At 74.2% G+C, this 196,529-nt stretch carries 170 protein-coding genes and 13 pseudogenes; 102 read left to right on the top strand and 81 right to left on the bottom strand.

Annotation, left to right across the window (positions count from 1 at the left end; translation table 11 throughout):
* Positions 1-104 precede the first annotated feature (104 nt).
* From KCH_RS42840 to KCH_RS30005, 3 genes are read right to left on the bottom strand one after another with little or no spacing between them, the layout of a single operon-like run.
* Positions 105-272: a hypothetical protein gene (locus tag KCH_RS42840; protein WP_167573923.1), complete on the bottom strand. Its 168-nt coding sequence runs from the start codon at positions 270-272 to the stop codon at positions 105-107.
* Between the two features lie 48 nt (positions 273-320).
* On the bottom strand, positions 321-1,019 hold the full coding sequence (locus KCH_RS30000) for a hypothetical protein (RefSeq protein WP_035868120.1): 699 nt from the start codon (positions 1,017-1,019) through the stop codon (positions 321-323).
* Between the two features lie 36 nt (positions 1,020-1,055).
* Complete coding sequence (locus KCH_RS30005; protein WP_051653603.1) at positions 1,056-1,472, bottom strand: ATP-binding protein; 417 nt, start codon at positions 1,470-1,472, stop codon at positions 1,056-1,058.
* 305 nt (positions 1,473-1,777) lie between these two features.
* On the opposite strand from KCH_RS30005, the gene KCH_RS30010 reads away from it, so the two are divergent.
* The 12 genes from KCH_RS30010 (at position 1,778) to KCH_RS30065 (ending at position 14,357) form a co-directional block, all read left to right on the top strand.
* Positions 1,778-2,650 (top strand): helix-turn-helix domain-containing protein, encoded by an 873-nt coding sequence (locus tag KCH_RS30010; RefSeq protein ID WP_341865433.1) that lies wholly within the window; start codon positions 1,778-1,780, stop codon positions 2,648-2,650.
* Complete coding sequence (locus KCH_RS30015; protein WP_035868125.1) at positions 2,647-2,868, top strand: DUF397 domain-containing protein; 222 nt, start codon at positions 2,647-2,649, stop codon at positions 2,866-2,868. Before KCH_RS30010 ends, KCH_RS30015 begins: the two co-directional genes overlap by 4 nt.
* 283 nt (positions 2,869-3,151) lie before the next feature.
* The gene (locus KCH_RS30020; protein ID WP_051653604.1) at positions 3,152-5,860 is read left to right on the top strand and encodes an AAA family ATPase; all 2,709 of its coding nucleotides are present in this window, start codon (positions 3,152-3,154) and stop codon (positions 5,858-5,860) included.
* A 95-nt stretch (positions 5,861-5,955) separates the two neighbouring features.
* Positions 5,956-6,411 (top strand): SRPBCC family protein, encoded by a 456-nt coding sequence (locus tag KCH_RS30025; RefSeq protein ID WP_035868126.1) that lies wholly within the window; start codon positions 5,956-5,958, stop codon positions 6,409-6,411.
* Positions 6,412-6,453: 42 nt separating this feature from the next.
* Positions 6,454-7,917, top strand: coding sequence for an MFS transporter (locus KCH_RS30030; protein WP_035868129.1), 1,464 nt, complete (start codon positions 6,454-6,456; stop codon positions 7,915-7,917).
* A 14-nt stretch (positions 7,918-7,931) separates the two neighbouring features.
* Positions 7,932-8,366, top strand: a complete 435-nt coding sequence (locus KCH_RS30035; RefSeq protein WP_035868130.1) for an SRPBCC family protein — start codon at positions 7,932-7,934, stop codon at positions 8,364-8,366.
* A gap of 52 nt (positions 8,367-8,418) precedes the next feature.
* Positions 8,419-9,768 (top strand): carotenoid oxygenase family protein, encoded by a 1,350-nt coding sequence (locus KCH_RS30040; RefSeq protein WP_035868132.1) that lies wholly within the window; start codon positions 8,419-8,421, stop codon positions 9,766-9,768.
* 32 nt (positions 9,769-9,800) lie between these two features.
* A complete protein-coding gene (locus KCH_RS30045) occupies positions 9,801-10,388 on the top strand; it encodes an SRPBCC family protein (RefSeq protein ID WP_051653605.1) in 588 nt (195 codons plus the stop codon).
* A gap of 120 nt (positions 10,389-10,508) precedes the next feature.
* On the top strand, positions 10,509-11,264 hold the full coding sequence (locus KCH_RS45225; RefSeq protein ID WP_035868134.1) for a hypothetical protein: 756 nt from the start codon (positions 10,509-10,511) through the stop codon (positions 11,262-11,264).
* A complete protein-coding gene (locus tag KCH_RS30055; protein WP_035868137.1) occupies positions 11,261-12,643 on the top strand; it encodes a serine/threonine-protein kinase in 1,383 nt (460 codons plus the stop codon). The genes KCH_RS45225 and KCH_RS30055 overlap by 4 nt, the downstream gene beginning before the upstream one ends.
* Before the next feature lie 120 nt (positions 12,644-12,763).
* Positions 12,764-13,309: a hypothetical protein gene (locus KCH_RS30060; RefSeq protein WP_051653606.1), complete on the top strand. Its 546-nt coding sequence runs from the start codon at positions 12,764-12,766 to the stop codon at positions 13,307-13,309.
* 100 nt (positions 13,310-13,409) lie between these two features.
* On the top strand, positions 13,410-14,357 hold the full coding sequence (locus KCH_RS30065) for a hypothetical protein (protein WP_157032253.1): 948 nt from the start codon (positions 13,410-13,412) through the stop codon (positions 14,355-14,357).
* Between the two features lie 78 nt (positions 14,358-14,435).
* On the opposite strand, the gene KCH_RS30070 is transcribed toward KCH_RS30065, so the two are convergent.
* Positions 14,436-15,797 (bottom strand): cation:dicarboxylate symporter family transporter, encoded by a 1,362-nt coding sequence (locus KCH_RS30070; protein WP_035868141.1) that lies wholly within the window; start codon positions 15,795-15,797, stop codon positions 14,436-14,438.
* A 190-nt stretch (positions 15,798-15,987) separates the two neighbouring features.
* Here KCH_RS30070 and KCH_RS30075 point away from each other — a divergent pair, with 190 nt between their 5' ends.
* Together KCH_RS30075 and KCH_RS30080 are read left to right on the top strand one after the other, a co-directional pair.
* Entirely contained in the window at positions 15,988-17,622 is a 1,635-nt protein-coding gene (locus KCH_RS30075; RefSeq protein ID WP_051653607.1) for an ATP-binding protein, read from the top strand.
* Between the two features lie 49 nt (positions 17,623-17,671).
* Positions 17,672-18,388 (top strand): response regulator, encoded by a 717-nt coding sequence (locus KCH_RS30080; RefSeq protein ID WP_244305486.1) that lies wholly within the window; start codon positions 17,672-17,674, stop codon positions 18,386-18,388.
* Between the two features lie 25 nt (positions 18,389-18,413).
* Here the strand turns inward: KCH_RS30080 and KCH_RS30085 are convergent, their stop codons facing one another.
* A complete protein-coding gene (locus tag KCH_RS30085; RefSeq protein WP_051653608.1) occupies positions 18,414-19,064 on the bottom strand; it encodes a class I SAM-dependent DNA methyltransferase in 651 nt (216 codons plus the stop codon).
* A 178-nt stretch (positions 19,065-19,242) separates the two neighbouring features.
* Between KCH_RS30085 and KCH_RS30090 the strand changes: the two genes are divergently transcribed.
* Both KCH_RS30090 and KCH_RS30095 read left to right on the top strand, forming a co-directional pair.
* The gene (locus KCH_RS30090; RefSeq protein ID WP_035868144.1) at positions 19,243-20,613 is read left to right on the top strand and encodes a diaminobutyrate--2-oxoglutarate transaminase family protein; all 1,371 of its coding nucleotides are present in this window, start codon (positions 19,243-19,245) and stop codon (positions 20,611-20,613) included.
* A gap of 61 nt (positions 20,614-20,674) precedes the next feature.
* Positions 20,675-22,140 (top strand): annotated as a pseudogene (locus KCH_RS30095) (pyridoxal phosphate-dependent decarboxylase family protein).
* Here the strand turns inward: KCH_RS30095 and KCH_RS30100 are convergent.
* Both KCH_RS30100 and KCH_RS30105 read right to left on the bottom strand, forming a co-directional pair.
* Positions 22,127-22,927, bottom strand: a complete 801-nt coding sequence (locus KCH_RS30100; protein ID WP_035868146.1) for an inositol monophosphatase family protein — start codon at positions 22,925-22,927, stop codon at positions 22,127-22,129. The pseudogene KCH_RS30095 and the gene KCH_RS30100 overlap by 14 nt on opposite strands.
* A complete protein-coding gene (locus tag KCH_RS30105) occupies positions 22,927-23,973 on the bottom strand; it encodes a MerR family transcriptional regulator (protein ID WP_341865434.1) in 1,047 nt (348 codons plus the stop codon). Before KCH_RS30105 ends, KCH_RS30100 begins: the two co-directional genes overlap by 1 nt.
* 318 nt (positions 23,974-24,291) lie before the next feature.
* Between KCH_RS30105 and KCH_RS30110 the strand changes: the two genes are divergently transcribed.
* From KCH_RS30110 to KCH_RS30120, 3 genes are read left to right on the top strand one after another with little or no spacing between them, the layout of a single operon-like run.
* Positions 24,292-25,890, top strand: coding sequence for a flavin-containing monooxygenase (locus KCH_RS30110; RefSeq protein WP_084224000.1), 1,599 nt, complete (start codon positions 24,292-24,294; stop codon positions 25,888-25,890).
* Positions 25,887-26,897 carry an alpha/beta fold hydrolase gene (locus tag KCH_RS30115; RefSeq protein ID WP_035868149.1) on the top strand — a complete coding sequence of 337 codons (1,011 nt, stop codon included), beginning with the start codon at positions 25,887-25,889 and terminating at the stop codon, positions 26,895-26,897. The genes KCH_RS30110 and KCH_RS30115 overlap by 4 nt, the downstream gene beginning before the upstream one ends.
* On the top strand, positions 26,894-27,784 hold the full coding sequence (locus tag KCH_RS30120; protein WP_035868151.1) for an SDR family oxidoreductase: 891 nt from the start codon (positions 26,894-26,896) through the stop codon (positions 27,782-27,784). The genes KCH_RS30115 and KCH_RS30120 overlap by 4 nt, the downstream gene beginning before the upstream one ends.
* Before the next feature lie 115 nt (positions 27,785-27,899).
* Here the strand turns inward: KCH_RS30120 and KCH_RS30125 are convergent, their stop codons facing one another.
* Positions 27,900-29,963 (bottom strand): discoidin domain-containing protein, encoded by a 2,064-nt coding sequence (locus KCH_RS30125; RefSeq protein ID WP_051654069.1) that lies wholly within the window; start codon positions 29,961-29,963, stop codon positions 27,900-27,902.
* 456 nt (positions 29,964-30,419) lie between these two features.
* Here KCH_RS30125 and KCH_RS30130 point away from each other — a divergent pair, with 456 nt between their 5' ends.
* On the top strand, positions 30,420-31,277 hold the full coding sequence (locus KCH_RS30130; protein WP_084224001.1) for an SDR family NAD(P)-dependent oxidoreductase: 858 nt from the start codon (positions 30,420-30,422) through the stop codon (positions 31,275-31,277).
* A 41-nt stretch (positions 31,278-31,318) separates the two neighbouring features.
* The gene (locus KCH_RS30135) at positions 31,319-33,151 is read left to right on the top strand and encodes an ABC transporter ATP-binding protein (RefSeq protein ID WP_244305487.1); all 1,833 of its coding nucleotides are present in this window, start codon (positions 31,319-31,321) and stop codon (positions 33,149-33,151) included.
* A gap of 7 nt (positions 33,152-33,158) precedes the next feature.
* On the opposite strand, the gene KCH_RS30140 is transcribed toward KCH_RS30135, so the two are convergent.
* Positions 33,159-33,830 carry a lysophospholipid acyltransferase family protein gene (locus KCH_RS30140; protein ID WP_035868156.1) on the bottom strand — a complete coding sequence of 224 codons (672 nt, stop codon included), beginning with the start codon at positions 33,828-33,830 and terminating at the stop codon, positions 33,159-33,161.
* 251 nt (positions 33,831-34,081) lie between these two features.
* Positions 34,082-36,262: a bifunctional glycosyltransferase/CDP-glycerol:glycerophosphate glycerophosphotransferase gene (locus KCH_RS30145; protein ID WP_084224002.1), complete on the bottom strand. Its 2,181-nt coding sequence runs from the start codon at positions 36,260-36,262 to the stop codon at positions 34,082-34,084.
* Between the two features lie 573 nt (positions 36,263-36,835).
* Between KCH_RS30145 and KCH_RS30150 the strand changes: the two genes are divergently transcribed.
* The 4 genes from KCH_RS30150 to KCH_RS30165 all read left to right on the top strand — a co-directional run bounded on the left by KCH_RS30150 (position 36,836) and on the right by KCH_RS30165 (position 39,935).
* Positions 36,836-37,711, top strand: a complete 876-nt coding sequence (locus tag KCH_RS30150; protein ID WP_157032254.1) for a hypothetical protein — start codon at positions 36,836-36,838, stop codon at positions 37,709-37,711.
* A gap of 334 nt (positions 37,712-38,045) precedes the next feature.
* On the top strand, positions 38,046-38,315 hold the full coding sequence (locus KCH_RS30155; RefSeq protein WP_035868160.1) for a hypothetical protein: 270 nt from the start codon (positions 38,046-38,048) through the stop codon (positions 38,313-38,315).
* A gap of 216 nt (positions 38,316-38,531) precedes the next feature.
* The gene (locus KCH_RS30160) at positions 38,532-38,954 is read left to right on the top strand and encodes a YjbQ family protein (protein ID WP_035868162.1); all 423 of its coding nucleotides are present in this window, start codon (positions 38,532-38,534) and stop codon (positions 38,952-38,954) included.
* A 324-nt stretch (positions 38,955-39,278) separates the two neighbouring features.
* The gene (locus tag KCH_RS30165; protein WP_244305488.1) at positions 39,279-39,935 is read left to right on the top strand and encodes an alpha/beta fold hydrolase; all 657 of its coding nucleotides are present in this window, start codon (positions 39,279-39,281) and stop codon (positions 39,933-39,935) included.
* Between the two features lie 165 nt (positions 39,936-40,100).
* Here the strand turns inward: KCH_RS30165 and KCH_RS47685 are convergent.
* A pseudogene (locus tag KCH_RS47685) lies at positions 40,101-43,137 on the bottom strand (AAA family ATPase).
* 49 nt (positions 43,138-43,186) lie between these two features.
* The gene (locus KCH_RS30175) at positions 43,187-44,359 is read right to left on the bottom strand and encodes an exonuclease SbcCD subunit D (protein WP_035868163.1); all 1,173 of its coding nucleotides are present in this window, start codon (positions 44,357-44,359) and stop codon (positions 43,187-43,189) included.
* A gap of 229 nt (positions 44,360-44,588) precedes the next feature.
* Between KCH_RS30175 and KCH_RS43560 the strand changes: the two genes are divergently transcribed.
* Positions 44,589-46,004, top strand: a complete 1,416-nt coding sequence (locus KCH_RS43560; RefSeq protein ID WP_157032255.1) for a TIGR03086 family metal-binding protein — start codon at positions 44,589-44,591, stop codon at positions 46,002-46,004.
* A gap of 529 nt (positions 46,005-46,533) precedes the next feature.
* Positions 46,534-47,331, top strand: coding sequence for an SGNH/GDSL hydrolase family protein (locus tag KCH_RS30185; protein ID WP_035868170.1), 798 nt, complete (start codon positions 46,534-46,536; stop codon positions 47,329-47,331).
* A 132-nt stretch (positions 47,332-47,463) separates the two neighbouring features.
* On the opposite strand, the gene KCH_RS38035 is transcribed toward KCH_RS30185, so the two are convergent.
* The gene (locus KCH_RS38035) at positions 47,464-48,594 is read right to left on the bottom strand and encodes a polysaccharide deacetylase family protein (RefSeq protein WP_051653610.1); all 1,131 of its coding nucleotides are present in this window, start codon (positions 48,592-48,594) and stop codon (positions 47,464-47,466) included.
* A gap of 194 nt (positions 48,595-48,788) precedes the next feature.
* The gene (locus tag KCH_RS30200) at positions 48,789-50,612 is read right to left on the bottom strand and encodes an AMP-dependent synthetase/ligase (protein ID WP_035868172.1); all 1,824 of its coding nucleotides are present in this window, start codon (positions 50,610-50,612) and stop codon (positions 48,789-48,791) included.
* Positions 50,613-50,941: 329 nt separating this feature from the next.
* Here KCH_RS30200 and KCH_RS30205 point away from each other — a divergent pair, with 329 nt between their 5' ends.
* From KCH_RS30205 to KCH_RS40235, 4 genes and pseudogenes are all read left to right on the top strand, one after another.
* Positions 50,942-54,007 (top strand): roadblock/LC7 domain-containing protein, encoded by a 3,066-nt coding sequence (locus KCH_RS30205; protein WP_051653611.1) that lies wholly within the window; start codon positions 50,942-50,944, stop codon positions 54,005-54,007.
* Positions 54,008-54,014: 7 nt separating this feature from the next.
* Positions 54,015-54,524, top strand: coding sequence for a DUF742 domain-containing protein (locus KCH_RS30215; RefSeq protein ID WP_084224003.1), 510 nt, complete (start codon positions 54,015-54,017; stop codon positions 54,522-54,524).
* Positions 54,505-55,148: pseudogene (locus KCH_RS30220) on the top strand (GTP-binding protein). The gene KCH_RS30215 and the pseudogene KCH_RS30220 overlap by 20 nt, the downstream one beginning before the upstream one ends.
* Positions 55,149-55,730: 582 nt before the next feature.
* Positions 55,731-56,375: a winged helix-turn-helix domain-containing protein gene (locus KCH_RS40235; RefSeq protein ID WP_084224004.1), complete on the top strand. Its 645-nt coding sequence runs from the start codon at positions 55,731-55,733 to the stop codon at positions 56,373-56,375.
* Positions 56,376-56,432: 57 nt separating this feature from the next.
* On the opposite strand, the gene KCH_RS30230 is transcribed toward KCH_RS40235, so the two are convergent.
* Both KCH_RS30230 and KCH_RS30235 read right to left on the bottom strand, forming a co-directional pair.
* Positions 56,433-56,846 (bottom strand): hypothetical protein, encoded by a 414-nt coding sequence (locus KCH_RS30230; protein ID WP_035868184.1) that lies wholly within the window; start codon positions 56,844-56,846, stop codon positions 56,433-56,435.
* A 279-nt stretch (positions 56,847-57,125) separates the two neighbouring features.
* Complete coding sequence (locus KCH_RS30235; protein ID WP_035868186.1) at positions 57,126-57,422, bottom strand: hypothetical protein; 297 nt, start codon at positions 57,420-57,422, stop codon at positions 57,126-57,128.
* A gap of 193 nt (positions 57,423-57,615) precedes the next feature.
* On the opposite strand from KCH_RS30235, the gene KCH_RS30240 reads away from it, so the two are divergent.
* Both KCH_RS30240 and KCH_RS45230 read left to right on the top strand, forming a co-directional pair.
* Entirely contained in the window at positions 57,616-58,122 is a 507-nt protein-coding gene (locus KCH_RS30240) for a DUF6624 domain-containing protein (RefSeq protein ID WP_035868189.1), read from the top strand.
* A gap of 380 nt (positions 58,123-58,502) precedes the next feature.
* A pseudogene (locus KCH_RS45230) lies at positions 58,503-59,140 on the top strand (alpha/beta hydrolase fold domain-containing protein).
* A 33-nt stretch (positions 59,141-59,173) separates the two neighbouring features.
* Here the strand turns inward: KCH_RS45230 and KCH_RS30250 are convergent.
* Together KCH_RS30250 and KCH_RS30255 are read right to left on the bottom strand one after the other, a co-directional pair.
* Entirely contained in the window at positions 59,174-59,776 is a 603-nt protein-coding gene (locus KCH_RS30250; protein ID WP_035868193.1) for a TetR/AcrR family transcriptional regulator, read from the bottom strand.
* Positions 59,777-59,843: 67 nt separating this feature from the next.
* On the bottom strand, positions 59,844-61,037 hold the full coding sequence (locus KCH_RS30255) for an amino acid deaminase/aldolase (RefSeq protein ID WP_035874495.1): 1,194 nt from the start codon (positions 61,035-61,037) through the stop codon (positions 59,844-59,846).
* Positions 61,038-61,188: 151 nt separating this feature from the next.
* Here KCH_RS30255 and KCH_RS30260 point away from each other — a divergent pair, with 151 nt between their 5' ends.
* Entirely contained in the window at positions 61,189-62,550 is a 1,362-nt protein-coding gene (locus tag KCH_RS30260; RefSeq protein WP_051653612.1) for a D-arabinono-1,4-lactone oxidase, read from the top strand.
* A gap of 143 nt (positions 62,551-62,693) precedes the next feature.
* On the opposite strand, the gene KCH_RS30265 is transcribed toward KCH_RS30260, so the two are convergent.
* From KCH_RS30265 to KCH_RS30300, 8 genes are all read right to left on the bottom strand, one after another.
* Positions 62,694-63,461 carry a hypothetical protein gene (locus KCH_RS30265; protein WP_244305489.1) on the bottom strand — a complete coding sequence of 256 codons (768 nt, stop codon included), beginning with the start codon at positions 63,459-63,461 and terminating at the stop codon, positions 62,694-62,696.
* Between the two features lie 125 nt (positions 63,462-63,586).
* Positions 63,587-64,846 (bottom strand): hypothetical protein, encoded by a 1,260-nt coding sequence (locus tag KCH_RS30270; RefSeq protein WP_035868196.1) that lies wholly within the window; start codon positions 64,844-64,846, stop codon positions 63,587-63,589.
* A 144-nt stretch (positions 64,847-64,990) separates the two neighbouring features.
* On the bottom strand, positions 64,991-65,527 hold the full coding sequence (locus KCH_RS30275) for a GNAT family N-acetyltransferase (protein ID WP_035868198.1): 537 nt from the start codon (positions 65,525-65,527) through the stop codon (positions 64,991-64,993).
* A gap of 43 nt (positions 65,528-65,570) precedes the next feature.
* On the bottom strand, positions 65,571-66,497 hold the full coding sequence (locus KCH_RS30280; protein WP_035868201.1) for a GDSL-type esterase/lipase family protein: 927 nt from the start codon (positions 66,495-66,497) through the stop codon (positions 65,571-65,573).
* Between the two features lie 40 nt (positions 66,498-66,537).
* Positions 66,538-67,149: an SMI1/KNR4 family protein gene (locus KCH_RS30285; protein WP_035868204.1), complete on the bottom strand. Its 612-nt coding sequence runs from the start codon at positions 67,147-67,149 to the stop codon at positions 66,538-66,540.
* 46 nt (positions 67,150-67,195) lie between these two features.
* Positions 67,196-67,402, bottom strand: coding sequence for a DUF397 domain-containing protein (locus tag KCH_RS30290; protein ID WP_035868206.1), 207 nt, complete (start codon positions 67,400-67,402; stop codon positions 67,196-67,198).
* Positions 67,399-67,611 (bottom strand): DUF397 domain-containing protein, encoded by a 213-nt coding sequence (locus KCH_RS30295; protein ID WP_035868208.1) that lies wholly within the window; start codon positions 67,609-67,611, stop codon positions 67,399-67,401. The genes KCH_RS30290 and KCH_RS30295 overlap by 4 nt, the downstream gene beginning before the upstream one ends.
* Positions 67,608-68,441, bottom strand: a complete 834-nt coding sequence (locus KCH_RS30300; protein WP_035868210.1) for a helix-turn-helix domain-containing protein — start codon at positions 68,439-68,441, stop codon at positions 67,608-67,610. Before KCH_RS30300 ends, KCH_RS30295 begins: the two co-directional genes overlap by 4 nt.
* A gap of 319 nt (positions 68,442-68,760) precedes the next feature.
* Between KCH_RS30300 and KCH_RS43575 the strand changes: the two genes are divergently transcribed.
* The gene (locus KCH_RS43575) at positions 68,761-69,336 is read left to right on the top strand and encodes a hypothetical protein (RefSeq protein ID WP_035868212.1); all 576 of its coding nucleotides are present in this window, start codon (positions 68,761-68,763) and stop codon (positions 69,334-69,336) included.
* 64 nt (positions 69,337-69,400) lie between these two features.
* Here KCH_RS43575 and KCH_RS30310 read toward each other — a convergent pair whose 3' ends face one another.
* Positions 69,401-70,309, bottom strand: a complete 909-nt coding sequence (locus KCH_RS30310; RefSeq protein ID WP_035868214.1) for an NAD(P)-dependent oxidoreductase — start codon at positions 70,307-70,309, stop codon at positions 69,401-69,403.
* Between the two features lie 84 nt (positions 70,310-70,393).
* Here KCH_RS30310 and KCH_RS30315 point away from each other — a divergent pair, with 84 nt between their 5' ends.
* A complete protein-coding gene (locus KCH_RS30315) occupies positions 70,394-70,786 on the top strand; it encodes a winged helix-turn-helix transcriptional regulator (protein WP_035868215.1) in 393 nt (130 codons plus the stop codon).
* Here the strand turns inward: KCH_RS30315 and KCH_RS30320 are convergent, their stop codons facing one another.
* Positions 70,787-71,560: an IclR family transcriptional regulator gene (locus KCH_RS30320; protein WP_035868217.1), complete on the bottom strand. Its 774-nt coding sequence runs from the start codon at positions 71,558-71,560 to the stop codon at positions 70,787-70,789. It abuts the gene before it with no gap.
* 362 nt (positions 71,561-71,922) lie between these two features.
* Here KCH_RS30320 and KCH_RS30325 point away from each other — a divergent pair, with 362 nt between their 5' ends.
* Genes KCH_RS30325 through KCH_RS30350 form a run of 6 tightly spaced genes read left to right on the top strand, consistent with a single transcriptional unit; the run spans position 71,923 to position 77,584 of the window.
* The gene (locus KCH_RS30325) at positions 71,923-72,945 is read left to right on the top strand and encodes an ABC transporter substrate-binding protein (protein ID WP_035868219.1); all 1,023 of its coding nucleotides are present in this window, start codon (positions 71,923-71,925) and stop codon (positions 72,943-72,945) included.
* 25 nt (positions 72,946-72,970) lie between these two features.
* Positions 72,971-74,005, top strand: coding sequence for an ABC transporter substrate-binding protein (locus KCH_RS30330; protein ID WP_035868220.1), 1,035 nt, complete (start codon positions 72,971-72,973; stop codon positions 74,003-74,005).
* A complete protein-coding gene (locus KCH_RS30335) occupies positions 74,002-74,853 on the top strand; it encodes an ABC transporter permease (RefSeq protein ID WP_035868223.1) in 852 nt (283 codons plus the stop codon). The genes KCH_RS30330 and KCH_RS30335 overlap by 4 nt, the downstream gene beginning before the upstream one ends.
* Positions 74,850-75,575: an ABC transporter ATP-binding protein gene (locus KCH_RS30340; protein WP_035868225.1), complete on the top strand. Its 726-nt coding sequence runs from the start codon at positions 74,850-74,852 to the stop codon at positions 75,573-75,575. The genes KCH_RS30335 and KCH_RS30340 overlap by 4 nt, the downstream gene beginning before the upstream one ends.
* Positions 75,576-75,602: 27 nt before the next feature.
* Positions 75,603-76,511, top strand: a complete 909-nt coding sequence (locus tag KCH_RS30345; RefSeq protein WP_035868228.1) for an ABC transporter substrate-binding protein — start codon at positions 75,603-75,605, stop codon at positions 76,509-76,511.
* A gap of 5 nt (positions 76,512-76,516) precedes the next feature.
* Positions 76,517-77,584, top strand: coding sequence for an LLM class flavin-dependent oxidoreductase (locus KCH_RS30350; protein ID WP_035868230.1), 1,068 nt, complete (start codon positions 76,517-76,519; stop codon positions 77,582-77,584).
* Between the two features lie 58 nt (positions 77,585-77,642).
* On the opposite strand, the gene KCH_RS30355 is transcribed toward KCH_RS30350, so the two are convergent.
* On the bottom strand, positions 77,643-78,632 hold the full coding sequence (locus tag KCH_RS30355) for an aldo/keto reductase (RefSeq protein ID WP_035868233.1): 990 nt from the start codon (positions 78,630-78,632) through the stop codon (positions 77,643-77,645).
* Between the two features lie 106 nt (positions 78,633-78,738).
* Here KCH_RS30355 and KCH_RS30360 point away from each other — a divergent pair, with 106 nt between their 5' ends.
* On the top strand, positions 78,739-79,179 hold the full coding sequence (locus tag KCH_RS30360; protein ID WP_035868236.1) for a group III truncated hemoglobin: 441 nt from the start codon (positions 78,739-78,741) through the stop codon (positions 79,177-79,179).
* Between the two features lie 45 nt (positions 79,180-79,224).
* Here KCH_RS30360 and KCH_RS30365 read toward each other — a convergent pair whose 3' ends face one another.
* Positions 79,225-79,416, bottom strand: coding sequence for a hypothetical protein (locus KCH_RS30365; protein WP_035868238.1), 192 nt, complete (start codon positions 79,414-79,416; stop codon positions 79,225-79,227).
* Positions 79,417-79,790: 374 nt separating this feature from the next.
* Here KCH_RS30365 and KCH_RS43580 point away from each other — a divergent pair, with 374 nt between their 5' ends.
* The 5 genes and pseudogenes from KCH_RS43580 (at position 79,791) to KCH_RS30390 (ending at position 86,756) form a co-directional block, all read left to right on the top strand.
* Positions 79,791-81,245 carry an AfsR/SARP family transcriptional regulator gene (locus tag KCH_RS43580; RefSeq protein ID WP_051653613.1) on the top strand — a complete coding sequence of 485 codons (1,455 nt, stop codon included), beginning with the start codon at positions 79,791-79,793 and terminating at the stop codon, positions 81,243-81,245.
* 9 nt (positions 81,246-81,254) lie between these two features.
* Positions 81,255-81,605: a DUF488 domain-containing protein gene (locus KCH_RS30375; RefSeq protein WP_035868240.1), complete on the top strand. Its 351-nt coding sequence runs from the start codon at positions 81,255-81,257 to the stop codon at positions 81,603-81,605.
* Between the two features lie 96 nt (positions 81,606-81,701).
* A complete protein-coding gene (gene aspT / locus KCH_RS30380; protein ID WP_035868243.1) occupies positions 81,702-83,375 on the top strand; it encodes an aspartate-alanine antiporter in 1,674 nt (557 codons plus the stop codon).
* 17 nt (positions 83,376-83,392) lie between these two features.
* Positions 83,393-85,090, top strand: a complete 1,698-nt coding sequence (gene aspT, locus KCH_RS30385; protein ID WP_035868245.1) for an aspartate-alanine antiporter — start codon at positions 83,393-83,395, stop codon at positions 85,088-85,090.
* 14 nt (positions 85,091-85,104) lie between these two features.
* Positions 85,105-86,756 (top strand): annotated as a pseudogene (locus tag KCH_RS30390) (bifunctional aspartate transaminase/aspartate 4-decarboxylase).
* Positions 86,757-86,783: 27 nt separating this feature from the next.
* Here the strand turns inward: KCH_RS30390 and KCH_RS30395 are convergent.
* From KCH_RS30395 to KCH_RS30410, 3 genes and pseudogenes are all read right to left on the bottom strand, one after another.
* Positions 86,784-87,418 (bottom strand): annotated as a pseudogene (locus KCH_RS30395) (response regulator).
* A 29-nt stretch (positions 87,419-87,447) separates the two neighbouring features.
* Complete coding sequence (locus KCH_RS30400; protein ID WP_051653614.1) at positions 87,448-88,182, bottom strand: sensor histidine kinase; 735 nt, start codon at positions 88,180-88,182, stop codon at positions 87,448-87,450.
* 550 nt (positions 88,183-88,732) lie between these two features.
* Positions 88,733-89,020: a hypothetical protein gene (locus tag KCH_RS30410; protein WP_035868249.1), complete on the bottom strand. Its 288-nt coding sequence runs from the start codon at positions 89,018-89,020 to the stop codon at positions 88,733-88,735.
* Between the two features lie 97 nt (positions 89,021-89,117).
* On the opposite strand from KCH_RS30410, the gene dpgD reads away from it, so the two are divergent.
* The gene (gene dpgD, locus KCH_RS30415) at positions 89,118-89,933 is read left to right on the top strand and encodes an enoyl-CoA-hydratase DpgD (protein WP_035868253.1); all 816 of its coding nucleotides are present in this window, start codon (positions 89,118-89,120) and stop codon (positions 89,931-89,933) included.
* 33 nt (positions 89,934-89,966) lie between these two features.
* On the opposite strand, the gene KCH_RS30420 is transcribed toward dpgD, so the two are convergent.
* Positions 89,967-94,880: a non-ribosomal peptide synthetase gene (locus tag KCH_RS30420; protein WP_051653615.1), complete on the bottom strand. Its 4,914-nt coding sequence runs from the start codon at positions 94,878-94,880 to the stop codon at positions 89,967-89,969.
* A 254-nt stretch (positions 94,881-95,134) separates the two neighbouring features.
* On the opposite strand from KCH_RS30420, the gene KCH_RS45235 reads away from it, so the two are divergent.
* Complete coding sequence (locus KCH_RS45235; protein WP_244305490.1) at positions 95,135-95,356, top strand: hypothetical protein; 222 nt, start codon at positions 95,135-95,137, stop codon at positions 95,354-95,356.
* Here KCH_RS45235 and KCH_RS40250 read toward each other — a convergent pair.
* The 7 genes and pseudogenes from KCH_RS40250 to KCH_RS30465 all read right to left on the bottom strand — a co-directional run.
* Positions 95,323-96,723: pseudogene (locus tag KCH_RS40250) on the bottom strand (ABC transporter ATP-binding protein); the annotation flags it as partial. The gene KCH_RS45235 and the pseudogene KCH_RS40250 overlap by 34 nt on opposite strands.
* A gap of 191 nt (positions 96,724-96,914) precedes the next feature.
* The gene (locus tag KCH_RS30440; RefSeq protein WP_051653616.1) at positions 96,915-97,142 is read right to left on the bottom strand and encodes an MbtH family protein; all 228 of its coding nucleotides are present in this window, start codon (positions 97,140-97,142) and stop codon (positions 96,915-96,917) included.
* An 82-nt stretch (positions 97,143-97,224) separates the two neighbouring features.
* On the bottom strand, positions 97,225-98,526 hold the full coding sequence (gene dpgC / locus KCH_RS30445; RefSeq protein WP_051653617.1) for a (3,5-dihydroxyphenyl)acetyl-CoA 1,2-dioxygenase DpgC: 1,302 nt from the start codon (positions 98,524-98,526) through the stop codon (positions 97,225-97,227).
* Entirely contained in the window at positions 98,523-99,206 is a 684-nt protein-coding gene (gene dpgB / locus KCH_RS30450; RefSeq protein ID WP_035868265.1) for an enoyl-CoA-hydratase DpgB, read from the bottom strand. The genes dpgC and dpgB overlap by 4 nt, the downstream gene beginning before the upstream one ends.
* A gap of 19 nt (positions 99,207-99,225) precedes the next feature.
* A complete protein-coding gene (dpgA, locus tag KCH_RS30455) occupies positions 99,226-100,329 on the bottom strand; it encodes a 3,5-dihydroxyphenylacetyl-CoA synthase DpgA (RefSeq protein WP_035868268.1) in 1,104 nt (367 codons plus the stop codon).
* The gene (locus KCH_RS30460) at positions 100,326-101,699 is read right to left on the bottom strand and encodes an aminotransferase-like domain-containing protein (RefSeq protein ID WP_063750205.1); all 1,374 of its coding nucleotides are present in this window, start codon (positions 101,697-101,699) and stop codon (positions 100,326-100,328) included. The genes dpgA and KCH_RS30460 overlap by 4 nt, the downstream gene beginning before the upstream one ends.
* Positions 101,700-102,420: 721 nt before the next feature.
* Positions 102,421-102,882 (bottom strand): MarR family winged helix-turn-helix transcriptional regulator, encoded by a 462-nt coding sequence (locus tag KCH_RS30465; protein WP_035868271.1) that lies wholly within the window; start codon positions 102,880-102,882, stop codon positions 102,421-102,423.
* A gap of 59 nt (positions 102,883-102,941) precedes the next feature.
* Here KCH_RS30465 and KCH_RS38040 point away from each other — a divergent pair, with 59 nt between their 5' ends.
* Positions 102,942-103,292 carry a hypothetical protein gene (locus KCH_RS38040; protein ID WP_051653618.1) on the top strand — a complete coding sequence of 117 codons (351 nt, stop codon included), beginning with the start codon at positions 102,942-102,944 and terminating at the stop codon, positions 103,290-103,292.
* A gap of 132 nt (positions 103,293-103,424) precedes the next feature.
* Here KCH_RS38040 and KCH_RS30475 read toward each other — a convergent pair whose 3' ends face one another.
* Positions 103,425-104,633: an alpha/beta hydrolase family protein gene (locus KCH_RS30475; RefSeq protein WP_051653619.1), complete on the bottom strand. Its 1,209-nt coding sequence runs from the start codon at positions 104,631-104,633 to the stop codon at positions 103,425-103,427.
* A gap of 257 nt (positions 104,634-104,890) precedes the next feature.
* Here KCH_RS30475 and KCH_RS38045 point away from each other — a divergent pair, with 257 nt between their 5' ends.
* From KCH_RS38045 to KCH_RS30490, 3 genes are all read left to right on the top strand, one after another.
* Entirely contained in the window at positions 104,891-106,138 is a 1,248-nt protein-coding gene (locus tag KCH_RS38045; RefSeq protein ID WP_084224007.1) for an alpha/beta fold hydrolase, read from the top strand.
* A gap of 486 nt (positions 106,139-106,624) precedes the next feature.
* Positions 106,625-107,488: a universal stress protein gene (locus KCH_RS30485; RefSeq protein ID WP_035868273.1), complete on the top strand. Its 864-nt coding sequence runs from the start codon at positions 106,625-106,627 to the stop codon at positions 107,486-107,488.
* A gap of 201 nt (positions 107,489-107,689) precedes the next feature.
* Positions 107,690-107,965 carry an ATP-binding protein gene (locus KCH_RS30490; RefSeq protein ID WP_035868277.1) on the top strand — a complete coding sequence of 92 codons (276 nt, stop codon included), beginning with the start codon at positions 107,690-107,692 and terminating at the stop codon, positions 107,963-107,965.
* 260 nt (positions 107,966-108,225) lie between these two features.
* Here the strand turns inward: KCH_RS30490 and KCH_RS30495 are convergent, their stop codons facing one another.
* Positions 108,226-108,852 (bottom strand): TetR/AcrR family transcriptional regulator, encoded by a 627-nt coding sequence (locus tag KCH_RS30495; protein ID WP_035868279.1) that lies wholly within the window; start codon positions 108,850-108,852, stop codon positions 108,226-108,228.
* A gap of 196 nt (positions 108,853-109,048) precedes the next feature.
* Between KCH_RS30495 and KCH_RS30500 the strand changes: the two genes are divergently transcribed.
* A complete protein-coding gene (locus KCH_RS30500; RefSeq protein ID WP_035868281.1) occupies positions 109,049-109,813 on the top strand; it encodes an SDR family NAD(P)-dependent oxidoreductase in 765 nt (254 codons plus the stop codon).
* Positions 109,814-110,062: 249 nt separating this feature from the next.
* Positions 110,063-111,250 carry an alpha/beta hydrolase gene (locus KCH_RS30505; protein ID WP_035868284.1) on the top strand — a complete coding sequence of 396 codons (1,188 nt, stop codon included), beginning with the start codon at positions 110,063-110,065 and terminating at the stop codon, positions 111,248-111,250.
* A gap of 17 nt (positions 111,251-111,267) precedes the next feature.
* Here the strand turns inward: KCH_RS30505 and KCH_RS30510 are convergent, their stop codons facing one another.
* The gene (locus KCH_RS30510; RefSeq protein ID WP_035868288.1) at positions 111,268-111,594 is read right to left on the bottom strand and encodes a MoaF-related domain-containing protein; all 327 of its coding nucleotides are present in this window, start codon (positions 111,592-111,594) and stop codon (positions 111,268-111,270) included.
* Between the two features lie 100 nt (positions 111,595-111,694).
* On the bottom strand, positions 111,695-112,090 hold the full coding sequence (locus KCH_RS30515) for a guanyl-specific ribonuclease (RefSeq protein WP_035868291.1): 396 nt from the start codon (positions 112,088-112,090) through the stop codon (positions 111,695-111,697).
* 275 nt (positions 112,091-112,365) lie between these two features.
* Between KCH_RS30515 and KCH_RS30520 the strand changes: the two genes are divergently transcribed.
* Both KCH_RS30520 and KCH_RS30525 read left to right on the top strand, forming a co-directional pair.
* Complete coding sequence (locus tag KCH_RS30520) at positions 112,366-113,631, top strand: esterase/lipase family protein (protein WP_244305491.1); 1,266 nt, start codon at positions 112,366-112,368, stop codon at positions 113,629-113,631.
* A gap of 107 nt (positions 113,632-113,738) precedes the next feature.
* Positions 113,739-114,218: a hypothetical protein gene (locus KCH_RS30525; protein WP_244305492.1), complete on the top strand. Its 480-nt coding sequence runs from the start codon at positions 113,739-113,741 to the stop codon at positions 114,216-114,218.
* A gap of 36 nt (positions 114,219-114,254) precedes the next feature.
* Here KCH_RS30525 and KCH_RS41810 read toward each other — a convergent pair whose 3' ends face one another.
* The gene (locus KCH_RS41810) at positions 114,255-114,431 is read right to left on the bottom strand and encodes a hypothetical protein (RefSeq protein WP_157032256.1); all 177 of its coding nucleotides are present in this window, start codon (positions 114,429-114,431) and stop codon (positions 114,255-114,257) included.
* 226 nt (positions 114,432-114,657) lie between these two features.
* Between KCH_RS41810 and KCH_RS30530 the strand changes: the two genes are divergently transcribed.
* The 4 genes from KCH_RS30530 (at position 114,658) to KCH_RS30545 (ending at position 119,734) form a co-directional block, all read left to right on the top strand.
* Positions 114,658-117,012 (top strand): tetratricopeptide repeat protein, encoded by a 2,355-nt coding sequence (locus tag KCH_RS30530; RefSeq protein ID WP_051653621.1) that lies wholly within the window; start codon positions 114,658-114,660, stop codon positions 117,010-117,012.
* Positions 117,013-117,534: 522 nt separating this feature from the next.
* Positions 117,535-118,419 (top strand): ABC transporter permease, encoded by an 885-nt coding sequence (locus KCH_RS30535; protein WP_244305493.1) that lies wholly within the window; start codon positions 117,535-117,537, stop codon positions 118,417-118,419.
* Positions 118,416-119,135: an ABC transporter ATP-binding protein gene (locus KCH_RS30540; RefSeq protein WP_051653622.1), complete on the top strand. Its 720-nt coding sequence runs from the start codon at positions 118,416-118,418 to the stop codon at positions 119,133-119,135. Before KCH_RS30535 ends, KCH_RS30540 begins: the two co-directional genes overlap by 4 nt.
* Positions 119,136-119,164: 29 nt before the next feature.
* On the top strand, positions 119,165-119,734 hold the full coding sequence (locus KCH_RS30545; RefSeq protein WP_035868294.1) for a TetR/AcrR family transcriptional regulator: 570 nt from the start codon (positions 119,165-119,167) through the stop codon (positions 119,732-119,734).
* Positions 119,735-119,819: 85 nt separating this feature from the next.
* On the opposite strand, the gene KCH_RS30550 is transcribed toward KCH_RS30545, so the two are convergent.
* Complete coding sequence (locus KCH_RS30550; protein WP_035868297.1) at positions 119,820-120,590, bottom strand: IclR family transcriptional regulator; 771 nt, start codon at positions 120,588-120,590, stop codon at positions 119,820-119,822.
* Between the two features lie 120 nt (positions 120,591-120,710).
* Here KCH_RS30550 and aceB point away from each other — a divergent pair, with 120 nt between their 5' ends.
* Together aceB and KCH_RS30560 are read left to right on the top strand one after the other, a co-directional pair.
* On the top strand, positions 120,711-122,366 hold the full coding sequence (aceB, locus tag KCH_RS30555) for a malate synthase A (RefSeq protein WP_035868299.1): 1,656 nt from the start codon (positions 120,711-120,713) through the stop codon (positions 122,364-122,366).
* A gap of 444 nt (positions 122,367-122,810) precedes the next feature.
* A complete protein-coding gene (locus KCH_RS30560; RefSeq protein ID WP_035868301.1) occupies positions 122,811-124,421 on the top strand; it encodes a TROVE domain-containing protein in 1,611 nt (536 codons plus the stop codon).
* Here the strand turns inward: KCH_RS30560 and KCH_RS42860 are convergent.
* Positions 124,405-125,064, bottom strand: coding sequence for an ArsR/SmtB family transcription factor (locus tag KCH_RS42860; protein WP_051653624.1), 660 nt, complete (start codon positions 125,062-125,064; stop codon positions 124,405-124,407). The genes KCH_RS30560 and KCH_RS42860 overlap by 17 nt on opposite strands.
* 394 nt (positions 125,065-125,458) lie before the next feature.
* On the opposite strand from KCH_RS42860, the gene KCH_RS40265 reads away from it, so the two are divergent.
* Positions 125,459-126,529 (top strand): MFS transporter, encoded by a 1,071-nt coding sequence (locus tag KCH_RS40265; RefSeq protein ID WP_084224010.1) that lies wholly within the window; start codon positions 125,459-125,461, stop codon positions 126,527-126,529.
* Positions 126,526-126,675 carry a hypothetical protein gene (locus KCH_RS41815; RefSeq protein ID WP_157032259.1) on the top strand — a complete coding sequence of 50 codons (150 nt, stop codon included), beginning with the start codon at positions 126,526-126,528 and terminating at the stop codon, positions 126,673-126,675. The genes KCH_RS40265 and KCH_RS41815 overlap by 4 nt, the downstream gene beginning before the upstream one ends.
* A gap of 15 nt (positions 126,676-126,690) precedes the next feature.
* On the opposite strand, the gene KCH_RS30575 is transcribed toward KCH_RS41815, so the two are convergent.
* The 8 genes from KCH_RS30575 to KCH_RS30605 all read right to left on the bottom strand — a co-directional run bounded on the left by KCH_RS30575 (position 126,691) and on the right by KCH_RS30605 (position 132,011).
* Positions 126,691-127,128 (bottom strand): hypothetical protein, encoded by a 438-nt coding sequence (locus tag KCH_RS30575; RefSeq protein WP_035868302.1) that lies wholly within the window; start codon positions 127,126-127,128, stop codon positions 126,691-126,693.
* A 167-nt stretch (positions 127,129-127,295) separates the two neighbouring features.
* Positions 127,296-128,681, bottom strand: a complete 1,386-nt coding sequence (locus KCH_RS30580; protein ID WP_035868304.1) for an 8-oxoguanine deaminase — start codon at positions 128,679-128,681, stop codon at positions 127,296-127,298.
* 32 nt (positions 128,682-128,713) lie between these two features.
* Positions 128,714-129,631 (bottom strand): factor-independent urate hydroxylase, encoded by a 918-nt coding sequence (gene pucL / locus KCH_RS30585; protein WP_035868307.1) that lies wholly within the window; start codon positions 129,629-129,631, stop codon positions 128,714-128,716.
* Between the two features lie 54 nt (positions 129,632-129,685).
* Entirely contained in the window at positions 129,686-130,018 is a 333-nt protein-coding gene (gene uraH / locus KCH_RS45245) for a hydroxyisourate hydrolase (protein WP_035868310.1), read from the bottom strand.
* A 39-nt stretch (positions 130,019-130,057) separates the two neighbouring features.
* Positions 130,058-130,372, bottom strand: coding sequence for a 2-oxo-4-hydroxy-4-carboxy-5-ureidoimidazoline decarboxylase (locus KCH_RS45250; protein WP_244305716.1), 315 nt, complete (start codon positions 130,370-130,372; stop codon positions 130,058-130,060).
* Positions 130,255-130,569 (bottom strand): hypothetical protein, encoded by a 315-nt coding sequence (locus KCH_RS45255; RefSeq protein ID WP_051653627.1) that lies wholly within the window; start codon positions 130,567-130,569, stop codon positions 130,255-130,257. The genes KCH_RS45250 and KCH_RS45255 overlap by 118 nt, the downstream gene beginning before the upstream one ends.
* Before the next feature lie 153 nt (positions 130,570-130,722).
* A complete protein-coding gene (locus KCH_RS30600) occupies positions 130,723-131,094 on the bottom strand; it encodes a helix-turn-helix domain-containing protein (protein ID WP_035868313.1) in 372 nt (123 codons plus the stop codon).
* 389 nt (positions 131,095-131,483) lie between these two features.
* A complete protein-coding gene (locus tag KCH_RS30605; RefSeq protein WP_051653628.1) occupies positions 131,484-132,011 on the bottom strand; it encodes a hypothetical protein in 528 nt (175 codons plus the stop codon).
* A 139-nt stretch (positions 132,012-132,150) separates the two neighbouring features.
* Between KCH_RS30605 and allB the strand changes: the two are divergent.
* From allB to KCH_RS30620, 3 genes and pseudogenes are all read left to right on the top strand, one after another.
* A pseudogene (gene allB, locus KCH_RS30610) lies at positions 132,151-133,502 on the top strand (allantoinase AllB).
* An 11-nt stretch (positions 133,503-133,513) separates the two neighbouring features.
* The gene (alc, locus tag KCH_RS30615) at positions 133,514-134,662 is read left to right on the top strand and encodes an allantoicase (protein ID WP_051653629.1); all 1,149 of its coding nucleotides are present in this window, start codon (positions 133,514-133,516) and stop codon (positions 134,660-134,662) included.
* A 244-nt stretch (positions 134,663-134,906) separates the two neighbouring features.
* Positions 134,907-135,692 carry an IclR family transcriptional regulator gene (locus KCH_RS30620; RefSeq protein ID WP_051653630.1) on the top strand — a complete coding sequence of 262 codons (786 nt, stop codon included), beginning with the start codon at positions 134,907-134,909 and terminating at the stop codon, positions 135,690-135,692.
* A gap of 292 nt (positions 135,693-135,984) precedes the next feature.
* Here the strand turns inward: KCH_RS30620 and KCH_RS47435 are convergent.
* Positions 135,985-137,045, bottom strand: a pseudogene (locus KCH_RS47435) (helix-turn-helix domain-containing protein).
* Between the two features lie 301 nt (positions 137,046-137,346).
* Here KCH_RS47435 and helR point away from each other — a divergent pair.
* Positions 137,347-139,512, top strand: a complete 2,166-nt coding sequence (gene helR, locus KCH_RS30630; protein WP_035868316.1) for an RNA polymerase recycling motor ATPase HelR — start codon at positions 137,347-137,349, stop codon at positions 139,510-139,512.
* 22 nt (positions 139,513-139,534) lie between these two features.
* Here the strand turns inward: helR and KCH_RS30635 are convergent, their stop codons facing one another.
* The 4 genes from KCH_RS30635 to KCH_RS30650 form a co-directional block, all read right to left on the bottom strand.
* Entirely contained in the window at positions 139,535-140,275 is a 741-nt protein-coding gene (locus KCH_RS30635) for a hypothetical protein (protein WP_035868319.1), read from the bottom strand.
* A gap of 4 nt (positions 140,276-140,279) precedes the next feature.
* Positions 140,280-140,798: a SigE family RNA polymerase sigma factor gene (locus tag KCH_RS30640; protein WP_035868322.1), complete on the bottom strand. Its 519-nt coding sequence runs from the start codon at positions 140,796-140,798 to the stop codon at positions 140,280-140,282.
* Between the two features lie 139 nt (positions 140,799-140,937).
* Entirely contained in the window at positions 140,938-141,552 is a 615-nt protein-coding gene (locus tag KCH_RS30645; protein ID WP_244305494.1) for a dihydrofolate reductase family protein, read from the bottom strand.
* Positions 141,553-141,641: 89 nt separating this feature from the next.
* The gene (locus KCH_RS30650; RefSeq protein ID WP_035868325.1) at positions 141,642-142,358 is read right to left on the bottom strand and encodes a hypothetical protein; all 717 of its coding nucleotides are present in this window, start codon (positions 142,356-142,358) and stop codon (positions 141,642-141,644) included.
* Between the two features lie 150 nt (positions 142,359-142,508).
* On the opposite strand from KCH_RS30650, the gene KCH_RS30655 reads away from it, so the two are divergent.
* Positions 142,509-142,943: an arsenate reductase/protein-tyrosine-phosphatase family protein gene (locus KCH_RS30655; RefSeq protein WP_035868328.1), complete on the top strand. Its 435-nt coding sequence runs from the start codon at positions 142,509-142,511 to the stop codon at positions 142,941-142,943.
* Between the two features lie 7 nt (positions 142,944-142,950).
* Here the strand turns inward: KCH_RS30655 and KCH_RS30660 are convergent, their stop codons facing one another.
* Positions 142,951-144,126 carry a UDP-N-acetylglucosamine--N-acetylmuramyl-(pentapeptide) pyrophosphoryl-undecaprenol N-acetylglucosamine transferase gene (locus KCH_RS30660; protein ID WP_035868331.1) on the bottom strand — a complete coding sequence of 392 codons (1,176 nt, stop codon included), beginning with the start codon at positions 144,124-144,126 and terminating at the stop codon, positions 142,951-142,953.
* A gap of 115 nt (positions 144,127-144,241) precedes the next feature.
* On the opposite strand from KCH_RS30660, the gene KCH_RS46770 reads away from it, so the two are divergent.
* From KCH_RS46770 to KCH_RS46780, 3 genes and pseudogenes are all read left to right on the top strand, one after another.
* Positions 144,242-144,496, top strand: a complete 255-nt coding sequence (locus KCH_RS46770) for a hypothetical protein (RefSeq protein ID WP_051653631.1) — start codon at positions 144,242-144,244, stop codon at positions 144,494-144,496.
* Positions 144,466-144,843: pseudogene (locus KCH_RS46775) on the top strand (alpha/beta hydrolase fold domain-containing protein); the annotation flags it as partial. The gene KCH_RS46770 and the pseudogene KCH_RS46775, both read left to right, overlap by 31 nt.
* 134 nt (positions 144,844-144,977) lie before the next feature.
* On the top strand, positions 144,978-145,175 hold the full coding sequence (locus KCH_RS46780; protein ID WP_341865493.1) for an alpha/beta hydrolase: 198 nt from the start codon (positions 144,978-144,980) through the stop codon (positions 145,173-145,175).
* 6 nt (positions 145,176-145,181) lie between these two features.
* Here KCH_RS46780 and KCH_RS47440 read toward each other — a convergent pair whose 3' ends face one another.
* Together KCH_RS47440 and KCH_RS47445 are read right to left on the bottom strand one after the other, a co-directional pair.
* Entirely contained in the window at positions 145,182-145,478 is a 297-nt protein-coding gene (locus KCH_RS47440; protein ID WP_425268920.1) for a pyridoxine 5'-phosphate oxidase C-terminal domain-containing protein, read from the bottom strand.
* Positions 145,406-145,561, bottom strand: a pseudogene (locus KCH_RS47445) (oxidase); the annotation flags it as partial. The pseudogene KCH_RS47445 and the gene KCH_RS47440, both read right to left, overlap by 73 nt.
* Before the next feature lie 371 nt (positions 145,562-145,932).
* Here KCH_RS47445 and KCH_RS30675 point away from each other — a divergent pair.
* The 6 genes and pseudogenes from KCH_RS30675 (at position 145,933) to KCH_RS30700 (ending at position 152,510) form a co-directional block, all read left to right on the top strand.
* Complete coding sequence (locus KCH_RS30675) at positions 145,933-146,880, top strand: metal-dependent hydrolase (protein WP_084224014.1); 948 nt, start codon at positions 145,933-145,935, stop codon at positions 146,878-146,880.
* A 538-nt stretch (positions 146,881-147,418) separates the two neighbouring features.
* Positions 147,419-148,354 carry a PDR/VanB family oxidoreductase gene (locus KCH_RS30680; protein ID WP_244305495.1) on the top strand — a complete coding sequence of 312 codons (936 nt, stop codon included), beginning with the start codon at positions 147,419-147,421 and terminating at the stop codon, positions 148,352-148,354.
* Between the two features lie 3 nt (positions 148,355-148,357).
* Complete coding sequence (locus KCH_RS30685) at positions 148,358-149,206, top strand: M24 family metallopeptidase (RefSeq protein WP_035868338.1); 849 nt, start codon at positions 148,358-148,360, stop codon at positions 149,204-149,206.
* Entirely contained in the window at positions 149,203-150,936 is a 1,734-nt protein-coding gene (locus KCH_RS30690; RefSeq protein WP_035868340.1) for an SDR family oxidoreductase, read from the top strand. Before KCH_RS30685 ends, KCH_RS30690 begins: the two co-directional genes overlap by 4 nt.
* Before the next feature lie 72 nt (positions 150,937-151,008).
* Positions 151,009-151,856: pseudogene (locus KCH_RS30695) on the top strand (DUF3626 domain-containing protein).
* A gap of 6 nt (positions 151,857-151,862) precedes the next feature.
* Positions 151,863-152,510, top strand: coding sequence for a LysE family translocator (locus KCH_RS30700; protein WP_244305496.1), 648 nt, complete (start codon positions 151,863-151,865; stop codon positions 152,508-152,510).
* Here KCH_RS30700 and KCH_RS30705 read toward each other — a convergent pair.
* On the bottom strand, positions 152,488-153,480 hold the full coding sequence (locus tag KCH_RS30705) for a helix-turn-helix transcriptional regulator (protein ID WP_035868344.1): 993 nt from the start codon (positions 153,478-153,480) through the stop codon (positions 152,488-152,490). The genes KCH_RS30700 and KCH_RS30705 overlap by 23 nt on opposite strands.
* A 101-nt stretch (positions 153,481-153,581) precedes the next feature.
* On the opposite strand from KCH_RS30705, the gene KCH_RS30710 reads away from it, so the two are divergent.
* Both KCH_RS30710 and KCH_RS38070 read left to right on the top strand, forming a co-directional pair.
* Positions 153,582-154,247 (top strand): alpha/beta fold hydrolase, encoded by a 666-nt coding sequence (locus KCH_RS30710; RefSeq protein ID WP_035868347.1) that lies wholly within the window; start codon positions 153,582-153,584, stop codon positions 154,245-154,247.
* Between the two features lie 117 nt (positions 154,248-154,364).
* Positions 154,365-155,672 carry an NYN domain-containing protein gene (locus tag KCH_RS38070; RefSeq protein ID WP_063750207.1) on the top strand — a complete coding sequence of 436 codons (1,308 nt, stop codon included), beginning with the start codon at positions 154,365-154,367 and terminating at the stop codon, positions 155,670-155,672.
* Here KCH_RS38070 and KCH_RS41820 read toward each other — a convergent pair.
* Positions 155,663-155,818, bottom strand: a complete 156-nt coding sequence (locus KCH_RS41820; protein WP_157032261.1) for a hypothetical protein — start codon at positions 155,816-155,818, stop codon at positions 155,663-155,665. The genes KCH_RS38070 and KCH_RS41820 overlap by 10 nt on opposite strands.
* A gap of 183 nt (positions 155,819-156,001) precedes the next feature.
* A complete protein-coding gene (locus KCH_RS30720) occupies positions 156,002-156,691 on the bottom strand; it encodes a FadR/GntR family transcriptional regulator (RefSeq protein ID WP_051653633.1) in 690 nt (229 codons plus the stop codon).
* Between the two features lie 76 nt (positions 156,692-156,767).
* Between KCH_RS30720 and KCH_RS30725 the strand changes: the two genes are divergently transcribed.
* From KCH_RS30725 to KCH_RS30735, 3 genes are all read left to right on the top strand, one after another.
* Complete coding sequence (locus KCH_RS30725) at positions 156,768-157,595, top strand: sterol desaturase family protein (protein WP_035868350.1); 828 nt, start codon at positions 156,768-156,770, stop codon at positions 157,593-157,595.
* Between the two features lie 146 nt (positions 157,596-157,741).
* Positions 157,742-158,008: a WhiB family transcriptional regulator gene (locus KCH_RS30730; protein WP_035874547.1), complete on the top strand. Its 267-nt coding sequence runs from the start codon at positions 157,742-157,744 to the stop codon at positions 158,006-158,008.
* A 177-nt stretch (positions 158,009-158,185) separates the two neighbouring features.
* Entirely contained in the window at positions 158,186-159,424 is a 1,239-nt protein-coding gene (locus tag KCH_RS30735) for an MFS transporter (protein WP_084224017.1), read from the top strand.
* A gap of 41 nt (positions 159,425-159,465) precedes the next feature.
* Here KCH_RS30735 and KCH_RS30740 read toward each other — a convergent pair whose 3' ends face one another.
* Positions 159,466-160,326 (bottom strand): LysR family transcriptional regulator, encoded by an 861-nt coding sequence (locus KCH_RS30740; RefSeq protein ID WP_035868355.1) that lies wholly within the window; start codon positions 160,324-160,326, stop codon positions 159,466-159,468.
* A gap of 102 nt (positions 160,327-160,428) precedes the next feature.
* Positions 160,429-161,397 carry a helix-turn-helix domain-containing protein gene (locus KCH_RS30745; RefSeq protein WP_051653634.1) on the bottom strand — a complete coding sequence of 323 codons (969 nt, stop codon included), beginning with the start codon at positions 161,395-161,397 and terminating at the stop codon, positions 160,429-160,431.
* A 548-nt stretch (positions 161,398-161,945) separates the two neighbouring features.
* Here KCH_RS30745 and KCH_RS30750 point away from each other — a divergent pair.
* Both KCH_RS30750 and KCH_RS30755 read left to right on the top strand, forming a co-directional pair.
* Positions 161,946-164,633, top strand: a complete 2,688-nt coding sequence (locus KCH_RS30750; protein ID WP_035868358.1) for an SdrD B-like domain-containing protein — start codon at positions 161,946-161,948, stop codon at positions 164,631-164,633.
* Between the two features lie 131 nt (positions 164,634-164,764).
* Complete coding sequence (locus KCH_RS30755; protein ID WP_051653635.1) at positions 164,765-165,538, top strand: hypothetical protein; 774 nt, start codon at positions 164,765-164,767, stop codon at positions 165,536-165,538.
* A gap of 7 nt (positions 165,539-165,545) precedes the next feature.
* Here KCH_RS30755 and KCH_RS30760 read toward each other — a convergent pair whose 3' ends face one another.
* Positions 165,546-166,808 carry a right-handed parallel beta-helix repeat-containing protein gene (locus KCH_RS30760; RefSeq protein ID WP_244305497.1) on the bottom strand — a complete coding sequence of 421 codons (1,263 nt, stop codon included), beginning with the start codon at positions 166,806-166,808 and terminating at the stop codon, positions 165,546-165,548.
* Positions 166,809-166,865: 57 nt separating this feature from the next.
* Here KCH_RS30760 and KCH_RS30765 point away from each other — a divergent pair, with 57 nt between their 5' ends.
* Positions 166,866-168,062, top strand: a complete 1,197-nt coding sequence (locus tag KCH_RS30765; RefSeq protein WP_244305498.1) for a Dyp-type peroxidase — start codon at positions 166,866-166,868, stop codon at positions 168,060-168,062.
* Complete coding sequence (locus KCH_RS30770) at positions 168,059-168,982, top strand: hypothetical protein (protein WP_035868362.1); 924 nt, start codon at positions 168,059-168,061, stop codon at positions 168,980-168,982. Before KCH_RS30765 ends, KCH_RS30770 begins: the two co-directional genes overlap by 4 nt.
* A 48-nt stretch (positions 168,983-169,030) precedes the next feature.
* On the opposite strand, the gene KCH_RS30775 is transcribed toward KCH_RS30770, so the two are convergent.
* From KCH_RS30775 to KCH_RS30795, 5 genes and pseudogenes are all read right to left on the bottom strand, one after another.
* Entirely contained in the window at positions 169,031-170,107 is a 1,077-nt protein-coding gene (locus KCH_RS30775; protein WP_035868365.1) for an XdhC family protein, read from the bottom strand.
* A gap of 31 nt (positions 170,108-170,138) precedes the next feature.
* A complete protein-coding gene (locus KCH_RS30780; RefSeq protein ID WP_035868368.1) occupies positions 170,139-171,569 on the bottom strand; it encodes an NCS2 family permease in 1,431 nt (476 codons plus the stop codon).
* Positions 171,570-171,604: 35 nt separating this feature from the next.
* A complete protein-coding gene (gene pucD, locus KCH_RS30785; protein ID WP_084224018.1) occupies positions 171,605-173,959 on the bottom strand; it encodes a xanthine dehydrogenase subunit D in 2,355 nt (784 codons plus the stop codon).
* The gene (locus tag KCH_RS30790; RefSeq protein WP_035868371.1) at positions 173,956-174,441 is read right to left on the bottom strand and encodes a (2Fe-2S)-binding protein; all 486 of its coding nucleotides are present in this window, start codon (positions 174,439-174,441) and stop codon (positions 173,956-173,958) included. Before KCH_RS30790 ends, pucD begins: the two co-directional genes overlap by 4 nt.
* A pseudogene (locus KCH_RS30795) lies at positions 174,438-175,312 on the bottom strand (FAD binding domain-containing protein). Before KCH_RS30795 ends, KCH_RS30790 begins: the two are co-directional and overlap by 4 nt.
* Positions 175,313-175,592: 280 nt before the next feature.
* Here KCH_RS30795 and KCH_RS30800 point away from each other — a divergent pair.
* Complete coding sequence (locus tag KCH_RS30800) at positions 175,593-177,146, top strand: PucR family transcriptional regulator (protein WP_035868374.1); 1,554 nt, start codon at positions 175,593-175,595, stop codon at positions 177,144-177,146.
* Between the two features lie 7 nt (positions 177,147-177,153).
* On the opposite strand, the gene KCH_RS30805 is transcribed toward KCH_RS30800, so the two are convergent.
* Together KCH_RS30805 and KCH_RS30810 are read right to left on the bottom strand one after the other, a co-directional pair.
* Positions 177,154-178,380: an acyltransferase family protein gene (locus tag KCH_RS30805; protein ID WP_051653639.1), complete on the bottom strand. Its 1,227-nt coding sequence runs from the start codon at positions 178,378-178,380 to the stop codon at positions 177,154-177,156.
* A gap of 2 nt (positions 178,381-178,382) precedes the next feature.
* Entirely contained in the window at positions 178,383-180,458 is a 2,076-nt protein-coding gene (locus KCH_RS30810; RefSeq protein WP_084224297.1) for a bifunctional polysaccharide deacetylase/glycosyltransferase family 2 protein, read from the bottom strand.
* 116 nt (positions 180,459-180,574) lie between these two features.
* Here KCH_RS30810 and KCH_RS30815 point away from each other — a divergent pair, with 116 nt between their 5' ends.
* Complete coding sequence (locus tag KCH_RS30815; RefSeq protein WP_035868378.1) at positions 180,575-180,790, top strand: hypothetical protein; 216 nt, start codon at positions 180,575-180,577, stop codon at positions 180,788-180,790.
* A gap of 535 nt (positions 180,791-181,325) precedes the next feature.
* Positions 181,326-182,291, top strand: coding sequence for a glycoside hydrolase family 16 protein (locus tag KCH_RS30820; protein WP_157032262.1), 966 nt, complete (start codon positions 181,326-181,328; stop codon positions 182,289-182,291).
* Positions 182,292-182,349: 58 nt separating this feature from the next.
* Here the strand turns inward: KCH_RS30820 and KCH_RS30825 are convergent, their stop codons facing one another.
* Positions 182,350-183,438: an alpha/beta hydrolase gene (locus KCH_RS30825; protein ID WP_341865439.1), complete on the bottom strand. Its 1,089-nt coding sequence runs from the start codon at positions 183,436-183,438 to the stop codon at positions 182,350-182,352.
* A 323-nt stretch (positions 183,439-183,761) separates the two neighbouring features.
* Between KCH_RS30825 and KCH_RS30830 the strand changes: the two genes are divergently transcribed.
* The 5 genes from KCH_RS30830 to KCH_RS30850 all read left to right on the top strand — a co-directional run bounded on the left by KCH_RS30830 (position 183,762) and on the right by KCH_RS30850 (position 189,629).
* The gene (locus tag KCH_RS30830) at positions 183,762-184,826 is read left to right on the top strand and encodes an ROK family glucokinase (protein ID WP_051654074.1); all 1,065 of its coding nucleotides are present in this window, start codon (positions 183,762-183,764) and stop codon (positions 184,824-184,826) included.
* Positions 184,827-185,062: 236 nt separating this feature from the next.
* Entirely contained in the window at positions 185,063-186,856 is a 1,794-nt protein-coding gene (ggt, locus tag KCH_RS30835; protein WP_035868384.1) for a gamma-glutamyltransferase, read from the top strand.
* 334 nt (positions 186,857-187,190) lie between these two features.
* Positions 187,191-187,922 (top strand): MIP family channel protein, encoded by a 732-nt coding sequence (locus KCH_RS30840; RefSeq protein WP_035868386.1) that lies wholly within the window; start codon positions 187,191-187,193, stop codon positions 187,920-187,922.
* A gap of 128 nt (positions 187,923-188,050) precedes the next feature.
* On the top strand, positions 188,051-188,722 hold the full coding sequence (locus KCH_RS30845; protein ID WP_035868389.1) for a hypothetical protein: 672 nt from the start codon (positions 188,051-188,053) through the stop codon (positions 188,720-188,722).
* A 103-nt stretch (positions 188,723-188,825) separates the two neighbouring features.
* Positions 188,826-189,629 (top strand): exodeoxyribonuclease III, encoded by an 804-nt coding sequence (locus KCH_RS30850; protein ID WP_035868394.1) that lies wholly within the window; start codon positions 188,826-188,828, stop codon positions 189,627-189,629.
* A 29-nt stretch (positions 189,630-189,658) separates the two neighbouring features.
* On the opposite strand, the gene KCH_RS30855 is transcribed toward KCH_RS30850, so the two are convergent.
* Positions 189,659-190,186: a hypothetical protein gene (locus KCH_RS30855; RefSeq protein WP_035868397.1), complete on the bottom strand. Its 528-nt coding sequence runs from the start codon at positions 190,184-190,186 to the stop codon at positions 189,659-189,661.
* 110 nt (positions 190,187-190,296) lie between these two features.
* Between KCH_RS30855 and KCH_RS30860 the strand changes: the two genes are divergently transcribed.
* The 5 genes from KCH_RS30860 to KCH_RS30875 all read left to right on the top strand — a co-directional run bounded on the left by KCH_RS30860 (position 190,297) and on the right by KCH_RS30875 (position 194,544).
* Positions 190,297-190,824, top strand: coding sequence for a PadR family transcriptional regulator (locus KCH_RS30860; protein WP_035868399.1), 528 nt, complete (start codon positions 190,297-190,299; stop codon positions 190,822-190,824).
* Positions 190,821-191,504, top strand: a complete 684-nt coding sequence (locus tag KCH_RS30865; protein ID WP_035868401.1) for an ABC transporter ATP-binding protein — start codon at positions 190,821-190,823, stop codon at positions 191,502-191,504. Before KCH_RS30860 ends, KCH_RS30865 begins: the two co-directional genes overlap by 4 nt.
* 2 nt (positions 191,505-191,506) lie before the next feature.
* Positions 191,507-192,676 carry an FtsX-like permease family protein gene (locus tag KCH_RS38080; protein WP_051653641.1) on the top strand — a complete coding sequence of 390 codons (1,170 nt, stop codon included), beginning with the start codon at positions 191,507-191,509 and terminating at the stop codon, positions 192,674-192,676.
* Positions 192,643-193,863 carry an ABC transporter permease gene (locus tag KCH_RS38085; protein WP_157032264.1) on the top strand — a complete coding sequence of 407 codons (1,221 nt, stop codon included), beginning with the start codon at positions 192,643-192,645 and terminating at the stop codon, positions 193,861-193,863. The genes KCH_RS38080 and KCH_RS38085 overlap by 34 nt, the downstream gene beginning before the upstream one ends.
* A 162-nt stretch (positions 193,864-194,025) precedes the next feature.
* Positions 194,026-194,544, top strand: a complete 519-nt coding sequence (locus tag KCH_RS30875) for a hypothetical protein (RefSeq protein ID WP_035868403.1) — start codon at positions 194,026-194,028, stop codon at positions 194,542-194,544.
* A 169-nt stretch (positions 194,545-194,713) separates the two neighbouring features.
* Here the strand turns inward: KCH_RS30875 and KCH_RS30880 are convergent, their stop codons facing one another.
* The gene (locus KCH_RS30880) at positions 194,714-195,406 is read right to left on the bottom strand and encodes a lysoplasmalogenase (RefSeq protein ID WP_035868405.1); all 693 of its coding nucleotides are present in this window, start codon (positions 195,404-195,406) and stop codon (positions 194,714-194,716) included.
* Complete coding sequence (locus KCH_RS30885) at positions 195,403-196,278, bottom strand: sterol desaturase family protein (RefSeq protein WP_035868408.1); 876 nt, start codon at positions 196,276-196,278, stop codon at positions 195,403-195,405. Before KCH_RS30885 ends, KCH_RS30880 begins: the two co-directional genes overlap by 4 nt.
* Between the last annotated feature and the right edge of the window lie 251 nt (positions 196,279-196,529).

Consider the following 196,529-nt stretch of genomic DNA (forward strand, 5'->3'; position numbering starts at 1 on the left):
GCCTGCTGCTCGCCGCCGTGCCGGTGCTGGCCGCGCTCACCGCCGCCCCGGCCCGGCGGCGGGGCGGCGCGGGCGGGCGCTGCCGGTGGAGGGCTGATGATCCGTCAGTCGCCGATGAACCACAGGTAGCTGCCGGGCGTTGCCGCGCAGGCCGTCAGCCGGTCCGCCACGTCCCGTACGGCGGCGGCCTGCGACTCGTGGACGCACCGCTCCAGCAGGCCCGGGATCTCGCGCAGCGGCCTCCACCTCCTGCTCGTTGAACAGGGTGTCACCGTACGGGTCCACCAGCCGGAGCCGGCCGGGCGGAGTGCAGTTCGAGCTCAATTCCCATGGGGCTCACTGTCGTTCCGTTCGGTGAGCGGTGCGCTGTGCCAGCGTTCGAAGGTGCGGCGCGGGTGCCCGGGCAGTGCGGCCCGGCCGGTGGCCCAGAGCAGGGTGGGCCACCGGCCGGTGTCCGCGGGCGCCTCGGGGAACAGCCGGGCCAGCGCCCGGTCGCACAGCGCGGCGGGCGGGTTCCAGGGCAGGCCGAGGCCGGCCGCCGCGTCGTGGGTGTGCACCAGGGTCTCCACCACGCCCATCGCGGCGAAGCCCTCCGGGTCGGACACCCCGTACGAGTGGAACGCGCGGACCCGCGGGCCGGCCGTGCGGACCGTCGCGGCGAGCAGTCCGCCGCCGGCGTCCAGCGCCCGCAGCAGGCCGGCCGGGCCGGCGGCGCGGTCGACGTGCAGCACGGTCGCCGGCCCCTCCGGGCGGTCCCGCTGCCAGCGGTACGGCAGGTAGCCGTCCAACGGGGGCCGGGCGGGCGCGAGTTGGGTCGCGTAGCCGACCAGCGCGTCGGCGGCGTGCTCCAGCGTCTCCCAGCAGTCCCACGCCAGCTCCCCGGCCGGGACGGACCAGTCGGCCGCGTGCGCGCCCGCCAGCGTTCCGATTGCTGCCCGCACCGCCAGTTCGACGTCCGCCGCGGTGACGGCGGCCCGGGCCGCCGTTCCGCTCCCGCCCGCCGTGTGCTCCTGTGCCATGCGCCGACCCTAACCGGGCCGGCCTGCCGCAGGCGGTCAGGGGCGGAGGTCCGCGTACACGGTCTTGCCGTACGGATCCCGGTCGGCGCCCCAGCTCGCGGCGAGGCTGCGGACCAGGGTGAGGCCGCGGTGGCTCTCGTCGTCCGGACCGGCCTCCACGAGGACCGGCAACTCGCGGGAACCGTCCCGTACTTGGATCCGGACCGTGCCGTCCGCGCGGTGCCGGACGCCGACCAGCATGAGGGTGGTGCAGCCGGTCTTCAGTGCGTTGGAGACCAGTTCGGTGACGATCAGCTCGGCCGCGTCAACGAGCTGCGGCAGTTGCCACTCCCGCAGTTTGGCGCGCACCAGGCGGCGGGCGGAGCGCGCCGACTCGGGCCGGTAGCGGAGCACCGCGGTCTCGGGCCCCGGCAGTTCCGCGCCGGGGACGGGGGCGATCTCGGTCGCCGTCACGCCGGGTCCCGGTGGTGCGGGCGGGTCGGGTCGGAGCGGTGCATGGCAGGCCTCCGTTGATCGGATGGAGGTGGACGCGGCGGCCCGCTCGGAACCGGCCGCCGGCGGCCGGGCGATCCGGGCTGCTCACACACCGTGGCGGGTCGGCAATGAATCTGCAACGGCATCGGCGTCGAATCACCCCGAGGGTGTGAACTGGCACATGCCGCGGCGATCGGATGGCGTGGCGCGGCGAACTGATGACGTGTCAGACTGCGCTCGTCCGCACGGACGGTGAACGCATGCATCCGGGAGGTAAGCGCGTGGTGGCACGGCCGAGGCCGACGACACGGCGGATCGAACTCGGGCACGAGCTCCGGATCCTGCGCCGACGGGCGGGCCTGACCCTGGAAGAGGCCGTCAAGGGACTGCCGTTCAGCGAGACCAAGCTCCAGCGGGTCGAGACCGGACTGCAGGACCTGCGGAACGCCGGCGACCTGCGCAAGCTGCTGGCCCGCTACGGCATCGACGACGAGGAGGCGGTCGACAAGCTGGTGGAGATCCAGCGCACCGCCTCGCGCCAGGACTGGTGGACGCCGTACATGGTGGCGCCGATGGCCCCGGCGATGCCGCGCTTCCTCGGCGTGGAGTCCTCCGCCCAGGCCATACGGGCCTTCCACCCCACCTGCGTCCTCGGCCTGTTCCAGACCGAGGCGTACGCGCGGGCCCTGCACGAGAGCGCCAAGCCGATCGAGGAGTTCACCACCGAGTTCATCGACACCGCCGTCGCCATCCGGATGGCGCGCAAGGAGCGGCTGGTGAGCGCGGACGACCCGGTCAAGCTCTGGGCCATCCTGTACGAGCCCGCGCTCCGCTACATCGTCGGCGACGAGAGGGTCATGCGCGACCAGTACGAGGAGATCGCCCGGCTGGCGAGCCTCGACAACGTCACCGTGCAGATCCTGCCGCAGTCCGTCCGCGGCTACCTCTCGCTCAGCGACTTCACGCTCCTGGACCTCGGCGCCTCCCTCCCCGCCGCCGTCCAGGTGGACTTCGCGGGGGCCAGCATGTCCCTCACGGACAAGCCCCGCGAAATCGGCCGGTTCACCAGGATGTTCGAAGCGCTGACCCGCTCGGCCCTCCCGTCCGAGGCGACACCGGAGTTCCTGCAACAACTCACCCGAGGAATCAGTACATGACCACGCACATCGCGGCCACCGAACTCGTGGGCGCCGGCTGGAAGAAGTCGTCGTACAGCGGCGGCGGCAACAACTGCGTCGAGCACGCCGACCTCACCGGCACCGCCTTCGACGCCATCGCCATCCGCGACTCGAAGGACCCCGCCGGGCCGGCCCTGCTCGTCAGCCGCGAAGCATTCGGCCGCCTGGTGGCCTTCGCCGCGAGCTTCGACGTCTGACCGGCCCAGGGCCCGTCTTCAAACCCCCGCCTGCCCCACGACGCCCGGCACGCACTCTCGCCGCACCGGGCGAAAGACCAAGTACATCCAGTACGAGGTCTTCCACCCGGCACGCCGAGAGCACGCACCGGACGCCGCGGGCCTGCGACGCGGGTTTGAAGACGGGCCCTAGGGCCGCCTCCCCGGCAACCGCCGGCGGGAGGCGGCCCTTCCCGTGCCCCGGCCCCGTCTCCGCTGACGTTCCGTTATTCGTCGAGCTCAGCAGGCGTGGCATGATTCCCGGGTGGCTCCCCTGACAGGCTCCGAGTACTTCCCGCCCGCCGACCGCGACGCCCTCGCCGCACTGGTCGCCGACGCCCGCGCGGGGCGGGGCGGGGCCGCGGTCGTCCGCGGGGAGGCCGGCATCGGCAAGACCACGCTGCTGCGCCACGTCACCGACGGCCTGCCGGACGTCCGCCTGCTCCGGGTCAACGGGGCCGAGTTCGAGGCGGAGTTCGCCTACGCCGCGGTGCACCAGCTCACCCGCCCGCTGCACGACCGGATCGAACGGCTGCCCGCCACGCAGCGGGACGACCTGTCGGTGGCCCTCGGCCTCCGCGACGGCGGGACGCCCAGCCGCTTCGCGGTCGGCCTCGCCCTGCTCGGACTGCTCGCGGACGCCGCGGCCGAGCGGCCCGTGGTGTGCGTGGTGGACGACGCGCAGTGGCTGGACCGGGCGTCGGCACAGGTGTTGGCCTTCGTGGCCCGGCGGGTCGTGGACGACCCGGTCGCCCTGGTGTTCGGGCTGCGCGACCCGCACGCCGTCGCCGAACTCGCCGGCCTCACCGAGCTGACGCTCTCCAGGCTGCCGGACCGGACGGCGCGTCAACTGCTCGCCGCCGGCCTCCCCGGGCCCCTGGACGAGCAGGTCCGCGAACGGATCCTCGCCGAGGCGCGCGGCAACCCGCTGGCGCTGCTGGAACTGCCGCGCCGGCTCGGCCCCGCCGGTCTGGCCGGCGGCTTCGGGCTGCCGACCCCGGTCTCGCCCGCCAACCGCATCGAGCAGAGCTACCAGGAACGGGCCGCCCGGCTCTCCCCGGGCGCCCGGACCCTGCTGCTCGTCGCCGCCGCCGAACCGCTGGGCGACCCGGCCCTGCTGTGGCGTGCCGCCGACCTGCTGGGCGTCGGGCCGGACGCCGGACCGGAGGCCGAGACCTCCGAACTGATCGAGCTGGGCGGCCAGTCCAGGTTCCGGCACCCGCTGGTGCGGTCGGCCGTGTACACCGCCGCGTCACCGGCCGAGCGCCGCCGCGTGCACGGGGCGCTCGCCGAGGCCACCGACCCGGTGACCGCGCCCGACCGGCGCTCCTGGCACCGCGCGCAGGCCGCCTCCCGCCCGGACGCCGACGTCGCCGCCGACCTGCTGCGCTCCGCCGAACGCGCCCGCCGCAGGGGAGGGGCCGCCGCCGAGGCCGCGTTCCTCGAACAGGCCGCGGCCCTCACCGCCGACCCGAGGCTGCGCGCGGAGCGCAGCCTCGCCGCCGCCCGCGCCGCCCTCGAAGCCGGCTCGTTCGAGAACGCGGTCGCCCTGGTGGAGGCGGCCGAACGCGGACCGATCGACACCGCGGGCCGGGTGGAGGCCGAACTCCTGCGCGGCCGGGCCGCGTTCTTCCGCGACGGCGCCGCCGACGCGGTCGGCCACCTGATCCGGGCCGCCGAGCTCGACCCCGGCCGGGCCCGGCTCCACCTGCTGGACGCCCTGCAGGCCGGCTTGGTCGTCGGCCGCGCCTCGCTCGCCGCCCGGGACGCGCTCGCCGCCGCCCGCCGGGCGCCCGCCGCGGCCGGCGAACCGACCACCGCCGACCACCTGCTGGACGCCCTGGTCGGCTACCTCGACGGCGAACTCGCCGCGATACCCCGGTTGTTGGCGCTGATGTCGGACGTCGACGACCCGCACCTGGCGCGCCGGCTCTCGCTCACCGCCCTGCTGGCCGTCGAACTGTGGGACATCGCCCTCGAAGACCGGCTCGCCACCCGGGCCGTCGACGCGGCGCGCGCCGACGGGGCGTTGATGATCCTCCCCGTCGGGCTGTGGATGCGGGCGATGGCAGCCGTCCAGCGCGGCGACCTGCTCGGCGCCTCGGCCCTGAACAGCGAGGCCGACGGCATCGCCGAGGTGACCGGCGTCCCCCCGCACTGGTACGGCCGGCTGTTCGCCGCCGCGCTGCGCGGAGCACCCGCCGAGGCCGGGCCGCTCTTCGACCGGGTGCTGGCCGAGTCGCACGCCCGCCGCAAGGGCATGCTGACGGCCACCACCCATGCGGCGGCGGCGTTCTGCGCCAACGGCCTGGCCGACCACCGCGCCGCCCTCGGGTCGGCCCGACTGGCGCTCGCGGAGGGCGACCTGTCGACCTCCAGCCTCGCCCTGCCCGAACTGGTGGAGGCCGCCGTCCGCTGCGGGGAGGACGGCCTCGCCCGCGAGGCGTTCGCCCGGCTGTCCGAGCACGCGTCAGCAGCGGGCACCGACTGGGCACTCGGCGTGCGCGCCACCCTCGCCGCGCTGCTGTCCGACCGGCCGGAGGCGCTGCACGCCGAGGCCGTGACCAGGCTGGACGCCGCCGGCACCCGGGTCTGGCACGGCCGCGCCCTGCTGCACCGGGGCGCGTGGCTGCGCCGCGACGGCCGCCGCCAGGAGGCTCGCGAGGCACTGCGCGCCGCCCACGAACTGTTCACCGCCATGGGCGCGGAGGGCTTCGCCGAACGCGCCCGGGCCGAACTGGCCGCCACCGGCGAACAGCCCCGGCCGCCGGCCGCGCTCGGCGCCGTGGAGCTGCTGACCGGTCAGGAACTGAACATCGCCCGGCTGGTGGCCACCGGCGCCACCTCCCGCGAGGTCGCCGACCGCCTGTTCCTCAGCCCCCGCACCATCGACGCCCACCTGCGCAGCGTGTTCAAGAAGCTCGACATCACCTCCCGCCGCCAACTCCCCGACGCCCTCGGCCGCACCGCCTAGGCTAGTCACCCGCCGAGGGCGGCGGCCGATTAGGCAGTCGCCTAGGCAGGTTTCACCGAAGAGGGCGCGGGCCCCGCCGGACGAGACTCGTCCCCATGAAGAACCCGCCCGCGGACATCGACCGGGCCGCCCCCGTCCTCGTCCGCCGTGAACTGCCGATCAGGGCCCGGGCCGCCGCCGTCTGGGAGTTACTGACCTACGTGCCCGACTGGCCGTCCTGGCAGCCGGACATCTCCGAGGCCCGCGCACTGACCCCGCTCACCCCGGGCGCGGTGTTCCACTGGCGGACGGCCGGACTGGACATCACCTCCACTGTGTACGCGGTGGACCCGCCCCGGCTGATCCGCTGGGGCGGCCCCTCGCACGGCATCACCGCCGTCCACCAGTGGACGCTCACCCCCTCGCAGGGGGCGACCCTGGTCACCACCGAGCAGTCCTGGGACGGCAGTCCGGCCCGGGACGACCCCGCCCGCGTCGGGCAGGCGCTCGACCAGTCGCTGCTCCAGTGGCTCCTTCACCTCAAGTCCGCCGCCGAACGCGCCCCGCGCTGAGACCGGCCGTGCGGATCCCCCTCCCACGCACGGAGTCCCGCCATGCGCAGAACCTCCCCCGGCACCCACCTCGCGGTGCTGGCCGCCGCCCAGTTCACCGTCATGCTCGCCACCTCGATCGTGAACGTCGCGCTGCCGCAGATCCGCGACGGCGTCGGGCTGTCCGGCGACGCCACCACCTGGGTGGTCAACGCCTACGGCCTGGCGTTCGGCGCGCTGCTCCTTGCGGGCGGCCGGGCGGCCGATCTGCTGGGCCGCAGACGGGTGTTGACGGTCGGTCTGGGGACGTTCGGGGCGGCCTCGGCCGCCGCCGGACTGGCCGCCTCGCCCGCCGTCCTGGTCACCGCCCGGATCGTCCAGGGCATCGGCGCGGCGGCCGTCGCCCCGGCCGCGCTGGCGCTGGCGGTGGGCCTCCACCCGCCGGGCGCGGCCCGCGGCCGGGTGCTCGCGGTGTGGGGCGCGGTCTCCGGCGCCGGCGGCGCGGCGGGGGTGCTCCTCGGCGGGCTGCTGACCCGGGCCGGGGGCTGGCCGTGGATCTTCCACACGGTGGCGGCCGGCACCCTCGCGGTCCTGGTGGCGACGCTCCTCCTCGTCCCGCCGGCCGCGCGCGGGGCGGCGGCCGGGTTCGACCTGGCCGGCACCGCCACCAGCGCGCTCGCCCTGACCGCCCTGGTGTGGGCACTGACCACGGCCCGCGGCCACGGCTGGAGCGACGCCCGGGTGCTGGCCGCGTTCGCCGCCGCCGCGGCCCTCGGGGCGGTCTTCCTACGGGTCGAGCGGCGGGCCGCGTCCCCGCTGGTGCCGCCGCGGCTGTTCGCCGGCGGGACGGTGGCCGCCGGGAACCTGCTGATGGGCCTGTTCGGTTCGGTGTGGATCGCCCTGTTCTACTTCCTGCCGCTCTACCAGCAGCAGGTCCTCGGCGAGGATCCGCTGACCACCGGCATCGGCCAACTCCCGCTCGCCGCAGCCAACATGCTCGGCGCGGTGCTCGCCCCGGCGCTGGTGCGCCGGGTCGGCGGCCGGGCGGCGCTGGTCGGGGCCCTGCTGGTCGAGGCGGCCGGAATGCTCTGGCTGTCGCGGATCGGCGCCGGCGGCGGCTACCTCGCCGACGTGCTCGGCCCCAGCATCCTGGTCGGACTCGGCCTCAGCGTCGCGTTCGTCCGGCTGACCGCGCTCTCGGTGTCCGGCGTCACCGGCGCGGACGCCGGCCTGGCGGGCGGCCTGGTCAACACCACCCGGCAGGTCGGCGGCGCGGTCGGGCTGGCCGTGCTGGCCACCGTCGCGGGCACCGTCACCTCCCACGCCGGCGCCCACCAGGCGCAGTCGGCGGCGCTGACCGCCGGCTACCGCACCGCGTTCGCGCTGTCCGCGGCCGTCCTGCTCGCCACCGCCGCGCTCGCCGCCCTGCTGCTCCGCCGCGGCCGGGCCGGAGCCCGGGACACCGACCCGCGGCCCGCACGTCCTGAAGACCTTTCCCGTACCGAAGACCTGTCCCTTACCGACTGAGAGGAACCACCGCCATGCGCACCATCGACGAGAACGCTCCCGTCGTCGTCCGCCTGTCCACCGAGATCGACGCCCCGCTGGAGACCGTCTGGGCGCTGCACACCGCCATCGGCGACTGGCCGGTCTGGAACACCGACGTCGACCAGGCCCGGCTGGACGGCCCGCTCGCCGAGGGCGCCTCGTTCACCTGGCGCACCCACGGGCTGGACATCACCTCCACCGTCCAGGAACTCGTGCCCGGGGCCCGGATCGTCTGGGGCGGCCCCGCCAACGGCATCGACGGCATCCACGTGTGGACCTTCGAGCGGAGCGGCGGGCGGGTGACCGTCCGCACCGAGGAGTCCTGGAGCGGCGAGGCCGTCACGGCCGCCGCCGACCAGCTCGGCGAAGCCCTGCGCGGCTCCCTGGAGGACTGGCTGCGCTGCCTCAAGAACCGCGCCGAAAAGTGAGCCTGACGGTCCGCCAGTTTCCGAGTCCCGAACCCCGAGAGGAGCCCCGACCATGACCGCCAAGCCGTTCCTGACCGGCCACTACGAGCCCGTCGCCGACGAGCTGACCGCCACCGAACTCACCGTCGACGGCGCGCTGCCACCGGAGTTGACCGGCCGGCTGATCCGCAACAGCCACAACCCGAAGCCCGGCGTCACCCCCACCCACTGGTTCAAGGGCAGCGGCATGGTGCACGGCATCCGGCTGCGCGACGGCCGCGCCGAGTGGTACCGCAACCGCTGGGTGCGCACCCCCGCCCTCGACGGCGCGCCCTACCTGACCGAGCACGGCCCGGACCTCACGGCCTCCACCGCCGGCACCCACGTCATCGAGCACGCGGGCCGCCTGCTCGCCCTGTGCGAGGCCAACTTCCCGTTCGAACTCACCGCGGACCTCGACACCGTCGGCGCCTACGACTTCGACGGCAAGCTGCGCAGCGCGATGACGGCCCACCCGAAGACCGACCCCGTCACCGGCGAGCTGCACTTCTTCGGCTCCTCGCCCTTCCCGCCGTACCTCGTCCACCACGTCGCCGACGCGGACGGGCAGCTCGTCCACAGCGCCGAGGTCCCCGGCGCCACCGCCTCGCTCAAGCACGACTTCGCGATCACCCGGAACCACGTGGTGTTCGTCGAGGGCACCGTCACCTTCGACCCCGCCGAGCACTCCGGCATCCCGTACTCCTGGCAGGACGCGCAGCCCGCCCGGATCGGCGTCATGCCGCGCGGCCCGCAGGGCGCCGAGGCGATCCGCTGGTACCCGATCGAACCGGGCAACATGCTGCACGTCGCCAACGCCTACGAGGACGCCGCCGGCCGCATCGTGCTGGAGGGCCCGACCGTCGACCGCGAGGGCTTCCGGCTCTCCTGGAACTGGTGGGTCGGCGCCCCCGGCCGCGGCAGCGAGCCCAACACCCGCTCCTACAACCGCCGCTGGACGGTGGACCCGGCGACCGGCCGGGTCGACGAGCGGGTGATCGACGACCTCGCCACCGAATTCCCCACCCTCAACGAGGACTTCCTCGGCGTCGAGCACCGCTACCAGTACGCGATCTCCTTCCCCGACCAGCACGGCTACGGCGGCTACGGGATCGTCAAGTACGACCGCAGCACCGGCGAACGCCGCATCCACCAGGCCGGCGATGCCCGGCTGCCCTCCGAGGCGGTGTTCGTCCCGGCCGCCGGCGCCACCCGCGAGGACGACGGCTACCTGCTCACCGTGGTCTCCGACCTCAAGCAGGACGCCTCCCAACTCCTCGTCCTGGACGCCTCCGGCCTCGACCGGATCGCCACCGTCCACCTGCCCCGACGAGTCACCGGCGGCATCCACGGCTCCTGGATCCCCGACAGCGACCTGCGATGACGCACCCCACCCCGCCACGAAAGGCCACCGCCTTGCCCATCCACAGTGCGGCGAAGACCGCCGTCCTCACCGCCGCCGTCCTCCTCGGCGCCTCCGGCACCGCCTCCGCCCTCGACGCCACCCCGACCACCGGCCGGCCCGCAGCGGCGTCCGCGAAGCACACCGCGGACGTGCGGATCGACGAGAGCGCGCCGGTCGTCACCCGCACCGAGATCCTCATCCACGCCCCGCTGCACACCATCTGGGCCATCCAGACCGACGTCGAGAACTGGCCCGCCTGGCAGCCGAACGTGGAGAGCGTCCGCAAGGACACCCCCGGCAGCCTGCGCCCCGGCTCGGCGTTCCGCTGGAGCACCGAGGGCCTGGACATCACCTCCACCGTCCGGCAGGTCGAACCCGGCCGCCGGCTCGTCTGGGGCGGCCCCGCCCAGGGCATCACCGCCGTCCACGTCTGGACCTTCACCCCCACCCGGGACGGCGTCCTGGTCCACACCGAGGAGTCCTGGAGCGGAGAACCCGTCACCGCCGACCGGGAGTTCCTGCAGGCAGCCCTCGACAACTCCCTGCACAACTGGGTCGCCAACCTCAAGCGGCAGGCCGAGGCGCAGTCCGCGCACTGAGACCCCCGGGCCCCCGTCCGCACCTGACGTGCCGTCAGATGCGGACGGGGGCCCGCATCTTGTCCGGACAAGGTCCCGGCCCGGGGCGGTCTTCCCTATGCTGAACAGCCGGGGGTGAGTATGCATACCATCATCGTGGTACCGCCAGGGAGACCGGATTCGCAGGAACACCTCACACTGGCGACAGGAGAGCGGCTCGTCTTCGGCCGCAGCCCCGCCGACGCACCGGGGCGGCACCAGCGCCTGACCATCGAACACGACGGGGTGTCCCGGATCGCCGGGGAGATCCTGGCCCAGGGCACCTTCTGGACCCTCAGCAACCTGAACCGCGACCGGACCTACGTGGTGGAGAACCCCGAAGGCGGCGGCGAGCACATCAAGGTCGCGCCCGGCCGGCTCGACGCACCCGTGCCGTTCGAGTTCGCGCGCATCGTGCTGCCCGCCGCGGGCGACCTGCTCAGCTTCGACGTCTGGGCGCCCCGGCACGACTACCTCGGCGCCGACCCGCGGATCCCCGAAGGCGCCACCACCGCCGCCGCGTTCGCGCTCGACCGCACCAAACGCTACTTCGCCGTCCTGGTCGCCCTCTGCGAACCCCGGCTGCGCGACGCCCCGGCCCACGCGCCACTGCCCACCGCCGACGAACTCGTCGAACGGCTGCGGCCCGGGTGGCCCGCCGCCAGCCGCTCCACCGTGCAGTGGAACATCAACTACCTCGCGGTCAAACTGCGCCTGGCCCCGGCCTGGCCCTGCCCGGAGCCGGGCGCCCGGCGCAACGGCATGAAGGAGTCCCTGGTGTCGCTCGCCCTGCGCTTCGACGTCGTCCGCGAGGACGACCTCGCGCTCCTCGGCCCCGCCGTCGGCGCCGCCCGGTGAGCCACCCCGACGAACAGCCCTACGCCGTGCCCGTCCCCGCCGGCTACCGCCTCGGCCCCTGGGCCGTCGGCACCCCGCTCGGCGCCGGCGGCTTCGGCAGCGTCTACACCGCCCGGCGCGAGGACGACGGCCAACCGGCCGACGCCGCACTGAAGTTCCTGCCCACCGGCACCCAGACACCCCGCCGGCTGCGGCACCTGCGCGAACTCGCCGAACGCGAGATCGACCTGCTGAGCCGGGTCCGCGCACCCCGGCTGATCCGCCTGCACGAGGTCCGCACCGTCGACGACCCGTCACGGCCCGAACTCGACGGCGCCACCGTCCTCGTCCTCGACCGCGCCGAGAGCTCGCTGCAGGACCTGCTGAACGGCTCGCCCCGGCCCGGCCGCGGCCCCGAACTGCTCGTCGAGATCTGCGAAGGGCTGCACCAGCTCCACCGGGCGGGCTGGCTGCACGGCGACCTCAAACCGGCCAACGTGCTGCTGATGGACGACGGTTCGGCCCGGCTCGCCGACTTCAACCTGGCCGCCGAACTCGAAGGCACGCACGCCTACTCGCCGATGTTCTCCACCCCCGACTACACGCCGCCGGAGACCATCTGGGGCGACGTCGCCGAACGCGGCCAGCGGATCCGCCCCACCACCGACATCTGGGCCTTCGGCGTCCTCGCCCACCTGGTCCTCACCGGCACCCTGCCGCTGCCCGGCGCCACGCCCGCCGCCCGCCGCGACGCCACCGTCCGCTACGCCCGCGGCACCGAACCGCTACGGCTCTCGCCCGAACTCCCGCCCGACTGGCGGCAGATCATCACCGACTGCCTCGCCCCGACCCACCAGGAACGCGCCCCGCACGACGCCGCCTCGCTGCTGCCCCGGGTCCGCGCCGCCGCCGAGGGCGCCGCCGCACCCCGAGCGCCGCGCGCCGCCCGCCCGCTGCGCCGCGCCCTGATCGCCCTCGCCTGCGCCGGCGCCCTCGCCGCGGCCGGCCTCGGCCTGCACGCCGCGAGCTCGAAACACCCCGCGACGACCGGCAGTTCACCCCGCAGCGCCCCCGTCGCGCTGGTCGGCTACGACCGCTGCCTGAAGGGCAACGTCTGCTTCTTCACCGAGCCCGACGGCAACGGCCGGATGTGCTCCTGGGAGGGCGACGAGACCGACTGGCTCGGCGGCGCCTCCCGCTGCAGCTGGGCCGACCAGCAGGTGCCCCGCTCGGTCTTCAACAACGGGATCGGCCCCGAGGCCGGCGAGCCGCGCGTCAGCCTCGTCTACTACGCCGGCGAGAAGCTCCAGGACCGCATCGACTGCCTCCCCCGCGACACCCGCCAGAACATCGACCTCGCCCGCTCCCCCCGCTCCCACGTCTGGACCGAGCACTGCTGACACCCCCGCCCGATCCTCCACCCCCACCCCGACCCGAACAACCTGTCACTTCACAGGAGCGGCAGGGGCCCGAGGCCGTGCACTCTGCGGGGCAGGCAAATCGACAGAGGGGGAAAGCACATGAAGATCCGTTCCCGTTTCGCCACTCTGGGGGCGCTGGGCATGGTGGCCGGCTCGATGCTCTTCAGCGCCGCACCGGCGCAGGCCTTCGGGTCGCTGCAGGTGCGCTACGCGATCGTCGACACCTCGAACTGCCGGGGCCTGGAGGGCAGCCTCTCGGTCGTGAACCAGGCAGCCGGCTGCTTCCTCGACGACTCCGCCGACGACACCTTCTTCAAGAAGGAGGCCGGGGGCGTGGCGGTCAAGATCGAGCTCCGCGACGGCAGCGGGCTGGTCGCGAAGGCCGAGTTCCACCCGCTCGGCGACGAGCTCTGGGTCTACGACACGCGCAACGACGGCGACAGCATCTACGTGACGCTCCAGTGGGGCGACAGCCTGGAGGGGCCGGTGAGCCCTCCCGGTACGGGCACCGAGGTCGAGTACACGAAGGAGGCTCACGGCTGGATCCCCGAGGGAGCTGCGGTGACGCTCAGGGTCTACGACAACCTGGACCAGTACGGCACCCCGTACACGCAGATCGGTGGGAACTACACGGGCAGGGCCTGAGCCCCGGCGGCTCAGCCCGGTCGGCTCCACACGCTCGGGTGACACTCCGTCATGTTCGTGTCGGCGGGGTGTCACCCGAGGGCGGTCGTACATTGAGCGGATGATCGTCGACAACGGGGCGGGTCCTTCGCGGCCCGCGCGGTACGGGTGGGGGCCGTCGGGGCGGCAGTTGGCCGCGCGGGGGGAGTGGCGGGAGCTGCTGGAACGTTTCCGCCTGGCGAAGGCGCTGGACGATCCGCTGGCCGGTCCGCTCGGGCACCTGGTGGCGTACGGCGCGCCCGCCGCGATCGCGGGCGGGCTGTTCGACCCGGCCGGCGGGCCCGGTGCGGCGGCGACGGTGCGTGACCACGACGCGGGGCCGCTGTGGGAGGTGCTCGCCACCCGGCACCCGTGGCCGGTGCTCGCCGCGCTGCCGCTGCCGCCCGGGATCCGCCGCCTGGCCGCGCACACCCGGGCCCTGCTCGGCGAGGACCCGCCGGGGGAGGGGGTGGCGCTGCGCCCGTGGGAGGAGGTCGGGTGGGAGCGCGACGCCCGGGTCCGCGAGTACCTGCCGGGCGGCGGCGCGCGGCGCACCCTGCACCTCGCGCCGTCCACCCGGGAGGGCCTCGGAGTGCTCGAACTTCCGTCCCCCGGGGCCCGGTTGATCGGCGTCCCGGCGACGCTGCTGCTCGCCGGACTGTCCGACTGGACGTTCGCCGTGTGCGTGCGCGGCCGCGCCGCCGACGCCGCCGCGCAGCTCGCCGCCGGGCCGGACGTCACCGGCGGGCAGCTGCCGTTCGCCGCGCTGTACCCGGCGCTGGTGCACCTCGCGTCCGCCCGGCCCGACCGCGGCGCGGCGCACGGGCGGATCGCCGTCCGGCAGGTGCTCGCGGCGATGGACGGCGCCGGCGGCGAGGACCCGGCCCGCCTGGACGCGCTGGTGGCCCGTCTGCACTGCCTGGCCTGGACCGAGCCCGGCGACGACCTGCGCCACCTGCACCTCGCCCTGGAGGACCCGGCCACCGGCCTCGCCTGGGCGCTGTCCGGCACCACCGCCGACCCGGCCTGAGCGGCCGGCGGAAACGCGCCGCCCCCGCAGGCGCCCGGCGGGACCGGGACGCCGACGGGGCGGCGGGACGACGAGCCGTCAGGCGGCGGTGGTGGCGGCCGGGGCCTGCGCCTGGGCGGGCAGCTCGGCGTGCTCGGCCGCGCTCGTGCTCTCGTCGTACGGCAGGGCGCCCGCCAGGACGGCGGTCATCCGCTCCCGGTCGAGCTCGCCCGTCCAGTGGCCGATCAGCACCGTCGCGGCGGCGTTGCCCGCGAAGTTGGTGAGCGCGCGGGCCTCCGACATGAAGCGGTCGATGCCGACGATCAGGCCGACGCCGTCGACCAGCGCGGGCTTGTGCGACTGGAGGCCGCCGGCCAGCGTGGCCAGGCCGGCGCCGGTGACGCCCGCCGCGCCCTTCGAGGCGATCACCATGAACAGCAGCAGGGAGAGCTGCTCGCCGATCGACATCGGCTTGTCCATCGCCTCGGAGATGAAGATCGACGCCATGGTGAGGTAGATCGCGGTGCCGTCCAGGTTGAAGCTGTAGCCGGTCGGCACGGTGATGCCGACGACCGGGCGGCTCACCCCGAGGTGCTCCATCTTCGAGATCAGCCGGGGCAGCGCGCTCTCGGAGGAGGAGGTGGACAGGATCAGCAGGAACTCCCGGCCCAGGTACTTCAGCAGGGCGAAGACGTTCACCCCGGCGACCAGGCGCAGCAGCAGGCCGAGCACCACGACCACGAACAGCACGCAGGTCACGTAGAAGCCGATCATGATCACGGCCAGGCTCTTCAGCGCGGCCGTGCCGGTCGCGCCGACCACCGCCGCCATCGCGCCGAACGCGCCGATCGGCGCCACCCACATGATCATCGACATCACGCGGAACACCAGCTTCTGCAGGTGCTCCACGCCGCGCAGGACGGGCGCGCCCGCTGCACCCATGCCCTGCAGCGCGAAGCCGACCAGCAGCGCCACCAGCAGGGTTTGCAGCACCTGACCCTGCGTCAGCGCCGACACCAGCGTGGTCGGGATGATCCCGAGCAGGAAGTCGGTGGTGGACGCGGCGCCCGCCGCGGCCTGCGCATGTCCGGACTTCGCCAGCGCCGAGGTCAGGTGCAGCCCGCTGCCCGGCTCCAGCAGGTTGCCCACCAGCAGGCCGATGCCGAGCGCGACCGTCGAGGTCAGCAGGAAGTAGCCGAGCGCCAGACCGCCGACCCGGCCGACCTTCGCCGCCTTGGTGACCGATCCCACACCCAGCACGATGGTGCAGAAGATCACCGGGGAGATCATCATCTTGATCAGGTTGACGAAGCCGGTGCCGACCGGCTTCAACTCCACCGCGAACTTCGGCGCGGCCAGACCCACCACGATGGCCGCGACCACCGCGACGATCACCGCCAGGTACAGGAAGTGGGTGCGGTCCGATCTCTTCGTCGGCTTCGCGTTCGTGGTGGGGGTCATCCGCGCGGCTCCTTCGCCGTAGGCTCGTTCTGTCGCGCCGCCGGGGGGAGTCGACGCGACCGGCCCGTGGGTGGCGGGCCGCGCACGACTATCCGGGCCGCCGTGAGCCACGTCACGATTGCGGTCATAGAGTTCACGGCACACCCCCGCACCCGCCACCACCGCCCCGCCAAGGGGCACACTGGTCGGCATGCACCCGACCAGCCCGACCACCGGCCCCGCCCGCCCCCGGCGGCGACGCAGCCTGGCCGGACGGCTGTTCGCCGTACAGGTCGTCATCGTCGGGGCCGTGGTCGCCGGCGGCTCCGTCCTCGCCTACCTGTTCACCGCGGGCCGCGCCGAGGACACCGCCCGCCACCAGGTCACCGCCGTCGCACTCTCCCTCGCCGACGCGCCCACCGTCCGCGAGGCCGCCGCCGCGGCCGACCCCAGCGCCGTCCTGCAGCCCTACGCGCAGCAGGTCCGCACCGACACCGGGGTGGACTTCGTCACCGTCATGGACCCGCAGGGCACCCGCTGGACCCACCCGGACCCGGCCCAGATCGGCCGCCCCTTCCTCGGCCACATCGACCAGGCCCAGCAGGGCCGCCTCCAGCAGGAGACCTACACCGGCACCCTCGGCCCCTCCGTGCGCGTGGTCGCCCCCGTCTTCGACGACGGCCACCACGTGGTCGCCCTGGTCAGCGCCGGCATCACCGTCGACAACATCTCCGCCCGGCTGCGCACCCCGCTGCTCGCCCTGGTCGGCATCGCCGGCGGCGCCCTCGTCCTCGGCGCCACCGCCAGCTACCTGCTCGCCGCCCGGCTGCGCCGCCACACCCACGGCATGGACGCCGGGGAACTCGCCCACCTGTACGACTACCACCAGGCGACGCTGCACTCGGTCCGCGAGGGGCTGGTGCTGCTGGACCGCGATCACCGCGTCCTGCTGTGCAACGACGCCGCCCGCGAACTGCTCCAACTCGAAGACCCGATACGGGAACTGACGGTCCGCCAGCTACGCCTGCCGAACTCGCTCACCCGCGCGCTGGAGTCCGCCGAGCCGGTCCGCGACGAGGTGCACCTGACCGCCGAGCGCGTGCTGCTGCTCAACACCTCCCCGGTCGGGCCCGGCCTCGGCACCGTGGTCACCCTCCGGGACCACACCGAACTCCAGGGTCTCACCGGCGAGTTGGACACCGTCAAGGGCATCGCCTCGGCGCTGGACGCGCAGGCCCACGAAGCCGCCAACCGGCTGCACGCCGTGGTCTCGCTGATCGAACTCGGCCGCCACCGCGAGGCCGTGGAGTTCGCCACCGCCGAACTCGCCCTCGCCCAGCGGCTCACCGACCAGGTCGTCGGCGCCGTCGGCGAACCCGTGCTCGCCGCACTGCTGCTCGGCAAGGCCGCCCAGGCCGCCGAACGCGGCGTCGAACTCCACCTCACCGAGGACAGCCGGATCGACGACGGCGTGCTGCCCGACCGGCTCACCCCGCGTGACCTGGTCACCCTGCTCGGCAACCTGATCGACAACGCGGTGGACGCCGCCATCGAGAACGCCGCCCTGGCCGCCCCCGAGGTCCGCGTCACCGCCCGCACCGAGGACGGCCACCTGCTGCTCCGGGTCGCCGACACCGGCACCGGCGTCGACCCCGCCGCCGCCGACGAGGTCTTCCGCCGCGGCTGGACCACCAAGCAGCACGGCCGCGGCCTCGGCCTCGCCCTGGTCGCCCAGACCGCCCGCCGCAACGGCGGCGAGGTCCACCTCGGCGACCCCGGCTTCCACGACGGCGGCGCGGTGCTCACCGTCCGACTCCCGCTCCAGCGCCCGGCGGTGGACGCATGACCGGCCCGCGGAGACCCGACCCCCGGCAGGACAGCCAGGAGGTGGACGCGTGAACGGCAGACCCGAGGACCGGCCGATCCGGGTGCTGGTGGTCGAGGACGATCCGGTCGCCGCCGACGCCCACGCCCGGTACGTCGCCCGCGCCCCCGGCTTCGCCGTGACCGCGACCGCGCACTCCCGCGCCGAAGCGTTCCGCGCGCTGGAACGGGCCCGGGAGGCCGGCAGCCCCGTCGAGCTGATCCTGCTCGACCTCTACCTGCCCGACGGCCACGGCCTGCACCTGTGCGCCGCACTGCGCGCCGCCGGGCACGCCGCCGACATCATCGCCGTCACCTCCGCGCGCGACCTCGCCACCGTCCGGCAGGCCGTCACCGCCGGCGTCGTCCAGTACCTGCTGAAACCCTTCGGCGCCGCCGCCCTCGGCGACCGCCTGGGCCAGTACGCCCGCTACCGGGCCAGCCTCGGCCGGGACGGCGAGGCCCTCGGCCAGGACGAGGTCGACCGGGCGCTCGCCCTGCTGCGCGGCACCGACCGCAGCAGCCTCCCCAAGGGCCTGAGCGCCGCCACCCTGGACACCCTCGCCGCGGCGCTGCGCACCGCCCCCGACGGGCTCTCCGCCGGCGCCGCCGCCGAGGCCACCGGCGTCTCCCGGATCACCGCCCGCCGCTACCTGGAACACCTGGTCACCACCGGCCACGCCACCCGCGAACCCCGCTACGGCCAGGTCGGACGGCCCGAGCTCGGCTACCGCTGGAAGGCGGACTGACGGCCCGTCAGGCGGGTCCGGCCGCTCAGGCGCGCTCGGCGAGCACCAGGTAGCGGGTCGGCTCGTCGGTGTAGGAAAGCGGTTTCCAGCCGGCCTCGGCGAGCAGCGGGAAGAGCCGCTCGCGGGCCCGCAGGTCGTCCGGGGTGATCGGCCGGCCGTGCCGGGCGGCGAGCGCGGCGCGGCCCAGCGGGTGGTACAGGGCGAGCCGGCCGCCGGGCCGGGTGACGCGGGCCAGTTCGCGCAGGCCCGTGCCGGGGCCCGGCAGGTGGGAGATCAGACCGGCCCCGAAGACCAGGTCGGCGATCGCGTCGGGCAGCGGGAGCCGGGTGCAGTCGGCCTCCACCAGGGCGGCGTCGGCGCGGTGCGCGGACGCCCGGTCGAGCATCTCCGGCGTGAGGTCGACGCCGAGCACGGTGCCGGACGGCCCGACGGCGGCGCGCAGCAGCGGCAGCGCCCGGCCGGTGCCGCAGCCCGCGTCGATGACGAACCGGCCCTCCGTCAGCCCGGTGTCGGCGATCGCGGCGGCGTAACGCGGGCTGTCGTCCGGGAACTTGCTGTCCCAGCGGGCGGCGCGCTCGGCGAAGAAGGCACGGGTGTCGGCGAGTTCGCGCGCGTGGGCGCCGGCCGGGCCGGGCGCGTCGGCGCCGGTTGGCCCGGCGGGCTTCGGAGTCTCCATGGCGGCAGGGTACTTGGGCGGTGGCCGTGACCCGGGGGCGGCCGCGCTCGTTGATGGGGGCGGGCGCGAAGGGCGGCGCGCGCTCACTCGGACGGGTGATCAAAGGGCCTGGTGGCGGCGGCCGTCGAGCGCGCGAGAGTAAAGTTAGCCTTACCTAACTTTCCAAGGGAGTTCCGCTGTGACCCTCACCGTCGGCACCTCCGCCGCGCCCGCCGGCGACGCGATCCTGCGCCGCCAGCGCATCCGCGAGTCGGCCGCCCGCACCTACGCCCGGTCGTTCCCGATCGTCCCGGTGCGCGCGAACGGCATGACCGTGGAGGGCGCCGACGGCCGCCGCTACCTGGACTGCCTCTCCGGCGCCGGCACCCTCGCCCTCGGCCACAACCACCCGGTGGTGCTCCAGGCGATCCGCCGCACCCTGGACAGCGGCGCCCCGCTCCACCTGCTCGACCTCGCCACCGCCGAGAAGGACGACTTCACCACCGCGCTGTTCGAGAGCCTCCCCGAGAGCTTCGCCGCCAAGGCCCGGATCCACTTCTGCGGCCCGGCCGGCACCGACGCCGTCGAAGCCGCCCTCAAACTCATGCAGACCGCCACCGGCCGCCGCGGCGCGCTCGCCTTCACCGGCGCCTACCACGGCATGACCGCCGGCGCGCTCGCCGTCACCGGCAACACCGCCGTCAAGGCCCCGCTGCCCAGCGCCGCCGAGGTCACCCGGCTCCCGTACCCCTACTCCTACCGCTGCCCGTTCGGCATCGGCGGCGAACGCGGCGCGGACCTCGCCGCCGCCTACACCGAGCGCCTCCTCGACGACCCGTCAGGAGGCGTGCTCCCGGCCGCCGCGATGATCCTCGAACCCGTCCAGGGCGAGGGCGGCGTCGTCCCCGCCCCGGACGGCTGGCTGCGCGAGATGCGCCGGATCACCGCCGAACGCGGCATCCCGCTGATCGTCGACGAGGTGCAGACCGGCGTCGGCCGCACCGGCCGGATGTGGGCCGTCGAGCACAGCGGCATCGAACCCGACGCGATGGTGCTCTCCAAGGCCATCGGCGGCAGCCTCCCGCTCGCCGTCATCGTCTACCGCGAGGAGTACGACGGCTGGCGGCCCGGCGCCCACACCGGCACCTTCCGCGGCAACACCCTCGCCATGGCCGCCGGCGCCGCGACGCTGCGCCACATCGCCGCCAACGGGCTGGTCGCCCGCGCCGAGGCCGTCGGCGCCCGGATCGCCGCCCGGCTCGACGGCGCCCGCGACCGCCTCCCGGTGATCGGCGACGTCCGCGGCCGCGGCCTGATGCTCGGCGTCGAACTCGTCGACCCCGCCGGCGAACCCGACAGCTGCGGCGCCCGCCCCGCCGACCCCGGCCTCGCCGTCCGGGTCCGCGAAGCCTGCCTCGCCCGCGGCCTGATCGTCGAACTCGGCGGCCGCCACGACGCCGTCCTGCGGCTGCTCCCGCCGCTCACCATCACCGACGAGCAGGCCGACGCCGTCCTCGAACGGCTTTGCGAGGCCGTCGAGTTCGCGATGCGGGAGACCCCGAGCGCCTGAGCGGCACCCGAGCAGACGTCAAAACAGCTTCTGCGAACGACAGTTGGGAGTGGTTGAAGAAGTGAGTGGGTTAACCGAACTCTCCGGCGGCGTGGCCGGCCCCGAGGCGCTGCGGCCGCTGGTCGCCCAGACCCTGGCGGCCCTGACCGCCGGGGCGGTACGGCGCGGCGGCCCGGTGATCGCCGGAGAGCCGGAGGCGGTCACGGAGGCGGTACGGGCGGCCCTCGCCGACGCCCAGGGCCCCGGCGCGCTCGGCCAGTTGGTGGAACTGCTGGCGCACGGCGCCGCCGACCCGGCGGACCCGGCCTGCGCCGCGCACCTGCACTGCCCGCCGCTGGCCGTTGCGGTCGCCGCCGACCTCGCGGTCAGCGCCCTCAACCCGTCCCAGGACTCCTGGGACCAGGCCCCGCCGCCACCGCCCTGGAGAGCGAACTCCTCGCCGAACTCGCCCGCACCGTCGGCTTCCGGCCCGAACGTGCGGCCGGCGTGCTCACCACCGGCGGCACCGAGTCCAACCTGATGGGCCTGATGCTCGCCCGCGACCAACGACTCGGCCCCGACGTCGAGTTGAACGGCATCCCGCACAACGTCCGCCCCCGGATCCTGGCCTCCGAGACCGCCCACTTCTCCGTCCAGCGCGCCGCCGCGCTGCTCGGCCTCGGCGAACGCGCCGTCCGCGCCGTCCCCGTCGACCGCCAACTCCGCATGGAACCCGAAGCGTTGGCCGACGCCTTCGCCGAGGCCGGCTGGGAGGGCGCCACCCCGATCGCCGTCGTCGCCACCGCCGGCACCACCGACACCGGAGCCGTCGACCCGCTGCACGACATCGCCGACCTCGCCGCCCGGCACGGCACCTGGCTCCACGTCGACGCCGCCTACGGCGGCGGCGCGCTCTTCTCCGACCGGCTCGCCCCACTGCTCGACGGCATCGACCGGGCCGACTCGGTCTCCCTCGACTGGCACAAACTCGGCTGGCAGCCCGCCGCCGCCGGCGTCTTCCTGGTCCGCGACGCCCGCACCTACGCCTCCCTCGCCCGCCGCGCCGTCTACCTCAACCCGGCCGACGACGAGGACGCCGGCTACCCCAGCCTGCTCGGCCAGTCCCTGCGCACCACCCGCCGCCCCGACGCCTTCAAACTCGCCGTCACCCTCCGCGCGCTGGGCCGCGACGGCCTCGGCGAACTGGTCGACCGCTGCCACCAGCTCGCCCTGCGGGCCGCCGAACTCGTCCGCACCACACCCGAATTGGAACTGCACTGCGACCCGGTGCTGACCACCGTGGTGTTCCGGTACGCGACGGGCGACAGCGACCACGTCAACGCCGAACTGCGCCGCCGCCTGCTGCGCACCGGCCGGGCCGTGGTCGGCCGCACCGAGCTCCCCGGCACCGGGCCCGGCCGGGTCCGGCTGAAGCTGACGCTGCTCAACCCGCACACCACCGAACGGGAAGTGGAATCGCTGCTGGCGGCGGTGGTCGAGAGCGGCCGGGCGGTGGCCGGGAACTGGCGGAGCGTCAGACTCCCTTGAGCAGGAGCTCCCTGAGGGTCTCCCACTGCTCGGGGTCGGAGGCCACCAGCAGGCCGTCGGTGCCGCCGGGAGGCTCGGGCAGGTACGGCGAGCCGTCGAAGCGGGCGGAGCGGCCGCCGGACTCGGTGATCAGCAGCGAACCGGGGGCATGGTCCCACGGGAGGGTTCGCCAGTACAGCAGGAAGTCGCGCTCGCCGGTGGCGACCAGCGGGTACTCGATGCCCGCCGCCCCGCGGCCCGGGTCGAGCGGGCCGAGCGCGCGGGCGTTGGCGAGCAGGTGGTGGCTCATGGGGGGAGCGAAGTAACGGGTCTTCAGAATGCCGGTCCAGGACTCCGGGGGAGTGGTGACCTTCTCGTGCGCCAGCCGCTCCCCGTTCCGCCACGCCCCCGCACCGAGCTCCGCGGTGTACGCGGTGCCGGTGCACGGCTGCCAGATCCACGCGGCGACGGCCTGCCCCTTGCGCACCAGCGAGGCCATCACCGCGTACGTGGGCTGCCCCGCGACGAAGTTCCGGGTGCCGTCGACCGGATCGACCAGCCAGGCGGCGGGCTCGTCCACCAGCGCGCGGGCAAGATCGGGGTCGGCGGCCACGGCCTCCTCACCGACGACGGGCACGGGCAGCAGGTCGCGCAGGCGGCGGGTGATGATCCGCTCGGCGTCGCGGTCCGCGACGGTGACGATCTCGCCCGGGGCCTTCTCCATCACCTCACCCGCGGCCAGCGCCCGGAACCGGGGCTCGACCGCCTCCGCCGACGCCTCCACGAGGATCTCGGTGACCTTCTCCATCAACACGCCCGGGCTCCCTTCGCCGCCCTCCACTCTCCCATGCCCGGGTGTGACGGGTGGTGCGCAGGTGGCTGGTGAGACGAGAACGGTGCCTGCGGCGGTCGGAAGGGGGCGGGGTGGTTGGTGAGATGAGGACGATGCCTGCGGCGGCGGGAGGGGCGAAGGGGGAGGTGTGTGACGGGTGGTGCGCGGGTGGCTGGTGGGGCGAGAAGGGTGCCTGCGGCGGTCGGAAGGGGGCGGGGTGGTTGGTGAGACGGGGACGATGCCTGTGGCGGCGGGCGCTCGCCGCCGGAGGCGTTATTCGGTGGCGAGGCGGTCGTACTCGGCGCGGACGCGGCGGTCCATGGCGAGGGCGAACTGGGCGTCGTTGACGGCTCGGGCGAGGGGGCGGATGCGGTGGATGCGGTCGGTGAGGCGGGCGGCTTCGGCGGGGTGAGGTCCTGGACGTGGGTGAGGGCGCCGAGCAGGCGGTCGCGGATGAGGGCGACGAAGACGTCCGCCATCGCGTCGGCGTACTCGCTGGCGTGGCGGCTGACTTCGAGCACGGCGGCGAGCGGCACGCCCTCGTCGACCAGGGCGACGGTGGCGTCCATCAGGCGGCGGCTGATGTGCGTGATGCCGTCGGCGTCGACCGTGATGTAGCCCTGGGCGAGGGACTCCGCGGTGTTGGCCTCGGTCAACTGCTCGCCGAACGCGGCGCGCAGCTCGTCCCAGCTCAGGTGGACGGGCGTCTCGTCGGACCAGGGGGCGACCAGCGCGGCCTGAAGGCCGATCAGTTCGGCGACGTCGCGCCCGTCCTCGCCGGCCCCGATCAGTTCGGCGATGCCGCCCAGCGCGTGGCCGCGGTCCAGGAGTTCGGCGATCAGGCGCAGCCGGGCGAGGTGCTCGGGGCCGTACCAGGCGATCCGGCCGGCCTTGCGGGGCGGCGGGAGCAGGCGGCGTTCGCGGTAGAAGCGGACGGTGCGCACGCTGATGCCGGCCGCCTCGGCGAGTTCGGCGATGCGGTACTCGCGCGGGGGTTCGCGGTCCTTCTCGATCTCCGCCACGCCGGTCAGCATAGGGCCGGCGGGGCGGGGGCGGACATACGCGGAACCGATGGCGTCGGCGCTATTCCACTCGGTGTCAATAAGGGCTACTCTGCCCAACGCGCCAGTGATTACTGGCAACGTCCAGGGCTCCACCAGCAGACCGCTGCGCCACCCGCGCACCACCCCGCGCCACCCGCGCAGCTCCGCCCCGCACCACCCGCGGTGCCTCGCACCGCCCCGCACCACCCCGCGTTGCACCGCGCCGCCCCACGCCGTCCGCGCTTGCATCGCATCGCACCGGCCCGTGCCGCCACACCCCCGCCAGGAGGCCCGCCCATGGCACCCCGTACGAAGAAGCCGACCACCACCGAGCCCACCCCCGCCGGAACGCAGCCGGCGGCCGAGCCGGCGTCGGACGCGGCGCCGCAGGCCGTGCCGCACGTGCGGGTCGCCGTCGTCGGCTCCGGCTTCGGCGGCCTCGGCGCCGGCGTCCGGCTGCGCCGGGCCGGGATCACCGAGTTCGTGATCCTGGAACGCGCGGACTCCGTCGGCGGCACCTGGCGCGACAACTCCTACCCGGGCTGCGCCTGCGACGTGCCCTCCCACCTGTACTCCTTCTCGTTCGCGCCGAACCCGGAGTGGCCCCGGGTGTTCTCCGGGCAGCCGGACATCCGCGCCTACCTGGAGAGGGTCGCCGACACCTTCGGCCTGCGCCCGCACCTGCGGTTCGGCGCCGAAGTCACCGAGCTGCGCTGGGAGGAGGAGCACACCCGCTGGCGGGTCACCACCCGCGCCGGGAGCTGGACCGCCGACGCCGTGGTCTCCGCCGCCGGGCCGCTCGCCGACCCGCAGATACCGCAGCTGCCCGGCCTGGACGGCTTCCCCGGCAAGGTCTTCCACTCCTCCCGCTGGGACCACGACTACGACCTGACGGGCAAGCGGGTCGCCGTCGTCGGCACCGGCGCGTCCGCCGCGCAGATCATCCCCGCGATCCAGCCCACCGTGGACAGCCTGACGGTCTTCCAGCGCACCCCCGCATGGGTCCTGCCGCGCGCCGACCGCGAGGTCACCGGCCTGGAGAAGTGGCTGCACAGCAAGCTCCCGCCCAGCGGGCTGCTGCGCCGCTCCGCGCTGTTCGTGATCCGCGAGCTCCAGGTGGACGCCTTTGTGCGCCGACCGCAACTCCTCAAGCTGGTCCAGCAGGTGGCGCTCCATCACATGCACCGCGCCGTCACGGACCCCGCGCTGCGGGCCAAGCTCACCCCGGACTACCGGATCGGCTGCAAGCGCATCCTGCTCAGCAACACCTACTACCCGGCGCTGGCCGCGCCGAACACCGAGGTGGTCGCGTCCGGCCTGCGCGAGCTCCGGGGCAGCACGCTGGTCGCCGCCGACGGCAGCGAGCACGAGGTCGACGCGATCGTGTTCGGCACCGGCTTCCACGTCACCGACCTGCCGATCGCCGAGCGGGTGTACGGGATCGGAGGCATGCCGCTGGCCGAAGCGTGGAAGGACGGTATGGAGGCGCTGCGCGGATCCACCGTGCGGGGCTTCCCCAACCTCTTCTTCCTGATCGGCCCGAACACCGGCCTGGGCAACAACTCGATGATCCTGATGATCGAGTCCCAGTTGAACTACGTGATCGACGCGCTCACCACTCTCGACTCGCTCGGTGCGACTGCCATGCAGCCCACCGAACGCGCGCAGCGCCAGTGGAACTTGGAACTCCAGCACCGGATGAGCCGCACGGTGTGGACCACCGGCGGCTGCCGCAGCTGGTACCTCGACCAGGACGGCAAGAACACCGTGCTGTGGCCGGCCTCCACCAGCGCCTTCCGCCGTGCCACCCGGCACGTCGACCTCGCCGAGTACGAACTCCTCAAGCGCACAGCCCCGTCGGGCGACGCGCTCGACCCCGAGGCGGTGCCCGTATGAGCCCCCGTATCCCCGCCGACTGCGTGCTGCCCGACCCGGCGGCCGTCCACACCGTCCGCTCCGCCGACGGCGCCGAACTCAACGTCGAGGAGTACGGGCCGGAGGGCGCGCCGCTGCTGGTGCTCTCGCACGGCTGGACGTGCGCCACCACGTTCTGGGCGCCCGTCATCAACCGGCTCGCCGCCGACTTCCGGGTGGTGGCCTACGACCAGCGCGGACACGGCCGCAGCCCCGCGCCGGCCGACGCCGCCGGGTACGGCGCCGACAAGCTCGCCGAGGACCTCGAAGCGGTGCTGACCGCGACCGTCCCGGCCGGGCGGCGCGCCGTGGTGGCCGGCCACAGCATGGGCGGCATGACCATCATGGCGGCCGGCGGACGCCCCGAGGTGGCCGCCCGCACCGCCGCCAACGTGCTGTTCAACACCGGCGCCGGCGAACTCGTCGACGAGCAGACCGTGCTGCCCGCCTTCGTGCGCGGCCGGAAGCTGCGGCGCCTGCTGAGCCGGCCGGTGCTCCAGTCGCGGCTGTCGCTCGGGCCGGTCAACGGCGTCAGCCGGGCCGTCCTCAAGTACGCCACCATGGGGCCCGCCACGCCCGCCGACCGGGTCGAGGCCTGCGCACAGGTGGTGCACGCCTGCCCGCCCAAGGTGCGCCACCGGTGGTCGATCGTGCTGGACGTGCTGGACGTGCACGCCGAACTGGCCCGGATCACCGCGCCGACCGCCGTCGTCACCAGCAGCAACGACAAGCTGACGCCGCCGGTGCACTCGCGCCGGATCGCCGCCGCGCTGGCCGATCCGCGCGGCCTGCTGGAACTCCCCGGCGCCGGCCACATGAGCCCGCTGGAGCGGCCCGCCGAGGTCGCCGCCGAGATCCGCCGGGTGGCCGCGCTGGTCGCCGACGACCTGGCGGCGGGCGCCGTCCCCGCCGGCGCCGCCCCCGACGGCGCGAGCGCCGTCGTTTCCGAACTCCCGTCCCAGTCCGCCGCCGTGGAGGAGACCGCATGACCCCGCCGCTGTCCTCGCAGGTCGTCGTCATCACCGGAGCCGCCCGCGGCCTCGGCGCGCTGATGGCCCGCAAGCTCGCCGACCGGGGCGCCAAGGTCGCGCTGGTCGGCCTGGAGCCCGCCGAACTCAAGGCGGTCGCCGCCCAGTGCGGCGAGCACGCCTCCGCCTGGGAGGCCGACGCCACCGACCTGGACGCGATGACCGAGATCGCGAACCGGATCAAGGACCGCTACGGGCGGATCGACACCGTGGTCGCCAACGCCGGCATCGCGCTCGGCGGCCCGATGCAGGACAGCGACCACCGGGCCTGGAGCCGGGTGATCGAGGTCAACCTGCTCGGCTCCGTCGCCACCGCCCGGGCCTTCCTGCCCGCGCTCGCCGAGAGCCGCGGCTACCTGCTGCAGATCGCCTCGCTGGCCGCGCTCACCCCCGCGCCGCTGATGTCCGCGTACTGCGCCTCCAAGGCCGGGGTCGAGTCCTTCGCCCACGCGCTGCGCGCCGAGGTCGCCTACCAGGGCGTCAAGGTCGGTGTCGGGTACCTGAGTTGGACCGACACCGACATGGTGCGCGGCGCCGACGAGGACGCGGTGCTGCGGCAGATGCGGGCCAAGCTGCCCTGGCCCGCCAACAAGACGTACCCGATCGGCCCGGCCGTGGACCGGCTGGTGGCCGGCATCGGCCGCCGCTCCGCGCACGTGTACGCGCAGGCCTGGCTGCGCGGCATGCAGCCGATCCGTGCCGTGCTGCCCGGCCTGATCGCCACGGTCGGCGCCCGCGACGTGGCCCGGCTCGCGCCGCAGCTGAAGGCCACCGCCGACACCCGCCTGCGTCCGGTCGGCGCGGGTGGGCAGGCCGACCAGAACGCCCGCGCCGGCAAAGCGGAGTGACGGTCGGTCGGATCATCACAAGATGATGAGCGGACAATCGGCCCCGGAGAGAGGCCGATTGCCCGCTCGTCATCGTCGGACGGCCCTACGGTCGGACCGGATGGAGGCGGTGCCGTCAGGTGCCGTGCACCGACAGCTCGTACAGCGAGTACCCCCACTGGGTGGCCCGCGCCGTGCCGTGGAAGCGCACGTACCGGGCCGCCGTCGGGGCGAACGCGGCGGTGTCGAGCCCGCCGTCGCCCGCCGAGGTGGACCAGACGGTGCGCCAGGTGCTGCCGTCCGTGGAGACCTCGATCCGGTAGCCGGCGGCGTAGGCCCGCTCCCAGTCCAGCGTCACCCGGTCCACGGTGTGCACCGCGCCCAGGTCGACGTTCAGCCACTGGTCGTCGCTCCAGTCGCTGGCCCAGCGGCTGTTGCGGTCGCCGTCCAGCGCCCGGCCGGGCTGGTAGGAGGTGAACGGGTTCCACTCCGAGGCGCTGGCGGTCGCGGTGGCCGTGCCGGTCGCCAACTCCCGTCCGGTGCTGTGCCGTTCGGTGGCCCGCCAGGTGCCCAGGTAGGACTGCGCGCCCTTCAGCAGGTCGTTCACCACGCCCTGGCCGCCGCTCAGCCGGATCTGCTCGATCCAGTCCGGCAGCAGGCCGGCGTGCGCCACGCCGTCCGTGTTGACGTCCCAGGTCCGGGAGCCGGTCACCTGACGGTCCAGCACCGAGCCGCCGTCCGCGCTGCGGAACGGGTACGTCACCGCGTTGGGCGCGCCCGCGCCGACCGGGCCCGGCCAGCCGCCGACGCCGTTCAGGTCGCTGCCGTAGCCGTAGCCGACCCCGTACTGGTCGCGCAGCGCCTTGGTGCGGTTCGCCTCGGCCACGAAGCCGTTCGCGTCGTGCGGGTACTGGGCCGCGAACCCGCCCAGCTTGTACAGGCGTTCGGTCCAGTTGAGGTCCATCCAGCTGTGGCTGGAGATCACGCCCGGATAGGCCTGCGACTCCAGGATCTCGAACGCGCTCCGCGCCGCCTTGACGCTCATGTGGTCGACTTCCAGCATCATGTGGCGGCTCATCATGCCGCGCAGCGCGTAGTCGCCGAGCTCGGTCAGCCCGCGGGTGTTGCACTGCGCGGACGACGAGTAGGTGGGCAGGTTCACCCCGGCGGGCAGCATCCCCTGGGCCTGCGCGGTGGGCAGCCCGATCGGGTTGTCGTGCTGCGGGCCGGTGCACTGCTCGGTGGTCCAGAAGGTGCCGGTGGAGAGGAACTGACCGGCGTTGACGGCCACGCCGGTGGTGCCCTCGTCGAAGCGCACGCCGCACAGCGCGTTGTCGAACTTGTGGCACAGGAACATGCTGCGGACGCCGAGCGCGTACAGCTCGTCCAGCCCGCGGTCGATCGCGGCCCGGTCGCACTGCGGCACGTCCAGGATCATCTTGCACCCGAACGGCTCGGAGGTCTCCACCCCGAGCACCACCGCCAACTTGCCCTGCTCGATCACCGATCGGGCCTGGTCGGAGTCGGTCACGATGCGGAACCAGCCCTTGCCGGGACCGCCGTACATGGTGTCGATGTACGACTGGAGCTCGTACGACTTGCGCGCCTCGGTGCGGATGGCGTCCATCTCGTCGCAGCCGCGGTCCTTGTACGGGTAGATCGAGCACAGCAGGCCGTTCGTCACCAGGTCGTTGACCAGGATCCGCTCGCCGCCGCGCCAGGCGCGCTCCACCCAGGCGTAGTAGTCCTGCTGGTGGCTGAGCGAGTCGTGGGCCGGCCAGTCGGCGAAGGTCGGCCAGCCGACCGGGTCGTGGTGGCCGTCGGCGCCGCCGGTGACGTTCTCGAACAGGGCGAGCGAACCGTCCGGGTAGTGCTCCGGGCAGTCCTTCAGCGCGTCCGCGGCGCCCTGCGGGGAGAACGCGGCGCCGCAGATCACCCGGCCGCCGAAACCCTCGGCGGACATCAGGTGGTTGTGCGCGTCGACGAAGCCGCGGACGCTGCCGTCGGCGGCCGTGCCGCGGAACGGCTCGCCCGTCACGTTGATCTGCGAGTCCGGCGCCGGACGCGCGGTGGGATTCCACCACCCGTCGGCGGCACGGGCGTTGGAGCCCGGCACGGCGCCACTGGCGAGCGCGGCGGCGAGCAGGAGCAGCGGGAGTAAGCGGGCGAGGGCGTTCCTGGTGCGGTGAACCCGGGTCATGGTCACCTCTCGGGTCGGGGAGGCGGCGGATTTCCCGAGAATCCTGGAGCTGTTGACAGCCCGTCAATACTTCGGACCGGATTACTTACTGGTCAGTATCAAGTGGCGAGGTGGGCCGACATGTCGACAGATCGCCAGATCCGGCAGGCATGGGGCCCATAACGCGCGACGGGCCCGGCCCGTGCGGACGGGGTCGGGCCCGAGCAGGCGAAGGCACGCCGGCCGTCAGGACCGCCGGGGTCGGGGACGGGCCGGGCGCGCGACTTCTATGGAGCGGGGGCGAAGCTGAAACAGCATCAGTTTCTCCTGGGCGAGGCGGACACCGCGTGGGACAGCGGCGATGCCCGAAACCGTAGGGTGATCGGACCAACGCCACGACGGGGCGCGCCGCCACCGCCCCGCGCATCCCTCGAAGGGCCGACGGGCCCGCGGCGCCGACCCGGTACGGTCGTGCCCATGACCACAGCTCTCATCACCGGCGCCACCGCCGGCATCGGCGCCGCCTTCGCCGACCGCCTCGCCCGCGACGGCCGCGACCTGGTGCTGGTCGCCCGCGACACCGAACGCCTGCGGAAGTCCGCCGAGGAACTCGCCGGGCGCTACGGCGTCCAGGTCGAGACCCTCACCGCCGACCTCGCCACCGACGCCGGCATCGGCGCCGTCGAGGACCGGCTGCGGGACGACGCCCGGCCCGTCGACCTGCTGATCAACAACGCCGGCTTCGGCAACCGCGGCGCGTACCTGGACGTGCCCGTCCAGGACGAACTCGACATGCTCAAGGTCCACATCGAGGCCGTGCTGCGCACCACCACGGCCGCCGTCCCCGGCATGCGCGAGCGCGGCTTCGGCGGGATCGTCAACGTCGCCTCGGTGGCGGCGTTCGTGCCGCGGGGCACCTACGGCGCGACCAAGGCGTGGGTGGTCAACTTCACCCTCGGCATCGCCCGCGACCTGGCCGGCAGCGGGGTCCGGCTCCAGGCGCTCTGCCCCGGCTTCACCCGCACCGAGTTCCACCAGCGGGCCGGCATGGGCACCTCCTCCATCCCCGCCTGGGGCTGGCTCAGCGCGGAGCGGGTCGTCGACGAGTCCCTCCGCGACCTCGCCCGCAACCGGCCGCTGTCCGTGCCGGGGAAGCGGTACAAGGCGGCGGTCACGGCGGCGCGACTGCTGCCGGTGGGCGGGCTGGGCGGGCCTCTCGACCACGGCGGGGGCGCGACTATCGGAAGAAGTAGCGAGAGCCGCGTCCGCCAGGTCGCGACCGCGTGCCCGTCATTGCCGGTGTCTGTGCCGTTCGCCCCCTCGAGAAGTTATTAGGTTTGCTAATGGTGAGTGAAGCTCGGTAAGCTCGGAAGGTCATGTCCGCCGAGCTACGGGAGGTTTCCGTGCGGTTGAACCGGATCGAGTGGGAGCCGCCCGAGGGGGTGGCGAAGGAGCCGGCTCAGGTGCGGCGGATCCTGGGGCTGTTCCGGCCGTACGCCGGGCGGCTGGCCGTGGTGGGGCTGCTGGTGGCGGCGTCCGCGGTGGTGTCGGTGGTGACGCCGTTCCTGTTGCGGGCGGTGCTGGACACGGCGATACCGGAGCGGCGGACGGGGCTGCTGACGCTGCTCGCGCTCGGGATGATCGCGGCGGCCGTGGTCACCAGTGTGCTCAACGTGCTGCAGACGCTGATCTCGACCACCGTCGGGCAGCGCGTCATGCACGACCTGCGGACGTCGGTGTACCGGCACCTGCAGCGGATGTCGCTGGCGTTCTTCACCCGGACCCGCACCGGTGAGGTGCAGTCCCGGATCGCCAACGACATCGGCGGGATGCAGTCCACCGTCACCGGCACGGCGACCTCGCTGGTGTCGAACCTGACGGCCGTGGTGGCCAGCGTGGTCGCGATGGTCGCGCTGGACTGGCGGCTGACGATCGTCTCGCTGCTGCTGCTCCCGCTGTTCGTGTGGATCAGCCGCCGGGTCGGCCGGGAGCGGAAGAAGATCACCGGGGAGCGGCAGCGCCAACTCGCCAAGCTCTCCTCCGCGGTGCAGGAGTCGCTGTCGGTCAGCGGCATCCTGCTCGGCCGGACGATGGGCCGGTCGGCCTCGCTGACCAGCGAATTCGCCACTCAGTCGGACGAGTTGGCGGCCCTGGAGGTGCGCTCCAGCATGGCCGGCCGGTGGCGGATGTCGACCATCGGGATCGTGATGGCGGCGATGCCGGCGATGATCTACTGGGCGGCGGGGCTGGCCAGTTCGGCCGGTGCGCCGATCGTCTCGCTGGGCACGCTGGTCGCGTTCGTCTCGCTCCAGCAGGGCCTGTTCCGGCCCACCGTCAGCCTGCTGTCCACCGGCGTGGAGGTGCAGACCTCGCTGGCCCTGTTCCAGCGGATCTTCGAGTACCTGGACCTGCCGGTGGAGATCGACGAACCCGCGCACCCCGTCCGGCTGGAGCGGATCCGCGGCGACGTGCGCTTCGAGGACGTGGAGTTCCACTACCGGCCCGGGCAGGACCGGCCGACGCTGGCCGCCATCGACCTGACCGTGCCGGCCGGCGGCTCGCTGGCCGTGGTCGGCGAGACGGGATCCGGGAAGTCGACGCTGTCCTACCTGGTGCCGCGGCTGTACGACGTCACCGGCGGGCGGGTGCTGATCGACGGGGTGGACGTGCGCGAGCTGTCGTTCGAGACGCTGGCCCGGGCGGTCGGGGTGGTCTCGCAGGAGACGTACCTGTTCCACGCGTCGGTCGCCGACAACCTGCGCTTCGCCAAGCCCGGCGCCACCGACGAGGAGCTGGTCGCCGCCGCGAAGGCCGCGCAGATCCACGACATGATCGCCGAACTCCCGGACGGCTACGACACCCTGGTGGGGGAGCGCGGCTACCGCTTCTCCGGCGGCGAGAAGCAGCGGCTGGCGATCGCCCGCACGGTGCTGCGCAACCCGCCGGTGCTGATCCTGGACGAGGCCACCAGCGCGCTGGACAACCAGACCGAGCTGGCGGTCCAGCAGGCGCTGGACGCGCTGGCCGAGGGCCGCACCACGATCACCATCGCGCACCGGCTGTCGACCGTCCGGGACGCCGACCAGATCGCCGTCCTGGACCGCGGCGCGATCGTCGAACTCGGCACCCACGAGCAGCTGGTGGCCCGGGAGGGCCGGTACGCCGCGCTGCTCGACCGGGAGGCGCCGGTGCCGGCGGCCGCGGCCTGACGGGGCCTCAGGCGGCCTTCGGGACCTCGTTGTACTGCTCGGCGAGCTCCTGGCCGGACAGCTGCTGGATGGCGGCCATCACCTCGTCGGTGACCTGCCGGCGGGCCTTCGCGGAGCGGGCCTGGCCGTGCAGGTCGTCGAAGCGCAGCGGCTCGCCGAACCTGACGGTGATCCTCCGGATGCGCGGAATGCGCTTTCCGACCGGGAGGATGTGCTGCGGGCCCTCCAGCGCGACCGGGACGACCGGTACGCCGGCGGTCAGCGCCAGCCAGGCGACGCCGGTCTTGCCGCGGTACAGGCGGCCGTCCAGCGAGCGGGTGCCCTCCGGGTAGATGCCGAAGGCCCGGCCGGACTCGAGGATCTGCAGGCCCTCCTCCAGCGAGGCGGTGGCGGCCCGGACGCTGCCGCGCTCGACCGGCACGGCGTTGATCACGTGGGTGAAGAAGTACCGGGAGATCGCGCCCTTGAGGCCGGTGCCGGTGAAGTACTCGGCCTTCGCCAGGAAGAACACCTGACGCGGCGCGGCCAGCGGGATCACCACGCTGTCCACGAACGACAGGTGATTGCTCGCCAGGATCACTCCGCCCTTTCTCGGCACGTTCTCCAGGCCCTCGATGGTGGGCCGGTAGACGGCCCTCGCGAGGGGCTTGAGCACGAGCTTGGTGACGAGGTCGATCAACTGGCCCTCCCTGGCCGGATGTCGGACCGCCCGGGGCCCAAGGACGGCGCCTGCCGAGGGGCGGGGCACGCGGCTCGGACGGAGGTCGGACCACTGGGTTCGCACCGCAGACTACGACACTTCCCCCGCCGCCCGTCCACCACCCGCCGCAATCACGCCGCTGCGATCCTCGTCACGTCCACCTGGTGGGAAAGCGCCCTCCCACCTGGTGAGCGGCGGCCCAGCAGGTGAGACGGCGTCCGCGGGAGGGGTCAGCGGCGGACCGGGAAGATCCGGCTGACCACGCGCTCGGCGGCCCGGCCGTCGTCCCACGGGCAGAACCGCTCGCGGAAGCGCTGCCGCGCGGCCGGCTCCGGGTCGCCCGCGAGCACCGCCGCGGTCAGCGCGTCCTGGTCGGTGGCGACCGCGCCGGGCGGCTCCTTCATCAGGTCGAAGTAGACGCCGCGGACCTGCTGGTACTCCTCCCAGTCGGGGGCGTACACGGCGATCGGCCGGTCCAGCACCGCGTAGTCGAACATCATCGACGAGTAGTCGGTGACCAGGGTGTCCGCGGCCAGGTACAGGTCCTCCACCGAGGGGTGGTCGGAGACGTCCAGCAGCCGGGCCGAGCCCTCGGTCGCCGTCAGGTCGCCCGCGCCGCCGTCGTGGAAGTAGTGGGTGCGCACCAGCACCGTCCAGCCGGGGCCGAGCCGTTCGGCCAGCGCCGGCAGGTCCAGCAGCGGCAGGTAGCCGCCCCGGGACTCGCGGTGGGTCGGCGCGTACAGCACGGTGCGCTGCCCGGGGGCGATGCCCAGCTCGCGGCGGACCCGCGCGCACTCCTCCGAAGTGGCGTGCACCAGGCGGTCGTTGCGCGGGTAGCCGGTGTCCAGGATCTGGTAGGTGCCGGGGAAGGCGCGGGCGAAGTGCTCGCTGGTGTGCGGGTTCGGGGACACCAGGTAGTCCCAGCGCGCCACCGCCTCGCGCAGCCGCTCGAAGTCCATCCCGTCCGCCGCGACCGGGTGGTCCACCAGGTCCATGCCCATCGCCTTCAGCGGCGTCCCGTGCTGGGTCTGCACGTGCACGGTGCCGGTCCGCTTCGCCATGGTGTGCGGGAAGTTGACGTTGTTGACGAAGTACTTGGCGGTGGCCATCGCCTTCAGGTACGCGGGGGTGTTGACGATCACGTACGGCACGCCGTCCGGCAGCGTCGCGGCCCGCGCCGCGTTCTCCACCACCCACACGCCGCGCACCTGCGGGGCCAGCTCCCGGGCCTTCTCGTAGATCGCCGCCGGGTTGCAGGCGTACCCGCGGTGCCAGTACGCGGCGTACACCGCCAGGTGCTCGTCGATCGGCAGCCGCCGGAACGCGTTGTACGCGGTGAACCGGGCGCCGCTGCGGACCGCCTTCTTCACCCCGGGCGCGACCGCCCGGGTGCCGCGCTTGACGGCGCCCGGGAGCCGGCCGCCGCGGCGCAGCTCGGCGTAGGCCCGCCGGGAGCCGCGGGCGGCCAGCCGGTACTGGATGCCGCGCACGCCGGACGGGTAGTGGTAGCCGGCCGGGCGGTGCTTGGCGAAGTGGCCGGTGATCCGGGCGAAGAACTCGGCGCGCAGCTCGACCGGGACGAGCCCCGGGCTGTCGTAGATGGTGAGGGCCTGCTTGACGGTGCGGTCGAAGACCAGGGTGCGCAGCCGGTCGGCCCGCTCGTTGCGGTCCAGGAAGGCGAAGATCGCGTCGTACTGGGCGAAGGCGTCGGCGTGCTTGGCGGAGGCGGTGGCGGTGATCGCGCCGGGGCGGCCGCGCCGGTAGCGGTAGCAGGGGCGGTCGAGGTAGACCAGCCGGTCGGCGGCGAGCAGCAGCGGGTAGGTGACCGAGATGTCCTCGTAGTGGCCGCGGCCGAAGTGCACGTCCAGGTCGAGCAGGTACTGCCGGCGCATGATCTTGTTCCACACGGCGAGCACCGAGTTGAACAGCGCCGGGTGCTCGGCGGCGGTGCAGCCGGACACCAGCGGGGAGCCGGCCAGCACGTGCCGCCAGGGGTTCGGCTCCTCGCCGCCGTCGTGGTAGACGTGCGTGAAGTCGGTGAGCAGGACGTCGGCGGGCAGTTCGCGGGCGGTCTCGGCGCGCAGTTCGGCGAGGACGGCGTCGATGGTGCCCTCGGGCAGCCAGTCGTCGCTGTCGACGAACCAGACGTAGGTGCCGGTGGCCTCGGCGAGGCCGGCGGTGCGGGCGCCGCCCAGGCCCTGATTCTCCGTCAGGTGCAGGACCCGCATCCGGGGGTCGCCGGCCGCGTGCGCGTCCAGCAGGGCGCCGCTGCGGTCGGGGGAGCGGTCGTCCACCGCGATCAGTTCGACCTCGCCGGGGGCGGCCCCGTCGGCCCGGAGCGAGTCCAGGCACTGCGGCAGGAAGCGTTCCACGCCGTGGACGGGCAGGACGATGCTGAGCAGGGGTGGCACGTGCGTTCACTCCGCGAAGGGATCGGTGGCTCCGGCAGGTCGCCCGGTCCCCGCACACTCTACCGAGCGCCTACGCGCGTCCCCAGGGCGCGGCCGGAGCCGCGGCACCCCGGGCGCAGGTGGTCGGGGTGGCCGGGGTGCCGCGGGCGGCTGAAACGCGACCGCCGGTGCCGCGCCGTTGAAGCGGCGGCACCGGCAGCCCGGTTGGCGATCCGACCGACCCTCAACGGTCGACCGCCGGTCCGTGCACCACGCCGGAGTCGGGCCGCCGCAGCGTCGAGACGGCCCTAAGGTGACTCTCTGTGATGCCGGAAGACTGTGGTGTGACGATCAGGTGATTCGTTCATACTCGAACACACTCGATCGGGATGGAACGGACGAGACCCGTGATCCCGTGCCGATACAGATATTGCTTGGAGGTTTCGACCACGTCAATCCCTCGTATGTGTTCAATTTCTGAACTCTGGGTTGCGCGGCCGTCGGTGCCCGGTGCGCGGACCGTGCGCAGCCCATTGCCCGACCCGGCGGCCGCTCCTATATTGACGCAACGTCTCACAAGGGGGTCGGAGAAGGATGCCCAGCACACCGCCCGTGCGGCCGGTCAGCCCCGTCCTGCGCACCCTCGTCCTCGCACCGCTCGCGCTGGCCGCCGCCTGGACCTTCCTCACCCTGTGGCCCGCCGCCGGCTCCACCGACAGCCTGTTCGCCTGGGCGATGTCCCCCGTCACCGCCACCCTGCTCGGCTCCGCGTACGGCGGCGCCGCCGTCATGCTGCTGCTCGCCGCCCGCGCCCGCAGCTGGGCCGAGGTCCGGGTGGTCACCGCCGCCAGCTGCCTGCTGATGCTGCTGATGCTCGCCGCCACCCTCGCCGACCGGGCCGCCCTGCACCTGCACGGCGGCCCGGTCCTCGGCTTCTTCGGTGCCTGGGGCTGGCTCGCCGTCCACCTCGCCGCCCCGCCGATCGGCCTGGTCGCCCTCGGCGCCCAGTACCTCACCCGCGGCCCCGCCCCCGCCCGCACCCCCCGACTGCCCTGGTGGGTCGCCGGCCCCATGGTCAGCGGCGGCGCCGTGCTGGTGCTGCTCGGCGCCGTCCTCGCGCTGCGCCCCGAGGGGTTCGCCGCGCACTGGCCGTGGACCGCCCGCCCGCTCGACATCCGCGCGCTCGGCGCCTGGGCCGCCACCTTCGGCGCCGCGCTGCTGCTGGCCAGCCGGGAGGCCGAACTGCGCCGGGTCCGCAGCGGGATGGCCGCGCTGGTGCTCACCGGACTGCTCGGCCTGGCCGGCCTGGTCCGCTACGGCAGCCGGATCGCCTGGCACCAACCGGCGGCCTGGGTCGCCGTCCTGGTCCTCACCGCGCTGCTCGGCCTCGGCCTGTGCGGCTACGGCGTCTCCGCGCTGCTCGACCCGCCGGGCGACCGCCGGCCCCCGCGCGAGGTCGAACTGGCCTGAGGCCGGGGCCTGTTGTGAGGGTGCTCCGGCGGAGCCGCGCCGATCCGGGGTCGAACCGGTGGGGGAGCGGTGCACACGCGTGCGCCCCGCGCGCCCCGTCGCGGCAGCGCGCCCCACGAACAACCCGAGCCGCCGCAGCACCTGACGCCCGGTCATGCTTGGATGGTGCACCATCAACCGATGCGCAGTCGTGACCGATACCACCGTACTCGGGTGGAGCGTCACTTCCGTTCGCACGATACGGTGGCAGAACACCAGGACGGTTGTGTGAAGGCCGTCATAGCCGGATAGTCTTCGCCTCACGGCCCTGGCGCCTCGTAGGGGTGGGAAACAGATGGAACAGATGCAAGTGCGGACGCGGCCCCGGGTGCCCGCGGTCCAGTGCGGCGTCGGCGCGACCGGCCGCCGGATCGACCGACACCTCGCCGTGCTCGGCGCGCCCGCGCTCTCGGCGGTGGACACGGCAGAAGCGCTCGGCCTGATAAGAGAACTGACGCCGCGTGGACCCAGCGTCCCGGTCGCCGTGCCCCGGCGCTCCGTGCGGGTCTCGCTGATGGCCCCGCTGCGCCGCCTCAAGCGCAGCATGTTCGGCAGCCGAGGCTGAGCACGCCGACGTGAGGACGGGCGGCCCCGCCGCTCGTCACCGCGCACCCGACGGACCGTGGGTCCGTCGGGCTTTCGGCGTCCCCCGGAGCCGAACCGCCCTTCCCTGGCGCGCGGTTGCGGTGCGCTGGCGCGCCCTGGCGGGCCACCTTGCGGTCGGGTGGCGTTCGTCCGCGGCCCCTGGGGGAGGCGCCTCAAGATCGGCCAGGATGGCCCCATGTCCGACACCTTCCGCACCACCGTGCTCGATGTGACCACCGGCCCCAGGGAGACCGCCCTCGACATCACCGACCGCTGCCACGCCTTCCTCCGGGACGTCGCCGGCGGGCGCGACGGCCTGCTGAACGTCTTCGTCCCGCACGCCACCGCGGGCATCGCCGTGATCGAGACCGGCTCCGGCAGCGACGACGACCTGCTCGCCACCCTGCGCGAGCTGCTGCCCGCCGACGACCGCTGGCGCCACCGGCACGGCAGCCCCGGCCACGGCCGCGACCACGTGCTGCCCGGACTGGTCGCCCCGCACGCCACCCTGCCGGTGGTCGGCGGGCAACTCGCCCTCGGCATCTGGCAGTCGGTGGTCCTGATCGACACCAACGGCGACAACCCGGAACGCACCCTGCGACTGTCCTTCTTCGGCTGATCCCTGCTTGCACACCTGTGGGAGCACCCGGGCCCCCGAAGTGGGGGCGGGGCCCGGACGGCAGGGACGTACCCTGGAGGCATGGCAGAGACCGAGAGGCCCGTCGCGGACGCCGAGCAGATCTGCGAGGTGTCCGCCGACCCCGAGCAGGCCCGCCGCGGACTGCGGCCCGGCGGCCCGGCGAGCGCGCCGCGTGCGTCCGGTGCGGCGGCGAGACCGAGTTCCCGGCCGAGACCCCCGGCGCCACCCTGTGCCCCGTCTGCACCTGGCAGCAGGCCCAGCGCGCCGCCTGCTCCGGCTGACGGCCCGTCGGACGTCCGCCCGATGAACGTGATCGCCCCGAGCGCCGCCGGCCTGCTGGAACGCCCGCACGCCACGCTCGCCTTCGACACCGCCGGCCGCACCGGCCCGCTCGCCGTGCACGCCCACGGCTCGCTCTCCAGCCGGGCCCACGAGCAGCGCGCCGGACTGTTCGACTGGACGCCGCTCACCGCCACCCACCGGCTGACCCGCTACGACGCCCGCGGCCACGGCCGCTCCACCGGCCGGGCCGTCCCCGCCGACTACGGCTACCCCGCGCTCGCCGAGGACCTGCTCGCGCTCTGCGACCACCTCTCGCCGGACGAACCCGTCACCGCGCTCGGCGCGTCCATGGGCGCCGCGACCGTCCTGTGGGCCGCACTCGCCCGGCCCGAACGCTTCTCCCGCCTGGTGCTCGCGATCCCGGCCGTCGCCTGGGAGGCCCGGGCGCCCGCCGCGAGGGGCTGCGCACCGCCGCCACCCTGGTCGAACGGCGCGGCACGGGCGCGCTGCGGGCCGCCGCGAGGATCGCCGGCCCGCCGCCGGTGCTCGCCGAAGTCCCGCAGTACCCGGGCGAGTTCGACGCCGCCGAGGAGCTCGTCCCGGCCATCCTGCGGGCCGCCGCCGAGGCCGACCTGCCCGCGCCCGACCGCCTGCGCGAGCTCCCCCACCCCACCCTGATCCTCAGCTGGCCCACCGACCCGGTCCACCCCGCCGGCACCGCCCGCACCCTCGCCGCGCACCTCCCCGACGCCCGGCTGCACCCGGCCGGGACTCTGGCGGACATCAGGAGCTGGGGCGAGGTCGCGGCGGACTTCCTGGCGGCGCCCCGGGCGTGACGGCGCGTCAGGCGTCCTCGCGGGTGGTGTGGTGGGTGGTGGAGCCGTGGCGGTGCTTGCGGATCAGCAGCTGGGCGGGGATCCGGGTGCGCAGGTCGGCGACGTGGCTGACGATGCCCACCGCGCGGTCGCGCTCGCGGAGCGAGTCGAGGACGTCCATGACCTCTTCGAGGGTGTTCTCGTCGAGGGTGCCGAAGCCCTCGTCGATGAAGAGGGTGTCCAGCGGCATGCCGCCGGCCTCGTCGGTGACCACGTCGGCCAGGCCGAGGGCCAGGGCCAGCGAGGCGAAGAAGGACTCGCCGCCGGAGAGCGTCGCGGTGTCGCGCTCCCGGCCGGTCCAGGCGTCGACGACGTGCAGGGAGAGGCCCGAGCGCTTGGTGCCGGACACCAGCCCGTCGCTGTGGACCAGGGTGTAGCGGCCGCCGGACATCTTCAGCAGCCGCTGGCTGGCCGCGGCCGCGACCTGCTCCAGGCGGGCGGCCAGGACGTACGACTCCAGGCGCATCCGCAGGGCGTTCTCGGCGGGCGCGCCGGCCAGCAGCGCGGCGAGGCGGCTGATCCGGGCGTACGCGTCGAGGACGGGGGCGACGGCGGCGGCGAGGGCGGTCAGCGCGTCGGTGATCCGGGCCAGCGCGGCGACCCGGTCGACCGCCGTGCGGTGCGCCGTGTCGGCGGTGCGCAGGGCGGCCGTGGCGTGCTCCTCGGCGGTCCGCGCGGACGCGGCGTCCGCCGGCGGGAGTTCGGCGGCGGCGCGCAGCTCCGGGTCGGCGAGGCGGGCGGCGGCCTGCTCCCGCGCCGCGTCCAGCTGCTCGAACTGCCGCTGCAGGGCGTCGCGCCGATGGGCGGGGAGTTCGGCGGCGGCCAGCGCCACCAGGTCGGCGAAGCCCGCGTCCGCGGCGGCCCGCTCCAGCGCGCCGGTGGCCTCGGCGAGGCGGGCGGCGGCCTCGGCGCTGCTGCGGGCCGCGTCGAGGACGGCGGTGACGGCGGCGGCGAGGGCGTCCACCGCGGCGGCCCGGGCCGCCACCGACGGGGCGTCACCCCGGGCGGCGGCGATCCGCCCGGCCAGCGTGTCGAGTTCGACCGCGACGGCGCCCAGCCGGTCCGCGAGGACGGCGCCGCGCTCGCCGGCCTGCCGCAGCCGCTCGCTGCGGGCCCGGCGTTCGTGTTCCAGCCGCTCCACCTGCTGGCCGAGCGGCACCAGCTGCTCCGCGGTGTGCAGGGCCGCGCGCCGCCGCGCCGTCGACTCGTCGATCTCGGCGGCGAGTTCGGCGACCGAGCGGCCCGCCGCGGCGGCCTCGGCGGCCGCCGCGTCCACCTGGAGGGCGCCCAGGCGGTGCCTGGCGGCGTCGAGTTCACCCTCGGCGGCCTGCTGGGCGGCGCGGGCACGCTGCTCGTCGGCGGCCGTCACCTGCGCCGCCGAGGGGCGGCCGGGGCCGGGTGCTCGGGCGAGCCGCAGACCCGGCACGGGTCGCCGGCGGTCAGCTGGGCGGCCAACTCGGCGGCCATGCCCGCGAGTCGGCGCTCCTGGAGGTCCAGGGTGCGGGCCCGGGCGGTCAGCGCGGCGTCCGTTCGGTCACGGACCTGCGCCTGTGCCTCGGCCAACGCGCCACGCAGGCGCAGGTGCCGCCGCGCCGCATCCTGACGCGACGTCAACTCGGCGTGCTCGGCGTCGAGTCGGGTGAGCAGGGCGTGCGCGTCGCGGGCCGCGTCGAGTTCGGCGTGCAGCTGCTTCAACTGGTCGTCGTAGCCGCCCAGCCAGTCCTGCGACTCCTCCGCCAGGTCGTCCGCCCGCTTCTGCTCGGCCACCAGCTCGGAGCGTTCGGCCAGCAGCCGGGCGTGCCGCTGCTCGTCCGCGCGGGCGGCCGCCAGCGACGCCGCCTCGGTGCGCAGCACGCCCTCGGCGGCGGCGAGTTGCGCGGCGGTCCGGACCTCGCCGAGCAGCTGCGCGGCCCACGGCGCGGCGGCCCGGGCGGCGAGCCCGCTGCGGTGCGCGGACTCGGCGTCGGCGGCCGCGCGGTGCGCGGCCAGCGCGCCCCGGTGCAGGGCGCGCAGCGGGGCCAGTGCCTCGGCGGCCAGCGCGGTGCGCAGCGCGGCCCGGTCGGCGGCGGACTCCCGTTCGGCGTCGGCGAGGCGGAGCTGCTGCTGCTGTGCGGCGCGGTACCGCTGCTGACGGTCCGCCAGGGCGGTCTGCGCGTCCAGCCGGGCGCGGGCCCGGCCCGGGCCCGCTCGGCGGCTTCCAGCGCCAGCTCCGTCGCGGCGACCCGCTCGGCGGCGGCGCCGCGCAGCATCGCGGCCCAGGCCAGCGCGTCGGCGGTCGAGGCGTCGTCGCCGGGGCGGTGCGCGGCGGCGTCCGCGGCGAGCGGCCCGGCGGCCTCCTCGGCGCGGGCCACCAGGTCGCGCAGCTGCTGCCGGCCCGCCTGCACCTGGTGCTCCTGGCGGAGCCGGCGGTCCGCCGTCCAGCGCTCCAACTGCTCGAAGCGGCCGGTGTCGAAGAGCTTGCCCAGCAGGTCGGCGCGCTGCTTGGAGTCCGCGCGCAGGAACCGCGCGAAGTCGCCCTGCGGCAGCAGCACCACCTGGCAGAACTGGTCCCGGCTCATGCCGAGCAGCCGGGTCAGCTCCTCGCCGGCCTCCTGGTGCGACCTGCTGAGCGCGACCCAGCCCGGCTCGCCCTCCCCGGCGTCCGCGACCCACTCGCGCAGCAGGGTCTGCGCCTTGTCCTGGGTGAACCCCGAGCCGCGCTTCTTCGGCCGCGACTGCTCGGGGCAGCGGGTGATCTCCAGCCGCCGCCCGCCGAGCGTCGCCTCCAGCACCACCTCGGTGCGGCGGGCCTGGTCGGCGTGGTCGCTGCGCACGCCGTTGCTCTTCCGCGAGCCCGGCAGCTCGCCGTACAGCGCGTAGCAGACCGCGTCCAGCACGCTGCTCTTGCCCGCACCGGTCGCCCCGCGCAGCAGGAACAGGCCGGACGCGGTGAGCCGGTCGAAGTCGATCCGCTCCGTCGACGCGAACGGGCCGAACGCGGTGACGGTGAGCCGGTGCAGCCTCATCGGGCGGTCCCCTCGGACAGGTGGCTTCCATGCGGCGACTGACGGAGCGTCATCGGCCGTTCTCCTCGGCCCGGTCGGCGGCCGTGCGGCGCACCGACTCCAGACCCTCCAGCAGCCAGGACCGCTCGGTGCCGTCCAGCTCCCGCCCCGGGCGGACGTGGGCGACGAAGCCCTCCACCACCTCCCGGTCGCTGCGCCCGCTGACCCGCTGCGCGTACGAGCGGTCCGCGGCCTGCTCGCCGCCCTCCGGTTCGAACAGCAGTTGCAGGGTGTGCGGGAAGCGGACCCGCAGCCGCTCCATCGGGTCGATCGGCCGGACCGGGTCGGTCAGGGTGGCCTGCACCCAGGCCTCGCGGGCCGGTTCGTGCTCCTCGGCGGTGAGCAGCTCGTCCAGCCGGCCGCGCAGCCGGGCCAGCGGCCGGGGCACCGGGCAGGGGATCCGGGCGGCCTCGACGGCGCCGTCGGCGGCCAGGTCGACCAGCCACATCGACTTGCGGTGGTCGGCCTCGGAGAAGGAGTAGGCGAGCGGCGAGCCCGAGTAGCGCAGGTGCGGGGCGAGGGTCTGGCAGCCGTGCAGGTGGCCGAGGGCCACGTAGTGCACCCCGTCGAACACGCCGGCGGGCACCGACTGCACACCGCCGACCGCGATGTCCCGCTCGCTCTCGCTGGGCGCGCCGCCCGTCACGAAGGCGTGCGCCAGCACCACGGCCCTGGTCCCGGCGGGGCGGGCGGCGAGGTCGGCGCGGACGGCGTCCATCGCCGCCGCGAGCACCTGCTCGTGGCCGCCCTTCGCCAGGCCGAGGCGCTCGCGCACCAGCGCCGGCTCCAGGTACGGCAGCCCGTACACCGCGACCGGGCCGTGCTCGTCGGCGAGCAGCACCGGCTCGGCGAGCGCGCCCGGGTCGGTGCGCAGGTGGATGCCCGCGCGCTCGATCAGCCGGGAGGCGACGCCGAGGCGGCGCGCCGAGTCGTGGTTGCCGCTGATGAAGACCGTCGGGACGCCGAGCTCGGCCAGCCGCCACAGCACGTCGTCGAACAGCGCGACGGCCTCCAGCCCGGGCAGCGCACGGTCGTACACGTCGCCCGCGACGAGCACGGCGTCGACCCGCTCGGCGGCGACCGTCGCCACCAGGTGGTCGAGGAAGGCGCGCTGCGCGTCGTGCAGGTTCTCCCGGTGGAACGAACGGCCCAGGTGCCAGTCCGAGGTGTGCAGCAGCCTCACGCCGAAGCTCCCCGCAGCATGTCCGTCACTCCTCGTCGCGTTCATGGTGGTCCGGCCGGTACCGAGTATCACAGGTGCCGGTGACAGGCCGGGGTTCGCGGGGAGGGAGGGGCGGACGGGACGGGTGGGGCGGTGACCCGGGTGGCGGTCGGGGCTGTTCATCGGTCGGGTGTTCGGGGAAGATCATCAGGTGGCGAGGGTGGCCCACCCGGAGCGCGGAGGGAGTGGCATGGGCATCGAATACAGCCCGGAGATCTCCGAACTGCTCGGGCGGGTCCGGCGCCGACCGAACGCGGGGTGGCCCTGGCACGCGGGCGTCCGCGTCCCGGACGGGCTCCCGGTGAAGCAGTCCTGGGGCTGGCTGTTCGCCCCCGACGGCCGGGTCCTCACGCTGGTCAACCCGCGCGACGGCGTGGTCAGCCTGCCCGGCGGCTCGCTGGAGACGGAGGACGCGGGCGACCCCGGCACCGCGCTGGCCCGCGAGGCCGGCGAGGAGGCCCAGGCGGTGATCGGCCCGCCGGTCTACCTCGGCTACCTCTACGACCGGGTCGGCTCCGCGAACGGCGGCCACGAGTGCGCCCGGGTCCGGATGGCCGCCGCGCTGCACGGCGTCGGCCCGTCCGCGCCCGACCCCGCGTCCGGCCGCCACTACCGCCGGCTGCTGGTCGCCCCCGGCCTCGCCGTCGAACTCCTCGGCTGGGGCGCCCCGGCCTCCAGCAGGCGCGCGCCGCGGTGTCGGCGGCCGTTGCGGTGCTGGGCGTCCCGGCCGCCGCCAACGAGACGATCGAGGAACTCCCGCCCGCCGGCTGCCGCCTGCGCTGAGCGCCGCGGCCCGGGATCCTGTGGTGGGCGATCCGCCGGCGGTCGGGGGTTGCGGACCGGGCTCCCCCCCGTCCATGACGCGGCCGTGCAGCGGTCGGGGCCGGCGGGAGGGCGGGGCGGTACCGCCGATTTGCCGGTCGATGCGGTACCGGCCGATGGCCAAGGAATGTCAACTGGTTTTCGTGCCAACGGAGTTGGCCAACCGGTGGGTAGCATCCGCAATATGACGACCATTCAGGAATTCGACGTACGCGCACTGGAAATCGCCGAGGGTCTCGTCGGGCAGGTCGACCCGGGCCGGCTCGACCTGCCAACCCCGTGCGGGGAGTGGACACTTGGGCAGCTGTTGGGCCACATGGCGGGGCAGAACCACGGCTTCGCCGTCGCGGCCGGCGGCGGGCGGCACGAGCGGAGCGTCTGGGCCGACCGGCCGGTCGGCGGCGACCCGGCCGGGGTGTTCGCGGCCTCGGCCGCGGCGGTCACCGCCGCGTTCGGCGAAGCGGGCGTGCTGGAGCGGGAGTTCTGGCTGCCGGAGGTCCGGGGCGGGCAGATGTTCCCGGCGCTCCGGGCGATCGGGTTCCACCTGGTGGACTACGTGGTGCACGGGTGGGACGTCGCCGCGTCGATCGGGGTGCGGGCCGAGTTCGACGAGGACCTGCTGGCGGCCGTGCTGCCGATCGCGGAGGCCGTTCCCGACGGGCCGAACCGCGAGGCCGACGGAGCCGCGTTCCGCCCCGCGCTGGACGTGCCGGCCGGCGCCGGGACGCTGGAGCGGATCCTGCTGCTCCTCGGCCGCGACCCGGAGTGGTCCCCGGCGGGCTGACCGACCGTCCGTCCGTCCGCCGGTCCGTCCGTCGGTGCGGGCGCCGGCCCGGGTGCCGGTTGGCCGGAAGTCGCCGCCGCCGGCACCCGCGCCCGGTGCCCGCCGTCCGGAAATCGGACGCCTCGCACGGAAGTTGGCGTTCGGAAGTCGGTGTCCGGCGTCCGCTGGTGGAGGCACTGCGTGCGCCCCCGGGGTGGCGTTTCGTCCGCTTCGCGCCGTTCGCGTGCTGCGACCGCCGGTGCGGGTGAAACGGGCTGGGGCGGAATTCCGGCACTGGGTGTCACGTGGCCGTCGCGCACAGAGATGGGACGGGAGATGACGGTGCGTCAGGTGAAAAATTGGACGATCGGACGTTCGGGCGGTCCCTCGGGGGGATTTCCGCAGCCCAGGTCAGGGGTGGGTCTCCGCGCGTAGCTCGGGTTCGGCGGTTGTTGCATGAGAGTTCGTCAAAATTCTTGGCATGACCGCTTCCCCGCAAGGCTACTGACTGGTATCCAATGTGTGGCCTGCGTCACCCATTGGAGGAAAGATGACTCGCGTCCGTGCCGTAACCGTCGCTCTCACCGCGGCGGCCCTGTCCATCACCACCCTCGCCGCCGCCACCCAGGCGAGCGCGGCCGGCGTCAACTACGTCGCGCTCGGCGACTCGTACTCGGCCGGTGTCGGCTCGGGCAGCTACACCAGCGAGAGCGGCAGCTGCAGCCGCAGCACCAACGCCTACCCGTACCTGTGGAAGAACTCGCACGCCCCGACCTCGTTCAAGTTCGTGGCCTGTTCGGGCGCGACGACCAACGACGTGCTCGCCAACCAGATCTCCTCGCTGAGCTCGACCACCACCCTGATCTCGATCACCATCGGAGGCAACGACGCCGGCTTCGCGTCGACCATGCAGACCTGTGTGCTGAGCAGCGAGAGCTCCTGCCTGAGCGCCGTGAACACGGCGAAGAGCTACGCCACCAACACGCTGCCGGGCAAGCTGTCCAACCTGTACGCGCAGATGAAGTCCAAGGCCCCCAACGCGCACGTGGTGGTGCTGGGTTACCCGCACCTGTACCAGGTGCCGGGCAACTGCCTGGTCGGCATCTCGGACACCAAGCGGACCGCCATCAACAGCGCGGCGGACACCCTGGACTCGGTGATCTCCAAGCAGGCGGCGGCGGCCGGCTTCACCTTCAAGGACGTCCGCTCGATCTTCTCCACCCACGAGATCTGCGGCTCGTCCAGCCAGTGGCTGAACAGCACCACGCTGCCGATCAGCGACAGCTACCACCCGAACTCCTCGGGCCAGGCGTACGGCTACCTCCCGTCGTTCTCCGCGGGCGTCTGATCCACGCCGTCCGCGTGGACGTTCGTGGCGGATGAACGAGCCGGTGTCCGGGCCCATGGGAGGGGCCCGGACACCGGTGCTTTCGGGTCGCCACGCCACTGACGATACGTCAGCTTATTTCCGTGGCGGCGCTCAGCGCAGGTAGTCGGTGAGCGCCGCCGGCGTCAGGCCGGCCTCGCGGGCCGCGTCCAGGGCGCGCTGCAGGTCGCTCGCCAGGGTGTCGGTGAAGTGCAGGATGATCACGTCGCCGGGCTGGAGCGGCCCGCCGTGGTAGACGTTCGCGGCGCCCGAGGTGAAGTCGGCGGTGGCGGTCAGCAGGTACTTCATGCCGCAGTTGGCGGCGGCGCGCTGGGTGTCGGCGTTGAAGGTGAAGTAGGGCGGCCGCAGCAGGGTCGGCGTGCTGCCGTAGCGGGCGGTGATCGCGTCGCGGGCGTCGCAGATCTCGGCCTGCTGCTCGGCGAGCGAGAGCGTCGTCAGGTCCCGGTGCGAGACGCTGTGGTCCTGGAGGGACGAGCCGGGGGCGGCGGTGATCCGGCTGAAGTAGTCCGGCTCGAAGCCCTCCGGCATGGGCAGCGGGAACGCGGTGACCGGCAGCTTGCGGTCGGCGATCAGCCGGGCGGCCTCGGGGGTGCGGAACCAGCCGTCGTCGATGGTCAGGAAGACCACCTTGTCGGAGGTCGGCGCGTTCCAGGTGGCGTACGCGGGCGCGGGGGAGTCCCCGGTGACGCTGACGTCGTCGACCGCGATCGGGCCCTGGCCGTACCAGCCGTGCAGGTACAGCTGGACGGAGGAGGTGGCCGCGCCGGTGGTGAAGGTGGTGGAGAGCTGCTGCCAGCCGCCGCCGGTGGAGGCCGTCCAGGCGGGCGGGACGTCGTGGCCGGTGCCGGTGGCGCCGAGGAAGGCGTACGAGCCGCGGACCCAGGCCCGGTACGTATAAGTGGTGCCGGGGCGGACCGCGAGGGTCTGGGTGCAGCGGCCGGTGGAGTCGGCGGAGGCCGGGGTGATCGCCAGCGCGGAGCCGCCGGTGCGGGCCGCCGAGGTGACGGCGCCCTCGGTGCCGTCGCAGTGCCAGCCGGGGATCGAGCCCCAGTCGGCGAGCGGCAGGGTGGGGATCTCGAACCCGCCGTTGGTCGCCAGTTCGGGCGCGGGCGCGGCGGGGGTCGCCGCCGGGGCGTCGGCGTGCGCGGCCGGGGCGGTGCCGAGGACGGCCAGCACGGTGGCCGCGGCAGCCGCCGCGAGACGGCGGCGTGCGGAACTGAGCACGGATCAACTCCAGTGTGGGGGAGGGGAGAAGGCGTGACTCCCGGGAGGGGCGGGGGTCGCTCGCAGGCCGGCCGCACCGGGCCGGTGCACACAATGGACTGGACCAATCCCGGTGGTCAAGGGGAACCGGCGGAGATCGGTCAACCGCCGTACGCCCCGTCGACACCCGCCGTCCGCACGGCGCCGACGGGCCGTCAGCCGGTGTACAGCTCGTCGATGTCCTGGGCGTAGCGCTCCGCCACCGCGGCCCGGCGGATCTTCAACGAAGGAGTCAACAGCCCCTCCTCCAAGGTGAATTCGCGCGGCAGCAGCCGGAAGGCGCGGATCGACTCGGCCCGCGAGACGGTGGTGTTGGCGGCGGCCACGGCCCGCTGCACCTCCTGGTGCAGCTCGTGGTCGGCGAGGATCTGCCGGACGTCCAGCTGCGGCCGGCCGCGGGCCTTCAGCCAGTGCGAGAGGGCCACCGGGTCCAGGGTGATCAGCGCGCCCAGGTACGGCCGGTTGTCGCCGACCACCAGGCACTGGGCGATCAGCGGGTGGGTCCGCACCCGCTCCTCCAGGATCGCGGGCGCGAGGTTCTTGCCGCTGGAGGTCACGATGACCTCCTTCTTGCGGCCCGTCAGGGTCAGGTAGCCGTCCTCGTCGAGCGAGCCGAGGTCGCCGGTGGCCAGCCAGTCCCGGTACAGCGCCTCCTGCGAGCAGCGCGGGTGGTTGAGGTAGCCGGAGAACACGCCGCCGCCGCGCACCCACACCTCGCCGTCCTCGGCGATCGCCACCGACGCGCCCGGCACCGGGCGGCCCACGGTGCCGAACTTGGGGCGGTCCGGCGGATTGGCGGTGATCGCGGCGGAGGTCTCGGTCAGGCCGTAGCCCTCGTACACCGTCATGCCCGCGCCCGCGAAGAACAGCGCCAACTCCCGCCCCAGCATGGATCCGCCGGACATCACGGCGCGCACCCGGCCGCCGAGCACGGCCCGCACCCGCTGGTACACCAGCCGCTCGTACGCGGCGTGCCGCAGCCGCAGCGCGGGGGACGGGCCGGGGCCCCGGCGGTGGGCGCGGCGCTCCCAGGCGCTCGCCCAGTCGATCGCCACCTGCTCGGCCTGCACGAACACGTCCAGCTTCCCGGACGCCTCGGCGGCCTCCCGGGCCCGCCGGTGGATCTTCTCGAAGATGTACGGGACGGCGTGCAGGAAGGTCGGCCGGAACGCGGCCAGCGCGGGCAGCAGGCTGTCCGTGGCGAGCTTGCCGTGGTGGCCGATCCGGATGCCGCCGCGCACCGCCGCGACCTGGGTGAGCCGCCCGTACACGTGCGCCAGCGGCAGGAACAGCAGGGTGGCGGGCTGGTCGCCGCGGGTGTCGGCGAACACCTCGGCCCAGCCGTCCAGCACCGCGTCGGCCACCGAGGCGAAGTTGCCGTGGGTCAGCAGGCAGCCCTTCGGGCGGCCGGTGGTGCCGGAGGTGTAGATGACGCTGGCCAGCGAATCCGGTGTCACGCCCACCCGCTGACGGTGCACCAGGGCGTTCGGCACTCCCGCGCCGTCGGCCGTCAACTGCTCCACGCAGCCCCGGTCGAGCTGCCAGATGCCGGTCAGCTCGGGCAGCGCGTCGCAGACCGCGCCGACCGTCATCGCCTGGTCCTCGTCCTCGACCACGCAGGCCACCGCCGCGGTCTCGGCCAGGATCCAGCGGACCTGCTCGGCCGCCGCGGTCGGGTACACCGGCACCGGGATCGCGCCGATCGACCAGAGCGCGTAGTCGAACAGCGTCCACTCGTAGCGCGTCGAGGACATCACGGCGACCCGGTCGCCGTAGCGCACCCCGCGGGTGAGCAGACCCCTCGCCAGGGCCAGGACCTCGTCCCGGAACTGAGCGGCCGTCACCGGCCGCCAGGCGTCGTCCGTCCACCGGGACAACTGCACCAGACCCGGTTCGCGCTCCGCCCGGTCGAACACCGAGTCGGCCAGCCCGCCGGTCACCGCCGAGCTGGCGAGCGCGGGGCTGCTGAACTCTCGCACGGTACCCCCGTTCCCGCCGATCCCCGCTCCGGCTCGCACAACCGGGGGCGGCACCGGCGAAGCTACCCGATCGGGGCGGCGCTGCCCAGAGTCACCGCCCGACGACACCCCGCACCGGGGACAGTGCCGCAGGTCGGGGCCCTGGAGCGCCCCGGCGAGGACATTGAAGGACGATCCGGACAGCAGTCGATAACGATGCAAATTCACCCTACGAACGGATGGTCAGGAAGTAGTAGGCTCGCGGCTCTCGTACCCCTCAGCACCCACCCCTGCCCCCGGCCGTCCGAGCCCGACCGACCCCACCGACCGAGGACCACCAGAGGACCCGTATGCGCCTGCGCCGCAGCTCGATCCGCGCGAGGATCATCGCGCTGCTCCTGGTGCCCATCGCGGCGCTCAGCGGACTGTGGGGCTACTCCACGCTGATCACCACCGGCGACGTGTGGAACCAGCTCGACATCAGCGCCACCTACCAGGCCTTCGGCACCCCCGCCGACCAGTACGCCGACGACCTGCGCATCGAGCGCGCCGCCGCCGTGCTCCGGCTCGCCGACCCCGGCAACAAGGCCTACGCCGACTCCTACCTGAAGTCCCAGACCGTCACCGACCGGGACCTCCAACTGCTGCGCTACCAGGCCGGCAGCCGCGACGCCGACAAGCTCAACGGCGACCAGCGCGCCCGGATCCGCGACATCCTCTCCGTCGCCGAGCAACTCGCCGCCATCCGCAGCCAGATCGGCCAGCAGCGGCAGAGCTGGGACGGCGCGCTCAAGGACTACAGCGACCTGATCAGCCCGGTGTTCACCTTCCGCTCCTCCTTCGTCTCGAAGGAGAGCGGCTCGCTGCCCCGGCAGGGCACCATCCTGGTCGAACTCACCCGCGGCGCCGACTACCTGGCGCAGGAGACCGCCGCGATGCGCGCCCTGCGGGCCGGCAGCGCCACCGCCGCCGCCGACCCCCGCAAGCAGCAGGTCGTGCTCGACGCCATGCACGCCCAGCAGACCCTGTTCCGGATCTACGTCGGCGAACTCGACCCGCAGAACCAGGCCGACTACAACGAACTGCGCACCGGCGAGGCCTGGAGCGCCCTCACCACCGCCGAACACGGCTTCGACGACGCCCCCGACCGGGCCCGCGAGGTCCGCAGCGGACCCGACACCTGGGGCGAGAACTCCGACCGGGTCCTCGCCGACATCAACGCCATCAACGACCGGCTGGTCGCCAAGATCGGCGACCAGGCCCACGCCTACGCCGTCAACTCCCTGCTGCGCGGCGCCGTCGCCGGCCTGATCGGCCTGTTCGCCGTGGTGCTCTCCATCGTCGTCTCCTACCGCATCGGCCGCCGCCTGGTGCGCGAACTCGTCGGCCTGCGCAACGCCGCCGCCGACCTGTCCGCCAACCGGCTGCCCTCCGTGATGCTCCGGCTGCGCCGCGGCGAAGCCGTCGACGTGGTCGCCGAAGTCCCCCAACTCGAGTTCGGCGCGGGCGAGATCGGCCAGGTCGGCCGGGCCTTCAACGAGGTCCAGCGGGTCGCCGTCGAGGCCGCCGTCGAACAGGCCGAACTGCGCCGCGGCGTCTCCGCGGTCTTCGTCAACCTGGCCCGCCGCTCCCAGGTGCTGCTGCACCGTCAGCTCACCTTGCTGGACACGATGGAGCGCCGCACCGAGGACCCGCGCGAACTCGAGGACCTGTTCCGCCTCGACCACCTCACCACCCGCATGCGCCGCCACGCCGAGGGCCTGATCATCCTCTCCGGCGGCTCGCCCGGCCGCGCCTGGCGCAAGCCGGTCCGGATGGTCGACGTGGTGCGCGCCGCCGTCGGCGAGGTCGAGGACTACGCCCGGGTCATCGTCCGGCCGTTCCCCGGCACCGGCCTGCTCGGCTCCGCCGTCGCCGACGTCACCCACCTGATCGCCGAACTCGTCGAGAACGCCACGGTGTTCTCCCCGCCGCAGACCCAGGTCACCGTCCAGGGCGAGGTCGTCGCGCACGGCTTCTGCCTGGAGATCGACGACCGCGGTCTCGGCCTGAACGAGCAGCACCTCGGCGAGGTCAACCAACGCCTCGCCGTGGAGCAGGAGTTCGACCTCGCCGACACCGACCGGCTCGGCCTGTTCGTGGTCTCCCGGCTGGCCCGCCGGCACGGCATCCGGGTCCACCTGCGGCCCTCCCCGTACGGCGGCACCTCCGCCGTCGTGCTGATCCCGCGCGAACTGCTCGCCGACGCCGCCGAGATGGCCCCGACGGGCCCGCCCCGGCGCCGAGGAGCCCGCCCACCGGCGCGCCCCCGGCGCCGTCGAACCCGGCCGCCCGCACGCCGCGCCCGGCAAGGCCCTCGGCGGCCCCGGCCGTCCGCCGCCGACCCGTCCGCGAAGCCCGGCGGCCTGCCGCGCCGCCGGACTCCCGCCCAGGCGGAGGCCGCTGACGGCTCGCCGGCCAAGGCGCTCGGCACCGGGCGGCACCGCCGGCCCGAGGACGTCGCGCCCGCCGCCGCGAAGGCGCCGGCACCCGCCGCCCCCGGCGGGCCGTTCCGCCGCTCGCCCCGGTGGCCGGCGGGCCGTCCCGCCGCTGTCGCCGGTGGCCGGCGGGCTGCTGCCGCGCCGGGTCCGGCAGGCCAGCCTGGCGCCCCAACTCCGCGCCGGGGCAGGCCCGGAGAGCCCCGAGCCGGCCCGCGAGCGCAGCCCCGAGGAGGCCCGCTCCGCGTTCGCCTCCTTCCAGCGCGGCTTCGCCCGCGGCCGCGGCGACCGCCTCCAGCCCGCCTCGCTGACCGTGGTCCGCTCCGAGCCCGGCCCGACCGCGAGCGCCGACGGCCCGTCGGCGCCGCTGGTGCCCGCGGCCGGCCGAGCGCCGCGGCTGCGGGTCGCGCTGCCCTCCGCGCCGGTGCCCGCCGCGCTGCCGGCCGCTCCCGTCCGCTCCGTCCCCCCGGCGCACCAGCCGCCGGACGCACCGCCCGCACCAGGAGAAGGAACCGAATCATGACCGCAACCACCCCGCCGTCCGGGGAACTCGACTGGCTCCTGAACGACCTGGTCGGCCGCGTCGCGACCCTTCGGCACGCGGTGATCCTGTCCAGCGACGGCCTGGCCACCGGCGTCTCCAGCGGCCTCGGCCGGGAGGACGCCGAGCACCTGGCCGCCGTCGCCGCCGGCTTCCACAGCCTCGCCAAGGGCGCCGGCCGGCACTTCCAGGTCGGCGGCGTCCGGCAGACCATGGTCGAACTGGACGACGCCTTCCTGTTCATCACCGCCGCCGGCGACGGCAGCTGCCTCGCCGTACTCAGCGATGCCGAATCCGATGTGGGCCAAATCGCCTACGAGATGGCACTGTTGGTGAAGCGCGTCGGCGAGCACCTGGCCGCCGAGCCGAGGACCGAGACCACTCCGCCCGGGAGATGACCGATCTATGAGCGAGCCCGAGCCGACCGAGCCGACCGAGGCCACCGCCCCGGCCGGCCACAGCGGTGAGATCGCGGACGAGACCCCGGCCGACGAAGAGTCGGTCGACCTGTTCGCGCCCCGCACGCCGGTGGACGACCGCTGGTTCGACGACGAGGCCGGACCGATGGTCCGGCTGTTCGCCATGACCGGAGGACGCGCCCGGCCGGTCGACGACGGCCTGTTCGACCTGATCTCGCTGGTCACCGCCGCCGGGCAGGCCACCGCCCCCGGCGGCGTCCCCGCCGACCTGCCGCTCGGCCCCGAGCACCACGCGATCCTCCGGCTCTGTTGCGAAGAACCGCTCAGCGTCGCCGAGTTGGGCTCCTACACCGACCTCCCGGTCAGCGTGGTCAGGGTGCTGCTCGGCGACCTCCACGACGCCGACCTGATCGACGTCACCCGACCCTTCCAGCTCGCCCAGCAACCGGACGAGCGCCTGCTGCGAGACGTGATCAATGGCCTCCGTGCACTCTGACGCCCCGTCCGGCGTCCGCTCCGGCACCCCCTCGGGCGCCCCGAAGAACTCCGCTGCCCGCAAGGCCCCCTGGGGCGCCAGCGCGGTCAAGATCCTGGTCGCCGGCGGCTTCGGCGCGGGCAAGACCACCCTGGTCGGCGCGGTCAGCGAGATCCGCCCGCTACGCACCGAGGAGACCCTCAGCGAGCGCGGCCGCCCGGTCGACGACACCGCGGGCGTCGAGACCAAGCGCACCACCACCGTGGCCATGGACTTCGGCCGGATCGACCTCCGGCCGGGCCTCGCGCTCTACCTGTTCGGCACCCCCGGCCAGGACCGGTTCTGGTTCGTCTGGGACGAGCTCGCCGCGGCACGCTCGGCGCCGTGGTGCTCGCCGACACCCGCCGCCTCGCCGACTCCTTCCCCTCCGTCGACTACTTCGAGCAGCGCGACATCCCGTTCGTGGTCGCCGTCAACTGCTTCGAGGGCACCGAGGTGTACGCGCCCGACGACGTCCGCGCGGCGCTCGACCTGCCCGAGACGGTCCCGGTGCTGCTGTGCGACGCGCGCCGCCGCGAGGACGGCAAGGAGCTGCTCGTCCGGCTGGTTGAGCACGCCGCAGAGCGGGCCGGAATCCGACTGTAGTACTTCTTTTGTTTGTGCAGGTCAGAGCGGTGCCATCCGAATGGTGGACGGTTTCTGTCCCGTTCTGCGGACAAGGCGGTGCAGTGGGTTGCCTTCCGGGTGTTCCGCGTGGAAGTCTCGTACCAGTGCCCGCCGTCCGCCGCGGGTTCCTGACACGCCCCGGGGGAGGAGCAGCGCCATGACCGCGACGGTCCGCATCGCCGCCCTCCCCGCGCTCCCCGTTCTGACCGTGCGCCGGTACATCGACCACGGGCTGATCTACAGCGCCTGCTGTCGCTGACGAACCGTCACTCTCCCCGCTCCGCCGGGGCGGTGGCGGTTTTCGTGTGTCCGTCCCGTTCCGACGGATCGACCCGGCCGCCGGCCCCGTCGATCCCGTCATGCACCGGAGAGCAGCAGTCGTGCCCCCTCGCACCCTCCTCGAACCGTTCTGGCCCTCGCGCCAGGCACACCACTTCGACCAGACCTGTCGGCGCGCACCCCGCGCCTCCCGCCCGTCGCACTGACCGACCGTCAGCCCGGCCCGCCGGAAGCGCAGACGACGACCACCCACCGCCCGTCACGCGCGAAAGAGCCTTCGAAATGTCCTACGCTGCCACCGCGACCCCGCACCTGCGAGCCGTCCGCGCCCTCCCCAACCACCCCCTCGACGCCGAGCCCCGCCGGGTCGCCCCGCCGACCCGCCCCGCGCCCGCCCTCGCCCCGGAAGGCCTGCTGGCCGGCCTCCAGGACGGCGCCGCGGTGGTCGCCGCGCTGCCCCAGTCGGTGCTGCCGCAGGCCCTGCTGACGCAGCTCGGCGCCACCGCGAACGCCCCGCTGGTCGGGTACCTGGTGCTGGTGCCCGCGGAGAAGGCCGCGCCCGCGGTCGTCCCCGCGCCGGTGCCCGCGCCCGCCGCCGGTCCGGGAACCGCCTCGGTCCGGCCGTTCGTCCGCCCCGCCGAGAGCGGCATCTCCGTCGACCTCGACCGCCGCAACGCGTACGTCGACGGCTCGCTGCTCGACCTCACCTACCTCGAGTTCGAACTCCTCGCCCACCTCACCGAGCACCCGCACCGGGTGCACACCCGCGACCAACTGGTGCACACCGTCTGGGGATACGGCCACGTCGGCGACGGCCGCACCGTGGACGTCCACGTCGCCCGGCTCCGCCGCAAGCTCGGCGCGGCCTACCGCGACACGATCGTCACGGTCCGCCGGGTCGGCTACAAGTACGCGCCCGTCGCCTGAGACCGCGTGCGGCTCGCCCCCGTCCGACGACGGGGGCGGGCCTGCGGGCGGGGCGGGTCAGTCGGCGTAGTAGTCGTCGTAACGGGCGGCGTGTTCGTCGGCCTCGAAACCGGCGAGGTGGCCGGCCGCGTCGAGCTTGCGCAGGTGCGCCAGGGCTGCGGCGGCGGACGGCTCCGGGACGGCGGCGAGATGTGCCGTCGTCGCGTCGAGCCCGCGCCCGAGCAGGAGTTCGGCCTCGATGGAGCACCCGGCGTCGAAGCTCGCGCCCCGCGCCGCCCAGACCAGCAGGGCGTCCTCGACCGTCCCGCTGTTGAACAGCTGGACGCAGCAGAGCTTCATCAGCTCGGTGTCGCCGGTGCCCTGCGCGGCGCGTTCGAGGGCCGTGTGCTCCGCCAGGAGCGCGCGGACCAGGTCGAGATCCGCGCCGAGCGGGCGGAGCCCGAAGCGGTGCAGGCTCTCCTCACTGTCCATCAGCGGTCCTCCCCCTCGGTCACCCGCACCCTACCGGGCAGGACGCCGGCGGATCAGCAGGGTCGGACCGACCAGGCCGCGTTCCAGTCGATCCCGGTGTTCTCCGGGAGCGGGACGGGTTGCCCCCGCGAAGTCGTTCAGGCCGTAGCGCGCGCAGGTGACGGGGGCGCCGTCGGGGACGTCGACGTACGGCGCGGCGGGCGAGGTCGCCGGCGGGACCGCGGCGACGGTCCCGGCCGGGGATCGTCCAGTAGGGTCCGGAGCCACCGCGGACAGAGGTCAGCGGTGGAGCAGTTTCAGCAGACCGACCACGAGGACCGTCCCGGACAGCGCGGCCCAGGCGCCCTGCGCGGCGGCGGCGATCGGCAGGTGGAGACGGAGCAGGCCTAACGCGGTGGCGCCGAAGTACAGCGTGCCGGCGGTCAGTTCGGCGGCGACCCGGGACGGCGGGTGCGGTCTGCGGTTCGCGCCGCGGTAGTTGGCCCAGGCGCCCCGGAACAGCCAGCCCAGGACGGCCGCCGCTTCCAGGGCCACCAGGAGCAGGGCGAGCGCGGAGTCGAGCAGCCGGTGCGTCATCCGGCCATGCTCCCGAAGGGGCCGCCGGGCGTCATGAGTAGGCGTACTCACCGCCCGTGTTCTTCCCGATGGATCAAGTATTCCAGCGGGCGGAGGCGCCTGTCACCGTCCGGAAGGAGGAGATCCGGTGCGGATCCGCGCGCCTAGAGTGGCCGGTGACCAGGGAGAACCTCGATCCGACGGGACGTCAGGAATGGCACTCGACCTTGCCGCGGTGGCCGCGGAGCTCACCGCGATGATGGCGGCCGACCACCGGGCCGCACCCGGGGCGAACAGCGCGGACCCGGCAGAGCAGTTGGCGTGGCGACGCCTGACCGCGGAGCACGCGGACCGGCTCGCCGGGATCATGGACGCGCACGGCTGGCCGACCGCCGACCTGTTCGGCGCGGACGCCGCCCGGGCGGCCTGGCTGATCGCTCAGCACGCCGACCGCCAACTCGACGTCCAGCGACGGGCGTTGCGGCTGATGGAGCAGGCGGTGTCGGAGGGTCGGGCCGGCGCGCGGGAGCTGGCGTTCCTGCGGGACCGGACGCTGGTGAACGAAGGACGGAAGCAGATCTACGGCACCCAGATCGCCGGCGTGCGCGACGGCTCGCCCGTCCCGTGGCCGTGCGAGGACCCGGCGCGGACGGACGAGCGGCGGGCCGAGGTCGGGATCCCGCCGTTCGCCGAGTACGTGGCCCAGTTCCCGGCCTCCTGAGCGCGCCCGGCGCCGGGTTGCAGGCTGCCCGGGGGTGTGGCCGCCGGCCGCCCCGCGCACTACGCTCCCGTTCCCGACCCGGAGTTCGGTGCGGGCGGCGGACGGCGAAGGGAGCTCCGGTGACGGTGAGTTGGCAGCTGCGTGTGGTGGCCGCCTACCTGCGCGGCCGGCAGAAGCCGCGGACGGCGACCGCCGAGCTGGTGCGTCGGCGGATCGCCGAGCCCAAGGGGGAGGCCGGTCCGCCCGGGTGGCTGGGGCGGCTGTGCCGGGTGGAGAAGCGCAGCGTGAACGGGGCGGACTGCTGGACCGTCGGACCGCGCGACGGGCGGGAGCCCGTGGGGGCGGTGGTGTACTGGCACGGCGGCAGCTACTACAAGGAGATGGTCCGCTGGCACTGGGCCTTCGTCGGGCAGCTCGCCGCGAGCGGCTTCCAGGTGCACGTGCCGCGCTACGGGCTGGCGCCCCGTCACACCTTCCGGGAGGCGGTCGCGTTGGGGCGGGCGGTGCACCGGGAGGTCGCCGCGCGGGCGAAGGGGCTGCCGGTGACGGCCATCGGCGACTCCGCCGGAGGCGGGCTGGCCCTCGCGGTGGCCATGAGCCTGCGCGACTCCGGTCTGCCCGGCCCGCGCGGCTGGTGCTGCTGGCGCCCTGGCTGGACCTCGCGCTGACCAACCCGGACATCGCGGCCGTCGAGCGGCTCGACCCCTCGCTCAACCGGGCCGGGCTGGTCGAGGCCGGCCGGGTCTGGGCCGGCGGCGCCGACCCCGCGGACCCCCGACTCAGCCCGCTGCACGGGGAGTTGGGAGGACTGCCGCCCATCGAGGTCCACGTGGGCACGCACGACATCCTGTACCCGGACACGCTGCTGCTGCGCGACCGGGCCGGCGCCGCCGGAACCGAGGTCACGCTCCACGTCACCCCGGGGGCCTTCCACGTGCACGTCCTCGCACCCGTGCCCGAGGGGCGCGAAGCCCGGGACCGGATCGTGGCGGGCCTGCCGACCGCCGGCCGCGGGTGAGTTCGGCGCCCGCTTCGACGCCTGCTCCGGAGCCTAGGCGGAGGCGGGCCGGGCGACCGAGACCAGGTAGCCCGCGTGCTCGTCGAGCGCGGCGGCGGCGAGCTCGTCGTCGCGGTCGATGAGCCAGGTCAGGGTGAGGCCGTCCAGGACGCCCAGCCCGTAGCGGGCCAGCACCGGCAGCGGCACCGTCCACTCGACCCGGGCGAGGCGCGCCATCTCCTCCAGGGAGGTGCGGGTCACCCTTAGGTAGTGTGCGTACTGACGGCGCGCCAGGTCCGCCAGGCCGGGCTGGCGCAGGGCGTACTGGGTGAGTTCGTACGTCAGCAGGTGCTCGTCCGGGCTCAGCCGGATGCGTTCCCAGTAGGTGTGCAGGCCGGCCCGGACGACCTCGGCGACCGGCGCTCCCTCGACGCCCGCGGCGACGGCGGGGGCGAGGGCGCGCAGCATGATCCGCTCGATGACGGACTGCAGCAGCTCCTCCTTGGAGCGGAAGCAGTAGTGGAACGCCCCGAGCGGCAGCCCCGCCTCCGCGACGACCGCGCGGGTGGTGGCCCCGGCGACGCCGTCGCGGATCATGACCCGGATCGCCGCCTCGATCAGTTCCTCGCGGCGCTCGTCGGCCGAACGGCGGGTCATGCGGGCTCCAGGGGATAGGCGGTGACGGGTGGGAAGGCTCCGGGCACGCTACCTCAGCGCGGTGCGGTCACAGGAAAGCGCGTCCCTCGCCGCGGTAGGTGGGGACCTCGTCGACGATGCGGTCCCCGTCCACCAGGTGCAGCCGGTCGACCCGTTCGCACAGTTCGCCGGCCTTGGCGTGCCGGAACCAGACCCGGTCCCCGAGGCGCAGCGCGTCGGCCGCCGGGCCGGCCAGCGGGGTCTGGACCTCGCCCGCGCCCTCCTGGGGGAGCAGGCGAAGTCCCCTCGGGTGGACGGGAGTCGGCAGCCGGTCCGGCCCGGCGGGGCCGGAGGCCGTCCAGCCGCCGCCGAGGACGGTGACCAGCCCGGGCGCGGGCCGGCGGACCACGGTGAGCGCGAAGTACGCGGCCGGGACGGGGTCGAAGGCGCGGTAGTGGTCGAACAGCGCGGGCGCGAACAGGCCTGAGCCGGCGGCCAGTTCGGTGACGGCGTCCTCCGCCGAGGTGCGCTCCAGGCTGCCCGTGCCGCCGCCGTTGACGAACTCCAGCGGCGCCAGGCCGAGGACGGCGCGCACCGCCTCGGCCCGCCGCCGGGCCAGCTCCCGCGCCGAGGCCCGCTGGACCAGCCGCACCCCGGCCCGGTGCAGCGGCGAGCCCGGCCGGTCGTCGGCGAGCCCGGCGATCTGGCCCTCGTACGACATCACGCCGACCAGTCGCAGCCGCGGCCGGGCGAGCACGGCGCGGGCCAACTCCCGTGCCGCGTCCGGCGCGTGCAGCGGGGAGCGGCGCATGCCGAGGTGGACCTTGCCGCCGAGCAGGCGCAGCGAGGCGTCGAGGTCCAGGCAGATCCGCAGCGGGGGACCGTCCGGGCCCGCCGCCGCGCAGATCAGCTCCAGGTGCTCGACCGAGTCGGCCATCAGCACGACCCTGGCCGCCGCCCGCTCGTCGGCGGCGAGTTCGCGCAGCGGCTCGGCGTCGGCGCACGGGTAGCCGACCAGGACGTCCCCGCGGTCCTCGTCGAGGGTGCGGGCCAGCCAGAGCGCCTCGGGCAGGGTGAACGCCATGACGCCGCGGAAGCCCGGCGTCCGCAGCACCCGGTCGATCAGCTCCCGGCAGCGCACCGACTTGCTGGCCAGCCGGATCGGTTTGCCGCCGGCCCGGCGGGCGAGCTGCGCGGCGTTGGTGCGCAGCGCCGCCAGGTCGACGACGGCGAAGGGCGGACGCAGCCCGGCCGTCGCCCGCTGGAGTCGTTCGGTGGTCATGGGCGGCCCTTCGGTCGGCTGCGCGGGCTCCTGCTCGGTGCCGGTCACCCTGACTTGTTCAGCTGTCCAAGTCAAGCGTTCAGGTCTCTTGACTTGGACGAGCGTCCGGCCCCACGCTTCCCCCCATCAACGAGCCGAGAGGACACCGGAGATGACACCGGTCACGACACCCGAGTGGCGCAACTGGGCGGGCAACGAGCAGGCGCGGCCGGCCCGGGTGGCACACCCCCGGGACGCCGAGGAGGTCGCCGCCGAGATCACCGTCGCCGTCCGGGACGGACACCGGGTCAAGGCCGTCGGCGCCGGACACTCCTTCAGCCCGGCCGCCGTCGCCCCGGGCGTCCAGCTGCGGCTGGACCGGCTGGACCGGCTGGTCTCGGTCGACCCCGCCACCGGCCTGGTCACCGTCGGCGCGGGCATGCCGCTGTGGAAGCTCAACCCGCTGCTGGCCGAACACGGCCTGGCGATGGAGATCCTCGGCGACATCGACCGGCAGACCGTCTCCGGCGCGGTCTCCACCGGCACCCACGGCTCCGGCCTGCGCTTCGGCGGCATCGCCACCCAGCTGCGCGCCCTCCGGCTCGCCCTCGCCGACGGCACGGTGGTCCACTGCTCGCCCACCGAACGGCCCGAGCTGTTCGCCGCCGCCCGGGTCGGCCTCGGCGCGCTCGGCGTGATCACCGAAGTGACGCTCCAGTGCGTGCCGCTGTTCGCGCTGCACGCCCGCGACACCGCGATGCCGATCGCCGACGTCCTCGGACAGCTCCCCGAACTCGCCGCCGCCAACGACCACTTCGAGTTCTTCTGGTTCCCGCACAGCGAGACCGCGCTGACCCGCCGCTTCACCCGGCTGCCCGGCAGCACCCCGCTGCGCCCGGTCCCCGCCCTCACCCGCCGGCTGGACGAGGCCCTGAACGGCCCCGGCTTCGAGGCGATGTGCCGGATCGGCACCCGCTTCCCGGCCGCCGTCCGGCCGATCGCCCGGTTCGCCGCGAAGGCCATGTCCGCCCGCGAATGGACCGACCTGTCCTACCGGGTCTTCGCCTCGCCCCGCGAAGTCCGCTTCCTGGAAGGCGAGTTCGCCATCCCCCGGGAGCACGCGACGGCGGCGCTGCGGGAGATCCGGCAGTGGATCGACCGCCACGACGAACGGGTGTCCTTCCCGCTGGAGGTCCGGTTCGTCGCCGCCGACGACATCTGGCTGTCCACCGCGTACGGGCGGGAGAACTGCTACATCGCCTTCCACCAGTACCACCGGATGCCCCACCGGCGGTACTTCGAGGCCTGCGAGCGGATCCTCGCCGACCACGGCGGCCGCCCGCACTGGGGCAAGATGCACACCCTTGACGCGGCGGCCCTGCGGCCGCGCTACGAGCGCTTCGACGAGTTCACCGCCCTGCGCGACACCCTCGACCCCGCCGGCGTCTTCGCCAACCCGTACCTGGACCGCGTCCTCGGCCTCGCCCCCGACGCCACGCCCACCGCACTCGGCGCCGCCGCGCTCGGACGCTGACGCGCTCGGACGGTGACGCGCTCGGACGCTGACGCGGCGTCAGTCGTCGGCCGCGACCAGCAGCACGAGGGTGAGGTGGGTGAGCGCAGGGGGCATGCCGATCAGCATGGTCCACGGCTCCGCCCGTTCGCTGTCCGGGGGCCTCAGTCCGCTTGCGGGGCGGCGTCCTCGGAGCGGGTCGCGCGGGTCGCGTGCCGCAGGCGCAGGCCCGAGATCAGGGCAGCCGTCAGCACGCCGAGCGAGACGACGGCGACGACGAGCCCGGCCTTGAACGACTCGTTGACGTGCTGACCGTTGCCCTCCGGGGCGGGCAGGCCGGCGCTCGCCACGGCCGGCAGGAAGAACAGGACCGTGCCCGTCAGCGCCAGCAGGACGCAGTTCAGCCTTTTCGGGGGCGAGAGCCGGGCGGAGAGCCGGACGCCGGTGGCGAGCAGCAGTGCGCAGCCCAGCGCGGGCAGCACGGTGTAGGTCAGCCACTCGTGGAGCAGCGGTGCCCAGTACCACTCGGCCTCGGGGCGGGGCCACTCGTAGTAGTAGAGCGTCCTGGGCTGCGGCGTCCCGAGGAAGTCGCGGATCGAGCCCGGCAGCAGGCCCGCCACCAGGGCGGCGAGCGCCGTCGGGGCGAACGGGCGGCGCTCGGCCGCACCGATCAGACGGAGGGTCAGCGCGGCGACCCAGCCGGCCAGGGCGCCGAAGAACACGCCCTTCGCCGCGCCGTACCCGATCGGAGTCCACACGTTCCACGGGTAGTTGAGCAGGTGGTCGGCCCGCCAGTTCCCCGCCAGCCCCCAGGCGAGCGCGCCCGCCGCCACACCCCACGGCACCACGCCCGCCGCCCGCCGGGACCGGGCCGCACCGGCCGGGCCCTGCTCCGGGAGTGTCGCCGCCGCGCCCGCCACCGTCTCCGCCATCGCCCCGGTCCGCCCTGTCGCTCGTGCTGGCCCGCGACGCACGGCCGCGCCCGGTACGCGGGACGACGCAGGCTCGGGCCGGGCAGTTCCCCGCCGGGCCTGCGGGGCGGGCGCCGGTGGCGCCGCTACTGCGGACGGGCCGTCAGGGCCGTTCCGATGGCGGCCAGGTCGGGCTTGAGGAAGCCGGGGCCGCTGGCGCCGTTGGGGGCGAAGGTCTTGATGTCGATGTCGACGGTGACGCCGGCGGGGCCGTCGTCGATGTTCTCGACGCCGCCGAGGAAGTAGACGCAGTGCTCACCGGCCGGCTGCTGGCCGAGCGCGATGTCCTCCCACGGCCAGTCCGCCGCGTCGGCGCTCTCCAGGTCGACCAGGTGCGTCAGGCAGATCCGGGCCAGGTGCGGGGCCAGTTGGCCGGCCAGGGTGGTGAGGGCGGCGAAGGTGGGGGCGGCCGGCCACAGGGTGGTGATCGGGCGGGGCCGGCCGGTGAAGTCGAAGAAGGTGAAGGTGTGGCGCTCGCCGACGTGGTGGACGGTCCCCGCGGTGATGGTGACCGTGAGGGTGACGGTCTTCCCCCGGTAGGTGGTGGTGACCTGCGCGGTGGCCACCGGATTGGCGGAGTCCTTGTGGGCGGCGATCGACGGAGCGTTCAGCCGGGCCTGCCGGAAGCGCTGTTCGCCCACCGCGGCGCTCAGGAACTCGGTCGAGCCCTTGCGCAGGTGGGAGGTGCCGTCGTAGAGCCACTGCTCGGGCATCGGCGGGTAGAGCAGCCGCCCCGCGCGGGCCGCCTGGTCGGCCGCCTCGTGCGCCTCGCGGAGCAGGGTGGTCAGATCGTTCCACAGCGCCGGCGAGCCGAAGTCACCCTGTCCGCCGTTGGCCGCGCTCGCCAAGTCCCAGCGCTGCTCCAGCAGTTGGAGCTTGGCGGAGACGCCGTCCAGCAGCCGCCTGCCCGGGTGCTGCGGGTCGGGCACGGTGTCGGGGTCGAAGGCCTGGCCGGGGTCGGTGGTCGGACTCTTGGGGCCGAGCGAGAGATTGATCGGCAGGTTCCACAGCAGCCGGTGCGCGCTGACCTTCGGCTCCGCGTCCTTCACCGCCGCCGTGACCGGCTGGCCGGCCAGCTCCCAGCAGAGCGCCCAGAAGGCGCGCACGGCCTTCTGGAGCGGCTCCGGACGGCCGGTGTACAGGAGGGCGATCTGCTCGGCGACGGAGGCCAGCTTCTCCTTGGAGATCTTGTGGTGCAGCGCGCCCTCCCGCCACTCGGCGGGGAAGGCGTACTTCGCCTTGCCGTTGGTGATCGGCCCGACCGCCCACTCGGCCCTTCGGGGCACGACGCTGCCGGTGTTGGGGGCGAGGGCCTTGGTGTTCGCCGGCTGGGCGGCAGTGGTCATCTGTTCCTCCTCCAGTGCTGCGGGCGCCGAACGTCGCGCAGGCCGATGCACAACCGCTAAACGGGCAGCTCGGCCCGCCGAACCGATGCTGACGGACCGTCAGATAGGTTGCGGCACGGAGGAAAAGGAGGGGCGTCGCCCGGCTCAGGACGCCCGGTCCTCGAGGATCCGCTCCCACAGCAGCGCGTCCTGCCACTGCCCGTCGAGGAGGATCGAGGAGCGCGCGACACCGTACGGGGTGAACCCGTTGCGGCGCAGCACCCGCTGGGACGGCAGGTTCTCCAGGTGGGTGGACGCTTCGGCCCGGTGCAGCCCGAGATCGTTCGCCATGAGGTCGACCGCGAGTCCGAGGGCACGGCCGGCGTGCCCCCGGTTCTGCGCGACGGTGGCGATCCAGTAGCCGACGGAGGCCCGGCGCAGGTGCGGGTGCGGCAGGATGCCGCCGATGGTGACCTGCCCGATCACCTCGCCCTCCGCGAGCACCACGGCCGGCCAGAGCGTTCCGTCCTGGTACGCCGTCAGCAGGCGGTCGATCCGCCGCGCCTGCCCCTCCGGGGTGAAGTACTCGGCGGGCTGGGCGGGTTCCCACCGCCGGAACGCCTCGACGTCCCGGGCGCGGTGCTCGGCGATCGCGGCGGCATCGGCGGGCTCGATCAGGCGGACACTCGTGCGGCTGCTCATGGCTGGTCCTCGTCTCGGCCGGGGGCTGGATGCGACCCGCAGCCTATGCGAGGGCGGGCATCCGGCAGTCCAGGGTGCTCAGCTGCCGGTACAGCTCCCGGTGGCCCGGCGCGTCGGGGTGCAGGCCGTCGACGAACAGCTCGGGCCGGTCGCGGAGCGGCTCCCAGAGGTCGAGGAAGTCGAGCTGCCGATCCGCGCACCAGCTCCGCAGCGCTTCGCGCAGGGCCAGCGCCCGGGCCGTGGTGAATCGGAGCCCCTCGAAGTCCCCGGTGCGGGACTCGTCCAGCCAGAGCGGCCCGAGGACGACCAGGCGGGCGTCGTGGCGGCGGGCCGCCCCGGCGAGTGCGTCGAGCGAGCGGGTGAGGTCCGGCAGCCGGCCGGGCTCGGAAGCCGGCGCGGTCACCGGCACGGCGGAGTCGTTGATCCCGGCGGCGACGAGGAGGGTGTCCGGGTGACGGGCCGACAGGAGCGCGGGCGTCTGCTCGGCGACGTCCGTCAAGGTGCTGCCGGGGACGGCCAGGTTGAACACGCGGTGCTCGGTCTCGTTCGCCCCGATGTGGGCCGCCGCCAACCGCCCGGCCCAGCCGCCCCGAGGGTCGCAGCGCCCGTACGCGATGCTGTCGCCGACGATCACGATCCGCGAGGCCGCCCGCAGCGGCCGGGCGTCCAGGTGGGCCCACGCGGCCTCGCCCGAGGCGAGCCGCACCCGCCGCCGGACGTGATCCGCCACCAAGTGGGCGTCGACAGCGGCGAGTTCACGGTCAGTCAGGTGCAGGACGCCGCCCTCGACCGTGCTGCCGTGACTGCGCCGCAGGGTGGCGTCCCGGCCGTCGGCGGCGAGCGGCCCGGCCGTGCAGCCCGGCAGCGACGCCGGCTCCGCCGGCACGGTGCGACCGAAGACCGCCGCCCGGACGCGCGGATCGAGCAGCGTGCCGAAACAGAACAGGGTGTGGGGGCGGGACTCGGTCACCGTGCGCCGTGGCCTTTCACTCGGAAACGATCAAGCAACCCTATCGGTCCGGCCGGCCCAGGAAGTCGCGCCAGAACGGCACGGTCGGTCGGGGGTTCCACCCGGCCGCGTGCCGGTGGCACTCCGTGAACTCGTGCCGGACGTAGTCGGCGAGTTCCTCGCCGTAGCAGACGATGTCCGTGCCCCAGACGGACAGCACCGGGTGCCCGTGGGTTCCGCGGCCGGCCGGGAGGAAGCGGTGCGCATAGAGCGGCACGAGCCGGGGCACCGCGGCCAGTTCCTGCTCGGCGAGCGCCCGGGCCGCGTCGAGCTCGGCGGGGCGGACACCCCACGAAGGGTGCCAGTAGCCGTGGTCGACGGAGGACAGCACACCCTCCGCCGGCCACGCGAGATGGGAACGGAGCTCCTCGGGACTCCCGCTGCGCCAGTCCGGCCACGGCTGGTCCCAGGTCGCGCCCTCCTGGGGCGGCGAGGCGACCGGCAGGCCCGCCGCGAGGAAGGCCCGATGGTCGTCGGAGAACCGGAACCCGTACGTCGCCTCGATGCGCTCGAACTCCTCCTCGCTGAGGCCGGGTTCGATGGTGCAGCAGTCCGCCTTCCGCAGCCGCCGGGCGGCTTCGGCCCCGAGGCGGGCCGCATCTCTGTCGATCACAGCCCCGAGACCAGCCTCCGGCCGACCGCCTGCGGGCCAGGCCGTGTCAGGTTCGGTCCTCGGCCTGGAAGGCGCCTTGGGCTGCGGCGGTGATGAAGGCGGTCAACGCCTCGGGGGTGAAGCGGAGTTGGGGGCCGTGGGGGCCCTTGCTGTCGCGGACGGCGCCGTAGTTGGCCATGTCGAGCTCGACGCAGTTCCCGCCGTCGTCGCTGTACGTGCTCTTCACCCAGCGGGTGTGCGGGCTGCTGGTCATGCGAGGTCCTCGGCCTGGAAGGCACCCTGGGCTGCGGCGGCGATGAAGGCGGTCAACGCTTCCGGGGTGAAGCGGAGTTGGGGGCCGTTGGGGTCCTTGCTGTCGCGGACGGCGCCGTAGTTGGCCATGTCGAGCTCGATGCATTCGCCGCCGTTGTCGCTGTAGCTGCTCTTCACCCAACGGGGCCGAGTCGAGTCGATGTCGGTCATGCGAGGTCCTCCCGAGTAGCCCGGATCATGGCGAGTGAAGCAGCCGACGAGAGACACTCCACCTGGAGCAGATCGTAGCTTCTGGACCAAGCCGCGACGACCTCACGATTGCGTTCAACGTGGCCGCGGGCTTGGGACTCTGCGTACCCGATCACCGATCTGTCCGGGAGGGTGAGGATGGTCACCGGCATTCGGAACGGGACTGTCTCGGCCAGGTCGAACGGGGCGATCTGAAGGACGATATTCGGGCGGCGTGCGAGTTCTTCGAGGTGAGCCAGTTGGCCGGCCATGACCTTCCGCCCTCCTACCGGTCGACGGAGGCACCCCTCGTCCAGCACGGCGTGAATGCGCGGTGATGAGGATTGGTGGTGCAGGTTGCGCTGGCGGGATGCCAGGAAGGACACCCGGGCGTCTGCTTGGGCCGCTGTGATGTCGCCGCGGTCAACTGCCGCCGACGCCAGAGCGGTTGCGTAGGCCATGGTCTGGATCTGGCCCGGCACTACGCTCAGCTGGAAGGTTCTGAGCGCTCGGCACCGCGCCTCGGCCTCCGTGAACTCCGTGAAGCCTTCCAGCAGGCTGGCGTTGGTGTACTGCCGCCACAACTGCTGGAAGCGTGCGCCCGATTCGAACACCTCGTCGGCTTTGACCGCGAAGTTAAAGGTGATCGTGCGCTTCCCGCGTTCGATGTACGAGATGAGGCCGTTGGAGTACCCCATGCGTCGCGCCAGGTTGACCTGTGACCAGCCGCGGGCCTCGCGTGACCTGCTGAGCTCGCGGCCGAAGCGCAGGGCGGGGGAGGTGACGGCGTCGACTTCTTGGTCGATCTCCATGATCAGGGCCCCTTTGACACGCCGGAACAGTCAACCGTCAAGGTCTGGCGATCGTACGCCATTCTGTCGATCCTGGTTGCACAGACAGTGATCGACGGCGGGCGCAACTTCGGTACGGAGCAACGATCATGACGACAGGTCAGCCAGCAGAGCCGGACCCCGGGTCGGAGGAGCCGGAGCAGGGGGCGCCGGAGCGGGGCGCGGAGGCGGAGGAGGTCGTGCCCGACCTCGCGGAGCGCGTCCGGCGGCGGAATCGGAACTCCCGCATCAACGGCGCCGGACGGAAGTCGTAGCGCCCGCCCGGGAGGAGAGGTGGTCCATGGAGGACGAGAACGAGGACGGCAGGCAGCGGGCCCGGTGGATCGCCAACGCGTTGAGCAGGCTGGCCGGCCGGCCCGCCGTCACCACGGAGGCGAGGGGCGGCGGCATCAGGGTGACGCTGCGGGTCACCGCGTCGGACCGGGCGGCGGAGCTGACGGCCGCGCTCCTGCGGGTGCTGCGGCGGGGGGACCGGTTCGGGCACGCCGACTCCGCGCGGTGGGAACGGGTCTGGGCGGAGGTCGACCAGACGTGCAGGGAGGAACGGGACATGCGGATGACGCCGGTCGAGTACTACCCGCACGGGCACGCCGGGCTGCCGTGGCACGCGGTCGGGGAGGATCCTGACGGGCTGTTGGTGGCGGAGACCGGGGACGGGGTGGCCCTCGCGCTGGCGACCGACCCGCGCAAGGTGTTCGTTCTGCCGCCGGACGAGTGGGCGGACCTGTGCGAGGCCGCCAAGGCCGGCCGGTTCGACCAGTTGCTGGGCGGCGGCGCACTGTGCGCGGATCCGCGCCGTTGGGGCGGCCGGGCGGTGGAAGGGGCCGGTGCCGGGGCGGAGTTGCTGACCGCCTGAGGTTCCGCGTCGCGGCGAGGCCCCGCCCGGACGGACGGGGCGGGGCCTCGGCTGCGGCGAGCGGTCAGCGGGCGCCGCGGATGCTGTCGATGATGCGGGTCCAGTTGTCGCCGCCGTGGCCGTTGTCGATGGCCTGGCGGTAGTGGGCCTGGACGGCCAGGGGGAGGGCGAGGTCGAGGCCGAGGGAGGTGCTGGTCTCGACGATGTGGTCGGCGGTCGCGCCCATCATGGTGACGGTGCTGAGGTGGCCGGGGTGTTCGCCGGCGTCGAGCGCGGTGCCCGGGTGCTGTTCGCCGGCCCGGAGGATGGCGCCGATGGCGTCGGCGGAGGCGAGCAGCTCCGGCAGGGCCTCGGCGGCCTTCAGGCCGGCGGTGCCGAGCATCGCGGTGGCGTGCATCAGGCCGGACAGGGTGGTGAGGAAGACCGCCAGTTGGGCCTGGTACATCATCTGGGCCAGGCCCGGGTCCTCGCCCAGGTACCTGGGCGCGCCGAGCAGCGCGAGGACGGCGCGGTGACGGTCCATCAGGTCGCGGCCGCCGCTGTAGTAGACGTGCGCGGCCGGCGTGCCGACCATCGGGGCGGGGACCATGACGCCGCCGGTGAGGAAGCCCGCGTCGTGGCGGGCCGCCCAGGCGGCGGCCTCGCGCGAGCGGTCGGGGGTGTCGGAGCCGAGGTTGACGAGGGTCCGGCCGGCGAGCGCGCCGGTGGCGGGGCCGAGGACGTCGTACATCGCCGGGTAGTCGGTGAGGCTGAGGACGACGAGGCCGCTCGCCCGCACCGCCTCGGCCGGGGTCGCGGCGAGGGCCGCCCCGTCGGCGACGAGGCCGGCGGCCCGTGACGGGGTGCGGTTCCAGACGGTGACGGGGTGGCCGGCGGCGAGCAGGGTGCGGGTCATCGCCTGCCCCATCGGGCCGAGGCCGATCACGGTGACGGCGTCGAACTCGGATGCCAGGTCGGGCTGTTGTTCGTTCACGCCTCCATGCTCGGCGAGTACCGCTAGGCTCGGAAGTACCCACTGTTTTCTGCGGTACTTACCTTTTCGTAAGGGGGACGGGCGATGGCCAGGGCGCCACGACAGGGGCCGTACATCTGCGGCATCGACGCCGCGCTCGACGTGGTGAGCGGCAAGTGGAAGGGCCTGATCCTCTGGGAGCTCGACAGCCACGGCGTGCGCCGCTTCGCCGAACTCCGGCGGGCCCTGCCGGGCGTGAGCGAGAAGATGCTGACGCAGCACCTGCGCGAGCTGGAGGAGGACGGCCTGGTCCACCGCGAGGTGTACGCCGAAGTGCCGCCCCGCGTCGAGTACTCGCTGACCGAGCAGGGCCGCGCCCTCAACCAGGCCCTCCGCCCGCTCGGCGCCTGGGGCACCGAGCGGATCCGGCAGCAGAGCATCGCGACGGTGGGCGAGGTCGCGGCCGCCGACGCGCGCGGGCGAGCGCCCCGCGGGTAGTCAGCGCTCGTCCGGGGGCAGCAGGAGGACGCCGAGGGCCTGGGCGCAGGTCCGGGCGAGGGAGAGGGTGTGGGGGAGGGTCTCGGCGGTGAGGTGGGCCGGGGTGGAGCGGATGGCGAGGGCGAAGCGGGCGGTCGGGGTGCGGTCGAGCACGGGGACGGCGAGGGTGCGGACGCCGGGGGCGGACTCGCCGTCGTTGAGGGCGTAGCCGCGGCGCCGGGTGAGGGCGAGTTCGGTGTCCAGGACGGCCGGGTCGGTCAGGGTGCGGTCGGTGAAGGCGTCGAGCGGGCCGGTCAGCGGGCTGTCGGCGGGGGAGGGCCAGGCGAGCAGCACCTTGCCGAGCGCGGTGGAGTGCAGCGGGCGGCGCAGGCCGAGGCCGGTGGAGGGCAGCACGGAGCCGCCGACCAGGATGACGGCGTGCGGGCCGGAGCGGATGGCGAGGTCGGCGGTGGCACCGCTGCGGCGGGCGAGCTGCTCGAGTTCGGGGCCGGCCAGGTGCAGTCCGCGCTGGTGGAAGGTGAGTTGGCCGAGTTCGGCGACGGCCGGGCCGAGCCGGTAGCGGGCGGTGCGCTCGTCCTGGTCGAGGAAGCCGGTGGCGAGCAGGGTACGGGCCAGGCGGTGCGCGGTGGAGACGGACAGGCCCATCCGGCGGGCGAGTTCGGAGGCGCTGAGGTCGGGCCCGTTGTCGTGGAAGCAGTGCAGCAGGCCGAGGGCCCGGTGCACCGCCTGGGCGCCGGCCGGCGGTGACTGCAGGGTTCCGGGGCTGGCGGGCATCGCACCTCTTCGGGAGTCGCTCACAGGCGGTCAACTTCGTTGGGATTCCCAGGATATGGGGGTGATCGCTGCGGGCGTGTGACGGCGGTGTTGCGGGCGAGCGCCGCACTGTGAACAGCGCGTCCCATCATCTGGCAACGCTTGATTCGGGCGGCGGCGGCGTGGAACGCTCGGTGCATCGGCGGACGAGCGGCCGACACCGGCGCACACCGCCCGGTCCGACAGGAGGGAGCGCGCCGTGACGATGCACCGGCCCCGCCCCTGCTGTTGTCGCTGACCGCCGCCCCGAACCCCCTTCCCCGTCGCACGGTTCCCACATGGTGGGCCGCCTGTGCGTTTCCTGAGATTTCCGGAGCCCCGTCATGAGCCCCGCATCCACCGCCGACGTCGGCGCGCCCACCCACCCCGACACCCTGTGGTTCACCCGCTGCCCGGTGCCGACCGCCACCGGCATCGCCGCCGACCGCGGCTGGCTGGCCGAGGAGTTCGCGCCCGACGGCATCGCCGTCCGCTCGCTGCAGGACGTGCCGCCCGAGGTCGCGGCCGACCACCACTACACGCACGCACTGACCGGGCTCTTCCGCGAGGGCGGCAACGTGCCCGCGCTGTGGGCCCGTTCGCGCGGCGAGCGGACCCGGCTGATCGGCCTGACCTGGATCGAGGAGCGCCAGACCGTCCTGGTCCGGGAGGGCAGCGGCATCCGCTCCGCCGCACAGCTGCGCGGCGCCCGGCTCGCGGTGCCCCGGCACCCGATCGGCATCGACTTCTGGCGCGCGATGGCCCTGGCCGGCCACCACGGCGCCCTGGCCTCCGCCGAACTCACCCTGGACGACGTCGAGTTGACGGAGGTTGCGGCGGAGCCGGGCGGCGGCCAGTGGGAGGCCGAGCTGACCGCCCTGCGGGACGGCCGGGTGGACGCCGTGTACGTGAAGGGCGCGCTCGCGGTGGAGGCCGCCCGCCGGTACGGCGCGGTGCCCGCCGTGGAGCTGGACGCGCTCCCCGACCGCCGCCACCGGGTCAACAACGGCACCCCGCGCCCGATCACCGTGCACCAGCAACTGCTGGACGAGCACCCCGAGTTGGTGGCCCGCTTCGTCGCTGTGCTGCTGCGCGCCGCGGACTGGGCGGCCGAGCGGCCGGCCGAGGTGGCGCGGATCCTCGGCGCGGAGACCGGTGCCGGACCGGAGGGCGTGGCCGGCGCGTACGCGGCGGGCGGGCACCGCACCCTGCACCCGGACCTGTCCGCCGACCGCCTCGACCTGCTCGCCCGGCAGGAGCAGTTCCTGCACGCCCACGGCTTCCTCGCCGACCGGGTCGACGTCCACGCCTGGGCCGACCCCGCCCCGCTGGCCGCCGCCCGCGCCCTGCTCGCCGCCCGCCCCTGACCTGCCCTTCCCGTTGGAGAGACCCATGCACACCCCCGCCCGCCGGCCCCTGCTCGCCGCCACCGCCCTGACCGCCGTCGCCGCGCTCGGCCTGACCGCCTGCGGCTCGACCGCGAAGGACGCCGCCGCCTCCGCCGACGGCAAGGGCGGCGCCGAGGTGGTGCTGAGAGTGCCCGACCCCGGCAACTCCGGCTTCCTCGCCAAGGGAAAGAAGGACGGCTCGCTCGACCGGGCGCTGGCGGCCGTGCACGCCAAGGTGGTGTGGACGGGCAGCGCCGGACCGTTCGCCCCCGCCGCGCAGGCCCTGAACGCCGATCAACTGGACGTCGCCCAGGGCTCGATCACCTCCGCGGTGGCCGCGCTCGCCCAGAAGCCCGGGTTCAAGCTGTTCGCGCAGAGCGCCCCGGACGAGGCCGGCGAAGGCATCCTGGTGAAGAACGGCTCCCCGATCACGAAGGTCGAGGACCTGGTCGGCCGGAAGGTCGCGGTCTCCCAGGGCGGCACCTCCGAGTACCTGCTGCTGAAGGCCCTCCAGAAGAACGGCATCCCCGCCGACCGGGTCCAGCGGGTGTACCTGCGGGCCGACCAGACCTCCGGGGTGTTCAACTCCGGCCAGGTGGACGCCTGGGCGACCTGGGCGACCTTCTCCGTCCCCGCGATCGCCAACACCGGCGCGCACTTCCTCGTGAACGGCAAGGCCGTCGGCAGCGACAACTACGCCGTGTGGGCCGTGCGTTCGGCCTTCGCCGAGAAGCACCCGGAGGTGCTGAAGGCGTTCTACGGCTACCTGCACGAGAACGGCGCGAAGGAGAAGGCCGACCCCGCCGCCTACCTGAACGTCTTCACCGACGCCGGCCCGACCGCCGTCACCCCCGCCGAGCAGCAGGTCGCCGTCGACTTCGGCCGGCAGCGGGCCGTGGACGCGCCGATCACCGCCGCCGACACCGCCCGGTTCGACGTGGTCGCCGCGTTCTACGCCGAGCAGGGCGTCACCAAGTCGAAGGTGGACGTCGCCCCGCACCTGATCGACGTCGACTCCCTCGCCGGGGCGGCGGGATGAGCGCCGTCAGCACCGAGCAGGCGCGGGCCGCCGGGCTGGTCGCCCCGCGCGCCCGGGCCGCCGCCGGCCGGCCGCGCGGCGTCTCGCTCGCCCTGCGCACCCTCGGCCCGCTCGCCCTGCTCGCCGCCTGGCAGATCTCCTCCGCGACCGGCGTGCTGACCCCCGACGTGCTCGCCTCGCCCGGCCAAGTGGTCCAGGCCGTCGGCGAGTTGTGGGGCAACGGACAGCTGGCCGACGCGCTGTCCACCTCGCTCACCCGGGCCGCCCTCGGCCTGCTGTTCGGAGCCGGTGCCGGACTGGTGCTCGGCGTGGTCACCGGATTCTTCCGGCTCGGCGAGGAACTGCTCGACTCCGCCGTCCAAGTGCTGCGCACCGTCCCGTTCCTGGCACTGGTGCCGCTGTTCATGGTCTGGTTCGGCATCACCGAGACCGCGAAGATCGCCCTGATCGGCGTGGCCACCTCCTTCCCGATGTACGTGTCCGCCTCCGGCGGCGTCCGCAACACCGACCGCAAGCTGGTCGAGGCGATGCGCAGCTTCGGACTCTCCCGCGCCGCGGTGGTCCGCGAGGTCGTGCTGCCCGGCGCGCTGCCCGCCCTGCTGTCCGGGCTGCGGCTGTCGATGACGCTCAGCGTGATCGCGCTGATCGCCGCCGAGGAGATCAACTCCACCGAGGGGATCGGCTACTTGATGGCCCAGGCGCAGAACTTCTCCCGCACCGACGTGCTCGCCGTGTGCATCCTGATCTACGGCCTGCTCGGCCTGGCCGCCGACGGCGCGGTGCGCGTGCTGGAACGGCTGCTGATGCCCTGGCGGCCCGTCGACGGACGGGCGGTGGCCGGACGATGAGCACTCCCGCCGTCCACGTCCGGGGCCTGCGACGGGTGTTCGGCACCCGCGCCGTCCTGGACGGCATCGACCTGGACATCGCCCGCGGCGAGTTCCTCGCCCTGCTCGGCGCGTCCGGCACCGGCAAGACCACCCTGCTGCGGATCCTCGGCGCACTCGACCGCGCCGACGAAGGCACCGTCCTGGTGCCGCCCGCCCGGACGGTCGTCTTCCAGGAACCCCGGCTGATCCCGTCCCGGCGCGTCCTCGGCAACGTCACCGTCGGCCTGCCGCGCGGCGCCGCCACCCGGGAGACCGGCCGGCGGGCCCTCGCCGAGGTCGGCCTCGCCGCGCACGCCGACGCCTGGCCCGCCACCCTGTCCGGCGGCGAGGCACAGCGCGCCGCCCTCGCCCGCGCCCTCGTTCGCGAACCCGAACTGCTGCTGCTCGACGAGCCGTTCGCCGCCCTGGACGCACTCACCCGGCTGCGCATGCAGGACCTGGTCGGCGACCTGTGCCGCCGCCACCGCCCCGCCGTGCTGCTGGTCACCCACGACGTGGACGAGGCGATCCGGCTCGCCGACCGGGTCGCCGTGCTGCGCGACGGCGCCCTCGTCCGCGACCAGTCGGTGGCCGTCGAGCACCCCCGCGACCCCGCCGACCCCGCGTTCGCCGCCCTGCGCCGCGCCCTGCTCGCCGACCTCGGCGTGCACCGCGAACCCGCACCGCAGCACGCCAACTGACCGACACCCAGCCGAAGAGAGAACGCCATGACCATCACCGTGGGCGTGCACCGCTCCAACCCGTCCCTGTACCACCTGGCCCGACTCGACTACCTCCAGCAGGAGTTGGCGCCGCTCGGCGAGAGCGCCGCGTTCCACCACTACACCGACGGCACCAGGACCGGCGGCTACCTCGCCGACGGCACCATCGACTTCGGCGGCACCGGCTCCACCCCGCCGATCACCGCGCAGGCCGCCGGACACGACATCGTGTACACCGCCGTCTCCGCGCCCCGGCCCGACCACGGGGCGCTGCTGGTCGCCGCCGACGGGCCGATCGCCTCCGTCGCCGACCTGAAGGGCACCACCGTGGTGCTCGGCATCGGCTCCTGGCAGACCCACCTGCTCGCCAAGGCCCTGCACCAGCAAGGGCTTTCGTACCGCGACGACATCGCCGCCGAGCGCCCCGCCGGGGACGAGGCCGAGCGGCTGGCCGACGGCCGGATCGCCGGCTGGATCGCCCAGGGCGCCGAACTCGCCGCTGCCCGCCGCACCGGGAACTTCCGCGAACTGATCCGCACCGGCGACGTCATCACCGACCGCTCGGTGTTCTTCGCCCGCCGCGAACTCGCCGTCCAGCGGCCCGAGATCGTCGCGGCCATCGTCACCGCCCTGCAGCGCGCCGACCACTGGGCCGCCGCCCACCCCGAGGAGGCCGCCGCCCTCGCCGCCGCCGACCAGGGCGGCGAGGCCGCCGACTGGCACACCGCGCTCACCGCGCTGCCCTGGCAACTGGAGCCCGCCACCGCCGAGTTCGTCGCCGAACAGCAGGAGGCCGCGGACATCTTCCACCGGGTCGGCTTCATCGACCGCCCCGTCACCGTCGCCGACATCCACCTGCCCGCCCTGGAGCAGCCCGTCGCCGACGCCGTCTCCCGCGCCACGAAGGAACACTGAGCACCATGGCCACCGAAGTCCTCTGGTACCTGATCCCCCGCGAGGGCCACTACCCGTGGGAGCCCGAAGGCCGCCGCCCCGTCGACCTCGGCTACCTCCAGCACCTCGCCGCCACCGTCGAACGGCTCGGCTACACCGGCGCACTGCTCGCCACCGACCAGTACGACGTGTGGACGCTCGGCTCCGCGCTCGCCGCCGCCACCGGCCCCGGCTTCCAGCCCCTGCTCGCCGTCCACCCCGGACTGGTCTCGCCCACCCTGCTCGCCAAGATGGCGCTCAGCTTCGAGCACCTGCACGGCCCCGGCCGGCTCCGCTTCAACGTGGTCAACGGCTCCACCGGGCAGCTGCGCGAGTACGGCCTGCACGTCGAGCACGACGACCGCTACCGGCTGTCCGCCGAGTACTGGAGCCTGGTCAAGCGCCTCACCAGCGGCGAAGTCTTCGACCACGAGGGCGAGTTCTTCCAGCTGAAGAACGCCGGCGCCTCGCTCCGCGACCTGCCGCCGCTGCGCGAGGGACACATCCCGCTCTGGTTCGGCGGCTCCTCGCCGGCCGGCATCGAGGTCGCCGCCGAACACGTCGACGTGTACCTCACCTGGGGCGAACCCCCGCACCTGCTCAAGGAGAAGCTCGCCCTGGTCCGCGAACGCGCCGCCGCGCACGGCCGCACCCTGCGGCTCGGCCTGCGGCTGCACCTGATCGTCCGCGACACCGAGGAACAGGCCTGGGCCGCCGCCGACCGCCTCCTCGACGTCACCAGCCAGGCCACCTACGCCCGCCAGCTCGGCGGACGGCAGGGCGAGGACGGCGTCGGCTGGCAGCGGCAGTTCCGCCAGCACGGCGGCCGGGTTCCGGCCCGGGCCCGCGAACTGGAGACCCACCCCAACCTGTGGCCCGGCATGAGCCTGTTCCGGCCGGGCCCCGGCACCGCCGTCGTCGGCTCCACCGAGCAGGTCGTCGAACGGCTCCGGGAGTTCCAGGACCTCGGCGTCGACACCTTCATCCTGTCCGGCAACCCGCTGCTGGAGGAGGCCTACCGGGTCGCCGAGACCGTGCTGCCGCAGCTGCGCTGACGCGACGGGCGGGCGGGCCGGCCCGATCCGGCCCGCCCGCCCGTCCGTCCGGCCCGCGCTACCGGCTCAGCCGGTCGATCTCCGCCAGCTCCGCCGCGGTCAGCGGGCCGGCCGCCAGCGCGTCCAGGTTCTGGTCCAGCTGCCGCACGCTCGACGCGCCGACGATCACCGACACCACCCGCTCGTCCCGCAGCACCCAGGACAGCGCCAGCTGCGCCAGGCTCTGGCCCCGGCCCTCGGCGACCTTCGCCAGCGCCCGCAGCTGCGCCAGCTTCGCCTCCGTCAGCGCCTCCTCCTTCAGGAAGTGCCCCACCGACATCCGCGAACCCGCCGGCACCTCGCCGGTCAGATAACGGTCCGTCAGCAGTCCCTGCGCCAGCGGCGAGTACGCGATCAGCGCCGTCTGCGTGTCGCCCACCGCGTCCAGCAGGCCCTGCTCCGGCTCCCGGTTCAGGATCGAGTAGCTGGCTTGGTTCAGCAGGCACGGCGTGCCCAGCTCGCGCAGGATCGCCACCGCCTCGCGGTGCTGCTCCGCCGGGTAGTTGGAGATCGCCGCGTACAGCGCCCGGCCCGAGCGGACCGCCGTGTCCAGCGCCCCCATGGTCTCCTCCAGCGGGGTGGTCGGATCCCACCGGTGCGAGTAGAAGACGTCCACGTAGTCCAGGCCCATCCGCTCCAGCGACTGGTCCAGGCTCGCCAGCAGGTACTTGCGGCTGCCGCCGTCCCCGTACGGGCCCGGCCACATGTCCCAGCCCGCCTTCGAGGCGATGAACAGCTCGTCCCGGTACGGGCGGAAGTCCTGCGCGAACAGGTAGCCGAAGTTGCGCTCGGCACTGCCGTACGGCGGACCGTAGTTGTTCGCCAGGTCGAAGTGCGTCACCCCCCGGTCGAACGCCCGGCGCAGCACCGCGCGCTGCACCTCCAGCGGCTGGGTGTCACCGAAGTTGTGCCACAGGCCGAGCGAGACGGCGGGCAGCTGCACGCCGCTGCGCCCGGCGCGGCGGAAGGTCATCGAGGCGTAGCGGTCGTCCGCGGCGAGGAAGGTCATACCGGCATCCTGCCAGGTGAGCGCCGCGAAGGGGACCAACGGCCCTCCCGCCCGGACACCGCCCCGGCATACCCTGACCGGGCGCGCCCAGCACCAGGAGGAAGCCGTGGCACTGCCGGACATCACCACCCGGGCCGACCTGGAGTCCGCCCTGCGCCGCTTCTACCGTGCCGCGTTCGCCGACCCGCTGATCGGTCCGGTCTTCACCGAGGTCGCCCGCCTCGACCTGGAGGCCCACCTCCCGCGGATCACCGACTTCTGGGAGAGCGCCCTGCTGCGCACCGCCGCCTACCGGGGCAACGCGCTCGCCCCGCACGCCGCCCTGCACGCGATCAGCCCGCTCGGCGCCGAACACTTCGGCCGCTGGGTCCAGCTCTGGCGCGCCACCCTCGACGGCCGGCACGCCGGCCCCGTCACCGAACGCGCCAAGGCCCAGGCCCAGCGGATCGCCGTCGCCATGCTGCGCCGCCTCGGCGAGGGCGACACCGGCGGCGGCAGCGGGGGCTTCGTCCCGCTGGCCGCGGTCCGGCTGGCCTCCGGCCACTGACCACCGGGGCCGCTCCCTCGCCCGCCGACCCCACGGCACCTCGGGTCACTGACCCCACGTCACGTCCTCGCCGGTCTCCACCGGGGCCGGGTTCACCGGCGCGGCCGCCGCGGCCCGCTCGGCGCGGAGCGAACCGGCGGAGTGGGCGGCCGGCGCGGTGGAGACGCCGAGCAGCACCGCGACGCCGGCGGCGAGCAGTCCGACGAGGGCGGTCCGGGCGGTGCGGGTGGCGTTCACGAATGTCTCCTCTGCGGAATCGATGGGGGCGCGGTGCCGGTGCCGGTGCGGGCTGCGGGGAGTTCCGGGCCGTCCTGCCGGCACCTCCACTCTGGCCCCGCGCCCGGACCCGCGGAAGGGCCGTGGCGTGGACGGAACCTGCACTGGCACAAGCCGTCCACCCGTCCCGCCCCGCGCGCCGCCGGTTCCCGGCCGCGGGCCGCCATCGCATAGGCTCGACGCACCATGGTGCGGATCACTGTGCTCGGGGCACTCACGGCGCAAGTGGCGGGGGACGCAATCCGGTTGGGCGGCCCGCGCCAGCGCGCCGTGCTCGCCCGCCTGCTGGTCGCCCGCGGCGCGGCCGTCTCCACCGACCGCCTGATCGACGAGCTGTGGGACGGCGACCCGCCCGCCAAGGCCCCGCCTCGCTCCAGGCGTACGTCTCCAACCTGCGCCGCCTGCTGGAGCCCGCCCGCGGCCCCCGGCAGGCGCCGCGCCTGCTGGTCAGCGCCGGACGCGGCTACGCGCTGCGCGAAGTGGCCACCGACGCCGAGGAGTTCGAGGCCCTGACGGAGGCCGGCGAGCCCCGGCGGGCACTCGCGCTCTGGCACGGCGACGCCTACGGCGAGTTCGCGGACCGGCCGTGGGCCGCCGCCGAGACCGCCCGCCTCGACGAACTGCGCGCCGCCGCCCGCGAGTCGGCCACCGGGCAGGCCCTCGCCGCGGGGCGGTTCGGCGCGGCCGTGCAGGACGCCACCGCCCTGACCGACGCCCACCCGCTGCGCGAGGAGGGCTGGCGGCTGCTCGCCCTCGCCCTGTGGCACTCCGGCCGGCAGGCCGACGCCCTCGCCGCCGTCCGCCGCGCCCGCGCCCACCTCGCCGCCGAACTCGGCCTCGACCCAGGCCCGGCCCTCGCCGAGCTCGAAACCGCCATCCTGCGCCAGCAGTTGGACCGGCTCGCCCTGCCCGCCGGGCCGGCCGGGGGTGCCGTGGAGGCCGGTGCGCCCGCCGGCGGCGGGGGAGCGGTCGGGCCCGGCGACTCCGCGGGCCGGGGCGGCAGCGGGACGCGTGGGGCCGCGCCGGTCCGGCCGGCCGGGTCGGCGGGCGGGGTGTTCGTCGGGCGGCAGGAGGAGCTGGCCCTGCTGCGGCGGGCCGCCGCGGCCGCCCGGGGCGGGGTCGGATTCGCGCTGGTCGGCGGGGAGGCCGGGGCGGGCAAGTCCACCCTGCTGGGCCGGCTCGCCGAGGAACTCGCCGACGGCGGCTGGCGGGTGGCCACCGGACGCTGCCCGGAGAGCGCCGGCGCCCCCGCCGCCTGGGCCTGGACCGAGGTGCTGCGCGACCTCGCCGCACTCGACCCGGACACCGCCGCCGACCCCGAAACGCCGGCTCCGTCACCCCGCCGATACCCGCGCAGCACGCCGACACCGCGCGGCAGCGTGGTGCGCGGCCTGTCCGCCACCGGACGGGTGATCAGCAGCGCGGCCGCCATCATGGTCGCGGTGTTCACCGGCTTCGCGATCGACCCCGACATCACCGTCAAGATGATCGGCGTCGGCATGGCGGTCGCCGTGCTGATCGACGCCTCCGTGGTCCGGCTGGTGCTCGTCCCCGCCACCATGACGCTGCTCGGCCGCCACAACTGGTGGCTGCCCGGCTGGCTCGACCGGCTGCTGCCGCAGCTGCGGATCGAGCACGGCGACGCGCCCGCCGCCCCCGCGAAGCCCCCGAGCCCGCCGCCGTCTGACGCCCCGTCGGCCAGGCCCGCCCCTCGTACGAGGGGCGGGCCTTTGCTGCGTGCGGGCGACCGGCCGCGTGGCCCCCGCCGCCGCCCCGCGCGCCGTGCGTAGCGTGGACGCATGAGCGTGCGAGTGGAGCGGGTGTACGAGGCACCGGACGGTGGGGTGCGGGTGCTGGTGGACCGGCTGTGGCCGCGCGGGCTCAAGAAGGAGGACGCGCAGCTGGACCGCTGGGCCAAGGAGGTCGCGCCGTCCGCCGAGCTGCGGCGCTGGTTCCACGGCCCGCAGGGCGAGTACGAGGAGTTCGCCCGCCGCTACCGGGCCGAGCTGGACGACCCGGAGGTGCAGGACGAACTCGCCGAGCTGCGGGAGCTGGCGGAGAGCGGCGAGCTGGTGCTGCTGACGGCGGTGAAGGAGCCGTCGCACAGTCATGTGACGGTGCTGCTGGAGCGGTTGGGGCAGTCCGGCTGACGCCCTCGGCGGGAGCTCCGGAGGCGACCCGGCCGGGACCGCCGGGGGCGGCGTGTTGGATCACACATATGTACGCAAATGGGATCTAATGCGGACATGAGCCTGCTGCGAGAGAACGCCGTACTCGCCCTGTTCTTCTGCCTCGGCCTGGGCTACCTGGTCGGCAAGCTGCGGATCGGCCCGATCCAACTCGGCGGCATCTGCGGCGTCCTGATCGTGTCGATGCTGGTCGGCGCCCGGCACGTCACGGTGAACGCCGACGTCAAGAACGTGGCCTTCGCCCTGTTCATCTTCTCGCTCGGCTACATCGCCGGCCCGCAGTTCTTCGCCAACATGAACGCCAAGGGCCTGCGCTTCGGCGTGCTCTCGATCATGGAGGCCGTGGTCGTCATCGTGATGGCACTCGGCTTCGCCAAGATCTTCGACCTGGACGTCGGCACCGCCGCCGGCATCCTGGCCGGCGCCGCCACCGAGTCCGCCGCCGTCGGCACCGCGCAGGACGCGATCGCCAAACTCCCCGGCATCACCGCCGACCAGACCACCCAGCTGCAGGCGCACGTCGCCACCGCCTACTCGGTCTGCTACCTGTTCGGCCTGATCAGCATCGTCCTGCTGACCAGCCAGCTGTTCCCGGTGCTGATGCGGATCAAGCTCGCCGAAGCCTCCCGCCAACTGTGGGAGAAGATGCGCGGCGGCGACGGCGGCCACGAGCCCGGCGAGGAACCCTCGCTGCCCGCGCTGGTCGGCCGGACCTACCTGGTGTCCCAGGGCGAGGGCACCAGGGTCAGCCAACTCCAGGAATCCTCGGGACAGTTGGTCACCGTCGAGGCGATCGGCCGGGGCGGCCGGAAACTCGACCCCGACGAGGACCCGGTGCTCCGGCGCGGCGACCAGGTGCTGGTGGTCGGCCGCCGGGCCGCCGTCATCGACGCCGGCCACGAACTCGGACCCGAGACCAGCGACACGCCCGGCCTCGACCGCGCCCTGGCGGTCCGTCAGGTCGTCGTCACCAACAAGCAGGTCGCCGGACACCCCCTCAACGACGTCCGCGACCGCGACAGCCAGGCCACCGGCGGCGTCTTCCTCACCGACATCCAGCGCGTCGACCACCACCTGCCCGCCGTCGGCGAGACCGAGGTCCACATCGGCGACACCCTCACCGTCGTCGGCGCCCCCTCCAAGCTGGAGAAGTTCGCCAACCGGGTCGGCGCCACCGTCCGGCAGGACACCGCCGACTGGATCTACCTCTCGCTCGGCATCTGCCTCGGCGTCCTGCTCGGCAAGGTCAACGTCCGCTTCGGGGACGTCAACCTCACCCTCGGCACCGGCGGCGGCTGCCTCATCGCCGGCCTGGTCTTCGGCTGGCTGCGCTCGCTGCGCCCCACCTTCGGCGCCTACCCGCCGGCCGCCGCGCAGACCCTCAAGGACCTCGGCCTGGCCATGTTCATCGCCGTCACCGGCATGGCCGCCGGCCCCGACGCCGGCCCGCTGCTCAAGCAGTACCCGGTGCTGCTGCCCGCCGCCGGCATCCTGATGGTCGCCGTCCCCGCCTTCCTCGGACTGTTCATCGGCCGCCGGCTGCTGAAGATCGAACCGCCGATCCTGATCGGCGCGATCGCCGGCCAGCAGTGCTCCACCCCCGCGATCACCGCCATCGGCAACGTCGCGCAGAGCAGCGTCCCGATGCTCGGCTACACCATCACCTACACCATCTCCAACTTCCTGCTGCCGCTGACCGGTCCCGTGCTGGTCGGCCTGGTGGGGCTCTGACAAGGGGGGGACGACCGGTGGGCTGGATCACCGACCACGTCTTCGAGCCGTACCCGGAACTGCTGATCTTCCTGACCGTCGCGATCGGGTTCCTGGTCGGACGGCTGCACTGGAAGGCCATCGGACTCGGCGCGGTGACCGGCTGCCTGATCGCCGGGCTGTTCACCGGCTGGCTGACCGGCGTCGAGGTCAACGGCACCGTCAAATCGGTGTTCTTCATCATGTTCCTGTTCGCCCTCGGCTACAAGGTCGGCCCGCAGTTCTTCCGCGGACTCCGGAAGGACGGCCTGCCGCAGGTCGCCGTCACCCTCGCGGTCTGCCTCACCGGCCTGGTGATCTGCTGGGCCTTCGCCGAGATGCTCGGCTACGGCCCCGGCCTCGGCGCCGGACTGCTCGGCGGCGCGCTCACCCAGTCCGCCGTCATCGGCGTCGCCCAGGACGCCATCGCCACCCTGCCCGGACTCGGCCACGACCAGATCACCGCCCAGCAGAACCTGGTGCCGATCGGATACGCCGTCACCTACCCGCTCGGCACCATCCTGTGCGCGATCCTGCTGGCCAACATCGCCCCCCGCCTGCTGCGCAGCGACCTCGCCGCGGACTCGCGCGCCCTCGCCGCCGAACTCGACGCCCCCGACGACGACCCCGACCTCGGCGAGGGCTACTACGAGGTCGTGCTGCGCGCCTACACCGCCACCAACGGCCTGGCCGGCTCCACCATCGAGCAGATCGAGCAGCGCGAGAAGGACGCCGACCGGCGGATCTACCTCACCCGGGTCCGCCGCGACGGCACGATCCTGCCGCACGACCAGCAGACCGTCATCCGGCCCGGCGACGTGGTCGCCGTCAGCGCGCTCCGCCACGACCTGGTCGAGTTCGACCCGGTCCGCAGCATCGGACCCGAGACCGACGACGTCGAACTGCTCGACTACCAGACCGAGCACCTGCACGTGGTCGCCTCCGAGAAGGAGCAACTGGGCAAGACCATCGCCGAGTTGCGGCGCGAGCCGTTCATGGTCGGAGTGTTCGTCGACAAGCTGTACCGCTCCGGCGCGGAGTTCCCGTTCGTGCTCAGCACCCAGCTCGAACGCGGCGACACCCTGGTGCTGTCCGGCCCGCAGCGGCTGGTCGACCCGGCCGGGGGGAAGCTCGGCAAGCCGGTGCCGACCAGCTTCGCCACCGACATGACCTGGGTCGGCCTCGGCATCTTCCTCGGCGGCTGCATCGGCATCCCCGCGCTCACCCTCGGCGGCGTCCCGATCAGCCTGTCCACCTCCGGCGGCGCCCTCATCATGGGCCTGGTCTTCGGGTGGATCCGCGGCCGCTACCCCACCTACGGCAACGTGCCGCCCGGCGCCCAGTGGTTCATGGACACCCTCGGCCTGTGCGCCTTCGTCGCCGTCGTCGGCATCAACGCCGGACCGAGCTTCACCAGCGGCCTCTCCCAGGCCGGTTGGGGCCTGCTGCTGTGGGGCGCCGTCGCCACCGTGGTCCCGCTCCTGGTCGGCATCCTGATCGGCCACTTCGTGTTCCGGATGCGCCCGCCCATCCTGATGGGCGTGGTCGCCGGCGCGCAGACCACCACCGCCGCGATCGGCGCCGTCAACGAGGCCTCCCGCAGCCAGATCCCCACCCTCGGCTACACCATCCCGTACGCGGCAGGAAACGTCCTGCTCACCATCTGGGGCGCCGTCATCGTCGCCCTGCTCGGCTAGGAGAGACACTTACCATGACCAAGCCCTCGATCAGCCGCGAAGAGATCCGGCGGCTCTCCCGGCTCAGCCCGTTCGAGCTCAAGGGCGAGTTCATCCGGCTCGCCGAGCACTACCAGGCCGACCGGCCCGGGCAGAAGGAGAAGAGCACCGCCCACATGCTCAACGCCGGCCGCGGCAACCCCAACTGGATCTGCACCGGACCCCGCGAGGCGATGCTCGCCCTCGGCCACTTCGCCCTCACCGAGTCCCGCCGGGTCTGGACCGCCGACAACCTCGGCGGCATGCCCGAACTGCGCGGCATCGCCGGCCGCTACGACCACTTCGCCCGCAGCCACCCCGACCTGGCCGGCATCGAACTGCTCAGCTCCTGCATCAGCCTCGCCGTCGACCGCTTCGACCTCGACCGCGACGCCTTCATCCACGAACTCGCCGACGCCGCGATCGGCGACAACTACCCCGTCCCCGACCGGATGCTGACCTGCGCCGAACAGATCGTCGTCGGCTACCTGCACGACGAACTGATGGACCGCCGGCCCCCCGCCGACCGGCTCGACCTGTTCGCCACCGAGGGCGGCACCGCCGCCATGTGCTACATCTTCGACTCCCTGATGGCCAACGGCCTGCTGCACAAGGGCGACCGGATCGCCCTCATGGTGCCGGTCTTCACCCCGTACATCGAGATCCCCGAACTCGACTCCTACGAGTTCGACGTGGTCCGGATCGAAGCCTCCTCCTTCGCCGAGGCCGGCGTCCGCGAATGGCGCTACCCCACCGAGGAGGTCGCCAAGCTCGCCGACCCCACGATCAAGTTGGTCTGCCTGGTCAACCCCAGCAACCCGCCCTCGCTGGCGCTCTCCCGGCGCGTCACCGACCAGATCGCCGCCATCGTCGAAAGCAGCAACCCCGGGCTGATCATCGTCACCGACGACGTCTACGGCACCTTCGTCGACGGCTTCCGCAGCATCGCCGCCGACCTGCCCCGCAACACCCTGCTGGTCTACTCCTACTCCAAGCACTACGGCTGCACCGGCCACCGCCTCGGCGTCATCGGCCTGCACCGCGACAACGTCGTCGACGACGCCCTCGCCGCCCTCCCGCAGGCCGAGAAGGACCGCCTCGCCAAGCGCTACGGCAGCCTCAGCCTCGACCCCGCGAGCATCCGCTTCATCGACCGGCTGGTCGCCGACTCCCGGCAGGTCGCCCTCAACCACACCGCCGGACTCTCCCTGCCCCAGCAGGCCCAACTCACCCTGTTCTCGCTGTTCGCGCTGCTCCCCGAGGGCAAGGCGTACAAGGCCAAGGTGCAGGCCATCGTCCACCAGCGGCTCCAACTGCTGCTCGAAGGCTCCGGGATGAAGATCTCCCAGGACCCGATGCGCGCCGCCTACTACATCGAGCTCGACCTGCTCGCCGAGGCCGAACGCACCGCCGGCCCGACTTCGCCGCCTACCTCCGGAAGACCTACGAACCCACCGAGCCGCTGTTCCGGCTCGCCGAACAGACCGGCGTCGTGCTGCTCAACGGCGGCGGCTTCGACGGCCCCGAATGGTCCGTCCGGGTCTCGCTGGCCAACCTCGACGACCTCGACTACCTGAAGATCGGCCACCACCTGAAGGCCATCTTCGACGAGTACCGGGCCGAATGGCAGGCCGCGACCGGCAGTTGAGGCCCGCCGGCGGGGTGCCGGGACCGCTCACCGCCCGCCCGGGGCCGCCCGGACCACGCCGTGGTCGAAGGCGAACACCACCGCGTGCACCCGGTCCCGCACCCCCAACTTGTCCAGCACGCGCCGGACATGGGTCTTCACCGTCGCCTCGCCCAGGTGCAGCTCCGCCGCGATCTCCGCGTTCGACCGCCCCCGGCCCAGCAGTTCGAGCACCTGCCGCTCCCGCGGCGTCAGCGCGGCCAGCGCCGCCGCCCCGCCGCCGAACCGCCCGGCGGAGCCGAGCGGGCGAACTCCGCCAGCAGCCGCCGCGTCACCGACGGCCCGAGCAGGGCGTCCCCGGCCGCCACCGTGCGGATCCCCGCCAGCAGCGCCTCCGGCGGCGTCCGCTTCAGCAGGAAGCCCGCCGCGCCCGCCCGGACCGCCGCGAACACGTACTCGTCCAGCTCGAAGGTGGTCAGCACCAGCACCCGGGCCCCCGGGCACCGTTCGGCCAGCTCGGCGGTCGCCGCCACCCCGTCCAGCACCGGCATCCGCACGTCCATCAGCACCACGTCCGGCCGGCCGGCCTCCGCCACCCGCACCGCCTGCGCCCCGTCCGCCGCCTCGCCGACCACCAGCAGGTCCGGCTGCGTCCCCAGCATCATCCGCAGACCGGCCCGCATCAGGTCCTCGTCGTCCGCGACAACCACCCTTATCGGCACGGCAGTCGCACCTCCACCCGCCAGCCGTCGCCGGTCGGCCCCGCCGTCAGGCTGCCGCCCAGCGCCGCTGCGCGGTGCCGCATCGAGGCGAGGCCGCGAGCCGGGCCGCGACGGCGGCGCGGCGGGGCGGGCGCGCCGTTGTCGGTGACGGAGAGGTGCACGGCGCGGGCGCCGGTGGTGAGGCGGACGGCGGCGGCGGTGGCCGTCGAGTGCTTGAGCGTGTTGGTCAGCGACTCCTGCACGATGCGGCGGACGGCCTCCGCCAGCGGATCGGACAACTCGGCCGCCCCGTCGTCGAGTTCGAGCGTGGGGGAGAGCCGCGGCGGCAGGCCGGCGAGCAGCGCGTTCAGCGCGTGGACGAGCGGGGGCGCCGGCCGCAGCAGGCCCAGCACCCGGTCCAGGTCGGTCATCGCGTCCCGGCCGACCCGCTCGATCCGCTCCAGCGCCGCCCGGACGTCCGGCGGCCCGTCGGCGAGGCAGAGCCGCGCCGCGCCCGCGTGCGTCACCATGACCGTCACCGCGTGGCCCACCGCATCGTGCAACTCCCGCGCCATCCGGGCCCGTTCCTCCGCCAGCAGCCGCCCCGCGCGGGCCTCGGCCGCCGCCCGGCGGCGCCGCTCCGCCCGCTCCAGCCGCAGCCGGGTCGCCACCCCGACCGCCGCCGAGACGCCGTGCACCGCGCAGACCAGCGCGAAGCCCGGCCGCGCCGCCAGCGCCAGCAGCACCGCCCGACCGGGACGGCCGCCAGCGCCGCCGCGACGGCCGGCGGCCTGGTCCGGCCCAGCACCACCAGCGGCAGCGCCGAGGCCAGCGACAGGTTCGTCACCGGAGCGCCCGCCAGCACCACCGCGACGGTCGCCGCCGCCCCGGCCCAGAGCGCCGCGACCGGTGCGAGCCGCCGTCCCGTCAGCGCCAGGAACCAGACCACGACCGCGAGTTGCTCCGCTGCCGAACCCCGCCCGAGAGAAGCCGTGTAGCCCGCACCGCCACCGCGATCCCGGCGGACGCCCACGCCACCACCGCGTCCAGCGCGACCCACCACCCCCGCGCGACCGCCCGGTCCGACCGCCACCGCGCCAGCCCCGCCGCACCCTCGCCGACACCCGCCCTCCCGCCTCCGCCCCGCCCACGCTACGGCCCACCCCCACCCCGGCACGTCCACCCCGGAGTTGACGCCGCGTCCCCCTCCGGGAGGAGCCGCCGCTGCCGCGGACGGGCGGAACTCCGGTGCGAGCAGGCCGTGTTCGACACGGACGCGCGTCGGGCGGCCCGCGGTCAGTCCTCGGCGGGCCGGTTCGGCGGCGTCGGTGCGGGGTGCGGCACGAACCGGCTCAGGCGGTAGGTGGTGGGGTGGATCAGGCGGCCGCAGAACATGTCCATCCGCAGGTCGGACTCGTCGACGGGCGGGCGCTCGGCGCGGAAGCGGCGGAGGTAGGCCGCCCACTCCTCCTCGTCCTGGGTGGTGAACAGGACCTCCCAGGTGCCCGCCTCCGGCGCGTGGCGTGCGGCGTTCCGGCGCGCCTCGTCCTGCCGCTTGCGTCTTCTCTTCCCCTGACCCGGCACGAGGTCAGCATCTCCGCCGCCGGCCGCCGTCGGCAAGGGGTTTCCGGCCCCGGCGCGCCGCCCCCGGCCGGGACCGGGCCGCAAGTAGCGTGGCCGGGTGGATCCCGTGAAGGAGCCGGCGGGCCGGACCGTGCGGTACGAGCGGACCGGGCACGTCGCACACGTGACGCTGAACCGTCCCGAGGTGCTCAATGCGATGGACCTGCGGATGCACGCCGAACTCGGCGAGGTCTGGGACGAGGTCGAACGCGACGACGGCGTCCGGCTGGTCGTCCTGACCGGTGCGGGCGAGCGCGCCTTCTCGGTCGGGCAGGACCTCAAGGAGCGGGCCCGGCTCGACCGCGAGGGAACTCCGCCCACCACCTTCGGCTCGCGCGGCCTGCCCGGCTGGCCGCGGCTCACCGAGCGCTTCTCGCTGTCCAAGCCGGTGCTGGCGAAGGTCCGCGGCTACGCGCTCGGCGGCGGCTTCGAACTCGTCCTCGCCTGCGACCTGGTGATCGCCGCGCAGAGCGCCGTGTTCGCCCTCCCGGAGGCCGCCCTCGGCCTGGTCCCGGGCGCGGGCGGGGCGTTCCGGCTGGCCCGGCAGATCCCGCTGAAGGCCGCGATGGGGTACCTGCTGACGGGCCGTCGGATGACGGCCGCGCAGGCACTGGCGTACGGCCTGGTCAACGAGGTGGTGCCGGACGACCGGCTGGACGCCTGCGTCGAGCAGTGGACGGACGACCTGCTGCGCTGCGCACCGCTGTCGCAGCGCGCGCTGAAGGAGGCCGTGATGCGGTCCGTGGACCTGCCCCTGGAGGAGGCGTTCGGCGCCGACTACCGGTGGGAGCGGGTCCGCCGGGCCAGCGAGGACGCCAAGGAGGGGCCGCGGGCCTTCGCCGAGCGGCGCCCGCCGGTGTGGCGCGGCCGCTGAGGGCCGCGCCGCGCCGACGGGCGCCCGCGCGGGTCACTCCTGGTCCGTGCCGCCCGCCTCCTCGCTGTCGTCGCTGAACGCCGACTCGAACTCGTCGATGTCCTCCTGGCCGAGCGAGATCAGCGAGAAGTCCGACGGGGTGTGGCCGCCGGGCCCCGCGGAGGCGTGCCGGGCCAGGCCCTCCAGCACGGCCCGCCAGCGCTCCGCCAGGTCGCCGAGCTCCGCGTCCGAGAGCAGCCCGGCGGGCGACCCGAGGACGAAGGTCAGCTCCGGGCCCTCCGGCAGGTTCCGCGCCGAGCCGTTGATCTCCAGCACGTGCCGCCACGGCATCGCCGGATCGACGCTGCCGGGGATCACGTGCTCGCCGGTCGACGTCCACGGCCGGCCGGACGGGGCCTCGGACTCCACCGTTTCCGGCGCGGTACCGGTGCCGGCGTCGCCGGCGCCCTGCTCCTCGTCGGAACCGCCGAACCGGCCCAGGTAGTTGAACCCGATCTGCGGCGCCGCCAGCGGTTCGAGCACCGGACGCGTCGCCGGGTTCACGTACCGCAGCAGGCCGTAGCCCAGGCCGTCGCCCGGCCGCTGCCGCAACTGCTCCTTGATCCGCTTGATCAGCCGGGCGGTGTCCTCGCCGCCGGCCCGGATCTCGTCCGGGTCGACCGGTCCGGTCTCCAGCCACACCGGGTACACGGCGGTGAACCAGCCGACGGTCCGGGTCAGGTCCATGTCCTCGGCCAGCGGCACCCGGCCGTGCGCCTCACGGTCGATCAGGAAGCCCTCCGGGACCGGCCGGCCGCGGGCCCGCAGCCACTCGTCGAGCGCCGCGGTCAGACCGGACAGCAGCACGTCGTCCACACCGGCGTGGTACGCGGCGGGCAGCGCCGTCAGCAGCGGCCCCGCACTCGCGGCCGGCACCGTCAGCTGCGCGCTGGAGCGGCCGGCGCCGACGGTGTCGGTGCGCGGGTCGAGCGGACGGTGCGCGAGCGGCGGCTCGTCCCGGTCCAGGATCCGCTGCCAGGCGGGCAGTTCGTCGACGGTCTGCTGCGCCCGGGACCGGTCCGCGAGGGCGCCGGCCCAGCGGCGGAAGGAGGTCGGCTCGGGGGCGACCGCCGCCTCCGCCCCGTCCGCGCCGCCCGCGGCGAGGGCCGCGTGGGCGAGCGCCAGGTCGGGCAGCAGCACCCGCCAGGAGACGCCGTCGATCACCAGGTGATGGGCCGTCAGCAGCACCAGGCCGCTCTGCCCCGGGCCGCGGTCGAGGAGCACGGCCCGCAGCATCACGCCGTCGCGCGGCGACAGCGCTGCCTCGGCGGCGGCGGCCTGCTCGTCGATCAGCGCGTTCAGCCGCGTCTCGTCGAAGCCGGCGGCGTCCACCCGGGTCACCGGGTCGGGCGCGGCCGCGTCCGGTCCGGGGACGGTCAGCTGCCCGTCGCCCTCGTCCAGCCGGGCCCGCAGCACGGCGTGCCGGCCGGTGACGGCCCGCAGCACGGCGGTGAGCTGATCGGCCGTCAGTCCGGGCGGGGCGGTCAGCAGCATGGCCTGGCTGCCCGCGCGGGCCGGCGAGCCCGCCCGTTCGGCGATCTCCCGCATCACCGGGGTCAGCGGGACGGGGCCGAACGGGACGTCCTCGGCGTGCTCCGCCTGCGCGTCGTCCACGGGCTCGGCCACCCGGGCGAGCTCGGCGGGCGTGCAGAGTTCGAAGATCTGGCGCGGCGAGATCGCCAGGCCGGCCTTGCGGGCCTGGCCCGCCAACATCATCGAGGTGATCGAGTCGCCGCCGAGCACGAAGAAGTCGTCCTCGGGACCGGCCTGTTCGAGGTGCAGCACCTCCGCGAAGAGCCGGCACAGCACCTCCTCCGCGTCGGTGGCGGCCTCGCGCCCGGCCTTGGCGGAGAACACCGGCTGCGGCAGCGCGGCCCGGTCGAGCTTGCCGTTCGCCGTCACCGGCAGCGCGTCCAGCACCGTCACCGAGGCCGGGACCAGGTAGCTCGGCAGCTTCCCGGCCAGGTACTCCTGGAGCGCCTGCGGATCGAGCGGCTCCCCGGCGCCGCCGTCCGGCACCACGTACCCGGCGAGCCGCTTGTGGCCGCCGCTGTCCTCGATCGCGATCACCAGCGCCTGGGCGACGCCCGGGTGCGCGGCCAGCACGGACTCGATCTCGGCCGGCTCGACCCGGAAGCCGCGGATCTTCACCTGCTCGTCGGCACGGCCGAGGAAGATCAGCTGCCCGTCCGGGGTCCACTGCGCGAGGTCGCCGGTGCGGTACATCCGCGCGCCCTCCGGCTCGCCCTCGGCGGGGAACGGGCAGGCCACGAACCGCTCCGCGGTCAGCGAGGGCCGGCCCAGGTAGCCGCGGGCCAGCCCGGCCCCGGCGAGGTACAGCTCACCCGTCATGCCGACCGGCACCGGCCGCAGGAACGGGTCCAGGACGAACACCCGGGTGTTGTCCATCGGCAGCCCGAGCGGCACCACGTCCGGCACCGACTCCGGGTCGGTGAACGGCAGTTGGGTGGTGAACGCGGTGGTCTCGGTCGGACCGTAGGTGGTCCGCACCACCATGCCCGGGTGGGCCCGCAGCAGCGTCCGGACGGCGTGCGCGGACACCACGTCGCCGCCGGTGGAGACCTCCCGCACGCCGCCGAAGATGTGCGGGGCCTGCTCCGCCAGCACCCGGAAGTACCCGGCGGTGGCGTGCACGTTGGTCACCTGGTGGGCGGCGATCAGCCGGCCGCGCTCGACGGTGTCGATGTCCCCGGCGGGGACCAGCACCAGCCGGCCGCCGTGCAGCAGCGTCGTCCAGATCTCGTACGTGGAGGCGTCGAAGGCGTGGTTGGCCTGCACCAGCACCCGCTCCAGCGCCTCCGACGACCAGCACTCGTCCAGGCAGAACGCCAGCACGCTGCCGTACGTCACCGCCACGCCCTTCGGCAGGCCGGTGGACCCGGAGGTGTAGATCACGTACATCAGGTTCTCCGGCCGCACCGGCACCGGCGGGAAGGCCTCCCCGTCGGCCGCGTCGCCGTCCCCGTCCAGCCGCAGCACCTCGGCCGGACCGAACAACTCGGCGTCGGCCAGGCCCCGCCGGGCGTTCGGCTCGTCGACCAGCACCACCGACGCGCCGGCCTGGGTCGCCACCGCACCCAGCCGGGAGGCCGGATGGGTGCCGTCCATCGGCAGGTACGCGGCACCGGCCTTCACCACCGCCAGCAGTGCGGCGACCAGCTCCGGCGAGCGGTCGGCGACCACGCCGACCAGCGTCTCCGGGCCGACGCCGCGCGCCGCCAGCCGGTGCGCCAGGCGGTTCGCCCGCCGGTCCAGCTCGGCGTACGTCAGCTCGGCGTCCCCGGCGACCACGGCCACCGCGTCGGGGGAGCGGCGGGCCTGCCGCTCGAACAGCTCGGCGAGCGTCGCGTCGGGCAGCGCCCGGCGGTTCGGGTTCCGCGAGCCGTCCAGCTCGTGCTGCTCCTCGCCGGTCAGCACGTCGAGCCGGCCCAGGGTCACGTCCGGGTCGTCGGCGACCTGGCGCAGCACCAGCAGCATCCGGTCGACCAGGCCGCGCGCGGCGCGCGCGTCGAACAGGTCGGGCCGGTAGTCGAGCCGGATCTCGGTGTCGTCGGTCGGCGTGACCACCAGCGTCAGCGGGTAGTGCGCGGCCTCCTCGCCGCCGCCGGCCGACACGATGATGCCCGCGGGGCCGCGCCGGGACGCCCAGGACGGCAGCCGCGGCGGCTTCGGGCCGCCGTTCCCGTCGTCCGGCGGCGGCGCGCCCGGCCGCAGCGGGCCGCCGGCCTGCTCGCCGGAGCGCAGCGCCGGGCCGCCCAGGCCCTCGCCGGGCGGGGCCGGCCGGGGCTCCGAGGGGGCGACGTCCGGGGCCGCCATCGGGCCGCGCGGGTAGTTCTGGAAGACCAGCAGGGTGTCGAAGATCGCGCCCGGCCCGCCGGCCCGCTGGATCTCCGACAGGCTGAGCTGCTGGTGGTCCAGCAGGGCGGCCTGCTGGTCCTGGAGCGCCGCCATCGCGGCGCGGAAGGACAGCGCCGGGTCCAGCCGGACCCGCACCGGCACCGTGTTGATGAACAGGCCGACCATCCGGTCCGCCTGCGGCACGTCGGTGGGGCGGCCGGAGACGGTCGCGCCGAACACCACGTCCAGCCGGCCGGACAGCTTGCCGACCAGCAGCGCCCAGGCGACCTGGTAGACCCGGTTGAGGGTGACGCCGGCGTCGCGCGCGGTGTCCCGCAGCCGGTCGGCGAGCGGGTCGCCGACCCGGTCGATCACGTGCTGGAGCATCTGCGGCGGCCCGCCGCGGTCGGCCGGGCCGACCAGGGTCGGCTCCTCCGTCCCGGCCAGCATGGCGTGCCAGGCCTCGCGGGCGGCGTCGGTGTCGCGGCGGCCCAGCCAGGCCAGGTAGTCGCGGTACGGCGGCACCGGCGGCAGCAGCGACGGGTCGGCGTCGTGGTCGTACAGCGTCCACAGCTCGTCGAACAGGATCGGCAGCGACCACCCGTCCATCAGGATGTGGTGCATCGTCACGACCATCCGGTAGTGGTCGGGGCCGGCGCGCACCAGCAGCACCCGCAGCAGCGGCGGCATGCCGAGGTCGAAGCGCCGCGCGTCGACCTCGGCCAGCCGCTTGGTCTCCTCGTCGGCCTCCTGCTCGGTCAGCTCGCCGAGGTCGGCGTACGTCCACGGCAGCCGCACCCCCTTGGCGATCACTTGGACGGTGTCGCCGCTCGCGCGGGAGCGGAAGGCCGCCCGGAGGCTGGCGTGCCGGTCCAGCAGGGCCTGCCAGGACGCCTGGAGCACTTCCGGCCGCAGCGGGCCGTCGAGGCCGAGGATCCGCTGGCCCACGTACACGTCGCGGGGCGCGTCCTGGTCGTACGAGGAGTGGAACAGCAGTCCTTCCTGCAGCGGGGAAAGCGGCCACACGTCCTCGACCTTCAGCTGGCTCATCATGCTCTCCGTTCGGATCGGTCGGGCCGTTCGGGTCCGTCGGCCGGCCCGCCGGCTTCGGCGGCGGCAGGCGGCGCAGCGGGCCGCCGCCCGGGGGCAGCGGGGGCAGGTCCTGGTAGCCGTTCGCGGGGCGCGCCTCGGGTTCCGGGCGCGGCGCGGGCGGGTTGGCGAACTGGGTGCGGTACAGGTCCGCGTACAGGCCGCCGGCGTCGACGAGGTCGGTGTGCCGGCCGCGTTCGACCACGTGCCCGTCCTTGAGCACGAGGATCTGGTCGGCCTGGCGGATGGTGGACAGGCGGTGCGCGATCACCAGCGCGGTGCGGCCGGACAGCGCCGTCCACAGCGCCGTCTGCAGCGCCGCCTCGGACTCCGAGTCCAGGTGCGCGGTGGCCTCGTCGAGCACCACCACGGACGGCTGCTTCAGCAGCAGCCGGGCGATCGACAGGCGCTGCTTCTCACCACCGGAGAAGCGGTAGCCGCGGTCGCCGACCACGGTGTCCAGGCCGTCGGGCAGCGCGGCGATCACCTGCTGGACCTGGGCGGCCTCGCAGGCCTCCACCAGCTCCGCCTCGGTGGCGTCCGGCTTGGCGTACAGCAGGTTGGCGCGGATGGTGTCGTGGAACAGGTGGGCGTCCTGGGTGACCATGCCGACGGTGTCGCGCAGCGACTCCAGCGACAGGTCGCGGACGTCGTGGCCGCCGATCCGCACCACGCCCTCGGTGGGCTCGTACAGCCGGGCGACCAGCTGGCTGATCGTGGTCTTGCCCGCGCCCGACGGCCCGACCAGCGCGGTCAGCCGGCCCGCCGGGGCGCGGAAGGTCACCCCGCGCAGCGCGTGCGCCTCGCCGTCGCGCTCCGGCGCGGGCAGCGACAGCGTCTCCAGCGAGGCCAGCGAGACCTCCTTCGCCGTCGGGTAGCGGAAGGACACGTCGTCGAACTCGACCTCCGGCGCGCCCGCGGTCCGGGTCGGGGGCAGCGTGACCGGGTTCGGGCGCTCCGCGATCAGCGGCTCCAGGTCCAGCACCTCGAACAGCCGGTCGAAGGAGACCAGCGCCGTCAGGTAGTTCGACTGCAGGTTGGACAGCTGGTTGATCGGGCCGAACAGCCGCGCCAGCAGGGTGGCCAGCGCCACCAGGCTGCCGATCTGGATCGTCCCGGCGATCACCAGCTCGCCGCCGACGCCGTACACCACCGCGGTCGCCAGCGACGCCAGCAGCGTCACCGTCACCAGCAGCATCCGCGAGTACACGGACGTGATCACGCCGACGTCCCGGACCCGGGCCGCGTTGCCGGCGAACCGGCGGGACTCCCGCTCCGGCCGGCCGTACAGCTTGACCAGCAGCGCGCCCGCCACGTTGAACCGCTCCTGCATCAGCGAGCCCAGCTCGGCGTCCAACTGCATCGAGGTGCGCAGGTTGCGCTGCAGCCGGCGGCCCACGATCCGGCCCGGCAGCACGAACAGCGGCACCGTCACCAGCACCACCAGGCCGACCAGCCAGGACAGGTAGAAGATCGTCGCCAGCACCAGGGCCAGCACCACCAGGCTGGACAGCACGTTCGACAGCAGCACCGTCACGGCCTGCTGCGCCTCCATCACGTCGGTGTTCAGCCGGCTCACCAGCGAACCGGTCTGGGTGCGGGTGAAGAACGCCAGCGGCTGCTTCTGCACGTGCTGGAAGACCTCGGTGCGCAGGTCGTAGATCAGCCCCTCGCCGATCCGCGCCGAACTGCGGCTCACCAGGTAGCCCACCAGCGCCTGCAGCACCGCCAGCACCGCCACCGCGGCGGCGGCCAGCGCCACCACGGTCCGGTCGCGGGGCACGATGCCGCGGTCGATGAGCACCCCGAACAGCAGCGGAGTGGAGACGGTGATGACGGCGTCGACCACGGTCAGGGTCAGCAGCGCGGCGATCTTCCCGCGGTAGGGCCGCAGGTAGGGCAGGATCCGCTTGGCCGTGCCGGGCCGGACCTGGCCCTTCAACGGATCGGTGCCGCCGGGGGTGGCCCTGATCGTGATCAGTGCGCCCGGGCCGCTCATGAGGCGGCGACCTTCTTCCCGTTCGGGGGCCCGGGCGGACCGGGCGGACGCTGGTCCGTCCACGCCTCGTCGATGTACGCCAGGCACTCGTCACGCGTGCCCCGGCCGCGGGCGACCTGCCACCCGGGCGGCACCTGCGCGAACGCCGGCCACAGCGAGTACTGGCCCAGCGGGTTGACCAACGCCAGGTAGACGGCGTCCGGGTCGTCGAACGGGCTGATCATCGCGGTCTCCTTCGCGTTCCGGGCTTCCGACAGGGAGCAGATTCCGGGGTTCCGACAGGGAGTCGAGGGGGCACCGGCGGCGTCACCCGGGCGGCCGGGCCGCGAACCGGCCCGCCTTGCCGAGGACGTCCGCCGCGTGGATGCGCAGCGCCTGCTGGACGGCGAACTCCGCCATGTACGCGCGGAAGCCGTCGGCCGGCTCCAGCGCCAGGTTCACCATCCGGCGGTTGGCGGTGACGGCCGGGTCGCGGAGCCGCACCAGGGCCAGTTCGACGGCCTCGTCCAGGCCCGCCGGGTCGACCACCTCGTCGACCAGCGTCCGGGCCTCCGGGTCGGCCGCGTGCACCCGCCGGCCGCCGAGGATGATCTGCCGGGCCAGCCGCGGGCCGGTCACCGGCGGCAGCCGGAAGTCCGCCGCGCCCGGGACGATCCCCTCCTGCGCGGCCGGCAGGCTCAGGTACGCGTCGGACGCCGCGAGGACGTGGTCCACCGCCAGCAGCAGCTGCATGCCGCCGCCGATCGCGAAGCCGTCCACCGCCGCCACCCACGGCATGTCCGTCAGCGGGTACCGCCACGACGGCTCGTCCGTGCGCAGCCCCAGCAGCAGCTTCCGCAGGTAGCCCAGCTCGCGGCGCAGCAGGAAACCGACCAGCGAGATCTCGCCCGCGTGCAGCCGCTTGAGGTTGATCCCGGCGCTGAACACCCGCCGACCCGCGTAGCGCGGGTGCGTCATCTCGCCGCCGCGGATCAGACCGATCTCGCACTGCTCGTCGAGCAGCGCCAGGTCCACGGCGGTCTCCATGTCGTCGACCTGCTGCTCGTCCTCCGCGTTCAGCCGGTCCGGCGCGCACATGGTGATCCGGGCGACGCCCGCGTGCCGCTCCAGCAGCGTGGTCTCCAGCCGGACCGCCCCGGTGGCCCGGAACCCGTCCAGCAGGCCGAGCGCCCGGTCGGTGGGCCGCAGCATCGAGTCCAGCAGGTGGTCGCCCGCGGGCGGGCAGCGCAGCAGGCCGCGCAGGAACACGCCCAGGTCGACGTCGTAGCCCAGCCGTTCGGCCACCGGCGTGGCCCGCTCCGCCCGCAGCTGCGCGGGCGAGGGCACCAGGCCGGGCGCGGCCGCGTCGGCGGCCGCCACCAGGGCGTCCAGCCGCGGCCGGCGGGTCCGGCCGCCGGTCAGCCGGTCGTACAGCGCCCCGGCGTGGACGTCCAGGAGGGCGGTGCGCTGCGCCCGGGCCCGCTCCAGCGCCTGTTCGACCAGGGGGCGTTCCTCACCCGAGTACGGGCCGGGGTCGGGCAGCGGCGCCAGCAGCCGGACCGCCCGGTCCAGCGGGTCCGGGTGCGGCAGCTCGACGGTGTCGGCCGCCCGTGCGTGCGAGGTGCTCATGTCGTCACCCCGTTCGCCGCCCGCAGCGCCCGGTCGCAGGCGGCCAGGTGCGGGCCGAGGGCGTCCTCGAAGCTCATCCACTGGGCGTCGAAGGCGAGTTGGCGGCGGATCGCGAGTTCCGGGCCGGACATCCGGCGCAGCAGCCGGGCCGCGGCCACCAGGGTCCGGCGGGGGTCGGTGCTCAGCTGGTCGACCAGTCCGCGCTCCAGCGCCTCCCGGGCGGTCAGCGGCCGCCCGAACAGCACCATCCGGCGGGCCGGGGCCAGCCCCAGCTGCTGGACCAGCCGGAACGCGGCCATGCCCGGCCAGGTGCCGTGCTCCTGGAACGCCAGCCGCAGCCGCACGTCCGGCGCCGCCACCCGGACGTCCGCGGTGAGCAGCAGGTCCAGCGCGACGCCGCCGCACTCGCCGCTGGCCGCCGCCAGGGTGGGCAGCCGCAGCCGCTCGAAGCGGCGCACCGTCCGCTCCCACTTGGTGACGGCGGCGACGTCCGGCCGCTTCTCCACCGCGTCGCCCGGGTCGCCGGGCGGGGCGCCGGAGACGTACAGCGCCGCGAAGTCGGCCCCGGTCGACTCCGCCTCGTCGCACAGGTCGGCGACGGCATGGGTCAGCTCGGCCGAGATCTCCCGGCTGCCGTCCACCCGCAGCACCGGACCCCCGACGAGAGCGTTGACTGGCATGGCGTTCTCCCTTGCTGGGTCACCACTGGATGAGCGCGGTCTCGATGGTCGAACCCGGCCCCATGGTCATGAGCACTCCGTAGTCGCCGGCCCGGGCCACGCCCTCCTGCAGCAGCCGGTCGTAGGAGAAGAGGAAGGAGCCGCTGGAGACGTTGCCGTAGTCGCGCAGCACCGTGATGGTGTGCCGGAGGTCGTGCCGGGTCAGCCCGAGGTTGACGGCGATCGAGTCGATGACCTTCTTGCCGCCGGAGTGCACCAGCCAGTGCTCGATGTCGTCGCGGTGCAGCGAGGTGCCGGCCAGCAGCCGGTCCACCACGCCCTCCACGTTCGCGCCGACCAGGTACGGGACCTGCGGGTCCAGGAAGAAGCTGAAGCAGCCCTGGTCGCGGTCCCAGTCGTAGCGCATCGCGTCGATCGCGTCGACGATGGTCACGCCCTCCGTCCGCAGGATCCGCGGACCGTCCGGGCCCGCGCCCGGCACGCCGTCCCCGCCGACCGGGTCGGCCATCACCGCGACCGCCGCGGCGCCGTCCCCGAACAGGCTGTTGACCACGGCCGTCCGCATCGTCGCGTCCATCGCGTACGCCGCCGAACACGCCTCCGCGCACACCATCACGGCCGGCCGGCCCGGGTTGGCCGCCGCCCAATTGCGCACCACGCCGAGGCCGTTGAGCCCGGCGTTGCAGCCCATGCCGACGATGTCGGACCGCCCGACGTGCCAGTCCATGCCGAGCTCGCGGATCAGCAGCGCGCTCAGGCCCGGAGTGAGGAACCCCGTCGACGTCACGCAGCACAGGTACGCCACCTCGGACAGGTCGATCCCGGTCCGCTTCAGGCACTGCGTCAGCGCCTCCGAACCCAGGCTCACCGCCCACGCCTTGTGCTTGTCGAGCAGGTCGCCCTGACTCTCCCGGACCCGGGTGCCGTCCGGCCCCGCCGGCGGCAGCACCAGCGAACGCTGCCGGATCGAACCCATCAGGAACACCGAACGCACCCGCCGGTCGGTGATCTCGAACAGGTCCAGCAACTCCTCCTGGGAATAGTGCTCGGGCGGCACCGCGGTGCCCACGCCCAGAATGTGCGGGGCCGTCAGGCCCACCGGCGTCTCCGGACCCGCGGTCATGACGGGTCACGCTCCGTTCCGCTTCCCGTTCCTGCGTCGCGTGCTGCGTCGCTTTCTGTCCTGCGTCCTGCGTCGTGCGACGCCGGGCCCATGGCCTCGACGAAGCGGGCCAAGCGCTCGGTGCCGTCCACTATCTGACGTGGCGTCAGGTAACTGATGGACAGCCGGATGTCCTGCTCGCCGCCGCCGTGCGGGTGGAAGAACTCCATCGGCGTCCAGATCACCCCGAACTCCCGGGCCGAGCGCTCCAGGGCCGCGACCCCGGTGCGGAAACCGGTCCGCAGGGTCAGGAAGAACCCGCCGTCCGGACGGTTCCAGTCCACCCCCAGCGCGCGGCGGCGCGACTCCGGCAGCCGCCGGTCCAGCTGCGCCAGCGTCTCGGCCATGCTGCGGCGGTAGTGCTCCGCCGCCCGCGCGCTCAGCTCGGACAGCCGCCCGTCCGCGCTCAACAGGGCCCCCGCAGCCGCGGCCTGACTGAGCGTCGAGGTGTTCACCGTGACCATGCTCTTGACCTTCGCCACGTCCTGCGCCAGCAGCCGGACCCCGCCGTTCCCGTCCCGCACCTGCTGGTCCGCCACCAGGTAGCCGACCCGGGCGCCCGGGAACAAGGTCTTGGAGTAGGTGCCCAGTTGAACCACGCACCCCGCCCGGTCCAGCGCCTTCAGCATCGGCGGCCGCGGCCCCGGGCCGGCGAACCGGTACGGACTGTCCTCCAGCACCAGCAGCCCCTGCCGCCCGGCCAGCTCCAGCAGCGCGGTCCGGGTCTCCAGATCCAGCGTCGACCCGGTCGGATTCGCGTGGTCCGGCACCACGTACACCGCCCTCGGACGGCGGCCCGCCGCCCGCTCCGCCCGCACCGCCGCGTCCAGGTCCGCCACCACCAGCCGCCCGTCACGCTCCGGCACCGCGACCACCGGAATGTCCAGCAGCCGGGCCGCGCCGATGATGCCCACATAGCAGGGAGTCACCAGCAGCAGCACGTCCCGCGGCGTCGCGAACAGCGTCCGCAGCACCAGGAACATCGCCTCCTGCGCGCCGACCGTCACCACGATCGACTCCGGCGCGACCTCCAACTCCTCGTCCTGGCGCAGCGAATGCGCGATCAGCTCGCGGATCTGCCCCGCCGCCGGCCCGTACTGGTAGAAGCTGCTGCGCACCTCGGCCGGCCCCGCGCCCCGGCTCCCCAGGTACGCCGCGTACCGGCGCAGGTAGCCGTGCACCTCCTCGACCTCGAAGAAGCCGTCGTACGGGCGCCCCGGCGCGAACGACACCGCATCCGGGAAGGCGAACGTGATCTCGTTCAGGAAGTTCATCCGGTCGAGGACCGGGTCCTCGATGCTCGAATGCAGGGTCGTCGAATCGAGCACCATCGTGCCCACCTTTCCGCGCCCACACCGGGGTTCCGGCACCTCGCCGCACGGCGGATGCTCCGGCTCGGAGGAAGGACGCGCGGCAGGCGACGGGAGCGCGGCGGCCGGCTCGCCGAACGCCGCGGCGGGCGGGGAGGTCGCGGCGGGCGGGGAGGTCGCGGCGGGCGGGGAGGTTTCGAAGCCCCGGGCCGGAGAAGACGTCCCGAACGCCCGGCCGGGCGGAGGCACTTCCGGCCGGGAACACGGCGCCCGTCGGCCCGCCGGCGTTTCGCCCGGACCGTCCTCCGACGCCTCCGATGCTCGGACATCGGCCATGTTCGACTTCGACTTCATCGCGGTCCCCTGGGGCCCGGCCCGCGGGCCCCGGTCTGTGACGCTGACACCGCACACGCACCACCGGCTCCGAGCCCCTGCGGGCGTGGCGATTGCACGCGAGACGGCCGTCGACGGGGCCGGGCAGGACGTGGCGCACGGTGTACGAGCACCCTGATACGGCCCCTCACCGCACTTCGCGCCTACGGCGGACATCCACGGGATACGTGCGGCACTGGGCCTGCCTGCTTTTCGTCCTTCCTCCAGTACGCGCCCGAAGCCACGGGCGTGTCAAGCCTGGCCGTGAGGGCCGGTGCGCGGGCACCGCAAGCATCGTGCGTGGGCGGACTGTGTGGGCGGGCTGGTTCGGCCGGGCTGGTGCGACCGGGCCGTGGGGGTGGCGGGGCGGTCAGTGCGGGAGGTGGTGCTCGCCCAGGGTGCGCAGGTGGCGGGCGAGGGCGGTGCGCTGGGCGGCGGTGAGGCCGGCGGTGAGGTCCGCGTCCACCGTCTCGGCGGCGTCGGCGCAGCGGGCGAGCAGGCTGCGGCCCTCCGCGGTGAGGGTCAGGACCTGGCGACGGCGGTCCTCCGGGTCGCGCAGGCGCTCGACCGCGCCGAGCTCCTGCAACTGGTCCGCGAGCGCCACGATCAGGCTCGGCGCGACGCCCAGCCGGGACGCCAACTCCTGCTGGGACGCCGCCGATCCGGCATCCAGCGCGGCCAGCAGCCCCGCGTGCTTCGGCTTGAGGCCGAGCGCCTCGACCCGCGCCGCGAAGCGGTCGGCGGCGAGGGCGCCGAGGGTGCCCAGGTTGAAGGCCACCGTCGCGCGGAGCGCCGCCGCGCCCTTGACTTCTGCTCCCTTGACATCGCTCACGAGCCGAATGGTAGCGTCCGCGTATCGTTCACAGCTCGAATGATTCAGGTGGAGATGGAATGACTGCACTGCTGGTGGCCAACGCGGTGGCGGCACTGCTCGGCGCCGGATTCGGGGTGGCCGGAGCGGTCCGACCCGGGCTGGTGCTCGCCGCGGACCAGCCCGTCACCGCCGGAACCCACCTGTACGCCCGGGCCTACGCCGCCCGCGCCCTCCCGCTCGGCATCGCCACCGCGCTGGTCCTCGCCGCCGGCCCGCGAGACGCGGCCTGGCCCCTGGTGGTCGTGGCCGGACTGGCGCAGGTGGGCGACTCCGCGATCGGGATCCGCGAACGGAACCCCGGCATGGCGATCGGCGCCGGCGCGGCCGCCGCCCTCCACCTCGCCACGGCCTGCTGGCTGACCCGCTGAGCGGGGACCGCCCGCAGAACCGGCCCGCCGCGCGTCCGGAGCCCCGCTCTGCCGCCGACCGTTGACCGCCGATCAACTCGGCTGTCGGCATAGCAGGTTGGCGGGCGGCGGACCGGAGGCGGCCCGATGCGGCTAGTGCCGGAAGAGCACTTCGGGGTTGTTCGGCGAGGGGCCGTCCAGCAGCGGGCTGTGGATCCCCTTCAGGCTCTGGTCGAAGAACGCCCTCACGTACTCACGCGTGATCGCGATTCCACGCTCGGGGTCGAGCGGCGGCGTCGGGAACCCGGCCTGTCCCTGGAGCAGGTCTCCGTCGGAGAAGCTGAAGTGGTCGGAGCCGGTGACCGTCAGCCACTTCTTGAAGCCGCCGAGGGCGGTCCAGGCCTCCTCCCAGTCGGTGTAGTGGTCGGAGCCGCCGGGCGTGTGGCCCAGCATGAGGAACGGCCGGTCGATCTGGCCGGGCTTCGGGACCGGGTGGAAGGTGCCGTCGATGTTCACCCCGGCCCGGACGCGCGGGTCGGCGACCATCGTGTCGGCCACGGCCGCTCCGCCGAGGGAGTGTCCGGCCGTGCCGATCCGGTGCCTGTTGACGAGGTGGGCCAGGTGCCACGCGGTGTTGCCGTGCGTCAACTCGTCGATCACGAAGGACTCGTCCCGCGCCCGGCTGGCGGCGACGGCGCCGTAGTCGAGCGTCTCCGGGTGGTCGCAGATCGCGCACGGCGGCGTCTGGCCGTTCGCCAGCGTCTCGCCGCTGTCCTCGTAGGTGTGGCCGATGAGCGCGACCACGTAGCCGTGGCTGGCCAGGTCGGTTGCGAGCGAGGTGAGCGTCATGCGCGGGTTCTCGGACGCGGGTGAGAGGAGCACCAGCGGGTACTTGCCGGGTTGCGGCCGCGCGCCGTCGAAGGCCTGGGTGGTGACGCCGGCCAGGCTCTCCGGGGTGATGCCGGAGCTCGGCGGCAGATTCCGGCGCTGGACGACTCCGGCTGCCTCGGCGAGGGTCATGTACGGGGCCGGGGTCCCCGTCCCGGGGACGGCCGGGTAGACCATGGTGACGGTCAGTCGGCGGGGGCCGGACGACGGCACCCACGGGTCGGGACGGCTGGTGTCGGTGAGGTGGATGACCTCCTCGCCGGCGGCGTAGCGGCCGGTCGGCTCGGGGAGCTCGCCGTGGAAGGACCGCGCGGGCGTGGCGGCGGGCGTGGCCGCGGCCGTGGCGGCGGCCGCGTGCACGGTGGACGGCGGGGTCGTGGCGGCGAATCCGGTGCCGGTCTCGGCCACCGATGCGGCGAGACCCAGGAGCGCGACGGCGCCGATACGGCGCTTGAGGTTCGACGGAGTGCTCATGGGCACGATCCTGTCCGGCTCCGCGCCGCCGCTCGATCATGCAGGCTTCACTCTTCACGGTGGTGCTGGGTACACCCCGGGCTCCCCGGCGACCCGAGCTCGCGCTGCGGTTCGCCTGCGCCGGCGCGGGTTCGGCCGGGCAGCGGCCGCCGGGGTCAACTCCACTGCCGGGGTGAGGCGTTGTCCACCCGCAGGGGGACCGGTCCGAGCTTCGGCGGGGACGCGCCGCGGCGTCGCGCGGGGCGAGGGTGGGCGGCATGAAGACATTGCTCGCGGGTGGGTTGCTGGTGGTCGGGGTGCTCGGCGGGGTGGTCGGGGCCGCGGTGGGGATGGTGCTGGCGGGGGCGGTGTGGCCCGTGCTGGGGGTGATGACGGCCGGGGCGGTGTGCGGGGTGGCCGTCGGGTGCGGGCTGCCGGTCTGGGGTGCGCGGCGGGTGGCCGGGTGGCCGGGGTGGCTGCCGGCGGTGGTGTGCGGGGTGGTGGCGGTCGGGTACGGGGCGGCGGTGCTGTGGCCGGGGGAGCGGGCCGTTCCCGGAAGGGCGGACGCCTATTGGGAGTTGCCGACCGGTTCCCGGCTCGCGTACCGCCTGACGCCGGCTCAGGGGCCGGCCCGTCCAGAGCCGGTGCTGCGGCTTCACGGTGGGCCGGGGACGCCCGGGGAGGCGGCGGACGGGCTGGACGAGGCACTGAGCCGTGCGGGCTACCAGGTGTACAGCTACGACCAGTTGGGTTCGGGGGACTCGCCGCGGCCGGCCGACCTGTCCGGCTACACGGTGCAGCGGCAGGTGGACGACCTGGAGGCGATCCGGGAACGGCTCGGGGCGCCGAGGATGGTGCTGATCGGCGCGTCCTGGGGCGGCACTCTCGCCGCCGAGTACCTGGCCGCGCACCCGGAGCACGTCGCACGGGTGGTGTTCACCTCGCCCGGCGCGCTCTGGACCCCCGAGTACACCGACGAACAGGCCGGGCAGCTCTGGGACCGGCTCACCCCCGAGCAGCGCGCCCGGGTCGACGCCCTCGGCGGCAACGGACTGCGCGTCCCGCTCTGGTCGCTGCTGATGGGCATCGACCCGGCGCAGGCCCACGCCCTGCTGCCGGACGATCAGGCCGACGCGCTGATGGAGCAGTTGCTGGCCGTCTCCGGCTCCGCCGCGACCTGCCGCCCCGGTGCCGCCGCCGAACTGCCCGTCAAGACGCCCGGCGCCTACGCGAACCAGCTGATCGCCGAGGACCTGCGCCACCGCCCCGACCCGCGGCCCGCGCTGCGCGCCGTGCACGTCCCGGCGCTGGTGCTGCGCGGGGAGTGCGACTACAAGCACTGGGAGGTGACCCGCGAGTACCGCGACACCCTGCCGGGGGCGCAGCTGCTGTACGTCCCGGGCGCGGGCCACGCCATCGCGGTGGACCGGCCCGCCGAGTACCGCGCCGCCGTCCTCGCCTTCCTGACCGGCACCCCGCTGCCCGGGACGCCGTACACCGGCACGGAGGATCCGGCGAAGCCCTGAGCTGGGTGCGGGAAAACGCTTTCCGCGACGGGCGGGACGGCACGGGCACGGGCAGGGGCATCGCATGCTCCTCCGCGCGACGGAGGTACCGGGCGGCGGCCGGTCGTCGGGCGCCGGCCCGGTCCTGTGCTGCTTGCCCGGTGGACGGCGTTCCAGGTGTCGAGCATGGCAGCGCGAGCGCGCGGCACGCGGTGCGGCGCCTCGGCCCGGTTCGCCGCACCCGTTCGCCCCGGAGGCCTGCGCCTGCGCCACCCGCTCCCGGCCGCGGCGGTCGCCCCGCGGACCTGCCGGAGTCCTGCGCCCGGCTCGACGAACCGACCGCGGGCGCCGGAGCCGCCACCGGGGCTCTCGCGTGCGGGCCGGGTGCGCGGTGTTGACGGTCGGGGTGCGGAAACCGCTTTCCGGATGCCCGGGTTGTCCCTGTTTGTTCGGGTGGCGCGGGGCGGCGCATGCTGGAAGGAGCAACCGGGCTCCGAGGAGTGTGCCATGGAGATCAGGGCAGCCAGCGGTGTGATCGTCGGGGTCGACGGCTCGGCGCCCGCCGCGGAGGCGGCGGAGTGGGCGGCCGGCGAAGCCGAGCGGCGCGGGGACAGCCTGCACCTGGTGCACGCGGTCAACACCGGCACCGTGACGCTCTCGCCCCGGACGGGGGCGACCGTCACCGATCTGATCCTGCGCGAGGCCGAGGAACTGCTGGAAGCGGTCAAGTCCGGCCTGCAGGCGGCTCATCCGAGCCTGCGGATCACCGGGGACGTCGTGCCCAGGGACGCCGCCGAGGCCGTGCTCACGGCGGCCGAGCACGCCTCGCTCGCGGTGCTCGGCACCCGGGGCCACGGCGGGTTCGCGTCGCTGCTGCTCGGCTCGGTGAGCCTGCGGGTCGCCGCGCACGCCGCCTGTCCGGTGGTGGTGGTCCGCGGCACCGAGCACCCCGACGGGCCGGTGCTGGTCGCCGTCCACGACGAGCGGGACGCCGCCACGCTGCGCTTCGGCTGCGAGATCGCCGCCCGGCGGGGCCTGCCGATGCGCGCGCTGCACACCTGGTCGCCGGTGGTGGCGGACGTCGGGCGGATGGCGCCGATGGTCGACGAGCTCGGCGAGGAGGCCAAGCTGCACGAGCAGCTGCTGCTGCGCACCTGCGAACCGGTGCGGGACGACTACCCCGGAGTCGAGTTCGAGACCCAGCAGCTCACCGGCGGCACCGCCGCGAGCGTGGTCGAGGAGTCCCGGACGGCGGCCCTGGTGGTGATGTCCCGTCACCAGCCGGCCCCGCGCTTCGGCCTCCGGCTGTCCACCCCCGTGCATGCCGTGCTGCACCACGCGCAGTGCCCGGTGGCCGTCGTCCCGGTGTGAACGAGCCAACGGAACAGGGGAGTTGAGGGGGCGTCCGCCCGGTACCCGGCCACCGCGCGGGGCCGGGCGGACGGGGGTCACGGCGGGCGGGTGGCCCGGAGAGGCTCGACCTGAAGAGCCTTCTGTGAATCCTGCCGGAGATCCCGCTGCTGACGCAGACGGGCCTGGCGGCAGCCGGCGGCCGGCGCGGTCGTCCTCGCGGTGCTGATCGCCGTCACGCCCGCCCCGGCGCCGCCGGGGATCTGCGGCTGGTGCATCGGCCCGGCCCCAACCCGGCCGAACGCGAGCCGGTCTTCGACCGCTTACACCGGACCGACGGCTCCCGCAGCCGCAGCACCGGCGGCTTCCGGCCCGGGCCTCGCCATCGCCCGCGCCCTGGTCACCGCGCACGGCGGCCGCCGCACGCCGGACACCGCGCCCGGCGAGGGCTGCACCTTCCGGGTCCGGCTGCCGCTGTCCGAGTCGCCGTCCGGGTAGCCGTGGTCCGCGTAGCCGCCGGCCCGACCGTCCGGGTGGCCGCCGCCCGCGCGGGCCCGTCGCCACATGACGGGCCCGCGCGGTGCACGCCCCGGCAACCGTCGGAGGGAGCGGGACTGCCGGTTCGTCCGGCAACGATCCGGGTGCGGGCGGCGGTGCGGCAAGGCCGGGCGGCCGGGCTCCATCCGATCGGCGCAATACGTCGGCTGGTCGTACGTCGGACGATCCGACCGCGGCCGGGGAGGGGAGGTGACGTGCCGTCAGCTCGGGTCGGTGAGCGGACCCGTGAGGCGGCGGAACGCGGTCTCGGCGAGGTCGGCGGCCCCGGTCGGGCCGGTGTCCTCGGCGGCCCAGGCCTCGACGGCGACCCGCATGGCGGTGTTGGCGGCGGCGGCCAGCAGGCGGGCGTCCAGGCTGTCCGGCGGCAGCTCGGCGAGGGTGGCGAGGACGGGGCGCAGCGCGGCCTCGGCGTCGTGGTGGATGCGGTGCCAGACGTCGCGCAGCGCCGGGTCCTCGGGCATGGCGCGGAGCAGGCCGCGGGTCCAGGCGAGGTTCTCGGCGGGGCGGCCGGGCGCGGGGGTGAGCGAGGCGCGGGCGGAGTCGAGCAGGGCGGCGAGCAGCGGGGTGCCGGGGGCGGTGGCGGCGAGCAGCTCGATCCACTGGCGGGAGCCGTCGGCGAGCAGCGGGGCGACGGCGTCCTCCTTGGTGCGGAAGTACCGGTAGAAGGTGCGCAGCGAGACGCCGGCGGCGCGGGCGATGTCCTCGGCGGTGGTGCCGTCGGCGCCGCGTTCGGCGAACAGGCGGGCGGCGGTGAGCGCGATCTCCTGCTGGGTGGCGGCCTTGCGGCGCTCGGTGAGGGTGGGCGCGGGGCGGTCGGGTGCGGCCATGGGTGTGTCCCCCGGTGCGGGCCGGCCGGTGCCGGCGGGCAGGTGCGGATGGAAGGCGGGCGGGTGGGCCCGTGCCCAGCGTAGCCGCCCGTGCGTCACGGCATGCGGGTGTGGCATAACGTGCCATGTTGACGTACCGTGCAGTTCGAGGGGTCTGGCCGACCCGGCAGGCCCCGCCGCACCACAGGGAGACACCGTGAACCGCTTCGAAGGCCGCCGCGTCCTGATCACCGGCGCCGGCTCCGGCATCGGCCGGGCCACCGTCCACCGGATCCTGGCCGAGGGCGGCACCGTGGTCGCCGCCGACGTGGTCGAGGCCGGGCTGGCCGCCACCCGTGAGCTGGCCGAGGCCGCCGGCACCGCCGACCGCCTGATCACCAGGCTCGTCGACATCTCCGACGAGGCGTCCGTCAAGGCCGGCGTCGGCGGTGCGATCGCCGAACTCGGCGGCCTGGACGCGGTGGTGAACGCCGCGGGCATCCTGCGCTCGACGCACACCGCGCAGACCACGCTGGAGTTCTGGAACCGGATGCTGGCGGTCAACCTCACCGGCACCTTCCTGGTCACCCGCGAGGCGCTGCCCGCGCTGCTCGCCACCGGCCGCGGCGTGGTGGTCAACTTCTCGTCCACCTCGGCCTCGTTCGCGCACCCCTACATGGCGGCCTATGCGGCGACCAAGGGCGGCATCCAGTCCTTCACCCACGCGATCGCCGCCGAGTACGCCAAGCAGGGCCTGCGCGCCGTCTGCGTCGCGCCCGGCTCGATCGCCTCCGGCATGACGGCCGACCCGGGCCTGCCCGAGGACGCCGACATGTCCTGGTTCGTCAAGCTCCAGCCCGCGATCGGCGAGGGCTTCGCCGGACCCGAGACGGTGGCCGGCGTGATCGCGATGCTCGCCTCGGACGACGGCGCGTTCGTCACCGGCACCGAGATCCGCATCGACGGCGGCACCCACGCCTGAGCAGTCCCTCGCCCGAGCGGTCCCTCGCCCGAGCCGTCCCTCCGGTGTCCCGCCCGACGCCCCGTCAATCCGCCGCCCGTGCCCGCCCGTCCCCGGGGGCGCGGGCGGCGGGCCGGAACCGTCCGGGGGGTGGCCGGCGTCCTCGCGGCAGCGTGCATACTTAGCCGGCACGTTCGTCACGGCCGCGCCGAGCCCGTTCACCACCGGCTCGTGGACGCGCCGCGAGGGGAAGACACGGGGATCACGGCCATGGGGCTGACCAGCACGACGCTGCTGCTGTTCACGAGCGAGATCGCACTGGCGGTGATGGCCGCCACCGTCTGGTGGTGGCCCGCGCTCGCCAAGCGGCACTGGCGGACCGTCCTCGGCCGGATCGGGCTGCTGCTCGGCAGCCAGGTCACGCTGCTCGCGGTGATCGGCCTGGTCGCCAACAACTACTTCTCGTTCTACAGCAGTTGGAACGACCTGCTGGGCACCGGCAAGGACGGCCCGGTCTCCGTGCAGGCCGCCGCCGTCCCGGCCGCGCCGGTCGGGGCGACGGCCGCGCCCAGCCCGAGCGCCACGGCCGAACCCGAGCCGAGCAACCTGCCGCTGCTGCCCGCGCAGGAACTCGGCAAGGAGCCCGTCGACACCACGGTGGGCCGCGACGCGAAGAAGGTCGGGGAGATCCGCTCCGTGCGCATCCCCGGCGCGCGCACCGGGCTGAGCACCGACGGGTACGTCTACCTGCCCCCGGAGTACTTCCAGCCCGGCAACGAGCAGCGCAGGTTCCCCGCGGTGATCGCGATGACCGGCTTCCCCGGCGACGCGAAGGCGCTGATCACCCGCTTCAACTACCCGGGCGTCGCGCTGGACGAGATGCGCGCCGGGCGGATGCAGCCCACCGTCCTCGTGCTGATGCGGCCCTCGCCGGCGATGCCCGCCGACCCGGAGTGCGAGAACGTCCCCGGCGGGCCGCAGGCCGAGACGTACTTCGCCAAGGACGTGCCGCGGGCGATCGGCGCCACCTACCGGACCGCGACCGGGCGCGCCGGGTGGGCCGTGATGGGCAACTCGACCGGCGGGTACTGCGCCGCGAAGCTCGCCATGCGGCACCCCGAGGTGTTCGCGGGCGGCGTCTCCATCTCCGGCTACCTGAAGGCCGCCGAGGACGTCACCACCGGAGACCTGTTCAAGGGCAGCCAGCAGCGCCGCGACGAGGCCGACCTGCTGTGGCGCCTGCAGCACCTGCCGATGCCCGCGACCGCGATCATGCTGAGCGGCGCGGAGAAGGGCGACGGCGACTTCCGCAAGGAGGCCGACGCCTTCACCGCCGCCGCGAAGCCGCCGCTGGTCACCGGAGTCGCGTCCGTCCCCGAGGGCGGCCACAACTTCCAGACCTGGATCAAGCTCCTGCCGTCCGCCTTCCAGTTCCTCTCGGCCCACCTGAAGGCGTGACGGCGGCGGGGGTGGGGTCAGGCCGGGGTGAGGGTGCCGGTGTGCAGCTCGCCGACCCGGCCGGTCTCGCCCTCCCAGGTCCAGAAGACCTTGACGGTGAGGGAGTTGAGGTCCATGACGTGGCTGACCGTGATGCCGCTGCGCTCCGTCCAGGAGATGAACCAGATGCCCGGGGCGATCGCGGCGGTGTGCAGCGGGACGTCCTCGTACTGGCCGGCGGACTCGCCGAGGCCCTCCCAGCGCAGCCGAGTGCCGTCCGCCGAGTAGGAGTTGCGGAAGGCCGCGCCGTTGTCGACCTCGAAAAGGTAGGTGCGGCCGGCGAAACCCGGCAGAGCGGCGGTCATGTGCAGGCGGTCCTTCGGCGGTCGGTGCGGCGGGCGGGTACGGCCGGCGCGGCCGTACCCGCCCCAACCTATCGGACCGGCGTCCGAACCGGGCGTCCGATCAGCAGGCGAAGTCGACGCGGCGGAACGTCGCGTAGTGGTCGGCCGTGTAGTAGTCCTCGTGGTAGACCTTGCCGGTGACGATCCGGCGGGCGCCGCGGGTCGAGCTGCCCGGGGTGATGACGGTGTACTCGTGGTAGTAGCCGGTCGTCTGCGCGGGCAGGACGCCCTCGCGGTTCTGGAAGACGATGCCGTCCTGGGAGTAGGGGAACGGCCCGCCGGCGTCGATCAGGCGGATGGTGTCGCGGCCCTGGCTGGGCAGCGCGGTGTAGCAGATGTTCCCGCTGACGGCCGCGTGCGCCTCGGTGGCGACGACGGCGGTGGGGGCCAGGGTCAGCAGGCCGAGGGCGGCGACCGAGACCGCACGGATCTTCAACGCGCGTAGAGTCATTCGCATGCCAGCAGTGTGACGCCGCGTCAGCTGCCGGCGGAACCCTTGTTGCGAACACTTCACCCGTCGGTCGCCGCCGGACAACCCGGACGACGCGCGGTGTACCGCCGCCGACTTGTGGCCCGCCGACACCGGCCGGGCCCGCGCCCTGTGGGCCGGACACATGGGTGGCCTGGCCCGCCACCCCTAACGTGACCTGACCCACAGTCGGACCGCCCGCCCGCCCCGCACCCGCGGGTGCGCGAGCCGCGGCGGCCCCTCGTCAGCCGAAGGAGGACCAGGTGCGCCACCCGCTCAGGTCCGTGTTCACCACCCTGCTGGCCGGAGCGCTGCTCGCGCTCGGCCTCGCCCCCGCGCAACAGGCCGCCGCGGCCGCCGCCGTCCCCGGCTACCTCACCCAGGAGGCGGTGTTCGCCTCGCCCGGCAACGGCTGGGCGCAGGTCGAGCGCTACCTGGACAGCACGTCCGGGTTCACGCAGGAGCAGTACCCGTCCGACGGCCGCGGCGACCAGGACGGCGCGCGGGTCGGCTACTTCGGCGGCGTGAAGCGCCCGTTCTCCGGCCGCTTCCTGCTGTACAGCGCGCAGGGCTGGAACACTGCCGCCGGGACGCCCGTGCTGCTCGTCCACGGCGCCAACGACAACGCCGACCGGGCCTGGGCGAACCCCGGCGAGACCGGCAGCTGCGGGGCGTCCACCTGCCCGAGCACCGGCATGGCGCAGGCGCTGGCCGCCGCCGGCCACCGGGTGTTCGCGATCGGCTTCGCGCACAAGCAGGGCGACAACCTGATGCAGGCCCAGACCGTCGGCGACGCCGTCGCGGTGATCAAGGCCCGCACCGGAGCGGCCCAGGTCGACGTGGTCGCCTGGAGCAAGGGCGAGGTGGCGGCCCGGTCCTACGTCTCGTCCGTGAAGCCGAGTTGGGGACGCGCCTACGCCGGGGACGTCCGCAGACTGGTCACGCTCGGCGGCCCCAACGGCGGCCTCGACTACACCTACGCGCACGGCTGGGCGTTCTCGCTCGCCACCTGGCCGGCCTGCGGCGGCACCGCCAACGCCCCGTCCCCGCACCTGTACATGACCTGCTACGGCACCTACACCTCGCAGCCCTGCCTGGGCGTGCTGCCCACCGGCGGCTACGACTGCTTCCCCGGACAGCGCCAGCTGCTCGCCCGCTGGGACGGCCCCTACGGCGTCGACGGCAGCATGCAGGACTGGTGGACCACCTACTACGGCGGCCAGGGCTTCTACACCTCCGGGCAGGGCATCCAGGCCGCGATCGACGCCGGCTCGCTGATCAAGCCCCTCCAGCAGGCCGGCACCCCCGCGGCCGTGCCCACCTACCTGCTGGCCGGCGGCTCCGCCGACATCCCCGGCATCCTCAACGAGAACCGCGGCGCCAGCGACGGCCTGGTCTTCACCGCCAGCGCCCTCGACACCACCGGCATCCGGACGCTCGGCGGCACCGCCCTGCTCAGTGGCCTCAACCACATGGAACTGGCCTGGTCCGCCGCGGCCGTCACCCAGGTGACGGCCTGGCTCGCCTGAAACCGGCCGCTCGGCGCGTTTGATGCTCCAACGCAGGTGACCGGGCGGGGCGCGAGTCGGCCCCCGCCCGGTCGGTGGTGTCGGCCGCCCGCACTACAGTGCCGCGCATGCCGACCTCGCTGCTCGCCGTCGTCCGCGACCACCGCACCGTCGCCGAATTCCTGTCCTGGCCCGGGGACTTCGACCTCCTCGGCGCGGAGCACGGCGAGCCCGTCCACCTCGCCTCCGGCCTGGCGCTGGAGGCGTTCGCCGGCGACGGTGCGGGCGGCACCTTCTTCTTCTGCGGCGACGGCGGCGAGGAACGCCCCGTCCTCTACGCCGACTCCGAGGGCGGCGCGGCCCTGCTCGCCCTCGGACTCCCCGAACTGCTGTGCCTGCTGCTGGTCGTTCCCTGGTGGCGCGACTGCCCCGGCTTCACCGCGGCGGAGAGCGAGGCCCGGGCCGCCGAGTACCTGGACGACGACCCGGACCTGTACGCCACCCGCGACGCCGTCGCCCGGGCCCTCGGCCTCACCCTCCCGACCCCGCCGAGACACTCGCCCGCCTCCGGCGGACCGCCACCGGCGCGGGCCGGGACCACGTCCTGATCTTCACGCCCGAGGGCACCCCGTACGAGGCGCTGATCAGCTGAGGAACTCGCCGATCCGGTCGAGGATCCAGGCGGTGACGGCGCGGGCGACGCCGGTGGCGGCGCCGCGGGCGAGTTGGGCCTTGAGCCGCCGGTCGGCCGGGTCGGCCTTCGTGGCGGGGACGGGCTGGGTGGCGGGGACGGGCTCGGTGGGGCGGTGCTTGCGGGACATCGGGTTCCTCCCCGGAGGGTCGTGGTGACGGTGGGTCGGCCGGCCGGCGTGCGCACCACGGTCCCTGGGCGGAGCGGCAGTTGGCGGATCCGCGGACGCATCCGGACCGTCCCGGAAACGGCCCCGCATCCGCGCAGGTGAGCGCTAGGGTGGGGCTCGGTCCGGCGGACGGGAGCGGACCGCGGCGGATGCCGCCGGAGTGGACGAGGGGGCCTCGTTGGCACGAGTGGAGAGCGCGCAGGCGCAGCAGGTGCTGGCGCAGTTCGCCCGGGACCTGGCCCGGCTCCAGGCACGCTCCGGGAACCCCAACGGCCCGCAACTGGTCGCCGCGTCCGGGGGCGGCCTCACCACCAGCGGGATCAGCGAACTGCTGAAGGGCAAGCGCGGTGTGTTCCGGCTGCCGCAGTGGGATGCCGTCCGCGCGTTCGTCACCGGCTGCAAGAACCACACCGGCCGGAAGGGCTTCCCGCTGGAGGCCCCGCTCGGAGACCTCGCGCACTGGCGGAGGCTGCACAACGAGCTGGTGGAACGGCTGGAGGAACTCGAACACGGACCTGGGGCCGCGTTCGACGGCCCCGCGCCGCTCGCCCCGCTCAAGCGCGTCCCGCCCGGATTCACCGGACGGGAAGCGGACCTCGACGCCCTGTTGGAGGTGCTCGACCCGACCTCCGACAGTGAGCACGCCGTGGTGGTCGCGTCCGTCCTCGGCATGGGCGGCATGGGCAAGACGACGCTCGGCCTCGCCGCCGGCCATCTCGCCGTCCGGCGCGGGCTGTTCACCGGCGTGCTCTTCCTCGACCTGCACGGCTACGACGACAGCTGCCTCGACCGTGGCCAGGCCCTCGACACCGCGCTGCGCGCCCTCGGCACCGCCCCCGAGGAGATCCCGCCCGACACCGACCAGCGCGCCGCGCTCTACTGCGCCCAACTCGACGCCCGCACCCGGGCCGGCGAAGGGGTCCTCGTCCTCGCCGACAACGCCTCCACCGTCGACCAGGTCCACGACCTGATCCCGCCCGACGGGCCGCACCGCCTGCTGGTCACCTCCCGCGACGACTTCGCGCCCGCACTCGGCGCCCGCCTGATCGACCTGGACGTCCTCACACCTGCCCACGCCGTCGAACTCCTGGACACCGCCCTGCGCCTGACCCTCCCCAAGGACGGCCGGATCGCCGCCGACCCCGAGGGCGCCACGCGGATCGCCGCGCTGTGCGGGCACCTGCCGCTCGCCCTGCAGATCGCCGCCGCGCAGCTGGCCGCCGACCGGGGCCTGACGCCGGATCGACTCGCCGACGAGCTCGAAGTCCTGACGGAGCGTCTGGACCTGCTGGAGGACGGACCGCGCGCGGTGCGCAGCGTCCTGGACCGCTCCTACCGGCGACTCGCGCCGACCCACGCCGAGGTGTTCCGCCTGCTGGCGGTCAACCCGGGCCCCGACCTGTCCCTCGAAGCGGCCGCCGCGGCCACCGGCATCGCCAAGCCGAAGGACGTCCGGCTCCGGCTGGTCGCGCTCTCCCGCGCCAGCCTGATCCGCCAGGACCCGGAGACCGGCCGCTGGCGGATGCACGACCTGGTCCGCGCGTACGCGGACGAGTTGGCACGGGCGAACCCTCGCCACTCCGCGGTCGGATTCCAGCGGCTGCTGGTGTACTACAGCCGCCTGGTGGAGGCCGCCTACGCGCACCTGGAGCCGGAGAGCGCCGTGAAGGACCGCGGCAAGTACTTCACGGGCTGGGCGCACGCACTGGCCGCGATGGACGCCGAGTGCGCCAACCTCATCGCCGCCGTCCACGCCGCCCGCAGGGCCGGGCAGCACGACTTCGTCCAGATGATCGCCATCCCCCTCTCGCCCTACCTCCACATCCGCCGCTACCTGGAGGACAACCTGGAGCTGGCCGAGGCCGCCCTCGCCTCCGGGCAGGCCGCGCGGAACCGCGCGGGGGAGGTCTCCGCCTGGAACAACCTGGGGCGTTCGCTGCGGGAGCTGGGGCGGCTCCAGGAGGCCGAGCAGGCCCACCGCGAAGCCCTGACGGGATATCAGGCGATGGGATACACGCGGGAGGCGGCCGCCGTCTGGAACAACCTCGGCATCGTACTGCGGACCGTGGGCCGGCTGGACGAGGCCGAACAGGCCCACCGCGCGGCGCTGGCGACCGGCGATGCCCACGGCCACCGGACCGAAGCCGGCTGGGGCAACCTGGGGCTCGTGCTGGAGAAGCTCGGCAGGCTGAAGGAGGCCGAGCAGGCCCAGCGCGCCGCGCTGGAGGGTTGTCGGGCGGCGCGCAACAAGTGGGGCGAGGCCAGCGCCTGGCACAACCTCGGCACCGTGCTGCGCAGCGCGGGTGACCTGGAGCAGGCGGTGGAGGCCGGGCGGCGGGCGGCGGCGCTGTTCCGGGAGCTCGACGACCGGTACCGCCTGGGCTGGGCCTGCGACGAGTTGGCCGACACCCTGCTCGCCGCCGGCCGCCCGCCCGCCGAAGTCCGGGCGCTGCGCGAGGAGTCGGCGGTCGCGTACCGCCGGGCCGGCGCCGAGGAGAAGGCCGCCGAGGCGCTGGCCAAGGCCGACACGCAGGAGCAGTAAGCCGGGTGACGGGGCGTCGGGCGGCGCCCGGCGGCCCGTGCCTGCGCCCGTCCACTTTTACCGACAGCTGTGTCGATAACCTGGGCTAGGATACTGACATCAGCGTCGGCAAGATCCGCCGACGGCTTCGCGCTGCCCTGAACAGGTGGTTTTCGGATGTACCCAGTGATGAGACGGACACCGGTCCCCGCGGCCGGTCCCGCGGCCTTCGAGGAGCGGTTCGCGCCCAGCACGCGCCAGCCGTACGAGACCGTCGCCGCCGTCGGCGCCCGGAGCGAAGGGGTCTCCGGTGTTCCTCGCTCTGCGTGATCTGCGCACCGCCCGCGGGCGGTTCGCCCTGATCGGCTCCGTGGTCGGCATGATCGCCGTCCTCGGCGTGATCCTCTCGGGCCTCGCCAGCGGCCTCGCGGACGCCGGCGTCTCGGCGCTCCGGGCCCTCCCGGTCACCCACCTGGCCTTCGAACGGTCCGCCGCGGGCGAGCTGTTCTCCCGCTCGACCGTCAGCACCGACACCGCCCGGCAGTGGCCGCCCGGCCGGGCGTGCGCAAGGCCGAGCCGCTGGGGCAGGAGCTGGTGCACGCCCAGCTCGGCGGCGAGGGCGGCAAGCAACTCGACCTCGCCGTCTTCGGCGTCGAGCCCGGCGGCTTCCTGGCCCCCGCGCCGCTGTCCGGAAAGCCGCTGGCGGAGGGCGCCGACGGCGTCCTGGTCAGCGACGAGATCCTCCGGGAGGGCGTCAAGGTCGGCGACCGTCTCAGCGCCGGCCGGGCCGGCACCGAACTGACCGTCGTCGGCACCATCGGCAGCGCCTCGTTCGGCCACGTCGGCGTGGTCTACGCGCCGCTTGGGCTGTGGCAGCGGCTGCACTACGGCCTGCCCGGCGACCTCCCCGAGGCGGCGGCCGGCCAGGCCACCGCCGTGGCCCTGCAACTGGGCGACGGCGTCGACACCGCGGCCGCCGACCAGCGGCTCGGCACCCAGGTCCTCGACAAGACCGCCACCTTCGCCGCCTCGCCCGGATACACCGCCGAATCCAGCACCATGACGCTCATCCGGGGCTTCCTCTACGCCATTTCGGCGCTGGTGGTCGGCTCCTTCTTCACCGTCTGGACCATCCAGCGCCGCCACGAGATCGCCCTCCTCAAGGCGATCGGCGCCTCTACCGGCTACATCCTGCGCGACGCCCTCACCCAAGCCGCCGCCGTCCTGCTCGCCGCCACCGCGGCCGGCACCGCCGTCGGCCTCGCCCTCGGCGGCGCCATGAACGGCTCCGCCCCGTTCTCCCTCCAGGCCGACCAAGTCGCCCTGGCGGCCGTCCTGTTGATCGTGCTGGGACTGGCCGGCGCCGCCGCCGCGATCCGCCGCATCACCAAGGTCCAGGCCCTCAGCGCACTCGGAGCCAACCGATGAACCAGCCCGCCCCCGCCCCCGCCGACACCGCCGGACCGCTGGAACGGGACGCCGTGCTGCGGCTGACCGGCGTCACCCTGGAGCTGGGCCACCGGCAGCAGCCGGTCACCGCCCTCGACCAGGTCGAACTGGCCGTCGGCCCCGGGGAGTTCGTCGCCGTCACCGGCCCCTCCGGATCGGGCAAGTCCAGCCTGCTGGCCGTCGCCGGCGGACTCCAGAGCCCGACCCGGGGAACCGTCCACGTCGCCGGAACCGACCTGACCGGGCTCGACGAACGTGGCCGCACCGCGCACCGCCGCCGCCACATCGGCTACGTCTTCCAGCACGCCAACCTGTTCGCCTCCCTCACCGCCCGCGAGCAACTGCTGCTCACCGCCCACATCGCCGGCCGCCTGGACGCCGCGACCCGCCGACGCGTGGACGAACTCCTCGACGCCGTCGGCATGACCGCCCGCGCCGAGCACCGCCCCGACCGGCTCTCCGGCGGCGAGCGCCAACGCATCGGCCTCGCACGGGCACTCGTCCTCGCCCCCGAGGTGCTGCTCGTGGACGAGCCGACCTCCGCCCTGGACCGCGCCCGCGCCCGCGACATCGTCGACCTGCTCGCCGCGCAGACCCGCGCCCACCGCACCGCCACCGTCATGGTCACCCACGACCACGAGATACTGGACGCGGCCGACCGCGTCCTGACCATGCGGGACGGCCGCCTGAGCTGACCCGTGCCCCCGGAAGGGACCTCCGATCCATGCCGAAGATCAACGCGGCCACCGTCGCCGAGCACCGCGCCCAGCAGCGCGCCGCGCTGATCCGGGCCGCCGTCGACGTCCTCGTCGAACAGGGCGCCACCGCGGTCACCCCCGCCGCGGTCGGCGCCCGCGCGGGACTCGCCCGCTCCAGCTTCTACCAGTACTTCCCGTCCGCCGCCGCGCTGCTCGCCGCCATCGTCGAGGAGTCCTTCACGGCCGCCGACGCCGCCACCGCGCAGGCCCTCGCCGAGGTCGGCGAACCCGCCGCCCGCATCGACGCCTTCATCCGCACCGAACTGCGCATCGCCGCCCAGGGCGCCCACCGCCCCGCGAAGGCCCTGATGCAGGCCGAGCTCCCGGCCGAATGCGTGGCCCGCGTCCACGAGTTGCACCACCAGCACTACGCCCCCTTGCAAGCGGCCCTGGTGGACGTCACGGGCGACTCCGCCGAGCTGACCGGCCAACTGGTCGGCGGCATCGTCCAGGCGGCCATGACCGCCGTCGAACACGGCGCCGACCCGGACCACGTCGCCGACCACGCCCTCGCCCTCCTCCGCAACGGCCTCTGACCTACCACCGCCCGACCGTCCCGAGCCCGGAGCGCGGTCCGCGGTGGCGCTGCCGGCCGGGCGGCGCGGTGAACCCGCCCTGGGGTCAGAGGACTTCGCCGAGGCGGGCGGCGACGGCTTGCATGAGGGGGACCAGGCCGGCGGGGCCGGACTGGGCTTCGAGGGCGTGGATGCGGGCCTCGGGGCCGGAGACGGAGAGGGCGGTGGGGGTGGGAGCGCCGGGGACGGCGACGGCGAGGCAGCGGACGCCGATCTCCTGTTCCTGGTCGTCGACGACGTAGCCGGTCTCGCGGGCCGCCGCGAGGTGGGCGAGCAGGACGGCGGGGTCGGTGACGGTGTGTGGGGTGTGGGCCTGCAACGGGCCGGGGCCGAGCAGGGCGCGGGCCTCGTCCTCGGGGAGCTGGGCGAGCAGGGCCTTGCCGACGCCGGTGCAGTGCGGCTGGGCGCGGCGGCCGACCTCGGTGAACATCCGCATGGAGCGCCGGCTCTGGACCTGGCCGACGTAGACCACCTCGCAGCCCTCCAGGACGGCCAGGTTCGCGGTCTCGCCGGTGGCCTCCATGAGTTCGGCGAGGTAGGGGCGGGCCCAGGAGCCGAGCAGGCGGCCGGCGGTCTCGCCGAGGCGGATCAGCCGCGGGCCGAGGGTGTAGCGGCGGGCCGAGTCCTGCCGGACGTAGCCCTGGGCGACCAGGGTGCGGACCAGGCGGTGGATGGTCGGCATCGGCAGGCCGGAGACGGCCGAGAGTTCGCTGAGGGTGGCGATGCCGCCGGCGTCGGCGAGGGCCTCCAGGAGGTGGAAGGCGCGTTCGACGGACTGCACCGAGCCTGCGGGGCGCTCGGTGGGGGTGCTGGCCACGGGACGGTTCCTTCGACGGGGGAGCAGGGGGCGCGATCCGTCAACATACCGTTGAAATTCTGCATCGCGGAAACTAATCTCCACTGTACAGAATGGAGCTGCCCGAGGAGAGTGCCGCCCGTGCCCGCAGAATCCGCAGCTGCCGCAGGTGCCGCAGAGCAGGGATCCACCGTTCCGGGCGTCGCGGTCACCGGTCCGCCGGTGCAGCGCGCCGAGGAGGTGCTCACCCCGCAGGCGCTGGCGTTCGTCGCGGGCCTGCACCGCGCGTTCGACGGCCGGCGGCGGGAGTTGCTGGCCGCCCGCCGGGTGCGGCGGGACGGGATCGCCCGCACCGGCACCTTGGACTTCCGGCCGGAGACGGCGGCCGTCCGCGCGGGGGAGTGGCAGGTGGCGCCCGCGCCGCGGGCGCTGACGGACCGTCGGGTGGAGATCACCGGCCCCACCGACCGGAAGACGACCGTCAACGCGCTGAACTCCGGCGCGCAGGTGTGGCTCGCCGACTTCGAGGACGCCACCGCCCCGACCTGGCACAACGTGGTCACGGGCCAGGTCAACCTGATCGACGCGTTCGAGAGCCGGATCGACTTCACCGACGACCGCGGCAAGGCCTACGCCCTCGCACCCGCACGGGAGTTGGCGACCGTCGTGGTCCGCCCGCGCGGCTGGCACCTGGACGAGCGGCACCTCACCGTGGACGGCGCGCCGGTGGCCGGCGCGTTCGTCGACTTCGGCCTGTACTTCTTCCACAACGCCGCCCGGCTGCTCGCCCGGGCCGCCCGCGACCCGCAGGACCCCAACTCCGGCCCGTACTTCTACCTGCCGAAGACCGAGAGCCACCTGGAGGCCCGGCTCTGGAACGAGGTCTTCACCCACGCGCAGGCCGAACTCGGCATCCCGCACGGCACGATCCGCGCCACCGTGCTGATCGAGACCGTCACGGCCGCCTTCGAGATGGACGAGATCCTGTACGAACTGCGCGACCACGCCGCCGGGTTGAACGCCGGACGGTGGGACTACCTGTTCTCGATCGTGAAGAACTTCCGGGACGCCGGCCCCGCCTTCGTGCTGCCCGACCGCAACGCCGTCACCATGGCGTCCCCGTTCATGGCCGCCTACACCCGGCTGCTGGTGCGCACCTGCCACCGGCGCGGCGCGCACGCGATCGGCGGGATGGCCGCGTTCATCCCCTCCCGCACGGATCCGGAGGTCAACGCGGCGGCGCTGGCGAAGGTCCGGGCCGACAAGGAGCGCGAGGCCGGCGGCGGCTTCGACGGCTCCTGGGTCGCCCACCCCGACCTGGTGCCGGTCGCCCGCGCCTGCTTCGACGCGGTGCTCGGCGACCGCCCGCACCAGAAGGACGACCCGGGCCCGGCGGAGCCGGTCACCGCCGCCGAGCTGCTGAACGTGGCGGGCGCGGGCGGCAGTTGCAGCTCCGCCGGGCTGCGCAACGCCGTCCAGGTCGGCATCCGCTACCTGGAGGCGTGGCTGCGCGGCACCGGCGCCGTCGCGATCTTCCACCTGATGGAGGACGCCGCCACCGCCGAGATCTCCCGCTCGCAGATCTGGCAGTGGATCCACAACGGCGTCCGGCTCGCCGACACCGGGGAGCAGGTGACGGCCGAACAGGTCCGCCGCCTGGTCGCCGAGGAGCTCGCCGCGCTGCCGGCGGACGCCCCCGGCCGGTGGCAGGAGGCCGCCGCGCTGTTCGAACAGGTCGCGCTCGGCGAGGAGTTCACCGACTTCCTGACACTGCCCGCGCTCGCCCTGCTGGACTGACGGAAATACGGGTGCGGGGCAGGATCCGCGGCCGATAGGGTCGTTCCTGTTCGGGTGCGCAGGCAGAGGCTACTTCTCTGGATGGGCGGGCCGGGAGCGATCCCGGGCAGCCCAGTCGAAGGAGATCTCCACCGTCGCCTCCGCCGCCCTGTTCTCCGAACACCCAACGTCAGACATCACTGCCACCTCCCGGTGCGCAGGCACCGGTTACTTCCTCCAAAGAATCCCACCGGTGCCACCTTGATCTCGGGGGGCAACCGTGCCGGGGCGTCCGGTGCGCAGGCGGGGGCTACTTCTTGGTGTGGGCAGTGCCGGGTTCGAACCCCGGACGGCCGTGCGCAGGCACGGACGGGGCCCAGAGCTGCCTCCGCCGGGGCCGGCCTTCGCGGCCGGCACTTCTCGGACGCCCCGGCTTCGGCCTGCCCTCCCGCAGGAGGAGTCCCCATGGCCCGTTTCAACCTCCGCCGTTCGAAGACCGCCCCCGCCGGCCCGAGCTCGCCCGTCGCCAGCACGGGGCAGCTCACTGTCAACCACGAGGGCGGGCCGGGCCACCGGCGCGACGAGAAGTCCGAACTCTTCCTGCTCGCGGTCTCCCACACGGTCGGCCACGACACCTTCTACGAGGGCGGCGGCGACCGCGACGACCGCTACACCGACCTGGTGCGCTCGCTCGCCGTCAGCGACCCCGAGTGGACGCTCGGCCTGCTCCGCTGGCTGCGCCACGGCGCCGCGATGCGCACCGCCTCGCTGGTCGGTGCCGCCGAGTTCACCCGCGCCCGACTGACCGCCGGGCTGCCCGGCCACTCCCGGCAGGTGATCGACGCCGTCCTCCAGCGCCCCGACGAGCCCGGCGAACTGCTCGGCTACTGGACGTCCCGGTACGGGCGGGCGCTGCCCAAGCCCGTCAAGCGCGGCGTCGCCGACGCCGTCGCCCGGCTGTACGACAGCCGGGCGCTGCTCAAGTACGACACCGCCGGCCGCGGCTACCGCTTCGGCGACGTGCTGGAACTCACCCACCCCAAGCCGCACCCGGACAAGCCCGGGCAGAACGAGCTGTTCCGCTACGCGCTCGACCGCCGCCACCGCCCCGACCGCGCCCTCCCGCCCGCCGGCGACGCCCTGCTGACGGCCCATCAGGCGCTGATGGCCGTCCCCGTCGCCGAGCGCCGCGCGCTGGTCACCGGCCCCGACGGCGCGCAGCGCCTCGCCGAGGCCGGCCTGACCTGGGAGGCGCTGGCCGGCTGGCTGCAGGGCCCGCTGGACGCCGCCGCCTGGGAGGCCGTCATCCCGTCGATGGGCGCGATGGCGCTGGTGCGCAACCTGCGCAACTTCGACCGGGCCGGGGTGTCCGACGAGGTCGCCGAGCAGGTCGCCCGGCGGATCTCCGACCCGGGCGAGGTCAAGCGCTCCCGCCAGTTCCCGTTCCGCTACCTCGCCGCGCACCGGCACGCGCCCTCGCTGCGCTGGGGCCACGCCCTGGAGACGGCGCTCAAGCACTCCCTCGGCAACGTCCCGTCGCTGCCCGGCCGTTCACTGATCCTGGTGGACCGCTCCGGCTCGATGTTCGACACCGCCGCCGGGGAGAGCCGGCTCAACCGGGCCGACAGCGCCGCCGTCTTCGGCACCGCCCTCGCCCTGCGGGCCGCCGACGCGGACCTGGTCGAGTTCGGCACCGACAGCCGCCCCGTCCCGCTGCGCCGCGGCGACGCCGTGCTCAAGGTCCTCGACCGCTTCGGCAACCTCGGCGGCACCAACACCGCCGAAGCCGTCCGCCGCCACTACGACCGCCACGACCGGGTGGTCGTCGTCACCGACGAGCAGGCGTACGGCAGTCACCGGCCCGCCGACGCGCTGGCCGCCGTGCCCGCCCACATCCCCGCCTACACCTGGAACCTGGCCGGCTATCACCCCGGCCACGCCCCGTCCGGCACCCCCAACCGCCACACCTTCGGCGGCCTCACCGACGCGGCCTTCCGCCTCCTCCCGCTGCTCGAAGCCGGACAGGACGCCGGCTGGCCGTGGGAGCAGCAGAACCGGCCTACGACCCGGCGGTGAGAAGGGCGTCGCCCAAGGGGGAGCGGGCGTAGAGGACGCTGCGGCCGGTGCGGGTGCGGGTGAGCAGGCCCGCGGTGGCGAGCGCGGTGAGGTGGCGGCTGACCGCGCCCGGGGTGACGGCCAGGCGGTGGGCCAGCGCGGTGGTGGAGGCCGGCTGGTCCAGCAGGGCCAGCAGGCGGGCGCGCGGCGGGCCGATCAACTCGGCCAGCGCGCCCGGCACCTGCGGCGGGGAGCTCTCGCCCATCAGCGCCTTCCCGCGCGCCGGGTAGCTGATCAGCGGCGGCTCGTCCGCGTCGATGACGGTGTGCGCGCCCAGCGAGAACAGCGTCGGGGCCAGCACCAGGCCGCGCCCCGCCACCGGCGTGTACCGGCCGCCCAGCGCCCGCACCCGCGGGTCCGGGTCGGTCAGCCGCAGCACGCCCGCGTGCCAGGACAGCCGGTGGTCCAGGTCCGCGAACAGTCCCTCCGCGCCGTGCTCCGCGAACATCCGCCCCCGGTGGGCGAGATCGGCCTCCAGCACGGACCGCGCCCGCGGCCACCAGCGCGGCAGCAGGCACCGCTCCCAGTACGCGCCCAACTGCGCCACGCAGCGTGCCAGCAGCTCCACCGGATCCGCCAGCAGCCCCGCCAGCGGCTCCGGCACCGGGCCCCGTCGCCCCGGTACGCCGCCCGGAAGTCCTTCACCACCGTCGCCGGCGGCGTCCGCGCCAGGATCTCCAACTCGCTCTCGAAGGACGGGCGTCGACCGGCCGGACGGGGCGTCAGGAAGTCCGGCACCCAGACCCGGGGCGTCACCAGCGAATCCAGCAGCGGCACGTCCAGGGTGCGGAACTCCGCCTCCCAGGACTCCATCCAGCGCGCCTGGAACGCGTACTTCGCCGGGTAGCGGCGCGCCCGCAGGCTGAACACCGCCTCCTGCAGGGGCGAGTAGGTGAACCAGGTGGCGGCGAGGTCGTCCACGCCGAGGGCGAACTCGAACATTGACCCCAACGGTAAAAGGATTCCGGGCAGTTGGGAACCCTGGTGTCCTGTCGGCCATGACCGCCACCGCCGCGCCCGCCGGGCGCCGCTCCCTGCTGCCCGCCGACCCGGTGCTGCGCCGGCTCGCCGTGATGACCGGCGTCAACACCGTCGGCAACGGGCTCTACTACTCCGTCAGCGCGCTCTACTTCACCCGGCAGGTCGGGCTCGGCGCCGCCCAGTTGGCGATCGGCCTGGGCGCCGCCGGGGTCGCCGGCATGCTGGCCGGCGTGCCCTTCGGCCGGCTCGCCGACAAGCTCGGGCACCGCCGGCTGCTGTACGTCCTCGGGCCGATGCAGGGCGTCGCCGTCCTCGGCTACGTCTTCGTGCACGGCTTCGCGCCGTTCGTCGCCGCCATCGTCGTCGCCACCGTGCTGGAACGCGGCGCGATCGTGGTGCGCAGCGCGCTGATCGCGCACCTGCTGCCCGCGGACGGCCAGGTCCGCTCCCGGGCCCTGCTGCGCTCGGTGATGAACGCCGGCCTGATGCTCGGCGGCGCCGGCGCGGCGCTCGCCCTCCAGCAGGACAGCCACTGGGCCTACGCCACCGTGCTGGCACTGGACGCCGCCAGCTTCGCCGCCACCTCGCTGCTGCTGCGCGGCCTGCCCGACGCGCAGGTGCCCGCCGGGGAGCGCGCCCGCACGGAGCGGCCCGGACGGCGCTCGCCGACCGGCGCTACCTGCTGGTCGCCGGGCTGCACGCCGTGCTGGAACTCCAGTTCGCCATGCTGGAGATCGGCATCCCGCTGTGGATCGCCGCCCACACCGCCGCGCCGCGCGCCCTGGTCGCGGTGGTGGCCGTCGTCAACAGCCTCTCCGTGGTGCTGTTCCAGGTCCGCGCCGGCCGCGGCGTGGTCGACGTCCGCTCCGCGGCGAAGGCCTGCGCCCGCGGCGGGGTGCTGCTCGGCGCGGCCTGCCTGGTGTACGCGGCGGCGGGCGGCCGCGGCACCGGCGCCGCCGTGGCGCTGGTCCTGGGCGGGATCCTGCTGCACAGCCTCGCCGAACTGCTCACCTCGGCGGGCGGCTGGACGCTCAGCCTGGACCTCGCCGACCCCGCCGCGCACGGCGAGTACCAGGGCGTCTTCATGAGCGGCCAGGCCGGCTCGCACGTGATCGGCCCGCTGATCGTCACCGCGACCGTGCTCGCGCACGGCGTCGCCGGGTGGGCCGTGCTCGGCGCCCTGCTGGCGGCGGCCGGCCTGGCGATGCCGGTGGCGGCGCGCCGCCGCTTCTGACGGCCCGTCGGCGGATCAGTCCCCGGAGAAGCCGAACACCCCGAAGTGGGTGGCCTCGTCGCCGGTGTACAGCACCACGAACCGGCCGGTCCACCGGACGTCCGCCTCGGCGGGCAGCGCGCTGCCCTCCATCGCCCGCCGGTACTGCTCCACGCCCGGCCGGTCGGTCCCGAAGTGGTGCAGCAGCCGCGCGTACGGCAGCGGCCGGACCGTCCCCAGGTCGTCGTACCCCGCCGGGGCCTCGCTGACCAGCACCGCCCGCGGGATGTCCAGGATCGAGTGGGTGCCCTCCTCGGCCAGGAACTCCTCGTCCTCCCACAGCTCCTCCAGGGACTCGTACTCCCCGGCCCCGATCCACCCCGTGCCGGCGAACACCTCCTCGTGCAGGGCCGTCAGCGTCCGCTGCGGAGTCCCCCGGTAGGTGGTGAGGTACTCCCAGCCACTCGCGCCCATCGGCATGCCCCTCGTGTCTCGTACCGTCCCGAACTGCCCGGACGCTACCGCACCCCACCGTCACCCACGGCCCTGACGCCGGGTCGGTCCCCCGAAACGCCGAACACCCCGAGATCCGCCACGGTCTCCGCCCGGTGCAGGGCGTCCGGGCTGCGCCGCGCCGGCGGTCAGTCGCGGCGGGCGGCCAGGGTGCGGGCGGCGCGGGCGCAGGTGCGGGCGAGGGCGGTCTCGTCGGCGGTGGTGAGGCGGTCGTGGTCGACGACCTGGCGGCCGTTGACGAACAGGGCGGTGAGCGGGGGCAGGGCGCCGAGGACGAGGGCGGCGACGGGGTCGGCGACGGTGGAGTGCAGCAGGCCGTCGATCCGCCAGAGGGCGAGGTCGGCGAGCTTGCCGGGTTCGATCGAGCCGATCTCGTCCGCGCGGCCGAGCACGGTCGCGCCGCCCATGGTGCCCAGGCGCAGCACCTGACGGGCGGTCAGGGCGTCGGGGCGGCCGTGCAGGCGGTTGATCAGCAGGGCGTTGCGCAGTTCGGTGCCGAGCTGGCCGGACTCGTTGGAGGCGGCGCCGTCCACGCCGAGGCCGACCGGGACGCCGGCCGCGAGCATGTCGGGGACGCGGGCGATCCCGGCGCCCAGGCGGGCGTTGGAGGACGGGCAGTGGGCGACGCCGGTGCCGGTCTCGGCGAACTTGGCGAGGTCGGAGTCGTTCATGTGGACGCAGTGCGCCATCCAGACGTCCGGGCCGAGCCAGCCGGTGGACTCGAAGTAGTCGGTGGGGCCCATCCCGAACAGCTGCCGGCAGAACTCCTCCTCCTCGGCGGTCTCCGAGCCGTGGGTGTGCAGCCGCACCCCCTTGCGGCGGGCCAACTCGGCGGTGCGGGACATGAGTTCGGTGGAGACCGAGAACGGCGAGCAGGGCGCCAGGGCGACCCGCAGCATGGAGCCGAAGGAGGGGTCGTGCCAGCGGTCGACGGCGGCCTCGGAGGCGGCGAGGATGTCGTCGGTGTCCTCCACCGCGTGGTCGGGCGGCAGGCCGCCGTCCTTGCGGCCGCGGTCCATCGAGCCGCGCAGCGCGGTGAACCGCAGGCCGAGTTCCCGGACGGCCTCGACCGTGGCGCCGAGCACGTCGCCGCCGCCGCGCGGGAACACGTAGTGGTGGTCGGAGGCGGTGGTGCAGCCCGACGTGAGCAGGGCCGCCGCCGAGCCCAGGGCGGCGGCGTGCACCAGGTCGGCGTCGATCCGCGCCCAGGTCGGGTACAGCGCGACCAGCCAGTCGAACAGGATGTCGTCCTGGGCGAGCCCCCGGGTGAGCCACTGGTAGAAGTGGTGGTGGGTGTTGACCAGCCCCGGGGTGAGCAGGTGCCCCTCGCCGTCGATCCGCCGGGCCACGTCGGCGAGCCCGGTGGGCGCGGGACCGTCGCCGACCGACTCGACGGTGTCGCCGAGGAGGACGACGTGCCCGCGCGGGTACTCGGTGCCGGCCGCGTCGACGGTGGCGATCGCGGCGTTCTCGATCACGGTCCGCCGACCGGCGGCCGGGGGCTGCACTGCCATGGCGTCCTCCAGGGGGCCGAGGTGGCGGAGCGTCAGGAGACGGGGATGACCGGGGTGACGCCCTCGCGGTGCACGGTGCCCTCGATCAGGCCGTACATCCGGTCGGCGGCGTAGTAGACCTCGTTCTCGTTCTTCAGCCCGAACGGCTCCAGGTCCACCAGGAAGTGGTGCTTGTTGGGCAGTTCGAGCCGGACCTCGTCCACCTCGGCCCGGTGGTCCAGCACCCGGGTGCCCATGGCGTGCAGGGTCTGCTGGAGCGAGTACGAGTAGGTCTGCGCGAACGCCTCCAGCAGGTGCCGCCGGACCTCCCGGTAGGAGTGGTTCCAGTCGGGCGCGGCGTCCTCGGCGTCCCGGCCGGCGAAGCCGAACGCCCAACGGGCCGTCACCTGGGTGGCCAGGATCCGGTCGTAGGCCTCCGGCAGGGTGGTGTAGGGGTCCTTGAGGTAGCCCCAGAACTCCGAGTCGGTGGTGTTCATCACCACCAGGTCCTTGAGCCCCGAGACCACCCGGAACCGCCCGCCGTCGTACTCCACCTCGGTGGTGCGCACCTCCTGCCCGTTGCGGACGAAGGAGTGGCCGGTGTCGGCGGTCTCGCCGGGCCGGTCGGACGCGGCCGCGATCCGGTCCCAGGAGTACTCCTCGATCCGGATCCGGGCGCTGTGCACCACGCCCCGTTCGGTGTTCTCGACGAAGTGCCGGGCCAGCAGCATCGCGAAGCCCTCGGCGGACTCGATGCCGTGCCGCTTGGCGAAGGCGTACACGGTGTTCTTGGTGCTGTCGGTGGGCAGGCAGTTGGCGTTCGAGCCGGTCAGGTGGACGTCCTCGAAGTCGCCGCGCAGCGACACCGAGACGTTCAGGTCCTTGAGGTGGTGGCGGTCGGCTTCGCGGTGGACCCGGACGATGCGGTTCTCCGCCTTGCCGTACTGGTTCTGGCCGAGCACGTGCGCCATGAGGTGTCTCCTCAGCTCTCCTCAGCGATGGGCGGCCTGGCGAGCGGGGAGCCGTCAGCTCCCGCGGTAGACCGAGTAGCCGAACGGGTTCAGCAGCAGCGGCACGTGGTAGTGCCGCTGCCCGGGTGCGACCGTGAAGACGATCGACACCTCGGGGAAGAAGGGCTGCTGCCCCGACGCCGCGTGGTACGCCGCGGAGTCGAAGAGCAGGCGGACGACCGCGCCCGCCGTCACGGCCGGCAGGTCGGTGACCCGGCCGTCGGAGTCGGTGGCGGAGGCGCCGAGCAGCTGCCAGCCGTCCCCGGTGTGGACGGCCAGCTCGACCGGGACGCCGGCGGCCGGACGGCCGAGGCTGGTGTCGAGCACGTGCGTGGAGATGCCGGTCATGGGGCCTCGTCCGGGTCGCGGGTGGTGGTTGACGGGGCGTCAGGGCGTGCCGAGCAGGCGGTCGAGCCGGAGCTCGTTGATCCGGCGCAGCTCCTCCCGGACGACGCCCGCCTCGGTGGCGGCGTCGTTCGGCAGCCGCTCGCGCAGCGCGGCCAGCAGCGCGTCCGCGCTGCGGCCGGTCGCGCAGGCCAGGAAGACGTGGCCGAACCGCGCCTCGTACGCGGCGTTGGCCTCGCTCAACTCGCGGAGCACGCCCCGCTCGGCGCCCCGCAGGCCGGACTGCTCGCGCTCGGACGCGGCGTCGCCGGCCCGCGGCGCGCCGAGCGGGGCGTGGCCGGCCAGGGCGTCGTGCAGGTCGGCGGGGAGAGGCCGGCGGTCGCCGCGGCGTTGGCGGCGAGCAGTCCGGTGCGGCCGGACCAGGGGCGGGCGGCCGCGACGGCGTCGGCCCAGGCGGGGCTGGAGCAGATCTCCAGCAGGAGCTCCCGGAGTTCGGTCGGCCCGGTGGCGGCCAGCGCGGCGAGGGCATCGGGGTCGGGGGGTGGCTTGGTCACGGGAGGGGCCTCCTGGGAATCGGTGCCACCCGCACAAGCTAGGGCGGCCGCAACAGGCCGTCAACACTTTGTTGAACTGTTTGCGGCGGCGGACGGGAGCACCGGGGCGCGCGCCCGGCACCGGCTGCGACCCGCCCGGCAGCGCCCGACGCGTCAGGACTTCTCCTGCCGGTTCAGGTAGTTGTACACCGTGAACCGGCTGACACCGAGCGCCGACGCGACGGTCTCCACCCCGTGGCGGACGGTGAACGCCCCGCGTTCCTCCAGCAGGGCGACCACCCGCTGCTTCTCCGTCCGGCCGAGCTCGGCCAGCGGCCGGCCGTCGAACTGCCGGGCCATCTCGGCCAGCAGCAGGTCCAGCGCGCTGCTCAGGTGCGGCAGCCGCACCGCGACGGCGGGCTCGCCCTCCCAGGCCAGCACGACGTCCTCGGCGCGGGCCGCGGCCGGGTCGAGCGCGGTGGCGCCGACCGCCTCCAGCAGCGGCCTCAGGGCGACGGCGAGCGGGTGGTCCGGGGCATCGCTCACTGCGCGCTCCTTCCTGCGGGCCGGCCGGGGGTTCCTGACGGCCCGTCACGGGCGGGGCCTCGCCGTCCGGCAGGACGCTGACCTGGAGCGAGATCCGGTTCGCGCCGGCCGCCAGGGTCTCCCGCAGCAGCCGGGCCACGGCGGCCAGGGCCTGTTCGGCGTCCCCCTCCGCGCTGGTGCCGAACGGGCCGACCGCGACCGCCAGGCCCGCGTCGGCGGCCGCCCGGCGGGCCGCGTCGGCGTGCGCGGGGAAGCCGTCCAGGTCGAACGGCTCGGTCGTGAACTCCACCATCAATCGCACCGGCCCACCCTATCGACCGGTCGGCCGGGCGGAATCCCCGTCGCCGGGTCTGCCCGCGTAGACCTCGGGATTCGCCCTCCCGGGCCGGTCAGCGGGCCCGCACCATGACCGCCAGCCCGGGCGAGAGCTCCGACGGCGGCTGGCTGTTGAACGCCCGGTAGCCCCACGTCTCGTACAGCGCCCGCACCTTGCCGTCCCCCGCGAGCGGGTTGACCATCAGCGTGACGCGGTCCTCGGTGCGGAGGTCGAGGAAGGCGTCGTGGAGCCGGCGGGCGGTGCCCGTCCCGCGCCACGGGGCGCGGACGCCGATCTCGCGGAGCGCCAGCACCGGGCGGTCGGTGAACCCGGCGGGCGGCGGCTCCGCCAGCCGCGTCCAGTACCGGTCGGCGGCGTCGACGGTGTTCCCGTACACGTAGCCGACCGGCAGCTCCCCGTGGTAGCCCAGCAGCAGCCCGAACCCGGGCCCGTCGGCGTGCCGGTCGAGGCGGCCGAGGAAGGCCTCGACGCCGTAGTTCGGCAGGTGGAGCAGCGGGGCCCGGACGTCCGCGTAGACGGCCAGCAGGTCCCGCCGGGCCCGGGCGGTGAGCTCGGTGTGGTGGCGCAGCTCGACGGTCACGCGGGGCTCCTCCGGGAGTGGGGGTGTGGCGGCTCGGCCGGAACCGATTGTCCGTCAAGGACTCGACCCCTCCGGCACATTGACGTTTTGTTGAAGACGGGCCTACGCTCCCAGCACTCTCCCGAGGGTTCGGAGGCCCCTGGTGTCCAACGGCGACGGTGCGGTGATCCGCTCCAGGCGGGTGGTGCTGCCGGAGGGGGAGCGGCCGGCCGACGTCGCGGTGCGCGGCGGGCGGATCGAAGCCGTCGCCGGCTACCGGGAGTTGACGGCGGACAGGGTGACCGACCTCGGGGCGGTCGCGCTGCTGCCCGGGCTGGTCGACACCCACGTGCACGTCAACGAACCGGGGCGGACGGAGTGGGAGGGCTTCGCCTCCGCGACCAGGGCGGCCGCGGCCGGCGGAGTCACCACGATCGTCGACATGCCGCTGAACTCCGTCCCGCCGACCACCACCGTCCGCGGGCTGGCGGTCAAGCGGGCCGCCGCCGACGGGCAGCTGTGGGTGGACACCGGCTTCTGGGGCGGGGCGGTGCCCGGCAACACGGGGGAGCTGGCGGGGCTGCACCGGGCCGGGGTGTTCGGCTTCAAGTCCTTCCTCGCCCCCTCCGGGGTCGCCGAGTTCCCGCACCTCGCCACCCCGCCGAGCTGGCGGCCGCGCTCGCCGAGCAGGCCCGGCTCGGCGCGCTGGCCGTCGTCCACGCCGAGGACCCGGCCGTGCTGGACACCGCCCCGCAGGTGCCCGGCGTCCGCTACCGCGACTTCCTCGCCTCCCGGCCCGACGGCGCCGAGTCGGCCGCCGTCGCCGGACTGCTGGAGTGCGCCCGCCGGACCGGCGCCCGGGTGCACGTCCTGCACGTCTCCTCCGCCGCCGTGCTGCCGCTGCTGCGCCGGGCCCGCGCGGACGGCGTCCGGGTCAGCGCCGAGACCTGCCCGCACTACCTGACGCTGACGGCCGACCAGGTCCCGGACGGCGACACCGCGTTCAAGTGCTGCCCGCCGATCCGCGACACGGCCAACCGGGAACTGCTCTGGCAGGCGCTCGCGGACGGCGAGTTCGCCGCCGTGGTGTCCGACCACTCGCCGTCCACCCCCGACCGGAAGCTGCTCCCGCGGCACGGCGGCAGCGGCGACTTCGCCGCCGCCTGGGGCGGCGTCGCCTCCCTCCAGCTCGGCCTGCCCGCCGTCTGGACCGAGGCCCGCCGGCGCGGCCACACCCTGACGGAGGTGGCCCGCTGGATGTCCGCCGGCCCCGCCGAACTGGTCGGACTGGCCGGCCGCAAGGGCGCCATCGCGCCCGGCCGCGACGCCGACCTGGTGGCCTTCGACCCGGACGCCGAGTTCACCGTCCGCGCCGAACGGCTCCACCACCGCAACCCCGTCACCCCCTACGCGGGCCGCACCCTCACCGGGCAGGTCCGCACCACCTGGCTGCGCGGGCAGGCCGTCGACGTCGACGGCGCCCCGCGCGGACGGCAGCTGGTCCGCGAGTGAGGGAGAGTCAGATGAGCACCGCGCAGCGCACGGACGCACCGTTCACCGAGCTGGTCGACCTGGCCTCCCGGCTGCTCGGCGCCGGGGTGATCGCCACCAACGAGGACACCTTCGCCGACGCCGAGAACCTGCTGGTCGCCGCGCCCGCCCAGTTCCGCCCGCACACCTTCGGGCACAAGGGCCAGATCATGGACGGCTGGGAGTCCCGCCGCCGGCGCGGCGTCAGCGCCGGGCAGCCGCACCCCGACGACGAGGACCACGACTGGGCGATCGTCCGGCTCGGCGCGGCGGGCGTGGTGCGCGGCGTGGTGGTGGACACCGCGCACTTCACCGGCAACCACCCGGAGACGGCGTCCGTACAGGGCGCGTCGGTGCCCGGGCACCCCTCGCCCGAGGAGGTGCTGGCCGCCGAGTGGACCGACCTGGTGCCGCGGACCCCGCTGCGCGGCGACACCGCGCACGCCTTCGCGGTCGCCGACCCCACCCGGTACACGCACGTCCGGCTGAACATCTGGCCGGACGGCGGCGTCGCCCGGCTGCGGGTGCACGGCGAGGTGCTGCCCGACCCGCGGCACCTCGCCGGGCTGACCTTCGACCTGGCCGCGCAGGAGTACGGCGGCGTCGCCGAGGCCGCCTCCGACCGGTACTACTCCTCGCCGCACCACCTGAACGCGCCCGGCCGGCCCGCCGTCATGGGCGACGGCTGGGAGACCCGGCGGCGCCGCGACAAGTCCCACGACTGGGTCCGGATCGCGCTGGCCGCGCACGGCGAGGTGCTGGCCGCCGAGGTGGACACCTCCTGCTTCGTCGCCAACGCGCCCGGCTGGGCCGAACTCGTCGGCCACGACGGGGAGTCGGAGACCGTCCTGCTGCCCCGCACCCGCTTGCAGCCCGACACCCGGCACCACTTCCGCCTCCCGCCGGGCGTGCCCGTCACCCACGTCCGCATCAACGTCTACCCCGACGGCGGCCTCGCCCGCCTCCGCCTCACCGGCCGGCTCACCGAGGCCGGGCGCGACGCGATGGCGCTCCGCTGGTTCAACGCGCTGCCGGCGGCGGAGGCCGGAGCGGTGCTGGCGGCGGCGGGCCTCGCCCCCGCCCCGGCCGGCGGCCGCCCGCTGGGCGACGCGGCCGGCATCCGCGCGCTGTACGGGAGCTGACGGCCGGCCAGGAGGCGGCCACGGCCCGCGGGGGACCCGGTCCGGAAGGACGAGATCGGTGTGCCGGGCTTCGGGAACACCCGGCTGTCGCCGACCGGTCGACCGGCCGGGCGGGTCGGTGCGGGCATATGCCTGTCAAGGGCCCGGGGCCCGGGCGGGCGAATATCCCGGGAGCGGGCGATGGGGAACCGGGACGCTGGTTACGCTGGGAAAAAGGCGGGGTGGAACGGGAGGGGGCCGGGGCATGGGGACGGTGAGCCGGGGGCGGAGCGATCTGCTCGGGTCCGGTGGCGGCGGCGCGGGCCCCTTCGGCGTGCTGCGCCGGGCGCTGCGCCTGCTGGAGGCGGTCGACCGGTATGCCGAGGGCTGCACGCTGGCGGAGCTCTCGCGGGCACTGACCATGCCGGAGGCGGCCGTTCGGCAGCTCGCGGAGGAACTGGAGACCGAGGGCTACCTGATGTGCCTGGACGGGGTGTGGGCGCTCGGCGGGGCGTTCACGCTGCTCGGCGCGCAGCACCGGGAGCCGCTGGTGCGGGCCAGGCTGCACCACCAGCTGGAGGACCTGCGGGACGAACTCGGCGCCGCCGTGTACTTCAGCCGCTACCACGACGGCGAGTTGTCGGTGGAGGCGGTCTGCTCCGGCGAGCACGCCCCGGCGGTGAACGAGTGGGTGGACTTCCGGGCCACCGCGCACGCCTCCGCGATCGGCAAGTGCCTGCTGGCCCAACTCGACCACGCCGCACGGCTGGACCACTTGGCCCGGCACCCGGTGGCCCGGCTCACCTCCCGGACCATCACCGAGACGGACCGCCTCCTTCACCGCCTCGACCGCCAGCCCGCGACCGTCCCCGTGCTGGACCTGCAGGAGTACTCGATGGACACGGTGTGCGCCGCCGTCCCGATAGTGGCCGGCAACACCGTCGGCTGCCTGGCCACCTCGCTGCCCGTCGACCAGGCGTACCGGCTGCGCGAGGCCGCCGAGCTGCTCACCGCGCGGGCCACGCCGCTGATGCTGGCGATGGCGGTCTGACGCACCCGCGGTCCGACGCGCGCTCAAGTCCCCTGTGGGGCCGCCCCGCGTCGACGCGCCCGGAGCACCACGGAACGGCCGCCGTCCGGAAGGCACTTGCCGGACAGCGGAGAACCCGGACAACGGAGAACGGGGGCCGTCGCACCGGATCCGGCGATCCGTGCGACAGCCCCCGCAGGTTCGACGTGTCCCCTCGTCCCCGGACCGGCAAGCGGGATGCCGGTGTCGGAGCAACGTCGAAGGTTCGAGCCCGTCCCCCGGAGTCGGGCTCCCCCGGAGGACCCACGCTAGGTCAGCCGGCCCGGGAGCGGTTTGGCACCGGGTCGACGACCGGTTGGCGAGGCGTCAACTTCAGGGACAGCGACTGCTGGCGGTGGTCGCGCGGGGCGAGGCCGTACGCGGTGCGGAACGCGCGGCTGAAGTCGTCGGGCCGGGGGATGCCGCAGCGGGCGGCGATGGTGCCGATCGGGACGGAGCGCAGCGCCGGGTCGGCCAGGTCCCGGTGGGCCTTCTCCAGGCGCAGGCGGCGGATCCAGGCGGCCACCGTGTCGCCGTCGGTGTGCTGGGCGAACAGCCGGTGCAGGTAGCTGACCGAGATGTGGTGCGCGGCCGCGATCGTGGCCGGGGCCAGCTCCGGGTCGTGCAGGTGGCGGCGGACGAACGCCCGGACCTGCTCGACGGTGGCGCGCTGCCGGGCGGTGTCCGGCAGGTCCGCGTCGTCCTCCAACTCGTCGGCCAGCCAGGCGGCGACCAGCTCCACCGCGATCGGCCCGAGCCGGTCCGCGACCGCCGGGCCGAGCAGCGCCGCCTGCCGGTCCAGGCTGACCAGGAAGTCGGCGAGCACCGCCGCCGGGCCCCGGTCGCCGCGAAGCCCCGGCCGAGCAGCCGGCGCAGCCGGAACGGCGGCGTCGGCAGCAGCGCCACCGGGAAGTCGATGCCGACGCCCTCGATCCGCGGTTCGCCGCCCGCCGGGCCGCGCTCGCCGAGCGCCCGCAGGTCGTACGCGCGGGAGCTGTCCAGCATGGTCAGCTCGCCGGGGCGGAACAGCTGGGTCTGCTCGGTGTCGCGGGACAGCGCCAGCACGCCGTGCTGAACGAACGTCAGGTGGAACACGCCCGGATCGGAGCGCCGCACCCGCGCGTCGGTGCGGCGGAACCGGGCCGACGGGAAGGAGGTGCCGAGGAAGGTCACCGGGCCGAGCTCGGAGCGGCGCAGCTCGGCGGAGAACCGGTCCGCGTCCGGGGTGCTGGCGTCGCAGTCCCTGGTCAGCGCCAGTTGGTCGCGCCAGATCTCGAACCGCTCGTGCGGCCGGAGTTGCTCGAACGGGTCGGCGTTCTCCGTCGCCGTGGTCATGCTGGTGCCCACCTTCCGTTGCCGCTCGGCGACCCGCCGTGTCCGACCCAGCATCGCAGGTCACGGGCGCGGGCCGGACACCGGACCGGCAGCAGCGGAGTGCGGGCGCACCGGCCCGGACAGCAGAAAGGGCAGGGAGTCGATGCTCTCCTGCCGCTATCCAACTTATACCTGACGGGGGGCCTTGCGGCAAGGCCCCCCCGATGCCGCACAATCGCTGATCTGAACCGGGGAACCCGTGCAAACAGCACAAACGGGGCATCGCGCGCGCACCACCCGGCAGGGGATCGGAGTCCAGTACATGACGCAGCAGACGACCAGTTCCTTCGATCTGCCCGAGCGGCTCGCCGCCAAGGCGGACCCGGGCCTGATCGCCGACGACGACCGGCACTTCGCCGCCGTCGCAGCCACCCTCGACCAGGACATCGCCGAACTCACCGCCCGCCTCGACGAGATCCGCCGCAGCCCCGGCGGCGCCGGCCGCGCCGCCATGGACCGCGACAACGAGATCCACCAACTCTCCTCCCGGCTGCGGACCCTGCGCCGCTTCGGCGCCGACCTGTGCCTCGGCCGGATCGTCCACGCCGACGACACCGAACCCGTGTACATCGGCCGCCTCGGCCTTGCCGACGCCGACGGACGCCGCCTGCTGGTCGACTGGCGCTCGCCCGCCGCCGAACCGTTCTTCGCCGCCACCCACGCCAACCCGATGGGCCTGTCCAGCCGCCGCCGCTACCGCTGGCAGCGCGGCCGGATCGGCGACTACTGGGACGAGGTGTTCACCGCCGACGCGCTCGACGGCCACGCCGCGCTCGACGACCAGTCCGCGTTCATCGCCAGCCTCGGCTCCGCCCGCTCCGAGCGGATGCGCGACGTCCTCGCCACCATCCAGGCCGACCAGGACGCCATCATCCGGGCCGGCTCGCGCGGCGCCCTCGTCGTCGACGGCGGACCCGGCACCGGCAAGACCGTCGTCGCCCTGCACCGCACCGCCCACCTGCTGTACTCCGACCCGCGGCTCGGCCACCGCAAGGGCCGGGTGCTGTTCGTCGGCCCCCACCAGCCGTACCTGGCCTACGTCTCCGACGTGCTGCCCAGCCTCGGCGAGGAGGGCGTGCAGACCTGCACGCTGCGCGACCTGCTCCCCGAAGGCGCGGCCGTGGACGCCGAACCCGACCCCGAGGTGGCCCGGCTGAAGGCCGACGCCCGGATCGTCGGCGCGATCGAACGGGCCGTCAAGGTCTACGAGGAGCCGCCCGCCGAGGGCCGCAAGCTCTCCACCGAGTGGTACGAGCTGTGGATCGACCCGGAGGACTGGTCCGAGGCGTTCGCCGCCCCCGGCCCCGGCACCCCGCACAACGAGGCCCGCGAACTGATCCTCGACGAGCTCATCACCATCCTGCTCGACAAGAACGCCGACTCCTTCGACGAGGAGGAGGACGGCATCTCGCCCGAGGTGCTCCGCCGCGAACTGCGCCGCGACCCCGAACTCCTCGGCGCGCTGCGCCGTGCCTGGCCGATCCTCGAACCCACCGACCTGGTCGGCGACCTGTGGACCGTCCCCGCCTACCTGCGGCTGTGCGCGCCCTGGCTGAGCCGCGAGGAGATCCGCACCCTGCAGCGCGCCGAACCCGCCGCCTGGACGCTCTCCGACCTGCCGCTGCTCGACGCCGCGCGGCGCCGGCTGGGCGACACCGACGCGGACCGCCGCCAGCGCGCCCACCGGGCCCGGCTCGCCGCCGAACGGGAGTTGATGGACGGCGTCGTCGACCACCTGCTGACCGCCGACGAGGACGGCGAGGGCGCCGTCGCCATGCTGCGCGGCGCGGACCTGCGCGACGCGCTGATCGACCACTCCGAAGCCGAGCCGGTCTCGCCCGACCTGCTGGCCGGCCCGTTCGCGCACATCGTGGTCGACGAGGCGCAGGAACTCACCGACGCCGAATGGCAGATGCTGATCGCCCGCTGCCCGTCGCGGTCCTTCACCATCGTCGGCGACCGCGCCCAGGCCCGGCACGGCTTCACCGAGTCCTGGACCGAACGCCTGGAGCGGGCCGGCCTGGACCGCATCACCCTCACCTCACTGAGCGTCAACTACCGCACGCCCGAAGAGGTCATGGCCGAGGCCGAACCCGTCATCCGGGCCGCCCTCCCCGACGCCAACGTCCCCACCTCGATCCGCCGCAGCGGCCTCCCCGTCCTGCACGGCGCCCCCGCCCTCCGCGACCCGCTGCTCGAACAGTGGCTCGCCGAACACCCCGAGGGCACCGCCTGCGTGATCGGCGACCCGACCTACCTCGGCCACCCCCGGGTCCGCTCCCTCACCCCCGAACTCGTCAAGGGCCTCGAATTCGACCTGGTCGTCCTGGTCGACCCCGAGTCCTTCGGCGACGGCATCGAGGGCGCGGTCGACCGCTACGTCGCCATGACCCGCGCCACCGGCCAACTCGCCATCCTGCGCCCCTGACCCACCCCGGCCCGGGGCGGGCTCACCGGGGGATGAGGGCCTCGACGGTGGCCAGCGGGACGGCGCGGATACCGCCGACCACGGCCCTGGTGTAGGAGTCGCTGCCAGGGACCTCCCAGAGGGGGCCGCTGAACGGAGTGCCGACCACGTCCGGTGCGAGCCAGCATTCCCCGGAGCTGAGCACCAACTGATCGGCGACGAGGGGGGTGGCCCGGATGAAGGCACCGATCCGCCCCTGGACGTCCGCCCGGACGTCGACGATGCCGAAAAGGCTTCCGTCCGGGGCCAGGAGCATCCCGGTGTCCATGTCGACGGGCAGGCCGGGCGGCTTCGGGGGGGTGAAGACCCAGGCACGGGCGCCGGGCGCGACGGCCGGGCCGGCGAGCGTGTGGACATCCCTCAGTTCCAGTTGGCTGTAGGGGAAGCCCGGAAGGGCGGGAACGGCCAGGGTGCCCTTCGCGGTGATGATCGAGGCGCCGCGGTTCCGGGCATCCGCGAGGATCCGTGCCATCGGGTCGCTCGCACAGCCGGCGGCGCCGGCGAAGGCGGTCGGCGCCGCCGGGGAAGGGCGGGCCTCGACGGCTCGGTCGGTGGGGGCGAGGTTCGCGGCGAGCAGGGTGACGGCGACCGCCGAAGCGGCGGTGCCGAGGACGAGCGTGCGCTTCACGGTGCGGCGCCGGCGCTTGGACCGCAGGGCAGTGAGGACCGCTTCCGGGTCGGGCGTGTGCGCGGTCAGCGTGTCGGTGAGGTCGTTGACGTCCACGGCTTCAGCCTTCCTGGTGCGACGGGTGCGACGGGTGCGAGGAGTCGGACGGGCCTGCGGGCAGCCGGAGGACCGCACGGGCCTGGGAGAGGTGGGAGCGCACGGTGGCGGGAGCGCAGCCGAGCACCTGGGCGATCTGCCGGTCGTCCTGGTCGAGCAGGTAGTGCAGGACGACCACGGCCCGTTGGCGGGGCGTCAGTTGGGCGAGCAGCCGCTCGACCTCGTCCCGTCGCAGCACCGCCTCGCTGCCGTCCGCGGCGGCCCGGTCCAGGACGCCGGTGTCCGCCGTGGGGGTGGTGCGTCGCCGGCCGGCCTTGCGCCGGTCGGACAGGAAGGTGTTGACCACGACCTGGCGGACGTACGCGGCCGGGTGCTCCAGCGAGGAGATCCTGCGCCAGCGCGGGACGACGGCGAGGAGCGCGTCGGACAGCACGTCCTCGGCCAGGTGCGGATCGCCGGTGAGCGCGCCGGTGAACCGGCTGAGCCCGGGGAGCTCAGCGGCGAGGAATTCGTCGAGCGTCACGGTCTGTCGCCTTCTGTCGTGCCCGAGGGTCTGACGTCCTGTCAGGAGGAGAACGTCACGACCCCGCCCGCGTGTGCAGCGGACGGGGTCGGACGTTCGAAAGCTTCGCCAGGAAGGGCGCGGCCCGGGCGCGGTGGGGTCAGACCGAGCTGAGGATGCGGTAGCGGAGGTGGGTGACGGTGGGGGAGGGGATGACCTCGACGGGTTCCAGGGTGGCGCGGACGTCGTCGAGGAGGCGCTCGCCCGCGCCGAGGGTGACGGGGACGAGGTGCAGGACGAGCTCGTCGAGCAGGCCCGCCTGGAGGTACTGGCGGACGGTGGCGGCGCCGCCCGCGATCTCCACGTCCTGCTCGCCCGCGGCGGCGCGGGCCCGGACGAGGGCGGCCTCGATGCCGTCGGTGACGAACTCGAAGATGGTGCCGCCCTCCATCGGGAGCGGCTTGCGCGGGTAGTGGGTGAGGACGAACACCGGTGCGTGGTACGGGGGTTCGGGCCCCCACCAGCCGGTCCAGCTCTCGTCCCAGGCGCCCCGGCCCGGGTCGAACATGTTCCGGCCCATGATGTGCGCGCCGGTGTTGGCGTGCAGCGCGCCGAGGATGTGCGCGTCCTGCTCCCGCCCGGGCCGGTCGGACTCGAACATCCAGGAGGTCAGCGCCTCCCGCGCCCCCGTGCCGAACGGGTGCTCCAGGCTCTGGTCGGGCCCGGCGGTGAACCCGTCCAGCGAGATGGCCATGTTGGCGGTGACGACTCCCACGAGGGCTCCCGGTGGTTCGACGACGTGAGGGATGCTGCCAGAGGCGATGCTAGGCAGCCGCGCCGGAGATCCCCGGGAGCCACGAGCGGTCATCCCCTGGGCGGCGCGTCCTGCGGGGGGTCCTCCGGGAGCGCGGGCGGGTCGAGGACGACCCGGCGGTCGCTCGGATTGTCGGCGAGGAAGCGGACGGTGGCCTTCGCGCCGAGGCCGGGCGGCAGGTGCACCGGGAACTCGTAGCGGGTGCGGACGGTGGACTCCCCGTCCCCGCCGTCGGTGTAACGGAGCGTCAGGGGGACGGAGTTCCGGCCCCGGTGGTCGATCTCCTCCAGGGTCTTGCCCATCTCCACCACCACGGCCCGGCGGGTCACCGCCTCCTCGGCGAACCGCCGCTCGTACAGGGCCCGTTCGCGGGGCCGGTTGAGGGAGAACAGCCGGGAGGAGCGGTCGTTCCGGGCGGTGAACACGGCGCCGGCCGCGGCGGCCAGCGAGGCGAGCAGCGGCCAGCCGCCGGGCATCCCGACGGCCGCGCCCAGCGCGATCGTGACCACCGCGGCCAGGCTGGACGTCCAGCCGCCGAAGACCGGGTGGACGTGCTCCATGGTGTCCCGCCCGGCCGCCGCGAAGGCCATGAAGGCGGCGTACGTCATCGCCGCCACGGCCAGCGCGGCCGTCCTCCCGGGGTACACGTGCCCGGCGAGCCAGCCGCCGGCCAGGCCGATTCCCAGTGCGACCGCCAGGGACACCCAGCGCAGCCAGAACAGTCGCGGCCACGTCCCCGCCGCCGGAATCGAACGTCCGTTTTCCATGATCCCGGATGGTAGCCGTTCGTGCCTCAACCGGTCCGCCGCCGCCGCTCGTTGGAGTCAATCCGCAGCGCCGCCCCGGTGCGGCCGGCGGCCCCGGCGGGCCGGGCGGCGGAGGATCGGCAGTGACTCCGTCCACCCACGGGAGGTCCGATGACCACCAGCCCGCCGCCCCGGCGCATCCTCACCGTCTGCCTCGGCAACTACTGCCGGAGCCCGTTCGCCGCCCGGGTGCTCGCCGACCTCGGCGGCGCGGCGGTGGAGGTCCGCTCCGCCGGGCTGGCCGCCGCCTGGCAGGAGGCGCACCCCGAGATGGCCGCCGTCGCCGCCGTGCTCGGCTACGACCTCACCGGCCACCGGCCCACCCGGGTCAGCCGGGAGCTGATCGAGTGGGCCGACCTGGTGCTCGCCATGGACCAGTCCGTCCTGGACCGGCTCTACGCCCTCGCCGGCCCCGACAGCACCACCACCATGCGCCTGTACCTCGACCACGACCGGGACGTGCCCGACCCGATGGGCCGCTCCGCCGTCGAGTTCGCCTACTGCGCGCTGCTGATCGAGGCGGGCGCGGCCCGGCACCTGCCCTGACGCCGGGTCAGCCCCGGCGCGCCACCGACAGCAGGACGTCCACCAGGCGCTCCGCCGCGTCCGGGCGGCCGTGCTCGCGGGCGCGGGCCGCCAGCGCGGCGCGCCGGGCCGGGTCGTCGAGCAGCGGGCCGAGCGCCGCGCCGAGGTCGTCCGGGCCGACCGCGCCGAGCAGGGCCATCGCCGCGCCGGACTGCTGGAGGTGGGTCGCGTTGTGGGCCTGCTCGTTGCCCGCCGAGGACGCCAGCGGGACGAACACCGCCGCCTTGCCCAGCGCCGTCAGCTCCGCCAGGGTGCCCGCGCCGCTGCGGCTGACCACCACGTCCGCCAGGGCCAGCACGTCCGGGAGTTCGGCGCCCAGGAAACCGGTCAGGAAGTAGCGGCCCATCAGGTGCGCGGGCAGCTGCGCCGCCCGGGAGTGCAGCGCCGCCTCGTTCGCCGGGCCGCACTGGTGGACCACGTTGGCCCGCTCCAGCAGCCAGGGCAGGACGCCCGAGACCAGGTCGTTGATCTGCGCCGAGCCCTGCGCGCCGCCCGTGACGTACACCGTCGGCAGCGAGCGGTCGAAGCCGTACAGGCCCAGCGCCGCCACCGCCTTGTCCGGACGGCCCGCCAGCACGGCCGGGCGGACCGGGTTGCCGGTCACCGCCGCGGTGCTCCGGGCGGAGCCGGGCAGCAGCGGCAGCGTCGACTCGGAGGACACCGCGACCCGGGTCGCCGCCCGCGCCAGCACCTTGTTCGCCAGGCCCAGGCGCACCGTCTGCTCGTGCACCACCAGCGGCACCCGGCAGGAGCGCGCCGCCAGCCCGACCGGCACCGCCACGTACCCGCCGGTCGCCAGGACCACGTCCGGCTCGAAGCGGGAGATCAGCCGCCGGGCCTGCACCGCGCCCAGCGGCACCCGGCACATGTCCTTCACGTTCGCCGGCGAGACCAGCTTCAACGGGTTGCGGGACCGCCGGACCTTGCCGGTGGCGACCGGCTCGAAGCGGATCCCCTCCGCCGGCGCCACCCGCGCCTCCAGGCCCTTCGCGGTACCGATCCACAGCACCTCGACGGCCCGGCGCTCGGCGGCCAGCCGCTCCTGGAGCGCCCGCACCGCCGTCAGCGCCGGGTAGGTGTGCCCGCCCGTGCCGCCGCCCGTCACCACGAGCCGCAAGCTGCGGCGCCCCTGTTCGTCGACCACTGTCGTACCCCTCCGCGTCGAATCGATCACTGATTGCTTGATCCAGAGTGCACTCTTTCCTGGCGGACAGTCACATTTCGGCAGCCGGAGGGCTCCGGACGGAAGGTGGAGACGGATGCGCGAGGCGTACCTGGACCAGGAGTTGGCGGTGGCACTGGCGGCCCGCGGCGGGGTGCCCGCGCCGCTCACGGCCGATCGGCTGGCGCAGTGGCAGCAGGCCGACGCGGCGCGACGGCCGCGCCCGTCGCTCGCGGAGCTGGCGGCCGGCGGACGCTTCGAGGTGGGCGAGGCCGAGGGGCTGGTGTGGGCCGCCCCGCCGGGCCGGTCGGGCGGCTGCCGGTGCTCCACTACCTGCACGGGGGCGGACTGATCGGCGGCAACGCGCACGCCGTACTGCCGCGCGTGCTGCGCGAGTTGGCGGAACCGCTGGGCCTGGCGGTGGTCTCGGTCGAGTACCCCCTCGCCCCCGGCGCGCGGTACCCCGGGCCGCTGCACGCCTGCCGCGACGCCCTGCGCCGGACGGTCGCCGACGCCGACGCGCTGGGCCTCGACCCGACCCGGATCGTGCTCGCCGGCAAGAGCGCCGGCGGCGGGCTCGCCGCCGCCCTCGCCCTCCTGCTCCGGGACGAGGGCGGACCGCTGACGATCGGTCAACTGCTGCTCAGCCCGATGCTGGACGACCGCGGCGGAACGGCCTCCGCCCGCCAGCAGGCCGGCCACGACACCTGGGACGCCACCTCCAACGCCACCGCCTGGCAGGCCGCCCTCGGCCCCCGCCACGGCGCCCCGACCTCCCGCCGTACGCCGCACCCGCCCGGGCCACCGACCTCGCCGGGCTGCCACCCGCCTACCTGGAGGTCGGCTCCGCCGAGACCTTCCGCGACGAGGTGGTGGCCTACGCGGACACCCTCTGGCGGAGCGGCGGCCACGCCGAGCTCCACGTCTGGCCCGGCGCGGTCCACGGCTTCGACACCCTCGCCCCCGACGCGGCCGTCAGCCGCGCCGCGGTGACGGCCCGTCAGGACTGGCTGCGCCGCCTGCTGGGATGACGCCGGTCAGCCCGGGGCGTCGGTGGGGGTCCAGCCCGTGGACGTCCAGCCGCCGGTGGTGCGGGCGTAGCGCAGGCGCCGGTGGGCGCGGGACGGGGAGGCCTGCCAGAACTCGGCGGTGGTGGCGTGCAGGGCGTAGCAGCGGAGGGCCGGGGAGGGGGTGAAGCAGCCGGGGCCGGGCGGACGGGGCCGTGCAGGCGGACCTGGCGGCCGGGGGCGGGCCAGTAGACGGTGAGGGCGGCGTCCGGGCGGGCGGCGAACTGACGGGCCTTCGGGGAGTCCGGCTCGGTCCAGAAGTGCCAGGCGGCGGCGTCCCGGTCGACGTCGCGCAGGACCAGCACCCGGGCGTCCGGGCGGCCCCCGGCGTCGACCGTGGACAGCGTCATCACCTGCGCGTCCGGGACGCCCGCCGCGAGGGCGTCCCGCAGCCAGGCCGTGAACAGGGCCGCCGGATCGGCAGGGATGGCCGGGTCGGGGTCCGGGTAGGTGTCGGCCGCGAGGACCGGGTGGGCGAGCAGGGCCCGGAGCAGCGGGCCGGGTGCGGCGTCGCCCTCGCGGCGGGCGGGGTCGGTCGGGTCGGTCACGGTGTCTCCCGGGGTGGCTCGGGGTTCACCCTATCGAGCGGCTTATTAGACACAATGTTGATAAGAACCGTCGAACCCCTTGTCGGGCCCACTACCCGCGAGTAGTTTGCCCGTGTGCCCACCGGGCCCCACGCCTCCCCGAGGCCGGCCCGCCACCCGTCCCGCCCGTCGCCATGTCCACCCGCAGGTACAGGAGGCACCCCCATGCCCGCACCACCCCCTCCCGCAGCCTCCGGCCCGGGCAGCCCGCGTCCGTGCACGACAACCTCGTCCTCGAACCCCGCGACGTCCACTTCGACTGGTCGCAGCTGCCCCTGCACTGGATCCCCGACGAGCCGATGGCCACCCACACCATCAACGTCCTCCACCTGCTGCTCCCCGAAGGCGAACGCTGGTTCGTCAAGGTGTTCAAGGAGGCGCTGCCGCTGATCCGCGACGACCAGCTGCGCGAAGAGGTGCTCGGCTTCATCGGCCAGGAGGCGATCCACGCCGAGGCCCACCAGGAAGTCCTGGACCACCTGCTCGGCCAGGGCCTCGACCCGCGGCCGTACGTCCGCCAGATCACCTGGCTGTTCCGCCGCGTCCTCGGCGACAAGCCCGGGTTGACCTCCCGTCAGCACCGCGAGAACGTCATCGAACGGGTCGCCTTCATCGCCGCGATCGAGCACTTCACCGCGTTCCTCGGCAACTGGGCCCTCAACTCGCCCGGCCTGGACCGCGCGAAGGCCGACCCCACCATGGTCGACCTGCTGCGCTGGCACGGCGCGGAGGAGGTCGAACACCGGAGCGTCGCCTACGACCTGATGCGCCACCTCGACCCCGGCTACCTCCGCCGCGTCCGCGGCATGGCCGTCTCCGGACCGCTCCTGATCCACCTCTGGATCCGCGGCACCCGCTTCATGCTCGCCGCCGACCCGAGCCTGAACGGGAGCCTCGTCCCGACCTGGCGCGAGGCCCAGAAAGCCGCGAAGCGGGGACTGCTCCCCGAACCCGCCCGGTTCCTCCGCTCGGCGCTGCGCTACTTCAGCCCCAGCTACCACCCCACCAAGGAGGGCAGCTCCTCGCAGGCGCTGGCGTACTTGGCGAAGTCGCCCGCGGCGAGAGCTGCCGCGACGCACTGACGCCACGGGATGCGAAAGCAGGGGCGCAGACAGGTGCACAACCAGGGGCGCGGACAGGTGCACAACCAGGGGCGCGGGGAACTGCGCGAAGGGGGACGGGACTTCGGGAAGATCCGGGGTCTCGGGGCACCCTCGTCCTGGTGGCGGCCCCTCCGCGGACGGCCGGCCACGTGCAACTCGCTCCCGGTGCACGGATCTCACGGACGTGTTCCTCCCGCCTCGCGCAGTTCTCCCCCAGCCCTAGCGGGCCGGGCGGTACCCCCACGCGCCCCTGGATTCGCACTCGCCTGCGCCCCCGGTTGTGCACCTGCCCGCGCCCCCGGTTGCTCGTGCTCACGGTTGTGCATCCCTCTCGAAGACCCCCCCCTTCTCTCTCCGGAGTCGCCCCCCATGGATCTCGAAACCCCGCCGCCGGACCTGTACGGCCGTCCCCGGGTCGATCGGATGTTCGCGCGGTTGACCGCGTTCGGTGATTGGTACAGCCGGCGCTGGGCGGCCGGGGTTGCGGCGGAGTCCGCGCCGGGCGGAGTCGCGGCCGGTGCCGCCGCTGTACCTGGTGGTGACGTCGCATCAGGTGGTGGCGGAGGACGTCGTGGAGGTCCGGCTCGCCGACCCCTCGGGGGGAAGGCTGCCGGAGTGGCAGCCGGGTGCGCGGGTGGTGGTGACGCTGCCGTCGGGGCGCGAGCGCCACTACTCGCTGTGCGGGGATCCGGCGGACCGGCACGGGTACCGGGTCGCGGTGCGGCGGATCGCCGACGGCGGCGGCGGGTCGGTGGAGGTCCACGACGAGCTGCACGTGGGGGTGCGCCTGCGGGTGCGCCGCCCGCGGAACGGGTTCGCGTTCTGCGGGGAGCCGAAGGTGCTGTTCCTGGCCGGCGGCATCGGCATCACGCCGCTGCTGCCGATGGCCCGGGCCGCCCAGCACGCAGGCATCGACTGGAAGTTGATCCATCTCGGCCGGACGGCCGCCGCGCTCCCGTTCACCGCCGAGCTGAAGGCGCTCGACCCGAACCGGGTCGAGATCCGCACCGACGACGTGCACGGCCTGCCGGACGCCGCCGAGCTGCTCTCGCACGCGGCGCGCGACGCCGCGGTCTACGTGTGCGGCCCGGCGCCGATGCTGGGCGCGGTGCAGCGGGCGCTGGACGCGTCGCCCGCGGCGTCCCTGCACTTCGAGCGCTTCGGGGCCGCGCCGATTGTGGACGGGAAGCCGTTCGCGATCCGGCTGGGCGCGGACGGCGAGCGGGTGACCGTCCCCGCAGACCGCTCCGCGCTGGACGTGGCACGGGAGTTGAAGCCGGACCTGGCCTACTCGTGCAAGCAGGGCTTCTGCGGGACGTGCGTGCTGAAGGTGTCCGCCGGGACGCCCGAGCACCGTGACCGCAGGCTGACCGAGGAGCAGCGGGCCGAGGGCCTGGTGCTGCCGTGCGTGTCCCGAGCCGCCGAGGGCGAGACCCTCGTCCTGGAGGTGTAGACGATGGCCCAGAAGCAGCTGCCCCGGTTCCCGTTCGAGGAGCGGGACCTGGCGCGGTTCCGGGAGGTCCAGCAGCTGGCCTACCACTGCGCGGAGCAGGTCGCGGCGTGGATCGAGCCGGGCGTGACGGAGCGTCAGGCCACCGCCAGGCTGCGGCGCAGCCTGGTGCAGGCCGGGGTGCAGGACTTCTTCCACGTGCCGTTCGCCTGGTTCGGCGACCGGACCGCGTTCCGGCACTTCCACACCCCGCTGCAGTTCTTCGCCGGCTCGCGGGTGCTGAAGGAGGGCATGCCGTACGTGCTGGACTGCGCGCCGGTGGTGGACGGCTACACGGCCGACATCGGGTACGGCGGCAAGGTCGGCGAGAACGCGGTGTGGGACCGGCTCGCCCAGGACCTGAAGGTGTACCGGGAGTTGATCCTGCGCGAGGTGAAGGCGCGGAAGACGCTCTCCGAGGTGTACGCGGCGGTGGACGCGCAGATCGCCGAGCACGGCTACGACAACCGGCACCAGGTCTACCCGGGCCGGGTGATCGGCCACCAGGTCACCAGGATGACGGCCCGCGGCCCGGCGGGGGTGAACCTGTTCGGGTTCGGCGTGCGGACGCTCCAGACGCTGGGCCGCGAACTGGTGAAGGAGCGCCTGGAGGGCCGCTCCCCGCTGTGGGCCGGCGGCCGGGCCTCCCGGCACGCGCCGACGCCCGGACTGTGGGCGGTGGAACCGCACATCGGCTTCCGCGAGGTGGGCATCAAGTTCGAGGAACTCCTCGTGGTCACCGACGACGATGTGTACTGGCTCGACGACGACCTGCCGCACGTGCGGCGCTGGGCACTCCTGGAGGATGCAGCATGACCGGCCGCAGCACCGAGATCCGCCGCCGCACCGTCGACTCCGGCGGGCTGCGGCTCGCCGTCTACGAGCAGGGCGACCCGGCGAACCCGACCGTGCTGATGGTGCACGGGTACCCCGACGACCACAGCGTCTGGGACGACGTCGCCGCCGACCTCGCCGCCGACCACCACGTGGTGCGCTACGACACCCGCGGCGCCGGCGCCTCCGGGGTGCCCGCCCGGCGGGAGGACTACCGGCTGGAGCTGCTCGGCCAGGACCTGTTCGCCGTCGCCGACGCCGTCAGCCCCGACCGGCCGGTGCACGTGGTCGCGCACGACTGGGGCAGCGTGCAGTCCTGGGAGGCGGTCACCGCCCCCGGCTCGTACCGGCGGATCGCCAGCTACACCACGATGTCCGGCCCCGGCCTGGACCACATGGGCCACTGGATCCGGCACCGGCTGCGCCGCCCGACGCCCCGTCACGTCTCCCAACTGCTGCGCCAGGGACTGCACTCCTGGTACATCGGCCTGTTCCACCTGCCGGTCCTCGCGCCCGCCGCGTGGAAGCTCGGCCTGGCCCGGCTGTGGCCCCGGGTGCTGAACGACCTGGAGGCCGTCCGCCCGCGCCCCGGCCACCCGCAGCCGACGCTCGCCAAGGACGCCGTGCACGGCATCGAGCTGTACCGCGCCAACATGCGCCCCTCGGTGGCCAAGCCGCGCGAACGCCGCACCGAGGTGCCCGTCCAGCTGATCACCCTTCAGCGCGACAACTACGTCTCGGAGTTCCTCTCCGAGGGCCTGGAGCAGTGGGCGCCCCGGCTGACCCGGCGCACCCTGAACGCCACCCACTGGTCGGCGCTGCTGGAGAAGGGCCCGTCGGTCGCCGCGATGGTCCGCGATTTCGCCGCCCGCGACCACGGCGCGCTGCGCCAGGAGCCGTCCGGCACCGGCGAACTGGTGGTCGTCACCGGCGGCGGCAGCGGCATCGGCCGGGCCACCGCGCTGGCCTTCGCCGACCAGGGCGCCCGGGTGGTGGTCTGCGACCGCGACCTGCCCGCCGCGCAGCGCACCGCCGAACTCTGCGCGCTGTCCGGCGTCAAGTCCGGCGCGTACCAGGTCGACGTGAGCGACGGCGCGGCCGTGGACGCCTTCGCCAAGCAGGTCGCCGCCGACTTCGGCGTCCCCGACGTGGTGGTCAACAACGCGGGCATCGGCCACTCCGGGACCTTCCTGCAGACCACCGAGGAGGAGTGGCGGCGCATCCTGGACGTCAACCTGTGGGGCGTCATCCACGGCTGCCGCGCCTTCGGACAGCTGATGGTCGACCAGGGCCGGGGCGGACACATCGTCAACCTGGCGTCCGCCGCCGCCTACCTGCCGTCCAAGGTGCTGGCCGCGTACGCCACCTCGAAGTCCGCGGTGTTCATGCTGTCCGACTGCCTGCGGGCCGAACTCGCCGCGCACCGGATCGGCGTCTCCACCATCTGCCCCGGCATCGTCAACACCAACATCACCCGCACCTCCACCTTCTCCGGCCTGGGCGAGGAGGAGCAGGCCGCCCAGCAGGCCCGGGTCTCCAAGATGTACGCCCGCCGCGGCTTCCCGCCGGAGAAGGTCGCCGCCGAGATCGTCCGCGCCGTCCGCACCGGCAAGGCCGTCGTCCCCGTGACGGTCGAGGCCAAGGCCGCCCGCCTGCTCGGCCGGCTCAGCCCCGGCCTGCTCCGCAAGGCCGCCCGGTTCGACATCGGCTGACCGCCCGTCAGCAGCTCGTGCGGCGCGGCCGGGGCGAAAACCGGCTGCGTCGCACGGGCGTCCGGGGCGAGAATGCGCCGCATGGACACGCCCGAAACCCGAGCCCTGCGGCACGTCGCCGCCCGCAGCAGCGGCGGCCCGCTGCCCGCCGGGCTCGACGTCACGCTCAACTTCCACCCCGACCGGGCGGGCACCGACGGCGTGCCGATCCTCGAATCGCTGGCCCGGGACGGCGTCTACCGCTCCCAGTTCTCCACCGGCACCAGCAACGGCGGCCTCACCGCCCACCCCGGCGGCGACCGGTGGGCCTGGGAGAGCCGGATCTTCGGCGGCGCCTACGACGACGCCCCCGCCGACCGCCGCCCCGTCTACGGCGCGCTCAACCACCTGCGCAGCCCCTACGGCGGCGCACCCCGGTTCGGCTCCGCGCACTTCCGGCTCGCCCCCGCCGCCCTGCACCGGGCCACCTTCTGCTACCCCGACAGCGTCTTCGAACCCGAACACTTCGGCACCGCCGAAGCGACGGCCCTGCTCGCCGTCGCCGAGGCCGACGAGCAGGACCTGCTGGACGCGTACGTGGAAGCCCAACTGCACGGCCCCGTCCGGCTCTCCGACCACCTCGACGCGCTGGTCCTCGACCCCTGCTACCGCGGCACCCCGTCGAGACCGCCGCCCGCGCCCTGCCCTGCCGCCTCGAATGGCACCCCGGCCACCGGCTCACCGCCGACGAACTCGCCCACCGCGCCGACCTCGCCGAGTACCGCGGCCCGCACATCGCCGCCCTCGGCGCGGCCGTCGCCCGGGACGGCGTGCTCGACCCCGCCGCGATCGGCGCCGCCGTCCGCGAGGGCCGGCACGACCCGCAGGAACTGAAGCGGGTGTGGCACTGCCTGGCCCGGTTCGGGCGACCCGTAGACTGACAGTCCATGGATCTGACAGCCATGGCCGCCCCCCTCGCCTCCTTCGCGCTCGTGGTGGGCCTGCTCACCCTCACCCCCGGCGTCGACACCGCCCTCATCCTCCGCACCGCCGCCCTCGGGCAGCGCCGCCGCGCCTGGGGCGTCGTCCTCGGCATCCAGACCGGCACCATGATCTGGGGCACCGCCTCCGCGGCCGGCCTCAGCGTGCTGCTCACCGCGTCCCGCCTCGCCTACGAGACGCTGCGCTGGGCCGGCGTCTGCTACCTGCTGTGGATGGGCGTCCAACTGTTCCGCGACCGGCACCGGGAACCGGCCGCCGAGGACGCGCCGTCGGCGACCGGGCAGGGCAACGGCGGCGGCCTGTGGGCCGGTTGGCGGCGCGGCACGGTCACCAACCTGCTCAACCCGAAGGTCGGCGTGTTCTACGTCGCCGTGCTGCCGCCGTTCATCCCGGCCGGCCAGCCGCACCTGCCCGCCGGCGTCCTGCTCACCTCCGTGCACGTGCTCGAAGGCACCCTGTGGTCCGCCGTCCTGATCGGCTTCGCCCACACCCTGCGCACCTGGCTGCGCCGGCCCGCCGCGCGACGCCTGCTCGACCGGGTCACCGGCACCGCCGTCCTCGGCTTCGGCGTCAAGCTCGCGCTGACCGACTGACCTCCCCGTCCGCCGGGTCCGCCACCGCGGCGGCCAGGCGGGCGGCCGCCGCGGCGACCGCCGAGCGCAGCTCGGCGCCGCCCAGCACCCGGAAGCCGAACGGGACGGCGGCCAGCCACTCCTGGGCGTACATCGCCGGATTGCGGGTGCTGCCGCGCAGCACGCACCGGTCGCCGAGCGCCTCCAGCCGGCCCATCGGGGCGCCGATCCACGGGGCGACCCGCTCCAGCGGGGCGTCGAACACCACGTGGGTCGGGAAGGCCCAGCCCGTGCCGAGATGCGCCTCCAGCACCGCCACCGGATCCAGGTCGTCCGGCATCCGGAAGGCCCTCCTGGTCTCCTCCGCCGACCCGATCCGGTCGATCCGGTAGGTGCGCACGGCGTCCGAACGGTGCGAGTGGCAGAGCAGGTACCAGCGGGCCCGCCGCACCACCACCGCCCACGGATCCACCTCCGCCCGCCACTCCTCGCCCGCCCCGCTCCGGTACGTGATCACCGCCCGCCGCCGCGCCGCCACCGCCTCCACCAGCGTGTTCGTCACCGCCGGATCCGCGTACACCGCCCACGGATCCGGCGCGGCGGCCGCGTGCTCGCGCAGCGCCGCCGCCTGCCGCCCGACCTCCTCCGGCAGCACCCGCACCACCTTGTCCAGCGCCGAACCCACCGGATCCCCCGGATCGGTCGCGGCCGGCCGCCCGTCCAGCACCGCCATCACCAGCCCCAGCGCCTCGGCCTGAGTGAACGTCACCGGTGCCAGCCGCGTCCCGCGCCGCAACCGGTACCCGCCGTGCGGGCCGCGCTCCGACTCCACCGGCACCCCGGCCTCCCGGAGGATCGCCACGTACCGCCGCGCCGCGCGATCCGTCACGCCCAGCCGCTCCGCCAACTCCTCCGAGGTGGTGCCCGGCCGGGCCCGCAGGATCTCCAGCGTGCGCAGCGCCCGGGCGGTCGGGCTGGTTCCGGTCGACATGCCCGGCAGCCTAAACGGATCACCGTGCAATCAGGAAGCCGATCGTCCTGAACCGCTCCTAGCCTTGACGTCGTACCCCTTCCCACCTGTGGAGCTCACTCATGGACATCCTGCTGATCGGCGGCCTCTGGCTGGACGGCACCGCCTGGGACGCCGTCATCCCGACGCTGCGCGAACTCGGCCATCGCCCCCGGGCCCTGACGCTGCCGGCCACCGCCTCGACCACCCTGGACGACCAACTCGCCGCCGTCCTCTCGGCGGTGGACGCCACGACCGGCCCCGTCCTGCTGGTCGCCCACTCCGCCGCGTGCACCCTCGGATGGCTGGCCGTCGACGCCCGCCCCGAACGGATCGCCACGCTCGTCCTGGTCGGCGGCTACCCGCAGGAGGACGGCCGGCCCTACGCCGAGTTCTTCGACATCCGCGACGGCTTCATGCCGTTCCCCGGCTGGGCCGCGTTCGAGGGCCCCGACAGCGCCGACCTCGACGAGAGCCTGCGGGAGCGGATCGCCGCCCACGCCGTCCCCGTCCCCGAGCAGGTCGCCCGCGGCCTGGTCCGCTTCACCGACCCCCGCCGGCACGACGTCCCCGTCATGATGGTCTGCCCCGAGTTCACCCCCGCCCAGGTCCGCAGCTGGGTCGCGGAGGGCCGGGCCCCCGAACTCGCCGCCGCCAAGCACGTCGAGTACCACGACTTCGACTCCGGCCACTGGCCGATGCTCACCAAGCCCACCGAGCTGGCCCGGCTGCTCCACGCCTTCGCCTGACCTGCACGACCACGCGGCGCGCGGCTCCGACGCGGATATGCTCCCCGGACCGGTGTCATGGCCGCCCGGACCACTCGGTCCGGGCGGCTCCGCGAGGTGATCAGTGGAGGTGGGGAATTGAGCAGAGAACCGTTCAACGGCGGCAATCTGACGATCAAGTCCGCATTGTTCGTGGACTTCGACAACATCTATCTGGGGCTTCGCAACATCGACCCGGACGCGGCGGAAGCGTTCGCCACCCGTCCGGACCGGTGGATGAACTGGCTGGAAGGCGGAAGCGACGCCGCCGAATCCGGCCAGGGCGCCCCGACCCGCCGTTTCCTGGTGCGGAACGTGTACATCAACCCCGACGCGTTCGCCAAGTACCGCGCCTTCTTCACGCGGAGCGGATTCCGGTCGATCGACTGCCCGCCCCTGACCTCCCGGGGAAAGAACAGCGCGGACATCTACATGGTGCTCGACATCATGGACGCCCTCGCGGACGACACCCGCTACGACGAATTCGTCATCATGTCCGCCGATGCCGACTTCACTCCGGTGCTTCAGCGGCTCCGGGCCAAGGACCGGTGGACGACCGTGGTCGCGGCCGGCTTCAGCGCCGCCGCCTTCCGCGCGACGTGCGACGTGTTCGTGACGCCCGAGCAGCTGGCCGCGGCCTCGCGTTGGGACGACGAGTTCCAGGCGCCCGAGGCACCGGTCGACAGCGATGCCGAGCAGCTCGCGGTCGTCATCCCGCAGCAGGGCGGCGGCGAGCAGCGCGAGGCCGTGGTCAAGGAGATCTACCGGGTGGTCCGGGCGGCGCCCCGCCCGCTCACCTCGGCCGCGGTGGCCCAGGCGGCGCTCAACATCGATCCCACCATCAAGGATTCCGCCTGGTACGGGTCCGGGAGCTTCGGCGGCTTCGTGAAGGCCCACTGCCGGGACCTCGAATACGTGGCGGCGCCTCCGGGCTACATCTTCGATCCGACGCTGCACTTCTTCGAGGACAAGAGCGGCCGGGCGCAGCTTCCCCGCCTCCTTGCCCACGTGAGTGAACTGATCGGGGTGCCGGCCTTGCAGCCGGAGGCCTATGCGCTGCTGTTCGAAGTCCTCGCCCAGGACCTGCAGAGCGCCGCGTTCAAGCTCTACCCGACCTCGAAGCGGGTGCGGGACGAGACGGAGGCGCGCGGGAACGCCGTCAACCGGAACGCCGTCAACTTCGTTCTCAACGGGCTGGTCTACGCGGGCCAGCAGCTGGACGGCGGCGTCACGGCCGAGGCCCTGGCCGGCGCGTGGGTGGAGAACGTCTACAAGCTGTGCGCGAACGCCCGGATGTCGCTCTCCGACGGCGACCGGGAAGTCATCCGCCGGTGGATCACCGGCGGCGACATCAGCGAGTTCGAGGGGGAGCCGGTGAGCCACGCCGGCACCGGAGTTCACGCCTGAGGACGCCGCCGGCGCGGGTGCCGGCGCCGCCGACGCACCGCCCTGGCACGCAGGGTGCGGCGGGCGGCGGAGCCCGCGCCGACGGTGAGGGCGACGGCGAGGCCGGCCAGGAACTGCGGCAGGACGGCGTGCCAGAGCCCGTTCACCGGGCGGCCGCCGGCAGCACCTGGAGGTCGCGGGTGCGGTGGTCGGCGGGCTGGTCGGCGAGGGCGGGGGTCATGCTCGGCTCCTTGTCGGGGTCCGGGGTCCGGGGTCAGGTTCCTTCACCTTCGGGGCCCGGGCGGGGACGGTTCCGACAGAGAATCTCGGAGCGGATGCTGTGAGCCGCGTCACCTCGGGGGGATCGAGGAGTTGAGCAGGCGGCGGGCGGTCTCGCCGGCCGCGGGTGCGTCGCCGCGGCGGATCGCGTGGGCGATCTGCTCCAACTCGTCCGCGCGGCGCGACTCCTCGCGCAGGGCCGTCATGAAGTCCTTCGCGGCCGGGGAGTCGCCGATCGCGTCGAGGCCGGCCAGGAGGGTGTTGAGGGCGAGCCGGTACGGGAGGGAGTCGGTCCCGGCGACGAGGGCGGTCCAGTAGGCGGCGCTGCCGGCGGCGAGTTCGGCGTCGGGCATGGCGGCGTCCGGGAGCAGGTCGAGCAGGGCGGCGCCGACCCCGGGGGAGCGTTCGGCGCAGAGCCGGGCGGCGTCGGCACCGATGCAGGCGCGCAGTTCGAGGACGCCGGTGGTGGCCTCGTGGTTCAACCGGCCGGGGCCGGCGACGAGTTCGGGGAGCAGGTCGAGGCCGGCGTGGTCCGGGATGTTCAGCACGCGGGTGGCGCCGCCCTGTTGGACCTCGACCAGGCGGGCCTGCTGGAGGCGCTTGATGGCTTCCCGGACGGCGTGGCGGTTGGCGCCGAAGGTCTCGGCGAGTTCCCGTTCGGACGGGAGGGCGCCGGTGAGCGTGCCGTCGAGGATGGCGTCCATCAGTTGACGGTGGATCTGGCCGGAGAGCGGCATGGCGCCCACGGGACGGAGGTTCACCCCGGCAGCATAGCGGGACGGGCAATCCCTCATTACTGATTGTCTGGTTGGACCAGTAACCCTATGCTCCCGGCTCATGGACCTCGCATCGCTCGTGCTCTGGCTCTCCGCGCCGGTGTTCCTCCTCGGCATGCTCGTCGAGCTGTTCGTGCTCCGCCGACGGCGGCTGCCCTGCTACGACCGGCGGGACGCGCTGCTGAACATCGCGTCCGCCGTCGGCAACCAACTGGTCGCCGCGCCATGGGCGGTGGTCGAGGCCGCGGTGCTGCTGCGGCTGCACTCGGCGGTCCCCTGGCAGCTCGACGGATGGCCGGCCTGGGTGGCCGGGATGCTCGCCGTGGACTTCGCGTACTACTGGTTCCACCGCGCGCACCACGAGATAAGGGTGCTCTGGGCGGTGCACGTGGTGCACCACAGCAGCGAGAGCTACAACCTGTCGGTCGCGCTGCGGCAGCCGTTCCTGCTCGCCGTCACCGCGCTGCCGTTCCTGCTGCCGGTGGTGCTGGTCGGCGTCCGCCCGGAGGTGCTGACGGCCTGCTTCGCGATCAACCTGGTCTACCAGTTCTTCGTCCACACCGAGGTGGTGGACAAGCTGTGGGCGCCCGTCGAGTTCGTGTTCAACACCCCGAGCCACCACCGTGCCCACCACGGCTCGCAGGGGCAGTACCTCGACAAGAACTACGGCGGCATCCTGATCGTCTGGGACCGACTGTTCGGCACCTTCGAGCCCGAGGGCGAGCGGGTCCGCTACGGCCTGACCAAGAACATCGGCACCTACAACCTCCTGCGCGTGCAGACCCACGAGTTCGCCGCGATCGTCCGGGACGTGCTCGGCGCCCACCGCTGGTCCGACCGCATCGGCTACGTGCTGCGCGGCCCGGGCTGGGCGCCCGGCGCCCGGTAGCGCGCCCGGGGAGGAGTGCGCGCAGCGGGCGGGGCGGGTGCGTCGTCGGGCAAAGCGGGGCGGGCGGGGGTTCCTACGGTGGGAGTCGAATCCGAGGTCGACTTCGAGGAGCGCACCGTGCCCGACCTGAACCCGGCGTGCCCGCGATGAAGCCGCCGATCACCGAACCGCTGCTGAGCCAGTGGGAGTGGCAGGCCCGGGCGGCCTGCCGGGGGATGGACAGCTCCGTGTTCTTCTCGCCGCCCGGCGAGTCGGGCGCGGACCGCCGCCGGCGCGAACGGCGGGCCCGGTCCGTCTGCCGGGTCTGCCCCGTACGGGCCGACTGTGCGGCGTTCGCCGTGCACACCCGCGAGGCCTTCGGCGTCTGGGGCGGGCTCACCGAGTCCGACCGCGGCGTCGTCCGGCCCCGCTGACGCTCCGTCCGCGCTGACGGCCCGTCCACGCCGACGCCCGTCCTCCCGTCATCTCGATCGGAGATGACAGTTGTCGCCGATCATCGCGCCCGGGCGGGAAGCGTGCGCCGGGCCCCGGCGCTCTCACACCTGCGCGCTGCGAACGTCGCCGCCGAACGACCTCCCCGGAAGGCAACCATGGCCACCTCACCGAGCGTCAGCTCCTCCTCTGCGCCGGCCGCACCCGCTGCTCCGGCACCGGACCGCACCGGCGACGGCGTGCCCGGCGGGCTCGTCGCGCTGCTCGCCGTCTCCACCGGCCTCACGGTCGCCAACCTGTACTACGCGCAGCCGCTGCTGGCCCGGCTCGCCGAGGTGTTCCACGTCGGGACGGCCACGGCGGGCGCGCTGGTGACGGCCACTCAGATCGGCTACGTGCTGGGCATGCTGTTCCTGGTGCCGCTCGGCGACCGGTTCGAGAAGCGGCGCCTGGTCGCCGTGCTGCTGCTGGTCACCAGTGCGGCGATGGCCGTGGCCGGGACGGCGAACAGCTTCCCGGTCCTGCTGGCCGCCTCGCTGATCAGCGGCGGAACGTCCGTGGTGGCGCAGATACTCGTCCCGTTCGCGGCGAGCCTCGCCCCCGACCACGCCCGCGGACGGACCGTCGGCCGGGTGATGGCCGGACTGCTCACCGGCATCCTGCTGTCCCGCACCCTGAGCAGCCTGGTCGCCGACGCCGCGGGCTGGCGCGCGGTCTACCTCGGCTCGGCCCTGCTCACGACGGTGCTCGCCGCCGCCCTGTACCGCGCGCTGCCCAGCCACGCCGCCACCACCGACCTGCCCTACCACCACGTGCTGCGCTCCACCGCCCGGTTGATCCGCACCCACCCGGCCCTGCTCAAGCGCGGCCTCTACCAGGCGGCCGTCTTCGGCTCGTTCAGCGCCTTCTGGACCACCGTCTCCTTCCAGCTCACCGGCCCCGCGTTCGGCTACTCCGAGACGGGCGTCGGCCTGTTCGCCCTGGTCGGCGCCGCGGGCGCCCTGATCGCCCCGCTCGCCGGCCGCTGGGCGGACCGCGGCCTCGTCCGCCCGCTCACCGGCGCGGCCCTGCTGACCGGAAGCCTCGGCGCCCTCCTGGCCGGCCTCGGCGGACACCACATCCTCCTGCTCGGCCTCGGCGCGATCGTCCTCGACCTCGCCGTGCAGACCACCCTCATCCTCGGCCAGCACGTTGTCTACCAGCTCGACCCCGCCGCCCGGGCCCGCCTCAACAGCGTCTTCATCGCCACCTTCTTCCTCGGCGGCGCGCTCGGCTCCGAACTCGGCACCCTCGCCTACCACGCCGCCGGCTGGTGGCCCGTGACCGCCCTCGCCGCAGCCCTCCCACTCCCCGCACTCCTCCACTGGGCCACGGACAGGACGCACACCGCGAGCTGACGGGCCGTCGGTCTCCGGTGGCAGCGGTGGGCGGGTGCTGTTCAGCCGAGGTGGCGGAGGAGGGCGGCGACCGGTGGGGAGGGGGTGCCGGAGGGGTGGACGGCGGCGATGTCCCAGCGGGGTTGGCCGGTGGTGAAGCGGCGGAGGGCGAGGTCGGGGAAGCGGGCGGCAATGGATTCGGGGAGGATGCACACGCCCAGGTCGTGGCGGACCAGTTCGGCGGCGGCGACGATGTCGTTGACCTCGAAGGCCGGGGTCCGTTCGGCGGCTGCGGCGCGGAAGGCGCGGTCGACCGCGGCGCGGACGGCCCAGCCGGGGGCGAAGTCGACGAAGGGGAGGGCCGCGAGTTCGTCGTAGCGGACGCGGTCGCGGTGGGCGAAGGCGCGGGCGGGCGAGGCGGCCAGGACCATCGGTTCGCAGGCGAGGGAACGGACCGTCAGGCCGCGCTGCTGCTGGCGGTCGAAGGCGACGACGGCCGCGTCCACGGTGCCGTCGCGCAGGCCGGTGCGGATGTCGGCGGCCGCGGCCTGGTGCAGGCGTATCGTCAGGCCGGGGTGCTCGGTGCGGAGTTCGGCGAGGACGCGGTCCAGGCCGAGCCAGACGCCCTGCATGGTGCCGATGGTGAGGACGCCCCGCAGCACGCCCCGCGCCTCGTCCGCGGCCGAGCGGGCCAGCTCGGCCGCGCGCAGCGCGTTGCGGGCGGCCGGGACGAAGGCCTCGCCGGCGGGGGTCAGGGCGACCCGGTGCGTGGTGCGTTCGAAGAGCTGGACGCCGAGTTCCTTCTCCAGGGCGCGGACGGTGCCGGACACCGCCGACTGCACCACGTGCAGCCGCCGGGCCGCCGCGGTGAAGCCGCCCGCCTCGGCGACCGCGACGACGACCTCCATCTGCCGCAGTTCCATTCCGCTCCAGCCCGCCGTTCGTCCTGGTCACCGGCCCCGCGGGTGACGGGGAGCTGCCGAGCTTACGGGAGCGGTGCGCAGGACGGACGGCGGCGGGTGGGCTCAGGCGGCGTCGCTGCCGGGCGCCGCAGGCGTGCTGCCGCGGCGGCCGCGCCACTGGCTCGGGGTGACGCCGTACGCGGCGCGGAAGGCGCGGCTGAAGTGGGAGGCGCTGCTGAAGCCGTGCCGGCGGGCGAGTTCGGCCAGGGTGGGGCCGTACGGGCCGTGGCGTTCCAGGGCCCGGGCGCAGGCCTCGACACGGCGTTGCAGGATCAGCCGGGTGATCGTCAACTCCTCGCCCTCGAACAGCCGGTGCAGGTAGCGGACGGAGATCCGCAGGGCGCGGGCGACCGACTCCGGGCCGAGGTCGGGGCGGCCCAGGTGGGCGTCGATGTACTCGCCGGCCCGGGCGAGCAGGTGTTCGCGCGCGGAGGCCGGTTCCTGGTCCCGCTCGAAGGCGATGGCGTCGACCAGGTCGGCGACGTGCCCGCCGAGCCGAGCGGCGGCGATCGGGCCGAACCGGGCCGCGCCGTCCAGCACATGGGTGAGCAGCAGGCGCAGCATCGTCACCGTGCCGTCGTCGGGGCGGAGGGTGGACCCGGCGAGGCGTTCCAGGGTGCGGGGGCTGCCGAGGGTGCGCTGCGGGAGGTGGACCAGGCCGAGGCGGAACCGCTGCGGGAAGTTCAGCGCGAAGGGGCGGGCCAGGTCGATCACCACGATCTCGTCCGGGCCGGGCCAGGCGGTGTGCCCGGCCTGGGTGAAGACCGCCTCCCCGTCGAGGCAGAGGGCGAGGGCGAAGCGCCCGCCGGGCTCGGGGCGGCACAGGCTCGGCGGGCGGCTGATCCGCTGCGGCCCGCCGTCCAGCGCCACCGTGCGCAGGTGGCCGAGCGGGTGCGAGCGGAGCAGGCCGAGCTCCGAACCGGGGCCGGTGGCCGTCACCTTGACCGGGACGAGCGCCTGCGACAGTGCGCCGGTCCAGGCCTCGAGGCGGGTGTCCTCGGGTACCTCGCAGGTGTCCAGGACGAGAGTCATGCGGATCCCAACTTCCGTCGTCGCCGGACCGCACACCCGCGGCCGCGGGGTGCGGTTCTCTTCCACCCCCAGCCTCTCCCGACGGATCCGCCGATCCGGCCGCCGCGGCCCCACCCGGCACGGAGTGCGCGAAGCTGTGCGCGCTCAGGCACGCGGCGGCCGGCGGGACGGGGAATCGAATCGGGGCGCCACCGCAGTTGGCCAGAAGTCGACTTGGCGGTAAAGGCAGGTTTTGACGGGCGGGAAAGGCGCACCGGGACGGTCGACGGCCGGGACCGGCCGGCCGCTCGGGGCGGGGCTCGGGCCGGAACGGGCATGTGGGCCGGGGTCGCGGGGGTGCGGGAGGAGTCGCGCAGCGGGGGCGCGTCGGGGCGCGGGGGCGCACGAAACTGATCGCTCATGCTTCCTGACGCAGTGTCAATTTGGCTGTTCGGTAAGCCGGATGTGTCCATTCCGCATAATATTCGGCCAAACGAGGAGTGCGCGGGACCGAATCGGTGAACCTGCTGCGGGGGTTCGGCGTGCCTTCCTGACGACGAGAGCAGGGCATGACCCAGACAGAACAGGAAACCCGAGCGCCCGCGCCACGCGCGGGCCGGCGGACGGCCGCCCGGGCCGCCGCCGTGGTGGCGGCCCTCGCCGCCACCGCCGCGGTCACCGCCCCGTCCGCCTCGCCGCTGGCCGCCGACGGGTCGGTGACGGTGCAGGTGGTGCGCGCGGTGGACGAGAGCGGGACGTGGACCCCGGCCCTGGAGCCGGGCATGGCCGGGGTGACGGTCACCCTGACCGGCGAGGACGGCGCGGTGCGCACCGCCGTCACCGCCGCCGACGGCACGGTGACGCTGAAGCCCGCCAAGTCGACCGCCAGCGGCAAGTACCGCGTGGAGGTGGTCAATCCGAAGCCGGGCGTGCTGTACCCGGCGTTCGCCGCCCGCGAGGGCCTGACGGCGCCCAACCGGCTCAGCAGCAACGAGGAGTTCGTCGACCTCTCGGCGGGCAAGCAGGCCAAGCTGATCACCGGACTGTGGAACCCGGCGGACTACTGCCAGCAGAACGCCCCGCTGGCCACCGCCTGCCAGCCCGCCACCGGCGAGCCGGCGGGCCGGCGCACCCTGCTGACCTTCCCCTACCAGTCCCGCGGCGTGAACAAGGACGTCACCGACATCGGCACGATCGCCGACACCGGGAACGTCTTCGGCATCGCCTGGAACCGGGACGACCAGCGGCTGTTCAGCTCCGCCCAGGCCAAGCGCGCCACCGTCTACGGCCCCGGCGGCCCGGGCGCGATCTACGTCACCGACCCGGCGACCAAGGCCACCGCGCTGTTCGCCACCGTCCCGAACGCCGGCGCCACCGCGCACGGCGACGCCAACGACGCCGGCTTCATGACGGCGGTCGGCAAGGAGAGCCTCGGCGGGCTGAAGCTCACCGAGGACAACCGCGACCTGTACGTGGTCAACCTCCACGACCGCAAGCTGTACCGGTACGACGCCACCGCGGCGACGGCCGACCGGCCGAAGGCCGTGTACACCATCCCCACTCCCGACTGTCCGTCGGCGGCGGACTGGCGGCCGTTCGGCCTCGGCATGCAGGACGGCACCGGCTACGTCGGCGGCGTCTGCTCCGGCCAGTCCACCCAGAAGATCACCGACCTGCGGGCGGTCGTGCTGCCCTTCGACCCGGCCACCGGCGAGTTCGGCGCGGCCGTGCTGAACCAGCCGCTCGACCACCGCGGCACGCCCGCGACCGCCTGCGCCGGCTACTACTGGTACCCGTGGCAGGACGGCGAGCCCGGTCCCAACGGCACCACCTGCGGCCTCAACCCGGAGCCCGAGCTCGGCGAGATCGGCTTCGAGACCGACGGCTCGATGCTGCTGTCCTTCCGGGACCGGTACGCCGACCAGGCCGCCGCCGCCCCGGCGAACGGCCAGCCGCTGCCGAACGGCTTCGTCTACGTGCTCGCCTCCGCCGACCTCAACAAGGCCTGCAAGTCCGGCGACTCATACGTGCTGGACGTCAACCTCGGCTGCGGGAGCACCACCCGCAACCAGGGCTTCTTCGACCTGGACCGCCCCTACCCGAACGGCCACCCGTACCCGACCTTCGCGGGCATGGCGCTGTCCAAGGTGGAGAACTCGATCGCCACCTCCGGCTACGACGTCTCCAACAACATCGTCACCGCCGGCACCATGTTCACCCTCCGCACCGGCGGCCCCGACCCGGGCCTCGGCCAGGAGCTGTCCGACGGCCGCTCGCGCTTCGGCAAGGGCGCGGCGATGGCGGACCTGGAGGTGCTCTGCGACCGGGCGCCGCTGCAGATCGGCAACCGGGTCTGGTACGACCCGGAGCGCTCCGGCCTGCAACTGCCGCAGCAGAAGCCGGTGCCGGGCGCGACCGTCAACCTGTACGACGCGGACGGCAAGAAGGTCGGCACCACGAAGACCACCGCGCGCGGCGAGTACTACTTCGACGACACCAACGTGACGGGCGGTCTGAAGCCGAAGACGGCCTACACCATCCGGCTCGACAACGCGGCGGACTACGCCAAGGGCGGCCCGCTGTTCCACTGGGTTCCGACCAAGGCGAACGTCGGCGCCGACCGCGCCGTCGACTCGGACGGCACGGTCCCGAAGGGCGGGAAGTACGTCGAGCGGGCGCTGACCACGGGCGGCCCCGGCCAGAACGACCACACCTTCGACTTCGGATTCAGCCGGCAGCAGGGCGAGCTGCGCCTGGTCAAGAACGACCAGGACGGCAAGCCGCTGCCCGGGGCGGTGTTCCAGCTGTGGCGCGAGTCGGGCAAGTCCGACGGCCTCCAGCAGGACGGCGACACGGCGGACGCGAAGGTCGGCGAGCCGTGCACCACCGGCGCGGACGGCACCTGCCGGACCGTCACCGACCAGGGCACGTACTACTGGCAGGAGGTCACCCCGCCCAAGGGCTACCAGACGCCGGAGCAGCCGGTCCTGGGCCCCGTCGTCCTCGACGACGAGCACCTGGAGGCCGGCGTCACCACCACCGCCGTCAACAAGCTCGTCCCCCCGCCGCCGCCCACCACCCCGGCGCCCACCCCGACCCCGACGCCGGCCGCTCCGGCCCCGTCGCAGCCCTCGGGCGGCCTGGCGTTCACCGGCACGGACAGCACCACCCTGAAGTACGCGCTGATCGGCGGCACCGCACTGCTGGTGGCCGGCGCCGGCCTGCTGATCGCCGTCCGCAAGCGGCGCAGCAACTGACGCACGGTCAGTGAACGGAGGGGCCCCGGGATACTCTCCCGGGGCCCCTTCCCGAATTCCGCACCGCACACGGCCCGACGGCCCACCCGCACCGCGCACCACCCATCCGCACCGAGGAGCGAGACATCCCGATGGCATCCGACAAGAAGCGACCGTCCCGGCGCAGCGTGATCGTCACCGCCGTGGTGGCGGCCGTGCTCGCGGGCGGCGGGGTGACGGCCTGGCAACTGGCGGGGAGCGGGGAGGAGAGCCGTCCGCTGAGCACCGACGAGGCGTCCCGGCTGGCGCTGTCCCGGCTGAACCTCTATCAGGCCAGCCCGGTGCGGGTGACGTTGAAGGCGCAGGAGGGCGACGGCATGGTGGTCGAGGTGCAGGGCGTGGTGGACTACCGCAGCAAGCACGCGGCGGGCAGCTACACCGTCACCGGCAAGGACGGCGCCGTCGACCAGGGCCTGGTGGTGTGGGACGCCGGCGGTCTGGGCCTGGCCAAGCAGGCCGCGGGCGCCACCGGCCCGGCCTGGGAGCAGGCCGAGCACGTGCCGCGCAGCGGCTGGACCTCGCGCAGTTACGGCACCGACCCGCTGGACGCGGGGCTGAACATGCTGATCCAACTGGGCGCGGACCGCCCCGACAACCCGCTGCTGCTGGTCCAGTCCGGTCCGCGCTGGCTCGGCCGGGACCGGATCGACGGCCGCGACTACGACCGGATCGCCGGCCCGCGCTCGCGGGACGCCGCGGACAAGGAGACCGGCACCTCGCCGATCACCTACTGGATCGACGCCGACGGCGGCCTGCGCCGGGTCACCATGCGGATGGCGGGCCTCGGCACCCCGGCCACCCTGGAGCTCGGTGGCCGGGACGCCGGGGCGAAGCTGCCCGAGGCGCCCTGGGCGACGGCGGGCTGAGGTGCCGTCAGACCCCGGCGGGCAGCGGGTAGCTGTCCGGGTCGACCTTGCCCGGCAGGTCCACGGCGGGCACGGCCGGGGCGTTCGGGTCGGCCATGGAGGGCTGCGCGGGCGGCACCGGCACGGCGTTGAAGGCCATCCCGGGCGGGGGCTGCACGCCGGCGGCCCGACCCGCCGGGACCTTGCCGCCGCCGCTCGCGCCGCAGGCGGCCAGCCGTTCCAGCTCGGCGGGGCTCTGCACGGCCGGGCCGTTGCCGGTGAAGCAGTTGCTCGGGTCGGCGGCCGAACTGACCAGGTCCACGCCGTTGCCGGTGGTCGCGTTCCCGGTCACCCGGTTGCCGGAGGCGGGGTGCCCGGGCGGGTCGGTGACCACGACGCCCGCGGACCGGTTGCCGCGGACCAGGTTGCGTTCGACCCGGTTGTCGGTGCCGCCGCCGATGCCGATCCCGATGCCGAAGCCGCCGTCGGCCTGCTGCGGGGAGTCCGCCGAGTTGTTGTCGGCGACCACGTTGCCCGCGATCACCGCGGCGTGCTGCGGGGCCAGCGACTCCAGGTCATTGGAGTTGACGGTCACGCCGACCCGGTTGTTCACCACCCGGTTGCCCACCACGGTGAGGTTCTCCGAGGCGTTGGTGATCTCGATGCCGACGGCGTTGCGCTCCACCGTGTTCCCGCGCACCAGGGTGTCGCAGGGCTTGCACTGGCCGACGTAGATGCCCGAGTCGGCCTGCCCCGAGGCGTACGACTCCTCGATGATCCCGCCGCGCGCGTCGAAGGCGTAGATGCCGTACAGGGCGTTCCCGTACGAGGTCACCCGGCTGGCCCGGAAGCCCTGCACGGCGGGGAAGCGGGTGGTGTCCAGCGGGTCGTAGGCGGAGCCGCCCGCGCCGTGGCGCTGGAGCTTCTCGTCGGTGACTCCGGTGAACAGCACGCCGTTGGCCAGGTAGCCGTGCACCGTCAGGTTCTCGACCACGCTGCCCGCGCCGGTCACGGTGATCCCGTTGATCAGCTTCAGGTCGCCGTCGAACACCACCGTGTTGCGGTCCGAACCGCGCAGCACGATCCGGGGCTTGGTGATCCGGACGCTCTCCTTGTACACGCCCGGGTGCACCAGCACCAGGTCACCCGGGACGGCGGTGTCCACCGCCCGCTGCACGGTCGGGAAGTCCTCGGGCACCCGCAGCACCGTGCCCTCCGGGTGGCGGTCGGCGGACGGCGCCGCCGAGGAGGAGCAGGCGGCCAGGGCCGGAAGCAGCAGGGCCAGCAGCAAGGCGCCGATCCGGAACCGGCCCGGACCGGAACGTCGGCGTACCAACGGGCGGAAATCGTGGAGGAGTTGCATGAAGCGTGTTCTATCGTCTGCAATAGCGGCCATGCACATCGAACGGGGGAATCCGCAGGACAGCGGCGCCTCGGTCCGGCCGCGGATCGGCCGCCGCGCCCTGCTGTCCGCCGGCGCCGTGCTGGCCGCCGGGCGGGCGCGGCGACCGCCACCGCCCTCGGCCGCGACCGCGCCGCGCCGCCCGCCGCCGCCCCGGCGGCGGCCGCCGTTGCGCACCACGGGGCGCGGCAGTCCGGCCTGACGTACCGCCAACTCCCGTCCACCAGGCTGCTGGCGCTCGACCTGCCCGTCGACGCGACGCGGGACACGCTGCGTGGCCTGCTCGCCGGGCTCGACAAGGTGCTGGCCGCCGCCTCCGCCGGCACCCTCGCCGACCCGCGGCTGTCCGGCGCCGCGCCGGTCTCCTCGCTGGCCGCCGTCGGCGCCGCGCTGGCTGCCCGGCTGAAGCTCGACCTGCCCGCGGAGCTCGCCGACCTGCCCGCCTTCCCCGGCGACCGGCTCGACCCGGCGCGCAGCGGCGGCGACCTCCTGCTCCAGGTCTCCGCCGAACACCCGTGGACCGTCGGCGTGCTGACGGAGCATCTGGTGTCGGCGGCGAAGCCCGCCGCCGTCCGGTGGAGCCAGGCCGGCTTCCTGCCGCCCGTCCCCGGCGGCGAGACCCCGCGCAACCTGTTCGGCTTCAAGGACGGCACCGCCAACCCCGACGCCGCCGACCCGGGCCTGTGGAACGCCGACGGCACGATCCTGGTCTACCGCCGGATCCGGATGGACACCGCCGCCTTCGCCGCCCTCCCGACGGCCGGTCAGGAACTGGCGATGGGACGCCGGTTGACCACCGGAGCCCCGCTCACCGGCACCGCCGAACGCGACGACCCCGACATCTACGCCAAGCACCCCGACGGGTCGTACATCATCCCCGCCGACTCCCACGTCCGCCTCAGCAGCCCCCGGCTGGACGGCGGCGCCCGGATGCTCCGCCGCGGCTACTCCTACGACGACGGCCCGGCCGACCGCGGCCTGCTGTTCTGCGCCTTCATGCGCGACCCCGCGCTCTTCACCCGGGTGCAGAACCGCCTCGCCGAGAAGGACGCCCTCACCCCCTTCCTCACCCACAACGCCTCCGCCGTCGCCTGGGTCCTCCCCGGCTCCCGGCCGGACCGCCCGCTGGGAGCGACGCTGTGACGCCGACCGGACCCCGCCCCGGCGCCGACCGGGCCCGGCTGAACGGCGACCTGCTGGTGGACGTCGGAAGCCCCGAGGAGTACGGCGCGCTGGTGCTGCGGTTCCTCCGCGAGGCGATCGGCCGGGTCGAGGGCCCGCTGAAGTCCCGGGTCGAGGAGCTCGCGGCCGGGCCGGCCGGGCAGGTCCACGGCGGGGCGCTCGCCGGCCTGATCCAGCTGTCGGCGGCCTCGCTGGAACTCGGCGGCATCCACCAGCACCGCCCGTACAGCCCGGAGAACCTGGAGTGGCTCGCCGAACGGGCGGCCGAGGGCCGGACGGTGACCGCGACGGCCGGCATCGTCGGGCAGGGCGGCCTCCGGATCGAGGTGCTCTGCCACCTCTGGGCCTGGCGGGACGACGCCGACGAGCGGTGGGCGGTCCTGCGGATCAGCACCCCGGTCACCGCCGAGCTGGCCGCGGCCGTGGTGGGGAGCATCCGCGACGCGGCGGCCGCGGCCGACCCGGTGTTCGGGTCCGTCGGCCACGGCGGCGAGCCGACCCGCACCGAACTGGAGCACGCGCTCGGCCTGCGCGACCTGGGCGACACCTACGACGACGCCCGGCGGATCCTCCGCGGCTACGACTGGATCACCGTCGTGCCGCGGCAGCTGGCGGCCGAGCACGGCGGCCCCGCCGCCCACGCCGGGGCGGGCCTGGCCGAGGCCGAGGAACTCCCGTCCGGCGCCCTGTGGTTGCGCGCCACCGAGGAGTTCGCCGACTACCGCGGCTCGGCGGTGTGGGCGATGTTCCAGGCGGTGGCCCCGATGCTCCCCACCGGCCTGCCGGCCGCCCGGGAGGAGCTGGGCGTGCCCCGCCCGGCCAGCCCGGTCGTCCTGGAGGACGCCGGGACGTACGGCGCGACCCGGGCCTTCGACTCCTGACCGGCCGTCAGCGGCCCTGCCGCTGCGCGGCCCAGGAACCCGGGCGGCTCACCCGGCGGGGGCGCGGTGGATCGGCCCCGTGGTGGTGGTGAGCGGCAGGTGGGTGCCGCCGCGGGTGCGGGCGACGATCTCGGCGGCGATGGAGACGGCCGTCTCCTCGGGGGTGCGGGCACCGAGGTCCAGGCCGATGGGGGAGTGCAGGCGGGCCAACTCGGCCTCGGTGAGCCCGGCCTGACGGAGCTTCGCGACGCGGTCCCGGTGGGTGCGGCGCGAGCCCATCGCGCCCACGTAGGCCACCGGGAGGCGCAGGGCCCGCTCCAGCAGCGGGAGGTCGAACTTGGCGTCGTGGGTCAGGACGCACAGGACGGTGCGCGGGTCGAGCCCGGCCGCCTGCGCGTCGAGGTAGCGGTGCGGCCAGTCCACCACGACCTCGTCCGCGTCGGGGAAGCGGCGCGGCGTGGCGAACACCGGCCGGGCGTCGCAGACCGTCACCCGGTAGCCGAGGAAGGAGCCGAGCCGGACCAGCGCGGCCGCGAAGTCGACCGCCCCGAAGACCAGCATCCGCGGCGGCGGGACGTACGACTCGACGAACAGGACGGCCGGGCCGACCCGGAGCAGCCCGGTCCGCCCGGCGGCGAGCATCGCCCGGACCTGGCCGGCCGCGTCGAACGGCAGGGCCCCGAACTCCGCGCCGGAGGTCACGGCGAGCGCGGCGCCGAGCTCGGCCGGCGGGCCGTCGACGACCCGGGCCAGCGCGACGGGCGTCCCCGAGGAGACCAGCGGCAGCGCGGCGGACAGGCCCGGGACGGCGCCCGGCGCCACCGGGTGGACGAAGACGTCCAGCGAACCGCCGCAGGCCAGGCCGACCGCGAAGGCGTCCTCGTCGCTGTAGCCGAAGTGCTCCAGCACCGGCGTGCCGGAGGCCATGGCCTGCCGGCAGAGCTCGTACACCGCGCCCTCCACGCAGCCGCCCGAGATCGAGCCGACCGCCTCGCTGTCCGCGTCGACGGCCAGCGCCGCGCCCGGCTCGCGCGGCGCGCTGCCCGAGGCGGCGACCACCGAGGCCACGGCGAACGGGCGCCCGGCGGCCTGCCAGGCGCGGAGGTGCGCGGCGATGTCCCGCACGGGCTGCTCCTTCGCGAAGGGTGACGGGGCGTCAGTGGACGCCCAGCCAGGACTTGATCGGGGCGAGCGCGAAGTAGACGACGAACACGAAGGTGAGGACCCACATCAGCACGCCCGGCTCGCGCCACTTGCCGGTGCCGGCCTTCACCACCGTGTAGGAGACGACGCCGGCCGCGACGCCCGCCGTGATGCTGTAGGTGAACGGCATCACGACGCTGGTCAGGAACGCGGGGACGGCGACCTCCCGGTCCGACCAGTCGATCAGCCGGGCCTGACTCATCATCAGCGAGCCGATCACCACCAGCGCCGCCGCGGCGACCTGCACCGGCACGATCGCGGCGAGCGGCGAGAAGAACAGCATCAGGGCGAACACCGCGCCGGTCACGGTGGAGGCCAGGCCGGTACGGGCGCCGTCGCCGACGCCGGTCGCCGACTCCAGGAACACGGTCTGCCCGGACGCCCCGGCCACCCCGCCGATCGCGCCGCCCGCACCGTCGATGAACAGCGCCTTCGACAGGCCCGGCATCCGGCCCTTCGCGTCGGCGAGCCCGGCCTCGGTGCCGACGCCGATGATGGTGGCCATCGCGTCGAAGAACCCGGCCAGCACCAGGGTGAACACGGCGACGGTCGCACTGATCGCCCCCATGCCCTGCCGGCCGAACGCGCCGAACACGTCGACGTCCCCGAACAGGCCGAAGTCCGGGGCGGCGACCGGCGATCCGGGCCACACCGGCGCGGAGCCGCCCCAGTCCTCGGCGGTCAGCCCGGCGGCCTTGTGCACCACCATCGCCACCACGGTGCCCGCCGCCAGGCCGATCAGGATCGCCCCGCGCACCCCCCGGGCCAGCAGGACGAACACGGTCAGCAGGGTCAGCGTGAACAGCAGTACCGGCCAGCCCTCCAACTCGCCGAACGGGCCGAGCGAGAGCGGCGTCGGGCCGCCGGTGTGCACGAACCCGGCCTTGTAGAAGCCGACGATCGAGATGAACAGGCCGATGCCGATGGTGATCGCGTACTTCAGCGGCAGCGGAATGCCGTTCATGATCTTCTCGCGCAGCCCGGAGACCACCAGCAGCACGATCAGCAGGCCGTAGATCACGCACAGGCCCATCGCCTGCGGCCAGGTCGTGTGCGGCGCCACCAGCGCGGAGATCACCCCGGACACCGACAGGCCGGCGGCCAGCGCCAGCGGCACGTTGCCGACCACGCCCATCACGATCGTGGTGACGGCCGCGGCGAGCGCCGTGGCCGTGGTCACCTGGGCGTGGTCGAGCCGGTGGCCGGTGACGTCCGGGCCGCTCAGGATGATCGGGTTGAGCAGGATGATGTAGGCCATCGCCATGAAGGTGGTGAGGCCGCCGCGCACCTCGGTGCCCACGGTGGAGCCGCGCGCCGAGATCCGGAAGTACGCGTCCAGCGCGCCGCGTCGGGTGGGGCCGGGCTGCGCCGGGATCTGTGCCATGTGCGTTCCCAGGGGTCAGGGAGGATGACGGTTCGTCAGGACGTGTCGGTCAGGTGCTCGGGCCGGACCGGGATGCGGGTCAGCGCCTTCCCGGTGGCCTGCCGGATCGCCGCCACGATGGACGGGGTGGCGGAGACGGTGGGGGCCTCGCCGACGCCGCGCAGCCCGTACGGGGCGTTCGGGTCGGGGAGTTCGAGGAGCTCCACCGGCATCGACGGAGTGTCCAGGACGGTCGGGATCAGGTAGTCGGTGAACGAGGCGTTGCGGACCTTGCCGTCCGCGAGCACGATCTCCTCCATCACGGCCAGCCCGATCGCCTGCGTGCAGCCGCCGTGGATCTGGCCGACCACGGCCTGCGGATTCAGCGCCCGGCCGACGTCCTGAACGGCCGTCAGCTCGACCAGCTTCACCAGGCCGAGCTCCACGTCCACGTCCACCACCGCCCGGTTCGCGCAGAAGCTGTACTGGACGTGGCCGAAGCCCTGGCCGGTCTCCCGGTCCAGCGCCGCGGTCGGCCGGTGGCGGTGCACCCGGGTCTGCTCGACCGGCTCGTCGCCGAGCAGCTCCGCCAAGGGCATCAGCACGCCCGCCGACGCCGACACCACCGCGCCGCCGGCCAGCGCCAGATCGCGGTGCGTCCAGCCGTGACGGCGCCGCCCCCGGTCGAACAGCACCTCGCGCACCGCCTCGGCGGCCAGCTTCACCGCCCCGCCCGTCATGTACGTCTGCCGGGACGCCGAGGTCGAACCGGCCGACCCGATCTCGGTGTTGGCCGGGTGGATGGTGACCCGCTCCACGCCCAGCTCGGTGCGGGCGATCTGGGCGTGCACCGTCACCCCGCCCTGGCCGACCTCGGCCGCCGCCGTGTGCACCATCGCCACCGGCTCGCCGCCGATCGCCTCCAGCCGGACCCGGGCCGTCGAGTAGTCGTCGAAGCCCTCGGAGAAGCCGACGTTCTTGATGCCCACCGAGTAGCCGACGCCCCGCACCACGCCCTCGCCGTGCGTGGTGTTCGACAGCGCGCCCGGCAGGTTGCGCAGGTCCGACGCGTCCAGCGGCGGCGGCAGCGGCCGGTCCTTGGCCCGCTGGAGCAGTTCGGCGACCGGCGCCGGCGCGTCGATCTGCTGCCCGGTCGGCATGAAGTCGCCCTGCGAGAAGGCGTTCAGCTGCCGTAGCTCCACCGGGTCCATGCCGAGCGCCGCCGCCAGCCGGTCCATCTGCGACTCGTAACCGAACGCCGCCTGCACCGCGCCGAAGCCGCGCATAGCCCCGCACGGCGGATTGTTGGAGTACAGCGCGACCGCCTGCATCCGGACGTTCGGAATGACGTACGGGCCGTGCCCGAGCGAGGCAGCGTTGCCCGCCACCGCGGGCGAGGTCGAGGCGTAGGCGCCGCCGTCCAGCACGATCCGGCAGTCCGCGAACACCAGCCGGCCGTCCCGGGTGGCCCCGTGCTCGTAGCGCATCCGCGCCGGGTGGCGGTGCACGTGCCCGAAGAACGACTCGTCCCGGGAGTACACGATCTTGACCGGCTTCCCGGTGTGCAGCGCCAGCAGGCAGGCGTGGATCTGCATCGACAGGTCCTCCCGGCCGCCGAACGCGCCGCCCACCCCGGCCAGCGTCAGCCGGACCTTCTCCTCCGGCAGCGCCAGCACCGGGGCCATCTGCTGCCGGTCCACGTGCAGCCACTGGGTGGCGACGTACAGGTCCACCCCGCCGTCCTCGGCCGGCACCGCCAGGCCCGACTCCGGGCCCAGGAACGCCTGGTCCTGCATGCCGACCTCGTACTCGCCGCAGACCACCACGTCCGCCAGCGCCCGCACCTCGTCGGTGACGCCCCGGCCCGAGACCACCCGCTGCTCGTGGCAGACGTTGCCCCGCGCCAGCGCCTTGTACTCGTGCGGCTCGTGCACGTAGCCGTACCGCTCCGGGTCGAGGCACTGCTCCTCGGTGGTGATCGGGTCCAGCACCCGGTACTCCACCCGGATCCGCTCCGCCGCCCGGCGGGCCGTCTCCGGATGGTCCGCGGCCACCAGCGCCACCGGCTCGCCCTGGTAGCGCACCTTGTCGATCGCCAGGGCCGGCTGGTCGGCGATCTCCAGCCCGTAGAACTTGGCGCCCGGGATGTCCTCGTGGGTGAGCACCGCGTACACCCCCGGCAGCGCCAGCGCCGCCGACACGTCCACCGACAGGATGTCCGCCCGCGGGTGCGGAGAGCGCAGCGCCCTGCCCCACAGCATGTCCTCGTGCCACAGGTCCGAGGAGTAGGCGAACTCGCCCCGCACCTTCAACGCCCCGTCAGGACGCTGCGGGGAACGGCCGATGCCGTCCCCGGAAGCCTGGTGGATCTTCTGCAGGTTCTTCTCGCCCCGCACCGTACGCGCCGTCACCTCCCGTCCTCCGCCCCGGAGATGCGGGAGGCGGCCAGCCGCACCGCGTCCATGATCTTCTCGTAGCCGGTGCACCGGCACAGGTTGCCCGACAGCGCCTCCCGGATGTCGGCGTCCGACGGCCGCGGATCCCGCGCCAGCAGCGCATCCGTCTGCACCAGCAGCCCCGGCGTGCAGAAACCGCACTGCACCGCCCCCGCGTCCAGGAACGCCTGCTGCACCGGCGCCAGCGCCCCGTCCGGGCCGTTCAGGCCCTCCACGGTGCGCACCTGACGGCCCTGCACCTGACCCGCCGCCACCAGGCAGGCGCAGACCGGCACCCCGTCCAGGTACACCGTGCACGACCCGCACTCGCCCTGCTCGCACGCGTTCTTCGACCCCGGCAGACCGACCCGCTCCCGCAGCACGTACAGCAGCGACTCGCCCTCCCACACGTCGTCGGCCTCCACCCGCCGGCCGTTCGCGGTGAACACCACCCTCACGCCGCCCTCCCGAGCCGCTCGCCGTACTCGCTCCAACACCACGTCAACGACCGCCGCGCCAGCACCGCCAGCGCGTGCCGCCGGTACGCGGCCGTGCCCCGCACGTCGTCGATCGGATCCGCCGCCGCCGCGACCAGCTCCCCGAACCGCCGCACCACACCCTCCGCCGGCGGCGCCGGCGACTCCCACACCAGCACCTCCCGCAGGAACTCCTCGGCCCGCTCCGCCCGGCGCGGCGTCGGCGCCGCCGAACCGATCCCGGTGCCGACCGTCCGCTCCCGCGGATGCAGCGCCAGCGCGAACGCGCACACCGCGATCACCATCGCGTTCCGGGTGCCGACCTTCGAGAACTGCTGCGGGCCGTCCGCCACCGGGATCCGCACCGCCCGGATCAGCTCGTCCGGGGCCAGGCAGTTGCGCTTCACCCCGACGAAGAACTCGTCGATCGGGATCAGCCGCACCCCGCGCACCGAATGCGCCTCCACCCGCACCCCCGCCCCGCGGCCAGCAGCGCCGGATGCGCGTCCCCCGCCGGCGAGGCCGCGCCCAGGTTGCCGCCGACACTGCCCCGGTTGCGGATCTGCGGCGACCCCACCGTCCGCGCCGCCAGCGCCAGACCCGGCAGCGGACCCGACAACTCCTCGACGATCCGGCTGTACGGCACCGCCGCACCCAGCCGCACCCACCCGCCGTCCAGCTCCCACTCCGCCAACTCGGCGACCCGGTTCAGGTCGAGCACCGCGGGCGGCCGGCGCACGTCGAAGTTCAGCTCCACCATCACGTCCGTGCCGCCCTGGACCGGCAGCGCGCCCGGCAGCCCCGCCTTCGCCGCGAGCGCCTCCTCCCAGCTCGCGGGCCGAAGGAACTCCATCCGGTCACTCCTCTCCTCGCCGACGGACGCGGGCCCTGCTGCCCCGACCGGGGAGCCCGGCGGCGTGCAGGCCAGTGAACCGCCGCGACCCGGGCCACCGGCAGTCACCGATGGCATGAGGGCCGACGATGACCCGCGGCACCGTCCTGTACGTTCGTCCAATGTGGACGATCCTCCGGCCCACCCGGGTCACCCTGGGCCGTTCCCGCACCGGAATCACCCCCACGAATCACCCGCAGCACCCACCCCGCTGACCCCACCGACGAGGAAGGGCCCGTCCATGCGCGTCCGCGACCTGCTCGCCCCCGGCGCCCCCCGGCTGCGCCTGCTCGCCGGCGAGGACGAACTCGACCGTCGGGTCACCGGCGTGATGACCACCGACCTCCAGGACCCCGGCCGGTTCCTGCACGGCGGCGAACTCGTCCTCACCGGCATGCTGTGGCGCACCGGACCCGCCGACTCCGACCGCTTCGTCCGCACCCTGGTGGCCGGCGGCGCCGCCGCCCTCGGCGCCGGCGAGGTCGAGGTCGGCCCCGTCCCCGAGGACCTCGCCGCCGCCTGCCGCCGCCACCGGCTGCCACTGCTCGCCGTCCCCGACGACATCGCCTTCGGCACCGTCACCGAATACGTCGGCCGGCACGTCTCCGCCGGCCGCGCCGGCGACCTCGCCGCCCTCGTCGACCGGCACCGGCTGCTGGTCTCCGCGGCCGGCGCCGGCGGCCTGGACGCCGTCCTCGACCTGCTCGGCGGCGACCTCGACCTGGACTGCTGGGTGCTCACCCCCACCGGCCGGGTCGTCGCCGGACCCGCCGACCGCCTCACCCCCGCCGACCGCGACCGCCTCGCCCGCGCCCACCTCGCCGCCCAGCAGCGCGAGCACCGGCCCCCGCACCGGGTCCTCCTCGACACCGGCCCCTGGTCACTGCTGCCCGCCGCCGACCCCGCCGACGGCACCCCGCTCGCCGACTGGATCCTCGTCCTCGCCGGCGACCTCGCCGAATGGCCCGCCAAACGCCGCCAGCTCGCCGAGAACCTGGCCCGGCTGGTCGCCGCCGAACGCACCCGCCGCGACGAGGGCCGCCGGCTCCGCCGCCGGCTCGCCGACGAGGTCCTCACCCTGCTGCGGCGCGACGCCGACCCCGCCGACCTCGCCCGTGCCCTGCACGCCGCCACCCGCGAGGACCACCCGCACTGGCTGGTGCTGTCCGCCGACAGCGACGGCCTGCCCGAGGGCGCGCTCCGCCCGATCCTCGAAGAGGCCCTCGGCGGCGACACCGACCGCGCCCTGGTCGCCGCCCTCGGCCCGACCGGCGCCGTCGCCGTGCTGCCCGCACCCGACAGCGCCGTCCCCGCCGACGCCGTCCGCGAGCTGCTCGCCCCGCTGGAGGCCGGACTCGGCGAGGAACAGCGGATCACCGTCGGCGTGTGCGCACCCGCCGCCGGGTCCGGCGGCCTGCGCGGCGCCCTGGAGGAGGCCCGGCACGCCCACCGCATCGCCGCCGCCCGCACCGGCCGGATCCGGGTCGCCGGACCGGAGGAACTCGCCTCCCACGTGCTGTTGCTGGCCGCCGTCCCCGACGAAGTGCGGCGCGCCTTCCGGGCCCGGCTGCTCGACCCCGTCACCGCCTACGACCGGGAGCACCAGGCCGACCTGGTCCGCACCCTGGAGGCGTTCCTGCGCGCCGACGGCTCCTGGACGCGCTGCGCCGCCGGCCTGCACGTGCACGTCAACACGCTGCGCTACCGGATCGGCCGGATCGAGGAGCTCACCGGCCGCGACCTGTCCCGGCTGGAGGACCGGGTCGACTTCTACCTGGCCCTCCAGATCGGCTGACGGACCGTCAGCCGATCCGGCGCCGGCCCCGCGGCCGCCGCGGGTAGGGGAACAGCCGCGGCCGGCGCTTCGCCGCCACGTCCTCCACCCAGCCGAACACCAGCACCAGCAGCGCCAGCAGCGGGATCCCGATCAGCAGGGTGAACCACCGGCTGGTCAGCAGCCACCGCAGGTGCAGGCGGAAGAAGTCGACGTCCCACAGCAGGTCGATCAGCGGCACGGCCGCCACCAGCGCCGTCACGTGCCACAGGTAGACGCTGACGGCCCGCGAGTTCAGCAGGCTCACCAGGCCGTTCCAGCGCTCCAGCCGCGGCGGCCACTGCTCCCAGGACGGGCTGATGTGCAGCAGCAGCGCGACGAAGCCGAACGACCACACCGCCTGCGCGATCGGCCAGGCCTCGATGTCGGTCGGCTCGGTCGGGTCGAACGGCCGGGTCTGCAGGTACCAGAAGCCCGCCACCATGATCAACGGCGCGATCGACGGCAGCACGTACTGCGGGATCCGCTTGAGCATCCCCTCCTGGTGGGCCATGCCGAGGATCCAGCAGGAGCCGAACATCGCGAAGTCGTTGACGGTCTCCCAGACCCGGCCCCAGACGAAGTCGTGCTCCGGGAAGAACCCGTTCATCGCGATCACCAGCGCCAGCGGCGCGAACAGCGTCACCAGCGGGAACCGGCGCAGCGCCTTCAGCAGCAGCGGCGACAGCAGCACGTACCAGAGGTAGGCCCGGAGGTACCACAGCGGCACCACCAGCTGGGTCGCCCAGCCGGACTCCAGGTGCCCGCCGAGGCCGTGCAGCCCGTCCGTCGCGTACGGCGGCGTGCTCAGCGGCAGCACCCAGAACGCCAGCTTCGCCCACCACCAGGTCGGGTGGCCGTCGGAGCCCGGGCCGCCGCCGTCCAGCACCTGGAGGGTGACCACGATCGCGCCGAACAGCCACATCGGCGGCAGCAGGCGGCGCAGCCGGCTGCGGATCACGCCGAGCGCGGGGCGGCTCAGCGAACGGGCCATCAGCGAGCCCGCCAGCGCGAACATCACGCCCATCGACGGGAACACCAGCGGCAGGAAGAACCAGCCGAAGTTGTGGTACAGCACCACGCGGACCAGCGCCAGCGCGCGCAGCAGGTCCAGGTAGCGGTCCCGGCCGCCCTTGCGGACCGCCGGCTCCGGCCCGGCCGGCGGGTACTCGCGGCGCAGCTGCTCGGGGATCCGCAGCCGGATGGTGTCGCTCATGCTCAGGCCTCCACGGGCGCGGCGACCTCGCCGGTGCGCCGGAGCTTCTGCCAGCGCAGCCGGCCACCGGTCAGCGCGGTGATCGTGGACTGCAGCAGGACGATGTACATCAGCTGCCGGTAGACCACCTGCTGAAGCGGCAGGCTGATCAGGTGCCAGGGCTTCTCGTGGTCGAGCCGGAACGCGTACCAGGACAGCAGCGCCTGGAGCGCGATGAACCCGCCCCAGCTGGCCAGCGTGATCGGCGCGTCGGTGAACAGGATGCCGTACAGCAGGAACAGGTCGACCAGCGGCGCCAGCAGCGGCGCGACCACGCCGAACAGCACCACCAGCGGCAGGCCGATCCGGCCGAAGCGGCCGGCCGGGCCGCGGGACACGACGGCCCGGCGGTGCTTCCACATCGCCTGCATGGAGCCGTAGCTCCACCGGTACCGCTGCGACCACAGCTGCTGGAGGCTGGCCGGCGCCTCGGTCCAGGCCCGGGCGCGCTCCGCGTAGACGATCCGCCAGCCGGCGCACAGCACCGCCATGGTGATGTCGGTGTCCTCGGCGAGGGTGTCGTCGCTCATCCCGCCGACCCGCCGCAGCGCCTCCTTGCGGAACGCGCCGACCGCGCCCGGAATGGTCGGGATGACGTTGAGCACGTCGTACATCCGGCGGTCCAGGTTGTGGCCGAGGATGTACTCGATGTGCTGCCAGGCCCCGATCAGGGTCTCCCGGTTGCCGACCTTGGCGTTGCCCGCGACCGCGCCGATCTTCGGGTCGGCGAACGGCTGCACCAGCTCCCGCACCGTGGACGGCTCGAAGACGGTGTCGCCGTCCATCATCACCACGATGTCGTACGAGGCCGCCGCCACACCGGCGTTGAGGGCGCTCGGCTTGCCGCCGTTGACCTTGCGGATCAGCCGGACGAACGGCAGGTTCATCTCCTCGACGATGTCCGCGGTGCCGTCCGTGGAGCCGTCGTCGATCACGATCACTTCGATCGGGTAGTCGCTGGCCGCCAGCGAGTTGAGGGTGTTCGCGATGCACTCGCGCTCGTTGTACGCCGGGACGAGGACGGTCACCGGCTCGGTGACCGGCGGCCCCCAGGCGCCCGTCCGCTTGGCGCGGCGGGCGTGCACCGGGGCCAGCACCAGCATCAGCGCGAAGCGGCCGAAGTTGAGGAAGCCGACCAGCGCCAGCATGCCCACCAGCACCGGCAGGGTGTACACGGCGACCTGGGTGGCCCAGATGAAGCCCTTGCCCGCCCACAGCTGGAAGCCGTGCACCGGCACCATCGCCGGGGTCGCGCCGAGCGCGTCCGAGATGGTGGTGAACCGGTAGCCCTCGGCCTGCAGCTTGACGATGATCTGCTCCAGCGCGGCCACCGTCTCGGCCCGGTCACCGCCCGCGTCGTGCAGCAGGATCAGCTCGCCCGCGCCGGGCTTGGACGGCATCGCCGCCTTGACGATCTCCTCGACGCCCGGGCGCTTCCAGTCGTCGGTGTCCTTGTCGATGAACGCCGTCAGGTAGCCGTGCGCGCCCACGTACTTGATGACCGGGTAGTTCCAGTCGTCCATCGCGGAGGCGTCCGAGGAGTACGGCGGCCGGAACAGCGAACTGTGCACGCCCGCCACGCCGGCCAGCGCCAGCTGGGTCTGCGCCAGCTCCCAGCTGATCCGGGCGTGCGACTGGAACGCCAGGTCGGGGTGGGTGAAGGTGTGCAGGCCGATCTCGTGGCCGCCCGCGACGACCTGCCGGATCAGCTCCGGGTTGCGGGTGGTCATCGCGCCGGTGACGAAGAAGTCCGCGCGGATGTCGTGGGCCTTCAGCACCTCCAGCACCTTCGGCGTCCACTCCGGCGACGGGCCGTCGTCGAAGCTCAGCACCACGGTCTTGTCCGGGATGCGGTAGCTGACCGGGTTCGCCTTCTTGTCGCCGCGCGCGTCGATGACCGGGCCGCCCTTGAGCAGGCTCTCCGGCACGGTCGTCTTGTCGACCGACTGCGCGATCCGGGTGTCGTGGAACACCTCGTTGGTGGCCAGGCCGCGCAGGACCAGGAGCACCAGCAGACAGGCCAGCAGGGACAGCGGCATGACGAAGCGCAACGGCGGCGCGGCCAGTCGGCGCGGCCTCAGCAGGGACTGCCGCCGGCGCTGGTGGCGGGACAAATGGTGCTCCTGGAATGGGCGGTGCGGAGGATCAGGGGTGCTTGGCCGAACCGCCCGAGGGCGACGCCCCGTGCGCCCCGGTCGAGGGCTTCGACGAGGTCTTCGACCCGGGCGAGGACGAGTGGGAGGCGCTGCGGGACGCGGACGGCGACGGCGAGGACGAGGGCGACGGCGCGGCCGAGGGCGTCACCGGTGCCGAGGCCGCCGGCGACGCCGCGGGCTGCGCGGGTATCTCCATCGCCGGGGCGTCCGCCTGAACACCGATCAGGCTGCCGCCCATCGCGACGGCCAGGACCGCGCCCACCACCGAAACCGGCCAGCCGAGACCGCGCAGCAGCCGGCCGCGCAGGCCGGACTGGTCGACGAACACCGGTTCGGCGAGCGGCTCTTCGACATCCGGACCCGGAACGTCGGCGCCGACCGGGTGGGCCGGCCCGCGATCGGGCGAAGTCATGACAGGGCGCACCGTACGAGGCCTCTCAGTGCAGGGGGATGAAGACCGCGGGGGCGTAGCTCGAACGCTAGTGCACCGACCTGGACCGAATTGGTCCCCTTGTCCAGTTTCGGCGCGTTCTCGGTGAGGGTTGTAACCGGATCGAGACCCCTACCGCCACGTACCGGTATGGACCTGTGCACGGACCGTTGACCTCGGCTCATGCCCGTCCCGGCGCCGGCCGGGCCGGGGGAGGCGGTCTTGTGAGGCCCCGTTAGGATGACCGCTCCGCCCGACCGGTCGTCGATCCCGCGCACAGGGCGTGCCCAGGTGCCGCCGCCCTGCCCCAAGGAGTCCGCGTGAGTCAGCCCCGCCGCAATTCCCGTCACCGCGCGTGGAGCGTGCTCACCCTGCCGGCCCTGCTGGGCACGCTCGCCGCGTGCACCGGCGACCCCGCGAGCGGCGGCGCCCCCGCCGCGAAGGGCGACAAGGGCGCGGCCGCCGCCAGCGCCTCCCCGACGCCCACCGGGCCGCCCGGGACGATGTTCGACACCTTCCACTACACCGGCCCCGACGACCCCGCGTTCGCCGCCCACGGCTGGGAGGTCCGGGCCGGCGCCGGCGGCCCCGGCATCAAGGACACCTGGACCACCGCCGGCGCGAGCTTCCCCGAGGACCCGACCGCCCAGGGCGGCCGGGCCCTGCAACTGCGCTCCACCACCGACGGCACCAAGCAGGGCACCCAGCAGGTCGAGGTGCAGAGCACCGGCGGCAACCTGCTCAACGGGACCTTCGCCGCCCGGGTCTTCTTCAGCGACAAGCCCTCCAGCGGCCGCACCGGCGACCACGTCGTCCAGACCTTCTTCCCGATCTCCCCGTCGGACTCCTCCGACAACTACAGCGAACTCGACTGGGAGTACCTGCCGAACGGCGGCTGGGGCGCGCCCGGCCCCAAGCTCGACACCACCAGCTGGTTCAAGGCCGACCCGCCCGACCGGGTCACCCACGCCGTCAAGCAGCGCCTGGAGGGCTGGCACACCCTGATGGTCACCGCCGTGGACGGCAAGGCCACCTACTCGCTGGACGGCAAGGACCTGTTCACCAGCTCCGGCAAGTACGTCCCGCGGGAGAAGATGGACGTCCACTTCAGCAACTGGTTCATCGACCTGCTGCCCTCCGTCACCGGGCAGCGCAGCTGGGACCTGAAGGTCAACTGGTTCTACTACAAGGCCGACCAGGCGGTGTCCCCGGCGGACGTCCAGAAGACCGTCGACGGCTTCTACGGCGCCGGCACCTCGTACGTCAACACGCTGCCGAAGAACTGACGGCCCGTCACGCGCGAAGGGCCCGGCCGGTCGGCCGGGCCCTTCGCCGCAGGGTGCGTCAGTGCTGGGCGGGGATGATCCCGGTCAGCCAGGTGAAGACGCCCGGCACCATCGGCTTCCAGACGTCGCTGCTGTGCGCGCCGGTGGTCTCCTGGACGGTCACCGTGGTCGGCGCCTTGGCGGCGGCCTTCAGCGCCTCGCCGCCCTCCAGGCCGTCGCCCTTGTTGCCGCTCACGTACAGCGCGGTCTTCGGCGGGGTCTTCGCGGACTTGAGGATGTTCAGCGGGTTGGAGATCTCCCGCAGGTGCGGGTCCTTCGCGGTCAGCGACTGCGCCTCGGCGCCCGGGTCGTTGTAGCCGGACAGGCTGACGCCCGCGCGGTACAGGTCCGGGTGCTCCAGCGCCAGCTTGGCCGCGCAGTGCGCGCCCGCCGAGTAGCCGGCCACCGCCCAGCGGTCCGCCGAGGCGTCCACCCGGAAGTTGTCCAGCACCATCTGGCGGACGTCCTTCGACAGCCAGGTGTCGGCGTTGACCTTGCCCGGCACGTCCGCGCAGCCGGTGTCGGTGCTGTCGCCCAGCAGGTTGGTGCGCGGCGAGACCAGGATGAACGGGCTGACCTGGCCGCTCTGCATCATCGGCTTCAGCTGCTCCGACACCCGCAGGGTGCCGAACCAGGTCTTCGAGGAGCCCGGCCAGCCCGGCAGCAGCTCCACCACCGGGAAGTTCTTGTCCTTGTACGCCGGGTCGTTGTACTGCGGCGGCAGCCACACCAGCACCTCGCCGTCGACGCCGGACACCGCGCCCTTCAGGTCGGTGGTCTGCACGTCGTTGGGGACCTTCGGGTCACCCACCGGCTTGAAGTGCTGGACGACCTTGGTGTGCTGCTTGGTGTCGCTGCCCGGCGTCGGACCGCCGCTCGCCCCGGTGTCGGCCTGCACGTTCGGCACCGCGCGGACGTGGTTGCCGGTGCCCAGCAGATCGTCCCAACTGCCGTAGATCAGGTTGGCGTTGTTCACCATGACGAACACCGTGGTGACCGCGGTGATCTGACAGAACAGCAGCATCACGATCCTGGAGAGGACCTGGACGGGCTGCGGACCGCGCACCCGGCTCCAGAGCAGCAGGGCCACGGCGATCGAGATCGGCACCAGGATGATCGTCAGAATAAGGAAAGGGGTGCCTGTCAGCTGCATCGGGTCTCTCGCATCGGGTCGTCCGGCCGTCCGGGGCACGGTCCCCCGGTTCGCACATCACACTTGTCAGACTGCGTCAAACACACGATCAGTTGCTGGCGACACCCGCAGAAACCTGAGAGGAACATCACGTTTTCGTGAGAATCCGCTGTGCGTTCGGGGCCTAGTCTGCCAGTTCGCCAACAGCCCTCCACCACCCGCCCACAGCTTTTACCGAAACCAGGAGCATTCATTCCGTGACCAGTGCCAACGGCCCCGCCCGACCCGCCCTGCCCAGCCTGCTGGGCCTCGGCCCGCGCGCCGAACGCCGCCGCCGCACCCTGCCCGCCGGGGTGCTGCGCCTGCCCACCATCGGCGTCGACATCGGCGGCACCAAGGTCGTGGCCGGCGTGGTCGACGGCGAAGGACGCGTCCTGGACCGGCTGCGCACCGAGACCCCCGACAAGAGCAAGAGCCCCAAGGTCGTCGAGGACGTCATCGTCGACCTCGTCCTGCAACTCGCCGACAAGCACGACGTCCACGCGGTCGGCGTCGGCGCGGCCGGCTGGGTCGACGCCGAACGCTCCACCGTGCTCTTCGCCCCCCACCTCAACTGGCGCGGCGAACCCCTCCAGCAGGCGCTCAGCTCCCGGCTCCGCTTCCCCGTCGTGGTCGAGAACGACGCCAACGCCGCCGCCTGGGCCGAATGGCGCTTCGGCGCCGGCCGCGGCGAGGACCACATGGTCATGATCACGCTCGGCACCGGCATCGGCGGCGCCGTCGTCCGCGACGGCTACGTCGACCGCGGCAAGCACGGACTGGCCGGCGAGTTCGGCCACATGCAGGTGGTGCCCGGCGGCCACCGCTGCCCCTGCGGCAACCGCGGCTGCTGGGAGCAGTACTCCTCCGGCAACGCGCTCGTCCGCGAGGCCCGCGAACTCGCCGCCGAGGAATCCCCGGTCGTCCAGCCCCTGCTCGCCCGGGCCGGCGGCACCCCGCTCGGCATCACCGGGCCGCTCGTCACCGAAGCGGCGCGCGAGGGCGACCCGGTCGCCGTCGAGCTCCTCTACGAGGTCGGCCGCTGGCTCGGCGTCGGCATCGCCAACCTCGCCGCCGCGCTCGACCCCGGCCGCTTCGTCGTCGGCGGCGGCGTCAGCGAAGCCGGCGAGCTCCTCCTCGCCCCCGCCCAGGACGCCTTCCGCCGCACCCTCACCGGCCGCGGCTTCCGCCCCGAGGCCGAGATCGTCCACGCCGCCCTCGGCAACGAAGCCGGCCTCGTCGGCGCCGCCGACCTGGCCCGCCAGGTGGCCCGCCGCTTCCGCACCGTCAAACGCCGCCGCGTCGAACGCGCCACCACCCACTGACCCGGCTGCGCCGGCCGCCGGGAACGCGCGACGCGAGACCGGGCTGTTGCGTCCGCGTCGTCGGGTGCCGCGGGGGGACGCGCGGGGATCGGGCCGGGCTTTGGCGGTTGGGCGTTCGTTGTCGGCTGATGGGGCAACAGTTCGGGCCGGGTGTGCGGCAGTTGGCCGAACGGGGCGTTGTCGGGGGTGGGGGGCGTGTGGGAGAACGGGAGACCGACGCCGTTCCAGGAGGCTGTATGAGACCCCTTGTTCGTCTCGTTCCTGCGCTCGCTCTTGTTACTGGGCTGCTCTGTACCGCCGCTCCTGCCCAGGCCGATCCGGTGGCCGCCGCCGGGAAGCAGCCGGAGGCGGTGGGGTGGGGCGGTGCGGTGGCCAGCGTGGACGCCGACGCCACCGCCGCCGGGCTGGAGGTGTTGCGGCGCGGCGGCAACGCGGTGGACGCCGCGGTCGCGACGGCCGCCGCGCTCGGCGTGACCGAGCCGTACTCGGCGGGCATCGGCGGTGGCGGCTACTTCGTCTACTACGACGCCCGGACCGGCAAGGTCTCCACCCTGGACGGCCGCGAGGTCGCGTCCCGGACGGCGGACAGCTCGCTGTTCCTGGAGAACGGGCAGCCGCTCGCGTTCGCCGACGCCGTCACCAGCGGCCTGTCCGTCGGAGTGCCGGGCACCGCCGCGACCTGGGAGCAGGCGCTGCGGCGGTGGGGGAGCCGGGATCTGGCCGAGGTGCTGAAACCGGCCGAGCGGATCGCGGACCGGGGTTTCACCGTCGACCAGACGTTCCAGGACCAGACCGCCGCGAACCAGGCCCGGTTCCAGGACTTCCCGGCCAGTCGCGCGCTGTTCCTGCCGGACGGCAAGCTGCCCGCCGTCGGGTCCACCCTGCGCAACCACGATCTGGCCGCCACCTACCGGGAGTTGGGCCGCACGGGCACTGCCGCGCTGTACCGCGGCCCGATCGGCGCGGACGTCGTGCGCACCGTGCAGCACCCGCCCGTCGACCCGGCGTCCGGCCGCAACGCCCGGCCCGGGAAGATCGACGCCGCGGACCTGGCAGCCTATCAGGTCCGGAAGCAGGACCCGACGCACGTCGCCTACCGGGGCCTGGACGTGTACGGGATCGCCCCGTCCTCCTCCGGCGGGACGACCGTCGGCGAGGCGCTGAACATCCTGGCCCGCAGCAGCCGCACCGAGCTCGCGGACCCGGTCCAGTACGACCACCGCTACCTGGAGGCGAGCCGGATCTCCTTCGCCGACCGCAACCGCTGGGTCGGCGACCCGAGCGCCGTGCAGGTGCCGACCCGTCAACTCCTCGACCCCGCCTACGCCGCGTCCCGGGCCTGCCTGATCGACCCGAAGCACGCGCTGACCAGCCCGCTCGCCCCCGGCGACCCGTACCACCCGGCGCCGTGCGCGAGCAGCGGGCAGCCGGCGGCCGAACCGTACGAGGGGCAGAGCACCACGCACCTGACGGTCGCCGACCGCTGGGGCAACGTGGTCTCCTACACGCTGACCATCGAGCAGACCGGCGGCAGCGGCATCACCGTGCCCGGCCGGGGCTTCCTGCTCAACAACGAGCTGACCGACTTCAACTTCACCCCGCTGACCCCCGGCGTCCCCGACCCCAACCTGCCCGGCCCCGGCAAGCGGCCGCGCTCCTCGATCTCGCCGACCATCGTGCTCCGCGACGGTCAGCCCTACCTGGCGCTCGGCTCGCCCGGCGGCGCCACCATCATCACCACCGTGCTCCAGGTGCTGACCGGACGGGTCGACCGCGGCCTGACGCTGGAGCAGGCCATCGCCGCGCCCCGCGCCAGCCAGCGCAACACCGCGGCCACCCAGGCCGAGCCGGCGTTCCTCGCCTCGCCCGAGGCGGCGCAGCTCCGGGCGATGGGCCACGTGTTCAGCGCCACCCCGGAGATCGGCGCGGCCACCGGCATCGAACGGCTCCCCGACGGCCGCTGGCTGGCCGCCGCCGAACCGGTCCGCCGCGGTGGCGGCGCGGCCGGGGTGGTGCATCCGTCCCGCTAGCACCGCAAGGACCGGTAGGACCGGCAGGACCGCAACGCCGGCCATGGTGACGAGGCCTCAGCCCCCGGGCTGGGGCCTCGTCGTCGGGCCGGCGGCCGGCGTCGGCGGTGTCCGCGCCGGTCCTGACCGCTTCTGTCCGCTTTGCCTCCGTTTTGCATTGAGCGCGCCAGTTTCGTACCGTTTCATGCGTTCGGAGTAATTCGGCAGGCGGACGCGCCGTGAACACGGCGCTCTGCCGTTCGGCCGACATGCGGTCCCTCGAACGGTCGACCAGGGTTGGCCGGACGCGGGCGGCACCGGATCGCCTGCCCTGACGGCCAGGAGGAGCAGGCGAATGGGTGGAACGAACAGGCGGGCGGTGATCGGCGAGTTCCTCGGGACGCTGCTGCTGGTCCTGCTGGCGGTGGGCGCCGCAGTGCTCGCAGGGGAGGCGATCGGCCCGGTCGGCATCGCACTGGCCTTCGGCTTCGTGCTGCTCGCACTGGCGTACGCGCTCGGTCCGATCTCCGGCTGCCACGTGAACCCGGCGGTGACGCTCGGCTTCCTGCTGGCCCGCCGGATCGACGGGCGCACCGCGGTGTCCTACTGGACCGCGCAGGTGCTCGGCGGCATCACCGGTGCGGCGCTCGTCCTGCTGCTGGCCAAGCAGATACCGGGGCTGGAGACGCACGGCAAGCTCGGCACCAACGGCTGGGGCGAGCGCTCCCAGGTGCACATCAACGCCGGCGGTGCGTTCCTGACCGAGGTCGTCCTCACCTTCCTGCTGGTGTACGTGGTGCTGGCGGTCACCCACCGGCTGGCCGCGGTCGGCTTCGACGGGCTGCCGATCGGCATCGCCCTGGCGGTCGTCCACCTGGTCGGCATCCCGCTCACCGGCACCTCGGTCAACCCGGCGCGCAGCCTCGGCCCGGCGCTGTTCGCGGGCGGCGACGCGCTCTCCCAGCTGTGGTTGTTCCTGCTCGCCCCGCTGGTCGGTGGCGCCCTGGCGGCGGGCATCCACCTGCTGACGCACCCTCAGCCCAACCTCCCGGTGGCGCAGGCCCTGGCCACCGACGCGCGGGCGTAGCACCGCGCACACCGTCCGGAGCGGCGGCCGGGACCGTGACCACGGTTCCCGGCCGCCGCTCCGGCGTTGCGGCCCCGGACACGCCGGACCGGATTGACGCCAACTCCCGGATCCGCCAAGATCCTTCGGTGCTCACATCCGGACGCCTCGGCCACGCCCTGGCCGCCTCGCTGCTCCTGGCCGCCCTCGCGGGCTGCACCTCCGCCACCTCGTCCGCGCCGCCCCCGGCACCTGTCGCCTCGCCCTCTCCCTCCCCGTCCGCGACCGTCTCCGCCGCCGAGGCCGGCGAGCAGTTGATGCGTCGTCGCGCGGCCGGACCGACGGGTTCCCAGTACGCGCCGTCCAACGGCGTCGTCGACCTGGACGGCACGGTCGACGCCCTGCTCGGCCCGGCGGCAGGGCCGGACGCGAAGGCCGACACGAAGGGCCGGCTCGCCGCGGACGGCTTCGTGGTGGCGCTCCGACACTCCTGGACCGCCCCCGACGGAACCCGCGCCGACACCCTGCTGCTGCGCTTCACCGCCGAGGCCGGTGCCGGGAGCACGGCGAGCCGAGTGGCCCGGAACCTGAGGAGCGCCCACGCCGAGAGCACCTTCGGCGACCCCGGCGACCTGTCCACCGGCGTGGTCGTCAGTGCCCTCGACGATCGGGGAGAGGCCTGCGTCGTCCAGGTCGCCCCGCACGGCGACGCCGTCGTCCTCATGAACTACTGCACCCCCGCGACCCCCGACAAGAAGACCGCCGTGCTCCGGTTCACCGACCAGCTCAGGCTGCTGCCCACTCCCGGACTGCCCTGGTAGGCCCGTCCGCCCCGGAACTGTCGGCGGCGGGCGGTATGTTCGGACGGGTGCCCGGCCCGCCGCCGTGCGCCCCGTCCGTCCGTACCGCCGAGGGAAGGCCGCCGTGACCGTCCGCATCGCCACCTGGAACATCAACTCCGTCACCGCCCGGCTCCCCAAGCTGCTGGAGTGGCTGGAGTCCGCCAAGCCGGACGTGCTCTGCCTGCAGGAACTCAAGTGCAGCACCGAGGCGTACCCCGCCGAGGCGATCGGCGAGCTCGGCTACGAGAGCGCCGCGCACGGCACCGGCCGGTGGAACGGCGTCGCCGTGCTCTCGAAGATCGGCCTGGAGGACGTGGTCCGCGACCTGCCCGGCCAGCCCGGCTACCTCGCCGAGGACGCCATGCTCCCGGTCGTCGAGCCGCGCGCCGTCGGGGCGACCTGCGGCCCGGTCCGGGTCTGGTCGGTGTACGTGCCCAACGGCCGCGAGGTCGACCACGCGCACTACCGCTACAAGCTGGAGTGGCTGACCGCCCTGCGCGACGCCGTCCGCGAGGACGCCGCCGGTCCGCGTCCGTTCGCCGTCCTCGGCGACTACAACATCGCGCCCACCGACGCCGACGTCTTCGACGTCGCCGCCTTCGAGGGCCTCACCCACGTCACCGCCCCCGAGCGCGCCGCCATGACGGCCCTTCAGGAGATCGGCCTGCAGGACGTCGTCCCCCGCCCGCTCAAGTACGACCGCCCCTACACCTACTGGGACTACCGCCAGCTGGCCTTCCCGAAGAACCGCGGCATGCGGATCGACCTCACCTACGCCAACAAGGCGTTCGCGGACGCGGTCACCGACACCTACGTCGACCGCGAGGCCCGCAAGGGCAAGGGCACCTCGGACCACGCGCCCGTGGTGGTCGACCTCGACCTCTGAGCCGCGGGCCGGGCTCCACCGGCCCCCGCTCAGAAGAAATAGAGCACGGCCGAGACTGCGTGCACCAGGTTGCGCAGGACCGGATTGGTGTTGACATCGTCCAGGTTCGCCCAGGCGTACACCGCCATGGCGACCACCCGCAGCGGGTCGGGCTCCGCCGCTTCCCAGCTCCCGAAGCGGGTGCGGGCCACCGGCCGGCCGTCCTCCAGGAGTTGGGCGCCGGCCAGCCCGCGGCGGACGAACCGCAGGGCGCGGTCGCCGGAGCGGAACTCCACGAAGCGGCCGGAGCGCAGCAGGTGGTCGCGGGCGTCGATGCGGAGTTCGGCGCCCGCGAAGCCGCCGACCGCCCCGCCGTGCACCAGGGCGGCGGCGTCGCGCGGCGGCCGCCCGAAGCGGGGCAGCTCGGCGAGCGGGCGACCGTCGAGCTCCAGTCGCCAGGCCTCCAAACCCTTCATCGTCGCGGTGACGTCCGCCGTCGAGCGGGTCCGATGCAGCGTCAGTTCGCCGAGCGGCGTGTCGGCCTTCGCCCCGCTCTCCCGGATCTTCGTGAACTCCACCGTGCGCCCCCTCGTGAAACCCCAGGTCGAGGATAGGAGTTGAGGATCCGCCAGTCAGTATTCTCTGAGTGTATAGACGTGGAGTACACCCCCGGCGTACTCTCTCGATCATGAGCGTTCCACTCACCCTGCTCGGGCTCCTCGAACGCGAGCCCAGCCACGGCTACGACCTCAAGCGCGACTACGACGCCTTCTTCGGGCGCGGCAAACCGCTGCCCTTCGGCCAGGTGTACGCGACCCTCGGGCGGCTCGCCCGGGACGGGAAGGTCGTCGTCGGGGAGCCCGAGGCCGGCGACGGGCCCGACCGCAAGCGCTACGTGATCACCGAGACCGGGGCCACCGAGTTCGAGGACTGGCTGCGCGAACCCGTCGCCGCCGAACCCCACCTGCAGACCGTGCTGTTCAGCAAGGTCGTGCTCGCCCTGATGCTCGGCCGCGACGCCGAGCACTACCTCGACACCCAGCGCGCCGCCCACCTCCAGCGGATGCGCGAACTCACCGAGGTCAAGCGCTCCGGCAGCCTGGTCGACGCCCTCCTCGCCGACCACGGCCTGTTCCACCTGGAATCCGACCTGCGCTGGATCGACCTCACCACCGCCCGACTCGACGCCCTCGCCGCGGAGGTGGCCAAGCGATGACCGACCCCTTGATCCACGCCCGCCAGGTCACCCTGGCCTTCGGCGAGACCCCCGCCCTGCGCGGCGCCGACCTCGCCGTCGACGAAGGCGAGATCCTCGCCATCATGGGCCCCAGCGGCTCCGGCAAGTCCACCCTGCTGCACTGCCTCGCCGGCATCCTCGCCCCCGACAGCGGCGAGATCCACTTCGACGGCCGCCGGATCGACCACCTCGGCGAACAGGAACGCAGCACCCTGCGCCGGGACAGCTTCGGCTTCGTCTTCCAATTCGGCCAGCTCGTCCCCGAGTTGACCGCCGAGGAGAACGTCGCCCTGCCGCTGCTGCTCGGCGGCGCCAAGCGGGCCGCCGCGCTCCGGCAGGCCCGCAGCTGGTTCCCCAAGCTCGGCCTGGACGGCCTGGAGGCCCGCCGCTCCGGCGAACTGTCGGGCGGTCAGGCCCAGCGCGTCGCCCTCGCCCGCGGACTGGTCGCCGAACCGCGCGTCCTGTTCGCCGACGAACCCACCGGCGCGCTCGACTCCCTGACGGGCGAACAGGTGATGGACCTGCTCGTCGGCTGCGCCCGCGAACAGGGCACCACCGTCGTCCTGGTCACCCACGAGGCCCGGATCGCCGCCTACGCCGACCGCGAGGCGATCGTCCGCGACGGCCGCGCCACCTCGCTGAGCGGACGGCTGACGTGACGATGATCCGGCTCGGACTCCGACTCGCCGTCAGCGGCGGCCGCGAAGCGCTCGTCCGCCTCGCCATCACCGCCGGAGCCGTCGCCATCGGCGTCGGACTGCTGCTCACCACGCTCGCCGCGATCAACGGCGTGCACGCCCAGAACGACCGCAACGCCTGGTTCAACACGCCGTTCGTGCACAGCGTCGCCGCCCCGAGCGGGACGAGCGCCTCCGGCGGTGGGACGAGCGCCTCCGGCGGTGGGGCGGGTGCCTCGGGTGCTGGGGCGGCGGGAGGTGCTGTTTCCGCGGATCGGGAGGCTGCGGGAACCGGCGGCCTCGACCCGATGTGGTGGCTGACGCGGCGGGACACCGTGGACGGGCAGGAGCTCGGGCGGGTGGACGTCGCGCTGACCGGGCCGCGGGCGGACCTCGCGCCCGGGGTGCCGCGGATGCCCGGCCCGGGGGAGTACTACCTGTCGCCCGCGCTGGCGCGGATGGTCGACGAGCGGCCGCCCGCGGAGCTCGGTGACCGGTTCCCGGGGCACCGGATCGGCATCCTCGGGCCGGAGGCGCTGCCCGCGCCGGACAGCCTGGTGGCGCTGGTCGGGCGGACCCCGCAGGAGCTGACCGCGCAGCGCGGGGCCGCGCTGGTGGACCGGGTCGCCACCACCTCGCCGGACCGGTGCGCGGACTGCGTGGTGGGCATCAAGTCCAACGGCGTCGACCTGATCCTGACGGTGGTGAGCGGGGCACTGGTCTTCCCCGTGCTGATCCTGATCGGCACCGCGACCCGCCTGAACGCCGCCCGCCGCGAGCAGCGCTTCGCCGCGATGCGGCTGGTCGGGGCGACGCCCCGGCAGGTCTCGGTGGTGTCCGCCGCGGAGGCGGCGGTCGCGGCGGTGGCCGGCGTGGCGGTCGGCTTCCTGCCGTTCCTCGCCCTGCGCTCCACGGTCGCCCGGGCGCGGCTGACCGGCTCCCGGTTCTTCCCGTCCGACCTGTCCCTGACGCCGCTTCAGATCCTGGGCGTCGCCGTGGGCGTGCCGCTGGCCGCCGCCGTCGCCGCCCGGATCGCGCTGCGCCGGGTGCAGATCTCGCCGCTCGGGGTGACCCGGCGGGTGACGCCCGCGCCGCCCGGGCGTGGCGGGTGGTGCCGCTGGTGGCGGGGCTGGTGGAGCTGGCCGCGTTCCTGATCTGGCACCCGGATTCGGTGCCGGGGCAGATCAAGGGGTACCTGTCCTCGTTCCTGCTGATCACGCTCGGCCTGGTGCTGTCCGGCCCGTGGCTGACGAGGTGGGGCGCCACCCTGCTGGCCCGGCGCACCCAGCGCCCCGCGACCCTGATCGCCGTCCGGCGGCTGGCCGACAACCCGGCCGCAGGGTTCCGGGCCGTCAGCGGGCTGGTGCTGGCGCTGCTGGTGATGACCGCGACCCTGGGCGTCATCACCACCATGACCGAGGAGCGCGACCACCCGCACGGCGGCCCGCAGTTCAACCACCTGCTGGTCAACGAGCTCAGCAACGGCTACGACCAGGACCACCGTCCGATCGGCATGGGCCGCCCCGCCCCGCCCGAGCTGATCGAGCGGCTGCGCGCCGTGCCGGGAGTGCGGACCGTCCTGCTGTCGCACCCGGTCGCCGAGGCCGTGCCGGTGCACTCCGCGGACGGCGACGACACCGCCGGGCAGGTGGTGGACTGCCGCCAGCTGGACCCGATCGTGCTGTACGGCCACTGCGCGCCCGGTGCGCAGAGCGCCTACGTGTCGGGCGTCTGGCACGGCTGGCGCGACGAGACCGGCACCCAGTGGCCGACCGCGCCGTACACCGCCGAGCAACTGGCCGGGCTCGGGGTGCTGAACGTGGTCGTCGACAGCGACGGCTCGACCGCCGCCGTCGAGCAGGCCCGCACCATGGTGGACACCGCCTACCCGGGGCCCCGCCAGGCCATGACGCTCGCCGAGTCCTGGAAGCAGGCCGGCGCGGAGACGCACGCCTACCAGCAGCTCGCCGACGCGGTGATCCTGGCGACCTTCCCGATCGCGGGGTGCAGCCTGGCGGTGAGCGTGGCCGGCTCGATCGGCGAACGCAAGCGGCCGTTCAGCCTGCTGCGGCTGACCGGCGTCCCGCTCGGCACGCTGCGCAGGGTGGTGGCGATGGAGTCGGTGGTGCCGCTGCTGGTGATGGCGACGGTGGCGGTCGGCGTCGGACTGCTCGCCGCCGACCTGTTCCTCCGCTCGCAGCTCACGTACTCGCTGCACGCGCTCGGCGCCGGCTACTACGTCACGGTCGCCGCCGGCCTGACCGCGGCGCTGGCCATCATCGGGGCGACCCTGCCGCTGCTGCGGCGGATCACCGGACCGGAGACCGCCCGCAACGAGTAGCCGCCCGGCGGCAGGGCCGTTCGGGTCCGGAGCGTTCTCCGGCCCCGAACGGCCCTTGCGGTGTCGCCGGGCCCGGCAGCACTGCCTAGCCTGGGCGGCAACCGGACGTAGCGGAGTGGACACGCACCGCTGCCCCCACCCTGAACCCCCTGGAGGTACGGCATGCGCCGCACGCGCACCGCCGCCGCCGCTCTGCTCGGCACCACCGTCCTGCTCGGCCTGGCCGCCGCCGCGCCCGCGTCCGCGAAGGGCAGCGAACCCGCCTGGGTCAGCCCGGCGCAGGCGAAGCCCGGCCAGTCCGTCTCGGTCAGCGTGACCTGCGCGAGCAGTTCGGCGAAGACCGTCACCGCGACCTCGCTGGCGTTCGCCGGCGGCTCGACCACGCTCAGCGTCGGACCCGACGGCACCTACTCCGGCACCGCCACCGTCATCTCCGAGCAGGAGATGGCCGGCGCGGCCGCCAAGCGCACCACCACCAACGACTCGTCCTGGGGCATCGACGGCAAGTGCCCGAACGGGGACAGCTTCGTCGGCGCGGTCGCCATCGCGATCGCCTCGGCCGGCGGCGGCACCGGCGGCGAGTTCGAGGGCGCGCGGCTCCCGCACGGCGGGGTGGAGACCGGACTGGGCGGCTCGGTCGGCGCGGACGCCGGGCAGCTGGGCGCCGGGCCGCCCTGGTGACGGCCGGCGCGGCCGGGCTGTGGCTGCTGCGCCGGCGCGCCGCGGCCGCCGGCCGGGCCTCCTGAGCGGCCGCCCGGTACGCGCGTCCCCCGCGGCCCGGAGCGGAAACGACCGAGGGCGGCACCCACCATCGCGGTGGGGCCGCCCTCGGTCGTGCGTCGACGGGCCGTCAGGACGCCGGGGCCGGAACCGCCTTCGGTGCGGGGACGGCGTCGGTGCGGCCCAGGGTGCCGATGGTCAGCAGGTACTGGCCGACGATGTAGGTCAGCATGATCAGGAAGCCGTGCGCGGGCAGGTGCTTCCAGTCCGCCAGGTCGGTGGCGATCAGGGTGTCGGACAGCAGGAACAGCGCGCCGCCGACGCCCGCCCGCCAGTCGATCCGGGCCGAGGTCACGGCGGTGGAGGCCAGCAGCAGGCTGTAGAACGCCATCGGTATCCGCATGCCGGCGTCCAGGTCCGGCAGCAGCAGGGTGATCAGCGTCGCCCAGGCCACCGCGTAGACGGCCGCGGTGAGCACCGTCCGGCGGCGGTCGGCGAGCGCGCCGAGCTTGACGAACATCGTCACGTAGCAGGCGTGGCCGACCGCGAAGGAGCCCATGCCGGCCAGGAAGCCGCCGGTGCCGCCGACCTGCAGCAGGATGTCGCCGCCCGCGCCGAACAGCAGCGCCGGGATCAGCAGCTTCGGCGTGCCGGGCCGCGCCGACGCCCACACCCAGGCGGCCAGCAGCGGCATCAGCAGCGGCTTGGTCGAGTACCGCAGGACCGGCAGGTGGACGGCGATCGCCAGCAGGTGCAGCACCGACACGGCGGCGAAGGCGATCAGCAGGGCCCGCGCGGTGCGCGGGTCTCGGGAGGGGCTCATGCGGGGGCACTCTCCGGGTTGGCGGCGGGGGACTCGGTACGCGGAGCGGGCTGCCAGCCCGGGCCCTTCGCCAGGTGGCGCAGCCGGTCCCCCCAGGTGGTGGCGCGGGCCACGTCCCGGGCGATCGCCGCGTACTCGTGGGTGGCGACCTTCAACGGATTGTAGGTCGTGATGTCCTTGGTCAGTCCGTACACCGGCTGCTCGGCCTCGGCCGCGAAGGAGCCGAACCAGCGGTCGAAGACGATCAGGATGCCGCCGAAGTTGCGGTCCAGGTAGCCGCCCTGCGAGGCGTGGTGCACCCGGTGGTGCGACGGGGTGTTGAACAGGTACTCCACCGGGCGGGGCAGGGTGCCGATCCGCTCGGTGTGGATCCAGAACTGGTACACCAGGTTCACCGAGCTGCAGAACGCCACCGCCGCGGGGTGCACGCCCGCCAGGATCATCGGCAGGTAGAACACCCAGCCGGTGACGGACGTCCAGGGCTGGCGCAGCGCCGTCGACAGGTTGTAGTGCCGGCTGGAGTGGTGCACCACGTGGCAGGCCCAGAGCAGGCGGATCACGTGGTGGCCGCGGTGCGACCAGTAGTAGAAGAAGTCGTAGGCGAGCAGCATCAGCGGCACCGTCCACCACAGCACCGGGACCCTAAGCGGCGTCAACTCGTACAGGAACGAGTAGATCGCCACGATCGGGATCTTCCACCCGGCGTCGAACAGCAGCGAGCCCAGGCCCATCGACAGGCTGGCCGCGGTGTCCTTCGCGGCGTAGCCCCGTTCGTCCTCGTCGGGGTGGAACCGGTAGGAGACGAGCTCCAGAACGGTGAGCAGCACAAAGGCCGGTATCGACCAGAGCACGACATCGGGCAGGTGAGGCATGCCCGGAACCATAGGGGACCGGGGCGGCGGGCGGAAGAGGTTGTTACCGGCGCGTAGTGCCCGGTACGGCGTCTAGGCTTGGGGGTGACATGGAGCGGCACGAAGCAGCCGCCGGGCCCGAACGGCCACCGGCGGAACGGGGATCGGGCGCGCGGGCGGGGCGACACGGCTGGCGGCCCCGCCGCGGCCGTACCCGGCGAACGCCGGTACCGGAAGCGAACTCGCCGATTCCGCCCGCCAGTTGGCCGAAC

It is taken from the genome of Kitasatospora cheerisanensis KCTC 2395 (assembly GCF_000696185.1).
In the GTDB taxonomy this organism is placed as follows: domain Bacteria; phylum Actinomycetota; class Actinomycetes; order Streptomycetales; family Streptomycetaceae; genus Kitasatospora; species Kitasatospora cheerisanensis.

Coding starts and splice junctions, on each gene's coding strand:
- KCH_RS30160 (WP_035868162.1), top strand. CDS start 38,532: ATGTCCGACACCTTCCGCACCACCGTGCTCGATGTGACCACCGGCCCC.
- KCH_RS30690 (WP_035868340.1), top strand. CDS start 149,203: ATGACCGGCCGCAGCACCGAGATCCGCCGCCGCACCGTCGACTCCGGC.
- KCH_RS30675 (WP_084224014.1), top strand. CDS start 145,933: ATGTCCACCCGCAGGTACAGGAGGCACCCCCATGCCCGCACCACCCCC.
- KCH_RS30440 (WP_051653616.1), bottom strand. CDS start 97,142: ATGATCAGCCCGTTCGACGACCCGGACGCCGTCTACCTGGCGTTGGTC.
- KCH_RS30085 (WP_051653608.1), bottom strand. CDS start 19,064: ATGGAGACTCCGAAGCCCGCCGGGCCAACCGGCGCCGACGCGCCCGGC.
- KCH_RS30250 (WP_035868193.1), bottom strand. CDS start 59,776: ATGACCCGCCGTTCGGCCGACGAGCGCCGCGAGGAACTGATCGAGGCG.
- KCH_RS30155 (WP_035868160.1), top strand. CDS start 38,046: ATGGAACAGATGCAAGTGCGGACGCGGCCCCGGGTGCCCGCGGTCCAG.
- KCH_RS30840 (WP_035868386.1), top strand. CDS start 187,191: ATGGGTGGAACGAACAGGCGGGCGGTGATCGGCGAGTTCCTCGGGACG.
- KCH_RS30705 (WP_035868344.1), bottom strand. CDS start 153,480: ATGTCGACCGGAACCAGCCCGACCGCCCGGGCGCTGCGCACGCTGGAG.
- KCH_RS30710 (WP_035868347.1), top strand. CDS start 153,582: ATGGACATCCTGCTGATCGGCGGCCTCTGGCTGGACGGCACCGCCTGG.
- KCH_RS30125 (WP_051654069.1), bottom strand. CDS start 29,963: ATGACCCGGGTTCACCGCACCAGGAACGCCCTCGCCCGCTTACTCCCG.
- KCH_RS30185 (WP_035868170.1), top strand. CDS start 46,534: ATGACTCGCGTCCGTGCCGTAACCGTCGCTCTCACCGCGGCGGCCCTG.
- KCH_RS30655 (WP_035868328.1), top strand. CDS start 142,509: ATGACCACCAGCCCGCCGCCCCGGCGCATCCTCACCGTCTGCCTCGGC.
- KCH_RS30070 (WP_035868141.1), bottom strand. CDS start 15,797: ATGACCCCCACCACGAACGCGAAGCCGACGAAGAGATCGGACCGCACC.
- KCH_RS30325 (WP_035868219.1), top strand. CDS start 71,923: ATGAGCCCCGCATCCACCGCCGACGTCGGCGCGCCCACCCACCCCGAC.
- KCH_RS30875 (WP_035868403.1), top strand. CDS start 194,026: ATGCGCCGCACGCGCACCGCCGCCGCCGCTCTGCTCGGCACCACCGTC.
- KCH_RS30205 (WP_051653611.1), top strand. CDS start 50,942: ATGCGCCTGCGCCGCAGCTCGATCCGCGCGAGGATCATCGCGCTGCTC.
- KCH_RS30685 (WP_035868338.1), top strand. CDS start 148,358: ATGGCCCAGAAGCAGCTGCCCCGGTTCCCGTTCGAGGAGCGGGACCTG.
- KCH_RS30255 (WP_035874495.1), bottom strand. CDS start 61,037: ATGACCACCGAACGACTCCAGCGGGCGACGGCCGGGCTGCGTCCGCCC.
- KCH_RS41815 (WP_157032259.1), top strand. CDS start 126,526: ATGAGCGGCCAGGCCGGCTCGCACGTGATCGGCCCGCTGATCGTCACC.
- KCH_RS30620 (WP_051653630.1), top strand. CDS start 134,907: ATGGGGACGGTGAGCCGGGGGCGGAGCGATCTGCTCGGGTCCGGTGGC.
- helR (WP_035868316.1), top strand. CDS start 137,347: ATGACGCAGCAGACGACCAGTTCCTTCGATCTGCCCGAGCGGCTCGCC.
- KCH_RS30475 (WP_051653619.1), bottom strand. CDS start 104,633: ATGAGCACTCCGTCGAACCTCAAGCGCCGTATCGGCGCCGTCGCGCTC.
- KCH_RS30560 (WP_035868301.1), top strand. CDS start 122,811: ATGGCCCGTTTCAACCTCCGCCGTTCGAAGACCGCCCCCGCCGGCCCG.
- ggt (WP_035868384.1), top strand. CDS start 185,063: ATGAGACCCCTTGTTCGTCTCGTTCCTGCGCTCGCTCTTGTTACTGGG.
- KCH_RS40265 (WP_084224010.1), top strand. CDS start 125,459: ATGACCGCCACCGCCGCGCCCGCCGGGCGCCGCTCCCTGCTGCCCGCC.
- KCH_RS30165 (WP_244305488.1), top strand. CDS start 39,279: ATGAACGTGATCGCCCCGAGCGCCGCCGGCCTGCTGGAACGCCCGCAC.
- KCH_RS30650 (WP_035868325.1), bottom strand. CDS start 142,358: ATGGAAAACGGACGTTCGATTCCGGCGGCGGGGACGTGGCCGCGACTG.
- KCH_RS30740 (WP_035868355.1), bottom strand. CDS start 160,326: ATGGAACTGCGGCAGATGGAGGTCGTCGTCGCGGTCGCCGAGGCGGGC.
- KCH_RS30115 (WP_035868149.1), top strand. CDS start 25,887: ATGAGCCCCCGTATCCCCGCCGACTGCGTGCTGCCCGACCCGGCGGCC.
- KCH_RS30580 (WP_035868304.1), bottom strand. CDS start 128,681: ATGGCAGTGCAGCCCCCGGCCGCCGGTCGGCGGACCGTGATCGAGAAC.
- KCH_RS30420 (WP_051653615.1), bottom strand. CDS start 94,880: ATGAGCCAGCTGAAGGTCGAGGACGTGTGGCCGCTTTCCCCGCTGCAG.
- KCH_RS45225 (WP_035868134.1), top strand. CDS start 10,509: ATGCATACCATCATCGTGGTACCGCCAGGGAGACCGGATTCGCAGGAA.
- KCH_RS30100 (WP_035868146.1), bottom strand. CDS start 22,927: ATGGAGAAGGTCACCGAGATCCTCGTGGAGGCGTCGGCGGAGGCGGTC.
- KCH_RS30750 (WP_035868358.1), top strand. CDS start 161,946: ATGACCCAGACAGAACAGGAAACCCGAGCGCCCGCGCCACGCGCGGGC.
- KCH_RS30240 (WP_035868189.1), top strand. CDS start 57,616: ATGGCACTCGACCTTGCCGCGGTGGCCGCGGAGCTCACCGCGATGATG.
- KCH_RS30725 (WP_035868350.1), top strand. CDS start 156,768: ATGGACCTCGCATCGCTCGTGCTCTGGCTCTCCGCGCCGGTGTTCCTC.
- alc (WP_051653629.1), top strand. CDS start 133,514: ATGAGCACCGCGCAGCGCACGGACGCACCGTTCACCGAGCTGGTCGAC.
- KCH_RS30230 (WP_035868184.1), bottom strand. CDS start 56,846: ATGGACAGTGAGGAGAGCCTGCACCGCTTCGGGCTCCGCCCGCTCGGC.
- KCH_RS30515 (WP_035868291.1), bottom strand. CDS start 112,090: ATGCGAATGACTCTACGCGCGTTGAAGATCCGTGCGGTCTCGGTCGCC.
- KCH_RS38080 (WP_051653641.1), top strand. CDS start 191,507: ATGATCCGGCTCGGACTCCGACTCGCCGTCAGCGGCGGCCGCGAAGCG.
- KCH_RS30330 (WP_035868220.1), top strand. CDS start 72,971: ATGCACACCCCCGCCCGCCGGCCCCTGCTCGCCGCCACCGCCCTGACC.
- KCH_RS30065 (WP_157032253.1), top strand. CDS start 13,410: ATGATCGTCGACAACGGGGCGGGTCCTTCGCGGCCCGCGCGGTACGGG.
- KCH_RS30150 (WP_157032254.1), top strand. CDS start 36,836: ATGCCCAGCACACCGCCCGTGCGGCCGGTCAGCCCCGTCCTGCGCACC.
- KCH_RS30135 (WP_244305487.1), top strand. CDS start 31,319: ATGTCCGCCGAGCTACGGGAGGTTTCCGTGCGGTTGAACCGGATCGAG.
- KCH_RS30860 (WP_035868399.1), top strand. CDS start 190,297: ATGAGCGTTCCACTCACCCTGCTCGGGCTCCTCGAACGCGAGCCCAGC.
- KCH_RS30885 (WP_035868408.1), bottom strand. CDS start 196,278: ATGCCTCACCTGCCCGATGTCGTGCTCTGGTCGATACCGGCCTTTGTG.
- KCH_RS30130 (WP_084224001.1), top strand. CDS start 30,420: ATGACCACAGCTCTCATCACCGGCGCCACCGCCGGCATCGGCGCCGCC.
- KCH_RS40235 (WP_084224004.1), top strand. CDS start 55,731: ATGTCCTACGCTGCCACCGCGACCCCGCACCTGCGAGCCGTCCGCGCC.
- dpgC (WP_051653617.1), bottom strand. CDS start 98,526: ATGAGCACCTCGCACGCACGGGCGGCCGACACCGTCGAGCTGCCGCAC.
- KCH_RS30275 (WP_035868198.1), bottom strand. CDS start 65,527: ATGAGCAGCCGCACGAGTGTCCGCCTGATCGAGCCCGCCGATGCCGCC.
- aspT (WP_035868243.1), top strand. CDS start 81,702: ATGAGCCTGCTGCGAGAGAACGCCGTACTCGCCCTGTTCTTCTGCCTC.
- KCH_RS30300 (WP_035868210.1), bottom strand. CDS start 68,441: ATGGAGATCGACCAAGAAGTCGACGCCGTCACCTCCCCCGCCCTGCGC.
- KCH_RS30290 (WP_035868206.1), bottom strand. CDS start 67,402: ATGACCAGCAGCCCGCACACCCGCTGGGTGAAGAGCACGTACAGCGAC.
- KCH_RS30780 (WP_035868368.1), bottom strand. CDS start 171,569: ATGGCACAGATCCCGGCGCAGCCCGGCCCCACCCGACGCGGCGCGCTG.
- KCH_RS30345 (WP_035868228.1), top strand. CDS start 75,603: ATGACCATCACCGTGGGCGTGCACCGCTCCAACCCGTCCCTGTACCAC.
- KCH_RS30800 (WP_035868374.1), top strand. CDS start 175,593: ATGCGCGTCCGCGACCTGCTCGCCCCCGGCGCCCCCCGGCTGCGCCTG.
- KCH_RS30735 (WP_084224017.1), top strand. CDS start 158,186: ATGGCCACCTCACCGAGCGTCAGCTCCTCCTCTGCGCCGGCCGCACCC.
- KCH_RS30510 (WP_035868288.1), bottom strand. CDS start 111,594: ATGACCGCCGCTCTGCCGGGTTTCGCCGGCCGCACCTACCTTTTCGAG.
- KCH_RS30495 (WP_035868279.1), bottom strand. CDS start 108,852: ATGGCCGCACCCGACCGCCCCGCGCCCACCCTCACCGAGCGCCGCAAG.
- KCH_RS30335 (WP_035868223.1), top strand. CDS start 74,002: ATGAGCGCCGTCAGCACCGAGCAGGCGCGGGCCGCCGGGCTGGTCGCC.
- KCH_RS30025 (WP_035868126.1), top strand. CDS start 5,956: ATGAAGAACCCGCCCGCGGACATCGACCGGGCCGCCCCCGTCCTCGTC.
- KCH_RS30340 (WP_035868225.1), top strand. CDS start 74,850: ATGAGCACTCCCGCCGTCCACGTCCGGGGCCTGCGACGGGTGTTCGGC.
- KCH_RS30120 (WP_035868151.1), top strand. CDS start 26,894: ATGACCCCGCCGCTGTCCTCGCAGGTCGTCGTCATCACCGGAGCCGCC.
- KCH_RS30355 (WP_035868233.1), bottom strand. CDS start 78,632: ATGACCTTCCTCGCCGCGGACGACCGCTACGCCTCGATGACCTTCCGC.
- KCH_RS38045 (WP_084224007.1), top strand. CDS start 104,891: ATGAAGACATTGCTCGCGGGTGGGTTGCTGGTGGTCGGGGTGCTCGGC.
- KCH_RS30035 (WP_035868130.1), top strand. CDS start 7,932: ATGCGCACCATCGACGAGAACGCTCCCGTCGTCGTCCGCCTGTCCACC.
- KCH_RS30235 (WP_035868186.1), bottom strand. CDS start 57,422: ATGACGCACCGGCTGCTCGACTCCGCGCTCGCCCTGCTCCTGGTGGCC.
- KCH_RS30375 (WP_035868240.1), top strand. CDS start 81,255: ATGAGCGTGCGAGTGGAGCGGGTGTACGAGGCACCGGACGGTGGGGTG.
- KCH_RS30805 (WP_051653639.1), bottom strand. CDS start 178,380: ATGAGCGACACCATCCGGCTGCGGATCCCCGAGCAGCTGCGCCGCGAG.
- KCH_RS30110 (WP_084224000.1), top strand. CDS start 24,292: ATGGCACCCCGTACGAAGAAGCCGACCACCACCGAGCCCACCCCCGCC.
- KCH_RS30505 (WP_035868284.1), top strand. CDS start 110,063: ATGGGGCTGACCAGCACGACGCTGCTGCTGTTCACGAGCGAGATCGCA.
- KCH_RS30295 (WP_035868208.1), bottom strand. CDS start 67,611: ATGACCGACATCGACTCGACTCGGCCCCGTTGGGTGAAGAGCAGCTAC.
- KCH_RS30040 (WP_035868132.1), top strand. CDS start 8,419: ATGACCGCCAAGCCGTTCCTGACCGGCCACTACGAGCCCGTCGCCGAC.
- KCH_RS43575 (WP_035868212.1), top strand. CDS start 68,761: ATGGAGGACGAGAACGAGGACGGCAGGCAGCGGGCCCGGTGGATCGCC.
- KCH_RS30810 (WP_084224297.1), bottom strand. CDS start 180,458: ATGCCGCTGTCCCTGCTGGCCTGTCTGCTGGTGCTCCTGGTCCTGCGC.
- KCH_RS43560 (WP_157032255.1), top strand. CDS start 44,589: ATGGGCATCGAATACAGCCCGGAGATCTCCGAACTGCTCGGGCGGGTC.
- KCH_RS30485 (WP_035868273.1), top strand. CDS start 106,625: ATGGAGATCAGGGCAGCCAGCGGTGTGATCGTCGGGGTCGACGGCTCG.
- KCH_RS30030 (WP_035868129.1), top strand. CDS start 6,454: ATGCGCAGAACCTCCCCCGGCACCCACCTCGCGGTGCTGGCCGCCGCC.
- dpgB (WP_035868265.1), bottom strand. CDS start 99,206: ATGCCAGTCAACGCTCTCGTCGGGGGTCCGGTGCTGCGGGTGGACGGC.
- KCH_RS30730 (WP_035874547.1), top strand. CDS start 157,742: ATGAAGCCGCCGATCACCGAACCGCTGCTGAGCCAGTGGGAGTGGCAG.
- KCH_RS30700 (WP_244305496.1), top strand. CDS start 151,863: ATGGATCTGACAGCCATGGCCGCCCCCCTCGCCTCCTTCGCGCTCGTG.
- KCH_RS41810 (WP_157032256.1), bottom strand. CDS start 114,431: ATGTCCCGCAAGCACCGCCCCACCGAGCCCGTCCCCGCCACCCAGCCC.
- KCH_RS38040 (WP_051653618.1), top strand. CDS start 102,942: ATGACTGCACTGCTGGTGGCCAACGCGGTGGCGGCACTGCTCGGCGCC.
- KCH_RS30755 (WP_051653635.1), top strand. CDS start 164,765: ATGGCATCCGACAAGAAGCGACCGTCCCGGCGCAGCGTGATCGTCACC.
- KCH_RS30270 (WP_035868196.1), bottom strand. CDS start 64,846: ATGACCACTGCCGCCCAGCCGGCGAACACCAAGGCCCTCGCCCCCAAC.
- KCH_RS30745 (WP_051653634.1), bottom strand. CDS start 161,397: ATGACTCTCGTCCTGGACACCTGCGAGGTACCCGAGGACACCCGCCTC.
- KCH_RS30260 (WP_051653612.1), top strand. CDS start 61,189: ATGACACCGGTCACGACACCCGAGTGGCGCAACTGGGCGGGCAACGAG.
- KCH_RS30865 (WP_035868401.1), top strand. CDS start 190,821: ATGACCGACCCCTTGATCCACGCCCGCCAGGTCACCCTGGCCTTCGGC.
- KCH_RS30320 (WP_035868217.1), bottom strand. CDS start 71,560: ATGCCCGCCAGCCCCGGAACCCTGCAGTCACCGCCGGCCGGCGCCCAG.
- KCH_RS30525 (WP_244305492.1), top strand. CDS start 113,739: ATGCCGACCTCGCTGCTCGCCGTCGTCCGCGACCACCGCACCGTCGCC.
- uraH (WP_035868310.1), bottom strand. CDS start 130,018: ATGACCGGCATCTCCACGCACGTGCTCGACACCAGCCTCGGCCGTCCG.
- KCH_RS30315 (WP_035868215.1), top strand. CDS start 70,394: ATGGCCAGGGCGCCACGACAGGGGCCGTACATCTGCGGCATCGACGCC.
- KCH_RS30215 (WP_084224003.1), top strand. CDS start 54,015: ATGAGCGAGCCCGAGCCGACCGAGCCGACCGAGGCCACCGCCCCGGCC.
- KCH_RS30060 (WP_051653606.1), top strand. CDS start 12,764: ATGAAGATCCGTTCCCGTTTCGCCACTCTGGGGGCGCTGGGCATGGTG.
- KCH_RS30460 (WP_063750205.1), bottom strand. CDS start 101,699: ATGGTGCTCGATTCGACGACCCTGCATTCGAGCATCGAGGACCCGGTC.
- KCH_RS30545 (WP_035868294.1), top strand. CDS start 119,165: ATGCCGAAGATCAACGCGGCCACCGTCGCCGAGCACCGCGCCCAGCAG.
- KCH_RS30000 (WP_035868120.1), bottom strand. CDS start 1,019: ATGGCACAGGAGCACACGGCGGGCGGGAGCGGAACGGCGGCCCGGGCC.
- KCH_RS30575 (WP_035868302.1), bottom strand. CDS start 127,128: ATGGGCGCGAGTGGCTGGGAGTACCTCACCACCTACCGGGGGACTCCG.
- KCH_RS46770 (WP_051653631.1), top strand. CDS start 144,242: ATGCGCGAGGCGTACCTGGACCAGGAGTTGGCGGTGGCACTGGCGGCC.
- KCH_RS30880 (WP_035868405.1), bottom strand. CDS start 195,406: ATGAGCCCCTCCCGAGACCCGCGCACCGCGCGGGCCCTGCTGATCGCC.
- KCH_RS30075 (WP_051653607.1), top strand. CDS start 15,988: ATGCACCCGACCAGCCCGACCACCGGCCCCGCCCGCCCCCGGCGGCGA.
- KCH_RS30265 (WP_244305489.1), bottom strand. CDS start 63,461: ATGGCGGAGACGGTGGCGGGCGCGGCGGCGACACTCCCGGAGCAGGGC.
- KCH_RS30015 (WP_035868125.1), top strand. CDS start 2,647: ATGACCACGCACATCGCGGCCACCGAACTCGTGGGCGCCGGCTGGAAG.
- pucL (WP_035868307.1), bottom strand. CDS start 129,631: ATGGCGCACGTGCTCGGCCAGAACCAGTACGGCAAGGCGGAGAACCGC.
- KCH_RS30350 (WP_035868230.1), top strand. CDS start 76,517: ATGGCCACCGAAGTCCTCTGGTACCTGATCCCCCGCGAGGGCCACTAC.
- dpgA (WP_035868268.1), bottom strand. CDS start 100,329: ATGACCGCGGGTCCGGAGACGCCGGTGGGCCTGACGGCCCCGCACATT.
- KCH_RS30540 (WP_051653622.1), top strand. CDS start 118,416: ATGAACCAGCCCGCCCCCGCCCCCGCCGACACCGCCGGACCGCTGGAA.